Genomic DNA, 205,735 nt, shown 5'->3' on the forward strand with positions numbered 1-205,735 from the left:
TGCTTTTTCCTTTTATATTTCCGTTGCTGTCACCATCGCGCCAATCAACGTTATAAAAACCAAATTCAATAATTGCTGTTCTAGCATAAATAATTTCAGAAGTCAGAATCGAGATTTTATCAATACTTAAAGTTCCTGATTTTTCATGGTCTGTAAAATAATCTGTAATTTCTTTTTCACCAGAAAGAATTGGAGTATAATATGTTAGGTACATCGCATCTGGCATAAACATTTTGGCATGCTCTGCTCCTTGCCTATTCTGAACCAATTCCTTTATTTTATTATTTCTTTCTTTTACTTCTAAAGTTAATTTGTCAGTCGGAATATATTCTTTTGTCGGCAGAATTGCACTATCATCTATATTCGGAATGTTTTTATCATCAAAATAACTTGATGATCCCCAAATTTCAGCAGCAATTGTTGGAGACTGACTTCTATTCGAAGACTTTTTCCATAAAACCGAATATTTTCCAGAATAAGAAAACGGATTCTGTCCGTTTACATTTAAGTTTTCAATGAAAGTTCCTATTTCTAAAACGTAATTTCCAAAATCCTGCAAGTCCAGAATTTTTCTTTCATAAGAAGTAATTTTTGCCTGAGACAGCCACTGTTTATAAAAGTCTTGAATCGTTTTGCTGCCTACTCGCTGCCTGCTGTGTTCGGGCATAAATAGGGTTTGATCGGAATATGCTTTTACTAAATTGCTCTGATTTCCTTTTACAAAAGCAGTTGCGAATGAAATATTATACTCTTCAATTTGTTTTTTAATAATCGAATCACTTTTACTTCCTTGAGCAAAACCAGCAAATGCAAAAAGAAAAAAGATAAAACTAAATCTATTCATACCCAAAATTATTTAATTGAACAACAAATGTATAAAATATTAACATTCAGTATTTTACAAACAAAAACAGCTATAAAAAAGCAATTAGCATTCAGACGAAATTTTCTGTTTCTTCTAATAAATTCCTGATGATAATTTCAGTCGAAACATCACTATAACTAGTAATAGACTGCCCCATCCAAATACTCACAAAATCTGCGTTTTGCTCCAGTTTTGCTGTTTTTCTCAACTCAGTAGTCAGTTTATTTTGATATGGGTATGGTAGAATGAATTCAGAATTTTCAATTTCTTTTATAAAAGTATTTTTAATTCCGCGCGCATATCTTCCTGTAAAACTTTTGGTTAAAACAATTTCATTTTCTTTTATATTTCTAAGACGGTGTTTTTCAAAATCTTGCAAAGCGCTTTCTGTACTTCCTAAAAACAAACTACCAATTTGGAAACCATCTGCCCCCAAAGTTTTGGATGCTAATAAAGTCTTGGCATTATAAATTCCTCCAGCATAAATAACTGGCGTATTTACCGCTTCAGTTACCTGCGAAAGCAGTGATAATCCACCAATTTGCGGAATTGTTTCTTCCAGAAAACTTCCACGATGCCCGCCAGCCTCAATACCTTGAACACAAATAATATCAATACCGCTATTTTCCAATGCAATAGCTTCTTGAACAGAAGTGCAGGTTCCAATCAGAAGTACTTTATTTTCCTTGAATGTTGCAATACTCTCCTGATCCAGATTTCCAAAAGTGAAACTCACAATTTTGCAGTTTTCCAATAAAATAGCTTCAATCTGATCGTGATAATCGGTAAGTTTGATTTCGTTTATATCAGGAAAATCGGTTTGAATGCCCAGTTTCTCGGTAAGTTTCTGCAGATGCTTTTTCGTTTTAGCATAATCAGCTTTCAAATTTGGCGTAATCGGATCTATTTTATGGACAAAAATATTTACTGCAAAAGGTTTATTAGTCAATTTTCTTGTCGCTCTTATTAATTCAATACATTTTTCAGCAGGAAGATCTCCTAATGCCAAAGATCCCAAGGCCCCTGCATTGCTTGCAGCAACAGCCATTTCTGGAGTTGTAACACCTAGCATTGGCGCTTGTACGATCGGGAAATCAGTTTTAAACAAATCGGTAAGAACATTTTTCCATTCCATGATATTTGATTTTATTGCTTAAAGAGAATCTTATAAAAGATAAAATCTTCAAAACTTGACGAGAATATAAAGATACTTCAGTTTCAGGAGAAAACACTCAAATTTCACTTATAAAGAAGTTAATTTTTCGACAAATAATCCATAAGAAGACAATATTTGGTTTCATAAAATGTTTATATATAAAAGATTATGATGCATCTCATTTTTTTAAATCAATACCACACAAGATTAATAGTATAAAAACATGAAAAAAATATTTTTGATAATTGCCTCTGCTTCTTTTTCATTGCATAGTTTTGCTCAGGAACTGGATAATAAATTCAAATCGATTCCAGCCAAAAAATCTCCTGTAAAAGAAGTTATTCCGCCAAAAGAAGCTGCTCCTAAAGAAAACCCGCCAGCACCTGTTGAAAAGCCAGCACCATTGCAGGTTAATCCAGACGAACTATTTAAAAACACCAACCTCTATAAGCCAGAAGCCAATGTTGAGGGAATATTTTATAGAAGAAATCAGTTTTTAGGCAATTTCAATACCACAGCTGTTACTTCGACAATTATGTACCGTGATGCAGCTTTTGTAGACGGCGATAAAGTAAAAGTATATTTGAACGATAAAGTTATTGAACCTGAAGTTTTTTTGAACGGCGATTTTAAAAGTGTCAAAATAAACTTGGAAAAAGGAATCAACAAAATTGACATTGAAGCATTAAACGAAGGTTTTGCCTCTCCAAACACGGCCGAATTTAAGGTTTATGATGATAAAGGTCAAGTTATTTCGTCAAGCGAATGGAATGTTGGTACGGGTTATAAAGCTGTTATTGTATTAGTTAAAGAATAAAAACAGAAAAAGAAAAATTGTAATAAATCATAAAAAACACTTAAAACTGCTGGCTTCAGCAGTTTTTTGTTTGGATATATGTAGTTAACTACGTAGTTTTGTACTTATATTAAATTTTAAAATGTCATGCAGATTAAACCTATACAAAATGAGTACGAAAATGAAATCGTAGATTTGATTTTAAACATTCAGCAAAAAGAATTCAATGTGCCTATAACATTAGAAGATCAGCCAGATTTACTAAATATCCAAAACTTCTATTTCAAATCGGGCGGTACTTTTTTGGGTGCTTTTATTGACGGAAAATTGGTTGGTACAATAGCTTTGGTAAAATTTAGTCCAGAAGCTGCCGCCATCAGAAAAATGTTCGTCAAGAAAGAATTCAGAGGAAAAGAATTTCAAATTGCCCAACAATTATTGGAGCAATTAATTGAATACAGCAAAGAAAACGGAATTAAAGACTTATATTTAGGAACGGTTACTTTATTGCAGGCTGCCTTGCGTTTTTACGAAAAGAATAGTTTTGTAACTATACCAAAAGATGCGCTTCCTGTTGATTTTCCGTTAATGAAACCTGACAATGTTTTTTGTCACTTAAACTTAAATCCATAGCAATGAATATAATTGATGAAATTGGAATTTTAGCCATATCAACGCGCTTACAACGTCTTAGCGAGCAATTGCGCAAGGACGGCGCACAGATTTACAGTTATTTTAATATTGATTTTGAACCGAAATGGTTTCCGGTAATTTATACTCTGCATGTAAAAGAAATGCTGAGTGTGGTTGAAATTGCCAGTGAAATTGGCTATAGCCATCCGTCAACCATCAGTTTATTAAAGGAACTGGAGAAAGAAAAAATTATCAGTTCTAAAAAAGACAAACAAGACGAACGCAAGAGACTGATCATCTTAACAGCAAAAGGGAAAGAATTGGTTGAAAAAATGCAACCAGTTTGGAGCATTATGACAAAAACTTTAAACGAAATCACCAATACGCAAAACAATCTTCTGCGAGCAATTGAAGAAACAGAACAAAATTTAACTCGTCAAGGCTTTTTGCAAAGAGCTATTGAACTAAAAGACAAAGACTAATCTCTGCCTGCAATTTTCTTTCTGTGGTTGTGACCCCATTTTGCCAGAGAATCAATCACTTCTTTTAAAGTATGTCCATATTCTGTTAACTCGTACTCAACCGTAACAGGCTGCGTATTGAGAACAGTTCGAGTAACCAATTGATTTTCTTCTAGATTTTTTAATTCTCTGCTCAGCATTTTTCCAGAAATGCCTTCCACTTCTCTTAATAAGTCGGTAAATCTTAATGTATTAAAGCACAATGATGCTATAATAGAAATTTTCCATCTTCCGTTTAAAATATACATGGCGTCATGCACTGCCATAATATGCTGATTGCACGATTTTTTATCGTGTATGGGTTCTTTTATCATGTTCTATTAGTAAGTTACCTCGATGTTACAGTTACTTTTGGTAATCTGATGACAAAAATACACTTAAAGTTTTTACATTTGAACACAATTTTAATCAATTAAAAAAGATGGCCTTAATAGATGCACTAAAGTGGCGTTACGCTACAAAAAAAATGAATGGACAAGCTGTTCCGCAAGAAAAAGTAGATTATATTCTTGAAGCTGCAAAACTGGCTCCTTCTTCTTCTGGTTTACAGCCTTATAAAATTTTTGTTATTACAAACCAAGAAGTTAAAGAAAAACTAAGAGCAGTAAGCTTTGACCAAAGTCAAGTTACAGATGCTTCTCACGTTTTGGTTTGGGCTGCTTGGGATGGTTATAGTTTAGAGAAAATTTCTGCTGTATTTGACAAAACTATTGCTGAAAGAGGAATTCCTGCAGATGCTATGGACGAGTACAAACAAAGACTTTGGGGAATGTATGAGCCTCTTGGTCAAGAATGGCACGCTAACCACGCAGCAAAACAAGCTTATATTTCGTTTGGTATCGCAATCGCTGCGGCGGCTGAACAGCAAGTAGACGCAACTCCAATGGAAGGTTTTATTCCTTCTGAAGTAGATAAACTTTTAGGTTTAAACGAACTTGGTTTAAATAGTGTTTTGGTTTTACCTCTTGGTTATAGAGATGATGCAAATGACTGGTTGGTAAATTTGAAAAAAGTGAGAACTTCTCAAGAAGAATTTATAACAGAAATCAAGTAAAAAATTAATTTTTGCTTAAAATAAAATGCTTCTGAAGGGCTTACAAGCGCTTTTTCAGAAGCATTTTTGTTTTAATTGTTTCATTTTCAATCCAAAACAAAATCCAGCTTAAAAAACAATAAACTGATTTTATCAGTCCTATGTTATTTTTTAATTATTGTACAAAAAAAGGTACGCAATACGGATAATTAAATAATATTGTATCCCTAATTTTGCTTTTATCCAAAACAATTCAATCTTATTTACAACAACTAAAATTCTAACATTATGTCTGATTTTTTAACTCAATTTGGGGAAGACCTAAAAAAGAACGTCCCAGGGTTCATCGCAGTTTCTGTAGCTGAAATTGCAAGCGGCATGTCATACTATTCTCAATCTGTAGTGGCAGATTTTGACCCTGAATTAGCATCGGCTTATAATCTGGAAGTGGTAAAAGCAAAAATGAACGCTATTAAAGCTTTAGGATTAAAAGAACAGGTAATTGACAACATTATGATTACGCTAAGTTCACAAATTCACATCATCGATGTATCTGACAATCAGGAATACTTTATTTACCTGGCTGTAGATTCTACAAAAGCTAATTTAGGTATGACAAAATCTATCCTTAATAAGTACAAAAAAGAAATCGTAGCTAAATTATAACACAATTTTGCCCTTCATAAAAAGGAATATTCATCTCGAATATTCCTTTTTATTTTTTATACAAATTGTTATTCGTTTCTTTTAAAATATTTTATATTTCGAAACGTAAATATGGATTTGTATAAATGGAGTTACGCGCCTATTTTGAAAAATATTCTGATGAAGCAACCTGCATTGAAGAGCTCAAAAACAAACGTTTAGAAAATGGGCTTTTGTGCAGGAAATGCAGACATAATGCACATTCTTTCCGTCAGAATGATTTGAAATTTCAATGCCGAAAATGCGGCACCCGCACTGGTCTCCGCTCAGGAACCGTAATGGAAAACTCCAATCTTCCCGTTCGATACTGGATGATCTGCATTGAATTGATGACACTTTCACATAGAAAATTATCCATACTCAAAATTCAATATTTATTAGGACATAAAAGATATGAGCCGATCTGGTATATGGTTCAAAAAATTCGCTTGGTTATGAAAATCAGGGACGAGAAATACAGATTAAGAGCTTATTCTGAATTTGATCCTGAATTTCTTCAGAAAATTGATCAACTCGCAATGAAGAAAAAAGTCAAAGAATTGTGAATGGTGAGTTGTGAAATGTCAAATGTGAAATGCTAAGATTGCTAATAAAAATAAGGATTAAAAAGATTAAAAAAATCTGTGATAATCCTTATAATCTGTGGCTATTAATATATTGAAGCAGAAAAACTTCACATAGGCTTCGACTCCGCTCAGCCTGACATACCTTTTAAGATTTTCAAAATTTATGAGCATAAAAAAGCCACAGATTACAGGATTAAAATGATTTTTTAAAATCTGTGTTAATCTTGTAATCTGTGGCCTTACTATATATTGTGATTGCAGGAAAATTTACAATTAACCATTCACAAATCACAATTATTTTTTCTTGTTCTTCTTTGCTTTAGATCGTTTCGCTTTGTTTTTAGCGATTTTTTTTGCTTTAGCTTTTTCTTTGGCTTTTTTAGCTTTAGCTTTCTTTTTTGCTTTAGCTTTTAATTTTGCTTTTTTCGCTTTTTCCTTCTTTTTGTCTTTTGCTTTCTCTTTTTTCTTAGCAGCAACTTTTTTCTTTTTCTCTTTTTTCTCTTTTTCTTTCATCTTTTTATTTTTTTTAGATTTTGGCTGATCTTCGTTTTCTTCTGATGTTTTAGCTTCAGCTTCAGATGCCGTTTCTTCTCCCGATTCAGCTTCTTTATTTTCTACTACTTCTTCAGTTGCAGCTTTTTTTGGAGCTCTTTTAGGTTTTGGTTTTGATTCTGAAATTTCAACTACCGATTCTGTTTCTGAAATCTCAGTCTCTTGCTGTTGATTTTCTTCGCTTGAGATAACAGGAGCAACTTCTACATCCTGATCGATTTCATTAGTAAGCACTTCTTTTGTCATTATTCTGTTAATTTTAAGAAATTGATTAAATTTATTTTGGATTAAACTAATTTTTAATGTTATTAAATCATTAAATTAACATCAAAAAATAATAAACAAAGATAAATTGAAAAACCTATTCGCCAATGTTAAGTTTTTCGTGAGCGTAAAAACATAAGTATATTCAGTTAAAAATCAAAAACTTACCCAATGTTAAGTTTTTCAATGCTCTTTTTTCGAAATTAAAAACGTCATTACAGACTTTTTACAGCTATTCTTTCTTTGCAAGAATGAGTAGCGAATTGCATAATTTCGTTTTAAATTTGATGAAATGATTCACGATTTAGCATATCAATCCATTAAACCCAATAAAAACCTTTCGGATTTTGTGGACAGTTTTTGGTGCATGGAGAATAAATCGGATCAAACTTTAGAAACAATTGGCCTTCCAGATGGACGAATTGATTTGTCACTGATAAAAACGGATGAAATTCCTTTTCAAATCAGACTTCTGGGTTTGGGAACACAGCAATACGAAAAAGGAAAAATACCCGCTAATAGTCTCACTTTTACAATCAGTTTTAAACTTCCTGCTGCTGAATATGTTTTTCATGAAAGCATTGCGGATCTTTTAAATTCTGGAAAACTGCTCGAGAGTAATTTCTGGGATTTTAATGAAAATGATTTGGAGAATTTTGAATTGTTCTGCGAAAAAGCTTCTGCAAAAATTGAATCTTTATTGTTAAAAGAAATCGATAATCGAAAACAAAAACTATTCAGACTTATTTACGAAACCAACAGAGACATGACGGTAAAAGAATTGTCGGAAAAATCTAATTGGAGCAGCCGACAGATCAACCGATATTTTAATCAGTATTTTGGGGTTTCATTAAAAGGGTATTGTTCGATTCTGCGTTTTCGTGCTTCTTTAGAACATATTGCAAAAGGGAAATTGTTTCCTGAAGAAAATTTTTCAGACCAGACCCATTTTATCAAAGAGATCAAAAAGATTTCGGGCTCGCTTCCAAAAGAGTTATTTCAAAACAAAAACGACCGATTTATACTATTATCGGCTCTTTCATCCAAATAATTTTGTGCCATAGATTTTAAATACAAAACTATGTTACTAAAAAATAAACAAGTTGCCATTATTGGTGGCGGAATAGGCGGTTTAATGTTAGCCCGCCTTTTACAATTACAAAATAGCAATGTAAAAGTTTACGAAAGAGATATCAATTCCGAAGTTCGCGTTCAAGGTTCTCCATTAGATTTACATGAAGATTCGGGCTTGATAGCCATGAAACAAGCTCATTTATTAGATGAATTTTACAAAAATGTTAGACCCAATGCCAGCAAAACCAGAATTGTTGACCAAAATTTTGAACTGAAATTTGATGAACATTCCATTTTAAAACCGTCTTCTCAAATAAGTTCAGAACAAAATCGTGATTCACTTCAAGACATTTCAAAACCTCGTCCAGAAATAGATCGTTCGGTTCTTCGAAATATTTTACTGAATTCACTTTCTTCTGATTCGATTATCTGGAATAGTCAGTTTACTTCTATGGAAAAAGAAAACGAAGGTTGGCGAGTGCATTTTATGAACGGAACGAATGTTTATGCAGATTTGGTAATTGCCGCAGATGGCGCAAATTCTAAAGTGCGTCCTTATTTAAGCGCAGAAAAACCAATTTATTCTGGAATTACCATGATTGAAGGAACTATTTACAATGCAAAAGAAAATGCTCCTCATCTTTTTGAGTTTTCAAAAGGCGGAAAAGTGCTGGCTTTTGGAAAAGAACAGACAATTATGTACGGCATAAAGGGCGATGGTTCTTTAATGTTTTTACTCAGCAGTAAAATCTCTGAAAACTGGATTGCCGAAAATCAGCTAGATTTTAAAAACAATGAGCAGATTTTCGATTGGTTTAAAGAAGTCTATCAAGATTGGAGTTCTGAATGGGATGAATTATTCAAGAGTAAAGAATTGTATTTTATTCCGCGCCCGCAATATTATTTTTCGTTTAATCAGTCTTGGGAAACGCTGGAAAATTTAACCATGATTGGCGATGCCGCACATAGAATGCCACCTTTTGCTGGAAAAGGCGCTAATCTAGCCTTGCTCGATGCTTTTGAATTGGCTGATTGCTTAACAAATAATCAATTCCCTGATCTGAAAACTGCCATTTCCTATTTTGAAAAACGAATGCTAGAAAGGGCCGCGATTGCCTTAGAAAATACTTTAAAAAACGGAGAACAGCTTCATTCTGAAAATGCTTTAGAAAGGTTACTCTCTATATTTAGCAAAACAAATTAAACTTAATTCATTTTACTTCAATTACTTATATTTTTTTATCTAAATTTACAATTACCTGAAAAACATTTTCTACGCCAATATAAGTTTCACCAAATAAATTTATACCATGAGGCATCTTCTACTCCTATTCTTTTTTACTGGTTTTATGCAATTTACTTTTGGACAAAAAACAGCCGATTCGATTCAGAAAAAAGAAAAGAAAATTGAACTGCGAATAATGCCTTATTTGAGTTATAATCGAAATCTTGATTTTATGTTTGGAGCAATTCCGATGGCAATGTATAAAGTGAATCAAGCTGATACTATTTCACCCAAATCTTTGTCCGGAATGTCGGCCATTTATACGACTAATAAATCTTATGCTTTGGCTTTTTTCAATAAATGGTATTTAAATGAAGACAAATGGCGTTTGAAACTTTTCTTTTTTAATGGAAATCAGAATTCGCAATTTTATGTGGATGATATTGATCAGCCAGATTTTTATGATTATGGAACTAAAATAACGGTTATAAGCGTTGGAGGCCAGCGCAAAATCGTTGGAAAATTCTACGGCGGACTTTCTTATACCTATTCACATTACAATACAGTTTATGAAGATAATATTTCTCCTTCTTCTGTATCACATAGCAATGCTTTGGTTGTAAATTTGTTATATGATACTCGAGATGCTGTTTATTATCCAACAAAAGGATACAAGATTAAATTGGATTGGTCTACTTATCCTGATTTTTTAGACAATGAATTGGCATCAAATAGAATATCCTTTCAAGCCAATAGATATATTCCCACTAGAGATAATAAAGATGTTATCGCGGCTCGAGTGTTTGGCAAGTTTGGTTTAGGAAATGTTGCCTTCGAACAGCAGAGCACCATTGGCGGAACAGACATTCGAGGTTATTCTGAAGGTAAATATAGAGGTGCGGGATTAATGGATATTCAAGGAGAATACCGCTACAACTTTGCAAAAAAGATGGGATTGGTTGGCTTTTTTGGAATTGCAACCATTTATGGTTCTGACACTCCAAGTTTTGATTGGAAAATTTATCCTGGTGGCGGTATTGGATACAGATACAATCCTTTCAAAAAATCAAAATTCAATGTTGGTCTAGATGGTGCGGTTGGTAAAGGAGATTGGGGAGTCTATTTTAGAATTGGTGAAGCTTTTTAATTTTGAAAAATATTTGCTAAAAAGGACTGTCTCAAAAACAGTCCTTTTTCTTTTTATATAATTTCGGTAGTGCTCAATAAAGCTTTTTTCATATTTAGAAAATTGAATTTCTTTACAAAAATCTTGTTTTGTTGAGGCAGTTTAGAAAAAAACAAAGCTAATCCATTTTTCAGATAGTTGCTTTCTCACACTACTGTAACGCATTTTATTGTTTCAAAATCTATTTTTTATGTTTCATTTTATAATCTGCAACATAGAAAAAAAAATTTCATGATTATCTTTCTTTAAATTTGAGTAACCCTCAAATCAAATTCAAATCTTAACTACGATTAATGCTCAAAATCAATTTATTAATTTAAGGTAGTTATAAATTTGCTGTGCTGCCTTTTCATTCCTGATTGCTTATGGCACAATTTTATTTTTCTTGGAGAATTTGCACTTTATCAAAAAAACTGGCTTTTGCTGCCTTATTAATTTTTCTTTCAATTTTTCAAACCAATGCACAAAACTGCTCTGTAAATGCAGGAGTATTGAATGTTACCATTTGTGAAACCGATGCATTGGTTTTGACGGGTAACAATCCAAGCCCCATTACAGGCACAGTCAAATGGACTCAAATCTCGGGTCCTGCTGTAACTATAAATTCGCCAACAAGTGCAAGCACAACTGTTTCTGGATACACTGGAGGCAATACTTATATTTTTAGATACAGCGCAACCTGCAGCGACGGCATTGTATCCTATCAGGACAAGGTGGTTAATGTAAAACCCATAACAAAAGCCAACGCCGGCGCCAATATTACTAGCTGCCCAAATACTAACGGAACATTGGCTATCATTGCAAATACTCCACAAAATAATGGCGAAACAGGATATTGGGAAATAGTGGGTGCAAACAATGCAGGGGTTGTAATTAATTTTCCAAATTTAGCCACCTCAACCATCAGCCTGCCTGACACAAGCTGTGGAGTTACTACTCTTCAATGGGTTATTGAGGGTCCAGAATATGCTCCTGGACAGCGCTGTAGAACAACTTCTCAGATAACGGTAACCAATTATGGAGGCGTTAAACCTGTTTCTGCAGGTCCAGATCAGACTTTGAGCAATTGCTACACCACAACGCAATCAACCAACTTAAATGCTACTTATGGAGGCTGCGGCCTTAACGGGCAAAACGGACAGTGGACATTTGTCAGCGGACCTAATACGCCAGTTATAAGCAATCCAAATGCTAACAACACAGGCATTTCTAATTTAGTTCAAGGAACATACACATTTAGATGGACTGTTTCTGGCCCTTGTGCTTCTGGAAACGATACCGTTGTAATTACGGTGCCAGCTGCAACCCAAGATGTAACACAATTGCCTGGCGGAGATGAAAATATATTCTTCTGCGATAATACTATAAATCAAGTTACTCTTGTTGCACAGACTCCTTTATACGCAGGTGAAACTGTTGCTTGGTCACAAATTTCTGGAGATAGCGGCGCTGTAATTGTTTCGCCGACCAACCCTACTACATTGGTAACCAATATTTTTCAGGGAGGAGATCCGTACCGTTTCCGTTATACTCTGACAAATAATAATACTGGCTGCGTTTTTACCAAGGATTATATTGTACAATATAATGGCCCAACCAGAACTATTTTGGCGAATAACGGAAATGATATTGTTGGAAGCTGTAATGCTACTGTATTTACAATTCCGCTTACGGTAACTGGAACAGGTTCCAACCAGTACCGTATCGTAAGTGGCCCACCTTTATCTCCTTTAGGTCCTTTTCCTACTGCTTTAAAAGATGTTGGAAACTCTCTTACTTTAACCCTTACAGCTCCTGGAGATTACACGGTTGAATTTGTTCGAAAACAGAACGGTGCATTAACTGTTGAATGTGATTTTGGTTTTGATACTTTGGGTATTTTGGTTTCTGGAGATCCTACTCCGTCAAATGCTGGAACCGATGTCAGTCTGCCTTGTGGTGACACGACCACTGTTCTTTCTGGAGTCAGCACAGATGATGGTCTGCATTTTTGGAGTCAGCTTAGCGGGCCTAATACAGCTACAATAGCTGATAATTTTGCAATCGATACGCCTGTGAGCAATCTTATTTCTGGAACCTATGTTTTTCAATATATCACAAAAGGTGGTGGTGCCACCTGTGGTTTTTCAGTTGCAACAGTTACCGTTTACGTTTCAGATAGCACAATAAGCAATGTTGATGCAGGAACAGATCAGGTAGTTTGTGCAAGTTCGCTTGTGCCTCTTAGCGCTGTTCCTGCCGCACCTGGTGAAATTGGAACTTGGAGCCAAGTTTCGGGTCCCGATACCATTACATTTTCAGATGTAAATAATCCAAATGCCATTGCGTCTGGTTTTATAACCCCCATGGCATCTTATGAATTACAATGGACAGTTTCCTATTCGCATCCCGGGCCATCATGTGGTTCATCGGTTTCTGATACCGTAACCATTAGCACAAATAATAATACGGCTCCCACACCAGCAGATGCTGGACCAAATGCCTGCTATTCGTCTGGTACAAACACTTTTAATCTTAGCGGAAATATCCCAGGATTTGGAGACTATGGAATTTGGACAGTACAGCCTTCAACTGGAGTAATAATTGATAATATAGAAGACCCAAATACCATGGTAACGGTTCCAGGAAATGGAACTTATGTTTTTACATGGTCTATAAGTTCAAGATTGCGAACCTGTATTCCTAGCCAAAGTAGCGTATCTGTTACAGTTGCAGAAACACCGCCAATTGCCAATGCAGGTCCAGATCAGGAAATTTGCGGCAGCACCATAACAATGGCGGCCACAAAAAGTGGAGGATCAACAGGTACATGGACTAGAATTTCGGGTGTTGGTAATTATACCATAAGTGATATTCATGATCCAAATGCTGTTTTTACTTTCTCTTACAGCGGTTATTACATATTCAGGTGGACAGTCGATGCGGGCATCTGCGGCCAGGCATTTGATGACATCAATCTTACTATCGGACTTCCGCCTCATCCAGCAAATGCGGGCCCTGATCAAAATATCTGCAACAACAGCAGCGTTATCATGGCTGGAAACTCATATGATAGCTTTTTTGAATTAGGACAATGGTCTGTGCTGACTGGTTCTCCAAATCAGCCTACAATTGTAGATCCTTCTAACCCGAATACGGCAATTAATGGTCTTGTAGCAGGAACATACACTTTCAGATGGACGATAACTGCAAAAAGCATCTTTTTATGCCAAGGTAGTTTTGATGATGTAATAGTTGTGGTAGATCCAGCAGCAAACGCAGGAATAGACCAGACCTATTGCGATGTTACCAGCGTGCAGCTTATAGCCAATGAAAACTCAACGGGAACATGGTCACTGACCAGTACAACAGGAAATCCTGCTGATGTTATAATCACACAATCTCCATCAAACAGCTACATAGCCAATGCAACTGTCGTTCCTGGAAATGATTATGTCTTTACATACACTACCAGTACCACCACATTTCCAAATGGCGCTACATGTACTGGAACTTCAGATTCTGTAAATATTACTATTTTCAATGGGGCAAGTGTCGATCCAAATGCTGGACCAGACCAGACATTATGTATTAGTGATGTTGGCGGAGTCGCTACAATGAGCGGAAATGTTCCTCCCCCAGATGTTACAACGTTTCAATGGAGATTTGTTTATCAGCCGCCGGGAAGCATTGCAGTTATTGATACTCCCACAGCACCTTTAACGACAGTTTCAAATTTAATTGTTCCTGGTCTTTATATTCTGGAATGGGTATTCATGAGCAACAATTGCCGAACTCTTTCAGATATTGTGCGAATAGAAATGAATGCGCCGCCAAGCACGGCCATTGCAGGTCCAGATGATACTGTTGCCTGCCAAACCACTTATAAAACCGCTGCAGTTCCTCCGACTGTAGGTATAGGTACATGGACATTTTTCTCTCAGCCCCCTGGAGGTAATGCTGTGATTGACAATCCAAATAGTCCTGTAACAACTTTATCAAATATTAATGTTTTGGGGACTTACATCTTAACATGGACAGTTAGCAATGGGCCTTTTACAAATCCTTCACTATGCCAGCCGACTTCAGACCAAGTAGAAATAACCTTTAATGATGTTCCGCCATCCATTGCCAATGCAGGTCCAGATCAAGAACTTTGTGATGCTACCAGTGCTACGATGAATGCCTCAACAGTAACATCAGGTTTAGGAACATGGACACAGGTTTCTGGTCCAAATACCGCTGGTATTGCATCTCCAAATAATGAAAATTCCTTAATGCTCGGACTAATTCCTGGCACATATGAATTTAAATGGACAGTTACCACTACTAATTTAAATGGATGTTTCTCTGAAGATACTGTCTTGGTAACTATCTACGAGAATCCATCAACTGCCAATGCAGGACCAGATCAAATTAGACCTCAATTTTCATCTATTAATATGAATGCGGTTGCTCCAACAGTTGGAACTGGAAGCTGGATTCAAACCGCAGGGCCTAGCACAATAGGTTTTACAGATCCTACTAGTCCAACAACGGCTGTAACTGGAACAATTCCTGGCATTTACACTCTCCAATGGAATGTAACAAATGGAAACTGTGCTGTTTCATCAGATTCAATGAATCTTACAATACGTGCCGTAGCCGATCTTGAATTAACTAAAACAGTAACACCTACAACAGGAAGCGTTGGCGACGTGGTTACTTTTAATATCAATGTGTTTAACAATAATGCATTGGGAGGATCTTCAACAGCCACCAATGTTGCCATACGTGACTTTATTCCACTCGGCTTTGCGCTTGTTGCTGGATCTGTTACTTCAGCAGGAGTGTATAATGTTGGCGATAATACTATTACTTGGAGCGGTATCACAATTCCGAGCGGAAGCATTTTAAATCTATCATTCAAAGCTACTATATTACCTTCGGGAGGGTCTTATGTCAATACAGCAGAGGTTATTGCATCTGATCAATTTGATCCTGACAGCACGCCAAACAATCAAAACCCGGCAGAAGATGATCAGGACAGTGCTACAGTAGTTCTCGATGTAGCCGATTTATCGCTTAAAAAAACAGTTTCTCCTAATACTGTAAGTATCAATGATAATGTCATTTTTACAATTTCTGTAACCAATAGCGGGCCAAATAATGCAACTGGAATCACGGTTTCAGACAAACTGCCGCCTGGCTACACCTATGTGAGTGATAATGGAGCGGGAAAATACAATAGTCTCACAGGAATATGGAATGTTGGTAATTTGAACAACGGAAATACGCTTTCCTTACAGATTACTGCTAAAGTAAATGTCGTAACATCGATGAGCGATTATTTTAACACGGCAGAAATCCAGACCGCCCATCAGTTCGATCCTGATAGTACTCCTGGAAATGGTGTTACAACAGAAGATGATATATCCACAGCCTCGGTTTCTCTAAAACAAGCGGATTTAGAACTTACAAAATCTGTAACTCCAACTTCGGCCGCGGCAGGCGAACAAGTTAACTTTACTATTAATGTTGTTAATAATGGTCCAGGAAATGCAACTGGAGTTGGCGTAAGGGATATTGTTCCTGTAGGCTATACTCTAATACCTGGTTCCGTGTCGAATGGAGGTACCTATCAAGTGGCCACTGCTACTCTGGAATGGCGAAATCTATATCTTCCAGCTAATTCAAATATAGATCTGACCTTTAGCGCTATTGTTAATCCTTTAGGAAACTATCTAAATGTCGCTCAAGTAATAACCAGCGATTTGCCAGATCCTGATAGTGTTCCTAATAATAATATTCCTACAGAAGATGATCAGGATGATGCAGAAATTATCTTTGTTGGACCATCAGCAGATTTATCTTTGGTTAAAAATGTTGTAGCAGGCAATACATCTCCTGTAGTCGGAAGCCAGATTTCGTTTGAACTTAAAATAACAAATGATGGCCCAAATAATGCCACTGGAGTACAAGTCGCCGATCTACTTCCCTCTGGATTTCAATATGTAAATTACAGCTCTTCTGCTGGAACATATAACAGCACTACCGGAATTTGGAATGTAGGAACCGTTGATTCTGGTGTTACAGAATCTCTTATTCTGGATGCTAAGGTATTGCCAGCTGGCAATTATATAAATATAACTCAAGTCATAGCAAGCGATCTTCCAGATCCTGATAGTACACCTAACAATGATGATGGAGATCAAAGTGAAGATGATGAAGATAATGCTGTTGTAACACCTATACCACCATCAGCAGATTTATCACTGACAAAAACTGTAAGCAATCCTACTCCTTTGGTTGGTTCTACTGTAACTTTTAGCATTATCACTACAAACAGCGGACCGCAGGACGCAGCGCTTGTTCAAGTGACAGACTTACTGCCTTCTGGTTATACCTATACCAATTTTAATGCAACAAGCGGAACGTATGATACCACAACGGGCTTATGGACATTAGACATATTACGCAGCAGTGAATCTGAAACATTACAGATTAATGCCATAGTTAACCCGACAGGAGATTACACCAATATTGCTGAAGTTACTAATAGTGATACTCCTGATCCCGACTCAACTCCAAATAACGGGGTGCCGACAGAAGATGATTACGGAACAGCAACAACTACTCCTATTCCTCAATCTTCTGATTTGTCGTTAACTAAAACAGTCAATAATGTAACACCTTTAGTAGGCTCTCTTGTTACTTTTGAAGTTGTTGTGACCAATAATGGCCCTCAGGATAATTTTGGAGTACAGGTAACTGATGTACTTCCTTCTGGATATACATTTGCAGGATCTACCATTTCTACAGGAACCTATGACAGTGCCACAGGGATATGGATAGTTGGTAATTTAGTAACTGGCGATTCAGAAACTCTGCAGATTGTTGCGCAAGTAAATCCAAACGGTATTTACACTAATACAGCCGAAGTAACCGCAGCTAATCTTCCTGATCCGGATTCGACACCAGATAATGGAATCACGACAGAAGATGATTATGCAGAAGTTACTACTGTTCCTGTTCCAACATCGGCAGATTTATCATTGACTAAAACTGTAAGCAATCCTACTCCTTTAGTGGGCTCTTTAGTAACATTCAGCGTTCAAGTAACAAATTCTGGACCGCAAGAAGCAAACGGTGTTATGGTTACCGATTTATTGCCTTCAGGTTATACTTATGTATCATACAGCGCAACAACAGGAACGTATGATCCTGCAACAGGGCTTTGGGATGTTGGAAATATGCCTGTTTCAGATTCTTATACATTGCAAATAACAGCTTCCGTTAATACCACAGGAAATTATACTAACAGCGCCGAAATCACAGCAAGCAGCCAGCCAGATCCAGATTCTACTCCAAACAACGGAGTTACAACAGAAGATGATTACGCAGAAGCCTCTACAACTCCAATTCCAGCTTCAGCAGATTTGTCATTAAACAAAACCGTTAGTAATCCTACCCCATTGGTAGATTCTTTGGTAACTTTTGAAATTATAGTTACCAATAGTGGTCCACAGGATGCAACTGGAGTTCAAGTGACCGATTTGCTTCCTAACGGTTATCAATTTAATGCTTATACGATTTCACAAGGAACGTACAATTCAGCAACCGGTATATGGAATGTTGGAACTTTAGCAAATGGAAATTCCCAAACGTTACAGATAATTGCAACGGTACTGCCTACAGGCAATTATACAAATATTGCAGAAGTAACAGCATCTGACCTTCCTGACCCCGACTCAACACCAAATAATGGAGTTCCTACAGAAGACGATTATGATACAGCAGTGGTAACAGTAATACAAAAAACTCCAGTATCAGACCTTTCATTGACTAAAACGGTAAACAATCCTACCCCATTAGTCGGTTCACAAGTTATTTTTGAAGTTATAATTACCAATAATGGAATAGATGACAACACAGGTGTTCAAGTTACAGATCTGCTTCCATCAGGATATACACTAACAGGATACACTATCTCTACAGGAACTTACACCTCTGCAACAGGTATATGGAATGTTGGCAATATGATAAATGGAAAATCTGAAACTTTACAAATTTTGGCTGTTGTTAATCCGACAGGAAATTATGTGAATGTGGCCGAAGTAACTGCAGCTGATCTTCCAGACCCTAATTCGACACCGAACAACGGGGTTGCCACAGAGAACGATTATGCAACTGCAACCGTTACTCCAAACGCACAAGCTGCAGATTTATCTTTAACCAAAACAGTAAATAACGCAACGCCTCTTATAGGCACTCAAGTTATTTTTGAAGTAATTGCAACCAATAACGGCCCTCAAAATACTGCAGGAGTTGAAGTAACCGATTTATTGCCTTCTGGTTATACTTTTGTTAATTATAGCTCTACAAAAGGAACTTATAATGCTACAACTGGTAAATGGGTTATCGGCTCGTTGATTAATGGAGACTCGCAAGTATTGCGTGTAACAGCTACTGTAAATGCAACTGGAAATTACAACAACATTGCAGAAGTAACTGCCAGCAGCCTTCCTGATCCAAATTCAACACCAAATAACGGAGTTGTAACAGAGAATGATTATGCTACTGTTACAACTACTCCGACGCCTCCTATCGCAGATTTATCTCTAGTCAAAGGCATAGTCGGAGGCAACTTTAGTCCTGTTTTTGGCGCAACCGTCACTTTTGAAATTATAGTGACCAACAGCGGGCCACAAACGGCAACAGGAGTTAAAGTAATAGACATGCTGCCAAGCGGTTATGAATATGTAGTATACAGTTCAACAGCTGGACAATATTTTTATTCTAATGGAATTTGGGATATAGGAACAATACCAAGCGGAAGTTCTGAATCTTTATTGATAACTGCAAAAGTAAACCCAACAGGTATTTATCAAAATATTGCCGAAGTTTATGCCTCAAATGAGCTAGATCCTGATTCTACTCCAAACAATAATGTTTTAGGCGAAGATGACATGAGTGCTTTATTATTGTCTCCAGTTCCTGCGGTAGCTGATCTTTCTATTGAGAAAAAAGTAATTAACAACATACTTACTCCAGAAGTTGGTTCGCAGATTACATTTTCTGTTACAGTTGCAAATTCAGGACCAAGTATTTCGACTGGCGTAACAATAAAAGATATTCTTCCTGCTGGTTATGTTTATGAGTCTTACAACTCAACTTCTGGAAGCTACAATCCGATCACAGGAATTTGGTCTCCTGGAATTACGTTACCTGGAAACAGCCATACTCTGCTTATAAATGCTTTTGTAAAAAGCCCAACCGGAACAGCTGATGAATATTTGAATACAGCAGAAGTAATGACAGCCGATCAATTTGATCCAGACAGTACGCCAGGAAATGGCATTGTAACTGAAGATGATTATGATAGCATTTCGGTCACACCTGTAATAATTGAAGCCGATTTATCTTTAAACAAAAGTACACTTTCAGGTAATCTCGTGCATGATGTAGGAAGCACAGTTATTTTTGAAATAACAGTTACCAATGATGGACCTGGAATTGCTAGCGGTGTAATGGTTAAAGATATTCTTCCTCCTGGATTTACCTATTCGACTTACACAGCCACAAGCGGTATATATAACAACATAACTGGAATGTGGAATACTGGAATTGTCAACGTGGGAAATACACAGACTCTTCAAATTTATGCAACCGTTAATAAACCATCAGGCCAATCTGGAGAATACACCAACATAGCCGAAATAACAGCCAGCAATCTTCCCGATCCAGACTCAACTCCTAATAACGGAGTTCCGACCGAGGACGATTATGATAGCGTTACTATAAAAGTAAATGTTGCCGATTTAAGTCTGGATAAAACCGTAAGCAACAAAAATGCTAATGTAAACGAGACAGTAACATTTACACTACAGATCGGAAACGAAGGTCCAAGCGAAGCGACAGGCGTTGCCGTTGAAGATATTATACCATTAGGATACAAAAACATCACCAATATTACTAATGGCGGAATCTTCAACCTGAATACTATAAGATGGGAAAAACTAACTATACCTGTTGGAGGTCTTACCCTAACATACAATGCTACAGTTGTTCCTGTACATGGCTTACAAAACTCTGACTATTTGAATATTGCACAAATAACTGCTAGCGATCAATTTGATCCCGATTCGACGCCAAATAATGATAATGGCGATCAAAGCGAGGACGACGAAGATTCTGAATTCATCAATATTCCGTCAACAGATGTTGCAATAAGAAAAGATGTAGATAAAACTGATGTTCCAATGGATTCACAGGTAACCTTCACTATTACAGCAGAAAATCTCGGAACTCTCACCGCTACAAATGTTGAAGTACAAGATGTACTTCCAAAAGGATATTCATACATAAATTCAACAGTTAGTTCTGGAGATTATAATCCTGCAACAGGAATTTGGCAGATACCGGCAATTAATGGTGGAGCTTCTCAGACACTTACACTGGTGGTTAAAGTAATTGATTTTAACGATTATCTGAATACGGCACATATGACACAGCTTGATCAAGTCGACACAAATCCGACAAACAATCAGGATAGTGCAACTGTTTCGCCAAACTGTCTGAAAATCTACAATGAGTTTTCACCAAATGATGACGGCCAGAACGACTTCTTCTATATTGATTGTATAGAAAGGTATCCTAATAATCAACTGGAGATATTTAACCGCTGGGGTAATTTGGTTTACTACCAAAAAGGCTATAAAAATACTTGGGACGGAAAAGCAGACGGCTCTGCCAAAACGCTTCCGGAGGGCACCTATTTCTATATTCTCGATTTAGGAGACGGATCTAAAAAAACCTCTGGATGGGTTTACCTAAAATAAAACCATCCAGAAAATGAAAAGTTTAAGAATAGGATTAACCAAAATAGAATTGGCTATGATTAAAAATATAAAAAAGGTTTTCGCGATAATTACTCTATTCTCGGTATATGGAGCCTTTGCACAACAGGACCCGCAATACACGCAATATATGTATAATACAATGACCGTAAACTCAGCTTATGCCGGATCTCTTGGACATTTAACCGTAACTGGTCTTTTAAGAACGCAGTGGGTTGGTATTGAAGGCGCTCCAGATACTCAAAGTTTTTCATTAGACACTCCACTCGGAAAAAATGTCGGTCTTGGAATCTCAATTGTAAATGAAGAAATCGGACCTACAGAAGAACAGTATTTAGATGCAAACCTCTCTTACACCATTAAATCTGGAGAAACCCATAAACTCTCATTCGGATTAAAAGGCGGCGGGCGTGTTATTAATATTGACTGGTCTAAAGGAAGCCACAAAGACCCTGATTCCCAATTTCGAGAAAACATTACCAATAAATTTTTGCCTGTTGTAGGGGCAGGACTATATTGGCATGGAGAAAGAGATTACATCGGAATTTCAGTTCCAAATTTTATGACCCGTGAACGCTATACCTACGATGATATCAGCGATGATCTAGTCAATCAGAGAATACACGTATATCTTATTGGAGGTATTGTTTTTGACCTTTCGGCACATACCAAATTCAAACCAGCCGTTTTGGTAAAATATGTTGCTGGAGCTCCAATTATTGCCGATTTCTCAGCCAATTTCATGTTCAACAATGCCATAACGCTGGGAGCTTCTTATCGTACATCAGATTCTGTTAGCGGTTTAGTCGGCATACAGATAACGCCAATGATTATGGCTGGATATGCGTACGATTACACCACAACCGCCTTACAGAATTACAACAATGGTACGCACGAAATCATGCTTCGTTTTGAACTCGTTTCACGCAAAAAAGGATTAAAATCACCAAGATTCTTTTAATACGGATAGTCTATGAAAAGAACAATTACTATACTCGCATTATTGGTTATACAGCTGATTTATTCACAAACCAAAAACAAAGCTGCCGATGCTCTTTTTGATAAGATGTATTATGTTGAAGCCGCAAAATCGTACGAACTTTCTATAAATAATGGAGATGCTTCTAAAGAAACGCTTCAAAGGCTTGGAGACGCTTACTATTTTAACACCAAAATGTCAAGTGCTTCAAAATGGTACGGCAAACTAATTGCTGAATATCCTAATGAAGTTTCCGCCGAATATTTGTTTCGTTATGCACAGTCATTACAAGGAATTCAAAACTATGAGTTGGCAAAAAAATGGATGAAAGCCTTTGCCGAAAAACAAAAATCGACTGACCCAAGAGCTAAGAATTTTTCGCTTAAAAATGTCACATTAGAAGATATAGAAAACATAAAACCTTCTTTTGTACTTGAAAATTTAGACATCAATTCAGCTTATTCTGATTTTGGCCCGATGTTCTACAAAGGCGATCTGGTCTACTCTACTACAATTGATTCTTCGTATTTTAAAACTGAAAAATACGGATGGAATGATCAGCCCTACTTGAATATGCAGTTGGGAAAAATAAGCGAAACGCAATCGAATGTAACTTTCAAAGAACGCTTTGGAAAAGATATTACAACAAAATATCACGAAGCCTGCATTGCTTTTTCTCCAGACGAAAAAACGATTTATTTTACCCGAAACAATTACAACGGAAAACTGAAACGCGACAGCAAAGGCATTAATAATCTTAAGATTTTTTCTGCTACAGCAACAGAAAATAGCAACGGTACCGTTTCTTGGAAAAATATTCAGGAACTGCCTTTTAACAGTGATAATTATTCTGTTGGACATCCTTCAGTAAGCAAAGACGGAAAAAAACTTTATTTTGTATCGGATATGCCTGGAACCATTGGCTCAACAGATATTTTTGTTGTAGATATTTTAGGCAACAACCAATTTTCTCAGCCAAAAAATTTAGGCGAAAAAATAAATACAACTGGACGAGAAATGTTCCCATATATTACCGATCAGGCCCTATATTTTTCTTCTGACGGATTCTTAGGCTTGGGAGGTCTGGACGTATTTGAAAGCAGAATAAATGATGGCGCTTTTGATGCTCCTGCCAATCTAGGAGCACCTTTAAACAGCAATAGAGACGATTTTGGCTATATCGTTAACGAGGCAACCAATAAAGGTTTTGTTTGTTCAAATAGAAAAACTGGAAAAGGCGATGACGATATTTACTCTTTTGAAAGATCATGCAACCAAGCCATAAGCGGTTATGTTTTTGATGCCATTTCAAACAATAGAATCGCAGGCGCTATGGTAACGCTGAAAAATGTCAACGGTATAAAAGTGGCTGAAACCGTTTCTCAGCTTGATGGAAAATACGATTTTAATAACAACGTAAATTGCAATACGCCTTATACTATCGAAGTCTCAAAAGAGAATTATAACAACAATACTAAAGCAATTGTAACGGCAAACAGTTCAGGAAAAACCGAAGCTTTAGTTGGTTTAGATCCAGCTTTAATTGTGCGCGAAAATGGTCTCTTAAAAATCAAAATCGGAATTATCTACTTTGATTTAGACAAATCAGAAATTCGATATGATGCTGCAATAGAATTAAATAAAGTAGTTCTCTTAATGCATCAGTACAATACAGTTGTAATTAAAATTGAATCGCATACCGATTCTCGAGCCAATGACCAATACAATCTCGAACTCTCCGATCGAAGAGCAAAAGCCACAAGAGATTATCTCATTTCTCAAGGAGTAGCTCCAGAAAGAATTGAGAGCGCAATTGGCTACGGAGAAACGCAATTGATCAACAATTGCTCAAACGGAGTTCCGTGTACAGAAGCACAACATCAAGTCAATCGCCGAAGCGAATTCATTATAACAAAAATGTAAAAGAAAAGCGTCCCAAGATCATCTCAGGACGCTTTTTTTATTTATTTCTATCTTCTTTCTTTGCTCTTGTCAGATCTTGCCTCTTGCTTCTTTCCTCTATTAATTCTTTCCTCTTGTTTCTTGCTTCTAATAAATCTTGCCTCTTTTTCACTGCAGCTTCACACACATCCACTCGCCTTTCATAATCAATCTATCCTCATCAAAAGCTTCACCCGATTGTTTTATGATTTTTTCGCTTGTGCGAATGTTTTTTACCACAAATTTAACGAGTTTATCGAACTCGACACCGCCAAAAAATTCAACATTATCCATACTAACCAATCCAAAAACGCCGTCTGCAATTCCTAAAAGTTTTATTCCTGCACCTCCACATTGCGCCATCGCTTCGATTAAAATAGTTCCAGGAACAAAATTAAAATCTGGAAAGCTTCCCTGAAGCCATGCATCTTTTTCTGTAAACGTCTTTAAACCAATAATTGTTTCTGTCGTATAAGAAATAATTTCATCCACAAAAAGGAATGGGGCACGATGCGGAATTAAATCTTCTATTTTTTTAGTCATGTCTGTAATTTTTAACAATGTACGAATCTGAACTGAAATAGACAATATTAAAATGGCATCTGTGTTAAAAGCAGGTTAAAATGTTAAAAAAAGGGCTGACTCCAAAGTGAGTCAGCCCGAGTTATCAACTCTAAAATCACAAAGTTTTATTCTTCCAGTAAAACAAAACTTTTCGCATTTGCTTTGATTTTATTTCCTTCAAAATCAATATCGACAATCGCTGCTTTTCTTGGTGAAACGCCGCTATTACTGAAATGCGTATGCAAAACATACTTCATTTTTCCGTTTTTATCATAGAAAACATCACCGTGACCTATTCCATTAATTCCAACATCTTTTTTACTAATAATTGGGCTCTCAGACGCTTTTTCCCAAGGTCCAAACGGACTCTTAGCTGTTGCATAACCTACCGCATAATCCGGATTTCTAAAATCATTAGCAGAATAAATCATATAATACAAATCCTTGTGTTTTAGCACTGTTGGACCTTCCGTAACTGACCAAGAAACATTCTGAGTATTTTCCCAAGGAAGAACGCCAGAAATGCATTCTTTTAACGTTTCTTCTTTAATTCCAGACAGGTCATCTTTCAATTCTGCAACAAAAATTCTGTTCCCGTTAGTCAAACGCACGTGATAAAGGTATTTTTTGCCATCCTGATCAACAAAAAAGAAAGGATCGATCTGTTTGCCCAAATTAAACATTGGAGCCTTAGAATCGTTTTTAAATGGCCCAAGCGGACTATCACTGCTTGCAATGGCAATATTCTCATCAGCGGTATAAATCATATAGAATTTATTGTTGTATTTAAAAACCTGTGGTGCCCAAAAACCTTTTGTTCCGTATGTATCTCCTTTTTTTAATGCCAATCCATTTTGTGTACCAGATGGACCATTCCATTTTTTTAAATCCGAAGAAGTGTACACCTGAAAACCTTCTCCGTTCGGAAAATCTCCGGTTGTGGTTCCATACAGATAATAAACTCCATTATCTAAAAAAATTGTCGGATCTGCCAACAAAATCGGTTTGTCTTTTGAAGCCGTTTTTTTAGCCGTTTCTTTTTCTTGAGAACAACAAATAAAGACACAAAACAGACTTAATAGACTAAAATATTTTTTTATTTTCATTGTTAAACTTTTTATTTAATTAATTTAAATTAAAAACTAAAAATCAAATAGTTAAAACATCACTATAGAAAATATTTATAATGAAAATTTCGACAAAAAACATTATTTTATCGAAAAAAATCCGTTTCTATTTCCGAAAAAAAGAAGATTTAAAATCTTCTATAAAAACAGTTTTCTACTTCTAACTTTTAACGCAAAACTTATAACTTCTCCGAAGAAAATTGATACAAAGAAACCGTATGGTACTTCTCTCCTGCTTTTAATGTAATTTTCGGGAATTTTGGCTGATTTGGAGCATCTGGAAAATGCTGTGTTTCAAGAGCAAAAGCAGTCCTAAAGTCGTCTTTGGCACCCGATTTAAACGTATTTTTATTCCGCATAAAGTTTCCGCTATAAAACTGTAGACCAGGCTCTTCTGTATAAATATCTAAAGTAATACCTGAAACATCTCCTTTTATAGTTGCCGCATGAACGAAACCCTCCTTTTTAGTGGTATTCAGCACATAATTGTGATCGTAACCCTTTCCAAATTTCAATTGCTCGTCTTTGGTTTCGATTCTTTCTCCAATTGTATGTTTTGAAGTAAAATCGAAAGGGGTATTTTTAACCGATTTTAATTCTCCAGTCGGAATCAAACCTTCGTCAACTGGTGTAAATTTATCTCCATAAATCTGCAATTCGTGATTTAAAATCGTACCGCTTCCTTCTCCATTCAAATTAAAAAAAGCATGATTAGTTAGATTTACAATTGTAATTTTATCTGTTGTTGCTTCATATTCCATTCTCACAGCATTATCATCTGTGATTGTGTAGGTTACTTTTACATTTAAATTTCCAGGGAAACCTTGTTCTCCATCTGGCGAAACATAAGTAAAAACCAAAGTGTTTTCATTTGTCTTTTCAGCGTTCCAAACTACATCCTGAAATCCTTTTACGCCACCGTGTAAAGCATTTTTCCCATTGTTTAACGGAATCTGATACTGCTTTCCTTCAAGCGTAAATTTGCCTAATGCAACTCTGTTGCCAACTCTTCCGATTGTAGCACCAAAGTAAGGTTCTGTTGAGTTTTTAAAGCCTTTTACACTATTCATTCCGACCACAACATCGGTTGGTTTTCCGTTTTTATCATTCACCCACAAACCTATCAATCGCCCGCCATAGTTGGTAAATGCAGCTTTGATATCTTTATTTTCAATCCAGTACAAACCGACTTTTTTGCCATCAATTATGGTGTCAAAATTTTTCGCTTCTAAGACCGTTTTTACTGAATCTGAAGCTATTTCAGTTGTTTCTTTTGAAACTGTATTTCCTTTTTTGCTGTCTTTACAATTGAATTGCAAAAGTGCCAGCATTACAACCGCAGCAATCTGAATATTTTTCATTTATCGATTTTTAAAATGTTGCTATTATTTTGATGGAATTGCCAATTGAGTTCCTTCACTAACTGGCTCACCTAAAACGGGATATCCATTGGCATCCCAGCTTATTTTCTGCATTCTTGGCGACCTCTTATTCCCGCAGCCTTCTCCCGGATTGGAGTTGGCATGGTACAGAATCCAATCTTCTTTGCCATCAGGAGATTTAAAGAATGAATTGTGCCCTGGTGCATAAACTTTATTGGTTGAAGATTGTTTAAAGATCGGTTCAGGCGATTTTTTCCAAGCATTTGGGTCTAATAAATTATCGCTTCCGCTAAAATACAGCAATCCTAAAGCATAGAAATCGGTCCAGCACCCGCTTGCCGAAAATACAATGAAGATTTTCCCATTTCGTTCTAGAAACTGCGGTCCCTCGTTCACATTCACCTGTGGCGGATTCACATCATCATGCAATGCTCCGTGTGTCTCCCAATCGTGTGTTGGTGCAGAAATCATAACTCGATCACCATCAATTTGAAGAGGATTTTTCATTTTGGCGATGTAAATATTCTGCTGTCCGTTTTTGTCTCCTTCCCAACCTGCCCAAATCATGTACAGCTGTTTTTTATATTCAAAAACATTTCCGTCAATTGCCCATTTATCGGTTTTAGCTGCAATTTTGCCTTTAAATTCAAACTTCCCTTTAAACGGATCCGAAGATTTATTTTCTAAAACATACATCCTGTGATTGTTGTTGTCACCATTGTCTGCCGCGAAATAGCAATACCATTTTCCGTTAATGATATGAAATTCAGGCGCCCAGATTTCAGCAGAATAATTAGTTTTTTTTGGCGGTGTCCAAATCACTTTGCTTTCAGCATTTTTGATATCCGAAAGATCTTTTGTTTTCCACAAAACCAATTTGTTTCCAAGTGTGTTGGTGTAGTAATAATAGCCTTTGTAATACGTGCTGTAAGGATCTGCTCCCGATGGAAGAATCGGATTTGTGAATGTTTTTTGCTGCGCAAAACTTATCGTCGTAAGCAGAAAAAGGATTAGATATTTTTTCATTTTTAGTTTTTATGTTAAAACGTGACGAGAACTTTGTCAAAGTTTCAAACTTTGACAAAGTTGGCTTGCATTATAGCCCTTATTTCTGATTTAAACTCTCAATAACCTCAGTATTAATCTTATTTACCGCTTTAAAATCCATTTTATCCACTTTTCTATCGTAAGTCATGAAACCATTTACTTCGCCTTCAACATCGGTTGTCTGAGTGTAGACCGCTGCCGAGAATCCCGTTTTAACGTATTTTCGAAGCATTTCCGCGTACTTTATGTATTCGGCGGTAACTTCACTCGCATTTTTAAATTTGATGTATCCCCAGCTGTCATTTGCTCTCCAAAGATGTCCTTCTAACGGAAGACCGATTCCGCCATACTCTCCCAAGACCGTAACTCTTCTTGCATCGTACAAATACATATCTGGGCCCGGATAATTGTGTAAATCTAAAATATCTCCTGTTTGAAAGTGATTTCCTCCGCTTGCAGAATTAATCAGACGCGTTGCATCATGATTTTTTGTCCACTCAGTAATTTCAACGGTTTTAAATTGTCCCCAAGCTTCGTTAAACGGAACCCAAACCACAATACTTGGATAGGAATACAGATGATCCATGATCTCTCTCCACTCTTTCCTGTAGATTTCTTCAGACTTTGCAGAACGTTGCAACTCTGTTGCATCAAAGTATTTTCTGTTTTGCCAAATCGGCTGATCGTCTCCGCTTGGCATATCTTGCCAAACCAAAATTCCCAACTGATCGCAATGCGTATACCAGCGTTCTGGCTCTACTTTTACGTGTTTGCGAATCATATTAAATCCTAATTCTTTAGTTTTAATAATATCGTATTTCAAAGCTTCGTCGGTTGGTGCGGTATACAACCCATCTGGCCACCAGCCTTGGTCTAAAGGCCCGAATTGGAAATAATCTTTGTTATTTAATTGCATTCTCACAATACCATTTTCATCTCTTTTTGATGAAATTTTTCGCATCGCAAAATAACTTTTTACCTCATCAACCACTTTATTTTTGCTGATTAAACGAATTTTAGTCTGATACAAAAACGGACTTTCAGGCGACCACAATTTTGGAGCATTCAAGACAATATCGTTGCTTTCACCCACAACCGCTTTTTCTTTGGCAATTTCTTTTCCGTTATCAAAAACAGAAATTTCTATTAAATCTCCTTTTTCTGCTCCATTTACCTCAGCTTTTATACTAATCGTATTTCGATCAATATTTGGTGTTGTTTTTAAGGCTGAGATGCTTTTAGCATTTACAGGCTCAATCCAAACCGTCTGCCAGATTCCGGTAACAGGCGTATACCAAATTCCTTCTGGATTCTTAACTTGTTTTCCTCTTGGTTGCGGTCCATCATTTGAAGGATCCCAAACTTTCACAACCAATTTTTGAGTGCTCCTTTTTTTTATAAACGGTGTGATATCAAATGAAAACGGTGTATATCCTCCTGTATGAGATCCGACTTTTACATCATTAATAAAAACTTCTGTTTTCCAGTCTACAGCGCCAAAATGCAAAAGGATATTTTTACCATTCCAACCTGATTCAATAGAAAAATTGGTTTCATACCAAAGTTCATTTTTAGCACCAACTTCTTTCATCACACCTGATAAACTCGATTCGGCTGCAAACGGAACCAGAATCTGCCCATCATATTTTGAAGGCGCTGTTTTGCCAAATTCCTGAATGCTGTAATTCCACAAACCATTCAGATTCTTCCATTGGCTACGCTCCATAATCGGACGCGGATATTCGGCTAAAGTTTTACTAGGATCAACCTGCTCTGCCCATTTGGTTTTGATTTTATCCCCTGGTGGTTTCCATTGTGCATTTGCTGCAAAAACCGAAAACAAGGCTAAAAAAAGGATACTTTTTCTTTTCATGTTCTATATTTTTAGACATTCAACGAATGCCATGATTTTCTTCTAAATCAAAATGAATTACCGGGCTCATCTCCACATAAGCCCGATAATTACTGAACTAAACTAACTTAACTAACCATATTTTTGAGTTATGAATTATGAGTTATGAATTATCTCCAATTGATATTTTATTCCTCAATAAATAACCATTTAACCATCACAACAAAAACTCATAATTCATAATTCAAAACTTATAACTTCTTCGTAAGGCCAAATTTCTTAACCAAACTGTCATATTCTTTTTTAGAGATTGTAATCATGCAGCCGTGGCGTACTTTTTCAGGGAGGCTGTATTTGTCCCAATCAGAGAAAAAAGTGTAGCCTGAGGCTTGAAACCAAGGTCCGTTTAGGTTATCTGCAATAGACAATCCGTAGGAAACACCTGGATATTGTTCGTAATACATATACCATATTTTGTCATCTGGAGAAGGAATTAACATTGGCGCTTCTCTAAAGTTTGGACTGATAGATTGCTGGGGCAAAGAATAAGGTCCTATAAGATTTTTTGATTTGGCAATTCGAATGGTTTTTCCAGTTGTCCAATACAAAGTTGGGTACGTTTCGTCCTTAATCACGGCGTAATAGGAATCACCGACTTTACGAATAAAAACATCAATCGTTCCCATATCCCAATCGAATAAACGTTTTGGGGTTCCTTCGAACGTTTTTAAATCTTTAGACAATACATACAAAGTTCGCTGACTTGCCCAATAGCGCTCGCCATCTTCTTTGGTTCCTTCCAAATGTGGCGTGTGCCAAGTCATGATAAACTTTTGAGAAGGTTCGTCGTAATACAATTTTGGAGCACCAATTCGCTGTAAAGCGTTAGAATAATCTGGCGTGCTTTTTAAGTCGGGCGTATAATCAGAATGTTTTTTCCAAGTAATCAAATCATCCGAAACCCAAATATTGATAGCTTTTGCATCGTCTCCTGTGTTTCCTGCGATATAATATTTCCCGTCTGGCCCTTTGCAGATATCTGGATGCCCTTTGTATTCTTCAAAAACTCGTTTTCCGTTGTTCAGGTTTTCCCAATGAAGTCCATCCAAACTAACCGAATAATACAATCTACCGTAATCATTGTGCGTCATGTGCGCAAAAAGGTAGGCTTCATTTTTTGGTTTTTCGTTTCCTTTTACCTGTCCAGGAGGATTTGGCTGCTGCGCTTTAGCAGAAAATCCAACCAAAATCATCGTTAGAAAAAAGAGCTGTTTTATTGTGTGTGTTTTCATAATTTTCAATGTGTCAATTAGTCAATTTGATAATTATAAAATTTTCGAAATTCATTAATTATCAAATTGACACATTATCTAATTATCTAATTCTTTTTGTTTGCCTCAGCAGTCATTTTCTTAATCAAATCTGTCTCAGCTTTGATATATGGAGTTCCGTCTGTATGAAGCACTTCATGAAACCATACTTTTGGCTCTGCAGTGTATGTTTTAGTCCAACTATCCCAAGCATATTTCGTTTGTGTCTTTCCGTCTACAAATCCCCAATTAATCATTCCAACGTTGTATTTTCTCGCAATTGGCAAAAATCCTTCAAAAGTGCTTCCGTTTGGTCTTGCCATATATTCTGTACAGATTAATGGTTTTCCGTAACGCTGTAATTGTTTGATTACTTTTTCGAAATCCTGAGGTGTGTTGTAATTGTGGAAAGAAACAATATCAGACTGCTCAATCTGCATTTTGTGCATGGGTTTCATTTTCGCTTCATTGCTCCAATCTCCTACCCAAACTCCAGAAGTCAATGGCTGTGACGGATTGCTTTCTCTCGCCCAAACAAAAACATCTTTTAAAAGCGGTAAAATCAAATCGACTTTGTTTTTGATTTCTACTTTCTCGTATGATGGTCCTGTCATGTTATCTGGTTCATTCCAAACATCCCAACCTAAAATTCGTTTGTCATCTTTAAATTTTGCTACGGTTTCTTTTACATATTTTTCTAAACGAGGATATTGTGTTTTATCCTGAAGCGCCTTTTGACCTGGCGCCTGAACCCATCCCGAATTGTGTGTATGCGGTTTTGGAGCGCGTTGTTTTCCTAAAGCAGGAAACGGATCCCAACAAGAATCAAACAATACAAAAAGCGTTTTGATATGATGTTTGTCTGCGATTTCAAGAAACTGATTCATGCGTTTGTAAAATCCTTCAGCATCTTGCTGGTGCAATAAATCGTGCAGATAAACACGCATTATATTCATGCCTAAATTTTCTGCCCAACCCAATTCTTGATCGATTCTTTTTGGGTCAAAAGTATCTTCCTGCCACATCTCTAACTGATTTATCGCTGTGCTAGGAGAATAATTTGCTCCAACCAACCAAGGCTGTTCTGCGTACCATTTATTGGCCTGATCTTTTGTCCAGATTTCTCTTTTTTCTATTGATGCGGTTTCGCTATTCTTTTCTTCAGGATTACTTTTTTTATTGTTGCAGCTAAGCAATACGAGTCCTGCTAACATAAATGTCAGACACAATTTTACTTTCTTCATTTTAATTTTATTTTTTTTGAACGATTGTTCTTTATGAAAGGGAATCAGCTTAATTCTGCTGATTCCCTTAAAAAATCAGTTTTAATATCCAGAGTTCTGTTCTAGATTTGGATTATTGTCTACATCGCTTTGCGGAATTGGCATTCTGTGATTTTTACCCACCGTGAAGTTTTTAAAATCTGGATCACGGAGCGCAATTTTATCAACGGAAGCTTGAGAATTTAAGTCTCCCCAACGTTTTAGATCTTCCCAACGAACGCTTTCGCCACACAATTCCAAAACTCTTTCCATTTTCAAACGCTCTAGGAATTTGTCGTGATCGTTTCCAATTTCAGGATGTGCTGTCGCCAATGTATTCATGTTGGCACGAGCTCTTACCAAATCAACATATTGATACGCTTGAGCGGTATTTCCCAATTCGTTTAAAACTTCCGCGTAGCGTAATAAAATATCCGCATAACGAACCAATCTGTAGTTTACTTGGCTGTAGTAATCCTCATTATTTCTGTAATAATCGCGACTTCCTTTTCTAAACCAAGCTTCGTTATTGTTCCATTCCCAGTTTCTTCCGTATGTTTTGTCTCCAAAATCGGCTAATAACTGAGGGTAGAATAAAGTCCATCTTAACCTTTCGTCCAATTTTCCGTCTTTATTGTTTTCTTGTTTAAAGGCGTCAACTAACCAGATACGCGCTTGTCCGTCAGACCATCCAATTCCTCTTGGTGCGAAGAACTGAGAACGATTACTAGAAACTGCTGCATTTTGATCTTCACCAGTTCCACCTTTTCTCTGGTCTCCAAATTGGATTTCAAAAACAGATTCAGCATTATTTTCATTTGTATCTGTAAAATTATCTCGGTAGTTAGACACCAAACTATACTTCGCTCCTGCTCCAGAAATTAAAAATTCTAAAGCCATTTTTGCTTCTGGCCATTTGTGCTGCTGCATATAAACTTTTGCAAGAAACGCTTTTGCAGCACCTTTATCTGGTCTTCCTAACTGATCTGCTGACCAATCTCTTGGCAAATCTTCAAAGGCTTCATTCAAATCTTTTTCAACTTGAGCCCAAATTTCATCTACTTTTTTCTGTTGTGGCAAAGCTTGTGGTGTAGACGGTTCTAAAACCAATGGGATATCCTCCCAAATTACAGCGGCATAGTAATAGTGCAATGCTCTGAAAAATTTAGCCTGAGCTATAATTTTCTTTTTATCCTCTTCATTTTGAAAAGCAATATTCGGAACATTCGCCAAAACCTGATTACATCTAAAAATAGCTTTGTAAGTGTCTCTCCACGTTACGGCATTTCCTTCCCAAAAATTATAATTGATATAATTGAATCTTGTCCAATCTGCCAATTCTGTCCACGGACTTACGCTATACCCTTCATCAGAAGTTAAATCCAGACGGAAATAAATCCATCTTGCCCACAAACCGTCTTTATAAAACATGGCATAAATAGAATTTACACCGGCTTGTGCATCACTTTCAGTTTTCCAATATTGGTCTACTGTAATATCATTTGGGCTGTTCAAGTCCAATTCGTTTTCACAAGCGGTAAAAACAAGACCTAGAAAAGCTGCTGTTATAATTATTATTTTTTTCATTACGCTGTTTTTTTAATTAAAAGCTAAACTCTACACCCAAAGAATATGTTCTAAGATTTGGGAATGCCCCATTATCTACACCTCTTTCAAAAATATTACTGTTTGTAAACTCAGGATCCAATCCTTTATACTTAGTAATTGTAATAATGTTCTGTGCAGATAATGTCAATCTTGCTCTCGAAATACCTGAATCTTTTAAGACACTTTGCGGAAAGCTATATCCAAATCCGATATATTTCAATCTGATAAAATCACCATTTTCTAAGAAACGATCTGTATCTCCTCTTGAATTTAAAGTTGAACCTTTCGTAATTCTAGGAAAATCAGTATTTGGATTTTCAGGTGTCCAAGGCTGAATGCCTCTTCTGTAGTTACTATTGTCATCGAAACGATCTACAACACTTCTAAATCCGTCATAAACAGTAGCTCCATGAGAAGCAATCCAGTTCATAGAAAAATCGAAGCCTTTATATTCAGCTCCAGCGTTTAAACCCATTTCAAATTCTGGCCACGGACTTCCAACGATTGTTTTATCTTCATTCGTAATTTGTCCGTCTCCATTGTTATCCTTAAAACGAATATCTCCAGGAACTGCATTTGGCATGATTACTTTTCCGTCAGCATTTTTGTAATTGTTAATTTCTTCCTGATTTTGGAATAATCCATCCGTTTGCAATACATACCACATTCCCACTGGCAAACCAGCTCTTGTTACTGTGTTTCCTGAGTAGTTTTCATTTTGTCCGTTACCCAATGAAACCAGTTTGTTGTTTATTTTGGTAAAGTTGACAGAAGCGTTAAATGAGAAATCATTGATTTTTTTGCTATAAGCCAATTCCAATTCAAAACCTTTATTTTCTACAGTTGCAGCGTTAGAAATTGGGTTTCCTCCATCGTTTCCTGTAGTCAATAAAATTGGGAAACCAAATAATACGTCTTCAGTACGAGCAATAAAATAATCTGCCGTAAAACGTAAATCATTATTTAAAACTCCTAAATCCAATCCGAAGTTGGTTTGTTTTAGTTTTTCCCAACGCAATTCAGAATTTGATAATTTTACTTGAGTTGCAGAAGGATATAAAGTCTGGTCTTTTCCTAATACAATCTGTCCAAAATTATTTACGAAGCTTTTGGACTCATAATTTCCAATATTTCCAGATCCTAATTCTCCATAACTTGCTCTTAATTTTAAATCTTTAATGAATTCTGATTTAAAGAAAGATTCGTTGCTAATTCTCCATCCTGCAGAAAGCGAAGGAAAATTGCCCCACTTATTGCCATCGCTGAATCTTGAAGATCCATCACGTCTAATTACGGCATTGAATAAATAACGATTATCATAATTGTATTCTAATCTTCCTAAGTACGACGTTAAAGCTGCTTCGTTAATAAAACCTCCAACAACTGGTGAATCTCCTTGGTTTAAAACTTCATAATATTCTCCAGTTCCAGAATTCATCGGAAGATTTCTTTTTGTTCCGTAAATCTGATTGTAATTGTCTTTTTGATACGTTTGACCCACTAAAACCGTGATATCATGCTTTCCAAATTCTTTCTTGAAAGTCAATGTATTTTCAAACAATAAAGTTTCTGATCTTCCTTTGTTTTGGTCTGTCTGAGAAGGATCTTGTGGCTGGTTTAAAGTCCAACTTCCTTTTTTTCTCATGTATTTATACGAATCAAAACTCGTTTCATAACCAAAATTGAAACGATATTTCAACCAAGGCACAAATTTTAGTTCAGACCAAATGTTACCTCTAATTCTAAAGTTTTCGTTTGTTGTGTTAGAAAAATCGGCCAATGCCAAAGGGTTTGTTCCAAAAGTATCGGCAACTCCTTGTTTTCCATAACCATATCCGCCTGGGTTAGAAGCGTCATAAAGTGGAATTGTAGGTGTCATTCTGTATACATCAATAATTGGATTTCCAGACATTTCATCTGTTTTAGAATTACTAATAGCTAAATTTTCTCCAATACTAAATATTCCTTTTGTACCACTTGAATTCACACGGAATGAAATTCTATCAAAATCAGTTCCGATAACTGTTCCTTCATTTCCAAAATAATTTCCAGATATAAAAAACGTCGAATTATCGCCTCCTCCAGAAAAACTAGCGTTATAATCTTGCATCATTCCCGTTTTAAAAACAGCATCTTGCCAATCTGTATTTACAGCCATGTTTAAGTTTTGTCTCGGAAGTCCAGCATTGTCATACGCCATATTATTATATTTAGCAAACTCTTCGGTTCCCATTAAATCATAACGAGGCATAGAAGTAAAACTGCTTTTTGCTGATACTTCAACCTGAAGCGGTCCTTTTTTACCTTTTTTAGTCGTAATGATAATAACACCATTTGCCGCTCTAGAACCATAAATTGCTGCTGCAGAAGCATCCTTTAAAACCTGAATCGATTCGATATCATTTGGATTAAAGTCTCTGTTTGCAGAAGTTACCAAACCATCAATTACATATAAAGGATTTGTATTTTGAAGGTTTTTAAGTCCACGAATTTCAACATTGGCTTCTTGCCCCGGGCGTCCGCCACCGCGAACTTTAACTCCCGTAACCAAACCTTGAAGTCCGTCTGCAACTGTCGTAACCTGTCTTTTCTGAATTTCATCAGGTTTTACTAACGCAACAGCTCCCGTAAGGTCTTTTTTCTGTTGCGATCCGTAACCTACAACCACTATCTCATCGAGTTTCATGGCATCTTCTGCCATGGTAACATTTATAGAAGTTTTGTTATTGATGGCAATTTCTACTGTTTTATAGCCTTGCGAACTAAAAACTAATGTCTGATTTCCGTTAGCCGAAATTTTAAAGCTTCCGTCAAAATCAGTAACGGCACCATTTTGAGTTCCTTTTATCAAAACATTCGCAAAAGGAACCGCTTGTCCGTCTGCGGTAGTCACTTTTCCCGTAACATTTATTTGCTGGGCAAAAGCGGACTGCAGTAATAAACTAAAGAAAACCAAGAGGTAATATCTCTTCGTTAAAAAGTGAGTGAACTTTGTTTTCATTGATTTTTGCATTTTAGATAGTTTTATTTCTTTTTGTGGTTTGGTTTAATGAAATATTGCTCTTTTTTAGTCGTCTGGAATGCGGACAAAAAAAGAACTAATATTCTTTAGTTGTAATAAATTGTTCATTTTGTTTCAAAATTATTAATGGTTAGATTTTTCAAACTTTATTTTATTGATAGCATATTTTTAACCTTAAAATTTTATCAATATCGTTTATTTGAAAATTCAAATTAGGCGCTTTTTATTCAAAATAAAATGCTTCATTTGTGTCAATCTCTCTCTCAAATGATTCAAATTGTATTAAAAACAGCCCGTTTTCATTCAGATGCAACATTTTGTAGAATATTGAGACGATTTGCAGAAATATTGATTTAAGCCTAAAAAACAGCACTATGCGTAAATTCTTTCTTTTTTTATGTTTCAGCTTTTTTTCGATAAATTTTTCGAATGCGCAGGAGTATTATTTTAAACATTATCAGGTCGAAGAAGGTCTTTCTAACAATACCGTTTTGACCTCTATTCAGGATAATGACGGATTTATGTGGTTTGGAACCAAAGATGGTCTGAACCGTTTTGATGGCTATCGTTTTAAAACTTATAGAAGCAACGGAGATCCTATTCACAGTTTAGGAAGCAACTATATACAGTCGCTTCACGAACATAATGGCACAATTTGGGTCGGAACAGATAAAGGTTTGTACCATTACGATAAAAAGCTGGATCGCTTTACGATTTTGAATGAAGCTATAAATGATCGTATCAACGACATCAATCACGACCAAAAAGACAACATTTGGTTTGTTTCTGGCAACATTTTGTATAAGTATGCACCAAAAAAGCAGCAAACAACCACTTTCAATCCGAACAAATATTTCATTACCACTTCGATTACGAAAGATTACAAAGGAGAAATCTGGGCTTCTTCTCTCAATAAAATCTATCATTATTCTGAAGAGAATCTTTCTTTTGAAAATATTCCGCTAAATCCGCCTGCCAATAAAGCCAATTTTAGAATCACCGTTATTTATGCTGTCGATTCAGAAAGTATTGTAATTGGAACACAAGATCACGGCGTACTCCTATATAATAGAAAAGACAAAACGACAAGCGAACTTAAATTCGGAATTAAAGAACCGGTTTTTGTGCGTCAATTCAGAAAAAAAGGAAACGACGAACTTTGGATTGCAAGCGAATCTGGCGTTTATGTGTATAATCTAAAAACTAAAACGGCAGTAAATCTTAAGAAAAACTACAACGATCCGTATGCTATTTCAGACAATGCCGCGTACTCAATTACCATTGACAAGGAAAATGGAATTTGGATTGGAACATATTTTGGCGGTGTCAATTACCATCAAAAACAATACACGCAGTTTAAAAAGTATTTTCCTCAGAATAATCAGAATTCCATTAGCGGAAGCGCCGTAAGAGAAATTCATAAAGACGATCACGGCGATTTATGGATTGGAACTGAAGACGCAGGTGTAAATCGTTTTAATCCGAAAACGCAAAAGTTTACTTCTTATAATGTTTCGTACTACAACATTCACGCTTTAATGCCAAGAAAAGATAAAATCTGGGTCGGAACTTTTGAACATGGTTTGGATATTTTAGATAGAAATTCGGGCGCAATTCTCAAACATTACAGCGCAAACGACGGCCGAAGCGGACTGCACAGCAACTTCATTTTTTCTTTTTATGAAATGAAAAACGGCGATCTGATTGTGGTTACGACTTCGGGACTTTACCGCTATAACGAACAGGCTGATAATTTTGAAATTCTGAAAGTCTTTCCAGAAACGTATCATTATACGAATATGAAAGAAGACAGCGACGGGAATCTTTGGGCAGGAAGTTATCGTGACGGATTGCTGTTTTATAATCCGAAAACAAGGAAAAAAGAGGTTTTTACGTATGATTATAAAAATCCGAAAGGAATTAGCAATAATACCATCAATGCGATTTTTGAAGATTCCTCAAAAAACTTATGGGTGGCAACCGAAAACGGACTGAATCTCGTAAACAGGCAAAACCATACTTTTACCAAATTCACTACTAATAACGGAATGCCAAGCAATGTCTTCTACTCTATTCTGGAAGATGATTTAAAAAATCTGTGGCTGACTACTTCTAAAGGTTTGGTAAAATTTGGTCCAAATCATAAAACCATCAAGATTTTCACCACTGCAAACGGATTATTGAGCGATCAGTTCAATTACAATTCGGCTTTTAAAGATGCAAACGGCGATATGTATTTTGGAAACTTAAACGGAATGATCAGTTTTAATCCGAAGCATTTCAGCAAAAACAAATACACGCCTTTTATTTACATTACCAACCTTCAGATTAATAATAAGGATATTGAGGTAAACAGCCCTGAATCACCTATTGAACAATCTATTTCTTTTCTCGACGAATTGGAATTAAACAACAGCCAGTCTTCTTTTAATCTTGAATTTGCGTCTTTAAACTATACGGCGCCAGAGTTGACCGAATATTGGTTTCAGCTCGAAAACGTAAATAATGATTGGGTTTATTTAGGAAGAAATAACAAAGTTTTCTTTACCGAACTGGCACCTGGAGATTATGTTTTTAAAGTAAAATCGCTAAATAGTTTTGGCGTTTGGAGCAAAGAAGTAAAACTAAAAATCCGAATTCTTCCGCCGTGGTATGCGAGCATTTATGCCTATTTGCTGTATTTTGCATTGATTTGCGCTGGTTTTTATTACATCATTCGTTATTCTCAAAATCTGACTCAGATTAAGAATAACCGCAAAATAAAGCACCTAAACGACGAAAAAGAAAAAGAAATTTATCAGGCAAAAATTGACTTTTTTACAAACGTAGCGCACGAAATCAGAACGCCTTTGACTTTGATTAAAGGTCCGCTGGAAAAGCTTTTGGGAATGAAATACGAATCGGAAGAAGTGCCTCAGCATCTTTCGATTATGAAGAAAAATACGTCGCGCTTATTAAAACTCGTAAATGAATTGCTTGATTTTAGAAAATCGGAAATTGGCGGTTTGAAATTGACTTTCGTCGAGGCGAATATTTCTTCGATGGTTCGAAATTTCCATTTGAGATTTAGCCAATTAATTGAAGAACGCGAATTGGAATTTGAATTAGAATTAGGCGAAAAAGACATTCATGCGTTTGTTGATAAAGAAGCTTTCAAAAAAATTCTGAGCAATTTGATCAACAACGCTATTAAATATTCAAATAAAAAAGTTTCCATTTCTTTATTTAGAGATGAAAAGAAACTGCATTTGATTGTAAAAAATGACGGAAATGTGATTCCAATTCATTTAAAAGATAAAATTTTCGAACCGTTTTTCAGAGTTGATGACAGCAGTACGGCTTCAGGAACTGGAATTGGACTTTCGCTAGCTCATTCTCTAGCGCAATTGCATAACGGAAGTTTAGAATTGATTGAAGATGCAAATTACAATATCTTCGAATTGGTTGTTCCGCTACATCAAGAAGAAGAATTTATGCTGTATGCCGATTCTGAAAAAGAACAGACAGAAACTGAAACTCCAAAAGAAACTGTTGAAATTAAAAACGAAAAAGCACAAGTTTTGGTGGTCGAAGACAACGATGATCTTTTGAGTTTTATCACCACTGAATTGGCAGGAACTTATACTGTTTTAAAAGCCGAAAATGGCGAAGAAGCCATCAAAATCATTCATAACGAAAACATTCAGTTGGTGATTTCAGATGTTACTATGCCTGTTATGGACGGATTTACGATGTGCAAAAAGATCAAAACCAATCTCGAAACGAGTCATATTCCGGTTATTTTATTGACGGCCAAAAACTCGCTAAAATCACAAATTGACGGACTTGAAGTTGGTGCAGACGCTTATGTGGCAAAACCTTTTTCTATGGATTATCTGAAAGTACAAGCCAATAACTTGATTGAAAACCGCAGACAGATTATGAACTATTATGCGAGTTCGCCGCTTTCGCACATAAAAAGTATCGCTCACAATAAAACCGACGAAAAGTTCTTGAAAAAACTGGATGACGAAATCCTAAAAAACATCACCGATCAGGATTTAAGCGTAGAATCGCTTGCCGAAATCATGAACATGAGCCGTTCGACTTTATACCGAAAAATTAAAGACATTACGAATCTAAGTCCGAACGAACTGATCAACATCGTACGATTAAAAAGAGCAGCGGAATTATTATTGAATGAAAACTATAAAATGTACGAAATCGCAGAAATGGTAGGCTATAAATCGCAAACGAGTTTTGGGCGAAATTTCCAGAAGCATTTTAATATGTCGCCGTCGGAATATATCAATGCGAATAGATAATTAGAAAATGTGTCAATTAGATAATTAGTCAATTACTCTCATTATCTAATTATCTAATTATCTAATTGGCACATTATTTAATGCCTAAAAGTTGATACAATTCCTCTTTTTTATTCAAAGCAGCAGAAATGGTTTTCCCGTCAATCAATTCTACAACATTTCCGTTGAGGCTTCTAACCGCCTCGAGATTTAGAATAAAAGAACGCTGAACACGAAAGAACATTGGCAGTTTCAGCACTTTTTCCATAGATTTTAAAGTTCCTAAAGTAGCGTACGATCCGCCATTAATAACAAATTTGAGATAATCGCCTTGCGCTTCTACATAAAGAATTTCATTCAAAAGAATCTTAATCGGTTTTCCTTCCGATTTGATAAAAATACGATCCAAATTGATTTGATGCACTGAAGCTGTTTTCTTTAACGAAAGATATTCTTTGGCGCGATTTACCGCTTTCAGAAAACGATCAAAACTAACGGGTTTCAAGAGATAATCGGCTGCTCCAGTTTCAAAACCTTCGATAGCAAAATTGCGATGCGCCGTTATAAAAATGATAACTGGAGCGTTGGTAAGCGATTGCGCCAATTCTAAACCATTAAATTTAGGCATTTCGATATCGCTGAAAACAATATCAATTTCGTTTTCCTGCAGAAACAATAAAGCTTTAGAAGCTTCTCCAAATGAAGCTTTCAGTTCCAAAAATGAAATTTCGGCAATAAAAGATTCGATAATATCTCTTGCAATTGGCTCGTCGTCAACAACAATGCATTTCAACTTTTCCATTATTTTCTTAAAACTATTTTTAAATCGACTTTAAACGAATTTTCCAGTCTTTTAATTTGTAATTCATATTGATCGGGATACAGCAATTCTAAGCGTTTACGGGTTTGAAAATAATATCGAACAAAGTGAATCCTAAGAAAACTAACAATCCAAATTTCAAGCTCGCTGGCGAATTGGTTTTAGAAGTAAATCCGATTTTGATTCTTTCTTCTTTTGAAACTGAGAAAATAATAATCAATCCTAAAATCAGACTTAGAATTTTTCCTGCCCAATTAAACTTTAAATCCAAGTCAATCAATTGTTTTCCCGAAGCCTGTAAAAAAACATCGGCAAGGAAATATAAAATGAAAAAAACTAAATATTTCAGATTAGATTTTTCACTTTTAAAATGTGCAATAACAATAAGCGGAGCAATTAACAAAATCCAAAGAAGTGGCGCAAATAGTGACATAATTTTGATTTTTAAGGTTTTAATTTGAATCAAAAGTATTTGTACTCCTAAAGTTTTTCAAGCAATTTCGGTAGAACACAGACTTTCTTCCGTGAAAACATCTTTTTAATCGGTAAAGCATTTTTAAAAAATCAAAATCTGGACAAAATGGTTTCAAATTATAAAATGAAACCGAATATCACCTGTAAAAGTCTTCTTATATTTTATATACAGCTACTTTTATGTACCTATTTATTAAATTCTAATCCCAAAATAAAAATATCATGAAAAAAATGTTTTGTTTGGCAGTTTGTGTTTTGTTTGGATTAACCTCTTGTAAAAAAGACCAAAGCACTTCTACAGAAAAAGAAGAAACTCCTTTGTCTACAAATTTTCAGCCTGCTAATATTCGAGAGCAAATGATTTATCAGCGAGGCATAGAAGCTGCAATTTGGGGAATTCCAGTTGTAAATTATCAGTTAATGCTCGATGAGGCAACTAAAATTAAGGGAAATTACAATCAGATTGTAATCTGGCCAAAATTATTAGACTGGAAAAACCAAACCCTTACTCCCAATCCAGATGTCATTTATCTAATGCCTTTCTTTAATACAAAGGAAGTAGGTCCGATCGTCCTGGAAATTCCGCCAGCAGACACTGGCGTTTTTAATGGAAGCGTGATGAATAAATGGCAGGCCGCCATTGAAGATATTGGTCCTGGGGGCGTAGACAAAGGCAAAGGAGGCAAATATTTGTTTCTTCCTCCTAATTATGATAAAAGTAAAATTCCCGCAGGTTATATTGCGCTTCAATCTGACACGTACACAGGATATGCTTTAATACGTTCTGTTTTAAAAAGTGGCAGTAAAGCAGACGTTGATGCTGCAATTGCTTATGGAAAAAGAATAAAACTGTATCCTTTATCGCAAGCAGCAAATAATCCAGCAACTACTTTTGTAGACGCTTCAAACGGAGTGTACGATTCTAAAATTACGTACAACATAAATTTCTATAAAAAATTAAACGAAACCGTACAAAATGAGCCTATTTTGGAACGCGATAGGGCAATGATTGATCCTTTAAAAACAATCGGAATTGAAATTGGAAAACCATTTAATCCTGACGCAAGAACTAAAGAAATACTTGAAATTGCAGTAAAAAAAGCTAAAGAATGGCTTGAATTTAATTACGATAATACGCCTCCGTTTTTTGCAGGAACCAATTGGTTTTTCCCTGCTACAAAAGAAACCAAAGAAAGCGTTACAAATGATTTTAAAATATCTCAAATTTATCCGATAGATAATCGTGGAGTTTGCTATATGATTGCTTTTTTCAGCGCAAAACATATTGGCGAATCTCAGTTTTATTTAATGAATATGAAAGATAAAGAAGGTAATGCATTGAACGGGAATCAATCTTATAAAATGACTGTTCCTCCCAATGCACCCGTCAAACAATATTGGTCTATGACGGTATATAATCGGGCAACCCATACTTTTATTGAAAATGCCAAATGGGTAGGAAGATCTTCTCAGACACCTGGCTTAAAAAAGAATTCAGATGGCTCTGTTACCATCTATTTTGGTCCGAAACCGCCACCTGAAGGAGAAAGTAACTGGATTCCAACTGATCCTAATGGAGAATTTGAAGTCCTAGCCAGATTTTACGGCCCAACAAAAGCACTTTATGATCAATCTTGGAAACTCAGCGATATTGAGAAATACTAAAAAAACAAAAAACACTTTAAATATCTTTAAAGTGTTTTTTTATTTTTACCAAGTATATTTCAAGATCAAACGCGCATTAAATGGCGTTCCTGCTGTAAAATGAATTTCTTCCACAGGATCGGTCTCGTTTGCCAGTCTTGATTCGGTTAAGAATTGTGTTTCTTTCCATTTGGTATTGAAAATATTATCGATGTTTACACCAATTGAAACTTTCTTAATCTGATAATTTACAGAGAAATCGGTAATGCAATAGCCTTTTGCTATAACCGAATTGTCTTCGTTTGCTGGTCTGTCGCCTAAGAAACGAGTTCTTATACTTCCTGAAAATCCTTTTAAATCTTTAACTGAAATTCCGTTCATTAAAGTATTTTTTGGAGCCAATGGAAGATAATCGTTTCCTTTAGGCTCATCTATTGCTCTTGCGTGCGTGTACGTATAATCGGTATTCCAGAATAGCCAATTGGTCAATTGATATCTGAAACCAAAATCGAAACCTTTTCGTTCTGTTTTTCCGCTTGGTTCAACCACAGCTTCGTCTCCGACATACACAAATTCCTGCGCTAAATACAAATACCAGATTGCCGAATTAATAATCATGCGAGGAAATGGTTTCCAGTTGATTCCTAAATCTGCTCCGTAGGTTTCTGGAAGAATTTTTTCCCCTTTTTGCGCCACCACTACACGCGTATCATTGCTATGAAATCCTTTTCCTAATTTCAGAAAATAGTTTAATTTGTCATTTTGAGTATACAAAAAGTTTAGTTTCGGACTCACAATTGCTTTTGTCTGTGTCTGATTGGTATAAGTTGCCGCCAATTGATCTTCGTAACCAAATTTGAAATAATCTAAACGCAAACCTCCATTTACCAACCATTTTCCTGATGTGAAGTCCAAACTTGAATACGTAAATAAATTGGTCTGATTTACAGTCCCTAAACTCAAATAATCTAAAACTGTTTTTCTGTTTAAAGTATGCGATAATTCTACATCTTTATTATTATCGTTTCGAAGTCCAGCGCCCAATTTAAAACGCCATTGATTGTTTAATTTCTGATCATATTCTGACTGAAAACCTACAATCGTTCTATTTTCTTTCTGTTTAATCTGATCGCCGTTTACAGGATCATTCAAGAAAAATGTAAAATTAGAATACAGTTCAAAATCGTATTTACTTAAATATACGCTATTTTTAATGTGTGTATTGTCATCAATTTTGGCATCGTATTGCAGATTAAAATTGGTTCTATCTGTATTTCCTCCTTCATTTGGATCGATTGCTCCATAATGCGAAATAGTTCCGTCGTTTACAGCGCGGTCTGGAATCTGTCCGCTGGCATCCCATTGGCTTTTAAAATGTGAAACCGAAATAGCCAAACGATCTCCATTTTCCATTTTAGCATTGTATTTTCCAAATAGATTAATTCGGTTAAAGTTCTGTGGAGCATCAAAATAACCGTCGGTCATCATGTATTCTCCAGCAAAATAAGCCGACTGGTTTTCTTTATTCAATAAATTAAACATCGCAACGGTACGAAAAGTATCAAACTGTCCGCCCTCAAAAGAAATAGAGCTGTTTTGCAACGCATTTTTGGTATTAAAACCAACATATCCAGCGGTTGTAAAATCACCTTTATCTGCAAAATAAGCACCTTTATCAAAATCAATATTATCAACTGTTTCCGGAATCACAAAATGCAGATCAGAATAGCCTTGTCCGTGTGCGTGCGAAACCATATTTACAGGCATTCCGTCTACTGTAATATTAATATCGGTTCCGTGATCGCAGTCAAAACCTCTTAAAAAGATCTGTTCTGCTTTTCCGCCACCCGCATGCTGACCAATGAAAAGTCCTGGAACTTTTCGCAGTAAATCCTGAGAATTTGAAATAGGCTGAATTTCAAAATCGATTTTAGAAATGGTATTCAGATATTTTAGATTATTGCCAATCTTAACTTCTTCGAGCAAAAATGGCTTTTCTTCCAATTGAATAGAAAGAAAATCTAAAGAAGCTAATTTTAGTTTTTGAGTTAAAAATCCTTTTTTGGTAATAACCAGACTATCACTTATCTGTGTTCCTTCTAAGGTAAATTTTCCATTTACATCGGTATGTGCGTGTGTTTTTGAATTTAGATTTCGAATTAAAACTTCTGAAGATGCTTTTCCATCAGAGTCATTTACGATACCATTTAAAGATTGTGCATTAATAGAAAAAGAAAGAATAAAAAAGATAACTGCTGATAAAGATTTCATTGCTATTTTGATAACTTATTGGAATAATTTGAGCGCAAAAATAGCATAAAAAAGCGTTTTTTAGATTTATTCTAGTGAATCTGAAATATTCTTTGTCTTAGGATCATAAAGCATAGCCGTACATAAACAGTTCTTTCTTTCTTTGCTTAATAATATTGGACAATTGATACAGCTTTTGCAATTTTCCCAAAAAAGTTCATCGTTTGGTAATTCAGAATACGTAACGGGCTCAAAACCGAGTTCGTGATTCATTTTCATAACGGCAAGACCTGTCGTAAGACTGAAAATAAGCGCTTCGGGATATTTTTTATGGCTGAGCTCAAAGATTCTTCTTTTGATTTTTTTGGCTAAACCAGTGTGCCTAAACTCGGGTGCGACAATTAATCCAGAATTAGAAACAAATTTTCCATTTTCCCAAGAAGAAATGAAAGCAAAAGCTGCCCATTTTCCGTCTGGTGCAAATGCGATAATGGCTTCACCTTCTTTCATTTTTCTCTCAAGCAGTTCTGGCGGTCGGCCTGAAATGCCAGTTCCGCGGGCTTTGGCAGACAATAATGTTTCGTTGCAGATCTCGTTTATATAGAAAATATGTTTAGCAGTCGCTTCTTCAATAACGAAAGCATAAGATTCACAAATTTTTTCATTTAAAGAAAAAACAGCCGTATCGGTTCTGTCCTGGATGGTTTTCATACTATAGCATTAAACTATTTTAGCAATTAGCATAACTGTGATAAAAAGAACTACTGTAAATACCATTAAGTTGACGAATCGATCTTTGTTTCGTCTAGATTTATTTGAAAAATACGTTTTCGTGATTTCTTTATTTCTTTTGCTACTTGTTTTCATATTCTTTAAATATTTTTATAATTAAGGACTGGCTTAATAATCGGCAACATAAAAACAAAAGGCATGCCACAGCAACGCAACACGCAATAAACCACTCATTATAAAACAAATAACAAAAAATCAGTTTTAGTTAATTTGTAAAAACTTATCAAAATGATACGCTGATTTTCAAAATGAAAGGGATTCAAATAAAAAAGCCCTAAATCGAAATTTAGAGCTTTCTTTGATTTATATAATTGCTTGTAAATTAATCCCATTGATTGTTTTTAGAAATGGCAAATTTACCTGCTCCAGTAAAGAACAATGCAAGAGCGCCTAAAAAATACAGCATTAATAATTCTAGCGCATATCCTCCATGGTCACTAATTGAGAAAATTTCCTGACTATGCATTGTTGCAACCGCCACTAAGCAAGTTATTGCTAATAGAACTGCAGCAATTCTAGTTCTAAATCCTAATAAAATGGCAATTGGCGCTAAAACTTCTCCAATGTAAACTGCATATGCAAATGTTCCCATGTTTTCTACCAAGAACGAAATTCCGTGAATCAGTTTAGAAACACCATGAAAAAGCATTAATCCGCCAGTACTTAAACGCAATAGGAATAATCCAAGGTCTGTGTTTTTTGAAATCATAAATAATTTTTGTTTTAGGTTAAAAATTTATCCAAGTTGGGTTTGTAAGCCGACTAAAATACAAAATTTTCTTATTTAAAAACAATATTATTTAAAACAGTTCCAAATAACTATTCTAGGCTATCACAAAGCCGATTTTAAGCATTAAAACTTAATCGCAATCTTTCCGATTGTCTTTCCAGATTCCAAAAGTTCGTGCGCTTTCTTAAGATTTTCGGCTGTAAGTCCGTTTAAGGTTGTGTTTAATGTTGTTTTCAGAATGCCGTCATCCAATAAATCTGCTACTATATTCAAGATATTATGCTGTTCGATCATATCTTCTGTTTGATACATAGATCGTGTGTACATTAATTCCCAAGAAAAAGAAACACTTTTACTTTTCAGTTTTGTTAATGCAACTGGATCGCTTCCGCCTGTGATAGATGCAATATGTCCTTGCGGTTTAATCAATTCGACCATAGTATCCCAATAAGCATTGGTATCTACAAAATCTAGAATAAAATCAACATACTCAAAACCAGCTTCTCGAACAGAAGAAATCAAGTCTTTATGATCGACAACAAAGTCAGCTCCCTGCTGTTTGCACCATTCAATCGTTTCAGGGCGCGATGCTGTTGCGATAACAGTTAAACCTGCAATTTTCTTCGCCAATTGAATCGCAATCGAACCAACTCCGCCAGCACCGCCAATAATTAAAATCGATTTCCCTTTGTCTTTATCTGCCGTAATTCTGATTCTGTCAAATAAAATTTCCCAAGCAGTTAAAGCAGTTAATGGAATTACAACTGATTCTTCAATACTAAGTGATTTCGGTTTTCTACCGACAATTCTCTCATCAATAATCTGATACTCGGCATTGCTTCCTTGTTTGGTAATATCTCCAGCGTAATAAACGGAATCTCCTACTTCAAACAAAGTAACGTCTTGTCCGACAGCCTGAACGATTCCGACAGCATCCCAGCCAATGATCTTTGGAGTTTCTAAAACAGTATCTTTCGCACTATTTTGGCGAATCTTAAAATCGACCGGATTTACTGAAATTGCGTCAATTTTAACTAATAAATCGTGTGGTCCAGGAATTGGTTTTACGGCTTCAAATTCGATAAAACTTTCTGGGTTTTCTATGGGTAATGAGGTTTTAAATCCTATTGCTTTCATTTCTTTTTAATGTTTAAATTAAAATTGTACTACAAATATAAGACGAGTTGAAATCTCTTAATTGGTATATATTGAGCGTATATTTGTACATTTTTTTCAAAGATACTAAGGTTCTAAGTTGCTAAGAGACTAAGTTTTTTTACGCAGGTTTTATTTAATGCTTGCTAAGAAATTAAACACTTGTCGCAATAGCTATGGGGATTATGTATTTAAATAAAGCCTTAAATTTGCTAAAAATACTTCACTATGAATATCAGAAAAGCCGAAAAATCAGACTCAAAATATATTGCTCCTATATTATTATTAGCAATGGAAGATATCATCTATAAGTTTATTGCAAAAGAAGATTACGCTTCCGCGAAAGACTTTCTGCAGCATTTCGTCGAAAGTGAAAACAATCAGTATTCTTATCAAAACTGTTTTGTGGCTGAGGAAAACGACGAAATCATTGGCGCAGTAAACATTTATAACGGTGCAGACATCGAAGAATTACGAGCTCCTATTGTCGAATATGTTCGAAAACACCATAATCCTGACTTTGACCCAGAGTTTGAAACCCGTGCTGGAGAATACTATATTGACTCTTTAGGCGTGAATCCGAAATATCAGGGAAAAGGAATTGGTTCTAAATTATTGCAATTTTTGATTGATAAATACGTTCATAAAAATAAAGAGGTTTTAGGTCTGCTGGTTGAAGAAGACAATCCGAGTGCTAAAAAACTGTATTTAAAACTTGGTTTTAAGGTAGTTGGAAACAAAACTTTGGTTAAGAAGAACCTGGAACATCTTCAAATCAAAAATTAATTATAGAATGAAAAATATCACAATATTAGAAGCAGGTTTAATTTTAAGAATAGTTTTAGGAATCACAATGCTTTCGGCCGTAGCGGACCGATTTGGAGTTTGGGGCGCACCAGGATCTCACCAAGTTGCCTGGGGAAATTGGGAAAACTTTGTCATCTACACACAAACCCTAAATTCATTTGCCAACAAAGCCACAGCAGAAGTTCTTGCAGGAATTGCCACTTTCTTTGAAGTTTTACTGAGTCTGCTACTATTATTTGGTTTCAAAACCAGACTTGCCGCTTTAGGAACTGCTTTTTTAATGTTCTTTTTTGCTTTTGCAATGTCGGTTTCAGTTTCGGTAAAAGCGCCTCTTGATTATTCGGTTTGGACAAGTTGTGCCGCTGCTCTACTTCTTGCCAATATTGGAAAAACATCTTACGCAGTTGATAATAGAATATAGTTTTCGATAAAAGCGCTTTAGAAACTTTGTCAAAGTTTTAAAACTTTGACAAAGTTAATCGCTTTGAAAAGTTCCGTTTAATAAACATCTGTTCACATCTTTTTTTTGAAATAAATTCGCTTTGGAAACTCATCCTCAATACTTTCTTCCAAATCAAATTCTTCGTAATTTAATAATCGTAATATTTCGATCAAAGCAGTATCTACGGCAAAAGCTTTCACCCAAATTAGATCATGTTTTCGTTGAGAAGCAATTTCTTCAGCACGCTTAATGAGTACTTTCAAATCTTCTTCATCAAAATAAATAATCTCGCTTAGATTAATTGCTTTTGACGCTCCTAGATTTTCGTTTAATATTCTTGACGAATCTAGCTTTAAATAAGATTGAGGCATTTCGCCAAAATATGCCATGAGAATTTCTATCGAAAAATCATTCTGAATTTTAAACAATTCTTTTTGAGAAAGATGCTGTTCTACATATTTTTCTCCTAAATCTTTTTCCTTAAATAAATTGGTATAAAACTGAACGGCCTTGTCTTCCATCCAAAAGACATTATCGTTAATTATGACAACAAATTTTGCAATTTTACTCATTTCTTTTGTTTTATAATAAAAGAGCAAAGTTGCATTGATTATTAACGTCAAAAAAGGGCTAAACGCCTTCAAATTTGTGCAAAATGTCGGAAAGTGGATTTTAATCGGTTTGTTTTTTTCGATATTCTAAAGGAGAAATTCCTTCGTAGTTTTTAAAGAATCGTCCAAAAACAGATTGGTCAGAAAAATGCAGCAAATCACTTATCTGATTTATTGATATCTTTTTATTCTGCAATAAAACTTTGGCTTCCAAAATTACCATTTCGTTAATCCAGTCACTTGCCGTTTTACCGCTGTGTTTTTTAATAACTTCAGACAAATATTTTCGACTTACATTCAATTCATCGGCATAATGCTGAACCGATCTAAAATTCAAGAAATCTTTAAAAAGAAGCTCTCTAAATTTTTCAAATAAAGTATTCTGTATTTCTGTAGAGCTTTTTTCTATCTGAATAGCATCGATCTCGTAAATCAAAATATAAAGATAACTCCTTAAAATAGAAGCTTGATGTGTAGACTTGCCTTCTGATGCTTCTTTAATCAAATTAAAAATACGTTCAAATTTATCTTCGTCTGCATTTGCAAGCTGAGATAAATGATTATGACTATTTTCAAAGAAATCATATTGGGCAAGAAAAAATACATTTGCCTGATTTTCGAGAAAGAAATGCGGTTTAAAGAATATAATATCGATTAAAATTTCATCATCATTTTTAGAAAAACTTCTAATGACAGATGGTCCCAAAGTAATAATGGCAGGAGCATGAACTACTTTTCTCTCAAGTCCAGTCTGCACGATTATACTTCCTTTTCTTAGAAACTCAATTGCATAACTTTCGGCACGATAAGGCTCACTGATATAAGGATGTTCGCTAGTCTGGATATAGAAATATTCTTTCTGATCTGCATGAGAAAACAAACTCTTATGATGCGTTAAGGAATAAGTGAGGATTTTGTTCTTCAATACTGCTCTTTTTGATAATCATTGTATTTTTCAAATATACCGTTTTTTTAGTCTTCAGTATTCAGTCGCAGTCTCAGTGTTCAGTCTCAGTCGCAGTATTCAGTCTCAGTTAGCTTTAGAGTTGAGAAGCTTTGTCAAAGTTTTAAACTTTGACAAAGCTAGATTTTCTTAACATAAATACTGAATACTGCGACTGCGACTGAACACTGCGACTGCATACTGAGACTGAATACTAAAACATTTTTAAGGTATATTTAAGTTCATGAACAAATATGTATTCGTAAATTAGCAAATACAAAAACATATCCTAAATGACAATAATTACCTTTACGCTTATAATGATTCTGGGGGCTTTTTTAGCAGGTTTTATCGGTTCATTATCAGGCTTAGGAGGCGGTATCATTATTATTCCGCTTCTTACGATTATTCTCGGTGTCGATATTCATTATGCCATTGGAGCTGCTTTGGTCTCCGTTATCGCCACTTCTTCAGGTTCGGCCGCTGCTTATGTAAAAGAAGGAATTACTAATATGAGAATGGGGATTTTTCTCGAAATCGCCACTACTATCGGAGCAGTTTGCGGAGCATTGCTTTCTACTATTGCTCCTACTTCTTTTATTGCCGTTTTATTCGGTTTGACGCTGATTTTCTCTGCAATTAATTCGCTTCGAAAAAAAGAAGAACACATTGTTTTAGAATCTAGTCCCCTGGCTAAAAAACTTAAATTAGACGGAACTTACCCTTCTCACGATGGTGAAGTCATAAAATACGGAACTAAAAATGTACTTGGCGGTTTTAGTATGATGGGAGTTGCCGGAATGATGTCTGGCCTTCTCGGAATTGGTTCTGGCGCTTTTAAAGTAATTGCAATGGACAATATTATGCGTGTTCCTTTTAAAGTTTCAACTACAACCAGTAATTTTATGATGGGCGTTACAGCAATGGCAAGTTCTGTAATTTATATTCAAAAAGGATATATTGAGCCAGGAATCTGTATGCCGGTTGTAATTGGAGTTTTGTTTGGAGCTATGGCTGGAGCCAAAATCTTAGTGCGAACAAACCCAAAAAAATTGAGAATATTTTTTGCCTGCCTGATTTTTGTTTTGGCAATAAACATGATTTATAACGGACTAAATGGAAAAATCTAATATGGTACAGGAAGAAAAATTTGGAGAAAAAGATTTTCAGACAATCATAGGAAACCTACTTCGTTACGGAGTTTGGATTTCGTTATCAGTAGCTTTTATTGGCGGAATTGTCTATTTAATTCATAACGGAAGCCAGATCGAAGATTATTCTGTTTTTAAAGAAAACGATCGAAATATATTTGAAGTAATTGCCGCTGTTTACAACGGTGCAATTCAAGGAAACGGTGAATCATTGATATTTGCAGGAATTATTTTCTTATTTATGACACCTGTTTTGCGTGTATTGCTTTCGTTGTTTTCGTTTTTATTGGAAAAAGATTATTTATATGTCGGCATTACATTGATTGTAATCATGATTATCATTATTAGTATATCATTTGGTTTCTCACATTAATTGGCTGTAAGCCAAGAGCTTTAAGCTATACGCTCCAAAAATGCCTAAAGCTTAAAGCCTATTGCCTAAAGCAAAAAAAATAATATCGCTCTAGGCTATAAGCCGTAAGCTTTAGGCTTTCTAAAATGCTTACAGCCTATAGCATAAAGCTTAAAGCTAAAAAATTATGGAAATAGGAATAGATAGTTTTGCTTCGGCAATGTACGGCGATAACAACACTCTGAGCAGTGTTGATGCCATGGAACAGCTTTTGCAAAGAATTGAATTTGCAGATCAGGCTGGTCTTGATGTTTTCGGAATTGGAGAACATCATAAAAAAGAGTTTTTAGATTCTGCTACGGCTGTTATTTTGAGTGCCGCGGCGGCAAGGACAAAAAACATCCGACTGACAAGTGCTGTAACTGTTTTAAGCGCTGCAGATCCTGTGAGGGTTTATCAGAGTTTTGCAACTTTAGATTTAATTTCGAAAGGAAGAACTGAAATTGTTGTCGGTCGCGGTTCTGCCATTGAAGCTTATCCCCTTTTTGGATATGATTTGAGGGATTATGATGCTCTTTTTAAAGAAAAACTCGAACTGCTTCTTCAAATTAGAGATAATGAATTTGTTTCTTGGGAAGGAAAATTTCGTCCTGCTTTAAATAACTTACCAGTTTACCCAAGAGCTTTACAAGAGAAATTACCTATTTGGCTTGGTGTTGGCGGAACTCCGGAATCTTTTATCAGAGCGGGTTCGTTGGGACTTCCGTTAATGGTTGCTGTTATTGGCGGACAAACACATCGTTTTAAACCTTTAGTTGATTTGTATAGAGAAGCAGGAAAAGCTGCGGGTTTTAAACCTAACGAATTAAAAGTTGGTTTGCATTCACCCGGATATGTAGGAGCATCAACAGAAAAAGCAATCGAAGAATATTATCCTGGTTACGCTGAATTATGGACTAAATTAGGATACGAAAGAGGTTGGCCTCCTGTAACAAAAGGCAAATTTGACGGTTTAATTGATGATTTAGGTGTTCTCATTGTTGGAGGTCCAGAAAGAGCTGCAGAAAAAATCCTTAGACATAGCGAAGCGCTTGGCGGCGTAGATCGTTTTACATTTCAAATGGATAATGCTGGATTGACACACAAACAGTTAATGAATGCTATTGAATTGATTGGAACAAAACTGATTCCGTTGATTAAGAAAGGATAGTTTTTTGCCACTCCCGATAGCTAACGGGATACACAGATTAAAAGGATTTTTTTTTAAAATTGAATAGCGTCCAGCTTTAGTTGGATGAAAACATAAAACAAAAATTAAAGGCTTTAGCCAAACATTACTAGTTTGGCTAAAGCCTTTTGACTTTTAAAATTACAAACCTCCAGTTAAAACTGGAGGCAATTCATAAAAATATAGATTTTCAAGCCTTTGTTCCTTTGAGCCTTAGCACCTCAGAACCTTTATTTAGAATTTATAAGTAACACCAACTCTAAAATTTCTTGGAGCTTCAGCCTGCCAGTAATAAGCATTTAACCAACTGTAGTATGAACCGCTATATAAATATTTATCTAAGATATTGAATACGTTTGCAGTAACTTTGATTTTACCAGTTTCATAAGATAAACCTCCATCCAATTTAAAGTAAGAAGGCAATTTTTGAAGACCTTCGCTCCAAGTATCTGTCTGGCGTCCGTCAAGGAAAGTTCCTCCAATAGAAGCACCAAAACCTTTTAATTTTCCATGCTGCAATGTGTAATTTAACCATGCATTTGCTGTATGTTTAGCATAACCTGGAACAACGTCTCCTACATTAATACCATTAGCTGCAGAAACAGCTGGATCAACTTTAGTTACAGTTGACTCTGTAAATGCGTAATTTGCAATAAGATTTAGACCATCAAAGATTTTTCCTCTAACATCAAATTCAACACCGCGAGCTCTTTTTTCACCCAAAACAATTTTATACTGTTCATTTGGCTGATTACTAGGATCTGCTGTTAACTCATTCTTCTTTAAGATGTTGTAAACAGATAAACTTGTATTCCAAGAACCGTCAAACCAATCTTTTTTAAGTCCAAATTCTAAATTATTTCCTGTAAGAGGTTTTACATCGCCACTTCTTACTACACCCGATTGAGGTGTAAAAGCTTGATCATATAACCCGTAAACTGCAAAATCATCAGTAATAGAATAACTTAAACCAGCACGAGGCGTAATATGACTATCCTCAATTGGTTCTGCCTCATAGCTGCTAGTTTGGCTAATCCAAGTATATCTTGCAGCAAGAGTCAATCTTAATTTATTTTCTAAAAAGCCAAGCTCATCTTGAACATAACCAGCTGCATACTTCGAACCGTAAAGTCCACCTGCTCTCTGGCTTAGAGGCGTTTTATGGTCAAACAGAGGCAAACCATTTGATGGCGTACCATAATTTGGATTATACACATTAAACGGATTATCAACCGTATCTAAATCATGCGATTGTCCCCAATCTGCCATATAATCTTTGCTTCCTAAATCTACTCCACCCAACACTTTATGAGAAACACTTCCTGTACTGAATTTTCCATTTACAAAAATCTGTCCTAAATACATATTACTTTCGGCATCCCAAATACCAACATTTCTGATAATCTCACCAGCAGCAAGATTTCCTTCAGGAACACCATCAAAATTTCTATCAACTGGTCCAGGACCAACAACACCTGGCCAAGAGCTGTATCCTTGCTGAAGGTATTTAAAATAAGACGTTTGTGCTGTAAGTTTCCAATTTTCGTCAAACTTATGTTCGAATTGCAAATAACCACTATGATCTTGAATGTTTGTATCTGGCAATCCTGGCTGTGTCATTGTAAAATTGCGAGGTAAAGTTGCATAACCTCCTGATTGTGGTCCAAAAACATAGTAAGAACCTACTTCAGTCATATTTGCATATTGAAAGTTGTATTCAAATGTCAATTTTGTTTTATCATCAATCTGATATGAAATTACGGGTGCAATTACGTAACGGTCGTTATGCTCAAACGGACGGAATGAACCTTTCTTTTGTGCAGCTCCGTTGAATCTGTATAATAATTTTCCTTTTTTATCTAATTTCCCGTCAAGATCAAGACTTACTCTGTAAAAATCGTAGCTTCCGCCAAGTACACTTACCTCACCTTTTGTAACTCCCGTTGGCTTTTTGGTCACCACATTATACAATCCGCTTGGGTCACCGCTAGAAAGCATAAACCCAGCTGGTCCTTTTACAAACTCGATATGATCTACAAAACTCATATCTTCTGTTAATGGCCCCCAGAAAGAAGAAACCACGTTAAATCCGTTTCTAAAAGCTTGAATTTGAGAACCTCTCATAGTAATATTCGTATACAAATCTCCCCAGTGTTCCAAACGTACAGCACCACTTACGTTACGGATTACACCGTCGCTCATACTTGTAATCTGCTGGTCTTTTAAAGTCTGACTACTTACAATTTGTATATTTTGAGGAATTTCTAAAACTGGAGTCTGAAGGCGCAATGACAATGAAGGTTTATCTTGCTTGTATTTATTCTTTTTAATTACCACTTCATCAAGATCTTCCTGGCTTTCTGAAAGAGAAAAATTCTTAGTCGTAGTTTGTTTAGAATTTACTACAATTTTATCTTCAATAGGCTGAATTCCTACTCCATTTAATACGATAGTGTACGTTCCTGGTTTTACATTTTTAATTTCATAATGTCCTGAAACCGTTGTAATATCTGAATATTTAGTTCCTCTTAAAGCCACAGCAATATTTTCTGCTGGTTTATTTCCACTCAAAGAAACTTTTCCGTTTACAGTTCCAAGCTGTTGCGCCATCATATTTAATGAGCTCAAAAGCAGCACAAAAAAATAAACTCTGGCATTCATAATTATTTTCATTTGGTTTTGATTTTAAATTGAGCGACAAAAGTATGTGCTAATCTCAACTTATCCAAATTATTTTAATTCATTCTAAATAAATATATAGTTTTATGACAAACTCATCATTAAATTTGAAAATCATTGTTTCTAAGTTATTTCCTGATAATATTAATCTAGATTAAGTTTCAAACCGAAATCTATTTTTATCTTTATACTTCTAAATTTAGAAAACTAAAAACAAATAACTTCCTGATATGAAATCAAATACAATAAGAAAAGTTGCCATTGTGGGCTATAACAGAATTCCCTTTGCAAGAGCTAATACAGCGTATTCTAATGTGGGAAACAAAGAAATGATGACCGCATCTCTCAATGGTCTTATTGATAAATACAATCTGAAAGGGAAATTATTAGGTGAAGTTGCTGGAGGTGCTGTAATTAAACATACTTACGATAATAATCTAATTCGCGAATGCGTGATGCAAACAAGCCTAGATCCTGCAACACCAGCGTGCGATTTGCAACAAGCTTGTGATACTGGAATTGAAAGCGCTATTTATATTGCCAATAAAATTGCCCTCGGACAGATAGATTCTGGAATCGCTGGCGGTGTAGATTCTATCAGCGATATACCAATTGCGGTGAGTGAAAAACTTCGAAAAATATTGCTAGATGCACGAAAAGCAAAATCATTGGGCGAAAAAATTAAAACCTTTTTAAAACTTCGTCCGAAAGATTTATCTCCATTAGTTCCTCGAAACGAAGAATCGCAAACTGGACTTTCTATGGGCGGACATACTGAAATTACTGCAAAATATTATAAAATTTCTCGCGAAGAGCAGGATGAATTTGCTTTAAAAAGTCATCTGAATATGGCAAAAGCATACGACGAAGGATTTTTTGATGATATGATTACTCCTTTTAATGGCTTAGAAAAAGATAATAACCTAAGAAGAGACAGCACAATTGAAAAATTGGCGAAACTAAGTCCCGCTTTTGATAAAGCAAACGGAACTTTGACAGCAGGAAATTCAACGCCGCTAACAGACGGAGCTTCTTGTATTCTTTTAGCTAGCGAAGAATGGGCAAAAGAACAAGGACTTCCTATCTTCGCGTATATTACTTTCGCGGAAATTGCTGCAATTGAATATGTTAAAAATCAACAGAATCTTCTGTTAGCACCTTTGTTTGCTGCTTCAAGAATGTTGGAGAAAGCAGAATTAAATCTGCAAGATTTTGACTATTATGAAATTCACGAAGCTTTTGCAGCTCAGACTTTAGCAACTTTAAAAATTTGGGAAAGTCCAGAACTAAGTGCTGAAATAGGTTTAAAGAAAACTTTAGGAGCAATTGACCGAAACAAACTAAATGTAAAAGGAAGCAGTTTAGCAGCCGCTCACCCATTTGCCGCAACTGGCGGAAGAATTATTGGCGTAATGGCAAAACTTCTTAACGAAAAAGGATCTGGAAAAGGCCTAATTTCAATCTGTGCCGCAGGCGGTCAAGGCGTAACAATGATAATCGAGAAATAATCCTTTATATTTTTCAAAGCATTTCAATTTAAAAATATAAATCTGCTAAATCTGCGGGAGTAAATTTTGATCGCAGATTTAGCAGATTTTTTTATACTTATTAATTAAAACTGGTTTTAACTGCAAACAAATAAAATATACTTAAAGTTCATTTTTAGATTAAATAAATTCATACAAAAACAACTAAATATCAATATTTTATCCTATATTTAGTTTTCTATTAAGCTTTTGTATGAATTCATTTTAAACCACTAAAAATGATGGAATCAAAAATACCCGAAGGTCCTCTTGAAGATAAATGGAGTCTTTACAAGTCTAAAGCCAAACTGGTCAATCCTGCCAACCGAAAAAAACTAAATATTATAGTAGTCGGGACAGGTCTTGCGGGCGCTTCATGTGCGGCTTCTCTAGCTGAACAAGGCTATAACATAAAATCTTTCTGTTTTCAGGATTCTCCAAGACGTGCGCATTCTGTTGCAGCTCAAGGCGGAGTAAACGCTGCTAAAAACTACAAAAATGATGGCGATAGCACGTATCGAATGTTTTATGACACTATAAAAGGTGGTGATTTTAGATCTCGTGAAGCCAATGTTTATCGTTTAGCTGAATGTTCTGCACATCTTATAGACCACGCAGTTGCACAGGGTGTTCCATTCGCAAGAGAATATGCAGGTTATTTAAACAACAGATCTTTTGGAGGTGTTCAAGTTTCTCGAACTTTTTATGCGAGAGGCCAAACTGGACAGCAGCTTCTATTGGGAGCTTATCAAGCCTTAGAACGTCAGGCGTCTTTAGGAAAAGTTGATTTGTATACTCGTCACGAAATGCTTGAACTCGTTGTTATTGATGGCAAAGCCAAAGGAATAATTGCACGAAATCTTGAAACTGGCAAACTAGAACGCCACGCTGCTGATGCTGTAGTTTTGGCTTCTGGCGGTTACGGAAAAGTATATTATCTGTCTACTTTGGCCATGGGCTGTAACAGCTCGGCACTTTGGAGAGCACATAAAAAAGGCGCTTATATGGCTGGTGTAAGCTGGATTCAGTTTCATCCTACTTCACTTCCACAACATGGTGAAAACCAGTCAAAATTGACTTTAATGTCGGAATCGCTTCGAAATGACGGACGCATCTGGGTTCCGAAAAAAGCGGAAGATGATCGAAATGCAAATGCTATTCCCGAAGAAGAACGTGATTATTACTTAGAACGCCGTTATCCTTCATTTGGAAATCTCGCTCCAAGAGATATTTCGTCAAGAGCAGCAAAAGAAAGAATTGATGCTGGACACGGCGTTGGGCCAATGAAAAATGCTATTTATCTCGATTTCTCGGATGCCATAAAAGCGCAAGGAAAAGATAAAATCGAAGCCAAATACAGTAATCTTTTTGCTATGTATGAAAAAATTACAGGCATAAACGCTTACAAAGAACCGATGCTCATCTCCCCTTCTGCACATTTCACTATGGGCGGACTTTGGGTTGATTATGAACTTATGACCACAATTCCTGGGCTATTTGCTTTAGGCGAAGCCAATTTTGCCGATCACGGTGCGAATCGTCTGGGGGCCAATTCACTATTGCAAGCTTGTGTTGACGGCTATTTCATTGCGCCTTACACCATTCCGAATTATTTGGCAGGCGAATTGAATTTACCGAAATCTGAAATTTCGCATCCAGCATTTGAGGAAGCTGAAAAAACAGTAAGAAGACAATTGGATCGCTTTTTACATACCAATGGAACGCTTTCAGCAGATTATTTCCATAAAAAAATCGGACGCCTTTTGTATGAAAAATGTGGTCTTTCGCGAAGCAGACAAAAACTAGAGGAAGCTTTAATCGAAATTCGCGAACTGAAAGCTTCATTTGAAAAAGATCTCAGAATTACAGGCGACAATACTTTAAACAGCGAACTTGAAAAAGCAGGCCGAATTGCCGATTATATCGAATTAGCCGAATTAATGTGTTACGATGCCTTACAACGCGAAGAATCCTGCGGTGCACACTTTAGAGAAGAATATCAAACCGCCGACGGAGAAGCTGTTCGTAACGATGCTGAATTCTGTTATGTTTCGGCTTGGGAATGGAAAGGTTTAAATAACGAACCCGAACTCCACAAAGAACCTTTGTCATTTGAATCGGTAGAACTTGCAGTGAGAAGCTATAAATAATGGTGAATATTAATTGTGAATTGTTAATGGTAAATTATTAATTCACAATAAGCATTTATAATTAACAATTCATAATTAACAATTATCTATGAAACTTTATCTAAAAATATGGCGACAGTTTAATTCTTCTACAAAAGGAGAAATGACCGATTATGAAATTGATGGAGTGTCTGAACACATGTCGTTTCTAGAAATGTTAGATCTTTTGAACGAATCTCTTATTCAAAATGGCGAACGTGTTATAGAATTTGATCATGATTGCCGTGAAGGAATCTGTGGGCAATGCGGCGTCATGATAAACGGACGCGCTCACGGACCTTTAAAAAATACTACAACCTGTCAGCTTCATATGAGAAGTTTTAAAGATGGAGACACTATTTATATTGAGCCTTTTCGCGCTAAAGCTTTTCCTGTTTTACGTGATTTAAAAATTGACCGAAAAGCATTTGATACTATCATAGCTTCAGGAGGTTTTATAGGAGCTTCAACAGGTCAGGCGCCAGAAGCAAATAGTATTCCGATTTCATACGAAACCGCCGAAGCAGCCTTTGATGCTGCAGCCTGTATTGGTTGCGGAGCGTGTGTGGCTTCATGCAAAAATGCCAGCGCAGCTTTGTTTGTTGGTGCCAAAATAACGCATCTGGCGCTTTTACCACAAGGTAAATTGGAAGCTCCTAAACGTGCTGTTTCTATGGTAAAACAAATGGATGAAGAAGGTTTTGGAGCGTGCTCTGATACAAGAGCCTGCGAAATCGAATGCCCGCAGGGAATTTCGGTGCTTTCAATTGCTAAAATGAATTTAGAATATATGAAGGCTTTGACTTTTAGGAAGTAAATGAGTGAATTTCTCGCAAAGACGCAAAGTCGCAAAGTCTTTATTTCTTTTTTAATTTTTTTAAGTTTTAAAACTTTGCGACTTTGCGTCTTTGCGAGATTAAATATATTTTAAATACATTACGCTTATCCTTCGACTTTGCTCAGGAAGACAAACAGCATTAGCCATTTTTCAAAAAAAAACTTTGCGACTCTGCTCCCGATAGCTATCGGGATTGCCAGACTAAAAAAGCTTAGTGTCTTTGTGCCTTAGTGGCAAAAAAACTTAAACCGTAAAATAAGGCGTCAAAATATCTTCAAAATTGTATAATCCCTTTTCTTTCTCTTTTAAATTTTCGGCAACAAAAATAACTCCGTTTCCAAAAGCTTCCCTCGAAATCGATTCGTGAATTAAACGCACAGTTTGAAACGGAAAACCAAAAATAACTTCGTGTTTTCCGACAATTCCTCCTGCCCTAACCGAATTTATATTTTCTTTATCAACGTCTAGCGCTTCGGCAATTTTTACGGCTGTTCCAGAGGTTCCTTGTTTGGTTTTAAAATGTTCTTCGTTTACTTCGATATCAACCCAAGGTGCAATTTTCTTTAGAAATTTAGCGGCAAATAATAAATAGTTAACTCCCAAAGTAATATTTGGCGACCAAAATACTGTGGTCTTTTTTGCCAGCTTTTTCAGGAAATCCAGTTCTTTATCTTTATAATGTGAAATGGCCGAAATGATTTTGATATTTTTCTTCGCTGCCACTTCTCCGTATGTATAAATTCCTTGATGTGATGAAAAATCAATAATTACATCAACAGGATGCTTTTCTAATAATTCTTCGATAGAAGTTTTAGAACTAGAATAGATTAAGCCGGGTTCTTCTGACTGGACTCCAAAAAATTCTGGAACCGATCTGTGTTCTAAAACCGTACTTTGGCGTAAAACCCATTCTAAACAGAATTTTTTATTTTCTAATAATATTGAAGCTACTGATTTTCCAGTTTTTCCGAATCCGATTAATCCTATTTTCATAAGCATTTATTTTTTTATGAGCGAAAGTGCTCGGTTGAAAATATTGATATTTAAGAAGTCAATATCAATTCTAATTTTAAAGAATTCAGACCGTTTTTGAAACCGCCTGTTCATAAAAATAGGAAAATCATAACAGAATTGCCAACAAAAACTTCGTTTTATAACAATAAAATTTTTTATTAATAAGATTTTATATGTTAATACAAATTCAGCTTATCTAATTTTACACATTAATCGCTTTTATAAATTATTCAATTTAATATGTTAAAAAATGGTTTTAAAAAATCAATTACAGAAGATACAAGTAAACAAATTTTGACTAGATTTATGGCCTGATACCCCAAATAAATATCAGTAAGTAATGGCCTACAACAATAATGGACTGCTTCGTTTTTTAGATGCTCAAAATAAATTGTATTTGACAGCTCTGGACGAAATCAAGAATGGTAAAAAAGAATCTCCTTGGATGTGGTTTATATTTCCGCAGATAAAAGGAATGGGTTCTAGCGATACTTCCAAGTTTTACGAAATCAAAAATGCAGATGAAGCTATTGCGTTTCTAGAACACCCAATTTTAGGAAAACATCTTGTAGAAATCACTTCTGAACTTATCAAAAAGGAAGAAAATGTTTCTGATATTTTTGAAAGTATTGACGTAGAAAATCTTCAATCTTGCATGACATTGTTTGCCAGTGTTCAAAATACAGAACCTATTTTTCAGGAAGTGCTTCACAAACATTTTGACGGTTCGTCCGATTTTCATACACTGCAATTATTGTATAGTAATCTTTGATGTTAAATTTAGAGCAATAAATCTCAAAATCTCCCAAACCCTTTTCGATATAAAATGGGCTTTTTTTTATTTCTAAATTTCATCTTTTCAATATATTTGTGGTCAACCAAACTTATACGCCATGCCATTATTAATTATTTCAAAAACCACAAATTATGAAAAGAAGTTTCTTCTTGCTCTTTCTTTCGGCAATCACCTCTTTAGGCATTGCTCAAAGTAAAAACTCGAATTCTAAACCGAATATTATTATCATCAACATGGATGATATGGGTTATGGCGACACAGAACCGTATGGAATGACTGGAGTCAATACTCCACATTTTAATCAAGTTGCCGAAGAAGGAATGCGTTTAACCAATTTTAATGCTGGACAGGCTATTTGCACTGCCTCAAGAGCGGCTTTGCTAACAGGCTGTTATCCAAACAGAATCGGAATGTCGGGCGTATTGCTTCCGGGTGCCAAACACGCTTTAAATCCAAACGAAGAAACCATTGCAACTCTTTTAAAGAAAAACGGATACAAAACTGCCAATTATGGAAAATGGCATTTAGGAAATGAACTTCCATACTGGCCAACTAATTATGGTTTTGATGAGTTTTTTGGGATTCCGTATTCTCATGATGTATGGCCAATTGATTATGACGGTTATTCAAAAGTCACTGATGCAAAAGATATGCGCTCGAGCTTTCCTCCGCTTCCATTAATCAGCAACACAACTACTATTGATACAATAGAAAATATAAAAGATGCTTCAAAATTAACGACTCTTTTTACCGAAAAAGCGATTGGCTTTATTCAAAAAAATAAAAAAGATCCTTTCTTTTTGTATCTGACTCATCCTCTACCTCACGCACCTTTGGCGGTTTCAGACAAATTTAAGGGAAAAAGCGATTTAGGTCTTTTTGGGGATGTAATAATGGAATTAGATTGGTCAATTGGCGAAATCATAAACACATTGGACAAAGAAGGAATTGCAAAAAATACCATTCTGATTATAACGAGCGACAATGGTCCGTGGCTTGTTTTTGGTGACAATGCAGGTTCTTCAGGAGGCTTTAGAGAAGGAAAATCAACTACTTGGGAAGGTGGTACGAGAGTTCCGTTTTTAATTCGATGGCCAGGCAAAATAAAAAATGGCACTGTAAACAGTTCTCTTATGACCAATATGGATTTACTGCCTACAATTGCTGCCATAACAGGAGCTTCATTGCCTAAAAATCAAATTGACGGTTTGAATTTTCTTCCTGTTCTAACTGGAAAAACAGCTTCTGGTCCGAGAGAAGTTTTTTATTACTATTTTGGCGTTGGAAGCAACAACTTAGAAGCCATCAGATACAAACATTGGAAACTGGTTTTCCCTCACAAAGGCACAACCTACAACAAAAAACTGCAAGGAAAAGACGGCTATCGCGGTGAAGGCGCTTCCGCAGAATTTCCGTTGGCGCTTTACGATTTAGCACACGATCCTGGAGAAGTTCGCGATGTACAGCAATTGTATCCCGAAATAGTAGCCGAAATTCAGAAAATTGCAAATACTGCGAGAGAAGATCTTGGCGATGATTTAAATAATAAGGTTGGAAAGAACATTAGAAAACCTGCCACATATTAAAACAAAAAAAGTCCGACCGCAATCGGGCTTTTTTTTGTTTGAAAGCAAAGATTATAAAATGAAAGTTTTTTCGATAATCATACAACAATGTCAGTTTGTCTTTTTGTAACTTTAATAAAATATTTAGAGATGCAATTTAACTCCAATCAATAATTATTTACTATGTTTTTATTGAGACATAAAATACCTCTTTAACCTTGATGCTATTGGCATTTCTTAAATTTGACTAGAACTTAAAAGGAACTTTTTTCTTTTATAAAAATTTACTGTAATGAGAATAGATCAGATACAAATCAAAACAAACGATATACAAAAAACGAAAGCATTTTATGAGAACGTTTTTGGACTTTTCATCTTGGAAAATGACCAAAAATCGATAACATTTCAGGCTGGAACTTCTATTTTGAAATTTGTCGAAGATAAAGAGTTTAATTCCATATATCATTTTGCTTTCAATATTCCAGAAAATCAGCTTGAAGAAGCCATTCAATGGTGCAAAGACAAGGTCGAATTAATTGTTTTGGAAGATAAAAGTGTAGTTACTAATTTCGAAAATTGGAATGCACATTCTATTTATTTCTTTGATCACAACGGAAATTTACTGGAATTCATTGCCCGACATGATCTTAATAACGAACAAGTTGGCGAATTTAATTCTGCATCCATTTTAAGTATAAGCGAAATCGGAATTGTTACGGAAAGTCCATTACAATTAGGAAATCAATTAATAGAAGAACATGGGCTTCACTTCTTTTCTCAAAATACAAATACCGATAAATTTGCTGCAATTGGCGATCATGAAGGTTTGTTGATTCTAGTACAGCCTACTAGAAATTGGTATCCTACTCAAATTCCTTCTGAAAGTAATCCAACTGAAATTACTTTAGAAAATGATGAAAATATAATTAATCTGAAATTTTAAATCAAAAAGCCCAATTCAGCTGAATTGGGCTTTTGTTATTTTATATGACAGATTTAAAACTTCATCCTCTGAATTCTAACCGCATTCAAAATTGCTAATAATGCTACTCCAACATCAGCAAAAACAGCTTCCCACATGGTAGCAAGTCCGCCCGCGCCAAGAATTAAGACAAAAGCCTTAACCACAAATGCTAAAGTAATATTCTGCCAGACAATCTTTTTGGTTTGTTTCCCGATATTAATTGCCATTGCAATTTTACTTGGTTTATCATCCTGAATTACAATATCTGCAGTTTCTATGGCAGCGTCGCTTCCTAATCCTCCCATTGCAATTCCTACGGTACTTAACGCAATTACAGGCGCATCATTTACACCATCTCCCACAAAGGCAATAGTTTCGTTCTTAGCTTTAATTTCGTTGACTTTATCCACTTTATCTTCTGGAAGTAAGTCACCAAAAGCTTTCGTTATTCCGAGTTTATCAGCCACAAATTGAACAACATTCGCTTTATCTCCGCTTAACATAGTCAATTTTACTCCTAAAGATTTTAGTTTAGAAACAGTTTCTTTGGCGTCTTCTTTAATTTCATCAGCAATAGTTAAATAACCAGCAAATTTACCTTCGTAAGCAATCGCAATTGTGGTGTACACTATCGAAGAGGGATCAATATCATACGAAATCGAATATTTATCCAACAATTTAAAATTCCCTACATGCAATTCTTTTCCGTTATAAAAAGCTTTTAATCCGTGCCCTGAAATTTCTTGAATATCTTTTAATTCTACGGAAGAATCAATTGGTCCAACATGATTATGGATTGCTGTTGCCACAGGATGCGAACTTTTATTTTCTAAAACATTGATCAGTTTTAATATTTTGTCTTTATCAAATTCAGGTTTTATAATAACTTCTTGAACTTTAAAAACACCTTCAGTCATAGTTCCGGTTTTGTCTACCACTACATTCTGGATTGTCGAAATACTGTCAAGGAAATTACTGCCTTTAAACAAAATTCCGTTTCTGCTTGCAGCACCGATACCGCCAAAATATCCAAGCGGAATACTGATAACCAAAGCACAAGGACAGGAAATCACAAGGAAAACCAACGATCTATAAAGCCAATCTGTAAAAACATAATTATCAACAAAAAGCATTGGGATTATGCAAATTGCAATTGCAAGAAATACCACAATTGGCGTATAGATTTTAGCAAACTTTCTAATAAACAATTCCGCAGGCGCTTTTTTTGTTGTGGCATTTTGCACCAATTCCAAAATTTTAGACAATTTACTATCACTATAAGCAGTTGTTACTTTTACTTCGGCGATTGTATTGCCGTTTATCATTCCCGCTAAAACAGTTTCACCTTTCTTCTTGGTATCTGGTTTACTTTCTCCTGTTAGAGCTGCTGTATTAAACGAAGCTGAATCTGATAATAATTCGCCGTCCAAACCAAGTTTTTCTCCCGCTTTTAGCTGAATAATAGCTCCGATCTGAACGTCTTTAGCTTTGACTTTTATTGCAACATTATTTTTTAATATATGTACCTCATCGGGACGCTGATCCAGCAGATTTTTAATGCTTGATTTTGCTCTGTTAACCGCCATTCCCTGAAAAGTTTCGCCAATGGTATAAAACAGCATAACAGCAACACCTTCTGGATATTCGCCAATCGCAAAAGCTCCAATTGTAGCAATGCACATTAGGAAAAATTCAGAAAAAACATCTCCTTTTACAATGCTTTCATACGCTTCTCTTAAAACTGGAAGCCCAACTGGTAGATACGCAATCGCATACCAAGCTATTCTAACATATCCTGTAAACCAATCTTTCGGAAAGTAATTATCAAAACCAATTCCGATTAGCAATAAAACAAAAGATATAATAGATGGCAGAAACAGTTTAAACCAACTCCCTTCTACATTGTGTTCATGGTCATGACCTCCGTGATCGTGCCCATCATTATCAGAGTGCACAGGTTCGTCATGCGAACAACAGCACGAAGGTTTGGCTTTATTTTTTACACTTTTTATTTCTTTATCTTGATGTATCATTTTTTTAGTTTCATGTTTCAAGTTTCATGTTTTTGCTGTTCTGAAACTCTGTTTAAATAATGTCCTAAATTTAAGCATTTTGTGGGAAAGTTTATTGCCGCAAAGGCACTAAGCCCCTAAGTTTTTTTTTAAAGCCAAAAGATTTAATCTCGCAATCCCGATAGCTATCGGGAGCAGAGTCGCAAAGTTTTTTTGCCACAGATTTAAAGGATTAGAAGGATTTTAAAAAATCTACTAAATCTGTACAGAATAAAAATCATGTTAATCCTTTAAATCTGTGTCAGAACTTATTTTTCAATTTCCGCCAGCTTTAGCTGGAGGCAACTCAAATTAAGTTCATTAAATGTGTTTGAAAAAAACTTTGCGTCTTAGCGACTTTGCGAGCAAATTTCACTCCAGCATAAAAAAAACTTAGGGTTTAGTGCCTCCGTGGCAAAACCAACTAGTGCGTATGTTCTCCTCCGCCCTTCATTGCAGAAAGCAGATAAAATGCGCCTTTCGTTACAATTTTGGCATTAGCTGGAATATCATTTACAAACTTCACTTCGGTAAAACCTAAATCGGTTGTTCCTGGCATAATTTCGATAGCTTTAAAATGAATTTCTTTTTCGTGAGCTTCTTCCTTTTCGCCTGCTGCATGCTCGTGTTTTTCTTCTGCATGTTCTGTTTCTTCAACAAAAACAAAATACTTGTCTGCATTTTTGACTACTGCATCTTTTGGTAACGCTGGAACAGTTGCATTCACTATATTGATATTCGCCGAAACATACATTCCCGGAATCAGTCCTTTTGCGTCAGCAGGATCAATTTTGGCATGTACAGCAACGGTTTTACTTTCGTTGGAAAAAGATTTATTGATTCCGAAAATCTTTCCTTTAATGGATTTATTGGATTGATTGGTTAAGACAAAGTCAATTACTTGACCAATCGAAATCGAACCTAAATCTTTTTCATATACATTCAAATCCAAATGCATCTGACTGTTGTCTACCACTTCAAAAAGCGAAACTCCTGTGTTGGCAAAAGCTCCTTTGGCAATGTTGATTTTCCCAACAAAACCATTTATAGGCGAAACAATTGGCACAACCGATGTCGTTCCTTTTGTATTGACATGCAAAGCATCGAGTTTGTTTTTTGCGGCTTGTGCACGAGCTCTCTCGGCAGCTAGTTTTGCTTTTACTTCCTGAAAAGTTTTTCTCGGATTGACATTTTCGTCGCTCAGCGTTTTCTGACGATTGTATTCCAATTGCAGATATTCCACATTTGCAACGGCTGACTGATAATCTTCTTGCATGCCGATAACTTCCAGATTCTGAATCGTTGCTAAAACTTTTCCTTTGTTTACATACGTTCCTTCCAAAACAAAAATGTCTTTTACTGTTCCGCCAATTAAAGTCGAAACTTCAGCCGAATTTTGTGGCGGAACTGTCGTATAACCATTTGCTTTAATGATTTTATTCAGATTGCGATCTTCTACAGAACCTGTTTCAATTCCGACTGTTTTGTATTGAGATTCTGTTAAAGCTACTTCTGTAGTTGACTTTTCTTCTTCCTGTGGTTCTTCGGCTTTCTTTTCGTTACAACTTGTTAAGGTAACCGCAAAGAGCGCAAAGGTTCCGCAAAGCACGCTAAGTTTAATTTCCTTGCGGACTTCGCGTTTTTTCTTTGCGAACTTTGCGGTTAAATCTTCGGTTAAACTTTTAAATATATTTTTCATTTTTAATTGTTTTTGATGGTTGGAAATTGAAGTTCGATGGCACTTTGATTATAGCTATGCGTTGCCTCGGCAAATTGTTTTTTAATATCAATTGCCTGATTCAGAAAACTGATGTACGACCAATAACTCATATCGCCATTAGCATAACTTTTTTGAGCTGTTTCGATAATCTGATCGGCATAATGCAAACCTTCATTCTGAAAATAGGCTAAGTTATTCTGCTGTTTTTTGAAGTTATTCTGTAATTCTTCTCGCTGCAGATTCAGCATTATTTTATTTTTATCTAAAGCCAATTGCGACTGCGAAATACTAATTTCGGCCGCCTTTGCCTTTGTCGTATTAACGCCTCCAAACAACGGAATCTGCAATCCAGCCGTAAAACCCTGAAACAAAGACTCTTTATCTATTGTCTGAGCAAAATATCCTAAACCAACTTTTGGTGTGCGTAACGCTTTAAATGCTACAGCTTCTTTCTTATAAACCGATATTTGCTGCTGATAGAAATCAGTCATAAGAGCTTCTACTTTTGTATTTTCTTGATTTTCTATAAAAGCATATTGTAAAGACGTATTTTGGTCTGGAACAATATTTTCATTTGTCTGGATGAAAAACTGCAACTGTTTCTGATAGATTACCAAATCATATTCTAATTGTGCTTTCTGAGTTTCAATTTCTTTTACTTTCGCTTTAGCGCTAATTACTTCAATATTTCCACTTTCTCCTGTTTTAAAACGCAGTTCGGCATTTTTTAGAAATTTGGTATAAATATCATTCAATTCTGAATTGAGTTTCTGGATTGAAACGCCATACAGATATTGATAATACGCCAATGTAACCGCCTTTTCGATTTCATACGAAGACAGCGCTTTTTGTTTTTCGGCTAATTTTGCAAGTTCTTCCTGCAATTGCCTGTTGGCTTTAGTAATATTTCCTAAAGGGAAAAACTGCTGTACCGAAACATTATGATCGTAATCGGCACTATTAAATTGTCCACCCTGATACTGAACTTGTAAAGGATCTGGCTGAAAAGCTGCTTTTTTGAGAACGGTTTGTTTTTCAATTTCTTTATCGGCAATTTTTAAGTCGATATTGTTTGATTTTGCAAGTTCTATAGCTTTTTCTAGACTTATGGTTTGCTGGGCAAATGTTGCTGTTCCTACCAATAGAAACGCAATTAACCGCAATCCCGATATCCATCGGGAGCAAAACTTTTTCTGTACTTTATTAATTAAATTTTTCATTTTTATAATTTTTGTTTCACGCAGATTTTAAACAGATTTAAGCTGATAAACGCAGATTATTAATTAAATCTGCTTCAATCTGCAGAATCTGCGTGAAAAATCTTTTTTACATTCCGCAGTAAATTATCTAATTATCAAATTTTCTCATTTACTAATTATCTCTGCGGTTAAATCTCTCCAGCAATAAATACAAAATCGGTAAAACGATTAAGGTTAATAAAGTTGCAGAGATTAATCCGCCGATTACTACCGTTGCTAGAGGTTTCTGTACTTCTGCCCCGCCGCTTGTCGACAATGCCATTGGAAGAAATCCTAATGAAGCCACGGCAGCAGTCATTAAAACAGGACGCAAACGCGTTTTGGTTCCGATAAGGATTCTCTGAAACGGATCTGAAATACCTTCTGTTTTTAATTGATTGAAATACGAAATCAATACAATTCCATTTAGAACCGCAATTCCGAATAAAGCGATAAAACCAATTCCGGCAGAAATACTAAACGGCATTCCTCTTAACGAAAGCGCAAAAACACCTCCGATAGCTGATAACGGAATCGCACTAAAAATCAACAACGCTTGTTTGGCACTTTTAAAAGTGAAATACAGTAAAACCAAAATAAGTCCTAAAGCGATTGGCAAGGCTACAGAAAGCCTTTTGGAAGCTTCAATCAGATTTTCGAACTGTCCGCCATAAGTGACATAATAGCCTGAAGGAAGTTTGAAATTTTTATCCAATTTTGCTTGAATTTCTTCTACAACGCTTTTAATGTCTCTTCCGCGAACGTTTAATCCAATGGTAATTCTTCGTTTTCCGTCTTCGCGGATAACCTGCACAGGACCTTGTTCGTATTCTACAGAAGCAACCTGAGAAAGTGGCACTTGTTGTCCGTTAGGAAGGGGAATAAACAAATTGCTCACATCTGTAATATCACCACGATTGTTTTCGTCCATTCGTACTACAACATCAAATCTTTTGCTTTCGTCATAAATTTTTCCAGCCACTTCGCCAGCAAAAGACGAACGGATAATTTGATTGATATCAGAAATGTTCAGTCCGTAAAGCGCGATTTTATCGTAATCGTATTTGATGGTAATTTGCGGTAATCCTGTTACTTTATCGGCTTTTAAGTCGCCGATTCCTTCGATTCCTTTTATTTTTGAAATCAATTCTGTGGCTTTTGCATCTAGAATTTCCAAATCATCACCAAAAATCTTAATCGCAATATCAGATCGGCTTCCTGTCATTAACTCATTAAAACGCATCTGAATTGGCTGAGAGATTTCGATATTCGCTCCTGGAATAATTTCCATTTCTTCTTTCATCGCATTAGCCAATTCTTCCCAATTGCGATATTTGCTTCTCCATTCTTTTTTGTCTTTTAAAACAATAATCAAATCCCCGCTTTCTATTGGCATTGGATCGGTCGGAATTTCACCGCTTCCGATTTTTGTTACAATGGTTTTAATTTCAGGGAATTTTGCTTTTAGAATCTGTTCATATTTAGTCGTCGTTTCAACCATCTGCGTAAGCGAACTTCCTGTCATGATTGTGGCATTAATTGCCAAATCGCCTTCTTCAATTGTTGGAATAAATTCGCCTCCCATATTTTGGAAAACAATAAAAGCAAATGCAAATAACCCAATTGCAACAGAAAGCACTACTTTTTTAAACTCTAAAGCTTTTTTCAACAAAGGCGTATAACGGCTTTCTAGCCAAGCGATCATACGGTCGCTAAAGTTCTCTTTGTGTTCTGTTTTTTTAGAAAGAAACAAAGCACTCATCATCGGAATATAAGTCAACGAAAGAATAAATGCTCCAATAATGGCAAAACCAACTGTCATGGCCATTGGCTTGAACATTTTTCCTTCTGTTCCAATTAAAGCTAGAATTGGCAGATATACGATTAAGATAATAATTTCACCAAAAGCCGCACTATTTCTAATTTTTGAAGCCGAATTGTAAACCTCATCGTCCATTTCTTCCTGTGTCAATTCTTTTTTATTTTTGAATTTCTGGAGATGGTGCATCGTGGCTTCGACAATAATAACAGCACCGTCGACAATGATTCCGAAATCTATGGCGCCGAGACTCATTAAGTTTCCACTTACGCCAAAGGCATTCATTAAAATAACGGCAAACAACATTGCCAGCGGAATAACAGAAGCGACAATTAATCCTGCGCGAAGATTTCCTAAGAATAATATCAAGACAAAAATCACGATTAATGCTCCTTCTAATAAATTCTTTGTAATCGTTTTAATGGAATTGTCAACGAGTTTTCCTCTATCAATAAAAGCTTCTGCAACAACTCCTTCTGGAAGACTTTTGTTAATCTGAGCCATTTTTTCGTGCACACGATTAACGACTGCGCTTGAGTTTTCTCCTTTTAACATCAAAACCATTCCAGAAACAATTTCACCTTTTCCGTCTTTAGTCGAAGCTCCATAACGTAATGCAATACCTTCGCGAACCTGCGCTACATTTCGAACCAAAACAGGCGAGCCGTTTCGGTTTTTTACTACTACATTTTCAAGGTCTTTTATCCCTTTTGCCATTCCAACACCACGAATAAAATAGGTGTATTGATCTTTTTCTATATAAGCGCCTCCAGTATTTTGATTGTTTTTTTCTAAAGCATCAAAAATTTCGGTAATCGTAACACCCAAACTATTGAGCATATTTGGGTTTACGGCAATTTCGAATTGTTTTAGTTTTCCTCCCCAAGAACTTACTTCGGCAACTCCTTTAATTCCCTGCAATTGCGGAATAATAATCCAGTCCTGAATTGTTCTCAGTTCTATTGCACTGTATTTGTCTTCGTAACCTTTTTTGGCATAAACATCGTATTGGTAAATTTCTCCTAAACCTGTAGAAATTGGCGCTAATTCTGGAGAATCTACATAATCTGGAATGTTTTCTTCGGCTTGTTTTAAACGCTGGAATATCTGTTCGCGCGCCCAATAAATGTCAACATCATCTTCGAAAACAACGGTTACAACCGATAATCCAAATCGGGAAATACTGCGGAGTTCTATCACATTTGGAACTGTTTTTACAGCTCTTTCTAAGGGATAAGTTATTAATTGTTCTACTTCCTGACTTGCCAGTGTAGGTGCAGTGGTAATAATCTGAACCTGATTGTTGGTTACATCTGGCAGGGCATCGAGCGGTAATTTTTTAAGCGAATAGCTTCCCCACGCAATGAGCGCAAGGGTAAATAATAGTATGACGAATTTGTTTCGTATACTAAACTGAATGATTTTATCTAACATTTGAATATATAATGACGTGAGAAAATGAGACAATTAAATTGTCTGTAAACGTGTGGAAAGTCCACAACTCTCTCGCCCGTTTTCGATTCCGATAGTTATCGGAACTGGACAGGCACAATCATTATGCTATTTGAGGGGGCTGCCAAATACTTCCGTAGAAATTGGAAATAAAAACAGAATTATAACTTGGTAATGCAATTGAAATTTGATTGTAAGTTTTAGGAAATTCAAAACTTACAGCAGAATGGTAACTTAAAACCTGCGCACCGCAACAATTGCAGGCACAAAATGGAGAACATAAGTCATTTGTTTTATCATGCGAATGATTATCTTCTGAAGCAAACTGAGCTGTTTTATGCATGGCACTGTTTACTTCCATATCTGCGCATGGCATATTAGACAATGCCAGCAGATAAATCGACAATATGATTGTTATCCATTTCACGACTGTAAAAGTACAATTTATTATTTAATTTTTCATTTAGGCCACAGCAATAATACTTAAAATAAAATTGAGCTTAATCGCCTGAAAATTATTTTAATAGTTTTATTTTTTTCTTCAAAAATTTTGTCAGAGGTAAGAAAATTTCGTTAACTTTAACATTAATTAACATTTTTTTTAATCCCAAATTTCACCCTTACAAAAACATTTTTTCTATAAGCCCAAAAAATAAACAGAGATTTCTTTACGCACATTAGTATAATTTATTTTTCGCAGTTTAATTAATCACCATTAAAAAATTCGAACCAATGAAATGTAAAACACTAATATCAGCCTCTTTATTATTTTTCAGCATGCACGTCTTCGGACAAGTTTATACCGATAAAATTGTAGGACAAAAAAATCAGGAGTTAAAAGACAGTCTTAAAGTCGAAAAATACCCTTACGCTCTACCAATTTGGGGCGAAAAGGTCGCTCAAAAAGGGTATAAACTTCCTTATTCTGCCGGAGTATCTGTAAACTGGTTTTGGCAGGAATCAGAAATTATAATTAATAATCTTCAAATTGGTTTTAATCATGGACCACAATACAATCTAGATGAAATTGTACGCTTTGATAAATCGACAGTCGAAGCAAGCGCATTAACGATTCGACCTGATATCTGGCTTCTTCCCTTTTTGAACATTTATGGAATATTTGGAAAAGCCAATACGGCAACAAAAATAAATGCAGGCATTTGGGTTCCTGATGCTAATAACAATTGGTCTGAAATTGCTAATTTCAGCACCAGAGCCAATTTTAATGCTACTACTTTTGGTATTGGTATGACACCAACAATAGGTATTGGCGGCGGATGGTTTGCACTTGATATGAACATGGCTTGGACTGATATTAGTTCGCTTGACAAACCTGCATTCTCCTATATTTTCGGTCCTAGATTCGGAAAAACATTTAAATTCAACAAACCGGACACTAATATAGCAGTCTGGGTTGGAGGTTTTAGAGTTCATATTTCTGGAGACACTAACGGAGATTTGCCTTTATCTGATTTTATTGATTTATCAAATGCACAGCAAAAAGTAGATGATGGCTTGGCAAAAGTGACAGAAAACCAAACTAAAGTTGATAACTGGTGGGATAGCTTAACACCAGCCGAACAAAAGAATCCTGCGAATGTTGCAAAACATAATACCGCAAACAGAGCCTTAGAAAGTGCTGGCAATATTCTTGGCACATTAGATGGGGCATTGAGTACCGCCGAAAATTCATCTGTGCAATATTCGCTTCAAAAAAGACCAAAAGATATGTGGAACTTTATTATAGGATCTCAGTATCAATTCAGCAAACATGTTATGTTTCGTGCAGAATGCGGGTTCTTAGGAAGTCGTACTCAAGTATTAGGAAGTTTACAATACCGTTTTGGACTGTAATTATCCATTTTTATGAAAAAGATTTTATTAATCGTTTTTACTTTCTTTTGCATTAGTTCAGTCCAATCCCAAGTCTTGATTTCTTTGATATTTGGAGACAAACTCAATTCGGAATTCTTGGAATTTGGTTTGGAAGGCGGTGCCAATTTTTCTACGATTTCAAATATGGGATCTTCTGCCTTAAATCCAGGTTTCAATCTTGGTTTTTATTTTGATTTAAGATCTAGAAAAAATCCCGCTTGGATGATTAATACTGGCGTAATTGTAAAATCTCCTATGGGAGCTAAGGATATTCCCGTATATTCTTTAAACGATGAAAATCTGGATAATACTTTTGCTGGCGGTCATGTAAATCGCGAAATTCGTTATTTTAATGTTCCGATATTAATTAAATACCAATTCAAAAATAATATCTATCTCAAAACAGGACCTCAATTTGGTTTATTGGCCAAAGCTTTTGATGAGTTTAAAAACGAAATCAATAATGATGATGTAGTTTATAAGAAAAACATCAGAGATCAGATTCATGTTATAGATGCCGGACTTGCTTTCGGTGCTGGCTATCATATGAATGTGGGTAATGGTTTAAATATTACCGTTCAATATTATTTGGGACTCGTAACTGTAATGAAAGGAGACGGTCAAAACAACCAATACAACAGATCCTTATATGTTACAGCAGGAATTCCGATTGGGAAAGGTAAAGCTGCACAGAGAAGAGCTCAGAAAGAGGCTGAACTCAATAAAATAGTTCTCCCAGAAGATGAAAAAAAATAAGAGATTGAAGATTTTAGATTGAGGATTAACGATTTTTGATTTCTTCCATCTGAAATCAAAAATCGTTAATCAAAAATCAGCAATATTAATTCCTTTTATAAACTCAAGAATCTCTTCGATATTTAGAACAAAATCTGGAACTGTGTGCAAGATGGCATTATTAGGCATAAAAGGCATGTCTGCAGAAAGCGGATTCTGAACTACGCTTATACCGCCAGATGCCTGAATAGCTCTTAACCCAATTGTCCCATCTGAATTAGAACCCGAAAGCAATATTCCGACCAAATGTTCACGATATACTTCTGCAGCAGACTCAAAAGAAACATCTATGCTTGGTCTGCTGTAGTTTATTTTTTCTGAAGTATCTAATGAAAGTGTTTCGTTTTTCTCAAATAATAAATGATAATTGGAAGGAGCTATATAAATAAATCCCGATTTAAGTTTTACTTTGTCTTCTACTTCTTTTACAATGATTTTAGATTTTAAAGCAATTAAGCTTTCTAAGGTTTGTTCGTCTGAGTTTTTTCTATGAACAACGATGACAATAGCAAAAGAAATGGGATTTTCTATAAAAGGCAAAATCTGCAATAATGCCTGTAAACTTCCTGCCGAACCGCCAATTATAACTACTTTACAATTTGTTATTCTTTTATTTTCCTCCATATTTTCTCTTTAGCAAATGGTTTGTATTTGGTTTGAGATATAGAATATTTTATCGTTTCTTTTGTTCCGAGGGCTAAGAAGCCTAGCACAGCCAAACTGTCGTCAAATAAGCTAACGACTCTTTTCTGTAGATTATTATCAAAATATATTAAAACATTACGACACAAAATAAGGTCAAATTCATTAAATGAAGTGTCTGAAACCAAATTATGCTGAGAGAAAACCATTTTTTCGGAAAGGTTCTCGTTGAACTTTGCGAAACCGTAATTGGCAATATAATAATCTGAAAAATCTTGTTGTCCGCCTGCATCACGGTAGTTATCCGCATAATCTTTTATCATTCTTAACGGAAAAATACCGCTTTTGGCTGTTTCCAAAACCGAAGCATTTATGTCTGTTGCATACAATATTGATTTGTGCAACAAACCTTCTTCTTTGAGCATAATGGCCATAGAATATACTTCTTCTCCTGTAGAACATCCTGCATGCCAAATTCGGATAAAAGGTTTTGTTCCTAACAATGGAAGAACTTCTTTTCGAAGCGTAAGATAAAATGACGGATCGCGAAACATCTCGGTTACATTAACCGTGATTTCGTCAATCATTCTTTTACAATATTCTGGATCTGTACGGACTTTAGACAAAAAATCATGAAAATGTTTAAATCCATCCAAATAGAAAACCCGACTTACGCGCCTTTTAAGTGAAGCTCTGGAATAGCTTCCAAAATCAAAACCGTAATATTCGTAAACATCATTTATAAGAGTTTCTAATTCAATATCTTCAATCATAATTCACTTTAATTTCATCCCAAAATCTGAAGTAATTTATCAACATCTACAGGTTTTGAGATGTAAGCATCTGCTCCAGCTTGCAAACATTTTTCTTTATCTCCTGCCATTGCTTGCGCCGTTACGGCAACGACTAATGTAGATTCCTGAGACGGAATTGCTTTTATAAGCGGAATTGCTTCATAGCCATCCATTTCTGGCATCATCATATCTATCAAAACTGCATCTATAGATGAGTCTTCTTTTAATATTTTTAAAGCCTCTTCGGCACTTGAGCTAGATATACAATCATACGATTTTGCTTTTAAGGTATTTACCATAGCAAAAATATTCCTAGAATCATCATCTACTATCAACACGCGTTTTTTTCCCATTTACAGCATTTTAAAGATTAGATTTTATCATAAAGCCATACTCGCAGCAATGATAATAGCTGGTCAACGTCTACAGGTTTTGTAATATAATCTGAGGCTCCTGCCTTAATACATTTCTCTCTGTCGCCAGTCATTGCTTTGGCTGTTACTGCTATTACTGCTAAGTTAAGGAATTTAGGGTTACTTCTTATCTTTTCCGCCGTTTCGTAACCGTCCATATTTGGCATCATCATGTCTAGCAAAACCACATCTGTATCTGGATTTTCATCCAAAATTTTGATCGCCTCTTTTCCGTCAAAAGCCGTAATGACATTCATTTTAAATGCTTCTAATGCCTTTGAAAGCGAATATATATTACGTACATCATCATCTACTATTAATACTTTTTTCTCAAACAGAATATTATTTAGCGAATTCAGTTTCTTATGGTTTTCTTTTTTATGGTCTCCATTCTTTTTTTCTTCCATCAAATGAAGGAAAAGAGAGACCTCATCGAGCATTCTCTGGTAAGAATGTGCTGTTTTTACAATGATAGAATCAGCATATTTTCTAATTTTCAATTCTTCTTTTATAGACAAACTTTTTCCTGTAAAGACAATTACTGGCAGATTTTCTAATCCTGGGCTTTTCTTTACGCCATCTAAAATTTCGTAAGCTTGTTTGTCTGGAATTCCCATATCAAGAATTACGCAGTCTACTTCTTGTTTTGTCAATGCTGACAAACCTGCCGAAACTTCGCTTTTAATTTCAGAATTGATATTATAGGTTTCTAAGAAATACGCCAATGCTTTAGCATGTTTTGGATTATCTTCGATAATTAGAACTTTCTGAGATTCTTTGTTAATGATGTGCTCAATACGCATAAAAACCTCTGGAATCTTATCAAAAGCAACTGGTTTATCTAAGAAATCTACAGCTCCTTTCAGCAAACTTTCCTGTTTTAATTTGTGCGAAGACATTATGTGAACCGAAATATGTTTGGTTTGCGAATGATTTTTCAATTCTTCTAAAACTTCCCAACCGCTCTTAATTGGCAATTCGATATCCAATAAAATCCCGATTGGTTTATAGATTAAAGCAAAATTCAAAGCATAATCTCCCCTTACGGCAACGACTCCTTTATAGCCTTTTTTCTGAGTAAATGCTAATAACGATTTTGCAAAACTAATATCATCTTCTACAATCAAGATTACTTTATCGCCTTCTGCAATTGAATGTCTGTCGTCTTCAATTTCATCTGGTACAATATCGCTGATATATCTTGTTTTTTCTTCTTCATTTTCAGATTGAACTTCAATTTCTTCTGCCTCTGGAATTTGGTTTACCGAAATTTTATTGATTGCAAATCCTAAAACTGGAAGACATAAAGTAAACGTACTTCCTTCGTTTACTTTACTATGCAGAATGATTTCTCCTCTTAATAATTTAGCTAGTTCACGGCTGATTGACAATCCTAAACCTGTTCCGCCGTATTTACGTTTTGTTGAACCGTCGGCTTGTTGGAAAGCTTCAAAAATTAATGGCTGTTTTTCTAACGGAATTCCGATTCCGGTATCTTTTACAATAAAGCAGATTATTTTATCATCGTCTGTATCTACTTTAATTTCAAGAGAAACAGTTCCTTTTTCTGTAAACTTAATGGCATTCGAAATCAAATTTTTCAAAATCTGCTCTAGACGCATTTTGTCTGTTTTAATAACAATTGGCGCTTCTTTGGCAATAATTTCAAAATTAATCCCCTTCTCTTTTGCCACCATATAGAACAAATTATGAAGGTTATCTGTAATTTCTTTGGTTGAAACATCCAAGAATTCCAGCTCCATTTTACCTGCTTCAATCTTAGATAAATCGAGAATTTCATCAATTAATCCTAACAAACTGTTTCCTGAACTCTGAATCACTTTTGCAAATTCGATTTCTTCATTGTTCATCGTTTTATTGTTATTTTCAGACAATAGACGGCTCAACAATAAAATTGAATTAAGCGGTGTTCTCAACTCATGCGACATATTTGCCAAAAACTCTGATTTATAACGGGTTGTCAACTCTAAAGCTTCTGATTTTTTCTGAATTTCGGTGTTTTTTTCTTCTAATAAAACACTTCTTTCAGACAATTCTTCATTGGTTTGTTCCAATTCTTCCTGTTGTACACGAAGTTCTTCTTCCGAAGCTTGCAGTTTTTCGGTCTGCGCCTCTAATTCTGCATTTATTGCTTCCAATTCGCTATGCTGAATCTGAAGTTCTTCTGCTTGCGATTTCGTTTCTTCCAGAAGCTCCATAACTCTTTTGCGGTTTTGCGTGGCTTTTAAAGCAATTCCGATATTATTGGCAACCAAATTCAAGAATTCTAATTGCAGTACCGAGAAGCCGTAAATACTCGCTAATTCAACTGCACCTTCAACTTTAAAATCCATTAGCGGAAGCGCCACAATATGAGTTGGTTTAATCTCGCCCAATGCATAATTGATGTGAATATTATCTGGCGAAAGCGCTTTCAATTCTAACATTTTACCAGAAACAATTGCTTGTCCAATTAATCCCTCGCCTTTCTTGATTCTCTCACGATTTTTACTCGGAATGTAGCTATAACCGCCAGCAATTGCCATTTCTTCTCCATCCACAACATACAAAACTCCGGCGCTGCTGTTGGTATATTGGCATAAAAATTCAATTACATCTTTAGATAATTTCTGAATTGTTTTTTCGCCCAGCATTTTATCATTCAAAGCCGCAACACCCGACTGAAGCCATTCCTTTTGAGATAATAGTTCGAAAGAATCTTTTAACGAATCTTTCATGTTATGAATAGACTCTCCCAGAGCTCCTAAAGTGTCGGCTTTTCTATCATCGATCTGAACATCATAATTCCCTTTAGAAATTTGTGTAGCAATACCGCTTATTACTTCCAGCCTTTCTGCAGTTTCTTTATCTTTTTTCTCCAACTCACGCTGCAACAAAGATCTTTCGTTGTAATCTTTTAAAATTCTGATCATAAAAACGATCGAAATAAGAAAAGCAATAAAAAAGGCTACAATGATTAAAATCAAACTATAATTCCCGTAACGTTCTGAATTTGAGTTGCGTTCTTCTAAAAGTTTTTGTTCTGTACTTTCGACTTTTCTGATGATTGCTCTCATCTCATTCATCATATTTCTGCCTTCATTCAAATCAAAAATTAGCGTTTCTTTGCTTAAACGCTTTTTTACGATTTGATTGTTTAAATATTTAAAGAAACCTGAACGTTTAGTGCGTAATTCTTCAAGTAATTTTCTCTGCGAAGGATTGTCTGCTGTAAGCTCATCCAGTTTATCAAAATAATTGTTTGATTTGCTTTCAGAATCATTAAAACGGTCTACAAATTGCTCATCGCCTGTAAGCAAATATCCTCTCATGCTGGTCTGAGCTTCTGTAATAATTGCCGAACCTTCATTTAGATTGTAAATCACGTCTTGAGTATGGTTTACCCAAAAGTTACTCTCTAATAAACTTTTGATACTGATAAAGGAAGCAACAGAACTAACCGTAAGTACAAGCAGGGAAACTAGTGAACTGATTAATAAGTTTCTTTTAAAATTACCATTCATATATTTCTAAATTATTTTTTATTCGTATTTTAAGGGAAGTACAATTATAAAACTCGCTCCTTCTCCAGGTTTGCTTTTTGCAGTGATTAATCCGTTGTGTTTTTCTATGATTTTTTTAGCAATTGCCAATCCGATTCCAGTTCCTTCGTAGGTTTGGCGGTCATTTAAGCTTTGAAAAATAATAAAAATTCGATCCAGATAAATTTCATCAAAACCAATTCCGTTGTCTTTTACCGTAATTCTGCAAAATTTCCCTTCCGGAGAAGTTAGGCTCTCGATTGATTTCTCTAAAATGGTTTCTGAAGTGATTTCGATTACCGGCTTTTCTTCATTCCCAGAAAATTTTAAAGCATTCCCTATCAGATTTTGAAAAACTTGTCGCATCTGACTAGGAATGCTATCAACAGTTGGAAGTTCGTTGGTTTTTATAATTGCATTTTTACGTTCTATTAGATAATCAAAATCTCCAAGCACTTCCTGCAAAACCACATTTAAATCGGTTTTCTCAGGTTTAACTTTTGCAGAAAGTCTCGAATAAGCCAAAAGATCAGTGATCAAAGTCTGCATTCTTTCTGCCGATTTTATAGTTCGGTCTACATAATCTACTGCTTTGTCGTCTGCTTTTAAGTAAAGGTCTTTTATAATTTTAATGAAAATTTGGATTTTACGAATAGGCTCATTCAAATCGTGGGAAACCACCCAGGAAAATTGTTGTAATTCATGATTTCGGAGTTCCAACTCTTCATTTTTCTGAACTAGTTCTTTGGTTCTTTCCGCAATTTTGATTTCCAGATTATCCTGCGCTTCTTTTCTAATTTTGATTTCCTTAGAAAGCAGGTCTTTCATTGCTTTCAGTTCGTTTTGTTGTTCGTAGATTTTAAGGAAGGTTTTTACTTTTAGAATCAGCAAATCAGAATCTACGGGTTTTGTAATGTATTCTACAGCACCCGTTTCGTATCCTTTAAAGATGTATTTTTTTTCTGTATTAAGAGCTGACAGAAAAATAACCGGAATATCTTTTGTGCGCTGATTTCCTGAAAGGATATTTACCACTTCAAAGCCATCAAGTCCGGGCATTTGAACATCCATAATAATCAGACAATAATCTGTTTTCAAGATTTTTTTGAGAGCTTCTTCTCCAGATTCGGCACTATCAACATCGATATTATGCAGCTCTAATGTTTTTTTTAGGGCGATAATATTTGCCCTTATATCGTCTACAATTAATACCATGATGGAAAGCTAAATCGGTTGTAAATCAAAATACTTAATTTTAAAATGAAATATAGAATTTTTCTTATTTTTTTTAAATAAATCGCAAATGAGCTGTTAAAAAACGATGCGGAAATTCTCAAATGTATAAAAAAATTAACAGGCAGGTTTTTTATTTAAATCAGAAATAGTTACAAAATTCCCATCTTTTGCCGTCGTTTTATTCGGAGCGTATGATTGCTAGCTTATTAGAAATTTCTTATTATTTTAACATTTTTACAAAATGAATGTATTTTCATACAGCATTTATCATTCTGTTTTGATTGAGGCAAACAAATTTCCTTTTAAGACAATACGAATTTTATATAAGAGCTAATTTTAAATAAAAGCTTAAAAATAGTGAATCATGAAAAAGAAACAGACATTTCCCGAGCAAAAACAGAATCTTCCTGGCAATGAACACATGATGAATCCAGAACCTGAGATTATAAGAGAAAACTATGTTGGAAGCGGTAAATTATTAGGGAAAACAGCTTTTATTACAGGCGGAGACAGCGGTATCGGGCGAAGTGTTGCTGTACATTTTGCACGAGAAGGCGCGAATATTGCCATTGTTTATTTGAAAGAAGATAAAGATGCCCTCGAAACAAAAGCGTTGATAGAGAAAGAAGGTCAGCAATGCCTTTTAATAAGTGGCGATCTTAGAGATGAAAAGTTTTGCAAAAGTGCCATTAAAAAGTGTCACACCACTTTTAAAAGCCTTAATATCATTGTAAACAACGCAGCTACTCAATTTCCGCAAAGCGAATTAGAAAAAATAACTGTTACCCAGCTTCATAAAACTTTTGAAACCAATATTTATCCTTTCTTTTATATCACCAAAGCTGCACTTGCTTTTTTAAAAGAAGGCGATACTATTATCAATACAACTTCTGTAACGGCTTTCCGCGGAAGCGAACATTTAGCCGATTATGCTAGTACAAAAGGCGCGATTGTAAGTTTTACACGTTCGCTTTCGACAATGTTAGCCAAAAAGAAAATTCGTGTAAATGGTGTAGCTCCAGGACCAATATGGACGCCTTTGATTGTGGCCAGCTTCGATAAATTATCAGATTTCGGAAAAGATAATCCAATGGAAAGAGCCGGACAGCCATCTGAAGTAGCGCCTGCGTATGTGTTTTTGGCTTCTCAAGACAGCAGTTATATTACAGGGCAATTTATTCATATTAATGGCGGGGAAATGGTGGGTTGATTTTTTTAAAGGTTCAAAGTGGCAAAGTGACAAAGGCGCAAAGTTTTTTTCACTTTGAGAAACTTTGCGCCTTTGCGCCTTTGTAGCTTTGAAACTAAAAAAAGAAAAAATGAACTACATAGACATCATAGGCCTTTTTGCTGGAGCGTGTGTGACGATATCGACAATTCCGCAAATTCTGAAGGTTTGGAAAACCAAAAAAGTGAAGCAGATTTCGCTTAAAATGTTTGGCACGCTTACTTTCGGAATTGCAATCTGGGTAGTTTATGGTATTTTGAAAAACGATTTGCCCATAATTATCACAAACAGTATTTCTCTTATTTTAAATCTTATAATGGTTTATTTTATTCTTTATTTTGAAAAAGAATAAATTCTAAAAAGAAAAAAACAGCTCGGTCAAAGCTGTTTTTTTGAAAGTGAAGGATATAATAATGCTTACTAGCTAGCTAATTTTTGGTTGTAAGGTTCTAATTCTAATAATTTTCCTTTTAGTGTTCGTGCTTGCAAATTCCTTTTAAGATATAGAGCTGGTGCTATAATGTGCCCGAAACCTATATCTGATAGTTTCTTGATTTCACTCAAATGTTTAACAGCAAAGTTTAAAATTGGCACAAATGGCGTCAGATAATTATAACTATGCTGCGCTATCTCTAGTTCTAATATTTCTCGCAAAATGCTTTTCATTAACACATAACGAAGTGCTCCTTGGTTTGGAAGTATTTTAAGTTTCTGAAATTTCTCTTCGATTTTGTGATTTTTATCTCCTATGTAAATGTAATTTCCAGAATTGCTCGTAAATATTTTTTTTACTTGGGACACAAAATCAGTTTCTTGATTTTCGATTGTTGTTGGCATCCCGATTATTGAGAATTGAATCTGCTGATGACTTTGAAAATACAATACACTATTAATCGTAGAAGAATTACTCAAAATACCAGATTGTTGTTTTTTAAGACAATTAGTCGCGCCATTGGAACCAAAACTATGCAAAACACTTCCATTCTCGCAATACGCAAAAAATACAGGTGAAAATGGATTAGATTCGATGCTTAAACTAACCTCTTGATTGAAAGTTAAATCAAAACTTAAATATGACATCTCTTTTTCAAAACGAACGCCAGAAATACTCCCTTTTGCCCATTTTGATTTAATTGTCAATTTGTATTCATTGACATTCACTTTATTGACGTTCACTTTTAAGTTTCCGCCAAAACTTTCTTTTAAATTATTAAAAACAGCATCAAAGCTTCCAGTATTTATGTAAAGTTTTTTCATTATATGGTTGTTTTGGTTTAATGAATCTGTTAGTAGTTATTTACACACAAAAACTAACTTTGGTTTTTACTTCATTTCTATAATCCAAATTTCGGTCATATTGTCGGTCAAATCTTTATAGAATTTTGTAGAGATATTTCATAATTTTTATTTGGAGGGACAAAGGTGCAGAAGGTGCAAAGGGACAAAGGCTTTTCTTTATCTAAAGGTTCAGTCTCTTTTTGTCTAAAAGCTTAAGAGACAAAGATTATAAATCTTTGTCCCTCTGAGCCTCTGAACCTTTGCATCTTAAAAAAAAAAAGCAGCTGCCTCAAATAAATTTGAAACAACTGCTCATCAGCAAAATAAAAATACCAATCTATTTTTATTCTTTTAAGTCAATTCGTTTATATCTGCATTTTTAGAATAATTGGCTTTGGGTATATCTTTAAAAAATTCAGCTTCTTCCAAATCGGCCATTGGACCATAACCTAATAAATGTGTTCCTTTTCCGCCGTCTTTGGTTTCTATTATATATAAAATTGACATATCATCTGGATCGCTCATACCTTCATAGCGATGATGCGCCACAATAAAAACATCTTCTGGCTTGTACGCTACTTTGCTTTCCGAATCTATCAAATGGTCATTTTCGAATAAATAATTTACCGTATAACCTTCTTCCTGATATCTCTTTATATTGTCGGTTTCGTGTTTTGAATCTTCCCTTTTCATTGCTTTTATTTTTAACTGTTTATCAAATTTCCGTATAGAAACAAGATAAAATTAACTCAATTGATTTTAATGTTGCCTCATTCAAAAATGGGCTTTAAATGAATATTTATTTTTTATTAATTTTAACTAAGGCTAATTTGAAACACAGAAAAGCGTTTAAAAATCAGCTGATTATTAGACCAATAAACATAAACCTTAATGAGTAAAAACTATTCTTTTCTGGCAAATGGAGGAGAAATGGGACAACTTACCCGTGCTAAAGATTGGAGCAAAACGGCTGTTGGACCTATAGAATTATGGCCGCAGAGTCTGCGCACTACTTTAGGAATTCTTTTAAACTCCAAGTTCCCCATGTTCTTGTTTTGGGGACCAGATCATATATGCTTTTATAATGATGCTTATCGTCCAAGTTTAGGAAATGATGGCAAACATCCATCGATTCTAGGCGAAAAAGGCGCCGAATATTGGCCTGAAATCTGGGATTTCATAAAACCCTTAATTGATCAGGTTTTGGATAAAGGCGAAGCGACATGGCACGAAGACCAATTGCTGCCGATTTACAGAAATGGTAAAATGGAAGATGTTTACTGGACGTTTAGCTATAGTCCTGTAAATGATGAAAACGGAAAAACAAACGGTGTTCTCGTAATTTGCAATGAAACTACCAAGCAAGTCCTTATGCGCAAAAATCTTGAAGAAAGCGAAAGACGTTTTAGAAACACTGTAAAACAAATTCCGCTTGGCATCTGTATTTTAAAAGGGTCAGATTTCATTGCTGAAATGGCAAATACAACATATCTTAACATTGTAGACAAAGAAGAAATCGATATTTTAAACCAACCAATTTTTGATACATTTCCTGAAACTAAAGAAGCCGTTTATCCTTTACTGAAAAATGTCTTCGAAACTGGAATTCCTTATTCTCAAGATGAATTTGCTGTAACCTTAAACCGATACAACAAACAGGAATTGGCTTACTTCAATCTCGTTTTTTATCCTTTAAAAGAAGAAAATGATACGATTACAGGTGTCATAGTAGTGGCTTATGAAGTAACTGAAGAGGTTAAAGGAAGACATCTACTTACAGAAAATGAAATTGCTTTTCGCAATATTGTTATGGAATCTCCTATTGCAATGGCCATTTTTAGAGGAAAAGATTATGTAATCGAAATGGCTAATAAAGCCATGATGCATGATATTTGGCAGAAGGAAGAAAAAGATTTTATTGGCAAGCCTCTGCTAGAAGTGTTTCCAGAATTACTCAATCAAAAATATCCAGAATTATTGCATGAAGTGCTGGTAAATGGAAAGAAAATCAGCGAAAATGAAGCTGTTGCCTATGTTGATATTAAAGGAAAACTTAAAAAATTCTACCTTGATTACGAATATACAACGCTTTACGAAGAAAACGGAGAGGCGTCTGGAATTATGTGCACTGTTTATGACGTGACCTCTAAAGTTAAAGCTCGAAAAAAAGTAGAGACTACAGAAGAAAGAGCACGTTTGGCTGCAGAAATTGGAGAAATTGCTACTTGGGATTTAAATCTTCAAACCAAAAAATTAATTTATAGCGATAACATTCTTGATATCTTCGGATTTGAAAAAGGCACTAAAATAGTACATGAAGACGTTCGAAGCCGTATTCTTCCTAAAGACGAACATATTGTTAGAGAAGCTTTCGAAAAGGCTTTAAAGGAAGGCATTTACAAATATGAAGCCCGTATTTTAAAAGTCGACAATTCGATCGGATGGGTTAAAATGCATGGCAAAATCTTTTTTGATGAAAATAATATGCCTTCGAAAATGATTGGAACTTTGATGGATGTAACTGTAGAAAAAAATATGCAACAAGTTTTAGTAAAAAGCGAGCAAAAATTCAGACTCCTTGCCGATTCTATGCCTCAACTCATTTGGACTAGTGATACTTTGGGCAATCTAAATTATTTTAATGAAACCTTTTATAATTATTCGGGACTATTAAAAGAAGAAATTGAAAAAAATGGCTGGCTCCAGATTGTGCATCCTGACGATCGCGAAGAGAATGTAAAACTCTGGATGGAGTCTGTAAAAACGGGACACGATTTTCTTTTCATTCATCGTTTTAAACGCTATGATGGCGAATATAGATGGCAGCTCAGTCGTGCAATTGCGCAATTGGACGAATTTGGAAAAGTACAAATGTGGGTAGGAACTAGTACTGATATAGAAGAACAAAAGAACTTTACCAATCAGCTGGAAGAACAGATTATTGAACGTACAACACAGCTGGAACTCAAAAATAGAGATCTTGTTAATATGAATATCGAGTTGCAGTCGTTTGCTTATATTTCAAGCCATGACCTTCAGGAGCCTTTGCGAAAAATTCAGACTTTTGCCAGCCGATTGTCCGATTTGGACGAACAGAATATTTCGGCGAATGCTAAAACCTATTTAGCCAGAATTGAATTTTCAGCAAAGAAAATGCAAAATCTAATACAGGATTTGCTCACCTATTCTCGCGCCAATTCTGCCGATCGTGTCTTTACAACAGTTAAAATTGATGAAATTGCCGAAGAAGTTATAAGTGATTTTTCGGATCGAATTGAAGAAAAAAATGCCATTGTAGAATATCACGATTTAGGAGAAGCCACTCTGATACAATTTCAATTCAGACAGTTGCTTCACAATTTGATAGAAAATGCCTTAAAATTTTCGCGTCCGGGCATTCCTCCAAAAGTAAAAATATCGGTCACAAAAGTTGATGGAAAATTGATTCCGAATGCTGAATTTAAAGTGTACCATCATCTCCAAGTTTCGGACAATGGAATTGGTTTTGAACTTGTTTATAAAGAAAAAATATTTGAAGTTTTTCAGCGCTTAAACACCGAAAGCGAATATCGAGGAACAGGAATCGGTCTTGCTATTGTAAAAAAAATTGTAGAAAACCACAAAGGCTTTATAACTGTTTCGAGCGAAAAAGGAAAAGGTTCAGTCTTTAATATTTATATTCCAGATTTATCAGAAATTAATATTTAAATACAAAATTGGATTGGTTGGGAATAAATTTTTTCCAATCAATCTTCATTGCATGTTCTATTGCTTTTATAATATCACTCATTAAAACAGGCTTGGTAATAAAGCAGTTGGCTCCAAGCTTAAGACATCTCTCAATATTGCCTGGTTCGCTTGAAGTGGAATAAATTACGACAGGAATGTCTTTTTTATCATCAGAATTTCGAAGTTCTTCTAAAACATCAAATCCATTTTTTCCAGGCATATTTAAATCTAAGAAAACAACAGACGGAATTACAGATGAATCTGAAAGAGCGTTCAAAAAGTTTTGGCTCCCTGAATACGTTTGTAAATTGATATTGTGAGGTATCGATTCTACTGCATCAGCAAAAATACATAAATCATCTTCATCGTCATCGGTATAAAATATAGTAAAATCTGTCATGGTATTTTTAGGCTTAGAAATTTTAATACCACCAAATATAGTGCAATTTTATTTAACAAATTAATATAGGAGTTAATTTCTTACAAAACAACTAAATTGAAATCTCATAATTTAAAAGTTTAATTATATAATCTAAAAAAGTACAAAAAGAGCCAACTTTACTTTCGGCATTTTGAGAAATATTTTCTCGTATGCCAAATAATTAAATATAAAAGAACTTAAAAAAATATAACGTTATGGGCGATCATAAAGACCTTACAGATGAATTTGCAGTAGATAAAATAAAAGATCTTGCTGCGCATATTAAAACGTGTATGTTTTGTACATATAACGAATACAGAATACAATCTCGACCGATGTCTGTACAGAAAATTGATGATTTGGGAAATCTATGGTTTTTATCGGACAGAAACAGTGGTCAGAATGCAGAAATTACATTAAACCCGATGGTTGAAATTTTCTTTGCAGAACCTCATGATAAATTTTTAACCTTACATGGAACGGCAAGCGTTTCGTACGATCGAGAAACCATCGAAAAATTATGGGATCCAGTAGTAAAAATCTGGATGCCAGGAGGCATAGATGATCCTAATTTGAGTGTCATAAAATTTGTTCCCGAAGATGGGTATTATTGGAATAACAAAAACGGAAAAATGGTTGCCATTGCAAAAATGACGGCTGCTTTTATTACAGGAAAAACAATGGATGACGGAATTGAGGGAAGCTTGAAATTGTAGTTTTTTAACCGCATATTTTTTTTAACCGCAAAAGACGCAAAGGTTGCGCAAAGTTCGCAAGAAATATTCTTACTTGCTTTGCGTTAAATTTTTACTCTTTGCGGTTATTTTTTTTGCTGTTGAGTATAGTTTTGTTGCTCGCAGATTTTGCAGATCATGCAGACTTTTATACTGTTAAAAGATATACGCAGATTAAAAAAATCTATTTAAATCTGTAAAATCTGCGAGAGACAAAAATCAATCAGAACTCAATAATCTTTGCGGACTCTTTTTTGTGTCTGCATGAAGTATTCAGGATAAAAAAATCTTAGCGATCTCTGCGTTAAAAACCACACATAGAAAATATTAAACAGCCATTCTTTTCAATTCTAAAGCATTTAGAATACCAGCTTCGCTTGCTGTGTTATTGAAGTAAACAAATCCTTTTTTGGAACGAATCTGTTGATTTACCTTCTGCAATTCTTCTGTAGAATAACTAGAATAAAATAGTCTCGGAATACCGTGAAAACGCATATAAAGTATTGGAAAATCTTTGAAAATAGTTTGAGGAAGATTAGGATAACTCACGCTGCAAAACGTGATGCTGTTTTCTTTAAAAGCATTCCAAACCTCATCATTCCACCAACTTTCATGACGAAATTCGACTACATTTTTGAAATTGTAATTGAGAATTCCAATTATGGCGTCTAATTTTTTTCTGCTAAAGGCATAACTTGGCGGAAATTGAAACAAAATAGCGGCGAGTTTGTCCTTCATTCCCTCTTCGCAAACTTTATAAAATTCATTCAAACGGCTTTCGCAGTCTATCAGTTTTTTGATATGCGTAATTTCTTTTGGCACTTTGACCGAAAATAAAAAAGATTCTGGCGTTTTATTGTACCAATTTTGAAAAATACGAACCGTTGGAAATTTATAAAAACTGCCATTAAACTCATATGTGTCAAAATGCTGGCAATAAAATTCAAACCATTTCTTGGAAGGAAGATTTTGAGGATAAAAAATAGTCTTCCAAAAACTGTTGTAAAAGCTGGAGCAGCCTATTGTTACTTGGTTTTTCATATATATAATTGTTGGCAGTTAGTGCAGAAAAAACTTCTGCGTTTTCGTTGTCCCGTCTGTTTTTTCTGGAACGGAAGATTGCATCGTAAACACACGCTTTTGGTATACGCTTCCCAATGTTTTTTGAGTTCAAATTTCTTTTTCCAATATAAAAACTCAAAGCTGTAAGTGGAGCATTCGGCGATAAGCTGGCTGATGGTATGAGGCGGAATTTTCTCTACGATCGATTCTGGATGAACATAACAGCGGTACAAAACTTCATTTTTGATAATATTGCCTACCCCAGAGAAAATATCCTGATCGAGAATGACATCGCAGATCATTTGTTCTGGCATTTTATCCATGCTTGCCTGTGCCTTCTTCGGATTCCAATCTTCATTCATCACATCGACACTCCAATCGTAATGAGAATTGATATCGCCTTCTAAAATTTTGACCGAGCAGGTATAAAAATTAAGTTCGCCGTTTTCAAAAACTAAACTCAGTCTGGGTTTTGAAGCTTTACGTTCATTAATTCGATACGTTCCAAACATCAGCATGTGAATTTTTACTGTAAAAGAATCAAAACAAATTAAAAAATGTTTTCCCCAGGTTTTAAAAGCCAGAATGGTTTTATCCTGCAGGCGAGAAATATCAATGTGCGTATTTCCAGATACAGAAATTATTTTCTGTCCAGTAAATTGCTGCACTTCTTCTTTTAAAATTACTATAGACGGACCTTCGGGCATATACTGTGATTTTTATTTAACTAAAAAAGTGCAGTTTAAAAACTGCACTTTCAATTCATTCTTACTGCTTTATTCAATCTCAGCGGCTTCAAGATTGACTGCATTTACAGCGACTTCTGTGAGAGTTTTATCGGCTCCTTTTTCTTCATCTAGAGTTTGTTCTAGTAAAGTTGCGGCTTCTGTCAGGCCGAGCGTTTCCGCAAATTGTCTTAAAGTACCGTAAGTAGCAATTTCGTAATGCTCAATTTTCTGGCTTGCAGCAATAATTCCTGCATCGCGCACTACTCCAAGCTCAGTTTCTTCCAGCATTCCTTTGGCTTCTTCAATTAGACCTTCCATCGCATCGCATTTTTTTGCCGTTGCTTTTTTACCAATAATTTTAAATACTTCTTCTAAACGTGTAATCTGTTCCTCGGTTTCAGTCAAATGATTGTCGATTGCATCTTTCAATTCAACAGAAGAAGCATTTTTAACCATTACAGGCAAAGCTTTTGTCAGCGCTTTTTCTGCCCAATAAATGTCTTTTAGCGCTTCTTCAAATAATTCGGTCAATCCTGAAGCTGCGCTTGATTTTGGCTTAGTAACTCCTCTTGGCGTCGTTTCTTTTGCAGTCTGTTTTGTAGCAGATGTTTTTTTACTATCTGTAGTTTTCATGGCAATAGTTTTTATGATTAATATGATGGTAAAATTACTGCCTCATCTGCAAGAGAGGTTATAAGATTTTAAATTAAAATTCCATTCTAAACATCTGTTAATTATACAATTACACTTTACAATTCTATAAGATATTCCTTCATCTTCATACTAGCTTTGTAAGTATTAATCATAAAAACTAGATGTCATGAATACTATCAATAAAAAAAACAATGTAAATAGAGATGCAAAAGATCATTTCTCGAACGACCGAAACCTCAGCAAAGATCTTGACGCTGATATCAAAAAGCCCGACAATGACAATAGTGAAATTGCCGAAAGAGGTTATATGGTAAGAAACGGTTACAATCCGAACAGGCCAAATCCGGATCAGGAAGATTTTGTAAACGATGATGATTTGGATGATCTAAATGACGACTTTCATAACGATAAAGACCTTGAAGACAATAACGAAGATATTTATGAAGTCGAACTAGAAGATGATAATTATACCGAAGAAAATGACGAATTCGACAATCCTTCAGATCTCAGAGAAGACGAATATGATTTTAACGAAACTGAAGACGCTTTGGAAGACATTGATGATGAAGAAGATTACGAGGACGAGGACGAAGATGAGGACGAGGATGAGAATGATGACGATTATGTTGAAGAAGACATTGACGACGATGATAATGACTACATCGAAGACGATGTGCAGGAAGATAACGATGATGAGGGCTATCCAGAAAACGATCCTCGTCGATTTTAATATTTCTTAATCAGTAAATAAATAAAAAACCGTTCCGATGCATCGGAACGGTTTTTTTGAGTTTAAAATTTAACTACTTAATCTCCAATAATTTTCAATACTGGAATATCGTCCATTCGGGCTAAACGCTCGGCCAATCCGGCTCTGGCTTCATTAAGCTCTTGTTCAGCTTTTCCTAATTCTATGTACCATTTTTCTTTACCGATTGGAGATCTCTCCAGTTTTCGGACAATTTCATAAATTTCGCCCTCTGCTTCCATTACTTTTAGCCTTTTGTAATACGTAAGACTTTCGGTCATGTGAGCAAGCGCAATCATAGCAGTCAAAAACGGATGGTTATTGGTCACATTTACATCTTTTACCCTGCCATGCTCCAATTCTACTTTTAATGCGAAAGCAAATTCTTCCATATTAAAAGCTTCATGTTTACTTTTCGGATCCAGATAAGCCTTTATGGCATGCACATTATTCATTGTCGAAAGATCGACATCAGTCTGTTTTGTATCACTTAAATCCTTAAAAACCACATTTGCAAGTGCTCGTGCTTCTGCAGTTGTCGGGTCGTTTTCAGGATTTTCAAAATCACGAACCGACCAATCCCAATTTTCGGGATGCACAGGTTTTATATACTTTTCGCAAAAATCTGTCACATCGTTTTTAAGGCTTACCATTTCATCTTCTCTTTTAATGTAAACGTCTTGATAAGCACCACTTTTTGTTCCCATGACTTGCTTTTTTAATGAAACCACAAACGACACATTTACCAAATGAAATGTGCCGTTTTTGATTTGTTTGTATTTACTGATAGTTCTTCTATACTCTTGTTGATCTTCCGCTTATTAAAGAAATAACGAAAAGAACTAAAAATATAAAGAATAAAATTTTAGCTATACTAGCGGCTCCAGCGGCAATTCCACCGAAACCAAATATCCCCGCCACTATGGCAAGAATAATAAAAGTGACTGTCCAACGTAACATAATAATAGTTTTTTAGTTAATAATGATTTTGTTTGTATTTCAAAACTTTTAAGCTTTTGGAGAGATGCAGTAACTCTTTATGAACAAGGCGTTTCTAAATTGATTTCGTAATTCTGAATCAATTCAGAGAATGCACTTTCTGATTTTGTAAAATACTTTTTGGTGCTTCTGCTTTTTTTGGCCTTATCAAAATACTCCTGAATAGAACCATCTTCATAAGTCGAAATCAAAAGCGGATGAACGTAATAATCTTTGCATACTTTTCTGGTGTTTCCGAGCGCTTCTGCTGTAAGATCAAAAGCAGTTATGATATTTTGCTTAATTTCTTTTTCATCTGGAGTAACTCCAATTTCCATTAAACTTTCAAAGAAAATAATCGACGCTGCCCAAGTTCTAAAATCTTTCGCGCTGAAATATTCACCTGAAATATTGTGCAGATATTCATTTACAGCATGACTGTCTAAAACTTTTCTTTCGCCGTTTTTATCGTAATATTTAAAAACCTCATATCCTGGAATTTCTTCACATCGGCTTACCAATTTAACCAATTGTTTATTTCGGGTTGTGATCGTATGTTGTTTTCCTTTTTTTCCAATAAATTCAAATCGTAGCGAATTTCTATTGATATTAATATGGCGTTTTCTTAAAGTCGAAAGTCCGTACGATTTGTTATCTTTTGCGTATTTCTCATTTCCGATTCGAATATGCGTTTCTTCCATAAGTCTAATTACCAAAGCAGTTACCTTTTCTTTAGACCATTCTTTTTGTTCCAAATCAAGATCGACCTGTTTTCTTATTGCGGGAAGTTTAGCGCCAAATTCTGCAATTTTGTAAAACTTGGTTTGATTTCGAATCAAATTCCACTTTGGATGATAACGGTATTGCTTTCTATTTTTAAGATCGGTTCCTACAGCTTGCAAATGTCCATTTGTAACGTCTGTGATACGAACATTTTCCCAAGCTGGCGGAAGCACAAGACTATTAATGCGTTTGATTTCATGTTTGCTCTTTACATTCTTTCCGTTCTTTTTATAAACGAAATTCTCCCCTTCGCGGCAGCGTACAATAGTTAACTGATGATCATTAATATATTCTAAATCTAGTTTTTCAATTACTAGATGTGGCGCTTTAATCAGCCGATTCATTAAATTTTCTTTTCTCGCCGCATTCATGGTATTTAATTTTTTATCACAGAAATAGTTTTGTTTTAAACTTTAATTATTTCTCAAAGACTCTATCAGTTCTTTTTTATTCATATAAGATCTTCCTTTTATGCCTACTTTACTGGCTTGTTTTAGAAGCTCTTGTTTTGTCCATTCGTCATAAGGCTTTGCTTTTCCACCTTTTTTTCCTGCATCTGGCGTATTAGCAATACGAGCCGATTTTTCTTTGCTGTATCCTTTTTTTACCAATGCTTCATACTGCTCTTCATTCTTAATTCTTGGATCTGGCATGACTTTAATTTTATATGGTTAACATTTTGACATTTCATATGTCGAAATCTGTTATACCAAAATTCATCATTAAGTCAGTATTTTCTGTTATAGAATTTTTGCTGGAAATTTCATTTTTGTAGGATGGGAATTGTGAAAGTGGAAATGTAAATTTTTCTTTTTTGTGAAATGTGAAATGTGAAATGTTAGATGCAGAAATAAAAAAAGACTGCCTTTGTAGACAATCTTTTTTTAAGCCGAAGCAGGAAGTTTTTAAACAGTATAATTTTGGCAAATTAGGACGGAACTTCATTTATTCCGTCTTAACTTTTATATATGCATAAGATATTTTATCTGATCCATTGTTAAAAATATTAATTTCATTTATGCCTTCAATATTTTTCCATCTAATTAAATCTCTAGGATTATTAAAATCTGGTACAGAATATGGCAAGCCTAAAATCTCAATATTATCTTCAGAAAAGTCATATTGCGATAGGTCATTAATAGTTATCCAATCTGATTTTCCATCTATAAATATAATTTCAAATTTATCTTTTTGATAAAACGCTTTTTCACAGGGAATATTCTTGCATGGAGTACTACTCTCTGAAAACGGTTCAACTTTATCAGATTTACCAAGAATCTTATCGATTTCTTCCCTGTTTTTTCCAACAATTTTTTTAATATCAATAATGACTTCTTTTTTATTCTTAACCTGATTATCATTTTTTGAATTACATGAAAATAACAGCAAAACGATAATTAAAGGAAATATCTTCTTCATATTTTTAAAATTTAATAATGATTAAGAGCAAATATCAAACATATAGTTGTAAGAATTTTACGGAAATCCGTATTTAAATGTATTGACTATATAATCTACATCCAAATCCTATAACAATCTCTAAAAATCCTGTAAGTCATTCCTTTAACTTGTCTATAATTTTACATTATAACATTTAAACTATTAAAATCATGAAAAAGTTACTATTAGCCGGGAAAGCCATTTTAGGAGCAGGACTTATTATTATATTCCTTCAATCTTGTAAAAACGAAACCAAACAAGAAGATCCAAAAGAAGTAGCTGAAGATGCAAACGAAGCAAAATTTGATTCTATTGACAGTAAAGAAGATGATTCTGAATTTTTAGTAGATCAAGCCGAAATTAATTTAGCTGAAATCGAAATCGGTAAACTGGCGCAAACAAAAAGTACTAACGCCGAAGTGAAAAAGTTTGGTAAAATGCTTGTTGATGAGCATACAAAATCGGCTTCTGAAGTGAGTGCTTTAGCAAAAGCAAAAAACTTTACTCTTCCAAATTCTTTAACTGAAGAAGGACAAGATGAATACAATAAATTAAACGAAAAATCGGGTGTTGATTTTGATAAAAAATTCGCAGATATGATGATAGATGGTCATGAAAAAGCAATCAAAAAATTAGAGAAAGCCGCAAAAGATGCAAATGATCAAGAAGTAAGAACTTGGGCTTCAAACAATATTGCAGGTTTAACAGCTCATTTGGAACACGCTAAAATGCTGAAACAAAACCTAGACAAAAAGTAAAAAAATAATTGATTATTTTTTTAGATGCAAAGGCTCAAAGCTGCAAAGGTTTAAAAGGTTTCTTTTAAAAGAAAAAATCTTTACATTTTAAGTTTTTGTATATTTTACAAAACCCTCAAGAGTTGAATTGCTTGAGGGTTTTTCTTTTAGGTGCAAAGGTTCAAAGGTCTTTTCTGTGTCCCTTTGAACCTCTATCCCTTTGCAACTTTGAACCTTACTTCCCCGTTATCTTCTGCAGGTGTTCTGGGTATCTTGATCCTTCAATTGTAATTTTTGAAGCATTCTCAATTGCTGCAAGATCTTCTGACGATAATTTTAAATCTATTGCACCAAGATTTTCTTCTAAACGGTGCAATTTAGTCGTTCCTGGAATTGGTGCAATCCAAGGTTTTTGCGCCAAAATCCATGCAAGGGCTACTTGTGCGTTTGTTGCTCCTTTGTCCGCAGCAATTTTCGACAATAGATTTACTAGCGTCTGATTTGCTTTTCTTGCTTCTGGCGTAAAACGAGGCAATGTATTTCTAAAATCAGTACTGTCAAATTGCGTATTTTCATCGATTTTAGCAGTTAAGAAACCTCTTCCCAGCGGACTAAAAGGCACAAAACCGATTCCTAATTCTTCCAAAACGGGTAAAATTTCTTCTTCTGGATTTCGCCACCAAAGCGAGTATTCGCTCTGAAGTGCTGTAACAGGCTGCACAGCATGAGCACGACGAATGCTTTCTACACCAGCTTCTGAAAGTCCAAAATGTTTTACTTTTCCTTCCTGAATCAGATCTTTTATAGTTCCTGCAACATCTTCTATCGGCACATTCGGATCTACACGATGCTGATAATACAAATCGATTACATCGATGTTTAATCTTTTTAACGAACCTTCAATGCTTTCTCTAATCCATTCTGGACGACTGTCTAATCCTTTTTTAGTATCACCTTCCAAAAAGCCAAATTTTGTCGCAATTACAACTTTATCGCGAAAAGGCGCTAATGCCTCTCCCAATAGTTCTTCGTTTAAATAGGGTCCGTAACATTCTGCAGTATCAAAAAAAGTAATTCCTTTTTCATAAGCCGAACGTAACAAATTGATCATTTCCTTTTTATCAGGTGCCGGACCATAGGCAAAACTCATTCCCATGCAGCCAAGTCCCAATGCAGAGACTTCAAGACTGCTATTTCCTAGTTTACGTGTTTGCATTTTTTTCTTTTTTAGGTGCAAAGGTTCAGAGGGACATAGGTACAAAGGTTTTTCCTCTCTACCTCTTTTAAACACAAAGATTAGAAACCTTTGTTACTCTGAACCTTTGCCACTTTGAACCTTATTTAAGCGAAGCCATATCAATCACAAAACGATATTTAATATCTCCTTTTAATAATCTTTCGTAAGCATCGTTTACGTCATTTACGCCAATTAATTCGATGTCTGCCGTAATATTGTGTTCTGCACAGAAATAAAGCATTTCTTGAGTTTCTGCGATTCCACCGATTGCTGAACCAGCGAAGCTTCTTCTTCCTAAAATCAAACTGAAAGAAGTTACAGGAAGCGGATCCATTGGCGCGCCAACTAGTGTTAAAGTTCCGTCTACTTTTAATAAATTTAAGTAAGAATCGATACTGTGTTCTGCCGAAACGCAATCTAAAATAAAGTTTAAGCTTTTAGCATGTTTTGCCATTTGTTCAGGATCTGTAGACAAAACTACTTCGTCAGCTCCAAGTTCTTTTGCAGCATCAAATTTTGACGGAGATGTTGTAAAAACAACAACATGAGCCCCCATAGCTTTCGCTAATTTGATTCCCATATGTCCTAAACCTCCAATTCCAACAATACCCACTTTTTGGCCAGGTCCAACTTTCCAATGTTTTAACGGAGAATAAGTTGTAATTCCTGCGCACAATAAAGGCGCAACTCCAGCAAGATCCAATTTATCTGAAATGTGCAATACATAGTTTTCATCAACAACAATACTTTGAGAATATCCTCCAAAAGTATGTCCGCCTAAATGTTTGTCTGGTGAATTGAATGTTAGAATGCTCCCTTCATCACAATATTGCTCCAAATCATTTTTGCAATGATCACATTCTCTACAAGAATCAACCATACAGCCTACTCCTGCTAATTGACCAACTTTAAAGTTTTTTACGTGATCTCCAACTTTTACCACTCTACCCACAATTTCGTGTCCAGGAACAATTGGATACTTTGTTCCGTGCCACTCATTTCTAGCTGAGTGCAAATCAGAATGACAGATTCCACAATATAAAATTTCGATTTCTACGTCATGCGCTTGTACAGCTCTTCTTTTAATATCTAAGGTTTTTAATGGTGCTTCGGCAGCTTCGGTACCAAAGGCTTTAATGTTTTTTGTTTCCATAATTTATTTGTTGTTTTTTGTTTCAGGTTTCAGGTTTCAAGTTTCAAGTTATAGACCCTTGAAAAATTGCAATAAAGATCCAGCTGACTTGTCCTGATCTACAATTAGTTATATAAATTTCGATTATTTTTAGCTAATCAAAAAATATAATGTGTTATAAATCAGTAACCCGAGCGATAGCGAACAGGCGAAGCAAATCTGCGTAAAAAATCAGTCTCGATAATTTTAGAGAAAAATCTTAGTCCCGATAGCTATCGGGATAGCATCTCCGAACCTTAGCGTCTTAAAAAGAATAATACTCTTCGTCAGTAACACTATCCATCCATACTCCAGATCCTTTGTCTACTTCTGTGACAATGGTAATATGCGAATATTTGCTGTTTGGTGTTGCTCCGTACCAATGCTCTATTCCCGGTAAAACTGTGATTACTTTTCCTTTTTCGATTAGATTAATTTGTCCGCCTCTTTCTTGGTAATAGCCAATTCCATCTGTTACAATGATTAATTGCAGACTTGCATTACTGTGCCAGTTACTTCTCGCTCCAGGTTCAAAAGAAATATCTTTGATGACAGTATTTTCAGGATGAATCTCGCTTGTCTGCTTTTTATATGACACTTCGCCTGTCATATAAGTATTTGGAATTTTACCTTCTTCGGTTACGGCAGTGAAATGTGTCGACATAATTTCGTTGTTTTTAGATTAATAATTAATTTTAAAATTTTTATAAGCTTATTTGAATGAAATAATCAGTACATCGAATCTCTTCTAGAAGGAGATTTTGATTTTAATTACTACTTTAAAAAATTTATATTTTTTCTACTATCAAAATTTAAAACTAAATGCAAAGCGGAGCATGCTTTTGTGAAGTGTTATTTAGTCATTAAAAAAACTGATACAAAGATTCGTTGTTTATTTCAGGGCAAATGTAGTGCAATACTACAATGCCGAAATAACAATATTCAAACAAAAAATTAAGAAATTGAAACAATTTACATTCGAAGCGATTTCGGAACCGTTCCTGTAAGTCTTTTAAAATAATTATTGAAATAACTCGGATATTCAAATCCAAGTGAATACCCAATATCCGAAATACTCCAGTCTGTGTGCTGCAGTAAAGCTTTTGCTTCGTTGATTACTCTTTCTGTAATGTGCGCCGTTGTCGGTTTTCCCGTAACTTCTTTTACAGAACGATTTAAGTGATTCACATGCACCGAAAGGCTTTGCGCATAATCTTGAGGCGTTTTTAAAGCTAACGGCTGATCTTTGGTTTCTATTGGAAATTGTCTTTCTAATAATTCTAAAAACAAAGAAGTAATTCTCGAAGAAGCATTTTTATGTTTAAAAAAACTTTCCGAAGGCTGCATTTTCATTGACTCATGAATAATCAAATTAACGTAACTGCGCATCAAATCATCTTTGAAAGCATAATCGGTCTCGTATTCTTGAATCATTTTTTGGAATAACGAATCGATAAACACCTTTTGTTCAGTAGTTAACGTAAATATTGGTGTTCCTCCTATTTTAAACAAAGGCGATTCCTGCAAGGTTTCTGATCGGTCTTTAGTTTTAAAAAACTCTTCGGTAAAAACGCAGGCATAACCCTCAAATTTTTCAGAAATAGTTTCCCAAGAATATGGAATAATCGGATTTCCGAAAAACAGAATCGTCCCGTCGGTTTCTATTCCGCGGTCAGCATATTGAATGATGCTTTTACTGGTATTGATGCAGATTTTATAAAAGTCTCTTCGACTATAAACGGGAACTTTACTGTAATCTCCATTTATAGGATATACTTTAAACCCCTTCATTTTTAAATCTGAAGTAAAATCGCAATTCTGAGTTTCTGTCTGATTATTCATTTTGCAAAGTTATGAAAATCAAACAATATTTTTTTTTGTTATTTTTTTGTTTCAGGTTTAAAGTTTCAGGTTTGCGGGGTTAACCGCAAAAGCGCGAAGAATTACGATCCCGATAGCTATCAGGAGCTAAGTTTTTTTTAATTAAAGAAAATGCTCGCAAAGTCGCAGAGACGCAAAGTTATTTTTGAATTGCCTTCAGCTTTAGCTGGAGGTCTAAAAGAGACAAGCATAGAAAAGGCTTTAGCCAAACTATCCGCAGTTTGGCTAAAGCCTTTAAAAGCACCATTTTTTTCACATCCAGCTAAAGCTGGACGCAATTCATTTATAACTATTTTAAAAGAGACTTTGTGTCTTAGCGACTTTGCGAGCATATTTCTCACAGTTGCATAACTTGAAACCTGAAACTTGAAACTATTTTACAAATAAAATTCCTGTGCTTAATTCTTTCGCGGAAGCAGATAAAACCACTTCTCCTGCATTTTCATCTTTCTGAATAATGATTTGCGCATAACCATTAAAAAGTTTTCTTTTCCAAGGCTCTGCAGGAGTAATAACTTGAATGATTCCTGGATCGGTATTCATAACATCCCATTCTTTTATTTTTTGCAATGGCGTTGCTGCAATGTAGATTGTATTTTTACCTTCTTTTAAAATAGATGTATTCAAAATATATTTTTGCGAATCTTCTTTGCTTGGATCAATTTTATTTCCATTTATAAAAACTACTGTTTCAACTCCTATTTTTTTATAAAAGAAGCTCACTATGTTAGAAGCCGAATTGCTTTTTAAATCAAATTCACCTTTATAAATATACGATGGCGCTTGCTTTTTGTAATCGCGGTCTTTAAAAGCTTCTGTCCACTCATTTTCAGAATAATTCGGCAAATTCTGAGACAGAGTCGCATTTATCTCTTTCTTTTCCTTAAAATTATTTATAGCAACCAATGCAATGTCATCAATAAATTGATCGCTTTCTAACGAAGTTGGATCTCCGTTTCCTACTCCTAAAATTTTCCCTCCTTTTATAGAAAACGTAATTTCATCGTTTGCTGTCGGAATGTGTAAGCCATTTTTATCTGTAGTTTCAACCGTTACAACAGAAACATTTCCTTTTAAAACATTTTCCTTATCCAAAGACAATTTGATATTTTCTGCTTTTCCTGTAGTTTTTTGAATATCAGAAAGTACTTTTTTTCCATTTTTATATCCAACAGCTTCCAAAGTTCCAGGAACGTAATTTACCTTCCATTCTAAATGGCTGTTTTGCTCCATTTTCTTTTTGCCCAAACTCTTTTTATTTAGGAAAAGCTCCACTTCATCACAATTCGAATACGCCCAAACAGCTATTTCTTTTCCTTCCATTCCGCTCCAATTCCAATGTGGCAATAGATGCAGAACAGGTTCTTTACCCCACCACGATTTTAAATAAAAAACATTGTCTTTCGGGAAACCGCAGACATCCATCATCCCGAAATAAGAGGTTACAGACGGCCAGCCATACGGCGTTGGTTCGCCGCGATAATCGAAACCTGTCCAAATAAACATTCCTGCTAAATAAGGTCTGTCGGCGTAGAATTTCCAACCTTCTTCAATACTGTAAAAAGTCGGACGAGGTTTTTTATCGTAAGCACTTTGATAATGTTTGGCATCATCTGTAAAATAAATGCCACGAGTTGCAAACGTCGAACCTTCCTCAGTTCCCATTCCTGGCTGTTGTTTAAACTGATTTCTATGCGCATCGATATCTCCGTTTCCAAGATAATTATAGCCCATAATTTCTACAACAGAAGAAATCCCGCTTTTAAATCCGCTGCTGATTCCTACTGTTACAGGTCTTGTCGGGTCAATACTTTTGCTGAATTCCTGCATGATACTGGTAATTCTTTCACCAGTAATTCCACCCTCAATCTGCCATTCTTCATTTCCAACTGACCAGCAGAATATACTCGGATGATTGCGGTCACGCTCCATCATTCGTTGCAAATCATTCAAATGATAATCGTTAATTCCCATTAAACGAGTTTCGTCAATAACCAACATTCCCAATTCGTCACAAGCTTTCAATAATTCAGGAGTCGGTGGATGATGTGAACAACGATAAGCGTTAGCCCCCATTTCTTTCAGTTTTTTAATTCTATAATACTGAATTTCATCTGGAAGTGCTGTTCCAATTCCTGCGTGATCTTGATGATTGTTGGTTCCTTTCAGTTTTACATGTTTTCCGTTAAGGAAAAAACCATTTTCCGGATCAAATTTTATCGTTCTGATTCCGAACGAAGTTTCATAACTGTCAATTACTTTTCCTTCGCTTTTTATTTCTGTTATTAATTGATATAAATTCGGAGAATCAATATCCCACAAAAGTGGATTAGTGACATTTAATTTTGAAGTATAACTATTTGTTTTGTAGAAATCTGGAGCTAAAACATTTTCAGAATTTGACGCAACTTGTTTCCCCGCAGCGTCTAAAATAGTTTGGTATATCTCAACATTTCCTTTAAAATGACCTTTATTTTCCAATTTTACCTCTGCAGTAATTGAAGCATTATCATTCGAAATTTCTGAAGTTACATAAGTTCCGTTTTGCGCCACATGAAGCGGATTGGTTTTCTGCAAATAAACGTGCCTGTAAATTCCTGCGCCTTCATAAAACCAGCCTTCTTCCATCGAAGCGTCCACACGAACTACGATTGTATTTTCGCCACCATAATTTACATAAGCCGTTACATCATATTCAAAACCATTATAACCGCTTTCTTCAGTTCCTAAATAAAATCCGTTAAAAAATACTTTTGAGTTTCTAAAAACACCATCAAATTTCAAAGAAATAATTTTTCCTAAATCATCATTCGAAATATTAATCTTTTTTCTGTACCAACCAATGCTTTTCTCTGGAAAGTTTTTTCCTGCTGCTTTAAATCCGTGGCTGAAACTTGCGCTTTCGCTAAAAGGCTGTTCTACTGCCCAATCGTGAGGAAGATCCAATTTTCTCCATGCACGATCATCAAATCCTGAAGCTGCTGGTCCGTCACCAAATCCGGTTTTAGTTAAATAGGAAAAATAGCCTTCTGCATGACCAAAATCTTTTTTTGTATCGTATAAATGTCCGAATGAAAACCGCCAGTCTTTATCAATTAAAATAAGTTCTCTTTTTGATTTGTTTTGTGCAAAAGCAGGAATTGAACATAGAATTAAAAGACCAAAAAATGTTCTTAAGAGGAAATTGGTTTTCATAGGTTTGGTTGTTAGTAAATCAAATAGCGATAAAAATAAAGCTTTTAGAAAAGAAACATTAATAGTATTTTATCAAAATATGATAACTCATTCATAACAAATGCTTCTAGAATGGGCTTTCTAAATTTAGAATGAATCTAATGGCTTCAGATTCAAAAATGATTTTCTTTTGATGTAATTTTATATTAAAATCATAAAAAAGCAATTACCACTATGAGTACTATTATTAACGAAAATAGACTCCAGACAACTTTTAAAAACCTCGATCATAAGATTAGCAAGCTTAATGATCAGAAGATTGTCGCTTTTTTTGAATCTTTAGGATTATTGGAAAGAATAGATGTTCCGAAAGACTTTTTGAACTGGGAAAATATACTAATTGTTGTTCCTAATCGACATGTCTCTCATGAACTGAAATACTATAAATACACGATTTCACGAATTTCATTCTTAACGAATCCTTACGCAGATCAGATTCATATTTTTGATCTCAAAGATTGGAAAAGCGCTTCGCAAAATAAAACACAGTTTCAGATTAGAGAAATGCTGAAAACGAGTTTTGGAGGTGTAAAAAAAGTGATTAAAGAGTCTTAAGAAAAGAATTAAAAATCTGGAATTAAAAATTAAAAGTCTGGCTGTTAGCTGGGCTTTTGTTTTTTAACCGCAAAGAGCGCAAAGGTTTACGCTAAGCACGCTACATTTTTAAAGAATCTCGCAAAGTCGCAGAGTCGCTAAGAATAATAAACTTTGCGACTTTGCGAGAGTTTTATTTTTCAAGTAAAAAACTTTGCGAACCTTGCGTAATTCTTAGCTCTCTTTGCGGTTAACGAAAACTATTGCACTTCTAAAAGCTCTTTAATTTTTGCTTCTAAAGCCTGTCCGTGAATATTTTTTGCTAAAATGATTCCGTTTTTATCAATTAAAAAGTTTAACGGAATAGATTGAAGCATATAATCTCCTATAACTGGAGACTGCCAGTATTTCAAATCACTAACATTTGTCCAAGGCAATTTTGCTTTTGCAATTGCGCCTGTCCATAATGGCTTTTTAGTATCCATAGAAACTCCGTAGATTGATAATTTATCAGGATAAGCATTGTGCAGTTTTAGTAATAATGGCTGTTCTTTAATGCATGGTCCGCACCATGAAGCCCAAAAATCGACTAAAGTCAATGAACCTCTTAGAGAAGAAAGCGCTACTTTTTCTCCTTTTGTATCTGGAAGATCAATTTCTGGAGCAATATCTCCAACATCTACACCTACAACTTGAGCTTTAGAATTGGTTATTACACAGCATAAGAATGCTACGATAAGTAAAGTTTTTTTCATAATAGATTAAGTTTTGTTTATTCGGGGATTATTTTAATCTCATAAAGTTGCTGAGTTTTTATTACCATAAATTATTGATACTATTTGTCATTTCGACGAAGGAGAAATCTCCACGAGAAGCTCGACAAAGATTGGACATTCGTTGCGGAGTTACTTGCGGAGATTTCTCCTTCGTCGAAATGACATAAAATGAGTGTAAAAACTGCGTATCTCAACGAGATTATAAAAAAACAAATATAAATTTTCTTTATTAAATTCCTCTCCATTTCATCATCCCTATCATAAAATTATCCTAAATATTTTTCTTCAAATCCATATATCGGGAAAAGTCGATATATTTGCACCATGGAAACGATAGAAATTTTTAAAGCATTATCTAATAAGTCCCGACTGCAAATGTTGGAATGGCTAAAAGAACCAGAAATTAACTTTCCCGGTCAGCTAGAACATGCCGGATTTGAGCATGGAGTCTGCGTTGGGCAGATTCAAGCCAAAGCTGGTTTGACACAATCTACAGTATCTGAATACTTGTCTATTTTACAGCGCGCTGGTTTTATCGAAGCGAAACGCGTTGGACAATGGACTTATTATAAACGCAACGAAGGTGCCTTTGAAGCACTTAGTAAATTAATTCAATCAAATTTGTAAAATTACTATGAGTACAAACAACCTCTTTTCTGAATTTAACTTAAAGTCGTTAAATCTGAAAAACCGAATCGTAATGGCGCCAATGACGCGCTCTTTTTCTCCTAACGGAGTTCCAACTGATGAAGTCGCAGCTTACTACCAAAAAAGAGCTGAAGGCGAAGTTGGATTAATTCTATCTGAAGGAACTGTTATTGACAGAAAATCTTCTTCTAATGATGCGAATGTTCCTCATTTTTATGGCGATTTAGCTTTAAATGGCTGGAAAAAAGTTATTGATGAAGTTCATGCTGCAGGCGGAAAAATGGGACCGCAAATCTGGCATATGGGAATTATGGACAACCATCATTCTGGATGGGTTCCGCCAGTTCCGTTTGAAGGTCCGTCCGGATTAAACCGTCCTGATTTTAGAAATGGCGTTGCTATGACTGAAAAAGATATTGAAGATACTATTCTTGCTTTTGGAAAAGCTGCCGCAGATGCTAAAAAATTAGGATTTGATACTGTTGAAATTCACGGCGCACACGGCTATTTAATTGATCAGTTCTTTAGAGCTGAAACTAACTTGCGTGATGATATTTATGGCGGAAAAACTTTACCAGAACGTAACCGATTTGCAATTGAAGTCATTAAGGAAGTGAGAAGACAAGTTGGTGATGATTTTGCTGTTATCATGCGATTCTCTCAATTTAAACCTTCTGATTACAATTATAAATTGGCTAAAAATCCACAGGAATTAGAAGCTTGGCTTACTCCTCTTGTTGATGCTGGTGTTGATATTATTCACGCTTCGCAACGTCGTTTCTGGGAACCAGAATTTGAAGGCTCTGATTTAAACTTTGCTGGATGGGCTAAGAAAGTAACTGGCGTTCCTACTATTACCGTGGGTTCTGTTGGTCTTTCAGGCGATTTTTTTGGTGCCTTTGCTGGAGAAAGCTCTCAACCAACTTCTTTAGAAGAATTAAACAGACGTTTCGATAGAGGCGATTTTGATTTAGTTGCTGTCGGGAGACCTCTTCTTTCTGATCCAAATTGGGTGGCTAAAATCAAAGCAGGAAAAACTGATGAATTAAAAGGTTTCAGTAAAGAAGCTTTGGGACAATTGGTTTTAGAATAAGTTTTTTTTAAGGTTCAAAGGGACAAAGGAACAAAGCTACAAAGGTTTTTTGCTAAACCGCTTATTCCTGATCTTGTAAATCAAACTATACTCAAATAAGAAAGGGATGAAGTTTAAAACATCATCCCTTTTTGAATATCTATAACTAACAAAATTTAGAAATTCAATTTTTTTAGGTTCAGAGTTGCAGAGGCACAAAGGGACAAAGTTTTGCCTCCGTACCTTTGTTCCTTTGAACCTTTGCCACTTATAAAGAAACTTTTCTTCTCTGAAATTTCTTCATCAGCCATTTTCTAACTGGTTCATCGTATAATTTTAAGCATACGAAAGCTAGAACGATGCTTACGATTAAAACTCCAATTCCTTCCAGATAACCATTTACCATTGTGACTTTATTATCTACAACCCATGCTGTAAACCAATAAATTAATGGATAGTGCGTGATGTAAATTGGATAAGAAATATCACCTAATAGTTTGCAGATTTTTAATGAGAATTCATTTTTAATTTCTCCTCCTGCTCCAATTGCAACAATTATTGGGAAAATAATGATAATACATATTGATTCGTACAAACCATTGATCCAAAGGCTGTTTTCATCTCCAAATCTTGGCAAGGCTAAAACAATTGTTATCAGGATACTGCAAACCCAAAAAGCATTTTTTACATGGATTAATTTTCCTAAACGGCATAATAAAACTCCAGCAAAAAACGGGTATAATAAACGAGTAAAACCAACATACATCTGTTCTACATTGAAAGACCATCCGCCGATAACGTCGCCTTTTGGTCCAAAAACAGTATAGTTAATTAACAGTCCGGCAAATATCAATACAAAAACTGACATTACTTTATTCGAAAATTTACGGAAGATAACGGCGTACAAGATGTTTGCAATATATTCGAAAAAAAGCGACCATGCCGGACCATTTAAAGGATGCATTTCTCCCCAACCTCTAATTTCCATAGAAGGCGGAATTGGTAATAACGTAAAACCTATTACCATGGTTAAAATAACTTTCCAAGCTTCCATTCCTCCAATCATCGGAAACAATATATCTGAAGCTTGAAAATAGTAAAATATAGCGCCAATGATCATTCCAAGAATTACCATTGGCTGTAAACGAATTAAACGGCGTTTGTAAAACTCCCATTGCCCCATTTTTACCCAACGGTCATCGTACGCGTAAGCGACTACAAATCCAGATAAAAGAAAGAAGAAATCAACGGCAAGATATCCGTGATTGATTATTTGAACGAAACGATTTCCGCCAGCAAAAGCTTCAAAAATGTGAAAAGCAACTACTAAAATAGCTGCAACACCACGCAGACCATCAAGTATTTCGTAATGTTTTTTTGGTTTAATGTCAACTGAAATTGAACTCATTTATGTTTGGTTTAAGGTTAAGTTTTAATTGTAGATTGTAGATTGCAGATTTTAGATTTTCTGCATTCTTAAAATTTGAAAATTAAGTTTAGAATTTGGAATTTTTAAATTTAAATTTAATCTATTGGTGATTTTTAAGCCATTCTAATCTTCTCTGATCTGGCAAGTGTTTTACGGTGAAGTTTTCAAATTTAGCTTCAAAACCTTTTCCGTCTGGAGAAGCGGCCATTAAACCAACCATCACTGGCGTATTGTCTTGCAAAGGTGCATTTCTGGTCATGATATAGTTTTTATCATCAAAAGAGTAAAATACTTCGACAGCATCTAAACGGCGTACTGCTTTAATCCAGATAAAAGGCGGCGCTTTGTCTAAAGTCGTCACACTCCAATCACTTTTATCGTGTGTTACAACGGTGCTGACATTAAATTTTCCGTCAACAAACTCTACTCCTGTTTTAATATAATTCTTTTCATCAATACGAATCATCAATCCCATTTGATCAAAACGTGCGATGTAGTTTCCAGTCAATTTTACTTTTGCTTCAAATTCACCTCCATACGTTGCATAATAAAAAGGCGCATCATCTACTGTAAAACCATAATGAGAAATTCTCCAATAATCGCTGTTTGCAGTAACATTCATAATTAATGCATTATTTTTAATTTCCCATTTTTCAGGTTCATTAAACCATTGCATTTTATTCAGGCTTTGTGCTGAAATATTTTTCGCAAAAAATAAAGTCAATATTGCAATCGTAATTTTTTTCATGTTGTTTCTTTTTTTACCATTAAGATATTAAGAAAATTAAGTTTGACTTAATGAATCTACTCTTAATGCTTAAATATTAAGAAAATAAAGCTTCTCTTTATGTTTCTTAATGTATAAATGGTGAATTTTTAACTAAAAGCAAAGCTGCAAATTTTTACACTTGCAGCTTTACAAACCAACCAATTTTTAGAAATAAAAAAACTTATTTAAGTGAAAAATTCACTTTAGATTTAATATCTGTTGATGAAGCACCAATAATTGCTTCGAAGTCACCAGGTTCAGCAACCCAGTCGTGTTTTTTATCGTCAAAGAAACTTAAAGCCGTTTTATCAATTGTAAACGTTACTGTTTTTTCTTCTCCAGCTTTAAGAGCAACTTTCTCAAAACCTTTTAATTCTTTTACCGGACGAGGCAATGAAGATTTCAAATCGGCAATATATAATTGCACAACTTCAGATCCTTCTCTACTTCCTGTATTTTTTACATTAACAGAAAATGTGATTTTATCTCCAGCGTTTATTTGTTTTTTGTCTGCTGTTACTTTTCCGTAAGCAAAAGTCGTATAGCTTAAACCATGTCCAAAAGAAAATAACGGTTTGATTTTGTTTTTATCAACCCAACGGTAACCTACAAAAATTCCTTCGTTGTATTTTACTGAATCACCACCTGGGAATTCGCCTAAAGCGTGAGCTCCGTTATCAGATAATTTTACTGGGAAAGTGAAAGATAATTTTCCTGACGGATTCACATCTCCAACCAAAACATTTGCTAAAGCATTTCCAGCTTCTGTTCCTAAAAACCATCCTTGTACAATTCCTGGAACTTCTCTAATCCAAGGCATTGCAATTGCATTTCCAGAAATATTTACGAAAACAATGTTTTTGTTTACTTTCGCCAAATCACTGATTAACTTATCCTGACCATAAGATAAATTCAATTCTTTACGGTCGTGTCCTTCGTCATCTTGATTTGGACTTTTGTTCAATCCACCAATGAAAAGAACAATGTCAGCATCTTTAGCCACTTTTAAAGCTTCTGCAGTTAACTCAGCTGGAGAACGTTTGTCTTCTAAACTTACTTTAGCCACAACTCCGTTATAATTGCTCGTTGGATCTCCTACATAACCTCTTGCGTAAACAATTTCCGCTTGATTTCCGATTCTTTTCTTCAAACCTTCTAATGGCGTGATTTCGTATCTTGCTTTAAGCGAAGAACTTCCTCCTCCAACAGTCATCATTTTAATAGCATTTTCTCCAATTACAGCAATCTTTTTAGTTTTAGAAAGATTGATTGGCAGAATATTGTTGTTGTTTTGCAATAAAACAATTCCTTCTTCAGCAATTTTGCGTCCTGCAATAGCATGCTCTTCTGTTCCAAAAGAACCAAAAGGACGATTTCTATCCATTGTAGTCAAGAAAGATAAACGAAGAATGCGACGCACTTTTTCATCTAATTCTTTTGTTCCAACTTCACCTTTTCTGATCATTTCAGAATATGGTTTTGCTAAATAATAATTGTCATAAGCATTACTTGTTCCCCAAGAAAGACCGTTTGTCCAAGAACCAAATTCCATATCCAAACCGTTGTGAATAGCTTGTTTCGTATCGTTAACACCACCCCAGTCAGAAACTACAACTCCTTTGAAGCCCCATTCTCCGCGAAGAATATCATTTAACAAATATTCGTTATGGCAACATTGCTGACCTTTGTATTTATTGTAAGCTCCCATAATTGACCAAACATCACCTTCTTGAACTGCCGCTTTAAAAGCAGGAAGATAAATTTCGTACAATGCACGATCATCCACAATTACATCGACAGTATTACGTTTAGTTTCCTGATTGTTTAAGGCAAAATGTTTTACACAGGCAGCAACTCCATTAGACTGCACTCCTTTAATATAAGGAACCACCATTTTTGAAGCTAAAAACGGATCTTCTCCCATATACTCGAAATTACGCCCGTTTAATGGACTTCTGTAAATGTTTACTCCTGGCCCTAATAATACATTTTTGTTACGGTAACGCGCTTCTTCTCCAATAGATTTACCATATAAAGAAGCCAATTCTTTGTTCCATGTAGATGAAAGTGCTGTAAGCGCTGGGAAAGCAATACAAGAGTCGTTTGTCCATCCTGCCTGATCCCATTCGTCCCATTTTACCTCTGCACGAATTCCGTGTGGTCCATCGGTCATCCAGTTTTCTGGAATTCCAAGGCGTTTTACACCTGGAGAACTAAATTTAGACTGCGCATGAATCATGGCAATTTTCTCTTCGGTAGTCATTCGTTTAAGCGCATCTTCTACTCGCTCTTCAATCGGTTTTTTATCGTCTAGATAAACTGGAACTTTGTTCTGAGCATTCGTTCCTACAGAACTTAGTAAAAGTAAAACAACAATTGTTTTAACGTTTTTTAACATAACAGTAATTATTAAAGCATTAGTTTATAATCAGGGAAAGTCTTTTTGAGAAAAACTTTTTTATCATATTGTAAAACTAAAACGTTATCGTACAAGTTACATTTTTAGACAGAAAAAAGTAGTAGATTAAAAAATCAAATTATTGATTTACAAATACTTAAATTTTAAAATACACTAAAAAAAGTAGTGGTTTTAAAATAAATATTTATGCTTTCAAAGCCATTGAGCCGATTTTCATGACCATTTCTTCGAAATCATTTCGCGAAACTGCGGCCTTATTTCGAGCTCTTGTGCGATAGTTGTAAATTGTGCTTAAAGAATAACGTAAAAATGCTGCTATTTTAACACTATCTGTAATTCCCAATCTGATTAAAGCAAAAATTCGAAGCTCAGTATTTAGCAATTCATTTTGTTTGAGAACAATCTGTTCTTCTGGAATTAATAAGGCGTTGAAATCTTTTACGAATGTTGGATATAAGTTTAAAAAGATAATATCGAAGTTTTTATACAATTCTTCCAACTCATTATCAACCAAGGTAGTTGATTTTAATATTTTATAAATTTCATCAAATTGCTTTGCTGTTGCTTTCTTGTTTAAAATAATACGGTAATTCTCCAGCTTATTGATGTAAGTTGAGCAAAGATTAAAGAAATGTGCAATATATTCTTCTTTAACCAAATTAGATTCAGACAATTGCAGGTTACTTTCTTGCAGCTGACTGTTGGTTTCGGTAATATCTTTGTTTAATTCAGCTAATTTTTGACTGGTTTCGTAAAGTTCCGATCGAATTCTTGAAACCTTTTTCATCTGTATATAGACGTAAATAACTGCAACGATCAAGAACAAAGAAAGCAGACTAATGCAAAGCAGGTAAATCTGTAATTCGCTTTTTCTCTGCGCTTCACGTTCTAAATAAACCGTATTGATAATAGAATATACTTCTGACATTAGTAATGTTCTGAACTGAACATTGCAATACAAAGCATCTTCAATAGCAGACTGTGTCAGTTTATAAGCCATATCGACATCACCGATTTCGTAAAAAACCAGAGCCAATTCCTGCAATGAAGCATTATCTTTATTAGCGTTTTTTATATCAGATGTAGCAGAAAGCGCATAGTATCTTTTTCTAGCTTCCAAATCATGCGTCGCTTCACCTATTTTTCCTAACAAATAAGTAATCATGGCGTATTGCGGACTTTCTTCTTTTGTTTTATTCAATAAAGCTAATAACTGCTTTTTTGGCCCATCAAACTTTTTATTGAAAATATCCTGCTGAATTCTGTTAATCTGATAATCTAAAGTATTCGGATTTAAGACACTTAATAATGAATCGCGATATTTGCCAATCTGCTTTCTGTATTCTGGACTGTAACTGTTAGCCGCGTAATGTTCAAAAAACTCACGATTGGAAAAATAATAAATTGGAATCAGAGAAGGCGCTAGATCTTTCTTTTTGATACTTTTTAAAATTGCTTCAGATTCACGGTATTTTCCAGAGGAGGAATAAAGTGTTACCAATTCTAATTGAGCCAAATTGAAAAGCTCTTTATCCTGAAGTTCTTCTGCAATTTTGAGATTTTTTTTTACGTATTGAATTGCTGAATCTGAATTTAGCTTCTGATATTCTAAATAAAGCGTTTTGTTGTAATTATACTCTTGTTCTTTGGTAAGATTATCAGATTTTATTTTCTTGAAATTCGCAATTCGTTCTTCTTTAATCTTTACGTAATGCTGTTTATTTTTGATCGCCTCATTTAATTCTTTTAAAATAACATCTGTACTTTCCGATGCAAAAAGAGGAAAGCTAATAAGAACTATAAAAAGGGAGAGAAATAGATTTTTCAAACTGACAAAAAAATAAATAAGATATACAAATATAATAAAGTGTCTATTCTAAAATATTACAAGTAACCTTTTTTATAATTTTGTTACAGCAAACCCGATAAAACTTAAAAATTATGCCACACTTTATAATTGACTGTTCAGAAAATGTACTGCGCCGACTTGCAGCAGACGAAATTATGCAGGAGGTTTTTAATGCCGCTTTCTCGACTAATCTTTTTGCTGCTTCTGAAATCAAAGTTCGCATTAATCCTTTTACTTATTATAACAACGGAAATACGTTAAATGATTTTATTCATGTTTTCAGCTACATTATGGAAGGCAGAAATGACGAGCAAAAGAGCAATTTATCAAAAGTAATTGTCACAAAACTGAATGCGTTACTTCCAGAAGTTTCAGTAATTTCTATTAATGTAATGGAATTCGAAAAGGCTAATTATTTTAATAAAACAATGATATAACGTCTTTTATGCCATCACTAGTTTTATACCCAAAGCTTAAATGATATAAAAAAAACTTTGTCAAAGCTTAAAACTTTGACAAAGTTGCTTTCAATTCTTATATCACTTATATGGTAAAAAAAACTAAACAGCAATTGGTGCTGCCAAACAACTTTCGGGAATATCAAAAGCATTTACTAAAGCCACAGCATCGGGACGAATATCCCAGCAAAGCTGATTTACAATTTTACGGATAGCTTTGGTTTTAACCGCTTCCATATAACCGTCTTCCAGATACCAAGCCTTGTTTTTTTCGATTGTTGAAAGTGCGTACAGCTGGTTCAGTTTTGTCAAGATTGCTTTTGATGGTTCATCTTCTATGGTTTTTATTGCAATCTGAAATTGTTCTAAAACTATTCTCTCCAAATACGCCTGCGCGACATCAATCATTTGATGCTGAACGACATTAAAAGCATCATAAGGCTCTAATCCGCCATCGATTAATTTCTTGATACGTCGCGCTGCAGAAGCTAAAATTGTTTTTTCTCTATGAACAAATACCTGAAGATGAAATTCACTATCTAATAGATGCTCATCGTCTGTCCTGCGAGTTGCAATTGGATTTTTCTCAGCAATTGCCGTTTTCGCATTTTCATACACATAATTGATAATGCCCAATGAGCCCATTTCTCCAAACGATTTTCTGAATTCTGCCAAACGGTTTTTAGCCACTAATTGCATCAAAACTGTATTATCGCCTTCAAAGGTGGTGTAAATTTCGGTGTCATTTTTAAGCGCGTCAATTCGGTTTTCAGACAAATATCCTTTTCCTCCACAAGCTTCACGGCATTCCTGCAAAATATCTCTCGTGCTCCAAGTAGAATATGATTTCATTCCTGCAGCCAAAGCTTCAATTTCTTGCATTTCGGCTTCGGTTCTGTTTAAAAATCTCTTGCTTAAATATTGAAGCCCAAAATGAACCGCATATGTTTTCGCTAAATGCGGTAATAATCTGCGCTGATGCATTCTATAATTTAAAATCGGAACCTCAGATCCGCCTTCTGGTCCAAATTGTCTTCTTTGATCGCTGTAGCGAATGGCAATTGTCAATCCAGATTTTGCTGCTGCCAAAGCCGAACGCGGAATCCCGATTCTCCCTCCTACTAAAGTTCCCAACATCGTAAAAAATCTACGGTTATCACTCGGAATCGGACTTTCAAATTCGCCTTTATCATTTACAGAAGCAAAACGATCCAGCATATTTTCCTTCGGAATTATAACATTGTCGAAACTAATTGTTCCGTTATCAACTCCATTTAATCCCATTTTATGACCACAATCACCAATTGTTACGCCTTTTACCATATTTCCATCAGAATCGCGTAACGGAACCACAAACGCATTTACGCCATAATCGTGATCATCAATAATTAATTTAGCAAAAACAGTCGCCATTTGTCCATGAACGGCTGCGTTTCCAATATATTCTTTTTGTGCGTTTTTGTTTGGTGTATGAATGGTAAAAGTCTGATCGCTATGATTGTAAGTTGCTGTGGTTTCTAACCCTTTTACGTTCGAACCATGATGTGTTTCGGTCATGGCAAAACATCCAGGAAGTTTCAGCGAGCCAATGTCTTTCAAATACTTAGCATAATGTTTTTCGGTTCCTAAAGATTGAACGCTCATTCCCCAAAGTCCGAATTGAACACCAAATTTGATTACCAGACTTAAATCATGATAACTCAACGTTTCCATAATCGCAAAATAATCTTCGATATTTCCTCCTCCACCGTATTCTTTGGGATAAGCCATGCTTCCTAAATTTTCATCGGCTAGAATTTTACACCATTTGTAAACGGTTTGTCTAAAAACATTAATATCGGTTGAAGTTTCATAAGCAAATTCAGGTCTTGAGATAACCAATTTTACTCTTTTAATTATCTCTTCTTCTTTTCCATCTAAAATTTGAGTTATTTTCTGAATGTCAAAACTCGCATTGGTTTGAGAATTGGCTGTAAAAGAGCCTGCTTTGGTTTTAAAGTTTTGCAGTGCTTCTTCACCTAAAATTCCAAGATCATTTTCCAATTTCACAAAATCTGATTCTATGGGAGTCAAATCCAAATCTTGTGCAGAAAGTGCTTTAGCAATATCAAAAATCGATTTTATAGAAGATTTATCCTGAATGCTTTTTTCAATATCCGATTTCCATTGTGTGAGTTCATTTCGTGAAGGCGGATTTGAAATATCTACTTTAGAAAGCAAATATTCTTTTTCGTCTGGAGATAAAACATTTAAGGAATTTATAAACTCTTTTAAAGTTGTAAATTCTTTCTGTGTCAGTAAATCATCTGACCACACTAAATAAAATAACGGAGTAAAGGCTTGAAGTTTGGCAGCTTTCATAGTATTAAGATTCGGTTTGTAATAGTTTTTTCTTGCCACAGATTACACAGATTAGAAAGGATTTTTTTGTTTGCCACGAATTCCACTAATTTTCACGAATTAATTATTCTAAAATGATGAACAAAATTTGTGGAAATTCGTGGAATTCGTGGCAATATTTTTTAAATGCGAACAATAATATAATCCTTTTAATCTTTTAAATCTGTGGCTAAATAATTTTTCAGTTTATCGCATAAAAAAACAGGAATGAAATATACTCATTCCTGTTTAAACATCCTGTTAAGATTCTGACAATTTTCGATTTTAAACCAATAAAAAATATGAAAACTAAGAATTAAGAACCCTTGGATATTGAGGTCATTTTTTGCTTTATGGCAAAAATATGATGCGAATTAAAAACTAACACTGCGGTAAAAATGATACCGTATGCTGTAATTTGTAAAGGCGTAATGTTTTCTTTAAAAAAGAAGGCTGCCAAGCCAAATGCAATCATCGGATTAATGTTTAGTAACATTCCAACTGTGGAAGAGTTGATTCCGGAAAGTGCATATAAATTGAGAAATAACGGAATTATAGTAAATACGATTGCAATGGTTTCAATGCAGAAATAAAACTTAAATTCCGTTGGTACCGGTCCCCCAAAAACCGGATAAAACGGTAATAAAAATAATGCAGCCAAAGTGATATGAAAAGTTAGAACAATAAACTTGTCAAAACCTCTATTGGCACGCTGGCTTACTAGATAAGCGGCATAAGTAAGACCTATTATGATACTGAAAAACATATCCATGATATCGCTATAGGAAAGCAATAAACATCCTGAAATGCTTAATCCCACAGAAAGCCATTGTGTTTTTAGCAATTTTTCGTTTAGTATAAAATAAGCTAATAATGTAGTCAGGATTGGGCAAACAAGATAAGCCAGAGAAGCGGCTTTTACGCTGATATGATTCACTACATAAATAAATGTAAACCAATTAGCCATCAAAAATGCGCTTCCTCCAATATTTAAAAGAATCGATTTTCTTTTTTCTAATTTTGATAAAGCCTTAAAAATCTGAATGGTTTCTCTTATTTGTTTTCTTTTAAATAAAAAAGCAATCAAAAGCATTAAAATACCACAGCTAAAAACACGAAAAAACAGAATATCCAATGACGGATAATCGTGTATCGGTTTTAAAACTAAGCTAAAAAGCCCCCATGTAATAAAGGCTGAAATTGCTGCTACGTAATACTTTGTTGTTTTCACAAAATTAGCTTTTGAATTTATTTTCTTTTGATAACGCAAATTTCTAAAAAATTAAACAGCAATACAGATACAGTTTTTGTAAATTGCAGCATAACAGTTTTTATTTTCATAATGAAAAATTCTAATTACTTATATCTTCAATTTGCTGACCTCATCGAAAAACAGATCAAATCTGGACTTTTAAATGTAGGCGACAAACTGCCTTCTATACGAGAAGTTTGTGCCGAAACAGGCTACAGCATGAGCACCGTCAGCAAAGCATATTATGAAGTAGAAAGCCGTTCTTTGATCGAATCAAGACCACAATCAGGTTATTATGTAAGTAATATTTCAGCCAGAACAATTCCGGAACCATCGGCAAGTACACCGCTTTTTACCCTTGAAAATATTGAACGCGAGGATTTAGTGGATTTGGTTTATGGTGATATGCGTAAAAAAGATATTACAATGCTTTCGCTTGGTTTTCCGTCCAATGAACTGTTGCCAATTGCTAAATTGAATAAAGGAATGGTTCAGGCTATGCGTCAACTGCCAAACAGCGGAACGAGTTATGAAGAAATTGAAGGAAATAGTAATCTAAGAAAAGAAATTGCGCGTTGGTCTTTTACTTGGGGCGGTTCTTTGACCGAAGATGATATTATAACCACTCCTGGCTGTATTTCAGCAATTTCAGATTGTTTATTGACACTGACTAAGCCAGGGGATACGATTATTACAGAAAGTCCGGTTTATTTTGGTATTCTGCAACTGGCGAGATCTTTAGGTTTGTATGTTCTGGAACTTCCTACCAATATGACGACAGGAATTGAAATTGAAGCAGTAAAAAAAACTCTTGCTTCCAACAAAGTAAAAGCCTGTGTATTGATGAGCAATTTCAGTAATCCGTCAGGAAGTATGCTACCAAACGAACATAAAAAGGAAATTGTCCGTTTAATGGATTTTTACAATGTTCCGTTAATTGAAGACGATATTCATGGCGATTTGTATTTTGGCACAAGCCGTCCAACCAATTGTAAAACTTACGATGAAAGTGGCATTGTACTGTGCTGCAGTTCTGTTTCTAAAAGTCTAGCACCAGGCTATCGTGTGGGTTGGGTTTCTCCAGGGAAGTTTAAAAAAGAAGTTCTGAGAACCAAATTGTACCATACGATCTCCAATTCAACTATTACACACGAAGTGGTTGGTGACTTTCTAAAAAATGGCCGCTATGAAAACCATCTTAGAAAAATTCGTCAGATTCTAAATCGAAACTGTACCAATTACATTAATACTGTTTTGGAATCTTTTCCAGCAGGAACAAAAGTGAGTCAGCCTCAAGGCGGATTTTTTCTTTGGGTAGAATTGGATAAAAAAATTGATACTGCCGCTTTTTATCATTTAGCGCTAAAACATAATATTAGTATTGCCCCAGGAAGAATTTTCTCTTTTCAAAACCAATTTTCAAATTGCATGCGATTGAGTTTTGGATTGCCTTGGTCTAATGAATTGAGGACTGCGATTCAGACGTTGGGAAGGTTGGCAAAGCAATTATAAATGTTTTAAAACTCATTAAATGAACATAGCCCGTGGTTTCAACCACGGGAACACATTGCAAGATTCTTTGCGTTCCAGCGGTTGAAACCGCTGGTTATGTTTAAAACATTTGGTAATTTCTTCTTTCTTCACCTTGCGGAGTTTCTTGTGGAGATTCCTCGTCCCTCGGAATGACAAACTTTGCATATTCTTTGTTAGCGTGATTGCTTCGTTCCTCGCAATGACAAAAAAACTGGACAGCGCAACTACACACTGTCCAGCCAACAATTAAAAGAAGACCAAAATTAAATAGTTATAAGACAAAATAAGCGTCCTTTTCGACTTTCTTAGGTTCGTCATTTAATTCAAATTCTTTCAGTATATCAAATTCACTTTGATATTCATTCAGCATTTGTTTGATATTTTTTTCAATTGTATTTGCAATTGCCGTAACTGGCGTATCGGTCGGTCTGTTTTCAAATGGATCTTGCAAATGAATTGCCATTCTTTCGATCAAAAAGAAAGCAGCACCGATTGCAGTAATCAGCGGAATTGCGAACCAGCTCAATACACTTGTTAAACCAAAAGGCAGCAACAGAATAAACAAACACAAAGTCAATCTAATATACATACTGTAAGTAGTTGGAAAAATCGTGTTCTTAATACGCTCACATTTACCCATTTCATCACACAATCTTGACAAAGTATTATCGATTTCAACCTGCTGATACATGTTGATTTTCTTTTCATTTTTAGCGGTTCTCAAATCTCTTGCGTGCAACATCAAAATAGCATTCGGAACGTTTTGATGATTTTTGATGTATTTGATTTCTTCTTCGCTAATTAGACCTTCAAGTGGTTTTATCGCATCTCTTTTTCTAAGCGATTCTCCTAAACTATAACACCAAGCAATTTGTCTTTTAGCAAAATTTTCTTTGAATTCGCTCGCTTCAACAGAATAATCTGGATCTTCGTAAAACGTTAAAACCTGACGGATTAAGGTTCTTGAATCGTTTACAACTGCTCCCCAAACAATTCGTGCTTCCCACCATCTGTCATATGCCTGATTCGACTTAAAAGCTAATAATAAGGAAATAATGGTTCCAATCATAGTTGGAATGGCAATCGGAATATCTACAGGAAGATTGATAAAATAATGATGGAAAATTTCAAATAGTACTGTATAAGCCAATACTAGTGCAATTTCTACTTTAATTTTCCCGAGAACGTACTTCATTGGTATTCTTTTCTTTAATAACATATTTTCGGTTTTAATTAAATTAATATTTTTTTTTAGGTGCTAAGAAACTAAGGAGCTAAGATGCTAAGGCATTAAGATCTACCAATTAAAAAACTTAGAAACTTAGAAACTTAGAAACTTAGAACCTCAGAAGCTTAGTGGCTTAGAAATCAAACCATCTCTTCGTACAACGAAAGAACTGGAAGACCTAATTTTTCATTGACATTTTCTTTTTTGACTTTTTTAAATTTGATTTTTTCGCCTTTTCGAGTTTCTACCAACATATCGATATTGTGTTTTGATATGGCTTCTGATAAAAAGGGCGCTACATTTTCGTAATTATCTTCAAAACTGGCTGTCTGGCTAACAATTTCAAAAGAGAAATTGGCATTTAAAAAATCCTGTACATCTTTTACATGAATGTTTTTATTAGAATTTTCTACATACAATGCTTTATGAAAAACCTCTTTATTGATTTCTGTACCAAGATGCAGAATCGGACATTTCTGATTTCCTGCCAACTGCACTAAATATTGATGGATTCTTTTGGTTTCCTGCTTATAAGAATGGGTCAGAATAATCAGTTTTACAGAAAACGCTTCTATAAGACGTCTGAAAATTGGTGCCGAAAGTCCGTATTGATTGTGGACTTTTAGTTTAATATTTGAAGTATGTTCTATAATATATCGGCAAGTTTCCAGAACTTCTTCCTGACTTTTGGTAAGTCCAGATTTCATTTCTCTTAAAAAACCCGAAGAAGAAAACGTATCAGGAGCTTCTGAAACTAATACTAAAATAATTTCCGATTCCGTATTCTTAGACTGATTTACCGCAGATTTAACAGCCGAAATAGTATCATCTTTTAAAGTTGTAGGTATAAGAAAATTTTTCATAAGTATATCTTTTAGTTTTATACTTACAAAATAACTTTCGACAAATTAGACCGTTATTAATCTAAAATTAGAATTTCCTAAAATTAAACATTAGATTTTTTAATGTTGCCTTTTTTAAAGATGATGGTAACGATTGTGCCTTTATTCTGTTCAGACTGCACTTGAAGTTCTCCGTCGTGCATTCTAATAATTTTAGAAGCCAAAGGAAGTCCTAAACCGTAGCCAATATATTTGGCAGCGATTTTACCTCTAAAGAAAGGCTCATACAAATGCGGAATATCTTCTGGCGGAATTCCGATTCCAATATCATTGATCGCAATTTTGATCATTTCTTTGTTTGCCGTAAGATTTACAAAAACTTCGTTATTATCAGAATACTTTACGCCATTGGTTATAATATTATTGATTGCCAATTCTAAAAGCGGTTTATTGCATGGCAGTAATAATAGATTAGAATCTTCTGGAGCAAAATTAAGTTTAATGCTTACGCGGTTATCTGGATAAATTTTGTCTAAATCAGATTTTACATCCAACAACAATTCATCCATTCGGGCAATATCTGAAACCTGTTTTTGTCCGTCATATCCTGTTTGCGTCAACTTAAGCAAGCTTTCTGTCAAGTTTCCTAATCTTGAAGCCTGACTGTAAATATTTTGCAGAGATTCTACATATTCATGTTTTTCTCTCTCTTTAAGCAACATAATCTCCGATTCGGCAATAATGGTTGTAATTGGCGTTTTCAATTCGTGAGAAGCATTATTAATAAAGTTCGCTTGGATTTCGAAAGAAGTCTCCAATCGATCCAGCATATTATTAAAAGTATTGGTTAAATCTGATATTTCATCAGAATTTTTAACTTCGGGAAGACGATTGTGCAGATTAGAAGCACTAATTCTTTTTACTTCTTTAGTAATTCTTGCTACAGGATTAATGACACGTTTTGCTAGATATCGTCCTAAAAGAAAAGCCAGAATCACAAATCCGATTCCGCCAAAAAGCATAATTTTGACAATATAAATGGTTGTGTCTTTTCCTTTACGGTCTCTTGCACCAACGATTACAATATATTTTTGATTGCTTTCCTGAAAAATCTGTCCTAAGTAATACTTATTATCTCTTTCGTACGAGTCTTTTCCTGTACTTAAAATATTAGTGTAAAAAGTATTCGGCAGATTTAGGTTCGTATTATAATCAAAACTATTGTGACTGTTTATTTTGAGTACATACTCTTCTTCCTCAATTAATTCTTCAAGACCATTTTTTTGAAGATTTTTATAATATTTAATCTTCTCTGGATCTTTTTGAAAATGAATTGAAGCTACAATTTTCGCCCTATCATCTAATCGCTTTAAAAAGTGGTAACGATTGTTTTCTCTGAACAAGAAAAACACGATGATACACAATAGCGAGGTACTAAAGGTCGAAAGAGCAACATAATTGAAAGTGATTTTTTTCCTAATATCCATATTATGGTTTTATTACATAACCCAAACCTTTCATGGTGTGAATCAGTTTGGTTGAAAAAGGCTTGTCTATCTTTCTTCTTAAGTATGTAATATAGACATCGACAACATTGGTATTCATATCAAAATTAATATCCCAAACATTGTCTAAAATCTGATCACGCGAAACAATGCGTCCCGTATTTTTTGCCAAATAATATAAAAGTTTAAATTCTTTGGCTGTTAGTACAATGTTTTCGCCATCTCTTTTAACCGTTTTGGCGCGTCCGTTTATTTCTAAATCAGCTATTGTGATAGTATCTATTTTTTCTGTTTCCTGCTGCGACCTTCTGTACAAAGCATTTACTCTGGCATCTAACTCTCCAAATTTAAAAGGTTTAACCAAATAATCATCTGCACCAGAATTAAGTCCGGTTACAATATTTTCTGAAGTTCCTAAAGCCGTTAAAAGTAAAATTGGCACGAAATTTTTGGCTGCGCGAAGTCTTCTGCAGATTTCAATTCCGTTGACATCAGGAAGCATTACGTCTAAAATTACAACATCGAAGGTATAATTATGAATCATTTCCATGGCCGTTTTACCATCCATAGCAACGCTTACTTCATTATTATTTTCCGCAAAACCTTTTCGTAATATCGATAATAGATTTGGCTCATCTTCGACTATCAGTAATTTCATATTAAGAAGTTTGTATATACAACAAAAATAAGAATACTATTTAAAATAATTTTAAACAACTTTACAAATTATGATTTTATTGTGAAGAATAAAAAAAGTAAGCCTTATCGTCTGTTTTTTGATATTATTTTATGGCCAAAGCTTTTTGATTCTTAATTTTTCAAATTAAAAAGTCTCTCCAGCATTCAAATAAAATCCTTTAGAATTATTACCCCATGAGTAGTCGAAAATAAGATTCGTTTTGGAAGCTTTGTCAATTAAAAGCCTTAAACCGAAACCAGCTGCTGGCTGAATTGATTTGAATAATTTAAGATCATTATCGGAATTACTGGTCGTTACAAAATTGGTAAAAACAGTACCACTCAGCAATTGATTGCAGGTAATCGGAAATCGAAACTCTGTAGACAAATAAACCAGTCCATTTCCTCTAAACAATCCTTGCGTGTAGCCTTCTCCACTTCTGCTGCGCTGATCCCAGCCAATTGCAGGAAGATTTAAGTACGGAACTTTTCCTCTTGTTACGAATTGCCCATAAGTCCAAAGTGCCAGAATATATCGCGGATTTTTATGAGAAACAGGAATAAAATGACGGTATTCTGCGAAAAGAACATTACTATATTCTTGATTATTAAAAAGTACTGGATTAAATCTATAGTTTATATTGGCAAACCAGCCTTTTGATGCATTTACCTGATTGTCTCGCGAATCGTGAACCAGATTCAAACTTACTCCATTCAAGAAATACTCATTATGATCAAAACCATATTTCTGGCTGTAATTATAGTGATAGGTATATTTTCCGTTGGCAATATCTAGCTCTTTATCATCAATGCTTGAATACCAGTCAATATTAATTCCTCCCCCAACATAATAATTTTCTTTAACTTCAAAAGAAACGGTCTGATGAAATTTGAAATAATTATAATCCATATCCTGAGCTAGCGAATCTACACTAAAACCAGGCGGACGATCACGTCTTGGAGGAATAATATCGGTTCCTAATCCGTAATTGGGTTGCGAAAACAGATACAATCGATAATCCCCGCTCAAAAAAATCTTATTATTCTTCAGCAGAATATTGTTTTTTACATTGACCAGCCACTGATTTTTTAAAGTATAAGTGATTCCAATATTGGCAATTGAATATTTGTCTTTTTCCTCTTTTCCTTTAAAAGTATATTGGGCAACAGCTCCAAAAAAGAAACCAGTTGCAGGCTGAGAACCTATTGCGGGAATTACTAAAAAGAAATTGTTTTTTGTGGGCTTAACAACTAATGCGTCGTCATCTTTTTTAAAGATATCAAATATCGTTTTAGGCGGACAAATTTTTGGATTTTGAATTTCAGAATTCTGAATTTCCTCTTGAGCAAATAGATTGAAAGAAATAAAAAGCAATAATCCTAAGATTTTAGACTTGTACTGAAAGGCATTATTTTTAAAAAAAATCACCATTTACAAAGTTTAGCTTTAGAAATAAGACTCAATCTTACTGTAAATATAAGCCTTATTTTCAACATCTTATAAAATAAAACTAATTAATTAAAAAATATTTTAACAAAAAAAGCCGTCAAAAATAAATTTGACGGCTTGGGAATATCATCTCAAATATTACTTGGTAATAAATTTTGGGTGAATCAAATTCTCAAGAGAATAAATTTCATCCCATTTTTCCTGAGTAATTAATTTTCTTTCGAGAACTGCAATTTGATGTACGCTTTTACCAGTTTTTAAAGCTTCTCCTGCAATACTGGCACTTTCTTCATATCCTAAAATTGGATTCAATTGCGTTACAATTCCGATGCTGTTCATGACCATATTGTAACAGTGATCAACATTTGCTGTGATTCCGTTAATACATTTATCGATTAAAGTCTGAATTGCATTTGAAAGATAATCCAAAGAAGTAAACATCGCAAAAGCAATAACAGGTTCCATTACATTTAGTTGTAATTGTCCTGCTTCTGCAGCCATTGTTACCGTTAAATCCTGACCAATCACATAAAAACAAGTCTGATTTACCACTTCTGGAATTACCGGATTTACTTTTCCTGGCATAATAGAAGATCCTGGCTGGCGTGCTGGAAGATTGATTTCGTTAAAACCTGTTCTTGGTCCTGAACTCAATAAACGCAAATCGTTACAGATTTTAGAGATCTTTACTGCAGAACGTTTTAAAGTTCCCATAATCTGAACATAAGCTCCTGTGTCAACCGTCGCCTCAATTAAATCTGGCGAAAGTGTCAGCGGAATTCCAACCTCATCTGCCAAATATTTTACACAGATTTCAGGATAACCTTCTGGAGCATTTACTTTTGTACCTATAGCGGTTGCGCCCATATTGATTTCTAAAAGTAATTCCTGAGCATTTTTTAAACGCTGAATATCTTCTCCAATTGTTGTGGCGTAAGCTTTAAATTCTTGCCCTAAAGTCATAGGAACCGCATCTTGCAATTGCGTTCTTCCCATTTTTAAGACATCCTTAAACTCCTCGCCTTTTTTTGCGAAAGCGACTTCTAAACCAGCAAAAGTTTTAATAAAGCTTTCCATTTTAAGATACAAAGCAATTCTAAAAGCCGATGGATAAGCATCATTTGTAGACTGCGAACAGTTTACGTGATTATTTGGATGCAGAAAATTATATTCTCCTTTTTTATGGCCTAAATATTCTAATCCGATATTGGCAATAACTTCGTTGGCATTCATGTTTACTGAAGTTCCTGCCCCGCCCTGAATTAAATCGCTTACAAATTCCTGATCAAATTTACCTGCAATAACCTGATCACTTCCGTAACAGATTGCCTCGGCGATTTTAGGTTCAAGAGCTCCACAATCTTTGTTTGCTAAAGCGGCTGCTTTTTTTACATATCCTAGAGCTTTGATGAATAAAGGCTCTTTTGAAATCGGAATTCCAGTAATATTAAAGTTTTCTACCGCTCTAAAAGTCTGGATTCCGTAGTATAAATGATTAGGAATTTCTAATTCTCCCAGAAAATCGTGTTCTTTTCTTGTTGGTTCCATATAATAAAATTGATATGTTTTGACTTAAAAAAATAAGTGTAAAGCTACATCAAATTATGCATTAAAAGTGTGAATTAAATCAAAATCATTTATAATTTGTTTCCATTTTTATAGAGTTAATTAGTACCTTTTCACCTTCAAATAATTATAAAAAAGGTTGAAAAAAGAAAGCGAATATTTTCTTGATAAAGAATACAATACGATTATTTACGCCAAAGATGATTTGAATTTTAAAGACTTTGAATCATGCGTTTTTAATAATTGTAACTTCTCTGCCTGCACTTTTCTTGCCGTTACTTTTATCGATTGCATTTTTAATGATTGCATTTTCAGCGAAGCGAAGATTAATTATGTTGCTTTGAGAACGGTTACTTTTAACCGTTGTGAAATTAAAGAAGTGAATTTCGCTATGTGCGACAAACTCATTTTTGAAGTGCATTTTAATGATTGCATTCTTGACTTTTCGAAGTTTTACACTTTAAAATTAAAAGGAACTCCGTTTACCAATTGCAGTTTAATTGCTGTTGATTTTATGGCAGCAGATTTAACAGGTGTAATTTTCGATAATTGTGACCTATATCGTTCCGAATTCAACAAAGCCATTGCTAATAAAGCTGATTTTAAAACCAGTTATAATTATACTATTGATCCTTCTAAAACTAAATTAAAGAAGGCTATTTTTTCGTTGAAGGAAGTAAAAGGGTTGTTGTTTACGCATGATGTGATTGTGAGTTAATCAAACAAAAAACGTATAGTTTGTCATCCTGAGGAACGAAGGATCACACTCGTATTTCCACAAAGTATACACATAAAGTTTGTCATTTCGACGAAGGAGAAATCTCCACGAGTAACTCCGCAACGAAAAGCCAATCTTTGTAGAGTTTCTTACGAAGATTTCTCCTTCGTCGAAATGACAAAAATGCTGAAAAATTACTTTGAGATTTCTTTCCCCATCACATAATCCTCCATTAAATACCCGTTTCCAATTTCTATATCAACGGTTTCTTTAATTTCGAAACCTATTTTTTTATAAAAATCTAACGCTGTATTAAATCGATTTACGTTTAATGATAATTGCTTTGATTTGTTTTCTAAAGCCATTCTTTCTATAAAATCAAATACTTTTTTCCCATACCCTTTTCCTTGTGTTTCTGGCAACAAGTAGATTTTATGAATTTTGGTAATGGCTTCGTTTTTATAATGATGCTCAATTCCGATAAAGCCAATTGTAGATTCAGAATCTAAAATAAGATAGAATAATTGTTCTTTATTCTCAATTTGCTTTGCCAAAGCTTCATTAGAATAAAACAAACCTAACATATAATCTAATTGAGATTTAGATAAAATTTCACCATAAGTAATAGGCCAAGTGATGTTTGTAATTTTCTGAATTGTACTGATATCGCCTAACCCTGCTTCTGAAATGCTAATCATAATGTGTTTTGAAGTATATTTTATTTAGTAAAAACTTGATTTTCTTGTTCGCTTACGCGGATGAAAGTCGTTCGTTTAGTCAATTCTTTTAATCTTGAAGCTCCAACATAAGTGCAAGTGCTTCTTATTCCGCCTAATATATCTAAGACAGTATAAATCACTTCGCCTTTAAACGGAACCTGCACTGTTTTTCCTTCGCTTGCTCTGTATTCTGCAACACCGCCAGCATGCTTATCCATTGCGGTTTTAGAGCTCATTCCGTAAAATTGTTTGAATTTCTCTCCTTTTACCTCGATTAGCTCTCCTCCACTTTCGGTATGTCCAGCAAGCATTCCTCCCAACATTACAAAATCAGCTCCTGCTCCAAAAGCTTTGGCTACGTCTCCAGGAGTTGTACAGCCACCGTCGCTGATAATATGTCCGCCTAAACCGTGAGCAGCGTCGGCACATTCTACTATTGCTGAAAGCTGGGGATAACCAACACCAGTTTTGACACGTGTTGTACATACAGAACCAGGCCCAATTCCGACTTTTACAATATCAGCTCCAGCTAACAGGAGTTCTTCGGTCATTTCTCCTGTAACTACGTTTCCTGCAATAATGATTTTATCAGGATATTGTTTTCGAGTTTTTTTCAAAAACTGAACAAAGTGTTCCGAATATCCGTTTGCAACATCAATACAAATGAATTTCAGTAGTGGATTTGCAGTTATTATTTTTTCGATCTTTTCAAAATCTTCTTTTCCTGTTCCAGTGCTTACGGCAATATAATCGTAGAAATCTGGAGTTACGTTCTTGAGAAATGCATTCCACTCTTCTAAAGTGTAGTGTTTATGAATGGCTGTGAAAAGCTTTTCTTTAGCCAAAACCTTTGCTATTTCAAAAGTACCCACAGTATCCATATTGGCAGCCATAATCGGAATTCCTATCCAACTAGCAGTACTGTGCAAAAACTTGAAATTTTGCTCTAAGGAAACTTCAGATCTGCTTTTAAGCGTTGATCTTTTAGGTCTAAACATTACGTCTTTAAATCCTAATTTCAGGTCCATTTCTATTCTCATAGTTCGAGATTTTGGTTACTCTCAAATGTAAGAATTTATGATTTTAGATTTCAGATATTAGATTAACAAAAACTTGAACTTTTGAACAATTAAGTTATTAGTTCGCTTTCGCGAAAGCTCAAATCAAATATGATGTTTTGAAAATTTGATATACTTTGCGTGGCTTCGACTTCGCTCAGCCTGACAAACCTAAAACGTGAGAATTGGAATTTGGAATTTCAAAAATTGGAATTTATTTTCTTTATCCGTGAATCGTTTCGTTCTTCCCGTAATTGGTAATAATTGATTCTTCGAATGCCAGCCATTCTCTCCAGCGTTTTTCAACGTCAATTCCAACTCCGTATTTACGAGCGTAAGTGATGAAAGTTGTATAATGTCCTGCTTCGCTTTCCATTAATTCTCTGTAGAAAACAGCCAATTCTTCATCTTGGATATTTTCAGAAAGCACTTTAAAACGTTCACAGCTTCTAGCTTCAATCATAGCCGAGAAAAGAAGTCTTTCTACAAGTCCAGAAACACGGCTTCCGTCACCACTTCTTTTCATGTATTGGTAAAGTTCGTTTACGTAATCGTCTTTACGCTCACGACCTAATTTTAGTCCTCTTTTAATGATGATATTGTGAACTTGCTCAAAATGATCCACTTCTTCTTTTACTAAAGCTAATAAATCTTGAACCAAATCCTGATGTTCTGGATTGTTTGTAATAATTGTAATCGCGTTTGTCGCTGCTTTTTGTTCGCACCAAGCGTGATCTGTTAAGATTTCTTCGATGTTTTTCTCAACAATATTTACCCATCTTGGGTCGGTTGGCAATTGTAATCTTAGTACGCCCATAGTCTTTTGTTTATTTTGTTTCAGGTTTCACGTTTCAGGTTCTTTTAGGAACGAAAAAAGTTTAAAGTTCTAAACTGTCTTTTGAACAGTCCAAAACTTTAAACTTGAAACTATTTCTTAATATGCGAAAATCGGTCTTTCGCTCATCATATCGTTTACTTGTTCAGCAACTTCTTCAATAACAGCTTCATCTGTATGGTTAGATAAAACTTTATCGATAAGCTCAACAATAGTTTCCATATCTTTTTCAACTAAACCACGAGTTGTGATTGCAGCTGTTCCAACACGAATTCCAGAAGTGATAAATGGAGATTTATCGTCAAAAGGAACCATGTTTTTGTTTACTGTAATTTCAGCTTTTACTAATGCATTTTCAGCTTCTTTACCAGAAATTCCTTTATTTCTTAAGTCAATTAGCATCATGTGGTTATCTGTTCCGCCAGAGATAATGTTATAACCTCTTTTTACGAAAGCATCAGCCATCGCATTTGCATTTTTCTTTAATTGCATTGCATAAGTAAAGAACTCATCTTTAAGCGCTTCACCAAAAGCAACCGCTTTAGCAGCGATAATGTGCATTAAAGGTCCACCTTGGTTTCCAGGGAAAACAGCTAAGTCTAATAATGAAGACATCATTCTGATTTCTCCTTTTGGAGTTGTTAATCCTTGTGGGTTTGGGAAATCTTTACCCATTAAAATAAGACCTCCACGTGGTCCTCTTAATGTTTTGTGAGTTGTTGTAGAAACAATATGGCAATGTGGAATTGGATCATTCATTAATCCTTTTGCAATAAGACCTGCTGGGTGAGAAATATCAGCAAATAAAATTGCTCCTACGCTATCTGCAATTTGTCTGAAACGAGCAAAATCCATATCACGAGAATAAGCAGAAGCTCCAGCAATGATTAATTTTGGCTGTTCTTTAGTTGCAATTTCTTGAATTTTATCATAATCTAAACGACCTGTTTCAGCATCTACACCGTAGAAAACTGGACGATACAAACGTCCTGAGAAGTTTACTGGAGAACCGTGAGTTAAGTGACCTCCGTGAGATAAATCGAAACCTAAAATAGTATCTCCAGGATTTAAACAAGCATGGTAAACAGATGTATTTGCCTGAGAACCTGAGTGAGGTTGTACGTTTGCATATTCAGCACCAAATAATTCTTTAGCTCTGTCAATTGCAATTTGCTCAATAACGTCAACTACTTCACAACCACCGTAGTATCTTTTGCCAGGATAACCCTCAGCATATTTATTAGTTAAAACAGACCCTGCTGCTGCCATTACTTCATCACTTACAAAATTCTCAGAAGCAATAAGCTCTAGTCCGTGAATTTGTCTTTCTTTCTCCTCTTGGATAAGATCAAAAATTTGTTCGTCGCGTTGCATTTTTTTGTTTTTCGTTAATTTCACGCAAAAATACAAAAAAACGTTTGCCAAACAGCTAGATTATGATATATTTGACATGTAATTTTTCAACAAACAATTAACATTAGACATGCCAATAACCGCCAACGATACCAGTAGAAAATCATGGTTAGAAGTGCCTCAAAATAGCGACTTCCCTATTCAGAATATTCCTTTCGGTGTATTTCTTACCAAAGAAAATGTCGTTACTGTAGGAACAAGAATTGGCGATTATGCCATAGATTTAGGGGCTTTGCAGCAATTAAACTATTTTGAAGGAATAGAATTAACCGATGATATGTTTATGCAGGATACGCTAAATGATTTTATCTCTGATGGAAAAAAAACATGGCGTTTGGTTCGAAATCGCATCGCTGAGATTTTCGACGAGACCAATCCGCAGTTAAGAGATACAACAAAACATCGCGATATTGTTATATTTAAAATCGAAGACGTAGAAATGCAATTGCCAGTTTTAATTGGTGATTATACTGACTTTTATTCAAGCAGAGAACACGCTACAAACGTAGGGAAAATGTTCCGTGATCCAGACAATGCTTTATTGCCAAACTGGCTACATATTCCGGTTGGATATCACGGAAGAAGTTCTACAATTGTGCCATCTGGAATTCCAGTTCACAGACCAATGGGACAAACTTTGCCTGCTGGTCATGACACGCCTGTTTTTGGGGCTTCTCGTTTAGTAGATTTTGAATTAGAAACTGCTTTTATCACTACAGATGTAAATGTAATGGGTGAAAATATTTCAACTTATGAAGCTGAAGATTATATTTTCGGAATGGTTTTACTAAATGACTGGAGTGCTCGTGATATTCAGAAATGGGAATATGTGCCTCTTGGACCATTTTTAGCTAAAAACTTTGCCACATCCATTTCACCTTGGATTGTGACTATGGATGCTTTAGAACCTTTTAGAACAAAAGGTCCAAAACAAGATCCATCACCGCTTCCATATTTACAGACAAAAGGAAAAAAAGCTTTTGATATTCATCTGGAAGTTTCGTTACAACCTGAAGATCAAGAAGAAACTGTTATTTCAAGATCTAACTTTAAATATATGTATTGGTCTATGGCTCAGCAATTGACACACCATACCTCAAACGGATGTCGTGTAAATTCTGGCGATATGATGGGTTCTGGGACTATCTCTGGTCCAACTCCTGATAGTTTTGGTTCTATGCTGGAATTAACTTGGGGCGGAAAAAATCCGTTAAAATTGAAAGATGGAAGCGAACGTAAATTTATTGAAGATAATGACACTGTAATTATTCGCGGTTTCTGTGAAAATAACGAAGTAAGAATTGGTTTTGGAGAAGTTTCTAGCCAATTATTGCCTCCTTTTACTAGACAATGAAGAGCAGATCAGTCTGAAGAGATATAGAAAACAAAAAACCTTGGTCATTGCCAAGGTTTTTTTTATGCTTTACATTAGCCTAAAATTGAAGGGAAAAATTATCTATTCTAAAATCACCTTTACCCAAACCAAACGATGATCAGAACTTGATTCGCGTTTTTCAACTAATTGCGACATTGGCTCTCCTTTTGCAGGCCAGAATACACCGCTATTGACCAACTTAAATCCAAGTTTGGACGGCAATACATAATCGGCTCGCATTCTCCAAAAGGCTGTATGATTAACCCCAAAAGGATTTTTAGGACTAAATTCAGCACCACCTTTACTAGCAGGCGTAAAGTCTCTATTAATTTTCGGGCTTTCAACTAAAGACTTTATACCTTCTCTCATAGCATCTCCTTCAACTGGTGAAGCGTTTTGATCACCCATGATGACAAATCGAGAATTCGGAGGCAAACCACCTTTTACACCTTTATCATCATAAATATACGAAGCAGAATTGTCTGAAATATAGTCTTTCCAGAATCGAATTTCATCGTGATTTCTTTTCCCATTACGATCTTCAGTACCATCAAATGTAGGAGGAGTTGGATGGCTGACTAAAACATGAACTGTTTCATTACCAATCTGCACAGGAACATCCCAGTGAGATTTTGAAGACAATGGAAATTCCTTCCATGCTTTTTTGCTGTACCAATCTGACCCATCTGCTTTTTTGGTAATTAATGCTCCTGGCATATCTTTCCATTTAAAATGCTGAAAAGTGCGAATCGCATTAACATCAATAGGATATTTAGACAAAAGCATCATCCCATATTGTCCAGGATACATACCAAACGCCCATGCATCATTTCCAAAATTATCCAACTTTCCATCATTGTTCAAATCGTAAGGGCTTGGCTGACCCGTATTCACTGTTGAATAATAGTAGTAAGGATAATCAATTGCCGTTGCCCCGCCTTGACTCACATTCAAGTAATTTTTTATAAACGCCTTTACACCAAGTTCAGGGTCTTTAATATAATCAAATTCGTTTAACAGAATAACATCTGGTCTAACAGTCTGAATAATCTGGGCAATATTTCTGATTTGAGTATTATTTCCTGAACTAAGCTGCTTAATCAATATCTGCTCTGATTTTCCCATTGCGCCTTTGGGAGAATAATTATCAGATTCCATACTTACATTGTAGGTAGCAAATGTAAGCTCATTTTTTTCCTGCGACTCAGACTGTGAAAATAGAACTCCTGAAGAAAGCACAGAAAGAATAAAAAATATTTTCTTCATATAAAATTAAATCTGCATTTCTGCATTGTTGAACATACGAATATAAGAAGGATGTTGGGACAGGTGTCAAATCTCTCTGTTAAATATACAACAAAAAAAGCTGCCACTTTTGGTGACAGCTCAAATAATACAAGAAAGTATCTGTATATCTGATAATTTTATCACAGATAAAAAAAATCAAAACGATTATTTTATAATCTGTGACTACTATTTTTATGCAGGAATCTGCTGACTTAAGCAATGCAAAGTTCCGAATCCCCAGATGAAATCAATACAGCTGATTCCGATAACTTCTCTATCAGGGAAACATTCTGCTAAGATATTCAATGCTACGCGATCATTGCTATCGTTAAATGTTGGCACTAAAACACAATTATTCAAAATCAAGAAATTTGCATAACTAGCCGGTAATCTTAAATCTTCAAAATCTACGCGTTTTGGCATCGGAAGTGCCACAATTACTGGAGATTTTCCGTTTTCTAATTTTGCATTTTGCAGACGTTTCAAATTATCTTGTAAAGGTTTGTAGTTTGAATCGTTTTTATCTGTTTCTACAATTGTTACAATCGTATCTTCATTTACAAATCGGCACAAATCATCAATATGTCCATGAGTGTCGTCTCCTTCTATTCCGTCACCCAACCAAATTACGTTGGTAACTCCAAGATATTCTTTAAAGACAGCTTCGTAATCTTCTTTGGTAAAACCAGCATTTCTCACTTGAATTGTTGGATGCATCAAACACTCTTCAGAAGTCAATAAAGTTCCTTTTCCGTTTACATCAATTGCTCCACCTTCAACAATTACAGGTTTTCCTTTATACATTACCTGCGTTAAAGGCACATCAATAAAATCAGCTACCTTACCTGGAACAAATTTGTCTAATTGATAATTTTTATATTTTGCCCAACCATTGAAATTAAAGTTTAAAGCTTCTCTTTTCGAACCATTTTTCACAATAATTGGTCCAGAGTCTCGCATCCAGCTTCTGTTGGTTTTATGAATGATATAAGAAACGTTTTTCAGATTCACACGCGCTCTTTCAAGCATATCAGCAACTTTTTCTTTCAGTTTTTCATCGGCTACAACCAAAAAAACAGTTTCAAAAGTGGCTACTTTTTTTATAAATTCTACAAAAGCCCATTGAACGGCTTCGTATTTTCCCGGCCAATCGTTACCATTATGCGGAAAACACAATACAATTCCTTGCTGTTTTTCCCATTCTGCTGGAAATCTTCTATTATTTGTTGACATAAATAGGTTCTAATTTAGAAAATGCAAAGATAAGCATTCGTTAGGATTATAAAACATTTGATTAAAATTCCTCCAAATTTCACAAACCTTATCCTGCAAAATTTAAGTTAAAGATTAAATAATACACACTTAATATTTAACAGGGAGCTCAGAATTACTTTTGCCAAAACTAAAAACTAACACATGAAAAATTTATCTCTCCCATTATTAGCAGCTCTATTTATATTGGCGAGCTGTAATAATGATGAAAATTCTAACAACGAACCTGAGGTTGTTGTGAATGAAAACCCTGGAACTTTTAAAGAAATTGGTTCTATTACCATTGGTGGAGAAGCCGCAGCCGAAATTTCTGCTTACTGCGAAAAAACAAAAAGACTTTTTACAGTAAACAACAGCGGCGTTAATCAAATTGACGTTATCGATATTACTGACCCAACAAAACCAACAAAAATCGGAAAGATTGATTTAGTTGCTTACGAAGGTGCTGCAAACAGCGTTTCTGTTTTTGACGGGAAACTGGCTGTAGCTTTAGAATCTACTGTAAACAAACAAGGAAATGGAAAAGTTGTTATCTTTAATACTTCAGATTATAGCTTAATCAAACAAGTAACTGTTGGTGCATTACCAGATATGATTACTTTTTCTCCAGACGGAAAATTTATCATGACTGCTAATGAAGGCGAGCCAAATGCAGATTATACACAAGATCCAAACGGAACGATTTCTATTATTGAAACGAGCTCTTATAATGTAACAACTTTAGATTTTGCTTCATTTGCTGGTCAAGCTGCGGCATTGGCAAAAGACGGATTTAGAATTTCAAAATTTGCTAAAACTAGTTTTGCTCAAGATATCGAACCAGAATACATTACTATTTCTGACGATTCTAAGACTGCTTGGGTTACATTACAAGAAAACAATGGTGTTGCAAAAGTTGACTTAACTTCTAAAACTATTACAGCAATTTACCCTTTAGGTTTAAAAGATTACAATACTGCTGAAAATGCAATTGATGTAAGTGACAGCGATAATAAAATTGCTTTTAATCCTTGGAAAGTAAAAGGACTTTATATGCCAGATGCTATCAGTCATTTTACCATAAACAATACTCCATATTTTGTTACTGCAAATGAAGGTGATGCAAGAGAATACACTGCATATACTGATGTTAAACGCATGAAAAGCATGACACTAGATGCAACTGCTTTCCCAGATGCAGCTACTTTAAAATTAGATACCAATTTAGGAAGATTGAATCTTGTTGCAGACATGGGAGATACTGACGGAGATGGAGATTTAGACCAAATGGTAAGTTTTGGCGGAAGATCTTTTTCTATCTGGAATGGAAACACAGGAAAAATTGTTTTTGACAGCAAAAATGATGTTGATAAGAAAACAAACGAAATAGGTACTTACGACGATAAGAGAAGTGATGATAAAGGTTCTGAACCAGAAGCTGTAGTTGCAGCTAAAATGGGAAATCAAAACATTTTGTTTGTTGGTTTAGAAAGATCTGATGCTTTTATGGTTTACGATGCTACAAATCCGACTTCGCCACAATACTTACAAACTGTAAAAACAGGAGATGCTCCTGAAGGAATTCTTTTCATTCCGGCTTCAAAAAGCCCAACAAAAAGAAGCTTATTGGTAGTAAGCAGCGAAGGAGATGGATCTGTTAAAATTTATCAGCCTGATTTAAAATAATAACTCTTTTTTAGGATAGCCAAAAGGACAAAATGTGAATTTTGTCCTTTTTTATGCATTCTATTGTACTTATTTTAACGGATTTACACAATTAAAAGCTAAAATATGGGAATTATGTAAGGGTATATACAACACTTTCTAGAATTCGACTTCTAATTTTGTTCCTGAGTTTAAAATAAAAACAATTTAATTTTTGATATCATGAAAAAGAAATTAGTATCAGTATCCTTATTATTACTATCATTTGCTGCAGGCGCTCAAAATATGGCTACCACTTCTGCTAAACCTAGCGTAGATCAAGAATTCAACAAATGGTCGATAGAACTAAATGGCGGGGTTAACAAACCAACCAGAACAATGACTCCAGGTTATACTACAGAATCATTAAACTTTTTCCACGGAGATTTAGGTGTTAGATATATGTTTAGTCCAAAGTTTGGGGTAAAATTAGATGTGGGTTATGACCAATTTAAAGAGAAAAAAAACACTCCAGATTTTGAAAGCCGTTATGTTAGAGCAAGTTTGCAAGGAGTTATCAATGTTGGACGTGCTTTAAATTTCGAAACTTGGACAAACACAATCGGACTTTTAGCTCATGGTGGTTTCGGGGTTTCTCAAATTAGCACAGAAACTGGATTTGGAGGTCAGGATTACATGGCGCACGGAATTGCTGGTTTAACTGGACAAATTAGATTAAGCAACAGAGTAGCTTTAACAGGTGACCTTACCGGAATTGTAAACGGAAGACAAAACTGGAACTTTGACGGAATGGGCAATACTACAACTGGTTCTTTTGACGGTGTTTTATTGAATGCTTCTGTTGGTTTAACTTTCTACTTAGGTAAAAACGAAAGACATGCTGACTGGGTTGGCGAAGAAGATAGAATTGGTGAATTGGAAAAAAGAGTGGACTTAATCGAAACTGGTCTTATCGATTCAGACAAAGATGGAGTTGCTGACTTATACGATTTAGAACCAAACTCTATTGCAGGAGTTGCTGTTAACACAAAAGGACAATCTATCGATACGAATCAAAACGGTGTTCCAGATGAGTTAGAAAGCTATTTAGATAAAAATTACGAGAAAAAAGGCGCTGGAACGGCTACAAACAATACAGTTGAAGAATTAATCAACGGTGGTTATGTAAATGTTTACTTCGATTTCAATTCGTCTAAACCAACAAACGCTTCTTTATCTGGTGTTGATTTCTTAGTGAAATACATGAAAAACAATCCTGGGAAATCGGCTGATATTATTGGTTATGCTGATGAAATTGGAAGTTCAAGCTACAATACTGAATTATCTAGAAAAAGAGCTGAAGCTGTGAAAAAAGTAGCAGTTAATGCTGGAATTGACGCTTCAAGATTGAATGTTATTGCTAATGGAGAAGATACTTCTGTTAACAAAAATTCTAAAGAAGCACGTCAAATCGTGAGACGAGTTACTTTCCAAGTGAAGTAATCTATATATAAAGCTAAAAACAGAAAAGGAGCTATTTCAATACGAAATAGCTCCTTTTTATTATAAAAAAAACTAGATTTTGATACTTATTTAAAGCTTCGGAAAAGCGAAATATTTATAACAAAGAATATACGTTTATGATATAAAGCTCCAGCGGAGCGACATGTTCGTTTGCAATCTAATATGTGTCACTCCGCTGGAGCTCTTTTTCCATTTGTCTTATTGAAATGCGATAAATACCTAGCTTTTCCGAAGCTTATATAAAAAGAAAGGACAAAATGTGAATTTTGTCCTTCTTTTATATTCAGATAAACCTAATTATTTATCGATCGCTCTTTTTGTAATATCTCCAAAAGCATCAATTCTTCTATCTCTAAAGAAAGGCCAGTTTTGACGAACATTTTCCTGAAGATCTAAATCAACCTCAGCAATTAAGATTTCTTCTTTATCGTGTGAAGCCTGAGCTAAAATTTCTCCTTGCGGACCAGCAATGAAAGAAGCTCCCCAGAATTGAATTCCTTCTGTTCCTTCAATATACTTCTCTAAACCAATTCGGTTTGCGGCAGCAACGAAAACACCATTTGCAACCGCATGACCTTTCATTACGTTCATCCAAGCGCCATACTGGTTCTCTCCGTATTGCTCTTTTTCTTTTGGATGCCATCCAATTGCTGTTGGATAAAATAAAACCTCTGCACCTTTAAGAGCCGTAATACGAGCTGCTTCTGGATACCATTGATCCCAACAGATTAATGTTCCAACAGTTCCTTTTTTAGTTTCAATTGCTTGGAAACCTAAATCTCCTGGAGTGAAATAAAATTTCTCATAGAAATGCGGATCGTCTGGAATATGCATTTTACGGTATAACCCAGCTTCAGTTCCATCAGTATCAATAATATAAGCACTGTTATGATAAATTCCAGCCATTCTTTTCTCGAAGAAAGGAACAATAATTACTACTCCTAATTCTTTTGCCAATTCGCTGAATGCAATAAATGAAGTGCTGTAAAGCGGCTCTGCTAATGCAAAGTTGTCAACATCTTCACTTTGACAAAAATAATGACTGCTATATAATTCAGGCAATAAGATAACTTCTGCGCCTTGACTGGCAGCGTCTCTTACCCAGCTGATACATTTTTTAAGATTATTTTCGGCAACATCATTCAGATTTAACTGAATAACCGATATTTTATACTTTCTTTTCGCCATGACATAAAATTTAGAGTGCAAAAATAGTAAATTTTAAAGGAATGGCAAAGTGAGGTTTTATCTCATATACATAAAAAAATAGCTCCAAAAAAGCTCTACTCCATCTGACTATTCGGAAAACGTTTCATTGAAAATATTTTCACAATAAAAACTGTATCATCTATTTCTTTATACAGAATCTTATAATTTCTAACAATAATTTTTCGATATTCTGGTTCAACATCATCTTTCTGATATTGTTCTGTAAAAACGATGCTTTTAACCTTGTTTAAAATATCTGTTTTTACATTTAAAGCTCCTTGAGATGATTTCTCCTTATAAAATGTGTAAATCGCTTTTAATTGATCTCTGGCAGAATTTGTCCAAATAACTTTTACCATTCTACCCATCTACCAATTTTCAGATTCTTTTTCTAAATCTTCTTGTGAAATTATGTTTCCTATTTTAATTTCATTTTCAGCATTTGCCAACTCAGCTTTATACTCAGATCTAGTAATAGGTTTTCCGTCAACTGAAAAAGCGACAATCTCATCTTCTTGATAACTTTCAATCACTGCTTTTACAACCTTTAAAAGACGTTCATCTGCTGTATTTATATATTCTAAAATACTATCTCTCAATTCTAAAGCCCCCATAATCACATTTTTTTTACAAACTCAAAGATAACATTTTTAGGATAGACTTGAAAGTTATAGATTTTAAATATTTAATAAATAAAACCATTTTACATCAGCTTAAAATTAAACCTCAGTAAAATGGCTTTTCAACCTAAAAAAATATCAACTAAAAATAGTTGTTATTCGATCACAACTTTCTGAGTTAAGAATTCAGTTTCTGATTTCTTGAATTTAATTTCGAAAGTTCCTTTTGCAGTTGCTTTAAATTTATAAACTGTCTTTTTTGGCTCTGGCACTTGCTGAGTACAAACTTGTGATGGGTATTTTGCAATTACTTGCAAACCTTTTACAGATCCAATTGTTACTTCTGAGATTTTATCAAACTCAGCACAAGCGTTATCAACTGTATAAGTCACATCGTAGCTTAGTTCATCATTTACTTTTCCAGTTGCTGGTCCTTTAATTTCTGTAACTAGAGCTGCCTTTGTAGTTGGAGCTGGTGTTTGATCTTTATCATCATCATTACTGCATGAAACAAATCCAATTGATAAAAATAATACTACTAAAGCTGTTTTTAATCTAAAACTTTTCATATAAAATAATAATTAATTGTTAATTACTATGAAGATGTAGCATAGTTGCAATGGTTGCTTAAGGTAAAATGTTAAAAATTTTACTAAAACACTAAATAACTAAAAGTCAAACCTTTATTTAGATAAAAAAATACTGATTTTAATGATATTTTTTTGCAACTGAAGCAAACCTTTCTTATTTATTCGAGATAAAAAGCAGATCTTATTGTAGTATTTTCGATAATTTTTCAGAAACAAAAAACAATCAATTGCAGAAATAATTTTATTCTTAAAACAATTTTAATCTACATATAAAACAAAAAAACACCAGCGTTAAACTGGTGTTTCTGATGTATATATTTTGGTTCTAAATTATGCGTCTTTCTTTTTAAAAATCTTTTTGAAAACATTAATAATAATCAAAACAACAAACCCTAAAACTAGTCCAACTGTAAATTCTTTAATTATAGCAGGGATTTTAATTTCTTCTGATAAATGATGGAAAAATGGAATGTAATGTACAAAGATTCCTCCAGCAACCAAAAGTAATGCAATTGTCCCAATTACCGTTAAGGCTTTTATTACAAATGGAAGCGCTTTTACTAATAAGTTTCCAATAAATCTAGAAAGGCTTTTTTCACTTTTACTAGATTTAATAAGCTTGAAACCTGCTTCATCCATTCTAACAATAAGTGCTACTATTCCATACACTCCAATTGTAGCCACAACTGCAATTATCGAAGTTACAATTATCTTCTGTATAAGAGGCTGATCCATTACAGTGCCTAATGCGATAATTACGATTTCAACCGAAAGAATAAAATCAGTTACAATTGCCGATTTCACCTTATCTTTTTCAATTAATAAAATTTGTTCCTCAGTAAGGACTTCATCTGTAATTCCTTCAGATTCTTCATGTTTGTGAGGAACAATAAACTCATAGATTTTTTCGGCTCCTTCGTATGCTAAAAAAAGTCCTCCCAAAACTAAAATTATTATAATGGCAATTGGAAAAAATGCACTTAGCAAAAATGCAATTGGAAGAATGATAATTTTATTCAATAGAGAACCTTTACTGATTGCCCATAAAACCGGTAATTCTCGCGAAGATGCAAATCCAGAAGCTTTTTCTGCATTTACAGCTAAATCGTCACCCAAAATCCCTGCTGTTTTTTTTGCAGCAACTTTACTCATTACGGCAACATCATCCATAATTGCTGCGATATCATCTAATAGTGCAAAAAAACCTGAACCCATTTTATAAAATTTATTTTTAGTGATGCGAATCTAGACATTTTGGCTTAATCTGCCCAATAATATTGCATCAAAATTTATCTTTTTATTCGTATTTTTCTTTATTGGATTTTTAACTGCATTGTCCTAAAAGAACCCAAAGAATAATAAAAACTATAATGGTTCCGAAACAGCCTCCGCCTAACTTCTTAGCTCCATATCCTGCTAATAATCCTCTGAAAATATTATTCATGACTTTAATTTTTAAATTAATAATTTGCTGATTTTTATAAACTTAAAATTGGATATTTCTTCAAAATTTATTGTTATAAGAATTGTGTAAAAAGTTTCAGAATTCGAAGCAAAAAAAAAGCATCAGCTTTTTAGCGCTGATGCTTTTTTTCAAGATTAACTAAACAAAAATAATTATTTACCTGTCTGGTTTCTAAAAACCAGTTTGCCATCAAAAGCATCTAATAAGATGATGCTGTCTGTTGTAATATTTCCTGCCAAAATTTCTTTTGACAATTGATTTAAAACTTCTCTCTGAACCACACGTTTTACTGGTCTCGCACCAAAATGCGGATCATAACCTTTGTCTGCCAAATACGCAATAGCTTCTGGAGTTGCATCCATTGTAATACCTTGCAGCGCCAGCATTTTGGTAACGCTCTTTAACTGTAAGTTTACGATTCTTGAGATGTTCTCTACCGTAAGCGGTGTAAACATAACAATTTCATCGATACGGTTGATAAACTCAGGACGAACAGTTTGTTTCAACAACCCTAGAACTTCGTTTTTAGCTGCTTCTGTTGCTGCTTCAACACTTCCTTTTAGGTTTTCAAATTTCTCCTGAATAATATTACTTCCCATATTTGAGGTCATAATAATAATCGTATTTCTAAAATCAGCCAAACGTCCTTTGTTGTCTGTCAAACGCCCTTCATCTAGAACTTGCAATAAAATATTGAAAGTATCCGGATGCGCTTTTTCGATCTCATCTAACAACACCACAGAATAAGGTTTTCTACGAACAGCTTCTGTTAACTGACCTCCTTCATCGTAACCTACGTATCCTGGAGGTGCACCAACTAAACGGCTCACACTGTGACGTTCTTGGTACTCACTCATATCGATACGAGTCATGGCGTTTTCATCATCAAAAAGATATTCTGCCAAAGCTTTTGCCAGCTCCGTTTTACCAACTCCGGTTGTTCCTAAGAATAAGAATGAACCAACAGGTTTTTTCATATCCTGTAAACCGGCACGGCTTCTACGAACAGCATCACTCACCGCTTCTATCGCTTCTTCTTGACCTACTACACGCTTGTGCAATTCGTCTTCCAAATGCAATAATTTTTCTCTTTCTGTCTGAAGCATTTTTGTAACTGGAATTCCTGTCCATTTTGCTACAACTTCTGCAATATCTTCTCTGGTAACTTCTTCTTTAATTAAAGAATTACCAGATTGGAATTCAAGCAATTGTTTCTGCAAAGTTTCTTGTCGTTCCTGTGCTTCTTTTATTTTTCCGTAACGAATTTCGGCTACTTTTCCGTAATCGCCTTCACGTTCTGCACGTTCTGCTTCGTATTTAAAGTCTTCAATTTCGTGTTTAACAGCCTGAATTCCGTCAACGATATCTTTTTCCTGTTTCCATTTTGCATAGATTTCGTTGCGCTCTTCTTTCAGGTTGGCCAATTCCATACCTAAAATTTTCAGCTTGCTTTCTTCCTTCTCACGTTTGATGGCTTCAATTTCAATTTCCAACTGCATGATTTTACGATCCAAAACATCTAACTCTTCAGGTTTTGAATTGATTTCCATACGCAATTTAGAAGCCGCTTCGTCCATTAAGTCGATCGCTTTATCTGGCAAGAAACGATTCGTGATATAACGTTGTGAAAGTTCAACCGCAGCGATAATCGCTTCGTCTTTAATTTGAACTTTATGATGCGTTTCGTATTTCTCTTTAATTCCACGTAAAATAGAAATGGCACTTTCTGTATCTGGCTCATCGATTAACACTTTTTGGAAACGTCTTTCAAGCGCTTTATCTTTTTCAAAATATTTTTGATATTCATCTAAAGTCGTTGCACCAATCGCTCTCAATTCTCCACGAGCTAAAGCTGGTTTCAAGATGTTTGCCGCGTCCATTGCGCCTTCACCTCCACCCGCTCCTACAAGCGTATGAATCTCGTCGATAAACAAAACAATATCACCTTCAGCTGCTGTAACTTCTTTTACAACCGATTTTAAACGTTCTTCAAATTCTCCCTTATATTTCGCTCCAGCAATCAAAGCTCCCATATCTAATGAGAAAACGATTTTTTCTTTTAAGTTTTCTGGAACGTCTCCATCTACAATTCTATGTGCTAACCCCTCTGCAATTGCGGTTTTACCAACCCCAGGTTCACCAATAAGCATTGGATTATTTTTTGTTCTACGAGTTAGAATCTGCAATACACGACGAATTTCTTCATCACGCCCAATAACTGGATCTAGTTTTCCTGTACGCGCTAATTCGTTTAAGTTTTTAGCAAATTTATTTAGCGAATTATACGTTTCTTCTGCCGAAGCTGAAGTCACTCTTTCCCCTTTTCTTAATTCTTCAATGGCCGCTTTCAGACCTTTTCCAGTAACTCCCTGATCTTTTAAAATCTGAGAAACTTTACTTTTTGAGTCAAAAATGGCTAAAATTAAATGCTCGATCGAAACGTATTCGTCGTTCATTTTTTGTGCAATAATTTCAGCTTCGTTCAAAGCTTTATTGGCGTCTCTGGAAAGCATAACATCTCCACCAGAAACTTTTGGAAAACTCTGAATTGTACTGTCTAAAATTTGTAAAAACAAGGGCACATTTACATTCAATTTTTTTAGAATAAATGGCGCTACGTTTTCATCCACTTCAAAAATGGCTTTGAAAATGTGTTCATTTTCAATTTGCTGCTGTCCATTTCGCTGTGCTAATTGCTGCGACAACTGAATGGCTTCTTGCGATTTAATAGTAAACTTATTTATATTCATATTTTTACGATTTTGATTGATTTTATTTGTTTGACATTTTATAAGATTAAAGTTACGATTTATTGAGGTAAATCTTTAGCTCAAATAATTTAACTTTGCATTGAAATAGACAAATTATATTCCATAGCACAAAAACAGACAAAACGACAGTAAAAATCAAGCTTTTTTCGATTTAAAGCGTCAAAAAGTCATAAAACAAGCCAAATATGAGTTTTTTTAATTCAATCTTCGGAAGTTCAGAGAACTCAGAAGCCGCAAAAAGCAAAGTTAATTGGACAGAATTAACAGATATGCTTCAATTAATGGAAATTGAAGCCATTTCTCAAGAAAGACCAGTTGTAATTTTCAAACATAGTACAAGATGCAGTATTAGCCGTATGGCTCTAAAGCAATTTGAAAGAGAATTTGATCTTGACGGCGTAGTTGATGCATATTTTTTAGATCTAATAGCACATAGAGATATTTCAAATGAAATTGCCAGCAGATTTGGAGTGTACCACGAATCTCCTCAATTGATTTTAATCAAAAACGGAAAAGCAGTTTACGATGTTTCGCATAGTGATATTGATGCCGAGGCATTGAAAAGCAAAGTATGATTTTTTTTTTGCCACAGATTAATGGGATTAAAAAGATTTTTTTTTCGCCACGAATTCACGAATTATTTTTTGATAATCTTTGAAATATAAATTCGTGAATTCGTGGCGATTTAACCAAGATTAGAAAATCATTTTAATCTATATAATCTTTGGCTAAACAATTTAAAAAGTCCCTTCTGATCCGCCACCGCTGAACCCTCCTCCACCAAATTCCATTGGAGAATCTGTTTTGACTTCTGGTTTCATTCCGAAAGTTGAAGCTACAACTAAAGCTTCAGCATTTAATAAACTATCTGAATGATTGATTCTATCTGGTTTAAAAGTCAATCCGCTTTCTTTTTCTTTTAATTTTTTAATTGAAAAATAAGCAATTGCAAATAAAACTACACCTCCAAATGTAAGTGCGACTTCGATTGGTAAAATTGAATGATAAAATCGAATAGTATAAATTGAAAATGCAATCGCCAAAAAGCTCAACCAAAGCATTATTCTGTCTTTTGTTTTTAAAGCTCGAACCAAATAAAACACAGGAACTGCAAAAGTAAATGCGTAAAAGAAATACGCAAACGGAATATCTGTTCCTGGTTTTACTTCAGTTCCTAAAAGCTCCGCTGAAAGTTCTCTTACAACCAAATAATTACAAGAAAGATAAAATAAAATCAGACAAAAACTATTTGCTAATAATAGTCCGTAATAGTAATAGCTTTCGCTTAAACGATTCATCATTTTTTTAGTCAAAAAGTAAAAAACTCCAGCAAAAATCATTGCCACAAATGGCAAAATAGCTTTTCCAACATCTCCAAATTCAAACATTCCGAAAAACAAAAATGCAGTTGCCGAAAGGCAGAACACGAGCATTGATAATACATGCAGATATCTTAAAAACATGAAAAGCGCTCCAACTGCTACAAAAAAAGCAATTACCAATTCGTAACCTTCTGTTGTTATTCCTATAGCAGCTCCCAAACATAAAAGTGCATTCAATATAAAAGCATCATCTAAACCGTGATTATGATATTCCTGATTGGCAAGCAATTCTACTCCTGCAAAACCAACTGCAGCAAAAATATAGCAACATATTTTAAAAAATGTATTCTCAGCACTTAGGCCAAACAAAGAAATTGCTCCACAAATTGAAACATATAATAAACAGCCAAGCAAAAAGAAACCTATTCGAACTAAAATATTATTCTGGCTTTTTAGAACTGGCAGTTCTTTTTCTATAAATTTCTTCTGCACTTTACTGATAAAACCTCCTTTATACAAAGTATCCGCTTCATCAACTAAAACTTCATTATCTAATAATTGTTTGTTGTATACTATCATTCTGCGATTTCTTTATGGAAGTTTTTAATTAATTTAATGAACATTATAATCGAACCAACAAAGTAAGCCGGCAACAAGAAAATAAATAATTCCCAAACATCAGAGAAATCAACGTTTTCAAAAACTCTGAACAAAACAATATTTCCGCCGATGTAAGCATAAACAATCATAAATACATATAGCGACATTGCTTTATACTGATAACTAGCTTTATAAAAATAATATGTCGAACCAGCTAAAATTAGGGCAAAAATCACCCAGGTTAATGTATCGTAACCTGTTAGATTACTGATGGATGCTATACTTACAATATGCAACGCAAAAGTGAGAAAAACTAAGCCAAAATGGGTTTTGAGAGAAATTCGACCACTGTAAATTGTCCATAAAACCAATAGAACAGCTAACATTACTGCAGAATAGCTCAAACTTTGGCTTGCATACAAATTATTACTGTCATTAAATATGTCTTGTGGCGTAACCGAAAGACCTACATAGGCAGCCAAACCTGTAATGGCAATGGTTAAAACACTTCTGTTATCAAAATAGTAAGCACAAAAGAAACTCACAACAGTCGGCACTAAAGTCGCTAATCCGTAATGTTCTCCAAAAGGTTTATATTGAAACTGAAGATAACCAATAAAAATACAAGTCAAAATATTACCTGCCAAAACCAGATATTCTAAAACAGGATGCTCAAAAGTTGTTTCTGCTTTTTGAAAACCTTTAGAGTGCTTAAAACAATAAAAAAAGCAAACCGCAATCACAATTAAAAGCAATGATAGAATGGCAATATGACCTATGGTATCAATATTTTCATAAATTAAAACTCCAATTCCTGAAGTAAACAGCAATACTGATAAATAAAGAAATAATTTTAATTCTGCATTTAATGAAAAGATATTTAGACTTCTATAGGTTTTAACTTCCTCAAACTGATTTTCAGTAATTAAGCCTTTCTCAAAAAGATGGAGAGCAGACTGATCTTTGAATTTTTCCATTGGTATGTTTTAAACTGGCACATCAAATATATGTATTTAGCATGAATTTTCTCCTTTTCTCTTAAAACCTTTAATATTTTTTCTAAACTATAACCACGAAAAAACCATCTTTAATTAGTGTAAAAACAACAATTATAGTTCTATAAATCAAAACTTTAAAAGATAAATATTTTATAAAATAATTTGAAATTATTTTAATTCTTTTACATTTGTGCAATCGATTACATTAACCAATAAACCACAAAAAACCACACTTAAGAAATGAAAACAAAACTTATATTATTAGCATTGCTTTTACCTTGCTCCTTTTTGTTTGCTCAAAATTACTTTATGAGCGCACCTGAAGGATTTGGCGCTTCTGCGATTGGCGGAGGAAGCGCAACTCCTGTTACTGTAACTACTCTAGCCGATTTAACAGCAAAACTGAAATTGACCACTCCGCAAGTAATTTTAGTTTCAGGAACTATTAATTGCACGTACACAAGTTTGCTCGTAAATGACAAAACCATAATCGGCCTTCCGGGTGCTAGATTAGTAAATCTAGATCAAACCGCAACGGGTTCGGGAATTTTGAGTTTAAAACCTGGGTCGAATAATATTATCATTAGGAATTTAATTTTTGAAGGCCCTGGCGCTTATGATGTCGATGGACGTGATAACCTAACTTCTGAAGCAACGAATCTTTGGGTCGATCACTGTGAATTTCAAGATGGAATGGATGGCAATTTTGACAATAAAGGTGCCGCTGATAACGTAACAGTTTCTTGGTGTAAATTTATTTACTTGAAAGCTCCAAAAGCTGGAGGTTCTGGCGGAGCCGATGATCACCGTTTTTCTGATTTAGTTGGCTCTTCTAAAACCGACGCTCCTGCCGACGGACATTACAGTATTACTTTTAAAGACTGTTATTGGGCTGAAGGCTGTAAAGAGAGAATGCCAAGAGCCAGAAATGCTGAACTTCATATTTTAAATTGTTATTATAATACGTCTGTTTCGGGTTCGTTAGCCATTGGTTTAGGTGGCGGAAGCAACAATACAAGTTGTTATGTAGAAGGAACTGACTTTGCTAAAATCGGAACTGCTTTTAAAAATTATATAAGCACTGATGGCGGAACAATTGGAATTGCTTTTTCAGATTGCTTGAATGCGCCTGCAAATTCAGGAACGCCAGTAACAAAACCTTCGTACACTTATAGCGTTCTGCCAATTGGTAATGTTGCGGGATATATTTCAAATGCTACATGCGGAGCCGGAGCAACGCTTCAGGTTACCGCTCAAGGCGTTCTTTCTACAAGCTGTAATAATTTAGGACTTAATGAAAATGCAAATAATCTGGATTTGAAGTATTATCCATCAGTTATAAATCGCCTTTTGAATATTGATTTTTCAAGTTCTGATAATGGTTTAGCAGAAGTGAATTTATTTTCTTCTAATGGATCAAAAATTTATTCACATTCTCAAAATGTTTCTCCAGACGAAAAATTAGAATTAAACGTCGGAAATCTTGCAAAAGGCATTTATGTGTGCAAAGTACAAATTGACAATCGAAGCAAAACATTTAAACTAGTAAAAAACTAATTCTTCTATAAATCAAAAGGTCATTGAACAAATCAATGACCTTTTTACTTTTTACATTTCACTTTTTACATCTTACAGAAATTAAAAAGCTGCTTTCATTTTATCTTTTATCGCATCAAGGCATAAATTATTAATACTGCCTTCGTGCGTGTGTTTTGTCTCTTTTGGAGATTTGTACGTTCCAGCTTCCAATTGTTCGGCAACAGCTTTGTACGCATCTCTAAACGGCATTCCTGCAACCACCATTTCGTTTAAAGTATCTACTGTAAACAAATAATCATATTTTTTATCTTCTAAAATATGATCCTTTACCGTAATATCTTTTATTGAGAAAATTGCAATATCTAAACAAGCTTTTAGGTTTTGAATCGCTGGAAACAAACCTTCTTTTAAAAGCTGTAAATCTCTGTGATAGCCGCTTGGAAGATTATTAGTAATTAAAGTGATTTCGTAAGGAAGCGCCTGAATCTTATTGCATTTTCCTCTGATTAATTCGAAAACATCCGGATTTTTCTTGTGAGGCATAATACTAGAACCTGTTGTAAGATGCGCTGGAAGACCAATAAAATCAAAGTTCTGGCTCATGTACAAACAAACGTCCATTGCAAATTTTGATAACGTTCCAGCAACGCTCGTCATAGCAAACGCAACTGTTTTCTCAGCTTTTCCACGACTCATTTGTGCAGCAACAGCATTGTATTTCAAAGTTTCAAAACCTAATTCCTGTGTTGTAAATGTTCTGTTGATTGGAAATGAGCTTCCGTAACCCGCAGCAGAACCTAACGGATTCTGATCTACAATTTTTGAAGCTGCGTTCAGCATTGTAATATCATCAATCAGACTTTCAGCGTAAGCAGAAAACCACATTCCGAAAGACGATGGCATTGCGATTTGCAAATGCGTATAGCCTGGCAATAAAATGTTTTGATGTTTTTCTGCCGATTCCATCAACAAGTCAAAAAGTGTTTTAACCTGCTCTTTTATTGCTTTTAATTCGTCTTTTAAATACAAATGAACATCTACTAAAACCTGATCATTACGAGAACGCGCGGTGTGGATTTTCTTTCCAGCATCGCCTAGTTTTACAGTTAAAAGATATTCTATTTTGGAATGTACGTCTTCAAAACTGTCTTCGATTTCGAAATTTCCAACTACAATATCCGCAATAATTTCGTTTAAAGCATCAACTAAAGATGTTGTTTCTTCTGAAGTTAACAAACCAATTTGCCCAAGCATTTTAGCATGAGCGATTGAACCTAAAGCATCGTATTTTGCTAGAACCAAATCCAGTTCACGATCGTTTCCAACGGTGAATTGTTCGATTTGTTTATCTGTTGGTATTCCTTTTTCCCAAAGTTTCATAGGTTATGTTTTTTTTTCGCCACGAATTCACGAATTGTTTTTTAAAATCTTTTCGATTATTTTTTTCGAATTAATTCGAATTAATATTTCATTTTTGATAGTAAAAAATAATTCGTGAATTCGTGGCGGTTTTTCTTTTCTTATAATTTAAAGAAACCGGTTAGTATTTTGATATACAGGTCGACTCCTTCTACAATTTCATTTACAAAAATAAATTCATCTGCTGAATGCGAACGCAATGTTTCTCCTGGTCCTAATTTCAAAGACTGACAGCTTAAAACCGATTGATCTGAAAGTGTTGGTGAACCATAAGTTGTTCTTCCTAATGAAATTCCTGCCTGAACCAAACCATGCTCGATTGGAATAGACGATGAATTCAAGTGCATAGATCTTGGTGTTACTTCGGCATTTACGTTTGCTTTTACAACTTCCAAAATTTCAGCGTTAGTGTAACGATCTGTTACACGAATATCCACAACCAAATCACATTCTGAAGGCACAACATTATGTTGTTTTCCAGCATTAATCTGGGTTACAGTCATTTTTACAGGACCTAAAACGTCTGAAATTTTGTCGAACTTATAGTTTTTAAACCATTCCATTACCGGAATTGATTTGTATAAAGCATTATCATCGTTTTGATGCGCCGCATGGCTTGCTGTTCCTTTTACTTTTACATCTAAAACCAAAAGACCTTTTTCTGCAACTGCTAATTGCATTAAAGTCGGTTCACCCACAATTGCGCAATCCAATTCTGGCAAGTGTTTTAAAACGCTGTTTAAACCATTTTTCCCGCTGCTTTCTTCTTCTGCCGAAGCAACGATAACAATATTGTGCGATAAATTTTGGTTTTCGTAAAAATATACAAATGTTGCCAATAAAGACACTAGACATCCTCCGGCATCATTACTTCCTAAACCGAATAATTTACCGTCTTTTTCAATTGCCTTAAACGGATCGTTAGTGTAGGCTTGATTTGGTCTTACGGTATCGTGATGTGAGTTTAATAAAAGTGTTGGTTTGTTTTCGTCGAAATATTTGTTGAAAGCCCACACATTGTTGTTTTCTCTCTTGAATGGAATTTCATTCTGATTGAACCAATTTTCGATTAAAAGAGCCGTTTGATCTTCTTCACTTGAAAATGAAGGGGCTTCGATTAGACTTTTTAATAAACTAATTGCTTCTTGGGTAAGCGTATCTATATTTTTCATTTCTATTAGGTACTGAGATGCTAAGATTCTAAGGTTCTAAGTTTTTTCTAAACTTATGTCACTATAGTCAATCTTAACCTAAATTTAATTGGCGCAAATTTCTTAAATTAATATTTAAAAGTACTGCGCAACTCTCTTTTTTTGCCACTAATTACACGAATTTTCGCAAATTATTTTTTTGTTTTAGATTTAAAATCAAAATGAACTTTTTAATGTTTATCTAAAATTATTTTCTCTTTTAACAGCAAAAATCAAAGTCAATTCGTGGCAACATTTTTTACAATGTAATTGTTGTATGTGGAATATCTGAATTTTGAAGCATTTTGTGATGTCCAATTTTGATTTTCTGAACACCTCTTGATAAACTATTGAAACAGTTATCCAATTTTGGAATCATTCCGGAATGAATTACTTTTTCTTCTTTTAGTTTTTGATATAAAGCTTCATTTATTTCTGTTATTACAGATGAATCATCTTCTGAATCTTGTAAAACGCCTTGTTTTTCGAAACAATAAGTCAGCGTAACATCAAAAACTTCAGATAAAGCAATTGATAGTTCACTTGCGATTGTATCAGCATTGGTGTTTAACAATTGTCCGTTTTTGTCGTGTGTAATAGCACAGAAAACGGGAACAACTCCAGCTTCTAATAAAGTCGCTAATAATTTTGTGTTTACTTGTTTTACATCGCCTACAAATCCGTAATCGATTGTTGGGTGGTTTCTTTTCGTTGATTGAATTAAATTTCCGTCAGCACCAGAAAAACCAATTGCGTTATTGTCTTTTGCCTGCAATTGCGCTACAATATGTTTGTTGATTTGTCCGGCATAAATCATCACGACAACATCAAGCATTGGAGCATCTGTAATTCGGCGTCCGTCAATCATTTGCGGAACTAATCCAATACTCTGCGCCATTTTCGTAGCCGATTTTCCACCTCCGTGAACTAAAACTTTATAGCCTTCTATTTTAGCAAAATCGGTTAAGAATTGTTCTAATTCTGCTGGATTATCGATGATGTTTCCACCTATTTTGATTACGGTAACTTTTTTCATGAGGTACTAAGTTGCTAAGGTTCTAAGGGACTAAGGCTTTTGTTAGGCAAGTTCCTTAGCATCTTAGAAACTTAGAACCTTAGCACCTCAAAAAACTATATTTTTTTAAGAATCTTTTGTAAAACTAATTGCGCAGAATACGTTCTATTATTTGCTTGTTCAATTACAATTGAATTTTCTCCATCTAAAACTTCATCAGTAACAATTACATTACGACGAACCGGAAGACAGTGCATGAATTTTCCGTTGTTGGTTAAAGCCATTTTTTCAGCTGTTACTGTCCAATTTGGATCGCTGTTGGTTACTTTTCCGTAATCGTTGAAATTACTCCAATTTTTAACATAAACGAAATCGGCATTTTCGAAAGCTTTGTCTTGATCATATTCTATTTTACAATCTTGTGTGATTTCTGGACTTAGTTCGTAACCCTCTGGATGCGTGATTACAAAATCCATATCTTTTTGCATCTGCATCATTTCTACGAATGAATTAGCAACTGCCTGCGGTAATGCTTTTGGATGTGGCGCCCACGAAAGAACAACTTTTGGTTTGTTTTTGTGTCTAGGCTTGAATTCTTCCATTGTAATTGCATCTGCCAACGACTGTAATGGGTGACGAATAGCACTTTCCATATTTACGATTGGCACTGTAGCGTATTTCAAAAATCCTGAAATTACAGTTTCTTGATAATCTTTTTCTTTATCAACCAAACCTGCGAAAGCACGAATCGCAATAATATCACAGTATTGCGAAACTACTTCTGCAGCTTCTTTGATGTGTTCTGAAGCACCAGAATTCATTACCGCTCCGTCTTCAAATTCTAATGTCCATCCTTCGTTGGTAAAATTCATTACCATAACGTTCATTCCTAAGTTCATGGCCGCTTTTTGAGTACTCAAACGCGTTCTTAAACTCGGATTGAAGAATAACATTCCAAGAGTTTTATTCTTCCCTAAACTCTGATTTTTAAGCGGATTCTTTTTGATTTTGATCGCTTGTTTTACCCATTTTGATAATGAGCTGATGTCTTTTATTGAAATATAGTTCATGTTTTTTTAATTAGAAAATTTGATAATTTGATAATTAGATAATTGTGTCATTTTCTAATTATCTAATTGACTCATTAAATTATTTTAGTAAATGGAATTTCGTCTTTCAGTGCCCGCAAAATAAAATTATCATTCAGCCCGTTAACTATCCAAGTTTCTATGTTTGCTGCTTTTGCAATTCCTGCTGCTTCGATTTTGGACTGCATTCCTCCAGTTCCGTGTGATGATTTTGAATCTCCGATTTCTTTTTCGAGCGATTTTAAATCATTTACCAATTTAATCGTTTCCGGAACTTCGTTATGAATGGATTCTTTGGTATAAATTCCGTTTGTATTCGTTGCAATAATCAGAATATCAACATTTAAAAGAACCGCCGTTAAAGCCGCTAATTTGTCATTATCTCCGAATCGAATCTCATCTGTCGCCACGGTATCATTTTCATTGATAATCGGAATGTAATTGTTTTTAACCAATACATTAATGGTGTTTACAATGTTCTTTTTGGTCTGCTCCTTTTCAAAATCAGAATAAGAAAGTAAACACTGAGAAGTATTCAATCCTAAATCCTTAAAATTTTCATTGTAAATCCGCATTAAATGTGGCTGTCCGATTGAAGCTAAAGCTTGTTTTACAAAAACATCTTTATCTTGATTATCCAGTTTTACAAATTGTTTTGCCGCCGCAATTGCTCCTGAACTCACTATGATAAATTCGTATTCGTCGTTCAGAGTTGCAATCTGTATTCCAAGGTCTTCAATCTTTCCCCGCGAAATATGATTGGTTTCTTTGGTTAAAGTATTACTTCCTATTTTTAATAAAATTCTCTTTTTTGCCATTTCTTTAAAAGATACTAAGGTTCTAAGATGCTAAGATTCTAAGCTTTTTATAGAATTATCTAATTGCCTCAATTATCAAATTATCTCAATTATCTAATCTGTCCTTCTCCGTAAACGTACCATTTATTGGTTACCAAATGCTGTAAACCAATTGGACCTCTTTGATGCAATTTATCTGTACTTATCGCTAATTCTCCACCTAAACCAAATTGTCCTCCATCTGTGAATCTGGTTGAAGCATTTTGATAAACTGCTGCGGCATCTATCGATTCCATAAACTGCTGAGCAGCTTCGTTATCTCTTGTAATAATTGCTGCAGAATGTCCTCCGCAGTATTTATTAATCATATCAATGGCATGTTCCTGAGAATCAATTGTTCCGATTACGATTTTATAATCTAAGAATTCTTCGTACCAAATATCTTCGTTCTCGATGGTTTTGGTATTTTCGAAATTCTCTAACGATTTGTCGACAATTACTTCCACTTTTGATTCGACTAGAGCTTCAATCAACATTGCTGCGAAACCTTCAAAATTGGGCAGTTTAGAATCTATTAAAACTTTATCCAGAGCATTACAAGCCGAAATTTTAGATGTTTTAGCATTTAAAATTACTTTTAACGCCAAATCAGTATCTGCCTTTTCATGAACGTAAACAAAATTATTTCCTCGTCCGCTTACGATTACTGGGCAAGTCGCATGCGCTTTTACGAATTCAATTAGTTTTTCGCCTCCTCGCGGAACTATTAAATCGACTTTTTGAGTTGGTTTTTCTAAAAATGCCTGAGTTTCTGTTCTGTTATAGTTCAGATATTCTACCCAGTCTTTTGAAACTCCATTTTCTTCTAAAGCTTTATGCCAAAGACTTACGATTTTCAAGTTTGATTTTAAAGACTCTTTTCCTCCTTTTAATAAAATCTTATTTCCAGATTTAAAAGCAATTCCGCCCGCTTCGATTGTAACATCTGGACGAGATTCATAAATAATTAAAATCGTTCCGAAAGCAGCTGTTTTATTCACTACTTTAATTCCATTATCATGAGTAAAATGAAAACGCTCAATACCGATGGGATCTTCCTGTGAAGCTAACTGATTAAGCGATAAAATCATTTCATCTACTTTTTTATCATCTACTTTCAGGCGTTCTTCCATCGCTAAATCTGAACCGTCGTAATCAGTAAGATCTTCTTGATTGGTCAAGATTATCTCATTCCGCTCCTGTTCGACCAGCTTTGCCATAGTCCGCAAAACAGCGTTGCGTGTTTCAATTGATAATGGTTTCATTTTTTTAGTTTAATTGGTTAATCGTCAATTCGTTTAATCGATTAACCAGTTAAACGATTAAACGAATTAACAGTGTAAGTCAAACTTAGTTTTTAAGTTCTTCCAAACTTTCTTTCAACGCTTTTACAAACGTGTCGATATCTGCTTTTTTCACAGTTAAAGGAGGTAAAATTCTCAATAGATTTTTATTGTTTGCGCTTCCTGTAAAAATGTGCTTTTCGATAATTAATTTCTTTCTTAAAGCTGCTACATCAAAATCAAACTCCACTCCAAGCATCAAGCCTTTTCCTTTTACTTGTTTGATTCCGTCAACTTCTTTGATTTTCTCTAAGAAATATTCGTAAACTTCATTTACATTCTTTTGTAAATCAAGCTTTTCAATTACATCTAAAACTGCAATTCCTGCTGCACAAGACAAGTGGCTTCCGCCGAAAGTAGTTCCTAATAATCCGAAACTTGCTTCAAATTTTGGAGAAATTAAAATCGCTCCAACAGGGAAACCGTTCCCCATTCCTTTTGCAACTGAAATAATATCAGCGTTGATTCCGTGATGTTGGAAAGCAAAGAATTTACCGCTTCTTCCATATCCTGACTGTACTTCGTCTAAGATTAAAACTACATCGTATTTTTTACATGCTTTTTCTAAAGCCTGAAAAAACTCTGTAGTTCCTTGGTCTAAACCTCCAACTCCTTGAATTCCTTCGATAATTACAGCTGTAACATCTCCTTTAGCTAATTCATTTTCAACCAATTCGATTTGGTTTAGTGGTAAAAACGTTACTTCTTGCTGTGCATTTATTGGAGCAACAATTTTTTTATTGTCTGTAACCGCAACTGCTGCAGAAGTTCTTCCATGGAAAGAGTTCTGAAAAGCCACTACTCTTGATTTTCCGTTATGGAAAGAAGCTAATTTTAAAGCATTTTCGTTGGCTTCAGCTCCAGAACTGCATAAAAATAATTCGTAATCTTCAAGACCTGAAAGTTTTCCTAATTTCTGAGCCAATTCAACCTGCAAAGGATTCTGAATGGCATTAGAATAAAATCCTAAATTATCTATCTGATTTTTAAGTTTAGCTACATAATCTGGCTGTGTGTGTCCGATAGAAATCACACCATGTCCGCTGTATAAATCTAAATATTCTACTCCTTTGTCGTCAATGATTGTACAATCTACTGCTTTTACTGGAGTTATGTCGTATAATGGGTAAACGTTGAATAAGTTCATTTTTTCTTTTTAGTTGTTGGTTGATTGTTGTTGGTTGATGGTCTTATCTGATGTTTCCATCAACTATAAACCAACAACTATCAACTATTATTAAAATCCGCTTGGTTTCAAATGTAAACCTGTGGTTTCTTCTAATCCGAACATTAAATTCATGTTTTGAATTGCTTGTCCCGAAGCACCTTTGGTTAAGTTATCGATAATTGATGTTATGAGAACCCGGTTTCCTTTTTTCAATAAACTAATAATACATTTATTCGTCTGAACCACTTGTTTCATGTTGATGTTTGTTGTGGTAACGGTTACGAAAGGCTCATTTTTATAGAACTCTTCGTATTTTGCTACTAATTGTTCCAAACTATCATCGCAAACTGTATATAAAGTTGCAAAAATTCCTCTTGGAAAATCTCCTCTGTTCGGAATAAAAAGCAATTCGCTGTCAAAATCATCTTGCAACTGAACCAAACTTTCTGAAATTTCACCTAAATGTTGGTGTTCAAAAGCTTTATAATGCGAAAAATTATTGTTTCTCCAGCTAAAATGAGAAGTCTCTGAAAGACTTACGCCTGCTCCTGTGCTTCCTGTTGTTGCATTAATATGAACGTCATTATTCAGCAAATTGTGCTCTGCCAATGGCAATAAAGCCAATTGAATAGCGGTTGCAAAACAACCTGGATTTGCGATATAATTTGCTTTTTTAATTTCCGCTTTATTGATTTCCGGCAATCCGTAAATGAAATCTTTTCCTTCAAAATGAGCATCTTTATTCAATCTGAAATCGTTTCCTAAATCAATAATTTTGGTATGACTTGCAAACTGATTTTCTTTCAAAAATGAAATTGATTTCCCGTGACCTAAACACAAGAAAACAACATTCACATTTGGATTGATTTCGGCTGTGAAATTCATTTCAATATCGCCCATCAAATCATGGTGTGCTACAGAAAGCGGCTTTCCAGCATTTGTTGTACTGTAAACAAAATCGATGTTTACTTTTGGATGATACATTAAAATTCTGATGAGTTCTCCGGCCGTGTAACCCGAACCACCAATAATTCCGACATTAATCATGATCTAATTTATTTACAGATGAGAATATGTTTTGTGCATTTCCAAGAATTTTGATAAATCCTTTTGCATCTTCTGATGTCCAAGCATTGTTCATTTCACCGTACTGACCGAAACCTGTATTCATCAAATCGTTTTCAGATTCGATTCCGTCCAATGAGAAATGATATGGTTTTAATGAAACTGTAACCGTTCCGTTTACTGTTTTTTGAGTGTCTTGCAAGAAAGTTTCAATGTTTCTCATAACTGGATCCAAGAATTGTCCTTCGTGGAATAACATTCCGTACCAGTTTCCTAACTGCTCTTTCCAGTATTGCTGCCATTTTCCAAGAGTGTGTTTCTCTAATAAATGGTGTGCTTTGATGATAATCAATGGAGCAGCTGCTTCAAAACCAACTCTTCCTTTAATTCCAATAATTGTATCTCCAACGTGAATATCTCTACCAATTGCGTAAGCGCTTGCCAATTTTTCAAGAGCTACAATATTATTTGAAGGTTTGTCAGTTTTTCCGTTTAAACCAACTAATTCTCCTTGTTCAAAATGAAGTGTAACTTTTTCTTCTCCTTCTTTTTGTAATTGTGACGGATAAGCTTCGCTTGGCAATGGCTGGCTTGAAGTCAAAGTTTCTTTTCCTCCAACGCTTGTTCCCCAAAGCCCTTTATTGATAGAATATTGTGCTTTTTCCCAAGAATAGTGAACTCCGTTTTGAGCCAAATAATCTACTTCTTCTTGTCTTGATAATTTTAAATCTCTAATTGGTGTAATGATTTCGATTTCTGGAGCGATTGTCTGGAAAATCAAATCAAAACGAATTTGATCATTTCCTGCACCAGTACTTCCGTGAGCGATTGCAGTTGCTCCTACTTTTTTTGCATATTTTATAGCTTCAATTGCCTGAAAAACACGCTCTGCACTTACTGATAATGGATAAGTATTATTTTTTAATACGTTTCCGAAAATCAGATATTTTATAGCTTTATCGTAATATTTATCTAAAATCGTTAAGTTGGCGTGTTGTGCACTTCCTAACTCATAAGCTCTTTTTTCAATAGCTGTTAATTCTTCAGCAGAAAATCCTCCTGTGTCTACAAGAACAGTGTGAACTTCGTATCCTTTTTCATTTTTTAAATATTTCAAACAATACGAGGTATCTAATCCTCCGCTATAAGCTAATACTACTTTTTTCATTTTTTATAATTTAGGCTAATACTTTCGTATGTAGCAGTTTGAGATTTTTTCTAATTCATTTGACTTAAACAAACAATGACAAGATTTTATTTAAGAATAAAGCCTGTTTTATTTTTCTAAGTCTGTTCAAAACAGCCTCATTAAAAGGATGTCTTGGCGGTGTTTTTTGTTTTTCTTGTGGGTCGTATAACATTCCTGTGCAAAGGCACATTTTATTCTCTTTGCTTTGCAGAATATGATAGTTTGTGCACGTTTTACAGCCTGCCCAGAAACTTGGATCAGTTGTCAATTCTGAAAAAGGAACTGGTTTATATCCTAATTCAGAGTTAATTTTCATTACGGCCAAACCAGTTGTAATTCCAAATATTTTAGCGTCTGGAAATCTTTTCAAAGAATATTCAAAAACTTTTGATTTTATCTTTTTCGCCAAACCATGACTTCTATAATCTGGATGTACAATTAACCCAGAATGCGCAACAAACTTTCCGTGCTGCCAGCTTTCTATGTAACAAAAACCTGCAAACTTTCCGTCAGCCAAAGCAATCATTGCATCACCGTTTGCCATTTTTTTCTGAATGTACTCAGGAGTTCTTTTAGCAATCCCCGTGCCTCTTAACAAGGCAGAAGATTCTATCGTATCGCAGATTTCTTGCGCGTATTTGAAGTGTTCTTCCTGGGTAACAACAATAGAGATCTTCATTTCAATTATTGAAGTTAGAGTTAAAAATTAAAGCATATTGATTCGTTTGAAATCCAGAATTGAATCCAATAAAATTAAGCAAAATAGAAGTAACATCCTCAAAATCAAAACATTGATTAAGAAAATTTACAAAATAATAAATACTTTTAGGATATGTTTGTCCAATGGACAAATTATGTGATTTCAAAATGAAAAAAGGGTATGAATAAATATACGGCTATAAAACTCAGTGAACACTATAGAGATAGTGTCCGTACTTCGGGAGAAGTAATCGGTGAGTTTGTCCGTGACAAAGAAGTTATATGTAAACTTATTTTATTCATCGGTGCAAAAGTACATTATTTTTTAATTCACAAAACAAAAAAATAAAATTCTAACATTTTTTTTACGTTTTGTTATCTTTATAAGTTACTAAGACTCTAAGATACTCAGGTTCTGAGGCTCTACTTTCTAATTTGATCCAAGCATAATCCTAAACTTGAAACCCGAAACTTGAAACAAATAAAAACCCGATAACTATTTCTAGCTATCGGGTTTTGAATATTTTATTTTTGAATTATTACTTTTTAGTAAATGGTATTACTTGTCCATTTCCTGTAAGTGTCATATCGAAACCTGTTTTTGCTTCATTAAATTTGAATTTTAATCCAGCTCTTTTCGATTCAAATGTATCCTTTTCACCTGCTACCGGAGAAAGGGTAAATTGTGGATAATTTGGAAGTTCTGCATGTAAAGTACTATTTTTCTCCGTTAATTCAATTGTTAAAGGAGATTTAGTAGTAACATAACTTCCTAGATATCCATCCAGAATAATATCTTTTTCAATTTTTCCATTTCCCGCTTTCCAGACATTATTAGATGTATTATTATCTGGAAAAGCATTATCTGGATCTAAAGTAATGCTTTCAATTTCTTCTGTAGAATTGTGTTTGAAAGACCATGAATTATTTCTTTGCCAGATTTCTACTGGCAAATTAACCCTAGTTACTTTTCCGCTTTTTGTTTTCACATCTAAAACAATTGGCATTGGCATTTTATCAAAATTTTCAACTGTGATTATAACACCTTTTGCTGGGTCATTTTTTACATATTTAATTGAATTAATTCCTTGATCGAATCTCCAATTGTTTACGTACCAGCTTCTCCAGAACCAGCTTAGATCTTCACCAGCAACATTTTCCATAGATCTAAAGAAATCATCTGGTTGCGGGTGTTTGTATGCCCAACGCTGAATATAAGTTCTAAAAGCATTATCAAAACGCTCTTTACCTAAAATTTGTTCTCTTAAAATTACTAAACCTGCACTTGGCTTAAAGTAGCACAACATACCAATATTAGCTTCCTTCATGTTGTCAGGAGAACTCATAATCGTTTCTAAATCAGGTCTAGTAAACGGTTCTGCCATTTCATGCAAATTTGTTGGTTCTTCTTTATATTCACCATTGTTAAATGCAGCAGTACTTAATGAATTGATGAATGTATTGAATCCTTCATCCATCCAAGCAAATAATCTTTCGTTTGACCCCACAATCATTGGGAACCAAATATGACCAAATTCGTGATCTGTTACACCCCAAAGATCTTGTCCTTTAGACTTCCATCCGCAGAAAACAATTCCAGGATATTCCATACCTCCTTCATTTCCTGCTACGTTTGTAGCTACCGGATAAGGATATTCAAACCACTGTTTTGAATAATGCTCAATTGAAGCTTTTACATATTCTGTAGAACGCCCATAAGCACCTTGTCCTGCACTTTCAACAGGATAAGCAGATAATGCTAATGATTTTTTACCGCTTGGAAGATTAATTTTTGCTCCATCTAAGATAAAAGCTGGAGATGATGCCCAAGAGAAATCACGTGCATTTTTGATTCTATAATGCCATGTTTTTTCTGCTCCTGCATTTGCATTTGAAGCTGAATTTACTTCTTGCTCAGAACGAATTGTTACCGTTTTATCACTGTTTGCTGCATCTTTATATTTTTTGAAATGATCTGCAGAAAGCACTTCCTGACCATTTAATAATTCACCAGAAGCTACAACAAAGTGATTTCCCGGAACAGTTAATTTTACATCAAAATCTCCATACTCTAAGTAAAACTCAGACGCACCTAAATATGGAGCTGTATTCCATCCTCTTACATCATCGTACACACACATACGCGGGTACCATTGTGCAATTGTAAAGATTTTTCCGTTTTTAGTTTCTAAAACCCCCATTCTATCTGATCCTTCGAAAGGAGCAATGAAAGAGAATTCAATTTTAACCTTTACAGAACCTCCTTTTGCGGCCAATTCCTGAGGAAGGAAAATCTGCATTCTGGTATCTGTAACTATATACTTAGCATCAACTTCAGTTTTGTTTTTTCCGCCAGAAATTACTTTAACCGATTTAATTTTATTCCCGCCATCAAAAACTTGTCCTTGAGCTCCGTTACGGCTTCCTGTTAAAGGCACTACAGCATTTCCTCTAGAATCTTCTTTAAATAAGTTCTGATCTAAATTCAGCCAAAGAAATCCTAATTTATTAGGACTATTATTAGTATAAGTAATTTCATCTGTCCCTACAATCTCGTTTGTAGTTGCATTTAATTTTGCCGTTATCTGATAATCGGCTCTATTCTGCCAATACTCTACTCCTGGCTCACCGCTCGCAGTACGAGTTGATGTAGCATTTTTGGTGTAAAAATGAGGTCCAAAGGCATCATGATAATTGTAATTGTTTACTGGATTTGCTGTTGGTGCTGAAGGAGTTTGCTGCGCCCAAACTGAAGAAATCCCAAAAAATAAAGCCGCGGTTAAAATGGCTTTTGCAGATTGCTTTTTCATATTTTTTAGCTGTTTATGTAGCAAATTAATGAAAAAAAAAGCTATTTACGGAGATATTTCAAAACATAAATTCAATTTTAGCAAAATTTTACCAATAAAATAATTTAAGCTATTTTCTTAAAAAACTAAATTTTATAAAATATATTTACATCTATTAAAAGAACACTCATTTTTAGATTCAATATTGTGACTACAACTATCTCAAATTCTATATTAAAAGCTTCGATTAAACATGCTGGAGCTGAATTATTTTCTATAAAAGACAATCAAAACAATGAATATATCTGGGAAGGCAATCCAGATTTTTGGGGTAAGCATTCTCCTGTTCTTTTTCCAATTGTAGGAACTTTAAAAAACAATACTTACACAATCAATGAAAAAGGATATCATCTGCCGCGTCATGGATTTGCCCGTGACATGGACTTTGAATTGATTGAAAAAACTGAAAGCAAAGCCGTGTTCTCTCTTAAATCTTCTAAAGAAACATTACAGAAATATCCTTTTGATTTTGAATTACAACTTATTTATACGCTTAACGAAAGCTCATTGGAACTTGAATACAAAGTAATTAATAACGGAAAAGAAAAAATGCCTTTTTCAATTGGAGCACATCCTGCAATTGCACTTCCAGACAATTTTGAAGATTATGCTTTTCAATTCGAAAAAAAAGAAATTTTAAAGTATTATCTTCTTGAAAATGATTTGATTTCTTCTAAGACCAAAGTTTTAGAAACGAAAAATAATTTAGTCCCTTTAAATTATGAACTCTTTAAAAATGATGCTTTAATTTTTAAAACATTAGAGTCAAAATCTTTAACTATTCTAAACAATTCAAAGCCTTATGTAAAAGTAAGCTATAATGATTTTCCAAGTTTAGGAATCTGGACAAAAGAAAATGCGCCATTTATCTGTATTGAACCTTGGCTTGGCTATTCTGATACCGATGAAAATTCAGGAGACTTATATAAAAAAGAAGGAATTTTGATTTTGGATGAAAACAAAAATTTCAGTGCAAAATTTAGTATTACTATATTATAAGAGACAAAATGTTAGATTTCAATTTTACTCCATTTCCAATAATCGAAACAGAACGCTTAATTTTAGACAGGCTAACAGATAAAGATGTACAGGAAGTCTTTGACTTGCGTTCTAATCCTGAAAATATGAAATATATTCCGAGACCTCTGGCAAAAAACCACGAGGATGCTTTGGAGCTCATTAGAATGATTGATGAAAAGATTGACACTAATGAAGGAATAAACTGGAGCGTCCGATTTAAAAATGATTCTAAACTAATTGGAATTATTGGGTATTACAGAATGCAACCGGAGAATTATCGAGCTGAAATTGGTTATATTCTCTCACCTGACCATCATGGAAAAGGAATTGTTACAGAAGCTGTTAACCAACTGATTAAATACGGTTTTGAAGATTTAAAACTGCATTCAATTGAAGCTGTAATTGATCCAGAAAATTATGCCTCTGAAAAAGTATTACAAAAATGCGGTTTTGTTAAAGAAGCCCATTTAAGAGAAGTAGAATTCTGGGATGGAAAATTTATAGACAAGGTAATTTACTCATTACTAGAAAAGTAATATTTTCTTCTTGTTAAAATAATCTTATAAACAATAGCTACTCAGCATTATCTGTTATATTTGCGATCAAAATCAGCAAAAAATCGCTGTTTTGATTTCCAAAAAATACTTATGAAAAAAATACCCGCCTTAATTGTTCTTCTATTTTGTGTGCAAATGCAAAGTCAGACATTTGTGAAATTTAATGGAGCAACAGCTTTATTAGCCATTCCCAACATTGGTATTGAAACCAGCATTGGAGAAAAAACAACTTTTAGTGCAGACGTTATGGCTTCGTTTTGGGAGTCTTTTAACGGACATCATCCAATGAAGTTTGTAACTGTTACTCCTGAAATTCGTTACCATTTTAAAGAAAAATACAATGGTTTTTATGCTGGAGCACATATTGGCGCTGATAAGTACGAAATACAAAAATGGAATTATTGGGATAGTAACAATTACGAAGATGGCTTTGGCTATAGAATTGGAGCTACAGTTGGTTACAACCTAAAACTAAGTGATAAATTTTTACTTGACTTCTTTGTAGGAGGCGGTTGGCACCAAGGTTTTTATCACGGATATTATAACGATGGGACTCCAGGAAGATATGACAAAGCAGTTCACTATAATAAAAGTGGCGAATGGCTTCCGTACCGTGGCGGAGTTATGATTTCCTATAAATTATAAATCAGCTTAATTTAGGAAGCGTTTTAATGTAAAGCTCTTCTACTTTCTTACGAGCCCAATCTGTTTTTCTTAAGAAAGTAAGACTTGATTTGACACTTGGGTTTGAGTTAAAGCATTTTATTGGAATTAATTCCCCTAAAGTATCAAAACCATAATAGTCGACCAGTGTTTCGACAATTTTTTGAAGTGTAATTCCGTGTAAAGGATCTTTAGATTGATTTTGCATTTTTTACTTTTTAAATACTATCAAAAAGACCGTACTTCAAAAAAGTACGGTCTTCTTTTTTCGCAAAATTACTAAATAGAATTTTACATTAATCAAATAAAGAATAAATTAGAATATGAATTTAAATCCGACAGAAACAGGAGAAGTCAAATTAGGATTACTTCCTGCCAAAGCGGTATTGTAAAATGGGTCAACATTAGCAACATGTGCCAATCCAAAATTGGTTACAGTTGTTTTTTCTCCATCTTGAGCTTTTAATGTTGTTGAAGTAAAATTAGCCAAATCATAAGAAAACTCTACAGAAAAGTTTTTCGTCACAAAATAATCTAACCCTCCAGATACTGATAATCCAACTTGATTAACTTTCAACTCACTTTCTTTCTCTTTTCCAGTAATAACGGGGATTGCTGCTTGTCCAAAGAAATATAATGAACCCGCTACGTTCCAATATTTTCTAATTAAAGGCTGAACAACAATTAAATCTGTCTTAGCTGCTGTTCCCGCATCTGTCTGGGCTTTGATATTAATATATCCAATACCTGCCCCAACAGCAACAGATGGAGTAACAAACGTACCTACAACTGGGATTACAGACAAATTTGTGTTTTTATTGCCATCATTTTTAGTCTGCTGATAGCCAAACTGAGAAGTTGCAAACCAAGCACCTTTTAATCCATGAGACGAATCTTGAGCCTTAGCAGTTAAACCGATTAATACCATACTCACTAATGTTACAATCTTTTTCATTTTATTTCGTTTTTTTTTAATTACAGGACAAACTTATGAGTAAGCTTTTTGCTCAAGACTGATTAAAATCATAGATTTAAAAAAAACTTTAATTATCTTTAAATGCCACAATTTTTCAATTTTGTCTTACATTTGCAGCTATGATAAAATCAGTCAATATACTTAACAAGAGAGCCCGATTCGATTACGAAATAATCGATACTTATACTGCTGGAATTGTTTTGGCAGGAACAGAAATTAAATCTATCCGTTTAGGAAAAGCAAATATTACCGAAAGCTTCTGTGAATTTAGTGGCATGGAACTTTTCGCCATTAATACTTATATTGAAGAATATTCTTTTGGAAATCAATTCAATCATAAATCAAGAAGTGAAAGAAAATTACTTTTAAATAAAAAGGAATTAAAAACACTTCATAAAAGTGTTCAGGCAAAAGGTTTAACCATTATACCTTTAAAACTGTTCACAAATGAAAAAGGTTTAGCCAAACTTCAAATCGGATTGTGCAAAGGGAAAAAGAATTATGACAAGCGTGAATCCCTAAAAGAACAAGATACGAAACGTGATTTAGATCGTATTAAAAAAGCTTACAATTAAAACCAAATTTAATTCACTCTAAATGATGTATTTATAATATTTTATTGTTATTTTTATTACAAAATAATGTAACTGTAAAATATGAAAAAGTACTTCGTTTTGTTTTTCGCTATTGCGGCGTTTTCAAGTTGTGGCAGTAATACTTCTATTGTAAATAGCTGGAGAGATCCTGATGTAACAATCACTCAGGAACAATTTAAGAAAGTTTTGGTTGTGGCTTTGGTCAAAGATGAAGCTTCGAGACGAATTACTGAAAATAGAATTGCAGCAGGAAATCCTATATTTAAAACTTCGTATCAATATTTAAATGCAACCACACAATTAACGCAAGAACAAAAACTAAAGATTCTACAGGACGAAAATTTTGACGGCGTAATCAGTATGCGTTTAGTGAGCAAGGAAAAAGAAGTTAATTATGTTCCTGGCACTTACACCGGAATGTATTACGGAGGTTTTGACGGAATGTATACAGGTATGTATGGATATGGTTTCGGAAACTGGTACGGAATGTACTCTCCAAACTTCTACGATCCAGGCTACTATCAGGAAACCACTTCTTATATGGTAGAAACCAATGTCTTTTCATTAAAACAAAATAAATTAATATGGACAGGAACTACAGAGTCACAATACGTTACAGATTTAGGACAAACAGTTGATGCAATTATGCAAGCTGTAGTCAAAGAAATGCGAAAAGACGGCTCTTTACCTCCAAAATAGCAATATAGAAAAGCGATATTTAAATATCGCTTTTCTTTTGACTTAAAAAATGACTAAATTTGTCAAGACTAAAATTTTCATTAAATGAAATCTTTACTAAAAAATGCTAGAGAACAGAAAGGTTTAAAAACACGTGAATTGGCACAACTTGCTGGAATTGACCAAGCTTTGATAAGTAAATTTGAATCGGGGACAAGAAAACCTACAAAGGATCAAATAATTAAACTTTCTCAACTTTTAGAAATTGATTATGAAACCTTAATGATTGCCTGGCTTAAAGAAAAGATACTTTACGAAATTGGTGATGATGATCTTGCCTTGAAAGCATTAAAAGTTGCTGAAGACGAAATTAAATACAATAAAACAGTTTCGAATCTTAAGTTATCTACTTCGTTAGAGAAAATTCTAAAAGAGATTGATGCTTTAAAAGAAAAGTTAGATTCCTATCGCCAGTACGACAGCTTTAAGATCAAACAAGCATTGGAATTAGAATATACCTTTGAAAGCAATAGAATTGAAGGAAATACCATGACACTTCGTGAAACTGATATGGTTATCAATGAAGGCTTGACAATTTCTGGAAAAAGTATGCGAGAACATCTTGAAGCCATTAATCATCAGGAAGCTATTGGTTTTATAAAAGAGTTAATGAGCAAAAACAATTCTTTAAACGAACGTGATCTTTTAGCAATTCATAATTTAATTCTTCGTGGAATAATTCCAGAGGATGCCGGACGTTACAGAAAAGTTCAGGTTATGATTCAAGGAAACAGTCACATGCCTCCACAGCCTTTAATGGTTCCGCAGGAAATGGAAGAATATTTTACTTGGTACGAAATCAACAAAAATAAATTACACCCCATTATTCTTGCTGCTGAAATGCATGAACGATTAGTTACAATTCATCCATTTATTGATGGAAACGGAAGAACTTCAAGATTAATTATGAATTTAATACTGATGCAAAAAGGTTATCCAATAGCCAATATTAAAGGTGATTACGAAACTCGAATGCAATATTACCAATCTTTAGAAATTGCTCAAACCAAAAAAGACAAAGAAGACTTTTTTCTCTTTATAGCCCAAAAAGAGAAAGAAAGCTTAGAAAGGTATATTTCAATTCTTACCCAATAAAAAAGCCCGCTTTAAAACGGGCTTTTCTTTTAATTTTTATCTTCTAATAGAGGAACAAATCTAAATTCTCCAAACTCATGTTTTTCAAATTGAGTTTCGTTTTTCCTGATTAATAAAGTCATAATCTGAACATCTTCTCCCAGTGGAATAACCAATCTTCCTCCTATTTTTAATTGAGCCATTAATGGTTGCGGAATAAACGGTGCACCTGCCGTAACTATAATACTGTCAAAGGGTGCGAAATTTGGCAATCCTTTATATCCGTCGCCAAAAGTAACGTGTTTTGGGCGAATGTTTAATTTCGGAAATAAATTCGATGTCGTTTTAAACAATTCACTTTGTCTTTCAACCGTATACACTTTTGCTCCAAGCATAAACAAAACAGCAGTCTGGTAACCAGAACCTGTTCCAATTTCAAGAATTTTATGATCTCTTTTTACTTCTAATAACTGTGACTGAAAAGCAACCGTGTAAGGCTGCGAAATAGTCTGCCCAGCTCCAATAGGAAAAGCCTTATCTTGATAAGCATAATCTTCAAAACTTGAATTTAAAAAAAGGTGTCTCGGGATTTTTTTTATCGCATCCAGCACCGCTTTATCAGTAATTCCTTTTTGTTCTAAAGTGGCTACTAATTGATTACGAAGTCCTTGATGTTTGGCAGTGTCTTTCAAAATGGGTAGGTTTTATTTTCGCAAAAATAAGAAACAAAACAGGATTTCAAATATTGATTTTTAATTAAAATAAGTTAAGGGGGATTGGTTAAGGGTTAGAAGTTAGAAGTTAGAAGTTAGAAGCTAGAAGTTGAAAGTCATAACTCATAAGTCACAACTCATAACTCATAACTCATAACTCATAACTCATAACTCATAACTAACAATTACCTAAATTCATTTTCACGGTAAACAAATAAATTATATTTTTGTTTAAAATACATTCTCATGTTAAAAGTAGGAGTTTTAGGTGCTGGTCATCTTGGTAAAATACATTTACGCTTATTACAACAATCTGACAAATACGAATTAGTTGGATTTTACGACGAAAATCAAGAAAATGCCGAAAAAATCTCAAAAGAATTTGGCTATAAAAATTTCAGCACAATTGCCAAACTCATTCACGCTGTAGACGTGATTGATATTGTAACTCCAACCCTTTCACACTACAAATGTGCAAAAGTTGCAATCAAATCAGGAAAACATATCTTTATTGAAAAACCAATTGCAAATACTGTAGAAGAAGCTGAAGAAATTATCGCTTTAGCTAATGAATACAATGTAAAAGGGCAAGTTGGCCACGTAGAGCGTTTTAATCCCGCTTTTATTGCTACAAAAAACATGATCGAAAATCCGATGTTTATAGAAACGCATCGTTTGGCAGAGTTCAATCCGCGTGGTACAGACGTTCCTGTGGTTTTAGATTTAATGATCCATGATATTGATGCAATTTTAAGCGTTGTTAATTCAAAAGTAAAAGACATTCACGCAAGCGGTGTATCTGTAATTAGCGACACGCCAGATATTGCCAATGCCAGAATTGAATTTGAAAATGGCTGTGTTGCCAATTTAACGGCAAGCAGAATTTCGTTGAAAAACATGCGTAAATCACGTTTCTTTCAAAAAGACGCTTATATCTCAGTTGACTTTTTAGAGAAAAAATGCGAAGTGGTTCGTATGAAAGATGCGCCAGAAGTTCCTGGAGATTTTGATATGATCCTTCAAAATGCAGAAGGCGTGAAAAAACAAATTTATTTCACAAATCCAGATGTAGAGCAAAACAATGCAATTTTAGATGAGTTAAATTCGTTTGCAGATGCAATTAACAATAATACAACCCCAGTTGTAACACTTGAGCAGGCAACAGACGCATTACGTGTGGCTTATCAGATTATTGATTGTTTCAATAAATAGTAAAAAAAGTAAATCAAAATAAATAGCCACGAATTCACGAATTATTTGGTGAATTCGTGGCTAAATCATAAAAAAATATCTAGCATAAAATGAAAACAATAGCTGTAATTGGAGCAGGAACAATGGGTAACGGAATTGCTCATACTTTTGCGCAAAGCGGATTTACCGTAAAATTAATCGACGTTTCTGAAAAATCATTAGATAAAGGAATGGCAACAATTGCTGCCAACTTAGACCGTATGTTGTCTAAAGGAACGATAACTCAAGAAGATGTTACTAAAACAATTACCAATATTATTACGTATACAGATTTAAAAGACGGAGTTGTTGGAGTTGATTTAGTAGTTGAAGCCGCAACTGAAAACGTTGAATTAAAGCTGAACATCTTCAAACAATTAAACGAATATTGTTCTCACAATACTATTCTGGCAACAAACACTTCTTCAATCTCAATTACACAAATTGGAGCTGTTGTAGCACATCCTGAACGTGTTATTGGAATGCACTTTATGAATCCAGTGCCGATTATGAAATTAGTTGAAATCATCCGCGGATACAATACAAGCGATGAAGTAACTAAAATTATCATGACTTTGTCAGAAAAATTAGGTAAAGTTCCTGTTGAAGTAAACGATTATCCAGGTTTCGTAGCAAACAGAATTTTAATGCCAATGCTAAATGAAGCAATCGAAACGTTATACAATGGTGTTGCTGGAGTTTACGAAATCGATACGGTAATGAAATTAGGAATGGGTCACCCAATGGGACCATTGCAATTAGCTGATTTTATTGGCCTTGACGTTTGTCTTGCCATTCTAAACGTAATGTATGACGGATTCAAAAATCCTAAATATGCTCCTTGCCCACTTTTAGTAAATATGGTGAGAGCTGGTAAACTTGGAGTAAAATCTGGAGAAGGTTTTTATGATTACAGCGAAAGCAAAAAAGCAGAGAAAATCTCGAAGCAGTTTTTATAAAAAGAAATACCATGTCGATTCAATCGAACTTAAATACAATTAAAGCAAGTTTAGCTGAAAACGTAACTCTTGTTGCCGTTTCAAAAACAAAGCCTGTCTCAGATTTGATGCAGGCTTACGAAGCAGGTCAACGCATTTTTGGAGAAAACAAAATTCAGGAAATGACTGAAAAATGGGAACAAATGCCAAAAGACATTCAATGGCATATGATTGGTCATGTTCAGTCGAATAAAGTCAAATTTATGGCGCCGTATGTCACTTTGATTCACGGCGTTGACAGTTTGAAATTATTACAAGAAATCAATAAACAAGCTTCAAAAAATAACAGAATAATAGATTGTCTTCTTCAAATTTATATTGCTGAAGAAGAATCTAAATTTGGTTTAGACGAAAATGAACTAAATGAACTTTTAACTTCTTCAGAATTTAAAGAATTAAAAAATATTCGTATCTTAGGTTTAATGGGAATGGCAACTTTCACCGAAGACCAAAACCAGATTAAAAAAGAATTTACCCATTTAAAAAACATTTTTGATTCGATAAAAAATCTGCAAACAGAAAACTGCAATCTGAACACGATATCAATGGGAATGTCTGGAGATTATCAATTAGCAATAGAATGCGGAAGCACAATGGTTCGCATTGGAAGCAGCATTTTTGGAAGTCGTTGATTTTTCAATATCAATTACAATTGCAAAAATCAATATCAATTTTAAAAATGGGAAAAATTTAAATGGAAAAAATATTCAATTTTGAAGATCGATTAGTGCGATTTGCTGGAGAATGTATTTTTTTCACTCGACAATTAGAAAGGTTATTTGAAAATGAATATTATAAAAATCAATTAATCGATCATCAGGAAGTTCCTCTCTAAATTTTGGAGAAGCACAAGGGACAATAACTGATAAAGATTTTGTTTTTAAAGTTTAATTAGTCGTGAAGGAGTTAAAAGAATCAAGAAACTCATTAAAAATTCTAGATTATATTAAAGAAGGCGATGACAGTAAAAGAAATAAACTTCTAGTCGAAGTAGAGCAATTAATCGCAATTTCATCAAAAATGATAATAAATAAAAGATAATTTTTCAATATCAATGACAATGCCAATTACAATAACAATTTTCAAAATTGATATTGAGTTTTGATATTGTAATTGCCATTGATATTTGACATTGACATTGAATATGTACGCAATACTTGACATAGAAACCACTGGGGGACAATTTAATGAAGAGGGAATTACCGAAATCGCTATCTACAAATTTGATGGGCATGAAGTAGTTGATCAATTCATTAGCCTTGTCAATCCTGAAATTCCGATTCAGCCTTTCGTAGTAAAACTGACTGGAATTAATAACACTATGTTGCGTTCTGCTCCAAAATTCTATGAAGTTGCTAAACGAATTATAGAAATCACTCAAGATTGCGTTATCGTAGCTCACAACGCCTCTTTCGACTATAGAATCTTGCGTACAGAATTCAGACGTTTAGGTTACGATTTTGAAGCAAAAACACTTTGTACAGTAGAATTAGCAAAAAAACTAATTCCGGAACAGCCATCTTACAGTTTAGGAAAATTAGTTCGTTCACTCGGAATCCCAATGGCCGACAGACATCGCGCGAGTGGAGATGCCATGGCTACAACGAAGCTTTTTAAAATGCTTTTGGAAAAAGATGTTGAGAAAACCATCGTAAAAGACTTTATAAAACTCGAAGTAGAAAAAGGAATTTCTCCAAAATTCTTGGATATTTTAAATCAAATGCCAGCTAAAACAGGCGTGTATTATATCTACAAAGAAGATGGGACTTTAATTTACATTGGCAAAAGCCAAAATATTAAAAAAAGAGTCAATCAGCATTTTACGGGAGTTACAACCAAAAGCAAACGAATTCAGGCAGAAGTTTTCACCATTACTTACGATGAAACCGGAAGCGAATTAATTGCGCTTTTAAAAGAAAGTCAAGAAGTAAAAATCAATCGTCCGCGCTATAATCGTTCACAAAAGAAAACTGTTTTTCCTTTTGCATTATATGCAGAAAAAGATTCAAACGGCTATATCAATTTGAAATTGGAGAAAGCAGATGGACGAAAAAAAGAAATTACCTCTTTTGCATCGTTACAAGAAGGTAAAAATGCACTTTTCAGATTTACTTCAAAATATCATTTGTGCCAAAAACTAACAGGTTTATATCAGACCAAAAAAGAGTGTTTTCAATATAAAATCAAAGAATGTGACGGCGCCTGCATTGGCGAAGTTACTCCAGAAGTTTACAATTTGAGAGTACAGCAATTCATTTCAGAAAACAGTTTTGAGAACAAAAATATGGTTCTGATAGACCGAGGAAGAAATGTAAACGAACGAAGCGCCATTCTGATCGAAGACGGAATTTACAAAGGTTACGCCTATTATGATTTAAATTATCAAATCACTAATATCGAAATCTTAAAAAATATTCTGGTTCCAATGCAGCACAATCGCGACGTAAAAAATATCATTCAGAGTTATATCCGAAAAAGCAAATCATTAAAAATTCTTCATTTTTAACCATTGAAAACTTTCATTATCTTTAAGGATATGAAAAAAACAAAATCACAATACGAAATCTTTAGAGAAAAAGTCAAAATTGTTCTATATGGCACAAACACCATTTTAGGGCGAATGTTCGATTTAGTATTGCTGGGTTTAATTTTACTGAGCGTTCTTTTGATAATGCTTGATACCGTTGAAGGAGTTAGTTCTAAATATCATGCCCAATTATTGGTATGCGAATGGATAATTACAGTATTTTTCACCATCGAATATATACTTAGAATTATCTCAATCCAAAAACCAGTCAAATACATTTTCAGCTTTTACGGAATCATCGATTTGCTTGCCGTTTTACCAATGTATTTATCCATTTTTTTTCCTGGCGCAAGCATTTTATCAATCGTAAGAGCATTGCGTTTCCTTCGATTATTCAAAATTTTACACATTCCGCAAATCAACCATCAATCACTTCAACTAAAAGAAGCTATAGAAGCCAGCAAAGAAAAAATTCTGGTTTTCATTTATTTTGTTCTAATTAGTACCGTAATAATCGGAACTATAATGTACTTAGTCGAAGGCAGAGAATCAGGATTCACAAGCATTCCAATGGGGATTTACTGGACAATCGTAACCCTCACAACAGTTGGTTACGGAGATATTTCGCCACAAACTCCGTTAGGACAATTTATAGCAGCATTTGTAATGATTCTAGGTTACGGAATCATCGCCGTTCCAACTGGAATTGTAACTGCAGAATTTGCAAAAAGCAGTTTAAGAAACAATTCAGTAAGCGGAAAAAAAACATGCAGAAAATGTCAGTCTCAAGTCCATTTTGACAATGCAAAATATTGTTACGAATGCGGAACCGAACTGCCAAATAATTAATTTTAGAAGCTAATCCAGCTGTACATTCCAACTCCTCCTTATATTTGTAATTTTTTAAGGCATAAAAGGAGCTTCCGTTGGTCGCTCTTTTACACCAAAAAAAATTCAACAAATATAAGTCCGGGGTTTCCATTTCCATCTGGGCTAAAAACTATGAAATACCTAATTACCATTGTCGGACCAACAGCTATAGGCAAAACTGCCTTGAGTATTGCTTTGGCACAACATTTTAAATCCGAAATCGTTTCTTGCGACAGCCGTCAGTTTTTCAAAGAAATGACTATCGGAACAGCTGTTCCAAATCAAGAAGAATTAAATTCTGCCCAACATCATTTCATTCAAAATAAATCCATTTTTGAAAACTACACCGTTGGCGATTACGAAAAAGAAGCTTTAGCCAAAATCGAAGAATTATTTCAAAAAAATGATTACGTAATTCTCATTGGCGGTTCAGGATTATATGTTGACGCCATTTTAAAAGGTTTCGACGAGTTTCCTGAAATAGACCCAAGTGTTCGTTCTGAAGTAAATTCGAACTACGAAAAACTCGGAATTGAATATCTTCAAGATCAGCTGAAAAATTTAGATCCTGATTATTATCAAAAAATAACAGCCGAAAATCCGCAGACTTTACAAAACCCACAGCGAATGATGCGTTTTGTAGAAGTTTGTATTGGATCACAAAAACCATATTCTTCATTTCTAAATCAAAAGAAAAACAATCGAGAATTCACTCCCATTCTAATTGGTTTAGATGCCGATAGAGAAATCATTTACAGCAGAATCAACCAGCGTGTTGACATCATGATGAACGAAGGATTATTGAAAGAAGCTGAAGCACTTTATCCTAACAAAGCGTTAAATGCGCTCCAAACGGTCGGTTATAGGGAATTATTTAGTTATTTTGACGGAGAATTCACTTTGCCTTTTGCGATAGAAGAAATCAAAAAGAACACCAGAAGATTCTCCAAAAGACAACTAACGTGGTTCAAACGAAACGAAAACACGAAATGGTTTGATTATGCAACAGATAGAAAAGAAATTATAAATTACATAGAAAATCTTCTAAAGTAAAAGAAAGTCTTTCTTCTTTCATCTTGCTTCTATTTTCAAAAGAAAAATCTAAAATCTAAAATTAAAAAATGCCAATATCTCCTAATTTCACCTCAGTTCTAAGCAAAGACTGGGAAATCAATTTCACGCAATGCACGCCAACCGGATTTTTAAAATATACCGATTTGTGTAATATTTTACAATTAACCGCCGCTGCACATTCAGAAGTTGGAGGAATTAGCTTTTATGACATGCAGGAATTCCATCAAGCGTGGGTTTTAAGCCGAATGCGTGTAGAAGTTCATGCTTTACCAAAATGGCAGGATATTGTAACTGTAAAAACATGGATTAACAGTCTTGAAAATTCGCGTTCAGTCCGTGCACTTGAAATGTACGTAAATGGCAAAAAAATAGTGGGTTGCGAAACATATTGGGCAGTTTTCAATACACAATTGCGTCGTCCTGAAGCCTTAGCACTTCCTTACGAACATTTTGAATTATTCCCAGAAAAAAGAGCAACTGAAGAAGGTTTTTCAAAAATCAATATCAATCATGACAAAGAAGCCGTTTTCGAAAAAACAGTTTATTTATCCGATTTAGACATTGTAAACCATGTAAATAACGTAAAATACCTAGAATGGTGTTTGGATCATGTCGACCCAAAAAGAATTATAAAGCAAGAAGTAAAAAGTTTCGAGATGAATTTCATGAAAGAGCTTTCATTACAAGATAATGTTGTAATTCACGAAAGTGAAGACGACGATCATACAACTGCAACATTCAGCATTACAAAAGGTGAAAAAACTTGTTTTGCTTTGGAATTGCATTGGAAATAAACTACGATTCCTCTTTACTACAAAGATTTACCACAATTTTGTCATTTCGACGAAGGAGAAATCTCCACAAGTAACTCCGCAACGAAAATCAAATCTTTGTCGAGCTTCTCGCGAAGATTTCTCCTTCGTCGAAATGACAAAATTGATGTATATAAAAAAAACGATGCAAATTTTGCATCGTTTTTTTATCATAATCATTTCGATTTCTTCTTCAAATCTTTTTTAGCTTTCTTCTCTTTCTTCTTTTTCAGCAAATCAATTTTATCTTTAATTCTTTTTTCAACCTCGCTAATTCCTGAATCATAATCATGCTGAATAGAATATAATTTTGCCTGCTTAATTTCTTTTAAAGCATCCTTAAATTCGTGTTGCACTTCTAACAGAATTGCTTTTTTGATGTAAATCTCTGATTTATTTATTCCTTTTACTGTTAAAGCAAAATCAATTAATTTCTGTGCCTCTTCATAATCTTCATTTAAAATCAACGTTTTTAAATAATACGGATAGATTTCAAGCGCATGAATATTAATCGATAGAGCCTGCTGAAAATAAGATTTTGCCTCTTCATAATTCATTAATTGTTCCGCCTGAATTCTTCCGTACAAACACAAAACCATCGTATTTTTATCATCATAAGAAAAAGCATAATCTAAAGATTCAATTGTTCCTTCAAGCCAGAACGGATAATTATCCAAGGCTTGAAAAAGGTATTTATCAGTTGTTTTCATTGCGTAAATCGTTTTTTAATTTCTGACGAGTTCCTTTATAGCTTTTCTCTACTTTGTTCTTTTTAAAATCACTTCCTGCAAAAATTCTTATTGGATTTCCACGCTGTACATTGAGCTGATTTTCCCATTGTTTTCCAACATGATTTTTAAGCTGAGTAAGTTTCTCGTCTTCTAGTTTTTTAAATAATCTTTCTGTTGCCAGTTTTTTGTTTTGGTGCTGAGAACGGCTGTCCATAGCGACAACTGCAATTCCAGTCGGAATATGAGTTGCCCGAATTGCCGAACTCACCTTATTAACATGCTGACCTCCCGCTCCAGAACTTCTCATGGCCTGATATTGAATATCATCCTCTGAAACTACAGCATTCTTTTGCTGTTCAATTTCAAAAATTCCAATAAACCAGTTCTTGCGTTTGTGCATTTTTCTAAATTGACTCTGACCAATCCACTGAATCGTTCCAACCCAAGATTTCACAAACTGATCAGCATTTTTTCCTTTTACAGAAATCGATGCGGTTTCAATAGTTCCGTTTTCTTCTCCTTTCTCTCTTTGAAGTAAAACCACATCTAAATTCTGATCTTGTGCTTCTTCCAAAACTTTTTTAAGCACTTGGGCAACAACCCAAGTGCATTCTGCAGGTCCGCGACCCGCTGTTATCTGAATTATTTTTTCCATTTTAAATTTCTTCTTAACGATCCATTCTAATAATCTTTGGCGTAAAAGTTCCCAAAACTTCAACTAGATCAGTTTGATTCGCCATTACTTTCGTGATGTCTTTGTATGCCATTGGAGCTTCGTCAATATTCCCACCGATTAAAGTCACTTCGTGTTTCTTCAATTCTTTATTAATCAGGCTTTGTGTAAAAGTGCTTTTACATTTTGCTCTCGAAAACAAACGTCCTGCACCATGCGAAGCCGAATTTAAACTTTCAGAATTTCCTTTTCCTTTTACAATAAAACCCGGCGCAGTCATCGAACCTGGAATAATTCCCAATTGACCTTCTCCTGCAGGAGTTGCTCCTTTTCTGTGCACGATACATTCCTGACCATTCACGGCTTCTTTCCAAGCAAAATTGTGATGGTTCTCAATTGTTACCACAACTCTTTTTCCAATCGCTTTGGCAATTCGTCTGTGAATATCATCATGACAGGCTTTTGCATATTCTCCAGCTAAATTCATTGCCAGCCAATATTCTTGACCGTCATGAGTATTCAAATCCAGCCAAGCCAAATGCTGTACGTTTTTAGGTAACGGACATTGTTTTGTTGCCAAATACGTATAATGCTTCGCAATATTTGCCCCTAATCCGCGAGAACCGCTATGAGAAAGAACAGCAAAATATTCTCCCTTTTCCAATTTCCATTCGTTTTCAGGATTTTCAATTTTTGCGATTCCAAATTCCACAAAATGGTTTCCTCCGCCCGACGTTCCTAATTGTTTATAGGCTTTTGGAAGAAGATTTTTCAATAACGGAATATCTTGAAATCCACTATTGTAAAACACTTCATGATCTACACGTGAATTGTGCGTCTCATACATTCCAAACTTTGTATTGTCTTTTAAAATGGCTTCCAACTGATGTTCTTTTCCTTTAAAATGAGAAGCTGGCAAATCAAAAATCGAAAGGCTCATTCTACACCCAATGTCTACACCAACTCCGTATGGAATCACAGCGTTATCAGTTGCTAATACGCCACCAATAGGCAATCCGTAACCCGAATGCGCGTCTGGCATTAAAGCACCTGCAACTGAAATTGGCAGTTTCAACGAATCATACAATTGAAATTTTGCCTGCTCATCGATTTCATTTTCTCCAAAAATTTTAAACGGCGCTCTAGTATTTTTAAGCTGATGCATTCTTATCTGAACAGGTTTTATCAAACCTTCAGCTACTTTTCCCCAAGTTCCGTTTCCTTCATATTTTTCAGGATTTAACAAAACATCTTTCGCTTCTGTTAGAATAGATTCTTTTTTCTCTCTTTTTCTATATCTGTTTATCTGCCCTAAGGCTATGTTTATTGAATTGTTCTTTGGAAAACCTAGTTTAATCAGGTCTTTTCCAGATAATTTATTTCCCATGATTTTCTATCATTTCGTCTGCATATTGCTGATACAAAATGTGCAGACTTTTATTTTTAATTGGGCTGATCTCTTTTGGATTTTCATTTTCATAATAACTCCATTTATGAGAACTGCCGTGTATTAATCTATTTATTTTATTTCTCAGATTATGATTAACAATATAATTGTCAACTAGTTGAATTTGACTTTCTAAATCTGAATCGACCATTTTTGTATGTGTTATCATATAAGGGCTAACACGAAGCACATACCGCCAAGGTTCATTAAATACGTAATGAATTTTATATCGTTTGCAATTGCTGCACCAACGTTCCCTTTTATAAAAATGGGCTTTTTCTTTTTCGGTCAATTCCAGTTTTGAACTTTTCCATTCCCATTCCGAAAACTCTTTTACAGTCTGGAGTTTTTCAACATACACATGTTTTCTTTTTCTTTTTTTCTTTTTCTTAAAATCTTTTTCATGAGAAAACTGCCATGTATTTATTTTTTCCAATAATTCTATGTAAAATGTCGCTTCACTTGATCTGGCAATATCTTCTCTTAATTTAAAATTACGTTGCCAGCCTTTTTGATAAGGAATTTCTAAAGGAACCAATGGTAAGTCTCTACGTTTTTTCCAAAGATCAGCTTCAAGCTTTCTTAACTGAATTAATTGTTTTTCAAAATCTTCTTTTACTAATCTTTTCTTTCTTCTTCTACTTTTAAAACGAGTACATAATGCATACTCGTCTACCGTATAATTTTCCATAAAAAAATTATCGTGCATTAAATTAAAGCCTAAAAGGCTTAAAAATTTTATCCTTGCGGATAATACTAAAAATCGATTTTCGGGAAAATTTTTGAAGTGTCTAGAATAAAAAAAGCCCGAAACTTATTGTCTTCGGGCTTTTTTATATATCAAAAAATATATTTCTAAGATTGAAATAAGCCACGAAGAATTGCTGCACCAAATTCATTTGGTGTGAAGCTTTGTGATGTCGATGCAAATACAAACATTTTTTCTTCGTTTTAAAGGGTTATTATTTTTTTCGTCTGCAAATATTCAGAATTGTTTTTTGATTTTCCAAATTTATTTTAAAGAAAATTCATGTAAAAAAACAACTAACACGTTCATCGAATTGTAAAAACACACATTATCTATCTGAAAACTAAAGCCCTAGTCCTGATAGAAGCGGTATCCTTTTTCTTGCTCCTTTAGCAAGAAAAAGATATAAGCGGGATAGCAGGAAACAGCTTCAAATAAAAGAAATTATAACAAAAAAAACATAAATTCCAGTGTTTTCCGCAAAGTTTGTCATTTCGACGAAGGAGAAATCACACTAGAAATTCCGCAAACAAAATCGCGAATCTTTGTCGAATTACGCGTGTGATTTCTCCTTCGTAGAAATGACCAGATTAAGCAGTAAAGCTTTTTAAGCACAAAAAAAGCCCTGATTTCTCAGAGCTTATATTATATTTTGGTGAACTAATTATTCAGAAACTTTGCTTTTTACTACTAATCTAAAACCTTCTCCGTGAATGTTTAAGATTTCAACATCTTCATCAGCTTTTAAATATTTTCTCAATTTAGCGATGTAAACGTCCATACTTCTTGAAGTAAAGTAGTTATCGTCTCTCCAAATTTTTGTTAAAGCTAATTCTCTTGGCATTAAGTCATTTTCATGAAGAATAAGCATTTTAAGCAATTCATTTTCTTTTGGAGATAATTTAATAGGCTCCTCATCTTGGAAAGTAAGGAATCTTAATTTTGAATTTAAATGAAATTTACCAATATTAAATTCAAACTGTACTTGTTCTGCTTTTGTATCTGCAGATTTTCTTTGAATGATTGCTTTAATTTTCATTAAAAGAACTTCAGAATCAAAAGGTTTATTTAAATAGTCGTCAGCACCAGCTTTGTATCCTTTTAACACATCCTCTTTCATAGATTTTGCTGTCAAGAATATAATTGGCACTTCACTGTTCTTCTCTCTAATTTCTTTGGCTAAAGTGTAACCATCTTTATAAGGCATCATTACATCAAGAATACATAAATCGTATACATCTTTCTTGAATTTCTCGAAACCTTCCATACCGTTTTTAGCTAAAGTAACTTCAAAGTCATTTAACATTAGATAATCTTTAAGAACCGCCCCAAAATTTAGGTCATCTTCTACTAAAAGTATTCTTTTGTTAGTATTTTCCATATTTTAATTTATTAATGGTATTTTTATTATAAAGGTGCTACCTTTTCCTTTTTCGCTTTCTACATATACTTGACCATTGTGATCCTCCACTATTCTTTTTACATATGCCAATCCTAAACCATGCCCTTTTACATTATGAAGGTCACCAGTATGTTCTCTGTAAAACTTCTCAAAAACTCGTTTCTGAGCTATCTTACTCATTCCCAAACCATGATCTTTTACTTTTATCAGAATCATGTCCTTCACATTTTCTGTAAAAATTTCAATTTTAGGCGCATCTGGTGAATATTTTATTGCATTTTCTAAAATATTAACCAACACATTTGTAAAATGAACTTCATTTGTCAAAACTGTTGTTCTGGCTGCATTATAATGCTTTTCGACAGTTCCTTGTCTGTCTTCTAATATCAGATTTACATGCTCAATTGCATCGTCAATAATATCTGTAACTATAGTAGGCTCTTTTGTAATATCAAGTTCCTTCTTTTCTAGTTTAGAAATACGCAGTACATTTTCGACTTGAGCGTGCATTCTTTTATTTTCATCCCGAATCATTTGAAGATATCGATAAACCTTTTCTTTATCTTCAATAACTTTAGGACTTCTAATAGCATCTAATGCTAAATTTATTGTCGCAATTGGCGTTTTAAACTCATGAGTCATGTTATTAATAAAATCTGTCTTAATTTCAGAAATATGTTTCTGACGCAAAAGCTGGTTTAAGGCACTCGTATATGCTACAATTATAATTAATGTAAAAACTATCGATAAAATAGTTATACTTAATAATTCGGATAGTAAGAACTTCTTTTTGTGAGGGAATGTTACAGAGAGTTCATATCTACTGTTTCCTTCATTGTCTGTATAAATTGGAATACTGTAAGTGGCTTCTTTATCATAATGAAATCCATCAGATTTTATTTTTGTTGGATTACCGTTACTATATATTCCGAATTCAAATTTTGTTTTTACACCATATTCTTCGAGCTCCTTCTTTAATAATTTAAAAAGTTTATCTTTTGTCACCCTCCCTTCAATTGGAGTTAAAGAAGCAATATCTTTATATTGAATTTGCTGCTGAACTTTATTTAATATATCTAAGCTTCCTGATTTTTCAATTTTTAGGTCAGGAATTATACTTTGTCCTAAACTATTATTATTATCAATTCCATTGTTGTTATTATAAACTTCAGTTACTCTTTTAGAACTAAAATTTTTAAAACGCTCACTACTGAATTTTTTGTTAAAAACTGAACCGTTGATATCATAATCTTCAGATGTTAACGTACTCGAATAAACAATTGTTTTATTCGTTTTTGGGTTTCTTTGTACATAGAGTACCTCAAGTAAATCTTCTTTTTTTGGAATTTTCCCCGTACTGTCTTTTATACGGTTATATTTGTCGTAGAAACTGTACTCTTCTTGTTGTTCCAGCTTATCTGCAACATTTCCAATTACTTGAGTAACGTGGTATTTAAACTGCTCTTCATTATTTTTGAACGAAGAATTGAACCAAAACACTTGAACCAGAATTATCCCTATCAAGGACAGACTCATCAGTAAAACAAGTATTCTAAAAAATAATTTATTCATCGAAACAAAATTAATATTTTAACAATATACTAAATAATACATTAACCAAATATTAACATTTAAGACTGTTTTTGTTTTATATTTAAAATTTTAAGAATTTTAACAACTTCTTCTCTAGCATTTTTAAGATTATTGTTATTAATCACGAAATTGCTGTTAGAAATTCGTTTTTCATCATCCCACTGCATTTTCATTCTACTTAAAACTTGTTCGCGGGTTGTTTTATCTCGTTTTATCACTCGTTCAATCCTCACTTCTTCTGGAGCTGTAACGGTTATAATTACGTCGCAGTCTTTATATCGCCCGCTTTCAAACAAAATAGCGGCTTCATAAATTACATAATCTTGATTTTTATGTTCTTTCACCCATTCTTCAAAATCTAATTTTACTGCTGGATGTACAATAGCATTCAATTTTGCTAATTGCTCTTTATCATTAAAAACAACCTGTGCTAATTTGGCACGATTTAAAACTTCTCCATCAAAAATGTTGCCACCAAAAGCAGATTTTACTTCTGAGAGAATATTTTTTGATTGCATTACTCTTTTAGCACCGTCATCAGCGATATAAACAGGAACGCCCATTTCTTCAAAATAGTTTGCAACAGTAGTTTTTCCGCTGCCAATTCCTCCTGTAAGCCCAATAACTTTTGCCATTCTTATAATTTAAAAAACATACGCGGAAAAGCTTCTTGTGGCTTTTTCTTTAACAAAATTACCTTCACATATGATTGTAAAAATCCTGTTCCGTAACCATAAAACTGTTTCCACACAGCTATTACAGATAGGTATCCAATTTTAATACTTTTGTTTTGAACACTTGCTGTAAGAAAAATTATAACGAAATATACGAAATATAATTGTAATAAAATATCGATATTAAAGATTAACAATAAAAAAGCTAATAATAATCCGAGTATAAAAAATGTCGGGAAGAAAAAAGTCAGCTTATTATGTTCTGGATACCAACTATTTAAAATTGGTCGGGCAATACCAAATTTGTTTACTTGAATAGAAAACTTCTCCCAATCGATTCTTCTTTTATGATATACGTAGGCGTCTTTAAAAAGTCTTGTCTCAAAACCTAAATTCCATAAACGAATTGATAAATCTGGATCTTCACCTGGATGAATATTTCCAAAACCTTTTGATGCTTCAAAAGCTTTTCTGGAAATTCCCATATTAAAACTTCGCGGCTGAAACTTATTAATTTTCTCAGAACCACCTCTAATTCCGCCAGTTGTTAAAAAAGAAGTCATTGCAAAATTGATTGCTTTTTGAATATCTGAAAAACTATCCAGCGCTTTATCTGGTCCGCCAAAACAATCCACATAATTTGCATCTAATTCTTTACGAACTTCTGTCAAATATTGAGATGGAATGATACAATCTGAATCAAAAATGATAAAATAATCACCTCTGGCTCTCTGCATTCCGAAATTTCTAGAATCTCCTGGTCCAGAGTTTTCTTTAAAATAATACGATATATTTAATTTTCCTTGATAATTCATCACCACATCTCGACATGGAACTGAAGATCCATCTTCGACAAGAACAATTTCAAAAGCTTCATTATAATCAGATTTTGAGAGACTTTCTAAAAGCTCATCAACTTCATCTGGACGATTATACACGGGTATAATTAAAGAAAAAATCATAGCAGAATGCGCGTTATTAAAGGGTATATTTTTATTGTTTTAAAATTTTAACAAAGATATGGTATATTCACAAAAAAACCATCAACTTTTGGCTGATGGTTTTTTGTTTACTAGTAGTAAAATATTGCTATTTGATACTTTCAATCTCAACAACTTCGTTTGTGTCTGCGTTGTAATCAACACCTGGAACTTCAAATCCGAATAAGTTTAAGAAATCACTTCTATATCCTGCTAAATCACCAATTTCTGGCAATGTTTCTGTTGTAGCTTCCAACCAAAGTTTAGCCACTTTTTCCTGAACATCTTCGCGCATTTCCCAATCATCAATTCTGATTCTTCCTTTTTCATCAACAGGAACTTCAGAACCATTGTATAATCTGTCTTGGAATAAACGCTGAATTTGCTCAATACAACCCTCATGAATTCCTTCTTCCTTCATGATTTTGTATAAAAGAGAAATATATAACGGAATTACCGGAATTGCAGAACTTGCTTGTGTAACTAAAGCTTTATTCACAGAAACATAAGCTTTTCCTCCGATAGATTCTAAAGAATCTGAAATAGTAAATGCTGTAGCTTCTAAATGATCTTTTGCACGACCAATAGTTCCTTTACGGTAAACTGCTTCAGTTAACGCTGGCCCGATATAAGAATAAGCAACTGTTGTAGCCCCTTCAGCCAACAAATTCTCAGCTTTCAAAGCATCAATCCACATTGCCCAGTCTTCTCCGCCCATTACAGCAACTGTGTTTTCAATATCTTCCTCGTTAGCTGGAGCAATAGAAACATCAGAAACTTTTCCTGTGTGAAAATCAACTGTTTTATTTGTAAACGTCTGTCCAATTGGTTTTAAAACAGAACGGTGTGTAACTCCTGTATTTGGGTTTGTACGTACTGGAGAAGCTAAACTATAAATTACAAGATCTACTTGACCTAAATCAGCTTTGATTAAATCTAAAGTTTCTCTCTTAATTTCGTTTGAAAATGCATCTCCGTTGATACTTTTTGCATATAAACCTGCTTTATGAGCTTCTTTCTCGAATGCTGCAGAATTATACCATCCTGGAGAAGCCGTTTTTCCTTCAACTGGTGGTTTTTCAAAAAACACTCCAATTGTTGACGCACCAGAACCAAAAGCACTAGTAATTCTTGAAGCCAATCCGAAACCTGTAGAAGCACCGATTACTAAAACTTTTTTAGCGCCAGCGATTTCTCCTTTAGATTTTACGTATTCGATTTGATTTTTTACATTTTGCTCAGCTCCCGTTGGATGGGCAGTCAAACAAATAAATCCTCTCATTCTAGGTTCTATAATCATACTTATTTTATTTATTCGTTAATAAGCTATTTATTAGGTAAATGAGTGCTTATTCCCGTTTGTTTACTTATTTTTTCGATGACAAATATAAAGTATTTCTTTAGTTCAACAAGGCTTTCGCGTGATTTAAAGCCGAATCAGAAACAACTGCACCAGATAACATTTGAGCTATTTCTATAACTCTTTCATCCTGAGACAACAACTTTAATTCTGACTGCGTATCATCATCAATTGTTGCTTTAGAAACTTTAAAATGAGAATCTCCCTTCGCTGCAATTTGCGGTAAATGTGTAATGGCAAAAATCTGCATTGTATTACTCATTTCTTTCATAATCTCTCCCATTCTGATCGCAATTTCTCCAGAAACCCCTGTATCAATTTCATCAAAAATTAAAGTCGGAAGTTTTGAGTACTTAGCTAGAATTGCTTTTACAGCCAGCATGATACGAGACATCTCACCACCTGAAGCTACTTTTTTCAATAACCCAAAATCAGTTCCTTTATTTGCAGAGAATAAAAATTGAAGTTCATCTTTTCCGTTTTGGAAATACGTTTCAGAAGGCAACAATTCCATATTAAAACGAGCATTAGGCATTCCTAAAGTCTCTAAAATAGAAACAAGCTGTTCTGATAATTTCGGAATTGCATTTACCCTGTTGTCATGTATTTTCGATGCATAATCATCCAATTCCACTGCTTTCTCTTCTATAATTTTAGACAAAGAAGCAATTTCTTCATCCATATTATCCAATTCCAATAAAGAGTTTCCTAAATCTGATTGAATCTGAAGAAGCTCATCTACAGAACCCGCTTGATGCTTTTTTTGCAGGTTATAAATCAATTGCAGTTTCTGATTTATCAATTCTAACTGCGCTGGATCGTTTAACAATTTCTCTGAACAATTTTCCAATTCTTTAGAAATATCATCAAACTCAATAGTCAAACTTGTAATTCTTTCAAACAAATTTTGATATTCTGATGAAAAAGGAGCCACTTTTTGCAGTGCATTTTTGATTTCATTCAGATTATGAAAAACACCAAATTGTTCTTCATTTGCAATTGATAAAGATTTATCTAGAGATTCTTTAATTATCTCAACATTATTCAGTTTTTCATAATCTGCTTCTAATTCTTCTTGCTCACCAGATTTTAACTGAGCTGCCACCAATTCATTCAATAAAAATGTATGGTACTCTTGTTCTTTTCCTGCATCACTTTGTTTTTTAAGCAATGCATTTAACTTTGATTTATCTGATTTATATGATTTCAGTAGTTTCTGATATTCTGCAATTACTTCATTATTGTTTGCAATAGCATCAATAATTTTAAACTGAACATTTTCATCTGACAATTCCTGAGTTTGCTGTTGCGAATGAATATCAATCAAATACAAACTCAAATCTTGCAATTCCTGAAGATTTACCGGACTGTCATTTATAAAAGCACGAGATTTACCAGAAGGTAAAATTTCTCTTCTAATGATGGTTTCATCTTCATAATCCAAATCATTAGCTTCAAAAAATTCTTTTAAATTGTATTTTCCAATTTCAAATTGCGCTTCAATAACACATTTTTCTTCTTTATTTTTTAACGAAGTAAGATCTGCCCTTTTACCTAAAACAAGACCAATAGCTCCTAAAATAATTGACTTTCCTGCACCTGTCTCACCTGTAATTATAGAAAAACCTTTAGAAAAATCTATGGCAAGTTTTTCGATAAGAGCATAATTCTTAATTGACAGTGATGTAATCATAGGGCAATTTTATAAAAATGAGAGTTAAAGAGTTTTAAGTGGATTATAAAAATGGAAACGAGATTAATATTTAATCTGCGACCATTTGGTAGAATTTAACGGAGAAACCTTATTTAAGACATCTGTTAAATCTGTAATTGGAATGCTTGGCCCTCCAGAAAAAATAGAAACAATTTCATCTGATTTTGCATCAAAGAAAACTCGGGTTATAAAAGCATTTGGCTTCACTGAATTTAGCTTTCCTATTAAAAGTAAAGCATTTTTTATTTTCTCTTTTGCCGCTTTTTGGTCCATAGTCATTGCATCTAATCCTGTATGATAAGCATAAGTTGTCTGACGTAAATCGCTATAAGTAGGTGCAATCATATCGTTAATCAAATAATAACGATTTTGCAATCCATCAGATTGATTCCATCCTTTAAAACCGCCTTGCTGCGCTACATTGGCAATATTCTGAGCGGTTTGAAGATACGGATTTCCTGCACCCATTTGAAAAGTGTCAGCATCCATTCCTAATATAACATAACAATAGAAAGAGATCACAGAAACCAGATTTGAATCGTAGGTATTTGGATTGAACAACAAAGGTTCGTATTCTGTATATCTGAAATTAAAATCTTTATCGTTATAATTTAAAACTGGAGAAGAATAAGTAGAATTAAAAATTAATCTTGAAGATTGAACCTGAATGGTTCCTGTAAACTGATCTGAACTATTAGACGACAAAGTAATATACATTGAACAGTTTATTCTCTCGTTTTGCTTTAAAGCTGATCCTGTCCAATCTGTTTTATTTACAAATTCAGCCAAAGAAGTCTGGAGCGTTTTAAAAACCTGATTATTTGGATTTGTTAACCGCTCTGTATTAATAGTCACTGTACAATTTAGCTGTTGAGCCTGTACAAAACCAAAGCTTAAAAACACTAACAATGTAACTATCTTACTCATAATCGTCTACATATTTAATTTTACAAACACAAGTTGTTCCCAATTTATGTTTTAGGCGTATATTCTAAGTTTATTATTTTGAAAAATGCAGAATAACTTTATTCAGAATATCTGCCGCTACAGATTCTTTTGATTTCAATTCCATTGGTTCTATTTCGAAATTTTTATCAATAAAAGTCACTTTATTGGTTTCTTTTTTAAAACCGGCACCTTTATCTTGTAAGGAATTTAAAACAATCAAATCTAAGTTTTTTTTCTGAATTTTCAACTTAGCATTTTCAATTTCATTTTGAGTTTCTAGTGCGAATCCGATTAAAAACTGATTTTTTTTAATAGCTCCCAAAGAAGACAGTATATCTTTTGTCTTTTCAAGTTCTATCGAAAATTCTTCTGTACTTTTTTTAATCTTTTGATCGGCAACAAATTTTGGTCTGTAATCTGCAACAGCTGCTGCTGCAATTGCCACATCAACTTCATTAAAATACAAATGGCAAGCATCATACATTTCTTGAGCCGAAATAACATCAACCACTTTTATCAGACTGTTTTTCGCTTTTAAATGAGTCGGACCTGCAATTAAAAACACTTCTGCCCCCAAGCTTGCCGCTTCATTTGCAATATCAAATCCCATTTTACCAGAAGAATGATTTCCAATAAAACGTACAGGGTCTATCGCTTCGTATGTTGGGCCAGCCGTAACTAGTATTTTTTTTCCTTTTAATGGCAGTTTACTCTCTAAATCAGCTTCTAAAAAAGCAACAATATTTTCAGGTTCAGCCATTCGGCCTTCGCCAGACAAACCACTGGCCAATTCTCCGCTTTCAGCAGGAATCATAATGTTTCCGTACTGTTTCAACGCAGTAAAACTAGATAAAGTTGAAGGATGCTTGTACATATCCAAGTCCATTGCAGGCGCAAAATAAACTGGACATTTTGCTGATAAATAGGCAGCAATTAAAAGATTATCACAGTTTCCTGTCGCCATTTTAGACAAAGTATTTGCAGTAGCAGGCGCAACCAGCATAAAATCTGCCCAAAGAGCCAATTCTACATGATTGTTCCAAACCTCGTCTTCATCATCCTGATTAAAGAAACTTGAATGTACTGGATTTTTTGATAAGGTAGATAATGTAAGTGGGGTTACAAAATCCTTAGAAGCAGGTGTCATGATCACTTGGACATGTGCACCTGCTTTTATAAAAAGTCGTACTAAAGTGGCTGTTTTATACGCTGCAATTCCACCGGAAACACCCAGTAAAATTTTTTTCCCGTTTAAAACTGACATTGTACTATTATTTGTTTGAACTTCTGTGGTAAGTTTTACCGTCTAACCATTCTTGAACAGCTAAAGCGTGTGGTTTTGGTAATTTTTCGTAAAATTTAGAAACTTCAATTTGTTCTTTATTTTCAAAAACTTCCTCTAGACTATCATTATAAGTAGCAAACTCTTCTAATTTTTCAGTCAATTCTTTTTTAATCTCTGAATTAATTTGATTTGCTCTTTTAGCCATAATGGTAATTGCCTCATACACATTTCCTGTTGGCTCTTCAATAACTGTTTTGTTGTAAGTTATTGTGTTTACAGGAGCATTCGTCTTTTTTAAATCCATGACTTTATTTTATTTAGTAAATTTTTGTAAATCTGTTTCAACTCTGGCATTCATTTCGTCTGCCTTTTCTTTGTATTTTGTATCGCTTTTAAATTTCATCAAATTAGCATAAGCGGTTTGCGCAACATGCAAACGTTCTTCCATTTTTGAAGGAATACTGTTAATTGCCAATTTATATGCTGAATCGTATTTATAAAACAACGCATCTTCTTTGAAAGGTGTTCCAGGAAAATCAGCGATAAAATTATCAAAAGCAATTAGTGCCGATTTATAATCTGAAATTGTATTGTACCCTTTAGCATTCTCGTATGCTTTTTTCTCCAATTTACCATTCAGCTTTTGAACTGCCTCATTTGCTTGCGGAATGTATTCTGAATTTGGATAATTATCAATAAAAGCCTGTAATTTCTCTAATGCTTTTACAGTATCTGCCTGATCTAAACTGTAAACTGGCGATAACTTAGAATAACTATAAGCTCCTAAAAAAGCAGCTTCTTGCACTTTTTCACTTCGTGGATATCCCGAAACAAACGCCTCAAACTGATAACCAGCCAAATAGTATTGTTTTGTTTTATAATACGATTGCGAAAACATGTAAAAAAGCTTTTCTGCCTGAGGTTTTCCTCTGTAAGAAGTGGCTAATTGCTCAAAAAGACGAATCGCTTTTGTGTATTTACCGGCATCATACATTTTTGTTGCCATTTCAAATTTTGCTGCAACATCTTCATTTTTCAACGCTTTTTGATATTCTCCACAAGAATAAAAAAGAGTTACAACAATTAAAAGCAATAGTGTTTTTTTCATTTTCTTACTGTTATTACAATCTCTCAGACAATTATGCCAAAGTGAAATCGCACCGAAGTTTCGGTGGCAAATTTAGTTATTAATTTAGCTACTGCAAAATAATTTTTTAGTATCTTAAAATACTAACACTTTAACAATTATTTAATGCTGTTTTTTACAAAGTCATTTAGTCTTGTTGCGAGAGAGTCATCTACAGAAACTAAAGGAAGACGAACAGTATTCTCAGCAATTCCAAGCGCTTGGAAGATTTGTTTGATTCCGGCTGGATTTCCCTGCTCAAAAATCATATCGATACTGTCTGATAAAAAGTAATGTGTTTTGAAAGCGTCTGTTGCTTTTTTATTCAATCCTAAACGAATCATTTCTGAAAATTCTTTAGGAAAACCTTGTCCGATTACAGAAATAACTCCTGCTCCACCCGCTAAAACGATTGGAAGCGCCAGCATATCATCTCCAGAAATCACTAAGAAATCTTTTGGAGCGTTTTTAATAATCTGCATTGCTTGAGCCATATCTCCAGCAGCTTCTTTAATTGCCACAACATTTTTAAAATCGTTAGCCAAACGCACCACTGTTGAAGGAAGCATGTTGCTTGCCGTTCTTCCTGGAACATTATATAAGATTACAGGAACTGGAGAAGCTTCAGCAATTGCTTTAAAGTGCTGATAAATTCCTTCCTGTGTTGGTTTATTATAATATGGAGAAACAGATAATATCGCTTCAAAAGCCGAAAAATCTCTTGTTTTCAACTCTTCTACAATCTGCATAGTATTATTACCTCCAACTCCTAAAACTAGAGGCAATCTTCCTTTATTCACATCGATTACAGTCTTTATAACCAACTCTTTCTCTTCTGCTGTAAGGGTTGCATTTTCTGCCGTTGTTCCCATTACCACAAGATACTCCACTCCACCATCTATAGAGAAGTTTACAATTCGCTGTAAAGCCTCAATGTCAACTGAAAAATCTTTTTTAAATGGCGTTACAAGCGCAACACCAGTTCCTATTAATGATTGCATATTATTAATTATAATTTATTTTATATTTTTTAAATACCTAAACAATTCTGAAACGAACAGTTTATAGTTTCCTAATCCTGTATTAATCATCAAACGATTCACATTTTGATCTACAGCAGAAAATCCGACTTTAAATTTAGCTTTTGATTTGCAGGTTACCAACATCAAAAAAACATTTTCAACATCGTAATAGCTTAGCAAAAGATCAAATTTTGAACTTATAAATTCTTTTAAGAAACCTTCTGTAATTTCTCCCTTCCAATTGATGTGTTTTTTACCAAAAGTTGGATGAGAATAGGTCTCTTTTTCCTTAAATTTTTCTCTGTAGGCAAGAACTTTTATGTTTTCTAAAGCGATTCCGTGGAGTGTTATCTCCTTAATTAATGCTTCTGAAGATTGAAAAATGCTCTCATCTATCAATAAACCAATTGTTTGAACGTTTTTAGTAAATACTTCGCTTTTTTCATTATTTAAATTAACATTTAATGATTTTTTTACAAAAAATTCCTTTATATAATTTAAAAACATAGTACTTTTACTAGATTACAAAATTAATTATTTAAGTTGCATTTAAAATGGTAAAACTAAAAAAGTATAACGGATTTTTAAAACTTTTTGTTATATTCTTAACACTTTTTTCAATCTCTTCTTGTAGTACAAAGAACTACAATTTAACTAAAATTGAAGGAAAACAACTTCCAGTTACCGAAAAAGCTGGAGAAACTTCTGCAATTGAAAACTTCATTAAACCTTATCGCGATCATATTAATCAGGATTTGGATAACGTATTGGCCTATTGCCCAGAAACTCTAGACAAAAGCACAGGAAAATGGCAAACTGGCATTGGAAGCTTAATGGCCGATGTTTGCGTACAGAGAGGAAACATTGTTTTTAATGCTCGTGAAAAGAAAGATATTGATGTATGTCTTTTAAATCATGGTGGTATCCGTGCTATTCTTCCTAAAGGAAATGTTACAACCAGAACAGCTTTTGAAATTATGCCTTTTGAAAATAGTTTAGTTGTGATGGCTTTAAAAGGTGATCAGATCTTAGATATTGCTGCCTATATTATTAAGGAGAAAAAACCTCAGCCATTGTCTGGAATGACCTTTACTATTACAAAAGACAATAAAGCAAAAGATATCATGGTGCAAGGCAAACCGCTTGATCTAAACAAAACGTATTATGTTGCCACAAATGACTATTTAGCAAATGGCGGAGACAGCATGACTTTCTTTGCAAAAAGCACTCAGAAGTTTGACTTAAACTACAAACTTAGAGATGTATTAATTGATTATTTTAAAGAAGTAGACACAGTAGTGGCTCCTAAAAATATCAGAATCACAGAAGAATAAAAAGGGTTCGCCACGACTCGAGCGATAGCGAACAGGCGAAGCAATTACACAAATTTGCACAAATTTTAGAATCCTCTTGAAAAATCAATTCGTGTTAATTCGTGAAATTGGTGGCCAAAACAAAAATTAAAAACAAGCAAAGCATTTCTGCAAAAAATATATAAAATGAAAAGAAGAGAGTTTATCGAAAAAACAGCAGCAGGTACTGCCCTATTAAGTTTAGGATTGTCTTTGAGCAGTTTTGAAAGTAACGACATTAAGCATCTAACAATTCTACATACTAATGATGTGCACAGCCACATTGATCCTTTTCCTGCCGATGATCCCCGCAACCCAAATAAAGGCGGTGTATCTCGTCGTGCAACATTAATTGAAGCTATCCGTAAAGAAAATCCGAATGTGCTTTTATTGGATGCTGGAGATATTTTTCAGGGAACTCCGTATTTTAATTATTATGGGGGTGAATTGGAATTCAAATTGATGAGCATGATGAAATATGATGCTTCTACAATTGGAAACCATGATTTTGACAATGGTCTTGATGGATTGTACGCACAGCTTCCGCATGCGACTTTCGATTTTATCAACTCTAATTATGATTTTAAAAATACGGTTATGGACGGTCATGTGAAACCGTACAAAATCTTTAATAAAAACGGAATTAAAGTTGGTGTTTTTGGAGTTGGAATTGAATTGCAAGGTTTAGTAGATAAAAAACTATATCTGGAAACGGTTTACAATAATCCGGTTGAAGTTGCTCAGGATATGACAAAACTATTAAAACAAGAACAAAAATGTGATTTGGTAATTTGTCTTTCGCATTTAGGTTACAAATACAAAGATGAGCCAACAAAAATTAGTGATTTGACATTTGCTGCACAAACTCAAGATATTGATCTGATTATTGGAGGCCACACGCACACTTTCTTAGACAAACCTACTGTAGTAAAAAATAAAGCTGGAAAAGATGTCTTAGTAAATCAAGTAGGATGCTACGGAATTAATTTAGGCCGTATTGATTTTTACTTTGATAAAGATAAAGCTCATACAAATCAAAGCGCCACTATTGTGGTATAGTTTTTTTTTGAATTCTAGCTTTTTCTAAAAAGTATTCTACCATAAAGAAATAAGCTAGAATTTGAGTTGTATCTCGTATTAGGACTAGAACAACCGAATACGAGAAATACTCATTAAAAATATAAAAGATATCAGAGAAGATATAGCTTATTGCCATGAGCGACATTAGCAATGCCATATGCGTGCCTTTTGTAATGTAGCTGACAAAGCAGAAATAACTCAGTACACTCAAAACGATTCCGTATACAGTATAAAGTGTAATAAATTTTCTCATGCTATCAAGCTGCAGACTTAAAACAGAGATCAATAAATAGACAATAAAAACTACTACGATAGAAATAGGCAAAATATCCCGTTTGGTTAGTTTTATTCTTTCGTGTTCCCGAATAAATATGGTCACGATTAGAGAATAGACAATCAGAAAACTGAGTACCCCTCCAATTTCAGAACTCTCCACATCCATTAAATCATAAACTTGTCCAACAAAACAAAAGAAGAAAATTAAACCTTCTGTTTTTCTGATTTGAAACTCACTGCTGATTAGGTAATAAATAAAAATCGCAGGAAGAACAATCGCTTTTGCATAGGTCGCAAAAAAGTCCTGCTTTGCCCAATCAAAAATGATGGTACAAAACAGTGCCAGAAAAAACAAAATTAATGACGGTTTATTAGGCTTCATTTAATTTGTTTATAAAATCTTCTTCTGATAATATAGTGATGTTTAGCTTCGTTGCTTTTTCCAGTTTTGCTGGCCCCATATTATCTCCTGCCACTACAAAATCTGTCTTTGCAGAAATTGAGCTTCCTACTTTTCCTCCGTTATCTTCTATGGCTTTCTTTAGTTCATCTCTAGAAAATTGACTAAAGACGCCCGAAACCACAAAAGTTTTTCCAGCAAATTTATCAGTAGCATTTGGGTTTATTTTTTCTTCAATTTCAAACTGAATTCCATAACTTTTTAAGCGTTCAATAATTTTTCTGTTTTCTTCATTTTCGAAGAATTCAATAACGCTTTTGGCAATTCTTTCTCCAATTTCATCAACCAGAACTAAATCCATCAATGAAGCTTGGCTCAAAGCATCTATATTTTTATAATGTTTAGCTAGCTTTTTGGCAACTGTTTCTCCCACAAAACGGATTCCAAGCGCAAATAAAACGCTCTCAAACGGAATTTCTTTTGATTTCTCAACTCCATTTACCAAGTTTTCTGCTGATTTCTGAGCCATTCTTTCTAAATGCAGAATGTCTTCAACTTTTAATTCATACAAATCAGCATAATTGTGAACCAAACCATTTTTAAACAATAAAGCTACAGTTTCGCCTCCAAGTCCTTCGATATCCATTGCTTTTCTTGAAATATAATGCTGCACTCTTCCAATAATCTGTGGAGGACATCCGTAGAAATTAGGGCAATAATGATTGGCTTCACCCACATTTCGAACCAATTCTGTGTGGCATTCTAGACAGTAAGCAATATAATGTGTTGGTTCTGAATTTTCAGGACGCTTATCTAAATCTACTGCGATGATTTTTGGAATGATTTCTCCTCCTTTTTCAACAAAAACAGTATCATTTATTCTAATATCTAATTTTTCAATCTGATCGGCATTGTGAAGAGAAGCTCTTTTAACAATTGTTCCTGCAAGCTGTACAGGCTCCAAATTGGCAACTGGTGTTATAGCCCCTGTTCTTCCAACTTGATACGAAATTGATTTTAATACAGTTGAAACTTGTTCAGCTTTAAATTTATATGCAATTGCCCAACGTGGCGATTTGGCTGTGTAACCTAATTCTTCCTGATACTGAATGCTATTTACTTTTACCACAACACCATCAGTTTCATAAGGCAAATTATGGCGGTGTACATCCCAATAATCAATAAAGTCAAAAACTTCATCCATGCTATTGGCCAATTTTGCTTCTTTCGGAACTTTGAATCCCCAGCTTCTAGCCAATTCTAATCCTTCATATTGAGTTTTAAATGGCAGATTGTTTCCTGTCACAAAATAAAGCAGACACTCTAGCGGACGTTTGGCAACCTCAGCACTATCTTGCAATTTCAAACTTCCAGAAGCTGTATTTCTAGGATTTGAATAGGGTGTTTCTCCGATTTCTATCAACTCCTGATTCATTTTCTCAAAACCGGCATAAGGAAGGATAATTTCACCGCGAATATCAAATTTATCAGGATAATTTCCTTTTAAATGTAACGGAACCGATTTTATGGTTTTAATGTTATTTGTTACCTCATCTCCTTGAAAGCCATCTCCTCGCGTTAAGGCTTGAACTAGTTTTCCGTTTTCGTAAGTAATGCTTATTGAAGCTCCATCATATTTTAATTCGCACGTATATTGCAGATTTACATTTCCTAAAACTTTCTGAATACGGTTTTCCCAATCTAAAAGGTCTTCTTTAGAATATGAATTGTCTAAAGAATACATTCTATACTGGTGTGCAATTGTCTTGAAGTTTTTAGTTACCGTTCCACCAACTCTTTGTGTTGGTGAGTTTTCGTCAAAAAACTCTGGATGTTTATTTTCTAAATCTTGAAGTTCTTTTAATTTAATATCAAAATCATAATCTGAAATAGTGGCATTATCTAACACATAATAATTATAGTTGTGTTGATTAAGTTCATTTCGTAATGCTTGAATAGTCTCTTGAATGCTCATAAATTGTAAAATATTGCAGATTATTGTGATGAAAAACTGAATATCAAAATTAGAATTTATTTTTGTTCAAATGCAGAAAAAATAAAAGTTTTAGAAATCAAAAATCAGACTGCAAATTCATGCAGTCTGATTTCCTCCTTGTCCATTATTCTTAAAAAAGAATTAAAAAAAACCAACTTCCAAATGGTTTCAACGTTTTATATTTTTAACTGATAATCAATATCTTACAGAGAAAATATAAAATTATTTTTGAATAATGATAAAGTCTGAACGTCTATTTAAGAGATGCTCTTCTTCAGAACATTTTACACCATTTTTGCATTTATTAATTAAACGGGTTTCTCCATACCCAATGGCACTTTCAATTCTAGAAGCGTCTATGCCTTGCGAAAGGATATAATCTCGTGTTGATTTTGCTCTATTGTCTGAAAGTTTCAGGTTATATGCGTCTTTTCCGCGTGAATCGGTATGAGATTCAATTTTGATTCTGATGTTTGGAAATTTCTGCATGATGAAAACAACTTTAGACAATTCTTCGACTGCTTTTGGTGTAATATCATACTTATCGTAATCAAAATAAATTGGGTTTACATCTACTTTTTCTACTCCTTGTTTTTTCACAACCAAATCGTCGTAATTACTTAATTCAAAATTGACATCTTTTATCTCGCCTCCATTTTGATCGGTGGTTTCTACCGTTTTGTCATCACTGCTATAATTTTGTTTTGCAGCAATCATTTTGATCACTTTGTTACAAGGAACTTCGATAGCGTATTTTCCATCAAAATTTGTTTTAGTTTCGCCCAAAACTTCGCTAAAAGAATTGTACGCCATTATGGTAACATCTGTTAAAGGCTTTTTCGTTTTACGATCTACTGCCATTCCAGAAATGCTTTGGTTGCAAACTGGTTTTCCTTTTACAAAAGAATAAATATCATCGTCTCCTTTTCCTCCTGCTCTATTTGAAGAAAAATATCCGTAAGCATCTGTTTTGTCAATTATAAAAGAAAAATCGTCTTTGTTGCTGTTAATAGGCGCTCCAAGATTTTTTGGAGTTGAAAAGGTTCCATCTGCCTGAAGCTTGCTTTCGTAAACATCTAAATCTCCCCAGCCGTAATGTCCATCAGAAGAGAAATATAAAACTCCGTTTTGAAAAAATGGAAACACTTCATTACCAATGGTATTAATATTTGGCCCTAGATTCTGAGGTGAACTCATGGTTCCGTCTGCTGCAATTTTTACCATATACAAATCGGTTTCTCCTTGTCCTCCTGGCATGTCTGAAGCAAAGAAAAGTAATTTTCCGTCTTCGCTAAGTGCTGGATGCCCTACAGAATAATCATCGCTGTCAAAAAATACTTTCTCTGGATTTTCCAATTTATTATTGACGATCGATCCTTTTACAATCTGGAAATTATTGACTCTTGCTTCATCAACAACCAATTTGTTTTTCTTTACAATATTGGTTGAATAATAAATCGTTTTTCCTTGACTGTCAAAACTTGCCGTAGCTTCATGATATTTGGTCATTATATTTGGAAGAAAAACGGTTTCGTTAAATAAACTTCCATCTGCTGGATTTCTTTCTGCAATATACAGATTAAGAAAAGGCTGATTGTTCCATGTATACAATTTCTCACTAAACTTTGTCGTATCACGAGCCGACGTAAACACTACATTATCTTTAAAAAATGTAGCTCCAAAATCTGATTTACTCGTATTAATATCTAAATTTTTAATGGTATAAAGAGGTTTTGCTTTTGCTACGCTGTCCATATATTTCTTTTGGGCAACATATCTGTTAATCTCTGCTTTATCACCTTTTTTATCTAGATATTCTTTTGTGATTTTATCTGCCTCATCATAATCCATAACTGCTTTCATAGATTGGATGTAACGCAGATAGTAAATATCAGTAAGATTATTTCCCTGCACTTCATATAGTTTTTTATACCATTTTAGTGCATTTCTAGAATCAGAAATAAAATAATAGGAATCTGCCGCATTCTTCAAAGTCTGCGCTGATGGATCTTTTATGTTTTGCAAACATTCTTCATAAGCTTTAGAAGCATCCAAATAAGAAAAGCTTCTAAACAAAGCATCAGCTTTCTTTAAGTTAGTTTTTTGAGCGAAACTAAACGTAACGCTCAAAATTAAACATAGGATATATAGTTTTCTCATAAGTTTTGTTTTTAGAAGAATCGAGGAGATTTAATTTTACTTTGTTTTTGCACAAATTGATAACGTAAGATGAATTCGTGTGAACCATCATTGTATTTATTCAATTGGCTTACAGTGTAATCAAAAGAATATCCAAGAAAGAAACTTGGTGAAATTTGAAAACCTGCCAGTATGCTTACCGAATCATCTGTTCGATACGCTCCCCCTATAACAAACTTTTCTTGAATCATGAAATTTGCCGATATATCTGCGGTAAGCGGTGCTCCACTTACTGCTTTTACTAAAAATGCTGGTTTAAATTTCAAATTTGGATTCAAATCAAAAACATAACCTCCCATTAAATAGTAATGCATACGATCATAATTGATAGACTCTTGAACATCGTCATAGTAATCATTCTGAATAAAACTCGGAATAGAAAATCCTACATACCATTTATCTGTATAATAGTAAACTCCTGCTCCTACTGCTAGTTTCATTTGATTGTTAATGTTCTGATTTAGCAAAACATCGTCATTATCGTAGTATCTTCCTTTAGACCAATCGATGTTTAACATTCTAGTACCCGCTTTTACACCAAAAGCCAATCTTTGCTCATAGCCAAGAGGTATTGAATAAGAGAAATTTCCATCCAGATATAGTTCATTAGAAGGTCCGATTTTATCATTTACAACACTTAAACCTACTCCTAGTTTTTCATTTCTAAGCGGGGAATGAACAGAGAAAGATTGTGTTTCTGGAGCACCGGGCATTCCTACCCATTGAGAACGATATAAAAGTGCTGCCTCTATGGTTCCGGTAGATCCAGCATACGCTGGATTTACCGCCATAGTATTATACATATACTGCGTATATTCGGGATCTTGCTGTGCCGAAGCGCAAACCGTAATAAAAGAACATATTAAAATGAAATATGTTTCTAATGATTTTATATATAGTTTCATAACGATACTTATTTAGTTTAATTAATTAGATGATTAATAGAAGTGGGTTATCTCATGATAGACAACCAGCCTTTTTTAACCGTTCCATCTCCAATGGTTATCACATAAAAATAAGTACCTGTTGGCAGCATATCTCCTCTATTAATTACACCGGATACATTTGCTGTTCCGTTCCAATCATTTTCATAATGTGCTTTACTATACACTAACGCTCCGTATCTGTTGAATACTTTCAACTCGTTGTTTGGATAGGACTCAATACAGTCTATTCTGAACAAATCGTTTTTACCATCATTATTTGGAGTAAACTCATTGTAAACAGTTAAACAAATTGGTTCTAATGTAACTGAAGCTGAATTGTTTGAAGCATCAACATCTAAAGGAGTTGAAGTCTCTACAGTTGCGACACTTGTATAAGTACCGTTTGGCAATACTTCTGCAACAATTGTCAATACTACACTCTGACCTGCATTTAACGTTGGGATTGTCCAAAGCTGTGTTGCTGGGTCATATGTTCCTGATGTTGCAGACGAACTCACTAATTGTAAACCGCTTGGAAGTAAATCACTAACAAGTGTGTTAATGAAATCGCCTTCTCCTACATTATTTACTGTGATAGTAAATGTTACCTGATCACCAAAATTAGGAGTTGGATTATCAACCGTATGAGTAATCGTTAAATCTGAACAGCTTGCTACAGTAACATTTAAAGTCTTCATTGTTCTTTCGTCACAATTGTTAACATAAGCTACAGTTACTTTTCCTGGTCCGATGTCTGACCAAGAAACAGTTACAGATCCATCGTTTGTACCACCCCCTGAAATAATAGTACCTCCGTTAATAGTCCATACATAATTAGATTTTCCATTTGCAATTGAATAGGTTACTCCTTTGAATACACATGGAGTATCATCTGTAGTAGCAAGCTGAACTGCTGCATCATTTTCAAATGTAATGGTAACTCCTAATCTTGGTCCGTTATCACAACCATTAAATGTATTAGCTAACGATCCTGCATAATAAGTAGTTGCTGTAAGTGGAGTTGTATTTGCTAATGGAGTTCCACCAGTTGCAGACGCATACCAAACTACATTTGTTTCGTTTACAAAAATATTAGCTAAAGTTGGTACCGCAGATAAACAGAATGTCTGTGTTGTTCTTGGCGTTGTAATTACACTTGGTGAATTTACATTTACCGTAACAGCTAATCTATTTGGATTTTCACAACCAATAGCACTTGAAACCGCACCATAATAAGTACCTGTAGTAAGAGCTGTTGTAGGTGGAATTGCAGTTCCTCCTGTAGCTGCGTTATACCAAACTACATTTGCTTCGTTTACTTGAATATTGGCCACTGTTGGCGAATTTAAAGTGCAGAAGTTTTGAGTGGTGCTGGCAGTAGTTGGCGTCGGACTAGGATTAACTACTGTAACTGCTACTTGTAAACGAGTTGAACTTTCACAACCTGCTGGATCAACAATATTTCCAAAATATACTCCAGATGTAAGTGCAGTTCCTGCAGGAATTGCAGTTCCTCCTGTTGAAGCAGTAAACCAAGTTACATTGCTTTCATTTACTTGAATGTTTGCAATTGTTGGTGCATTTGCAGAACAGAAAGTCTGTGCTGTACTGTTTGTCGTTGGATTTATTGTATTACCAACTGTTACAGCTACTTGCAATCTTACACTGCTTTCGCACCCTGTTGCTGGATCTTTAATTGCACCGAAATAAGTTGCACTAGTAAGTGCAGTTGTTGAAACTAAAGCTGTTCCTCCTGTTTGAGTTGTATACCAAACTACATTGCTTTCATTCACTTGAATATTAGCAACTGTTGGATTTGTTCCTGTACAGAAAGTCTGTGCCGCAGCGTTTGTTGTTGGTGTTGCTGGATCCGTTACATTCACATCAACCGGTAATCTTGTAGTGCTTTCACAACCTGTTGCTGGGTCTGAAATTGCCGCATAGTATGTGCCGCTTGTTAAAGCTGTAGCTGATGGAATCAACGTTCCGCCTGTCAGAGCTGTGTACCAAACTATGTTTGTTTGATTGAACTGAACGCTTGCAAAAGTTGGAGCATTTACCATACAGAAGTTTTGCTGTCCAGATGTTACTAAAGTTGGTGTTCCAGGATCGCTTACAATCACGTCAACCGCCAGTCTTACAGCGCTCTCGCAGCCTGTTGTCGGATCTGAGATTGCCGCATAGTATGTGCCGCTTGTTAAAGCTGTAGCTGATGGAATCACTGTTCCGCCTGTTAGTGCAGTATACCAGACAATATTAGCTTGGTTAAACTGAACGCTTGCAAATGTCGGCGCATTTGCCTGACAGAAGTTCTGTGTTCCCGCAGTCACCAATGTTGGTGTTCCAGGATCGCTCACAATCACATCAACCGCCAGTCTTACAGCGCTCTCGCAGCCTGTTGTCGGATCTGAGATTGCCGCATAGTATGTG

170 protein-coding genes and 1 pseudogene (1 of these 171 cut by a window edge) are annotated in these 205,735 nt (G+C 34.6%); 60 read left to right on the top strand and 111 right to left on the bottom strand.

The window, feature by feature from the left end; translation table 11 throughout:
* Positions 1-844, bottom strand: partial view of a YybH family protein gene (locus DMB71_RS21030; RefSeq protein WP_111369575.1) — the 5' portion only. The gene continues 68 nt to the left of window position 1, outside the view; 844 of the gene's 912 nt are visible here — the first part of the coding sequence; its start codon is at positions 842-844; its stop codon lies off the left edge, out of view.
* Between the two features lie 91 nt (positions 845-935).
* On the bottom strand, positions 936-2,000 hold the full coding sequence (locus DMB71_RS21035) for an NAD(P)H-dependent flavin oxidoreductase (protein ID WP_111369576.1): 1,065 nt from the start codon (positions 1,998-2,000) through the stop codon (positions 936-938).
* Positions 2,001-2,244: 244 nt separating this feature from the next.
* Here DMB71_RS21035 and DMB71_RS21040 point away from each other — a divergent pair, with 244 nt between their 5' ends.
* From DMB71_RS21040 to DMB71_RS21050, 3 genes are all read left to right on the top strand, one after another.
* Positions 2,245-2,838, top strand: coding sequence for a hypothetical protein (locus DMB71_RS21040; RefSeq protein WP_111369577.1), 594 nt, complete (start codon positions 2,245-2,247; stop codon positions 2,836-2,838).
* Between the two features lie 126 nt (positions 2,839-2,964).
* On the top strand, positions 2,965-3,450 hold the full coding sequence (locus DMB71_RS21045; protein WP_111369578.1) for a GNAT family N-acetyltransferase: 486 nt from the start codon (positions 2,965-2,967) through the stop codon (positions 3,448-3,450).
* A gap of 2 nt (positions 3,451-3,452) precedes the next feature.
* Complete coding sequence (locus tag DMB71_RS21050; protein ID WP_111369579.1) at positions 3,453-3,932, top strand: MarR family winged helix-turn-helix transcriptional regulator; 480 nt, start codon at positions 3,453-3,455, stop codon at positions 3,930-3,932.
* On the opposite strand, the gene DMB71_RS21055 is transcribed toward DMB71_RS21050, so the two are convergent.
* Positions 3,929-4,285, bottom strand: coding sequence for a winged helix-turn-helix transcriptional regulator (locus tag DMB71_RS21055; protein WP_239453017.1), 357 nt, complete (start codon positions 4,283-4,285; stop codon positions 3,929-3,931). The genes DMB71_RS21050 and DMB71_RS21055 overlap by 4 nt on opposite strands.
* A 107-nt stretch (positions 4,286-4,392) precedes the next feature.
* Between DMB71_RS21055 and DMB71_RS21060 the strand changes: the two genes are divergently transcribed.
* From DMB71_RS21060 to DMB71_RS21070, 3 genes and pseudogenes are all read left to right on the top strand, one after another.
* Entirely contained in the window at positions 4,393-5,025 is a 633-nt protein-coding gene (locus DMB71_RS21060) for a nitroreductase family protein (protein ID WP_111369580.1), read from the top strand.
* Positions 5,026-5,292: 267 nt separating this feature from the next.
* On the top strand, positions 5,293-5,670 hold the full coding sequence (locus tag DMB71_RS21065) for a hypothetical protein (protein ID WP_111369581.1): 378 nt from the start codon (positions 5,293-5,295) through the stop codon (positions 5,668-5,670).
* Between the two features lie 125 nt (positions 5,671-5,795).
* A pseudogene (locus DMB71_RS21070) lies at positions 5,796-6,218 on the top strand (IS1595 family transposase); the annotation flags it as partial.
* 351 nt (positions 6,219-6,569) lie between these two features.
* On the opposite strand, the gene DMB71_RS22110 reads toward DMB71_RS21070, so the two are convergent.
* A complete protein-coding gene (locus tag DMB71_RS22110; RefSeq protein ID WP_204251814.1) occupies positions 6,570-7,073 on the bottom strand; it encodes a hypothetical protein in 504 nt (167 codons plus the stop codon).
* A gap of 310 nt (positions 7,074-7,383) precedes the next feature.
* On the opposite strand from DMB71_RS22110, the gene DMB71_RS21080 reads away from it, so the two are divergent.
* From DMB71_RS21080 to DMB71_RS21105, 6 genes are all read left to right on the top strand, one after another.
* Positions 7,384-8,142, top strand: coding sequence for a helix-turn-helix domain-containing protein (locus tag DMB71_RS21080; RefSeq protein WP_111369583.1), 759 nt, complete (start codon positions 7,384-7,386; stop codon positions 8,140-8,142).
* A 30-nt stretch (positions 8,143-8,172) separates the two neighbouring features.
* The gene (locus tag DMB71_RS21085) at positions 8,173-9,369 is read left to right on the top strand and encodes an FAD-dependent oxidoreductase (protein WP_111369584.1); all 1,197 of its coding nucleotides are present in this window, start codon (positions 8,173-8,175) and stop codon (positions 9,367-9,369) included.
* 106 nt (positions 9,370-9,475) lie between these two features.
* Complete coding sequence (locus tag DMB71_RS21090; protein ID WP_111369585.1) at positions 9,476-10,537, top strand: BamA/TamA family outer membrane protein; 1,062 nt, start codon at positions 9,476-9,478, stop codon at positions 10,535-10,537.
* Between the two features lie 404 nt (positions 10,538-10,941).
* Positions 10,942-21,375: a PKD domain-containing protein gene (locus DMB71_RS21095; protein ID WP_111369586.1), complete on the top strand. Its 10,434-nt coding sequence runs from the start codon at positions 10,942-10,944 to the stop codon at positions 21,373-21,375.
* 13 nt (positions 21,376-21,388) lie between these two features.
* Entirely contained in the window at positions 21,389-22,354 is a 966-nt protein-coding gene (locus DMB71_RS21100) for a PorP/SprF family type IX secretion system membrane protein (protein WP_111369587.1), read from the top strand.
* A gap of 12 nt (positions 22,355-22,366) precedes the next feature.
* On the top strand, positions 22,367-24,295 hold the full coding sequence (locus DMB71_RS21105; RefSeq protein ID WP_111369588.1) for an OmpA family protein: 1,929 nt from the start codon (positions 22,367-22,369) through the stop codon (positions 24,293-24,295).
* 147 nt (positions 24,296-24,442) lie between these two features.
* Here DMB71_RS21105 and DMB71_RS21110 read toward each other — a convergent pair whose 3' ends face one another.
* The 9 genes from DMB71_RS21110 to DMB71_RS21150 all read right to left on the bottom strand — a co-directional run bounded on the left by DMB71_RS21110 (position 24,443) and on the right by DMB71_RS21150 (position 37,466).
* The gene (locus tag DMB71_RS21110; protein ID WP_111369759.1) at positions 24,443-24,856 is read right to left on the bottom strand and encodes a 3-hydroxyacyl-ACP dehydratase FabZ family protein; all 414 of its coding nucleotides are present in this window, start codon (positions 24,854-24,856) and stop codon (positions 24,443-24,445) included.
* Positions 24,857-25,002: 146 nt separating this feature from the next.
* Positions 25,003-25,983: a glycoside hydrolase family 43 protein gene (locus tag DMB71_RS21115; protein WP_111369589.1), complete on the bottom strand. Its 981-nt coding sequence runs from the start codon at positions 25,981-25,983 to the stop codon at positions 25,003-25,005.
* Positions 25,984-26,183: 200 nt separating this feature from the next.
* Positions 26,184-27,365 (bottom strand): aldose epimerase family protein, encoded by a 1,182-nt coding sequence (locus DMB71_RS21120; RefSeq protein ID WP_111369590.1) that lies wholly within the window; start codon positions 27,363-27,365, stop codon positions 26,184-26,186.
* A gap of 24 nt (positions 27,366-27,389) precedes the next feature.
* Complete coding sequence (locus tag DMB71_RS21125; protein WP_111369591.1) at positions 27,390-28,412, bottom strand: glycoside hydrolase family 43 protein; 1,023 nt, start codon at positions 28,410-28,412, stop codon at positions 27,390-27,392.
* 79 nt (positions 28,413-28,491) lie between these two features.
* Positions 28,492-30,306 (bottom strand): glycoside hydrolase family 2 protein, encoded by a 1,815-nt coding sequence (locus DMB71_RS21130; protein WP_111369592.1) that lies wholly within the window; start codon positions 30,304-30,306, stop codon positions 28,492-28,494.
* A gap of 230 nt (positions 30,307-30,536) precedes the next feature.
* A complete protein-coding gene (locus DMB71_RS21135; RefSeq protein WP_111369593.1) occupies positions 30,537-31,577 on the bottom strand; it encodes a glycoside hydrolase family 43 protein in 1,041 nt (346 codons plus the stop codon).
* A gap of 86 nt (positions 31,578-31,663) precedes the next feature.
* Positions 31,664-32,839 carry a glycoside hydrolase 5 family protein gene (locus DMB71_RS21140; protein ID WP_111369594.1) on the bottom strand — a complete coding sequence of 392 codons (1,176 nt, stop codon included), beginning with the start codon at positions 32,837-32,839 and terminating at the stop codon, positions 31,664-31,666.
* Between the two features lie 81 nt (positions 32,840-32,920).
* Entirely contained in the window at positions 32,921-34,444 is a 1,524-nt protein-coding gene (locus DMB71_RS21145) for a RagB/SusD family nutrient uptake outer membrane protein (RefSeq protein WP_111369595.1), read from the bottom strand.
* A 16-nt stretch (positions 34,445-34,460) separates the two neighbouring features.
* Positions 34,461-37,466: a SusC/RagA family TonB-linked outer membrane protein gene (locus DMB71_RS21150; protein WP_239453018.1), complete on the bottom strand. Its 3,006-nt coding sequence runs from the start codon at positions 37,464-37,466 to the stop codon at positions 34,461-34,463.
* Positions 37,467-37,861: 395 nt separating this feature from the next.
* Between DMB71_RS21150 and DMB71_RS21155 the strand changes: the two genes are divergently transcribed.
* On the top strand, positions 37,862-41,791 hold the full coding sequence (locus tag DMB71_RS21155; protein WP_111369597.1) for a hybrid sensor histidine kinase/response regulator transcription factor: 3,930 nt from the start codon (positions 37,862-37,864) through the stop codon (positions 41,789-41,791).
* Between the two features lie 73 nt (positions 41,792-41,864).
* On the opposite strand, the gene DMB71_RS21160 is transcribed toward DMB71_RS21155, so the two are convergent.
* Both DMB71_RS21160 and DMB71_RS21165 read right to left on the bottom strand, forming a co-directional pair.
* A complete protein-coding gene (locus DMB71_RS21160; protein WP_111369598.1) occupies positions 41,865-42,572 on the bottom strand; it encodes a LytR/AlgR family response regulator transcription factor in 708 nt (235 codons plus the stop codon).
* 88 nt (positions 42,573-42,660) lie between these two features.
* Positions 42,661-43,023 carry a hypothetical protein gene (locus DMB71_RS21165; protein WP_204251815.1) on the bottom strand — a complete coding sequence of 121 codons (363 nt, stop codon included), beginning with the start codon at positions 43,021-43,023 and terminating at the stop codon, positions 42,661-42,663.
* Between the two features lie 263 nt (positions 43,024-43,286).
* Here DMB71_RS21165 and DMB71_RS21170 point away from each other — a divergent pair, with 263 nt between their 5' ends.
* Positions 43,287-44,729, top strand: coding sequence for a DUF1254 domain-containing protein (locus tag DMB71_RS21170; protein ID WP_204251816.1), 1,443 nt, complete (start codon positions 43,287-43,289; stop codon positions 44,727-44,729).
* A gap of 45 nt (positions 44,730-44,774) precedes the next feature.
* Here DMB71_RS21170 and DMB71_RS21175 read toward each other — a convergent pair whose 3' ends face one another.
* The 4 genes from DMB71_RS21175 to DMB71_RS21190 form a co-directional block, all read right to left on the bottom strand.
* Complete coding sequence (locus DMB71_RS21175; protein ID WP_111369599.1) at positions 44,775-46,979, bottom strand: TonB-dependent receptor; 2,205 nt, start codon at positions 46,977-46,979, stop codon at positions 44,775-44,777.
* A 66-nt stretch (positions 46,980-47,045) separates the two neighbouring features.
* Positions 47,046-47,669: a GNAT family N-acetyltransferase gene (locus tag DMB71_RS21180; RefSeq protein WP_111369600.1), complete on the bottom strand. Its 624-nt coding sequence runs from the start codon at positions 47,667-47,669 to the stop codon at positions 47,046-47,048.
* A gap of 403 nt (positions 47,670-48,072) precedes the next feature.
* A complete protein-coding gene (locus tag DMB71_RS21185) occupies positions 48,073-48,459 on the bottom strand; it encodes a DoxX family protein (RefSeq protein WP_111369601.1) in 387 nt (128 codons plus the stop codon).
* Positions 48,460-48,603: 144 nt separating this feature from the next.
* On the bottom strand, positions 48,604-49,617 hold the full coding sequence (locus DMB71_RS21190) for a zinc-binding alcohol dehydrogenase family protein (RefSeq protein WP_111369602.1): 1,014 nt from the start codon (positions 49,615-49,617) through the stop codon (positions 48,604-48,606).
* 246 nt (positions 49,618-49,863) lie between these two features.
* On the opposite strand from DMB71_RS21190, the gene DMB71_RS21195 reads away from it, so the two are divergent.
* Together DMB71_RS21195 and DMB71_RS21200 are read left to right on the top strand one after the other, a co-directional pair.
* Positions 49,864-50,421 (top strand): GNAT family N-acetyltransferase, encoded by a 558-nt coding sequence (locus DMB71_RS21195; protein ID WP_111369603.1) that lies wholly within the window; start codon positions 49,864-49,866, stop codon positions 50,419-50,421.
* A 7-nt stretch (positions 50,422-50,428) separates the two neighbouring features.
* Positions 50,429-50,863 (top strand): DoxX family membrane protein, encoded by a 435-nt coding sequence (locus DMB71_RS21200; protein WP_111369604.1) that lies wholly within the window; start codon positions 50,429-50,431, stop codon positions 50,861-50,863.
* A 92-nt stretch (positions 50,864-50,955) separates the two neighbouring features.
* Here DMB71_RS21200 and DMB71_RS21205 read toward each other — a convergent pair whose 3' ends face one another.
* Together DMB71_RS21205 and DMB71_RS21210 are read right to left on the bottom strand one after the other, a co-directional pair.
* The gene (locus tag DMB71_RS21205; protein WP_162614863.1) at positions 50,956-51,456 is read right to left on the bottom strand and encodes a hypothetical protein; all 501 of its coding nucleotides are present in this window, start codon (positions 51,454-51,456) and stop codon (positions 50,956-50,958) included.
* Positions 51,457-51,556: 100 nt separating this feature from the next.
* Positions 51,557-52,420, bottom strand: coding sequence for a helix-turn-helix domain-containing protein (locus DMB71_RS21210; protein ID WP_111369606.1), 864 nt, complete (start codon positions 52,418-52,420; stop codon positions 51,557-51,559).
* A gap of 311 nt (positions 52,421-52,731) precedes the next feature.
* On the opposite strand from DMB71_RS21210, the gene DMB71_RS21215 reads away from it, so the two are divergent.
* The 3 genes from DMB71_RS21215 to DMB71_RS21225 all read left to right on the top strand — a co-directional run bounded on the left by DMB71_RS21215 (position 52,732) and on the right by DMB71_RS21225 (position 55,151).
* Positions 52,732-53,568: a sulfite exporter TauE/SafE family protein gene (locus tag DMB71_RS21215; protein ID WP_111369607.1), complete on the top strand. Its 837-nt coding sequence runs from the start codon at positions 52,732-52,734 to the stop codon at positions 53,566-53,568.
* On the top strand, positions 53,555-53,962 hold the full coding sequence (locus DMB71_RS21220; protein WP_111369608.1) for a DUF1634 domain-containing protein: 408 nt from the start codon (positions 53,555-53,557) through the stop codon (positions 53,960-53,962). The genes DMB71_RS21215 and DMB71_RS21220 overlap by 14 nt, the downstream gene beginning before the upstream one ends.
* A gap of 166 nt (positions 53,963-54,128) precedes the next feature.
* A complete protein-coding gene (locus DMB71_RS21225) occupies positions 54,129-55,151 on the top strand; it encodes an LLM class flavin-dependent oxidoreductase (RefSeq protein ID WP_111369609.1) in 1,023 nt (340 codons plus the stop codon).
* Positions 55,152-55,403: 252 nt separating this feature from the next.
* Here DMB71_RS21225 and DMB71_RS21230 read toward each other — a convergent pair whose 3' ends face one another.
* Positions 55,404-57,842, bottom strand: coding sequence for a TonB-dependent receptor (locus DMB71_RS21230; RefSeq protein ID WP_111369610.1), 2,439 nt, complete (start codon positions 57,840-57,842; stop codon positions 55,404-55,406).
* Between the two features lie 236 nt (positions 57,843-58,078).
* Here DMB71_RS21230 and DMB71_RS21235 point away from each other — a divergent pair, with 236 nt between their 5' ends.
* From DMB71_RS21235 to DMB71_RS21245, 3 genes are all read left to right on the top strand, one after another.
* Positions 58,079-59,356, top strand: a complete 1,278-nt coding sequence (locus DMB71_RS21235; RefSeq protein ID WP_111369611.1) for an acetyl-CoA C-acetyltransferase — start codon at positions 58,079-58,081, stop codon at positions 59,354-59,356.
* A 257-nt stretch (positions 59,357-59,613) separates the two neighbouring features.
* Positions 59,614-61,524: a fumarate reductase/succinate dehydrogenase flavoprotein subunit gene (locus tag DMB71_RS21240; protein WP_111369612.1), complete on the top strand. Its 1,911-nt coding sequence runs from the start codon at positions 59,614-59,616 to the stop codon at positions 61,522-61,524.
* 88 nt (positions 61,525-61,612) lie between these two features.
* Positions 61,613-62,359, top strand: a complete 747-nt coding sequence (locus DMB71_RS21245; RefSeq protein WP_111369613.1) for a succinate dehydrogenase/fumarate reductase iron-sulfur subunit — start codon at positions 61,613-61,615, stop codon at positions 62,357-62,359.
* A gap of 264 nt (positions 62,360-62,623) precedes the next feature.
* On the opposite strand, the gene DMB71_RS21250 is transcribed toward DMB71_RS21245, so the two are convergent.
* The gene (locus tag DMB71_RS21250; RefSeq protein ID WP_111369761.1) at positions 62,624-63,373 is read right to left on the bottom strand and encodes a 4-hydroxy-tetrahydrodipicolinate reductase; all 750 of its coding nucleotides are present in this window, start codon (positions 63,371-63,373) and stop codon (positions 62,624-62,626) included.
* Between the two features lie 361 nt (positions 63,374-63,734).
* On the opposite strand from DMB71_RS21250, the gene DMB71_RS21255 reads away from it, so the two are divergent.
* From DMB71_RS21255 to DMB71_RS21265, 3 genes are all read left to right on the top strand, one after another.
* Positions 63,735-64,166 (top strand): DUF1810 domain-containing protein, encoded by a 432-nt coding sequence (locus DMB71_RS21255; RefSeq protein ID WP_111369614.1) that lies wholly within the window; start codon positions 63,735-63,737, stop codon positions 64,164-64,166.
* A gap of 155 nt (positions 64,167-64,321) precedes the next feature.
* On the top strand, positions 64,322-65,776 hold the full coding sequence (locus tag DMB71_RS21260; protein WP_111369615.1) for a sulfatase family protein: 1,455 nt from the start codon (positions 64,322-64,324) through the stop codon (positions 65,774-65,776).
* A gap of 271 nt (positions 65,777-66,047) precedes the next feature.
* Positions 66,048-66,698: a VOC family protein gene (locus DMB71_RS21265; RefSeq protein WP_111369616.1), complete on the top strand. Its 651-nt coding sequence runs from the start codon at positions 66,048-66,050 to the stop codon at positions 66,696-66,698.
* Between the two features lie 53 nt (positions 66,699-66,751).
* On the opposite strand, the gene DMB71_RS21270 is transcribed toward DMB71_RS21265, so the two are convergent.
* The 5 genes from DMB71_RS21270 to DMB71_RS21290 form a co-directional block, all read right to left on the bottom strand.
* Positions 66,752-68,752, bottom strand: coding sequence for a heavy metal translocating P-type ATPase (locus tag DMB71_RS21270; RefSeq protein ID WP_111369617.1), 2,001 nt, complete (start codon positions 68,750-68,752; stop codon positions 66,752-66,754).
* 442 nt (positions 68,753-69,194) lie between these two features.
* Complete coding sequence (locus tag DMB71_RS21275) at positions 69,195-70,469, bottom strand: efflux RND transporter periplasmic adaptor subunit (RefSeq protein ID WP_111369618.1); 1,275 nt, start codon at positions 70,467-70,469, stop codon at positions 69,195-69,197.
* A 2-nt stretch (positions 70,470-70,471) separates the two neighbouring features.
* Positions 70,472-71,710, bottom strand: coding sequence for a TolC family protein (locus DMB71_RS21280; RefSeq protein WP_111369619.1), 1,239 nt, complete (start codon positions 71,708-71,710; stop codon positions 70,472-70,474).
* A gap of 151 nt (positions 71,711-71,861) precedes the next feature.
* The gene (locus tag DMB71_RS21285; RefSeq protein WP_111369620.1) at positions 71,862-74,981 is read right to left on the bottom strand and encodes an efflux RND transporter permease subunit; all 3,120 of its coding nucleotides are present in this window, start codon (positions 74,979-74,981) and stop codon (positions 71,862-71,864) included.
* A 121-nt stretch (positions 74,982-75,102) separates the two neighbouring features.
* Positions 75,103-75,426 carry a DUF6660 family protein gene (locus DMB71_RS21290; protein WP_111369621.1) on the bottom strand — a complete coding sequence of 108 codons (324 nt, stop codon included), beginning with the start codon at positions 75,424-75,426 and terminating at the stop codon, positions 75,103-75,105.
* A 305-nt stretch (positions 75,427-75,731) separates the two neighbouring features.
* On the opposite strand from DMB71_RS21290, the gene DMB71_RS21295 reads away from it, so the two are divergent.
* A complete protein-coding gene (locus tag DMB71_RS21295) occupies positions 75,732-76,853 on the top strand; it encodes a hypothetical protein (RefSeq protein ID WP_111369622.1) in 1,122 nt (373 codons plus the stop codon).
* A 12-nt stretch (positions 76,854-76,865) separates the two neighbouring features.
* Positions 76,866-77,630 carry a porin family protein gene (locus DMB71_RS21300; protein ID WP_111369623.1) on the top strand — a complete coding sequence of 255 codons (765 nt, stop codon included), beginning with the start codon at positions 76,866-76,868 and terminating at the stop codon, positions 77,628-77,630.
* A 69-nt stretch (positions 77,631-77,699) separates the two neighbouring features.
* Here DMB71_RS21300 and DMB71_RS21305 read toward each other — a convergent pair whose 3' ends face one another.
* From DMB71_RS21305 to DMB71_RS21325, 5 genes are read right to left on the bottom strand one after another with little or no spacing between them, the layout of a single operon-like run.
* Positions 77,700-78,293, bottom strand: a complete 594-nt coding sequence (locus DMB71_RS21305) for a chemotaxis protein CheB (protein ID WP_111369624.1) — start codon at positions 78,291-78,293, stop codon at positions 77,700-77,702.
* Positions 78,272-79,084: a CheR family methyltransferase gene (locus DMB71_RS21310; protein WP_111369625.1), complete on the bottom strand. Its 813-nt coding sequence runs from the start codon at positions 79,082-79,084 to the stop codon at positions 78,272-78,274. Before DMB71_RS21310 ends, DMB71_RS21305 begins: the two co-directional genes overlap by 22 nt.
* 14 nt (positions 79,085-79,098) lie before the next feature.
* Positions 79,099-79,458, bottom strand: coding sequence for a response regulator (locus tag DMB71_RS21315; protein WP_111369626.1), 360 nt, complete (start codon positions 79,456-79,458; stop codon positions 79,099-79,101).
* Between the two features lie 17 nt (positions 79,459-79,475).
* Positions 79,476-83,042 carry a response regulator gene (locus DMB71_RS21320; RefSeq protein ID WP_111369627.1) on the bottom strand — a complete coding sequence of 1,189 codons (3,567 nt, stop codon included), beginning with the start codon at positions 83,040-83,042 and terminating at the stop codon, positions 79,476-79,478.
* An 18-nt stretch (positions 83,043-83,060) separates the two neighbouring features.
* On the bottom strand, positions 83,061-84,275 hold the full coding sequence (locus DMB71_RS21325; protein WP_111369628.1) for a hybrid sensor histidine kinase/response regulator: 1,215 nt from the start codon (positions 84,273-84,275) through the stop codon (positions 83,061-83,063).
* 385 nt (positions 84,276-84,660) lie between these two features.
* Between DMB71_RS21325 and DMB71_RS21330 the strand changes: the two genes are divergently transcribed.
* Together DMB71_RS21330 and DMB71_RS21335 are read left to right on the top strand one after the other, a co-directional pair.
* Positions 84,661-85,506: an SDR family oxidoreductase gene (locus tag DMB71_RS21330; RefSeq protein ID WP_111369629.1), complete on the top strand. Its 846-nt coding sequence runs from the start codon at positions 84,661-84,663 to the stop codon at positions 85,504-85,506.
* A gap of 109 nt (positions 85,507-85,615) precedes the next feature.
* Positions 85,616-85,876 (top strand): SemiSWEET family sugar transporter, encoded by a 261-nt coding sequence (locus tag DMB71_RS21335; protein ID WP_111369762.1) that lies wholly within the window; start codon positions 85,616-85,618, stop codon positions 85,874-85,876.
* A gap of 68 nt (positions 85,877-85,944) precedes the next feature.
* On the opposite strand, the gene DMB71_RS21340 is transcribed toward DMB71_RS21335, so the two are convergent.
* A complete protein-coding gene (locus tag DMB71_RS21340) occupies positions 85,945-86,781 on the bottom strand; it encodes a hypothetical protein (RefSeq protein ID WP_111369630.1) in 837 nt (278 codons plus the stop codon).
* Positions 86,782-87,153: 372 nt separating this feature from the next.
* Positions 87,154-87,495, bottom strand: a complete 342-nt coding sequence (locus DMB71_RS21345) for a hypothetical protein (RefSeq protein ID WP_111290385.1) — start codon at positions 87,493-87,495, stop codon at positions 87,154-87,156.
* A 198-nt stretch (positions 87,496-87,693) separates the two neighbouring features.
* On the opposite strand from DMB71_RS21345, the gene DMB71_RS21350 reads away from it, so the two are divergent.
* The gene (locus DMB71_RS21350) at positions 87,694-90,510 is read left to right on the top strand and encodes a PAS domain-containing protein (protein WP_111369631.1); all 2,817 of its coding nucleotides are present in this window, start codon (positions 87,694-87,696) and stop codon (positions 90,508-90,510) included.
* Here the strand turns inward: DMB71_RS21350 and DMB71_RS21355 are convergent.
* Complete coding sequence (locus tag DMB71_RS21355; protein ID WP_111369632.1) at positions 90,500-90,931, bottom strand: response regulator; 432 nt, start codon at positions 90,929-90,931, stop codon at positions 90,500-90,502. The two genes, DMB71_RS21350 and DMB71_RS21355, sit on opposite strands and share 11 nt — an antisense overlap.
* Before the next feature lie 236 nt (positions 90,932-91,167).
* Between DMB71_RS21355 and DMB71_RS21360 the strand changes: the two genes are divergently transcribed.
* Positions 91,168-91,668 (top strand): pyridoxamine 5'-phosphate oxidase family protein, encoded by a 501-nt coding sequence (locus DMB71_RS21360; RefSeq protein ID WP_111369633.1) that lies wholly within the window; start codon positions 91,168-91,170, stop codon positions 91,666-91,668.
* A gap of 345 nt (positions 91,669-92,013) precedes the next feature.
* On the opposite strand, the gene DMB71_RS21365 is transcribed toward DMB71_RS21360, so the two are convergent.
* The 3 genes from DMB71_RS21365 to DMB71_RS21375 all read right to left on the bottom strand — a co-directional run bounded on the left by DMB71_RS21365 (position 92,014) and on the right by DMB71_RS21375 (position 94,109).
* Positions 92,014-92,727, bottom strand: a complete 714-nt coding sequence (locus tag DMB71_RS21365) for a DUF72 domain-containing protein (protein WP_111369634.1) — start codon at positions 92,725-92,727, stop codon at positions 92,014-92,016.
* Positions 92,724-93,455 carry a DNA-formamidopyrimidine glycosylase family protein gene (locus tag DMB71_RS21370; protein ID WP_111369635.1) on the bottom strand — a complete coding sequence of 244 codons (732 nt, stop codon included), beginning with the start codon at positions 93,453-93,455 and terminating at the stop codon, positions 92,724-92,726. The genes DMB71_RS21365 and DMB71_RS21370 overlap by 4 nt, the downstream gene beginning before the upstream one ends.
* A gap of 69 nt (positions 93,456-93,524) precedes the next feature.
* Positions 93,525-94,109, bottom strand: a complete 585-nt coding sequence (locus DMB71_RS21375; protein ID WP_111369636.1) for a YciE/YciF ferroxidase family protein — start codon at positions 94,107-94,109, stop codon at positions 93,525-93,527.
* Positions 94,110-94,296: 187 nt separating this feature from the next.
* On the opposite strand from DMB71_RS21375, the gene DMB71_RS21380 reads away from it, so the two are divergent.
* A complete protein-coding gene (locus tag DMB71_RS21380; RefSeq protein WP_111369637.1) occupies positions 94,297-94,860 on the top strand; it encodes a hypothetical protein in 564 nt (187 codons plus the stop codon).
* A gap of 77 nt (positions 94,861-94,937) precedes the next feature.
* Here the strand turns inward: DMB71_RS21380 and DMB71_RS21385 are convergent, their stop codons facing one another.
* From DMB71_RS21385 to DMB71_RS21410, 5 genes are all read right to left on the bottom strand, one after another.
* Complete coding sequence (locus DMB71_RS21385) at positions 94,938-95,585, bottom strand: DUF5661 family protein (protein ID WP_111369638.1); 648 nt, start codon at positions 95,583-95,585, stop codon at positions 94,938-94,940.
* A gap of 88 nt (positions 95,586-95,673) precedes the next feature.
* Positions 95,674-95,838, bottom strand: a complete 165-nt coding sequence (locus tag DMB71_RS21390; protein WP_008463190.1) for a DUF1328 domain-containing protein — start codon at positions 95,836-95,838, stop codon at positions 95,674-95,676.
* Positions 95,839-95,915: 77 nt separating this feature from the next.
* On the bottom strand, positions 95,916-97,010 hold the full coding sequence (locus DMB71_RS21395) for a DNA topoisomerase IB (RefSeq protein ID WP_111369639.1): 1,095 nt from the start codon (positions 97,008-97,010) through the stop codon (positions 95,916-95,918).
* A gap of 42 nt (positions 97,011-97,052) precedes the next feature.
* Positions 97,053-97,292 (bottom strand): DUF7218 family protein, encoded by a 240-nt coding sequence (locus DMB71_RS21400; protein ID WP_111369640.1) that lies wholly within the window; start codon positions 97,290-97,292, stop codon positions 97,053-97,055.
* A gap of 292 nt (positions 97,293-97,584) precedes the next feature.
* Positions 97,585-98,058, bottom strand: a complete 474-nt coding sequence (locus DMB71_RS21410; RefSeq protein ID WP_111369642.1) for a hypothetical protein — start codon at positions 98,056-98,058, stop codon at positions 97,585-97,587.
* 191 nt (positions 98,059-98,249) lie between these two features.
* Here DMB71_RS21410 and DMB71_RS21415 point away from each other — a divergent pair, with 191 nt between their 5' ends.
* Positions 98,250-98,837, top strand: a complete 588-nt coding sequence (locus DMB71_RS21415) for a DUF4142 domain-containing protein (RefSeq protein WP_111369643.1) — start codon at positions 98,250-98,252, stop codon at positions 98,835-98,837.
* Positions 98,838-99,051: 214 nt separating this feature from the next.
* Here DMB71_RS21415 and DMB71_RS21420 read toward each other — a convergent pair whose 3' ends face one another.
* The 5 genes from DMB71_RS21420 to galA all read right to left on the bottom strand — a co-directional run bounded on the left by DMB71_RS21420 (position 99,052) and on the right by galA (position 106,300).
* Positions 99,052-100,032: an aldo/keto reductase gene (locus tag DMB71_RS21420; RefSeq protein ID WP_111369644.1), complete on the bottom strand. Its 981-nt coding sequence runs from the start codon at positions 100,030-100,032 to the stop codon at positions 99,052-99,054.
* Positions 100,033-100,153: 121 nt separating this feature from the next.
* The gene (locus DMB71_RS21425) at positions 100,154-101,206 is read right to left on the bottom strand and encodes an NAD(P)-dependent alcohol dehydrogenase (RefSeq protein WP_111369645.1); all 1,053 of its coding nucleotides are present in this window, start codon (positions 101,204-101,206) and stop codon (positions 100,154-100,156) included.
* Positions 101,207-101,489: 283 nt separating this feature from the next.
* Complete coding sequence (locus tag DMB71_RS21430) at positions 101,490-101,888, bottom strand: cupin domain-containing protein (protein ID WP_111369646.1); 399 nt, start codon at positions 101,886-101,888, stop codon at positions 101,490-101,492.
* 308 nt (positions 101,889-102,196) lie between these two features.
* Positions 102,197-103,066: a helix-turn-helix domain-containing protein gene (locus tag DMB71_RS21435; RefSeq protein WP_111369647.1), complete on the bottom strand. Its 870-nt coding sequence runs from the start codon at positions 103,064-103,066 to the stop codon at positions 102,197-102,199.
* Between the two features lie 411 nt (positions 103,067-103,477).
* Positions 103,478-106,300: a beta-galactosidase GalA gene (gene galA / locus DMB71_RS21445; protein ID WP_111369649.1), complete on the bottom strand. Its 2,823-nt coding sequence runs from the start codon at positions 106,298-106,300 to the stop codon at positions 103,478-103,480.
* 213 nt (positions 106,301-106,513) lie between these two features.
* On the opposite strand from galA, the gene DMB71_RS21450 reads away from it, so the two are divergent.
* Positions 106,514-106,894 (top strand): hypothetical protein, encoded by a 381-nt coding sequence (locus DMB71_RS21450; RefSeq protein ID WP_111369650.1) that lies wholly within the window; start codon positions 106,514-106,516, stop codon positions 106,892-106,894.
* A gap of 239 nt (positions 106,895-107,133) precedes the next feature.
* Here DMB71_RS21450 and DMB71_RS21455 read toward each other — a convergent pair whose 3' ends face one another.
* On the bottom strand, positions 107,134-107,628 hold the full coding sequence (locus DMB71_RS21455; RefSeq protein ID WP_111369651.1) for a TlpA family protein disulfide reductase: 495 nt from the start codon (positions 107,626-107,628) through the stop codon (positions 107,134-107,136).
* 345 nt (positions 107,629-107,973) lie between these two features.
* Between DMB71_RS21455 and DMB71_RS21460 the strand changes: the two genes are divergently transcribed.
* Together DMB71_RS21460 and DMB71_RS21465 are read left to right on the top strand one after the other, a co-directional pair.
* Positions 107,974-108,276, top strand: a complete 303-nt coding sequence (locus DMB71_RS21460) for an ArsR/SmtB family transcription factor (RefSeq protein WP_091496855.1) — start codon at positions 107,974-107,976, stop codon at positions 108,274-108,276.
* 7 nt (positions 108,277-108,283) lie between these two features.
* Positions 108,284-109,390: an NADH:flavin oxidoreductase gene (locus tag DMB71_RS21465; RefSeq protein ID WP_111369652.1), complete on the top strand. Its 1,107-nt coding sequence runs from the start codon at positions 108,284-108,286 to the stop codon at positions 109,388-109,390.
* 247 nt (positions 109,391-109,637) lie between these two features.
* Here DMB71_RS21465 and DMB71_RS21470 read toward each other — a convergent pair whose 3' ends face one another.
* The 4 genes from DMB71_RS21470 to DMB71_RS21485 form a co-directional block, all read right to left on the bottom strand.
* Positions 109,638-110,777 carry an acyltransferase family protein gene (locus DMB71_RS21470; protein WP_111369653.1) on the bottom strand — a complete coding sequence of 380 codons (1,140 nt, stop codon included), beginning with the start codon at positions 110,775-110,777 and terminating at the stop codon, positions 109,638-109,640.
* 121 nt (positions 110,778-110,898) lie between these two features.
* Complete coding sequence (locus tag DMB71_RS21475) at positions 110,899-111,546, bottom strand: DUF1349 domain-containing protein (RefSeq protein WP_111369654.1); 648 nt, start codon at positions 111,544-111,546, stop codon at positions 110,899-110,901.
* 202 nt (positions 111,547-111,748) lie between these two features.
* Positions 111,749-113,965, bottom strand: coding sequence for a glycoside hydrolase family 3 C-terminal domain-containing protein (locus tag DMB71_RS21480; protein ID WP_111369655.1), 2,217 nt, complete (start codon positions 113,963-113,965; stop codon positions 111,749-111,751).
* 205 nt (positions 113,966-114,170) lie between these two features.
* Positions 114,171-115,814 carry a DUF6377 domain-containing protein gene (locus DMB71_RS21485; RefSeq protein ID WP_111369656.1) on the bottom strand — a complete coding sequence of 548 codons (1,644 nt, stop codon included), beginning with the start codon at positions 115,812-115,814 and terminating at the stop codon, positions 114,171-114,173.
* Between the two features lie 113 nt (positions 115,815-115,927).
* Here DMB71_RS21485 and DMB71_RS21490 point away from each other — a divergent pair, with 113 nt between their 5' ends.
* Positions 115,928-116,272 carry a 5-carboxymethyl-2-hydroxymuconate Delta-isomerase gene (locus DMB71_RS21490; protein ID WP_111369657.1) on the top strand — a complete coding sequence of 115 codons (345 nt, stop codon included), beginning with the start codon at positions 115,928-115,930 and terminating at the stop codon, positions 116,270-116,272.
* 123 nt (positions 116,273-116,395) lie between these two features.
* Here DMB71_RS21490 and DMB71_RS21495 read toward each other — a convergent pair whose 3' ends face one another.
* Both DMB71_RS21495 and DMB71_RS21500 read right to left on the bottom strand, forming a co-directional pair.
* Positions 116,396-118,654 (bottom strand): acyl-CoA dehydrogenase family protein, encoded by a 2,259-nt coding sequence (locus DMB71_RS21495; protein ID WP_111369658.1) that lies wholly within the window; start codon positions 118,652-118,654, stop codon positions 116,396-116,398.
* Positions 118,655-118,988: 334 nt separating this feature from the next.
* The gene (locus DMB71_RS21500) at positions 118,989-119,903 is read right to left on the bottom strand and encodes an EamA family transporter (RefSeq protein ID WP_111369763.1); all 915 of its coding nucleotides are present in this window, start codon (positions 119,901-119,903) and stop codon (positions 118,989-118,991) included.
* 111 nt (positions 119,904-120,014) lie between these two features.
* Here DMB71_RS21500 and DMB71_RS21505 point away from each other — a divergent pair, with 111 nt between their 5' ends.
* A complete protein-coding gene (locus tag DMB71_RS21505; protein ID WP_111369764.1) occupies positions 120,015-121,436 on the top strand; it encodes an aminotransferase-like domain-containing protein in 1,422 nt (473 codons plus the stop codon).
* A gap of 292 nt (positions 121,437-121,728) precedes the next feature.
* On the opposite strand, the gene DMB71_RS21510 is transcribed toward DMB71_RS21505, so the two are convergent.
* The 6 genes from DMB71_RS21510 to aspA form a co-directional block, all read right to left on the bottom strand.
* Positions 121,729-122,676, bottom strand: coding sequence for a bestrophin family protein (locus tag DMB71_RS21510; RefSeq protein ID WP_111369659.1), 948 nt, complete (start codon positions 122,674-122,676; stop codon positions 121,729-121,731).
* A gap of 149 nt (positions 122,677-122,825) precedes the next feature.
* Positions 122,826-123,548 (bottom strand): adenine nucleotide alpha hydrolase family protein, encoded by a 723-nt coding sequence (locus DMB71_RS21515; RefSeq protein WP_111369660.1) that lies wholly within the window; start codon positions 123,546-123,548, stop codon positions 122,826-122,828.
* 83 nt (positions 123,549-123,631) lie between these two features.
* Positions 123,632-125,014 carry a HAMP domain-containing sensor histidine kinase gene (locus tag DMB71_RS21520; protein WP_111369661.1) on the bottom strand — a complete coding sequence of 461 codons (1,383 nt, stop codon included), beginning with the start codon at positions 125,012-125,014 and terminating at the stop codon, positions 123,632-123,634.
* A gap of 1 nt (position 125,015) precedes the next feature.
* Positions 125,016-125,690, bottom strand: a complete 675-nt coding sequence (locus DMB71_RS21525; RefSeq protein ID WP_111369662.1) for a response regulator transcription factor — start codon at positions 125,688-125,690, stop codon at positions 125,016-125,018.
* A 165-nt stretch (positions 125,691-125,855) separates the two neighbouring features.
* Positions 125,856-127,142, bottom strand: coding sequence for a BamA/TamA family outer membrane protein (locus DMB71_RS21530; RefSeq protein WP_111369663.1), 1,287 nt, complete (start codon positions 127,140-127,142; stop codon positions 125,856-125,858).
* Between the two features lie 156 nt (positions 127,143-127,298).
* Positions 127,299-128,708, bottom strand: a complete 1,410-nt coding sequence (gene aspA, locus DMB71_RS21535) for an aspartate ammonia-lyase (RefSeq protein ID WP_111369664.1) — start codon at positions 128,706-128,708, stop codon at positions 127,299-127,301.
* A gap of 157 nt (positions 128,709-128,865) precedes the next feature.
* Here aspA and DMB71_RS21540 point away from each other — a divergent pair, with 157 nt between their 5' ends.
* Positions 128,866-129,444: a pentapeptide repeat-containing protein gene (locus DMB71_RS21540; RefSeq protein WP_111369665.1), complete on the top strand. Its 579-nt coding sequence runs from the start codon at positions 128,866-128,868 to the stop codon at positions 129,442-129,444.
* Between the two features lie 194 nt (positions 129,445-129,638).
* Here the strand turns inward: DMB71_RS21540 and DMB71_RS21545 are convergent, their stop codons facing one another.
* The 4 genes from DMB71_RS21545 to glyA form a co-directional block, all read right to left on the bottom strand.
* Positions 129,639-130,142 carry a GNAT family N-acetyltransferase gene (locus tag DMB71_RS21545; protein WP_111369666.1) on the bottom strand — a complete coding sequence of 168 codons (504 nt, stop codon included), beginning with the start codon at positions 130,140-130,142 and terminating at the stop codon, positions 129,639-129,641.
* A gap of 20 nt (positions 130,143-130,162) precedes the next feature.
* Positions 130,163-131,203: a GMP reductase gene (locus DMB71_RS21550; RefSeq protein ID WP_111369667.1), complete on the bottom strand. Its 1,041-nt coding sequence runs from the start codon at positions 131,201-131,203 to the stop codon at positions 130,163-130,165.
* Positions 131,204-131,444: 241 nt separating this feature from the next.
* Positions 131,445-132,038: a tRNA-(ms[2]io[6]A)-hydroxylase gene (miaE, locus tag DMB71_RS21555; protein WP_111369668.1), complete on the bottom strand. Its 594-nt coding sequence runs from the start codon at positions 132,036-132,038 to the stop codon at positions 131,445-131,447.
* A 117-nt stretch (positions 132,039-132,155) separates the two neighbouring features.
* Positions 132,156-133,430: a serine hydroxymethyltransferase gene (gene glyA / locus DMB71_RS21560; protein ID WP_111369669.1), complete on the bottom strand. Its 1,275-nt coding sequence runs from the start codon at positions 133,428-133,430 to the stop codon at positions 132,156-132,158.
* Positions 133,431-133,539: 109 nt separating this feature from the next.
* Between glyA and fahA the strand changes: the two genes are divergently transcribed.
* Positions 133,540-134,823, top strand: coding sequence for a fumarylacetoacetase (gene fahA / locus DMB71_RS21565; protein WP_111369670.1), 1,284 nt, complete (start codon positions 133,540-133,542; stop codon positions 134,821-134,823).
* Between the two features lie 102 nt (positions 134,824-134,925).
* On the opposite strand, the gene DMB71_RS21570 is transcribed toward fahA, so the two are convergent.
* Both DMB71_RS21570 and DMB71_RS21575 read right to left on the bottom strand, forming a co-directional pair.
* On the bottom strand, positions 134,926-136,110 hold the full coding sequence (locus DMB71_RS21570; RefSeq protein WP_111369671.1) for an endonuclease/exonuclease/phosphatase family protein: 1,185 nt from the start codon (positions 136,108-136,110) through the stop codon (positions 134,926-134,928).
* Positions 136,111-136,323: 213 nt separating this feature from the next.
* Positions 136,324-137,364, bottom strand: a complete 1,041-nt coding sequence (locus tag DMB71_RS21575) for an agmatine deiminase family protein (RefSeq protein ID WP_111369672.1) — start codon at positions 137,362-137,364, stop codon at positions 136,324-136,326.
* Between the two features lie 183 nt (positions 137,365-137,547).
* On the opposite strand from DMB71_RS21575, the gene DMB71_RS21580 reads away from it, so the two are divergent.
* Complete coding sequence (locus DMB71_RS21580; RefSeq protein WP_111369673.1) at positions 137,548-139,068, top strand: choice-of-anchor I family protein; 1,521 nt, start codon at positions 137,548-137,550, stop codon at positions 139,066-139,068.
* A gap of 201 nt (positions 139,069-139,269) precedes the next feature.
* Positions 139,270-140,529 (top strand): OmpA family protein, encoded by a 1,260-nt coding sequence (locus DMB71_RS21585; protein WP_111369674.1) that lies wholly within the window; start codon positions 139,270-139,272, stop codon positions 140,527-140,529.
* Between the two features lie 318 nt (positions 140,530-140,847).
* Here the strand turns inward: DMB71_RS21585 and DMB71_RS21590 are convergent, their stop codons facing one another.
* The 6 genes from DMB71_RS21590 to clpB all read right to left on the bottom strand — a co-directional run bounded on the left by DMB71_RS21590 (position 140,848) and on the right by clpB (position 147,184).
* Positions 140,848-141,738, bottom strand: coding sequence for a carbon-nitrogen hydrolase (locus DMB71_RS21590; RefSeq protein ID WP_111369675.1), 891 nt, complete (start codon positions 141,736-141,738; stop codon positions 140,848-140,850).
* Positions 141,739-141,833: 95 nt separating this feature from the next.
* A complete protein-coding gene (locus DMB71_RS21595) occupies positions 141,834-142,127 on the bottom strand; it encodes a type II toxin-antitoxin system RelE/ParE family toxin (RefSeq protein WP_111369676.1) in 294 nt (97 codons plus the stop codon).
* Positions 142,128-142,373, bottom strand: coding sequence for a hypothetical protein (locus DMB71_RS21600; RefSeq protein WP_111369677.1), 246 nt, complete (start codon positions 142,371-142,373; stop codon positions 142,128-142,130).
* Positions 142,374-142,534: 161 nt separating this feature from the next.
* Positions 142,535-142,948 carry a hypothetical protein gene (locus DMB71_RS21605; protein ID WP_111369678.1) on the bottom strand — a complete coding sequence of 138 codons (414 nt, stop codon included), beginning with the start codon at positions 142,946-142,948 and terminating at the stop codon, positions 142,535-142,537.
* Positions 142,949-143,299: 351 nt separating this feature from the next.
* Positions 143,300-144,184: a DUF808 domain-containing protein gene (locus DMB71_RS21610; RefSeq protein ID WP_111369679.1), complete on the bottom strand. Its 885-nt coding sequence runs from the start codon at positions 144,182-144,184 to the stop codon at positions 143,300-143,302.
* Between the two features lie 402 nt (positions 144,185-144,586).
* Positions 144,587-147,184: an ATP-dependent chaperone ClpB gene (clpB, locus tag DMB71_RS21615; RefSeq protein ID WP_111369680.1), complete on the bottom strand. Its 2,598-nt coding sequence runs from the start codon at positions 147,182-147,184 to the stop codon at positions 144,587-144,589.
* Between the two features lie 206 nt (positions 147,185-147,390).
* On the opposite strand from clpB, the gene ytxJ reads away from it, so the two are divergent.
* Positions 147,391-147,780, top strand: a complete 390-nt coding sequence (gene ytxJ / locus DMB71_RS21620; RefSeq protein WP_111369681.1) for a bacillithiol system redox-active protein YtxJ — start codon at positions 147,391-147,393, stop codon at positions 147,778-147,780.
* A gap of 162 nt (positions 147,781-147,942) precedes the next feature.
* Here ytxJ and DMB71_RS21625 read toward each other — a convergent pair whose 3' ends face one another.
* Both DMB71_RS21625 and DMB71_RS21630 read right to left on the bottom strand, forming a co-directional pair.
* Entirely contained in the window at positions 147,943-149,106 is a 1,164-nt protein-coding gene (locus DMB71_RS21625) for a hypothetical protein (protein WP_111369682.1), read from the bottom strand.
* Positions 149,103-150,104, bottom strand: a complete 1,002-nt coding sequence (locus DMB71_RS21630) for a DUF2157 domain-containing protein (RefSeq protein WP_111369683.1) — start codon at positions 150,102-150,104, stop codon at positions 149,103-149,105. The genes DMB71_RS21625 and DMB71_RS21630 overlap by 4 nt, the downstream gene beginning before the upstream one ends.
* Positions 150,105-150,365: 261 nt before the next feature.
* Between DMB71_RS21630 and DMB71_RS21635 the strand changes: the two genes are divergently transcribed.
* Positions 150,366-151,682, top strand: a complete 1,317-nt coding sequence (locus tag DMB71_RS21635; protein ID WP_111369684.1) for a pectate lyase family protein — start codon at positions 150,366-150,368, stop codon at positions 151,680-151,682.
* An 81-nt stretch (positions 151,683-151,763) separates the two neighbouring features.
* On the opposite strand, the gene argH is transcribed toward DMB71_RS21635, so the two are convergent.
* From argH to DMB71_RS21685, 10 genes are all read right to left on the bottom strand, one after another.
* On the bottom strand, positions 151,764-153,044 hold the full coding sequence (gene argH, locus DMB71_RS21640; protein ID WP_111369685.1) for an argininosuccinate lyase: 1,281 nt from the start codon (positions 153,042-153,044) through the stop codon (positions 151,764-151,766).
* A gap of 140 nt (positions 153,045-153,184) precedes the next feature.
* Complete coding sequence (locus DMB71_RS21645) at positions 153,185-154,255, bottom strand: M20 family metallo-hydrolase (RefSeq protein ID WP_111369686.1); 1,071 nt, start codon at positions 154,253-154,255, stop codon at positions 153,185-153,187.
* A gap of 277 nt (positions 154,256-154,532) precedes the next feature.
* Positions 154,533-155,309 (bottom strand): acetylglutamate kinase, encoded by a 777-nt coding sequence (argB, locus tag DMB71_RS21650; protein WP_111369687.1) that lies wholly within the window; start codon positions 155,307-155,309, stop codon positions 154,533-154,535.
* Between the two features lie 95 nt (positions 155,310-155,404).
* Positions 155,405-156,358, bottom strand: coding sequence for an N-acetylornithine carbamoyltransferase (locus DMB71_RS21655; protein WP_111369688.1), 954 nt, complete (start codon positions 156,356-156,358; stop codon positions 155,405-155,407).
* A gap of 74 nt (positions 156,359-156,432) precedes the next feature.
* The gene (gene proB, locus DMB71_RS21660) at positions 156,433-157,194 is read right to left on the bottom strand and encodes a glutamate 5-kinase (protein ID WP_111369689.1); all 762 of its coding nucleotides are present in this window, start codon (positions 157,192-157,194) and stop codon (positions 156,433-156,435) included.
* An 89-nt stretch (positions 157,195-157,283) separates the two neighbouring features.
* Positions 157,284-158,477, bottom strand: coding sequence for a glutamate-5-semialdehyde dehydrogenase (locus DMB71_RS21665; RefSeq protein WP_111369690.1), 1,194 nt, complete (start codon positions 158,475-158,477; stop codon positions 157,284-157,286).
* 85 nt (positions 158,478-158,562) lie between these two features.
* A complete protein-coding gene (locus DMB71_RS21670; protein WP_111369691.1) occupies positions 158,563-159,702 on the bottom strand; it encodes an aspartate aminotransferase family protein in 1,140 nt (379 codons plus the stop codon).
* Between the two features lie 90 nt (positions 159,703-159,792).
* Positions 159,793-160,770 carry an N-acetyl-gamma-glutamyl-phosphate reductase gene (gene argC / locus DMB71_RS21675; protein WP_111369692.1) on the bottom strand — a complete coding sequence of 326 codons (978 nt, stop codon included), beginning with the start codon at positions 160,768-160,770 and terminating at the stop codon, positions 159,793-159,795.
* Positions 160,763-161,956, bottom strand: coding sequence for an argininosuccinate synthase (locus DMB71_RS21680; protein WP_111369693.1), 1,194 nt, complete (start codon positions 161,954-161,956; stop codon positions 160,763-160,765). Before DMB71_RS21680 ends, argC begins: the two co-directional genes overlap by 8 nt.
* 64 nt (positions 161,957-162,020) lie before the next feature.
* Positions 162,021-162,656 (bottom strand): GNAT family N-acetyltransferase, encoded by a 636-nt coding sequence (locus DMB71_RS21685; RefSeq protein ID WP_111369694.1) that lies wholly within the window; start codon positions 162,654-162,656, stop codon positions 162,021-162,023.
* Positions 162,657-162,857: 201 nt separating this feature from the next.
* Between DMB71_RS21685 and DMB71_RS22035 the strand changes: the two genes are divergently transcribed.
* Complete coding sequence (locus tag DMB71_RS22035; protein WP_162614864.1) at positions 162,858-163,025, top strand: hypothetical protein; 168 nt, start codon at positions 162,858-162,860, stop codon at positions 163,023-163,025.
* Between the two features lie 190 nt (positions 163,026-163,215).
* Here DMB71_RS22035 and DMB71_RS21690 read toward each other — a convergent pair whose 3' ends face one another.
* Positions 163,216-165,486 (bottom strand): M1 family metallopeptidase, encoded by a 2,271-nt coding sequence (locus DMB71_RS21690; protein WP_111369695.1) that lies wholly within the window; start codon positions 165,484-165,486, stop codon positions 163,216-163,218.
* 186 nt (positions 165,487-165,672) lie between these two features.
* Here DMB71_RS21690 and DMB71_RS21695 point away from each other — a divergent pair, with 186 nt between their 5' ends.
* The 3 genes from DMB71_RS21695 to DMB71_RS21705 all read left to right on the top strand — a co-directional run bounded on the left by DMB71_RS21695 (position 165,673) and on the right by DMB71_RS21705 (position 167,747).
* Entirely contained in the window at positions 165,673-166,524 is an 852-nt protein-coding gene (locus tag DMB71_RS21695) for an aldose 1-epimerase family protein (protein WP_111369696.1), read from the top strand.
* A gap of 8 nt (positions 166,525-166,532) precedes the next feature.
* Positions 166,533-167,081, top strand: a complete 549-nt coding sequence (locus tag DMB71_RS21700) for a GNAT family N-acetyltransferase (protein WP_111369697.1) — start codon at positions 166,533-166,535, stop codon at positions 167,079-167,081.
* A 111-nt stretch (positions 167,082-167,192) separates the two neighbouring features.
* Entirely contained in the window at positions 167,193-167,747 is a 555-nt protein-coding gene (locus DMB71_RS21705; RefSeq protein WP_111369698.1) for a DUF3575 domain-containing protein, read from the top strand.
* A gap of 1 nt (position 167,748) precedes the next feature.
* On the opposite strand, the gene DMB71_RS21710 is transcribed toward DMB71_RS21705, so the two are convergent.
* A complete protein-coding gene (locus DMB71_RS21710) occupies positions 167,749-167,973 on the bottom strand; it encodes a VF530 family protein (protein ID WP_111369699.1) in 225 nt (74 codons plus the stop codon).
* Between the two features lie 108 nt (positions 167,974-168,081).
* Positions 168,082-168,720, bottom strand: a complete 639-nt coding sequence (locus DMB71_RS21715; protein ID WP_111369700.1) for an outer membrane beta-barrel protein — start codon at positions 168,718-168,720, stop codon at positions 168,082-168,084.
* 140 nt (positions 168,721-168,860) lie between these two features.
* Between DMB71_RS21715 and smpB the strand changes: the two genes are divergently transcribed.
* From smpB to DMB71_RS21730, 3 genes are all read left to right on the top strand, one after another.
* Positions 168,861-169,316, top strand: a complete 456-nt coding sequence (smpB, locus tag DMB71_RS21720; RefSeq protein ID WP_095927676.1) for an SsrA-binding protein SmpB — start codon at positions 168,861-168,863, stop codon at positions 169,314-169,316.
* An 81-nt stretch (positions 169,317-169,397) separates the two neighbouring features.
* Positions 169,398-170,036 carry a hypothetical protein gene (locus DMB71_RS21725; protein ID WP_111369701.1) on the top strand — a complete coding sequence of 213 codons (639 nt, stop codon included), beginning with the start codon at positions 169,398-169,400 and terminating at the stop codon, positions 170,034-170,036.
* 84 nt (positions 170,037-170,120) lie between these two features.
* The gene (locus tag DMB71_RS21730; protein ID WP_111369702.1) at positions 170,121-171,170 is read left to right on the top strand and encodes a Fic family protein; all 1,050 of its coding nucleotides are present in this window, start codon (positions 170,121-170,123) and stop codon (positions 171,168-171,170) included.
* A gap of 29 nt (positions 171,171-171,199) precedes the next feature.
* On the opposite strand, the gene DMB71_RS21735 is transcribed toward DMB71_RS21730, so the two are convergent.
* Positions 171,200-171,841, bottom strand: a complete 642-nt coding sequence (locus DMB71_RS21735; protein ID WP_111369703.1) for a protein-L-isoaspartate(D-aspartate) O-methyltransferase — start codon at positions 171,839-171,841, stop codon at positions 171,200-171,202.
* A gap of 267 nt (positions 171,842-172,108) precedes the next feature.
* Between DMB71_RS21735 and DMB71_RS21740 the strand changes: the two genes are divergently transcribed.
* The 7 genes from DMB71_RS21740 to DMB71_RS21775 all read left to right on the top strand — a co-directional run bounded on the left by DMB71_RS21740 (position 172,109) and on the right by DMB71_RS21775 (position 179,355).
* Complete coding sequence (locus DMB71_RS21740; protein WP_111369704.1) at positions 172,109-173,074, top strand: Gfo/Idh/MocA family protein; 966 nt, start codon at positions 172,109-172,111, stop codon at positions 173,072-173,074.
* A gap of 89 nt (positions 173,075-173,163) precedes the next feature.
* Positions 173,164-174,051 carry a 3-hydroxyacyl-CoA dehydrogenase family protein gene (locus DMB71_RS21745; RefSeq protein WP_111369705.1) on the top strand — a complete coding sequence of 296 codons (888 nt, stop codon included), beginning with the start codon at positions 173,164-173,166 and terminating at the stop codon, positions 174,049-174,051.
* Positions 174,052-174,062: 11 nt separating this feature from the next.
* The gene (locus tag DMB71_RS21750; protein WP_111369706.1) at positions 174,063-174,722 is read left to right on the top strand and encodes a YggS family pyridoxal phosphate-dependent enzyme; all 660 of its coding nucleotides are present in this window, start codon (positions 174,063-174,065) and stop codon (positions 174,720-174,722) included.
* Positions 174,723-175,234: 512 nt separating this feature from the next.
* Complete coding sequence (locus tag DMB71_RS21760) at positions 175,235-176,596, top strand: exonuclease domain-containing protein (protein WP_111369707.1); 1,362 nt, start codon at positions 175,235-175,237, stop codon at positions 176,594-176,596.
* A gap of 30 nt (positions 176,597-176,626) precedes the next feature.
* Entirely contained in the window at positions 176,627-177,466 is an 840-nt protein-coding gene (locus tag DMB71_RS21765; protein WP_111369708.1) for an ion transporter, read from the top strand.
* 153 nt (positions 177,467-177,619) lie between these two features.
* On the top strand, positions 177,620-178,540 hold the full coding sequence (miaA, locus tag DMB71_RS21770) for a tRNA (adenosine(37)-N6)-dimethylallyltransferase MiaA (protein ID WP_111369709.1): 921 nt from the start codon (positions 177,620-177,622) through the stop codon (positions 178,538-178,540).
* A 68-nt stretch (positions 178,541-178,608) separates the two neighbouring features.
* The gene (locus tag DMB71_RS21775) at positions 178,609-179,355 is read left to right on the top strand and encodes an acyl-[acyl-carrier-protein] thioesterase (protein WP_111369710.1); all 747 of its coding nucleotides are present in this window, start codon (positions 178,609-178,611) and stop codon (positions 179,353-179,355) included.
* 194 nt (positions 179,356-179,549) lie between these two features.
* On the opposite strand, the gene DMB71_RS21780 is transcribed toward DMB71_RS21775, so the two are convergent.
* From DMB71_RS21780 to DMB71_RS21855, 16 genes are all read right to left on the bottom strand, one after another.
* Entirely contained in the window at positions 179,550-180,083 is a 534-nt protein-coding gene (locus DMB71_RS21780) for a hypothetical protein (protein WP_111369711.1), read from the bottom strand.
* On the bottom strand, positions 180,070-180,759 hold the full coding sequence (gene prfH, locus DMB71_RS21785; protein ID WP_111369712.1) for a peptide chain release factor H: 690 nt from the start codon (positions 180,757-180,759) through the stop codon (positions 180,070-180,072). Before prfH ends, DMB71_RS21780 begins: the two co-directional genes overlap by 14 nt.
* 13 nt (positions 180,760-180,772) lie before the next feature.
* On the bottom strand, positions 180,773-182,164 hold the full coding sequence (locus DMB71_RS21790) for an RtcB family protein (protein ID WP_111369713.1): 1,392 nt from the start codon (positions 182,162-182,164) through the stop codon (positions 180,773-180,775).
* Positions 182,154-182,915, bottom strand: a complete 762-nt coding sequence (locus DMB71_RS21795; protein WP_162614865.1) for a hypothetical protein — start codon at positions 182,913-182,915, stop codon at positions 182,154-182,156. The genes DMB71_RS21790 and DMB71_RS21795 overlap by 11 nt, the downstream gene beginning before the upstream one ends.
* 721 nt (positions 182,916-183,636) lie before the next feature.
* Entirely contained in the window at positions 183,637-184,353 is a 717-nt protein-coding gene (locus DMB71_RS21800; protein ID WP_008463080.1) for a response regulator transcription factor, read from the bottom strand.
* A 3-nt stretch (positions 184,354-184,356) separates the two neighbouring features.
* The gene (locus tag DMB71_RS21805) at positions 184,357-185,946 is read right to left on the bottom strand and encodes a sensor histidine kinase (protein ID WP_111369715.1); all 1,590 of its coding nucleotides are present in this window, start codon (positions 185,944-185,946) and stop codon (positions 184,357-184,359) included.
* Positions 185,947-186,005: 59 nt separating this feature from the next.
* On the bottom strand, positions 186,006-186,602 hold the full coding sequence (gene coaE, locus DMB71_RS21810) for a dephospho-CoA kinase (protein WP_111369716.1): 597 nt from the start codon (positions 186,600-186,602) through the stop codon (positions 186,006-186,008).
* Between the two features lie 2 nt (positions 186,603-186,604).
* The gene (locus DMB71_RS21815) at positions 186,605-187,603 is read right to left on the bottom strand and encodes a glycosyltransferase (protein ID WP_111369717.1); all 999 of its coding nucleotides are present in this window, start codon (positions 187,601-187,603) and stop codon (positions 186,605-186,607) included.
* A 127-nt stretch (positions 187,604-187,730) separates the two neighbouring features.
* Positions 187,731-188,921 (bottom strand): enoyl-ACP reductase FabV, encoded by a 1,191-nt coding sequence (fabV, locus tag DMB71_RS21820; RefSeq protein ID WP_111369718.1) that lies wholly within the window; start codon positions 188,919-188,921, stop codon positions 187,731-187,733.
* Positions 188,922-189,021: 100 nt separating this feature from the next.
* Positions 189,022-190,674 carry a DNA repair protein RecN gene (recN, locus tag DMB71_RS21825; protein WP_111369719.1) on the bottom strand — a complete coding sequence of 551 codons (1,653 nt, stop codon included), beginning with the start codon at positions 190,672-190,674 and terminating at the stop codon, positions 189,022-189,024.
* A 63-nt stretch (positions 190,675-190,737) separates the two neighbouring features.
* Entirely contained in the window at positions 190,738-191,622 is an 885-nt protein-coding gene (porD, locus tag DMB71_RS21830) for a type IX secretion system protein PorD (protein ID WP_111369720.1), read from the bottom strand.
* 73 nt (positions 191,623-191,695) lie between these two features.
* A complete protein-coding gene (coaBC, locus tag DMB71_RS21835) occupies positions 191,696-192,907 on the bottom strand; it encodes a bifunctional phosphopantothenoylcysteine decarboxylase/phosphopantothenate--cysteine ligase CoaBC (RefSeq protein WP_111369721.1) in 1,212 nt (403 codons plus the stop codon).
* Between the two features lie 7 nt (positions 192,908-192,914).
* Positions 192,915-193,232 carry a DNA-directed RNA polymerase subunit omega gene (locus DMB71_RS21840; protein ID WP_008463064.1) on the bottom strand — a complete coding sequence of 106 codons (318 nt, stop codon included), beginning with the start codon at positions 193,230-193,232 and terminating at the stop codon, positions 192,915-192,917.
* 9 nt (positions 193,233-193,241) lie between these two features.
* Positions 193,242-194,036 (bottom strand): outer membrane protein assembly factor BamD, encoded by a 795-nt coding sequence (locus tag DMB71_RS21845; RefSeq protein ID WP_111369722.1) that lies wholly within the window; start codon positions 194,034-194,036, stop codon positions 193,242-193,244.
* Between the two features lie 137 nt (positions 194,037-194,173).
* On the bottom strand, positions 194,174-195,055 hold the full coding sequence (dapA, locus tag DMB71_RS21850) for a 4-hydroxy-tetrahydrodipicolinate synthase (RefSeq protein WP_111369723.1): 882 nt from the start codon (positions 195,053-195,055) through the stop codon (positions 194,174-194,176).
* Positions 195,056-195,070: 15 nt separating this feature from the next.
* Positions 195,071-195,583, bottom strand: coding sequence for a DUF6913 domain-containing protein (locus tag DMB71_RS21855; RefSeq protein ID WP_111369724.1), 513 nt, complete (start codon positions 195,581-195,583; stop codon positions 195,071-195,073).
* Between the two features lie 47 nt (positions 195,584-195,630).
* On the opposite strand from DMB71_RS21855, the gene DMB71_RS21860 reads away from it, so the two are divergent.
* On the top strand, positions 195,631-196,410 hold the full coding sequence (locus tag DMB71_RS21860; protein ID WP_111369725.1) for a 5'-nucleotidase C-terminal domain-containing protein: 780 nt from the start codon (positions 195,631-195,633) through the stop codon (positions 196,408-196,410).
* Between the two features lie 165 nt (positions 196,411-196,575).
* Complete coding sequence (locus tag DMB71_RS21865; RefSeq protein ID WP_111369726.1) at positions 196,576-197,487, top strand: bifunctional metallophosphatase/5'-nucleotidase; 912 nt, start codon at positions 196,576-196,578, stop codon at positions 197,485-197,487.
* Here DMB71_RS21865 and DMB71_RS21870 read toward each other — a convergent pair.
* The 5 genes from DMB71_RS21870 to DMB71_RS21890 all read right to left on the bottom strand — a co-directional run.
* Positions 197,474-198,166, bottom strand: coding sequence for a hypothetical protein (locus DMB71_RS21870; protein ID WP_111369727.1), 693 nt, complete (start codon positions 198,164-198,166; stop codon positions 197,474-197,476). The genes DMB71_RS21865 and DMB71_RS21870 overlap by 14 nt on opposite strands.
* Positions 198,156-200,159 carry an NAD-dependent DNA ligase LigA gene (gene ligA / locus DMB71_RS21875; protein WP_111369728.1) on the bottom strand — a complete coding sequence of 668 codons (2,004 nt, stop codon included), beginning with the start codon at positions 200,157-200,159 and terminating at the stop codon, positions 198,156-198,158. The genes DMB71_RS21870 and ligA overlap by 11 nt, the downstream gene beginning before the upstream one ends.
* Positions 200,160-200,402: 243 nt before the next feature.
* Complete coding sequence (locus tag DMB71_RS21880) at positions 200,403-202,340, bottom strand: OmpA family protein (RefSeq protein WP_111369729.1); 1,938 nt, start codon at positions 202,338-202,340, stop codon at positions 200,403-200,405.
* An 11-nt stretch (positions 202,341-202,351) separates the two neighbouring features.
* A complete protein-coding gene (locus DMB71_RS21885) occupies positions 202,352-203,284 on the bottom strand; it encodes a PorP/SprF family type IX secretion system membrane protein (RefSeq protein WP_111369730.1) in 933 nt (310 codons plus the stop codon).
* 47 nt (positions 203,285-203,331) lie between these two features.
* Positions 203,332-205,735, bottom strand: a 2,404-nt coding sequence (locus tag DMB71_RS21890; RefSeq protein WP_162614866.1) for an Ig-like domain-containing protein, incomplete at its 5' end; no start/stop codon positions are given.

The organism is Flavobacterium tistrianum (assembly GCF_003254545.1).
Lineage (GTDB): Bacteria > Bacteroidota > Bacteroidia > Flavobacteriales > Flavobacteriaceae > Flavobacterium > Flavobacterium tistrianum.

Bases quoted from the DNA above. Each gene is read 5' to 3' on its own strand.
- DMB71_RS21035 (WP_111369576.1), bottom strand. From the start codon at position 2,000: ATGGAATGGAAAAATGTTCTTACCGATTTGTTTAAAACTGATTTCCCG.
- DMB71_RS21040 (WP_111369577.1), top strand. From the start codon at position 2,245: ATGAAAAAAATATTTTTGATAATTGCCTCTGCTTCTTTTTCATTGCAT.
- DMB71_RS21045 (WP_111369578.1), top strand. From the start codon at position 2,965: ATGCAGATTAAACCTATACAAAATGAGTACGAAAATGAAATCGTAGAT.
- DMB71_RS21050 (WP_111369579.1), top strand. From the start codon at position 3,453: ATGAATATAATTGATGAAATTGGAATTTTAGCCATATCAACGCGCTTA.
- DMB71_RS21055 (WP_239453017.1), bottom strand. From the start codon at position 4,285: ATGATAAAAGAACCCATACACGATAAAAAATCGTGCAATCAGCATATT.
- DMB71_RS21060 (WP_111369580.1), top strand. From the start codon at position 4,393: ATGGCCTTAATAGATGCACTAAAGTGGCGTTACGCTACAAAAAAAATG.
- DMB71_RS21065 (WP_111369581.1), top strand. From the start codon at position 5,293: ATGTCTGATTTTTTAACTCAATTTGGGGAAGACCTAAAAAAGAACGTC.
- DMB71_RS22110 (WP_204251814.1), bottom strand. From the start codon at position 7,073: ATGACAAAAGAAGTGCTTACTAATGAAATCGATCAGGATGTAGAAGTT.
- DMB71_RS21080 (WP_111369583.1), top strand. From the start codon at position 7,384: ATGATTCACGATTTAGCATATCAATCCATTAAACCCAATAAAAACCTT.
- DMB71_RS21085 (WP_111369584.1), top strand. From the start codon at position 8,173: ATGTTACTAAAAAATAAACAAGTTGCCATTATTGGTGGCGGAATAGGC.
- DMB71_RS21090 (WP_111369585.1), top strand. From the start codon at position 9,476: ATGAGGCATCTTCTACTCCTATTCTTTTTTACTGGTTTTATGCAATTT.
- DMB71_RS21095 (WP_111369586.1), top strand. From the start codon at position 10,942: ATGGCACAATTTTATTTTTCTTGGAGAATTTGCACTTTATCAAAAAAA.
- DMB71_RS21100 (WP_111369587.1), top strand. From the start codon at position 21,389: ATGAAAAGTTTAAGAATAGGATTAACCAAAATAGAATTGGCTATGATT.
- DMB71_RS21105 (WP_111369588.1), top strand. From the start codon at position 22,367: ATGAAAAGAACAATTACTATACTCGCATTATTGGTTATACAGCTGATT.
- DMB71_RS21110 (WP_111369759.1), bottom strand. From the start codon at position 24,856: ATGACTAAAAAAATAGAAGATTTAATTCCGCATCGTGCCCCATTCCTT.
- DMB71_RS21115 (WP_111369589.1), bottom strand. From the start codon at position 25,983: ATGAAAATAAAAAAATATTTTAGTCTATTAAGTCTGTTTTGTGTCTTT.
- DMB71_RS21120 (WP_111369590.1), bottom strand. From the start codon at position 27,365: ATGAAAAATATTCAGATTGCTGCGGTTGTAATGCTGGCACTTTTGCAA.
- DMB71_RS21125 (WP_111369591.1), bottom strand. From the start codon at position 28,412: ATGAAAAAATATCTAATCCTTTTTCTGCTTACGACGATAAGTTTTGCG.
- DMB71_RS21130 (WP_111369592.1), bottom strand. From the start codon at position 30,306: ATGAAAAGAAAAAGTATCCTTTTTTTAGCCTTGTTTTCGGTTTTTGCA.
- DMB71_RS21135 (WP_111369593.1), bottom strand. From the start codon at position 31,577: ATGAAAACACACACAATAAAACAGCTCTTTTTTCTAACGATGATTTTG.
- DMB71_RS21140 (WP_111369594.1), bottom strand. From the start codon at position 32,839: ATGAAGAAAGTAAAATTGTGTCTGACATTTATGTTAGCAGGACTCGTA.
- DMB71_RS21145 (WP_111369595.1), bottom strand. From the start codon at position 34,444: ATGAAAAAAATAATAATTATAACAGCAGCTTTTCTAGGTCTTGTTTTT.
- DMB71_RS21150 (WP_239453018.1), bottom strand. From the start codon at position 37,466: ATGAAAACAAAGTTCACTCACTTTTTAACGAAGAGATATTACCTCTTG.
- DMB71_RS21155 (WP_111369597.1), top strand. From the start codon at position 37,862: ATGCGTAAATTCTTTCTTTTTTTATGTTTCAGCTTTTTTTCGATAAAT.
- DMB71_RS21160 (WP_111369598.1), bottom strand. From the start codon at position 42,572: ATGGAAAAGTTGAAATGCATTGTTGTTGACGACGAGCCAATTGCAAGA.
- DMB71_RS21165 (WP_204251815.1), bottom strand. From the start codon at position 43,023: ATGTCACTATTTGCGCCACTTCTTTGGATTTTGTTAATTGCTCCGCTT.
- DMB71_RS21170 (WP_204251816.1), top strand. From the start codon at position 43,287: ATGAAAAAAATGTTTTGTTTGGCAGTTTGTGTTTTGTTTGGATTAACC.
- DMB71_RS21175 (WP_111369599.1), bottom strand. From the start codon at position 46,979: ATGAAATCTTTATCAGCAGTTATCTTTTTTATTCTTTCTTTTTCTATT.
- DMB71_RS21180 (WP_111369600.1), bottom strand. From the start codon at position 47,669: ATGAAAACCATCCAGGACAGAACCGATACGGCTGTTTTTTCTTTAAAT.
- DMB71_RS21185 (WP_111369601.1), bottom strand. From the start codon at position 48,459: ATGATTTCAAAAAACACAGACCTTGGATTATTCCTATTGCGTTTAAGT.
- DMB71_RS21190 (WP_111369602.1), bottom strand. From the start codon at position 49,617: ATGAAAGCAATAGGATTTAAAACCTCATTACCCATAGAAAACCCAGAA.
- DMB71_RS21195 (WP_111369603.1), top strand. From the start codon at position 49,864: ATGAATATCAGAAAAGCCGAAAAATCAGACTCAAAATATATTGCTCCT.
- DMB71_RS21200 (WP_111369604.1), top strand. From the start codon at position 50,429: ATGAAAAATATCACAATATTAGAAGCAGGTTTAATTTTAAGAATAGTT.
- DMB71_RS21205 (WP_162614863.1), bottom strand. From the start codon at position 51,456: ATGAGTAAAATTGCAAAATTTGTTGTCATAATTAACGATAATGTCTTT.
- DMB71_RS21215 (WP_111369607.1), top strand. From the start codon at position 52,732: ATGACAATAATTACCTTTACGCTTATAATGATTCTGGGGGCTTTTTTA.
- DMB71_RS21220 (WP_111369608.1), top strand. From the start codon at position 53,555: ATGGAAAAATCTAATATGGTACAGGAAGAAAAATTTGGAGAAAAAGAT.
- DMB71_RS21225 (WP_111369609.1), top strand. From the start codon at position 54,129: ATGGAAATAGGAATAGATAGTTTTGCTTCGGCAATGTACGGCGATAAC.
- DMB71_RS21230 (WP_111369610.1), bottom strand. From the start codon at position 57,842: ATGAAAATAATTATGAATGCCAGAGTTTATTTTTTTGTGCTGCTTTTG.
- DMB71_RS21235 (WP_111369611.1), top strand. From the start codon at position 58,079: ATGAAATCAAATACAATAAGAAAAGTTGCCATTGTGGGCTATAACAGA.
- DMB71_RS21240 (WP_111369612.1), top strand. From the start codon at position 59,614: ATGATGGAATCAAAAATACCCGAAGGTCCTCTTGAAGATAAATGGAGT.
- DMB71_RS21245 (WP_111369613.1), top strand. From the start codon at position 61,613: ATGAAACTTTATCTAAAAATATGGCGACAGTTTAATTCTTCTACAAAA.
- DMB71_RS21250 (WP_111369761.1), bottom strand. From the start codon at position 63,373: ATGAAAATAGGATTAATCGGATTCGGAAAAACTGGAAAATCAGTAGCT.
- DMB71_RS21255 (WP_111369614.1), top strand. From the start codon at position 63,735: ATGGCCTACAACAATAATGGACTGCTTCGTTTTTTAGATGCTCAAAAT.
- DMB71_RS21260 (WP_111369615.1), top strand. From the start codon at position 64,322: ATGAAAAGAAGTTTCTTCTTGCTCTTTCTTTCGGCAATCACCTCTTTA.
- DMB71_RS21265 (WP_111369616.1), top strand. From the start codon at position 66,048: ATGAGAATAGATCAGATACAAATCAAAACAAACGATATACAAAAAACG.
- DMB71_RS21270 (WP_111369617.1), bottom strand. From the start codon at position 68,752: ATGATACATCAAGATAAAGAAATAAAAAGTGTAAAAAATAAAGCCAAA.
- DMB71_RS21275 (WP_111369618.1), bottom strand. From the start codon at position 70,469: ATGAAAAATATATTTAAAAGTTTAACCGAAGATTTAACCGCAAAGTTC.
- DMB71_RS21280 (WP_111369619.1), bottom strand. From the start codon at position 71,710: ATGAAAAATTTAATTAATAAAGTACAGAAAAAGTTTTGCTCCCGATGG.
- DMB71_RS21285 (WP_111369620.1), bottom strand. From the start codon at position 74,981: ATGTTAGATAAAATCATTCAGTTTAGTATACGAAACAAATTCGTCATA.
- DMB71_RS21295 (WP_111369622.1), top strand. From the start codon at position 75,732: ATGAAATGTAAAACACTAATATCAGCCTCTTTATTATTTTTCAGCATG.
- DMB71_RS21300 (WP_111369623.1), top strand. From the start codon at position 76,866: ATGAAAAAGATTTTATTAATCGTTTTTACTTTCTTTTGCATTAGTTCA.
- DMB71_RS21305 (WP_111369624.1), bottom strand. From the start codon at position 78,293: ATGGAGGAAAATAAAAGAATAACAAATTGTAAAGTAGTTATAATTGGC.
- DMB71_RS21310 (WP_111369625.1), bottom strand. From the start codon at position 79,084: ATGATTGAAGATATTGAATTAGAAACTCTTATAAATGATGTTTACGAA.
- DMB71_RS21315 (WP_111369626.1), bottom strand. From the start codon at position 79,458: ATGGGAAAAAAACGCGTGTTGATAGTAGATGATGATTCTAGGAATATT.
- DMB71_RS21320 (WP_111369627.1), bottom strand. From the start codon at position 83,042: ATGAATGGTAATTTTAAAAGAAACTTATTAATCAGTTCACTAGTTTCC.
- DMB71_RS21325 (WP_111369628.1), bottom strand. From the start codon at position 84,275: ATGGTATTAATTGTAGACGATATAAGGGCAAATATTATCGCCCTAAAA.
- DMB71_RS21330 (WP_111369629.1), top strand. From the start codon at position 84,661: ATGAAAAAGAAACAGACATTTCCCGAGCAAAAACAGAATCTTCCTGGC.
- DMB71_RS21335 (WP_111369762.1), top strand. From the start codon at position 85,616: ATGAACTACATAGACATCATAGGCCTTTTTGCTGGAGCGTGTGTGACG.
- DMB71_RS21340 (WP_111369630.1), bottom strand. From the start codon at position 86,781: ATGAAAAAACTTTACATAAATACTGGAAGCTTTGATGCTGTTTTTAAT.
- DMB71_RS21345 (WP_111290385.1), bottom strand. From the start codon at position 87,495: ATGAAAAGGGAAGATTCAAAACACGAAACCGACAATATAAAGAGATAT.
- DMB71_RS21350 (WP_111369631.1), top strand. From the start codon at position 87,694: ATGAGTAAAAACTATTCTTTTCTGGCAAATGGAGGAGAAATGGGACAA.
- DMB71_RS21355 (WP_111369632.1), bottom strand. From the start codon at position 90,931: ATGACAGATTTTACTATATTTTATACCGATGACGATGAAGATGATTTA.
- DMB71_RS21360 (WP_111369633.1), top strand. From the start codon at position 91,168: ATGGGCGATCATAAAGACCTTACAGATGAATTTGCAGTAGATAAAATA.
- DMB71_RS21365 (WP_111369634.1), bottom strand. From the start codon at position 92,727: ATGAAAAACCAAGTAACAATAGGCTGCTCCAGCTTTTACAACAGTTTT.
- DMB71_RS21370 (WP_111369635.1), bottom strand. From the start codon at position 93,455: ATGCCCGAAGGTCCGTCTATAGTAATTTTAAAAGAAGAAGTGCAGCAA.
- DMB71_RS21375 (WP_111369636.1), bottom strand. From the start codon at position 94,109: ATGAAAACTACAGATAGTAAAAAAACATCTGCTACAAAACAGACTGCA.
- DMB71_RS21380 (WP_111369637.1), top strand. From the start codon at position 94,297: ATGAATACTATCAATAAAAAAAACAATGTAAATAGAGATGCAAAAGAT.
- DMB71_RS21385 (WP_111369638.1), bottom strand. From the start codon at position 95,585: ATGGGAACAAAAAGTGGTGCTTATCAAGACGTTTACATTAAAAGAGAA.
- DMB71_RS21390 (WP_008463190.1), bottom strand. From the start codon at position 95,838: ATGTTACGTTGGACAGTCACTTTTATTATTCTTGCCATAGTGGCGGGG.
- DMB71_RS21395 (WP_111369639.1), bottom strand. From the start codon at position 97,010: ATGAATGCGGCGAGAAAAGAAAATTTAATGAATCGGCTGATTAAAGCG.
- DMB71_RS21400 (WP_111369640.1), bottom strand. From the start codon at position 97,292: ATGCCAGATCCAAGAATTAAGAATGAAGAGCAGTATGAAGCATTGGTA.
- DMB71_RS21410 (WP_111369642.1), bottom strand. From the start codon at position 98,058: ATGAAGAAGATATTTCCTTTAATTATCGTTTTGCTGTTATTTTCATGT.
- DMB71_RS21415 (WP_111369643.1), top strand. From the start codon at position 98,250: ATGAAAAAGTTACTATTAGCCGGGAAAGCCATTTTAGGAGCAGGACTT.
- DMB71_RS21420 (WP_111369644.1), bottom strand. From the start codon at position 100,032: ATGCAAACACGTAAACTAGGAAATAGCAGTCTTGAAGTCTCTGCATTG.
- DMB71_RS21425 (WP_111369645.1), bottom strand. From the start codon at position 101,206: ATGGAAACAAAAAACATTAAAGCCTTTGGTACCGAAGCTGCCGAAGCA.
- DMB71_RS21430 (WP_111369646.1), bottom strand. From the start codon at position 101,888: ATGTCGACACATTTCACTGCCGTAACCGAAGAAGGTAAAATTCCAAAT.
- DMB71_RS21435 (WP_111369647.1), bottom strand. From the start codon at position 103,066: ATGAATAATCAGACAGAAACTCAGAATTGCGATTTTACTTCAGATTTA.
- galA (WP_111369649.1), bottom strand. From the start codon at position 106,300: ATGAAAACCAATTTCCTCTTAAGAACATTTTTTGGTCTTTTAATTCTA.
- DMB71_RS21450 (WP_111369650.1), top strand. From the start codon at position 106,514: ATGAGTACTATTATTAACGAAAATAGACTCCAGACAACTTTTAAAAAC.
- DMB71_RS21455 (WP_111369651.1), bottom strand. From the start codon at position 107,628: ATGAAAAAAACTTTACTTATCGTAGCATTCTTATGCTGTGTAATAACC.
- DMB71_RS21460 (WP_091496855.1), top strand. From the start codon at position 107,974: ATGGAAACGATAGAAATTTTTAAAGCATTATCTAATAAGTCCCGACTG.
- DMB71_RS21465 (WP_111369652.1), top strand. From the start codon at position 108,284: ATGAGTACAAACAACCTCTTTTCTGAATTTAACTTAAAGTCGTTAAAT.
- DMB71_RS21470 (WP_111369653.1), bottom strand. From the start codon at position 110,777: ATGAGTTCAATTTCAGTTGACATTAAACCAAAAAAACATTACGAAATA.
- DMB71_RS21475 (WP_111369654.1), bottom strand. From the start codon at position 111,546: ATGAAAAAAATTACGATTGCAATATTGACTTTATTTTTTGCGAAAAAT.
- DMB71_RS21480 (WP_111369655.1), bottom strand. From the start codon at position 113,965: ATGTTAAAAAACGTTAAAACAATTGTTGTTTTACTTTTACTAAGTTCT.
- DMB71_RS21490 (WP_111369657.1), top strand. From the start codon at position 115,928: ATGCCACACTTTATAATTGACTGTTCAGAAAATGTACTGCGCCGACTT.
- DMB71_RS21495 (WP_111369658.1), bottom strand. From the start codon at position 118,654: ATGAAAGCTGCCAAACTTCAAGCCTTTACTCCGTTATTTTATTTAGTG.
- DMB71_RS21505 (WP_111369764.1), top strand. From the start codon at position 120,015: ATGAAAAATTCTAATTACTTATATCTTCAATTTGCTGACCTCATCGAA.
- DMB71_RS21510 (WP_111369659.1), bottom strand. From the start codon at position 122,676: ATGTTATTAAAGAAAAGAATACCAATGAAGTACGTTCTCGGGAAAATT.
- DMB71_RS21515 (WP_111369660.1), bottom strand. From the start codon at position 123,548: ATGAAAAATTTTCTTATACCTACAACTTTAAAAGATGATACTATTTCG.
- DMB71_RS21520 (WP_111369661.1), bottom strand. From the start codon at position 125,014: ATGGATATTAGGAAAAAAATCACTTTCAATTATGTTGCTCTTTCGACC.
- DMB71_RS21525 (WP_111369662.1), bottom strand. From the start codon at position 125,690: ATGAAATTACTGATAGTCGAAGATGAGCCAAATCTATTATCGATATTA.
- DMB71_RS21530 (WP_111369663.1), bottom strand. From the start codon at position 127,142: ATGGTGATTTTTTTTAAAAATAATGCCTTTCAGTACAAGTCTAAAATC.
- aspA (WP_111369664.1), bottom strand. From the start codon at position 128,708: ATGGAACCAACAAGAAAAGAACACGATTTTCTGGGAGAATTAGAAATT.
- DMB71_RS21545 (WP_111369666.1), bottom strand. From the start codon at position 130,142: ATGATTAGCATTTCAGAAGCAGGGTTAGGCGATATCAGTACAATTCAG.
- DMB71_RS21550 (WP_111369667.1), bottom strand. From the start codon at position 131,203: ATGAGAATAGAAATGGACCTGAAATTAGGATTTAAAGACGTAATGTTT.
- miaE (WP_111369668.1), bottom strand. From the start codon at position 132,038: ATGGGCGTACTAAGATTACAATTGCCAACCGACCCAAGATGGGTAAAT.
- glyA (WP_111369669.1), bottom strand. From the start codon at position 133,430: ATGCAACGCGACGAACAAATTTTTGATCTTATCCAAGAGGAGAAAGAA.
- fahA (WP_111369670.1), top strand. From the start codon at position 133,540: ATGCCAATAACCGCCAACGATACCAGTAGAAAATCATGGTTAGAAGTG.
- DMB71_RS21570 (WP_111369671.1), bottom strand. From the start codon at position 136,110: ATGAAGAAAATATTTTTTATTCTTTCTGTGCTTTCTTCAGGAGTTCTA.
- DMB71_RS21575 (WP_111369672.1), bottom strand. From the start codon at position 137,364: ATGTCAACAAATAATAGAAGATTTCCAGCAGAATGGGAAAAACAGCAA.
- DMB71_RS21580 (WP_111369673.1), top strand. From the start codon at position 137,548: ATGAAAAATTTATCTCTCCCATTATTAGCAGCTCTATTTATATTGGCG.
- DMB71_RS21585 (WP_111369674.1), top strand. From the start codon at position 139,270: ATGAAAAAGAAATTAGTATCAGTATCCTTATTATTACTATCATTTGCT.
- DMB71_RS21590 (WP_111369675.1), bottom strand. From the start codon at position 141,738: ATGGCGAAAAGAAAGTATAAAATATCGGTTATTCAGTTAAATCTGAAT.
- DMB71_RS21595 (WP_111369676.1), bottom strand. From the start codon at position 142,127: ATGGGTAGAATGGTAAAAGTTATTTGGACAAATTCTGCCAGAGATCAA.
- DMB71_RS21600 (WP_111369677.1), bottom strand. From the start codon at position 142,373: ATGGGGGCTTTAGAATTGAGAGATAGTATTTTAGAATATATAAATACA.
- DMB71_RS21605 (WP_111369678.1), bottom strand. From the start codon at position 142,948: ATGAAAAGTTTTAGATTAAAAACAGCTTTAGTAGTATTATTTTTATCA.
- DMB71_RS21610 (WP_111369679.1), bottom strand. From the start codon at position 144,184: ATGGGTTCAGGTTTTTTTGCACTATTAGATGATATCGCAGCAATTATG.
- clpB (WP_111369680.1), bottom strand. From the start codon at position 147,184: ATGAATATAAATAAGTTTACTATTAAATCGCAAGAAGCCATTCAGTTG.
- ytxJ (WP_111369681.1), top strand. From the start codon at position 147,391: ATGAGTTTTTTTAATTCAATCTTCGGAAGTTCAGAGAACTCAGAAGCC.
- DMB71_RS21625 (WP_111369682.1), bottom strand. From the start codon at position 149,106: ATGATAGTATACAACAAACAATTATTAGATAATGAAGTTTTAGTTGAT.
- DMB71_RS21630 (WP_111369683.1), bottom strand. From the start codon at position 150,104: ATGGAAAAATTCAAAGATCAGTCTGCTCTCCATCTTTTTGAGAAAGGC.
- DMB71_RS21635 (WP_111369684.1), top strand. From the start codon at position 150,366: ATGAAAACAAAACTTATATTATTAGCATTGCTTTTACCTTGCTCCTTT.
- argH (WP_111369685.1), bottom strand. From the start codon at position 153,044: ATGAAACTTTGGGAAAAAGGAATACCAACAGATAAACAAATCGAACAA.
- DMB71_RS21645 (WP_111369686.1), bottom strand. From the start codon at position 154,255: ATGAAAAATATAGATACGCTTACCCAAGAAGCAATTAGTTTATTAAAA.
- argB (WP_111369687.1), bottom strand. From the start codon at position 155,309: ATGAAAAAAGTTACCGTAATCAAAATAGGTGGAAACATCATCGATAAT.
- DMB71_RS21655 (WP_111369688.1), bottom strand. From the start codon at position 156,358: ATGAACTATATTTCAATAAAAGACATCAGCTCATTATCAAAATGGGTA.
- proB (WP_111369689.1), bottom strand. From the start codon at position 157,194: ATGGCAAAAAAGAGAATTTTATTAAAAATAGGAAGTAATACTTTAACC.
- DMB71_RS21665 (WP_111369690.1), bottom strand. From the start codon at position 158,477: ATGAAACCATTATCAATTGAAACACGCAACGCTGTTTTGCGGACTATG.
- DMB71_RS21670 (WP_111369691.1), bottom strand. From the start codon at position 159,702: ATGAACTTATTCAACGTTTACCCATTATACGACATAACTCCAGTAAAA.
- argC (WP_111369692.1), bottom strand. From the start codon at position 160,770: ATGATTAATGTCGGAATTATTGGTGGTTCGGGTTACACGGCCGGAGAA.
- DMB71_RS21680 (WP_111369693.1), bottom strand. From the start codon at position 161,956: ATGAAAAAAGTAGTATTAGCTTATAGCGGAGGATTAGATACCTCGTAT.
- DMB71_RS21685 (WP_111369694.1), bottom strand. From the start codon at position 162,656: ATGAAGATCTCTATTGTTGTTACCCAGGAAGAACACTTCAAATACGCG.
- DMB71_RS22035 (WP_162614864.1), top strand. From the start codon at position 162,858: ATGAATAAATATACGGCTATAAAACTCAGTGAACACTATAGAGATAGT.
- DMB71_RS21690 (WP_111369695.1), bottom strand. From the start codon at position 165,486: ATGAAAAAGCAATCTGCAAAAGCCATTTTAACCGCGGCTTTATTTTTT.
- DMB71_RS21700 (WP_111369697.1), top strand. From the start codon at position 166,533: ATGTTAGATTTCAATTTTACTCCATTTCCAATAATCGAAACAGAACGC.
- DMB71_RS21705 (WP_111369698.1), top strand. From the start codon at position 167,193: ATGAAAAAAATACCCGCCTTAATTGTTCTTCTATTTTGTGTGCAAATG.
- DMB71_RS21710 (WP_111369699.1), bottom strand. From the start codon at position 167,973: ATGCAAAATCAATCTAAAGATCCTTTACACGGAATTACACTTCAAAAA.
- DMB71_RS21715 (WP_111369700.1), bottom strand. From the start codon at position 168,720: ATGAAAAAGATTGTAACATTAGTGAGTATGGTATTAATCGGTTTAACT.
- smpB (WP_095927676.1), top strand. From the start codon at position 168,861: ATGATAAAATCAGTCAATATACTTAACAAGAGAGCCCGATTCGATTAC.
- DMB71_RS21725 (WP_111369701.1), top strand. From the start codon at position 169,398: ATGAAAAAGTACTTCGTTTTGTTTTTCGCTATTGCGGCGTTTTCAAGT.
- DMB71_RS21730 (WP_111369702.1), top strand. From the start codon at position 170,121: ATGAAATCTTTACTAAAAAATGCTAGAGAACAGAAAGGTTTAAAAACA.
- DMB71_RS21740 (WP_111369704.1), top strand. From the start codon at position 172,109: ATGTTAAAAGTAGGAGTTTTAGGTGCTGGTCATCTTGGTAAAATACAT.
- DMB71_RS21745 (WP_111369705.1), top strand. From the start codon at position 173,164: ATGAAAACAATAGCTGTAATTGGAGCAGGAACAATGGGTAACGGAATT.
- DMB71_RS21750 (WP_111369706.1), top strand. From the start codon at position 174,063: ATGTCGATTCAATCGAACTTAAATACAATTAAAGCAAGTTTAGCTGAA.
- DMB71_RS21760 (WP_111369707.1), top strand. From the start codon at position 175,235: ATGTACGCAATACTTGACATAGAAACCACTGGGGGACAATTTAATGAA.
- DMB71_RS21765 (WP_111369708.1), top strand. From the start codon at position 176,627: ATGAAAAAAACAAAATCACAATACGAAATCTTTAGAGAAAAAGTCAAA.
- miaA (WP_111369709.1), top strand. From the start codon at position 177,620: ATGAAATACCTAATTACCATTGTCGGACCAACAGCTATAGGCAAAACT.
- DMB71_RS21775 (WP_111369710.1), top strand. From the start codon at position 178,609: ATGCCAATATCTCCTAATTTCACCTCAGTTCTAAGCAAAGACTGGGAA.
- DMB71_RS21780 (WP_111369711.1), bottom strand. From the start codon at position 180,083: ATGAAAACAACTGATAAATACCTTTTTCAAGCCTTGGATAATTATCCG.
- prfH (WP_111369712.1), bottom strand. From the start codon at position 180,759: ATGGAAAAAATAATTCAGATAACAGCGGGTCGCGGACCTGCAGAATGC.
- DMB71_RS21790 (WP_111369713.1), bottom strand. From the start codon at position 182,164: ATGGGAAATAAATTATCTGGAAAAGACCTGATTAAACTAGGTTTTCCA.
- DMB71_RS21795 (WP_162614865.1), bottom strand. From the start codon at position 182,915: ATGGAAAATTATACGGTAGACGAGTATGCATTATGTACTCGTTTTAAA.
- DMB71_RS21800 (WP_008463080.1), bottom strand. From the start codon at position 184,353: ATGGAAAATACTAACAAAAGAATACTTTTAGTAGAAGATGACCTAAAT.
- DMB71_RS21805 (WP_111369715.1), bottom strand. From the start codon at position 185,946: ATGAATAAATTATTTTTTAGAATACTTGTTTTACTGATGAGTCTGTCC.
- coaE (WP_111369716.1), bottom strand. From the start codon at position 186,602: ATGGCAAAAGTTATTGGGCTTACAGGAGGAATTGGCAGCGGAAAAACT.
- DMB71_RS21815 (WP_111369717.1), bottom strand. From the start codon at position 187,603: ATGATTTTTTCTTTAATTATACCCGTGTATAATCGTCCAGATGAAGTT.
- fabV (WP_111369718.1), bottom strand. From the start codon at position 188,921: ATGATTATAGAACCTAGAATGAGAGGATTTATTTGTTTGACTGCCCAT.
- recN (WP_111369719.1), bottom strand. From the start codon at position 190,674: ATGATTACATCACTGTCAATTAAGAATTATGCTCTTATCGAAAAACTT.
- porD (WP_111369720.1), bottom strand. From the start codon at position 191,622: ATGAGTAAGATAGTTACATTGTTAGTGTTTTTAAGCTTTGGTTTTGTA.
- coaBC (WP_111369721.1), bottom strand. From the start codon at position 192,907: ATGTCAGTTTTAAACGGGAAAAAAATTTTACTGGGTGTTTCCGGTGGA.
- DMB71_RS21840 (WP_008463064.1), bottom strand. From the start codon at position 193,232: ATGGATTTAAAAAAGACGAATGCTCCTGTAAACACAATAACTTACAAC.
- DMB71_RS21845 (WP_111369722.1), bottom strand. From the start codon at position 194,036: ATGAAAAAAACACTATTGCTTTTAATTGTTGTAACTCTTTTTTATTCT.
- dapA (WP_111369723.1), bottom strand. From the start codon at position 195,055: ATGCAATCATTAATAGGAACTGGTGTTGCGCTTGTAACGCCATTTAAA.
- DMB71_RS21855 (WP_111369724.1), bottom strand. From the start codon at position 195,583: ATGTTTTTAAATTATATAAAGGAATTTTTTGTAAAAAAATCATTAAAT.
- DMB71_RS21860 (WP_111369725.1), top strand. From the start codon at position 195,631: ATGGTAAAACTAAAAAAGTATAACGGATTTTTAAAACTTTTTGTTATA.
- DMB71_RS21865 (WP_111369726.1), top strand. From the start codon at position 196,576: ATGAAAAGAAGAGAGTTTATCGAAAAAACAGCAGCAGGTACTGCCCTA.
- DMB71_RS21870 (WP_111369727.1), bottom strand. From the start codon at position 198,166: ATGAAGCCTAATAAACCGTCATTAATTTTGTTTTTTCTGGCACTGTTT.
- ligA (WP_111369728.1), bottom strand. From the start codon at position 200,159: ATGAGCATTCAAGAGACTATTCAAGCATTACGAAATGAACTTAATCAA.
- DMB71_RS21880 (WP_111369729.1), bottom strand. From the start codon at position 202,340: ATGAGAAAACTATATATCCTATGTTTAATTTTGAGCGTTACGTTTAGT.
- DMB71_RS21885 (WP_111369730.1), bottom strand. From the start codon at position 203,284: ATGAAACTATATATAAAATCATTAGAAACATATTTCATTTTAATATGT.